The following is a 230686-nucleotide window of genomic DNA, read 5'->3' on the forward strand; positions in this document are numbered from 1 at the left end:
AGGACGAAGCGGTACGGCATCAACCGGCCTTTCCCACGACGGTGCGCGATACCACCGGCTGCGGCGACGTTTTTCACGGGGTCTATGCAGCGCTCTTGGCGAGGGGGACCGCGCTCGCGGAACGGATCCGACTCGCGGCCGCGGCGGCCGCCCTGCGGGCCGCGGGCGAGGTCGAGCACCCCGACGGCATTCCCGACGAGCGGGCCGTCACAGAATTCGCGGCCATGCGGTAAGCCGGTCGCCGATCCCGCACGGTCCGGGCCGCTTCGGCTTATCGACACGGCATATCGGCCTATTTATATTGGGAGCGAACGTCCTGCCTGGAAGTGTCACAACTTGGGAGAGCGACCATGCCTCAGCCTTGTTCCGTTCTTCAGGGGAATCGCGCCGCACGTCTCCGACGATTCGTGATCGCGGCAGCGGTCGCGGCACTTGGGACGGTGACCGATCGGCCGGACGGCGCCGCGCCGGCAGGCCTCTGTTCGGCTCAGGAGTTTCTCGGCCCGACCGAGATCGTTCCCTCTCCCGACGGCGGCACGCTGTACGTTCTGTGCCGCGACGCGGCCAAGATCGCCGTGGTGGACCGCGCCCAAGGCACGGTGGCCCGCTGGATTCCGGTACCGGCGGAGCCCTCGGGGCTGATCATCAGCCGCGACGGAAGCAAGCTCTACGTGACGGCCGGAATCACCGACGGCGTGGCGGTCATCCTCGATGCCGCCTCCGGCAACCGCACGGCCGAAATCGCGCTGGGGCATTTCCCCTGCGGCCCCAGCCTATCGCCGGATGAAACCAAGCTGTACGTCTGCCATCGTTTTCTCAACCGTGTGGCGGTCGTGGACCTCGCCTCGGGAAAGATCACCGGGACCGCGGCCGTCATCCGCGAGCCCATCGCCACGGCCGTCACGCCGGACGGCAAGACGGTCTTCGTCGCCAACTATCTGCCGCTGGATCGGGCCGATGAATTCGACGTCGCGGCGGAAATCTCGTGGTTCGACGCCGAGACGCTGGAGGGCGGCCGCATTCGCTTGAACAACGGCACCACGGACCTGCACGATCTGAAGATCACGCCGGACGGCAAACACTTGGCGGCGGTCCACATCCTGGCCCGCTATCAGATGCCGACCACCCAATTGGAACGCGGTTGGATGAACACCAACGCCCTGTCCATCGTGGACGTGGAGAATCGCGCCTTGGTCAATACGGTGCTGCTGGACGACATCGACCTGGGGGCGGCCCTGCCGTGGCGGGTGGTTTTGCCGGGCGACGGCCGCGTGTACGTCTCCCACGCCTCCAGCGATGAAGTCACCATGGTGGAATGGCAGCCGCTTTTGGACAAGCTGGCGGGGCTGCCCAAGGAACCGCCCGCCGGCGTCAGTTACGACGGCTCGCAGACCTCGTTGACCGCCGGCGACGTGCCCAACGACCTCTCCTTTCTGGTCGGCATCAAGCAGCGCTTTCCGATCTACGGCACCGGTCCCTACGACTACCTGGAGCGGCCCATCGACGACGTTCCCAAGGGACCGCGGGGATTGTGCGTGGTGGACGGCAAGATCTACACGGCGGTCTATTTCGGCAACATGCTGGCGGTGATCGATCCGGCGGCCTCGAAGTACCGCCGCATCGCGTATCTCCACCTGGGCCCCAAGCCCGAACTGACCTTGGAGCGCCGCGGGGAAATGTTCTTCTACGACGCCGCGCTGTGCTTCCAGCACTGGCAAAGCTGTGCCTCCTGTCATCCCGATGGGCGCGTGGACGGATTAAATTGGGACCTGTTGAACGACGGCATCGGCACGCCGAAGAACAACAAGAGCATGCTGTTCGCCCATCAAACGCCGCCGTCGATGTGGGAAGGCGTCCGTCCCGACGCCGAGGCGGCCGTGCGATCCGGCATCCGGCACATCCAGTTCGCGGTCCGGCCCGACGAGGACGCCGCGGCCATCGACGCCTATCTCAAGTCGCTCCGGCCGATCCCCAGTCCCTATTTGGTGAACGGGAAATTGAGCGAGGCGGCGGAGCGGGGACGCGAGCTGTTTTTCTCTTCCCGGCTGAATTGCGCTCACTGCCACCCCGAGCCGCTGTACACCGATCTCCGCAAGCACGACGTGAATTCTAAGGGCAAATACGACCGCGTCTCGGAGTTCGACACGCCGTCGCTGATCGAGGTCTGGCGGACCGCGCCCTACATGCACGACGGCCACTATCTGACGCTGGAAGAGGTCTTTCGCGAAGGTCGGCACGGCGACGTGGCGGGCGAAGTCGATAAGTTGACCGACCAGGAACTGCACGATCTGTGCGAATTCCTCCGCTCGCTGTAAGTCGGATGCGCACTCGGCCGAGCCGTCCGGCCCGCACAGACGCAGGGAGGGAATCCGCCATCGATGAGCGAGTTTGTGCAAGAGCGGCATCGCGCGGCATTTCCGCTGGAGCGCCCGCGGGAATTGATCCTCGCCTGCCCGCCCATGAAGAGCAACGTCAACCTGTCGCGCATCGTTCGGACGGCGGGTTGTTGCGGGCTGCGGCGGCTGATCTGCTGCGGCAACGCCCGGATCCTGCCCGAGATCGCCCGCGATACCGGCCCCGAGTTGGCGATCGAGTTCCATCGCACGCTCCCGCCGGTGCTCAAGCGGTTCAAGGCGGAAGGTTATCCGCTGATCGGATTGGAGCAGACGTCCGATTCGCGGTGCATCTACGAGTTCGCTTTTCCGCGGCGGTGCGTTCTGGTGATCGGCCACGAACGCCTCGGCATCGAAGAAGAGATTCTGCGATTGCTCGACGCGGTAGTGGAGATTCCCGTCTACGGGCTGCCGCACGCACACAACGTAGCCACGGCGACGGCCATGGCCCTGTATGAATATTGCCGGCAATACCCCGCGGGGTGAGGCTCGCCGGCGGCTCGGATGTGCGATCAAAAAAACACCGCCGACACACGCCGGCGGCTCATACTTTTAATTGAGAAACTGTGCTGAGAGGCCGCATCACCGGATTCGCCGGCGGGTCGGGCAGCGGATGCAGGTCGAAGACGCGATCCGCAATGCGTCGGTGTGACCAGCATCCGTGTGAACAGCGCCGTGCGCAACGCCTGAGCGAGAGCCGCGGGCGGCAGCCCGAGACGGACGATCGCATCGCATGCGCCGGTGTCCGCCCTCACCAGGGGCCGCGGACGTAGTTGTAGCCGAATTGGTCGGTGTCGGTGGGCCAAGACGGCGCACCGCGGAAGATGGGGCGTCCGCCTTGGGCCGGGCCGGGCCAATTGCGGCTGAACTGGTGGTCGATGGTATTGACCCGCGTATTGCCCACTCCCCAGCCCCAGTGCGTTTGGAACTCGGCGGTGGGCGGCACGACGACCGCAATCGGCGCTCCCCACGCGGCGTTGGCGTAACCCATGTGCCACGGGGCACCGGCGGCGCGGCGCTGTGCCCGGGCGCCGAAGAACGTGTTCTCTCCTGCCCAAGCCGCCGTCGCGCTCAGGCTCAAGACGACCATCGCCAACAACGTAATACCGGCTTTTGCTTTCATTCGGACGATCCTTTTGCTTTCAGCGGGATTCCTTGTGCCGTCTTCGCGGAGCGCCTTCGCTCCGCCGCTCCGCGCGGCTTTGCAACAGCGGTCGATCTTCCGCGTCCCATCACGACGGAACCGCGATCAGAAAAACGACCGATCGGGCGATCGCATCAATACCAACCCACGACGGTCCGCGTCCAACCGCCCTGCGGGTTCTGCCGCCAATACACCTTCATGTGCTTGTGCAAGAACTCGTGCGGGTAAAGCGGCTGGTACGTCACCCAGGTATGACCGACGTACGGCGGCGAGGGGACCGGCGCAACGTACAAGGGGGCCGAAAGATTGCCCGGCGCCATGGGCGCCCAATAGCTGGGGAACAAATCGCCTACGCGGTGATTGTCCGCGGCGGCGGCGCGAATGCCGCCGGGCGGGCAGTTCGGGCAAGGGGCTTGCGCCGCGGCGAGACCCGTCCAGCCCGCCGTGACCAGCAGAAGGGCCGACACGCCGACCGCAATCCGAACATGTGACAGCCGCATCGATCGAATCCTTTCTTGAAATCCCTGAGTCTCCTACGTTGTGCCGCAGCGCGAACCGGGCACCCCTCCACGCGACGTTCGCCTCCCCGGACAAGACCCCGGAACGAAAGCGGGCGGGACGGACCTCCCTGCCGCCTCGCCGCGAATCGAGGTGATGCGGGGCAATCGCTCGATCGGCGTGGAGCTTTCCATTTTGTTGATTCGGCTGGAATCGGCGGCGCGGGTGAATCTTTGTGAACGGGAAAACCCGCGTTTCATCGAGAAAAAAGGCCCATTTCCGCGGAAAGGCGGGCAGCGGCTCCGGACACTCACCCCAGCCCGCAAAGTTTATCGGCGGTCTTCGAGAGGTGGGCGTCGCGGCGCGACTTCGGGGGGCTCCCGCGCGGGTGACATTTCCCGTTTCGCTCAAGCAATTCGCCCTTGCTCCGGGGAGCGGCATTCGGTACGCTTCCGCCCTCTGGTGGTGGTCGCGAATCGCGGCCCCGATGGGATGATTCGCCCGCCCGCGACGGCGGCACGCGCCGGAGTCGGGGTGCGGGGCGCGGTTTCGGCCGGATGGTCCGTCTTGGTACGAACCCCCGGGGAGCATGGCGGTGGCCGGATATGATCTGAGATCGAGCCGAAATGCCCGCGGCGCGGCGGTCGGCCGAGCCGTTTGCGTCTGGGCCGTTTGCGCTGCGATCGCCGCGTGCCTGTCCGGTTGCGCCGGGATCAGTGCGTCCTCGCTCAACGCCCAGGGGGTGCGGCTCTACCAGCAGTCCCGTTATCAAGAGGCCCTGCAACAGTTCGGCCAAGCCCTAATTTACGATCCCAACGACGCCGATGCGTACTACAACATCGCGGCGGTCTATCACCGTATGGGCGAGATTTATCACCGCCCGGAAGAATTCCCCAAAGCCGAACAATACTACCGCTTGTGCCTGAGCAAGTCGCCGGACCATACGGCGGGCCATCGCGGGTTGGCCGTGCTTTTGGTCCGTGAGGGGAGATCGGGCGAGGCCTTCCAACTGCTGCAAGACTGGATGCTGCGGCGACCCGACCTCGCCGAGCCGCGCATCGAATTGGCGCGTTTGTACGAGGAATCGGGCGACCTGGCCTCGGCCCGGCGCTACCTTACCGAGGCCCTGGCGGTCGAACCGCGCAACGTCCGCGCCATGAACGCCCTGGGCCACCTCCGTGAACTCTCGGGCGAACGGGAGCTGGCGCTGATCAGCTATCAACAGTCGCTGCAATTCAATCCGCGCCAACCGGAGCTGGCGGCGCGGGCGGCGACCCTGGAATCGCAAGTCCGCCTGGCGCAAACCTCGCCGCCACGCGGAAGGCTCCCCGCCGCCGACGCCGATCGTTCCCTCCTCCGCTGATCGGGCTGCCGTCAAAAGCGGACCTCATGCCGCTCGGCGACGTGCGTCGAGCCGCAATGGGGCCGCCCCGGTTCGCCGCATTTGACTCGTGCCCCCTATGACCTAGAGTTTGGATGAGGGACTCTCTCTCAAACAGCCGGAGAGGGTTCCGCAATCGGCGTCGTGCGCGCAACGCGCGGCTAATCCCAACGACGCCCCAAGGCTGAGAAAAGGTTTTGATGCTGTTGGAACGGCGTCCCGGCGGACGCGCTCCGGCCGGGTCGCGGAAGCGTTGCACTTTCAACGATATTCGCTCCGATTGTTTTCCGACGTCGCGGGCGGACCGCCCGAGACGATGTTGCGAGGCGAGACGCGATCGCCGCTTGCCGTGATCGGCTGACGCCGCGGCGGACGGCGGGCGAGGGCGTCCTTCCTCGCCGAACAGGAATTCGCACCATGTCTTTGTCAGCGTTCCCCGCAGGCTTTCTGGTATCGGCACGCAAACTCACCCTTGAAGAAGACGCCGCCACGACGGTCGAGTACGCCGTCATGCTGGGCTTGATCCTGCTCACGGCCCTGGGTGCGATCGGGACCTTCGGCAGCGAAACGGGCGGCCTGTGGTCCGGGATCTTGGGCCGGCTGCAAGCGGTGGGCTTCCTGCCGTAGCACCCGCTCCCCTTTTCACGGCGAATTGCCAACGTTTTTTCACGGCGAATTGCGTGCATTCGTCCGGCGACGGGCCGGGGCGAGGATGCCGTCGTTAGGCGTTCTGCGGGCGACTCCCCCCGCTGGGAAGCATCCGCATCAATTCGTCGTGCCGCCTTCTTGACAGGCCCTGAGACCAGGCCTATCATACTTTACGAAAACAGGGCAAGCCTTTCTGATTGGCGAAGCTTTACGCCGTCTTGAATGTCGACCGAGGAAGCGATGGGGCATGGGTCCCGCAAGTCGCCCCGCCGCTTTCGGCTCGGTCAATTGCGTTCTTCCCACGAACGCAATCTGAATTGGGGGGGATCGGTTCCGTGGTGGGTGACGTTTTCGGCCCGGAAAACGTCGCCGGGTTTTCGTGGAATTCCTTAGAAGGAGGAGGATGTCATGACCCAGCGTAGCGTGTTACTTTGGGCGGCCGCGGCCTGGCTGCTGCTGCCGTTTGCCGGCGCTTCGGCGCAGGATGCCTGCGCCCCCGCATGCGTCCCGGCGTGTGCCCCAGCCTGCAAACCGGTCGTGCCTTGCGTCCAAAAGACGGTTTGGACACGGCAAGTCTGCACCGAAATGCGGACCGTGCGTTGCGTACAATACGTGCCGCAGGAAAAGGAGTACACGGTCCACGTGGTGAAGCTGGTCCCTGAGACGACCACGGTGGAAAAGGAATGCATCGAGTGGACCACGGAAACCCGCACCAGAGAAGTTCGCTACACGGTTTGCAAGCCGGTGTGGGAGACGGTCACGCGGGAATACACCGTGATGGTGCCGAAATGCGAGAAGGTGCAAGGCACCCGCAAAGTCTGCAAGATGGTCCCCGTCAAAGAGACGCGGAAGATCTGCGTCGATGAAGGCGGCTGGGAGGAACGTCCGTGCACGCCGGGATGCACGGTGCGCGGTCATCATCACCGCCGCGTGGTGACGGCTTGCTGCCCGCCCACGCCCGACGCCTGCGCCCCGCCGGCGGCCACCTGCAAGGTTTGGGTTTCCAAGCCGGTGATCAAGGAGGTGGAGGTCACCTGCCTGCGTCCGCAATGGGTAGAGGAGCCTTGCGAGTACACCCGCGTGACGTATGTTCCCGAAAAGCGGACCTGCCAGGTCAAGGTTTGCCGCTGGGAAAAGCAGGAGTGCGTCAAGCAGTGCCAGTATACGGTCTGCGTGCCGAAGAAGGTGGTACGGCCGGTTCAAGTCACTGTTTGCAAGCGGGTGGTCGAGCCGTGCGTGAAGAAGTGCACGGTGATGGTCCCCTGCGTGGTGGAAAAGCAGGTTCCGGTCACCGTCGTCAAGCGGGTTCCGGTGACGGTCACGGTACCCGTTCGCAAGCACCATCTGCCTCACCGAGCCGCCCGCGTTGACGTCTGCTGCGATTCGTGAGGTTCCGGCGGTCCGCCGCCGCGCGGCATCGTTCGGATCGTAGCGTAGCGGTCGGGTGTTCGGCGTACTCGCAATCATGGTCGGCCCGCCTTGAGGGATACCCTCAGGGCGGGCTTTTTTCACGCCGGCGTGCAATCACTCCCCCATATTCCAACGTGGATTCGGCGCTGCGGCGCCGGGATACGCCGGGGCAACTTCAGGCATGGCGACACGTGTTGTCAAAACCCCACCACCAGCTAACGCTGGTGGCTCAGGGGCCGGCTTACGCCGGCGGCTCATGGACGCGCGCACAACGCATAAGAGATGCGCACAACGAAGAGGAGGGACGCACAACGAAAACGCGCTGTACAATGCGTGAGCGCGAGCCTCGGTTTTCGGGCGGAGCTCCCGGCGTGAAATTCACCCGGAAGCCTCCAGCGGGAGCTTCAGCCGCGAGCCTCCAGCCTTAGCGTCAGTCAAGAGCCTCCAGCCTTAGCGTCAGTCAAGAGCCTCCAGCCTAAGCGTCAGTCCAGAGCCTCCAGCGTAAGCTGGAGGTGAGGGATACTCGAACAGTTGCAGGAACGCGCTCCGTCGGGGCCGTCGTTCGATCCGAACAGAGAAGGCCGCGGAAGGATCGCCCCGCCTTTTTCCGAGCCTTTCCGACGTAGCATTGACTTGGCCGGACGGGGATACCAAGATGGTGGCGTGGCCGCGGAGGGGGCCGATCCGGGAAATGCTCGTCCGATTCGAGCCACCGACAGCGCTGGGAAAGAGGGGGACGCACGATGTGCGAATCTTGCGAAGGGGGAATTCCCCGACGGATGTTTTTGGCTGCGAGCGGGGCGGCGGGAACGGCGGCGGCGTTCACCGGCTTTGTCTCTGCTCGGGAGATGCGCGAGGCTGCGGTGCTGCCGCCGCGGGAAAGGCAGCCCGCCCGAGTGGCGGCGGTCTTCCTCTATCCGCCCGCCGAAGTGGTGCTGGCCGGTCAAAACGAGGATTCCTGGAGCGTGCACCAGTGGTTCACTTGGCCGGGCAATCAATTCGAACCGGAACGGCAGGAGGAGCGTTTTTCGGCCAAAATCCGGGAAATCGCGGATCGGCTGGGCGTGGTCGTGGAATTCGCCCCCCAGGCCCTCTATCAGGAAGCGGCGGTCGCCCAATACATCGAGGCCGTCAAGGCATCCGCCCCCGACGCCGTCCTGGTCGTCAACTTTTGGAACACGTTTGCGCCGTGGTCGTACCGCATCGCGACGGAGGCGGCGTCGGCTGCCATCGTCTATCAGCCGGTCGGATCCAACCACCAGTTGCCGTCCGAGGCCCTTCGCGCGACGCCGGGATTGTTCTACATCCATTCGATCGAGAATTGGGCGGAAATCGAGAGGGGACTCCGATCCGTTCGAGCAAAGAAGATGCTGGCGCAAAGCCGCTTGCTGCGCGTGACCGGCCGCGTGACGGAGATGGTTCAAGCCGAGGAACCGGACCTTGGAACGGATATTGTGACCGTGCCCGCCCAGGTCTTCAACGACATTTTCGACGCCGTCCCCGCCGACGATGCGCTGGTCCGCGAGGCCGTGCAATGGAAGGCGACGGCCGCCGAGGTCCGCGACGTCAGCGACGAATACTGCATCGATGCCTTTCGCGCCCACCGCGCGGTGGGAGAAATCATGGCCCGCTACGGCGCGGACGCCATCACCATCGAGTGTCTTTTCCTTCAGCACCGCAAACCGTGCGTCAGTTTCGGCCTCAACAACGGCGATCTGATTCCCTGCGGCTGCGAGAATCAATTGGACGGCACGTTGACGCAGATGCTGGGGCGGTGGCTGTGGGACCGCGCGGGCTTCATGCACAATCCCGAGTTCGACACCAGCGAGAACCGCTACTTCGGCGCCCATTGTACGTGCGCCACGAAACTGCAAGGCCCGGAAGGGCCCAGCCGACCCTTCCTCGTCCGCCCGTTCTTCCACCAAATGCCCAAGACGGCGGCCCTGGACGTGCAGTGGCCGGAAAACGAACCCGTCATCCTGACGAAGTACTATAGCGGCCGGAAGAAGCTCTGCTGCTGGACGGGTCGTTCGCTGGGCTCCCCCACGTGTCCGCCCGTCGGCGGATGCGCTACCCGCGTACTCGTCGAGATCGACCGCGTGCAGAACGTGTGCGACATTTACCCGGGAGTTCATCCGATTCTGTTTTGCGGTACGCCCGGCGAGGCCCGCTCGCTCAAGGTGTTCGCCCAAATGTATCGAATGGAGCTGCTAGGAAACGTTTAACCGCAGGGACGGCGTCGCTGCGTTTCGCCTCCGGCGCGAAGCCCTCGGTGCGGGCCGTTTTCGTGCCCGCGGGGAATCGTTGCGCGAGATTCCAACGTCGATTCCGCGCTGCCGCGGCCGGGTTCCGCCGGCACATGAACTTCGCGTTTGGCGGGTCGTGTTGTCAAAGCCGCACCACCAGCTTACGCCGGCGGCTCAGCGACGTCCGCACAACCAACCCCACCACCGGCTTACGCCGGCGGCTCGTGGACGTGCGCACAACGAAGAGGAGCCATCATGAACCTGTTTCGCGGATTGGCGGCCTGCCTTGCGGCACTGGGAGTGACGATCGCGGCCCCGGCTGAAGATCGCGCCCCGCCGACCAACGTCCTTTTGATCGTCGTGGACGACCTCGGCTGGACCGACGTCGGCTGTTACGGCAGCAGTTTCTATGAAACGCCGCATGTGGACCGGCTGGCGGCGGAGGGGATGCGATTCAGCGACGGCTACGCGGCCTGTCCTGTGTGCTCGCCGAGCCGGGCGGCGATCATGACGGGCAAGTGGCCGCAACGGACGGGCATCACCGATTACATCGGCGCCCCGCAACCCCAAGCTTGGAATCGCAACACGCGCCTGTTGCCCGCCCCGTATCAAACACGACTGGCACTGGAGGAGCGGACCTTGGCCGAGCTTGTCCGGCAGGCCGGGTACGCCACGTTCTTCGCCGGAAAATGGCACCTCGGTCCGGAGGGTTATTGGCCGGAGGACCAGGGGTTCGACTTCAACCTGGGCGGCATCGACCGCGGCGGGCCTTACGGGGGTAACAAGTACTTTTCCCCCTATGGTAACCCGCGTTTGCCGGATGGGCCGCCCGGCGAGCACCTGCCGGCCCGACTCGCCCGCGAAACCGCCCAATTCATCGAGAACCATCGCGACCGCCCCTTCTTGGCCGTGCTGAGCTTCTACTCGGTTCATACGCCGCTGATGGCGCGCGAAGACCTCCGACAAAAGTACGAGGAAAAGCGCGCGCGGCTCGGCTTGGAGGCCCGGTGGGGGCGCGAGGGCGAACGCGACGTGCGGCTGGTTCAAGAGGACCCCGTTTACGCCGGCATGGTCGAGGCCATGGATCAGGCGGTCGGCACCGTCCTCGATAAACTGGATGAACTCCAATTGGCGGAACGAACCCTCGTGATCTTCACCAGCGATAACGGGGGGCTTTCCACCAGCGAGGGCCGGCCGACCTCCAACCTGCCCTTGCGCGGCGGCAAAGGATGGATGTACGAGGGCGGCATTCGCGTGCCGCTGATCGTGCGGCAGCCGGGCACGGTCCCCGCCGGGGCCGTCGACGCCACTCCGGTTTGCGGCATCGACCTGTTCCCCACCGTCGCGGAACTGTCCGGCGTCAAGCTCGCCGCGGATTCGGTCGTGGACGGGCAAAGCCTGGTAGGGTTGTGGACCGGCGGGACGCGGCCTGCCGAACGGCCGCTTTTCTGGCACTACCCGCACTATGGCAACCAAGGAGGAGCGCCTTCCGCCGCCGTCCGCCTGGGCAAATGGAAGCTGATCGAATGGCATGAGGATCACCGGCTGGAGCTGTACGATCTGGAGGCCGACATCGGAGAAACTCGAGATTTGGCGGCGACCCGGCCGGAAATCGCCGCGTCGCTCGCCGAGCATCTGCACGCCTGGCAGCAAGAGGTGGGCGCCCGATTCCCGACGGAAAACCCCGCCTTCGACCCTACCGCGCCGAGCGGCCGCGCCGCGCATCGCCGGTGAACACTTCTCGCGGCTTTCGGAGACGTTTTTAACCGTTCTTTAACATTCGCCCGAGCCCGACGGCGTATAATCTTTCCCGAGCGTCCCGAAGCGTTCGCGGGCCGAGCGACGTCCCTACGCCGTGAACCGATAGCGTGTCCCGTAATAGGAGAACCCGACCATGCAGCGTGTTGTTGCCCGATTTGTCGCCCTCATCGTGGTTTCGGCCGTGTTTCTCGGCTGGAGCCGCGATGGTTTCAGCCAAGAGGGAAGTCCCGCCGCCAAGCCGGCCAAGAACGTCATCCTGATGATCTCCGATGGGGCGGGATACAACTCCTGGTTGGCGACCGAGTTCTACCACGGCCGCCGCGGCAAGGAAATCTACCTGGCCGAATGTTGGTTCCACATCGCTTGCACGACCTTCCCCCTGAATACCAGCAGCAAGCCCAAGAAGTCCGGCGTTCAGGACGAGGCCGTGGTCTACGATCCGGCCAAGGCCTGGGACGAGGAGCAGGGCTACCGCTACTTGAAGGCCACGGCGACGGACTCGGCTGCCGCAGGGACGGCCCTGGCCACGGGCGAAAAAACATACAACAACGCCATCAACTGGACCGACGACGATCAACCCATGACGGGAAAGACCTTGCCGGAGATCGCTCACCGGCTGGGAAAATCGGCCGGCGTCGTCACCTCGGTGCAATGGTCGCACGCCACTCCCGCCACGCTCGGCGGGGCGCACAATGTCAGCCGCAACAATTACGTTGAGATTGCCCGCGAAATGCTGTCGGCCGACTACTTGCAAGTCATCATGGGGGCGGGGCACCCCTGCTACGATAACGACGGTCGCAAGCAAACCGACGATCCCTCGGACAAGGATTGCCAATATGTGGGCGGAGCGGAGGAGTGGCAAAAACTGACCTCCGGCAACCATCCCAGCGGCTGGACGTTGATTCAAACCGTGGAAGAGTTCGAGCAACTGGCGGAGGGCGAGACGCCGGCGAGGGTCGTCGGCACGGCCCAGGCGGCCACTACGCTTCAGCAGGGTCGCGGCGGTGCACTCGGGCTGGTCAAAGAGGCCGTCCTCAAATCCAAGCCCTTCGAGGTCCCCAAGAATCAAAACGTCCCCTCCTTGGAACTGATGGCTCGGGCGGCTCTGAACGTCCTCGACAACAACCCCCAAGGCTTCTTCCTGATGATCGAGGGCGGCGCGGTGGATTGGGCCAACCACGCCAACCAAGAGGCCCGCATGATCGAGGAACAGACCGACTTCCTGGCGGCCGTCCAAGCGGTCTGCGATTGGGTGGAAAAGCACAGCTCTTGGGACGAGACGCTCGTGATCTTGACCTCCGATCACGACTGCGGTCTGCCGTGGGGACCGGAATCCGACGTGCAGCCTTTCCAGCCCATCGTGGACGCCGGGGCGGGCCAAATGCCCGGCCTGCGTTATAACCACACCGGCCACAGCAACTCGCTCGTTCCGGTCTTTGCCAAAGGACCGGGGGCCGCACGCTTGAGCGAATTCGTCCGCGGCAAGGACGAACGAGCGGGCAAGACTTGGGGCTTCTCCGGCGAGTACATCGACAACACGGACGTATTCCGCCTGATCGAGTCGGTGCTGCAACCAGCGCAGCGTTAGTTCGCGCTCGCGTGTGGGAGACGGCGTTTGCCGCGTGCATGCTTGCTTGAGCCGACGGCGCAAGTCGGCGTTCAAAACACCGCCTGCATGCGCCGATTGCGGCGGGCGTTCCACCGCGGGCCGAAACGCGAGGCTTGGGCGGCGTTCGTTCGCCTCCGCGCGGTCGGCGACCTTCCGAGAACGTCCGGCGGGGAGTAGAATACCGGCTTACCTATTTCCTCGAAAAGGTCGGCCGGCGTTTCCGCACGCCACCGTCGCTTGCGGCGGTACGCTCCGGCCCGCCCCCATGCAGCCGCGACCGCCATGACTCCACGACGCATCTTGGTCACCAGCGCCCTGCCGTACGCCAACGGCCCGATCCACATCGGGCACCTGGTGGAGTACATTCAAACGGATATTTGGGTCCGTTTTCAGAATCTCCGCGGCCACCGCTGTCTGTACATGTGCGCCGACGACACGCACGGCACGGCGATCATGATTTCGGCCCAGCGCGTGGGCATTCCGCCCGAGCAGTTCATCGAGATCATGCACGCCGCGCATGTGCGGGATTTCACGGGCTTCGACATCCGTTTCGACAACTACGGCAGCACGCACAGCGAGCAGAATCGCCGCATGTGCGAGCTGTTCTGGAAGGCCATGCGAAGGGCCGACCTCGTAGCCGAGCGCGAAGTCACGCAACTCTACGATCCCGCGGCGGGGGTCTTTCTGGCGGACCGCTTCGTCAAGGGCACGTGCCCCAATCCGGCGTGCCGGGCCCCCGATCAGTACGGCGATAGTTGCGACCGTTGCGGCTACACCTACAGCCCCACCGACCTGATCGACCCCGTCAGCACCATCTCCGGGGCCAAGCCCGAACTGCGGTCGGCCGTGCACCTCTTTCTGCAAATCGAAAAACTTCACGACTTTCTGGAAGAGTGGACGCAAAGCGGCGATCACCTGCAACCGGAGATCGCGAATTACCTCAAGGGGCACTTCCTCAACGAACCGCTGCGGGACTGGGACGTATCTCGGCCCGCCCCCTACTTCGGCTTCGAAATCCCCGACAGTCCCGGCAACTATTGGTACGTCTGGTTCGATGCCCCCATCGGCTACGTCGGCTCCACACTGCAATGGTGCGAACGCACCGGCGAGAAGCTGGAGGACTGGTGGTGGAATCCGGAAACCGAAATCCATCACTTCATCGGGAAAGATATCACGTACTTCCACTGTCTTTTCTGGCCGGCCATGCTGAAGACCGCCGGTTTGAATCTGCCCAAGCAGGTCCACATCCACGGATTCCTGACGGTCAACGGCGAGAAGATGTCGAAGTCCAAGGGGACGCTGATCCGGGCCGAAACCTATTTGAAACACTTGGATCCGTCCTACCTGCGGTACTTCTACGCCTCCAAGCTGTCGTCGCGGGTCGAGGACATCGACCTGAACTTCGAGGAGTTCGCGGTCAAGATCAACTCGGACCTGGTGGGAAACGTGGTGAATCTGGCCAGCCGGACCGCCCGCTTTTTGGAGGGCGATACGCTTTCGGCGAGGTATCCGGAAGACGGCGGCCTGTTCGCCCGGGCCGCGGCCGAAGGCGAGGCGATCGCCGAGGCCTACGAGTCGTGCGATTACGGACGGGCGATTCGCATGATCTTGGCGGCGGGAGACCGAGCCAATCGCTTCGTCGAGCAGGCCGCTCCCTGGAATCTCAAGAAGGACCCCGCTCGGCGCGAAGACCTGCGCGACGCGTGCACCGTCGGCCTGAACCTGTTTCGCCAGATCGCCGTCTATTTGGCCCCCGTGCTCCCGCGCTTGGCCGAGCAGACCGGCCGATTGCTCAACGATCCGATCGTGTCGTGGCATCAGGCGCAGGTGCCGCTGACGGGCCGGCGAGTCGAGAAATACACCCATTTGATGACGCGTGTGCCGAAGGAAGGAATCGAAGCCATGACCGCGGAAAGCCGAGAAGGCGATGCACCCGCCCCTGCCGCGAACGGAGCGGCCGCCCCTCTCTCCCCCGCCACGCCCGGCGAGGATGACGGGCCCCTGCGGGCCGAGCCGTTGGTCGAGCAGACCATCTCCATCGATGACTTCGCGAAGGTCGATCTCCGCGTCGCCCGCGTCGTCTCGGCCGAAGAAGTCGCAGGCGCCGATAAGCTCCTCAAACTGACGCTCTCCTTGGGCGGAGACCATCAACGAACGGTGTTCGCGGGTATCAAGAAGGCCTACCGTCCCGAACAATTGATCGGCCGGCTCGTCATCTGTGTCGCCAACCTCGCCCCTCGCAAGATGCGATTCGGGGTGAGCGAGGGGATGATCCTGGCGGCGGGGACGGGCGACAGTCAGGTCTTTCTATTGGCACCCGACGATGGGGCCAAGCCGGGCCATCGCGTGCATTGAACGCCGCGATGCGTCACGCCCCACCGCGGAAACGGCGGCGGTATGCCGAGCGGCCAGGGCTTTTCCCCCACGGGCTGAAACCGGAGGTCGGCACATCGCCGGTCGGCTGCCGGTTCGCGCTTGCGCGGAGGGCGTCGCGCTTGCCTTAAAACCAATTCTCCGCGCCGTCGCCGTGAGCCGGCTGCGGCGGCACGGCGTCTCAGCTCGAAATCCACGGCGTTTCCGCTCGCGCCGGCCCGAGGCTCGCACCCTGAAAAGCATGCGATGCTCGAACGGCCTCGCTCCGTCGCGGCCGCGAATCTCCGGGCGGGCACGATTTCGCCCCGGTCAGCCTTGCGTCCGCTTTTGCAGGGCGGCCACCTGTGCCTGCCGGGCTTGCCACATGGCCTGCTCGGCCTCGGGAATCATACCCGCCTTTTGGCAAATCAGGCTGAGGGAGATGAAGCTGAAGGGGTCCTCCGGTTCCAGCTCACAGACCTTCTGGGCGTGGGAGACCGCCTTTTCGTGCTCGCCCAACTTGCTGTAGAAGACGCTCAACGCGGCATGCGCCAGCGGCCAATTCCCGTCCTGCTCCAAAAGCTCGTGGAGCTTGGCGATCGCCCCGTCCAGGTCTCCCTGTTGCTGCAACGCGATTGCCGCATCGTACATTTCGTCCAAATTCGCCATGATCGACTTTTCTCCCTGGGGCAAGGAACGGTGTCTTGGTTGGGAGCCCTCGGACTGCGTTGGAAAGGTACCGGCCGCGGATGCTCACCGCATGAAGGAACCCTTTATCGTATGCCGCCGCGAACCCAAGGGCTAGTGCCGCTTGCAGCGGTTCGCCGCACGCGCCGCGTCGGCGGTCGAGATGATCGGTATCGCACAAAGCGGCTTGAGCCGTCGGTGAGAGCGGGCGGTCGATTAACCGCCGAGGGCCTGCTCCAACACGCTCTCGTCGACGAAGATCGGCAGGGGGGGACTGCAACGCACGGCGACTGCGATGGCGTCCGAAGGCCTTGCGTCGACCGCCACCAACTCCCCGTTATGCCGCACCCGCAATTGCGCGAAGTAGGTATGCTCCCGAAGCTCCGTGATCACCACGTCCACCGGCTCCACCCGCAATTCGTGAAGGATATTGACGACCAAATCGTGGGTCATGGGTCGCGGCGTGGTTTCTCCCACCACGCTGCGCCGGATGCTGAAGGCCTCCACGCTGCCGATCACGATCGGAAAGGCCCGCGTGCCATCTTTCTCTTTCAAGATGATGTACTGTTCGTCGCTGGTTTCGCTGAGGATCAGCCGCGCCAGTTCCATTTGCACGGGCATTGCATCCACCTTGTTTGGGAATCGTCTCGGGGCAGAGCGGGACGAAGCCGTCGGGCAAGCCGCCGAGCCCTGCAATGACGCGACGGGGCAACGCCCCAACCCGCAAAGGGACGGTTCGCACGGATTCGGCGGTCCCCTTTTTGCTTATTGTAATCCCGGCCGGACGGAAGGAACCAGTGGCGATTCCGTCGGGGCGCGGCGCGGGCTTGGGCTGGAAAGCCCCCCATCGCCGCGATACCATGGGCGCCAATAGCCACCTCATAAGTCGGAGAAAAAACCCTCCGCGCTGTCGCAATCTTCCGACTCGCCGCGGCAATCGTGTCTTTCCAGTTTCGGGAGGTGCCTGCCATGCGTACGTTTCCGATCGAATGGGGTTGTGGTTTCGTTCGAGCAAGGGGCCGAGCGCTCACCTTGTCGGTTGCGATGTTGCCGATGCTGGCAGTCGTCATGCCCGGGCCGCGGCAGTGGGGAACGATCCTTGCCCAGGAGGCTGCGGCCGCAACCCAAGCCGATTTCCCCGACGCCGCCCGGATCAATCGCCGTCTGGGACGCGGGGTCAACGTGATCGGTTACGATCCGCTCTGGCGGGACCGCTCACGCGCGCGGTTCGAGGCCGGCTTTTTCCGCATGATTCGCGAGGCGGGTTTTACGCACGTCCGCATCAACCTGCACCCTTTCCGCGACAATCCACGCCAAGAATCCGGAAAGTCGGTCTTGCGGCCCGAGTACCTCGAGACCCTGGATTGGGCCGTCGCTCATGCCTTGGAGGCGGACCTCGCCGTGATCCTGGACTTCCACGAATTCCAGGCCATGGCCAAGGACCCGGAGGCGTTGAAGCCGGCCTTTCTGGCTTTTTGGGAGACGATCTCGCGGCGATACGCGGATCGTCCGCCGCAACTATTGTTCGAGTTGCTCAATGAACCGAACACCAAGATGACGGCCGAAATGTGGAATCAATTCGCGGCCGAGGCCTTGGCGATCGTTCGCAAGACGAACCCTCGCCGGACGGTCGTGATCGGACCGGCCCAGTGGAATAACATCTCGCATCTCGATCGGCTGGTGCTGCCGGAGGACGATCATTGCATCTTGGTGACCGTCCATTACTACAGTCCGTTCGATTTCACGCACCAAGGGGCGGCCTTTGCCGGCAAGGCCGACAAGGTGGGGATTCGTTGGGGCACGGAGGCCGACCGGCAGGCGATTCTGGCGGACTTCGATCGCGCGCAGGCCTGGGCCGAAGCCAACCGCCGGCCCCTCTATCTCGGCGAGTTCGGCGTGTACGACCGCGCCCCGCCGGAGGATCGCGTCCGCTGGCTGAGCTTCGTCACGCGGGAAGCCGAACGGCGAGGTTGGAGCTGGGGTTACTGGCAATTCGACGGCGATTTCATCCTCTTCAACATCGCCGAGAAAAAATGGGTGGAGCCGGTGCTCAAAGCGATCATGCCGGAGAACGAAAAGTAGCGGCTGAGGGGATTTCGGACAGCCTTTCGTAACAGGCCGCACGGCCGGCAAAGTCCCCGGGGCTTGCTGCACAAAGATTGCCGCATTATCCGCCTGTAACATTCAAGGCAGCGAAGATTTTCGCCTTTTCGCTGCCGAGACGGAAATGGCGGTCTGTCCGACTTGGCAAGACAAAGGGCCTGCGAAAAGAGGTCGGGCCGTCCATCGGCGACAAACCCGGGAGTCCGAATGCCTCACGGCAGTGAATCACCGGCTGTAGCTGAAACGCAAGTCGATTCTTATTCTTACTTTGCGTTTTTTTCGCGCTGCGGCGCGAACCGAAAATGTTTTGCGCTTGACTTTCTATTTGAGGTGTGTATTTATAGAAGTGGCGAGAGTGATCGAAACCTCGCCGGAACCTCCAGCCGAAACAGGAGACGGAAGCATGTTACGAAAGGGTATGCGGTCCAATCCTGGCTGAAGGGCGTCCGACGGCGGCGTCGGGCGCCCACGTTGAGGCGGTCGATTTTTCCATGATGTGCTCATGGTCGAACGACAGGAGGGCCTATCGAAAGCAGTCTCATCTCTTCAGCGTGCTGCCTTCGGCAAGACGTGATGTGACCGAGATAAGGCCTGCAAATAACTGCGGTACCGGCCGACGCGGATCGTGACCTGGCGTGTCGGACTCGCATCGTCGGGCGATGCCCCTCGGGCGGATCGAAAAGCCGGGTTGAAGGCGTACAATGCCGAAAGGAACGCGCCTCCGCGCAGCGTACCGTTCAAACGTGCTGCCCGCATGTGGCATGCCCCGGCCTGTTGCGTCTTGCGTCATGCATCTCGAACGAACGAAAAGAGCGAGAGGCTGAACGCCTCTCGCTCTCGTTTTTTTGGGCCGCGCCGGGCCTGTTCATGGCCCGCCGGTTCGATGCCTGTCACGCACTCAGACCTCCAACGTCCACGGGGCGCGGTATTGTTTGGTCACCAGGGCGTCGGCCTCGGGATCATCGAGCACGCGCTCGTTCTTTGCGTCCCAGCGGATCTTGCGACCGACGCGCCACGCGATGTTCATAAGGTGGCCGGGGGTCGTGGCCAAATGTCCCGCCTTCACGTCGGCCGGCGGCGTTCGGCGGCTCTTGATGCAGTCGATGAAGACCCGGGCGTGGGCTTGCAGGCTGGTCACGTGAACGTCCTGCTTAAAGGCGTTCGGCACGGTCACGTCGGGCCGAACCTCTTGCTCCTTCCCCTTTTCCGGCTCCCAGGAAATGGTGTACCCGCTGCGATCGATGGTCAGCGAGCCTTTGGTACCGTAAAAGCACTTGGCATGCGACCGCTGCTGGCGGCGCGCCGTCCCGCTGAACGTGTATTGAAGCAAGAAACCCTTCTGGGCCACGGGGGTGGCCGGATATTCGCAGACCGACACGAATGAGTCGGGCCACTCGGTATTGGTCTTTTCGAAGGCGTAGAAACCGCCCATCGCGGCGGCGCTGAGGGGAGCCTCCGCCTGGAGGAACCAATGCACGATCTGGTAGTGATGCACGGCCCAATCGACTTGCCAGCCGCCGCCGTAATCGAAGAACCAATAGAAGTACGCGAAACGGTTGACGTTGTAAGGGACTTTAGGGGCGGGACCCAGCCAGAAGTCCCAGTTCAACTCGGCGGGGGGGTCGGAATCGGGGGGCGTGCCGAAGCCGGGATACAGGCAGTCGAAGTCCCAAACCCGGACTTCGCTGATTTCACCCAATTGACCGGACTGAATGATTTCCGCGGCCTCTTGGTAGTGCGGCCAGCTACGCTGCTGGGTCCCGATCTGTACGACCCGGTTGTATTTTTCCGCTGCGCGGACCGCCGCTCGGCCTTCGCCGATGGACGTGCCCAGCGGTTTTTCCACGTAAACATCCTTGCCCGCCTGGCAGGCGTGGATGGTGGGCAGCACGTGCCAATGATCGTTGGTGGCTACGATCACGGCGTCGATGTCCTTGTTCTCTAACATCTTGCGGTAGTCGGAGTAGGCCGCGATCGCTTCGCCGCCGAACTGTTTTCGGGCCTCTTCCAAGCGACCCGCGTGGACGTCGCAGACGGCGATGACCCGAGCGTCGGGCAATCGCTTGTGAGCGGATGCGACGGCGCGACCTTCGCCGCCGCAACCGATCAAGCCGATGTTGACGGTCTCGTTGGCGCCCGCCGCCGGGGCCTCCGCCCGAATGATCGCTTGCGGACCGAACCAGGCCGCCGCAGTACCCGCAGCGGCTGTTCCCAAGAATCCACGTCGCGTCGTTTTACCCATAGCGCCTCTCCTGTCTAAAGATGTCAAACTGTCGTCCTAAGCGAAAAACCGGGATCTATTGTGCCCGTCTGTCTCTTTCGCCTGCTCACTCGTTGCGAGTCTTCCGTGGAAGTGGGCCGGGCCGGCCGCGGGCCAAATGTTGATAGAATTTGGTAAGATTGCGTCGGTCGGACGGATGCTCCAAATTATTCCCATCGCGGGCCGGTGCGTCAAACCTTTTGCGCCGGGAGCGCGGCGTTTGCATGTTGCGGATCGCGGAAGCAGTGACCCACGCCGCCGACCTAAGCCGGTGGTGACGGCATAACAAATTGGTTTTTCAGCCTTGCGTGTCGGCCGGCGCCGCAAATCGAGCTGCGGCCCCAGGCGCGTTCCATGGCAAACGTGCGGCACGATGGGGGGCCTGCGCTCCATCATGGCGGACATGGATGCCGACGCCTCGCCTTGGGCACCCTGCCCACCGCCCGCAGGGATCGTCCACCGGGCCCCGAATTCCGGCAGGAACCGCCGCCTTGTGACGAGGACGGTCGCGTCCTAAGATGAGCGGTAGCGGGGTTTTTCGCGCGGCAACGGGACGTTCCGGACCTCGGTCCGTGGAAGCCCCGGACCGCTTGGCCCGCCGGATGTCTTTTCCGCGAGGGCCGAAACCGAATCATTGAGGAAACGCTGTTTTCGAAAGGGTCTTGCCATGAATCGGGTTTGGTTATGTTGCGCTTTGGCGGGCCTGTCGGCCCTGTCATCGTTGGGGTTGGGGGAAGAGGCAAAAACGGCGGGGCATCCGGATTCCGCGGCCTGGGAGGACCTGTTCACCCCCGATCTCTCCAATGCCACGTTCCCCAAGGGAGTTTGGACGTTTCAGGACGGCGTCCTCACCGCTTCCGAAGATCAGTGCATTTGGACCAAAAAAGAGTACGCCGATTTCGTGATCGATTTGGAGTTCAAGACGGAGCACGAGACCAACAGCGGCGTCATCGTTTATTGCAGCGATCCCGGCAATTGGATCCCCAATTCCGTTGAGATTCAAATCGCCGACGATTTCGCGGAGAAATGGGCGAACGCCCCGGCGAGCTGGCACTGCGGGGCGATCTTCGGGCACCTAGCGCCGAAGAAGTCGGCGGTCAAGAAGCCCGGCGAATGGAACCGCATGACCGTCACCTGCCGCGGCCCGATCATCACGGTCGTGCTGAACGGCGAATTGGTCACCGAAATGGACATGCGGAAATGGACCTCGGCCAAGACCAATCCGGACGGCTCCGACATTCCCCCCTGGTTGAGCCGTCCCAAGGCGGAGTTGCCGCAGAAGGGCCTGATCGGATTGCAAGGCAAGCACGCCGATGCCCCGATCTTCTTCCGCAACATCAAAATCAAGGAATTGTCCGATTCCGACCAATAGGGGGGGCCGGTTCCGAGTTCGAGACCGTTCCCCACGTGGCTGTGCCTGATTCCGCTGGATTGGCAAAAGTTGATCGACCGAATTCTTGCAGTCTTCCCACCTTGGGCCGGCGTCCGTGGATCACGGTTGCGAGCTAGGCTCGCCCTGCGTCGCCTCCGTCGTTTCGCGAGCCAGGTGCCGGATACATTTCGGACTTAATCAGGCTTCGCCGCTGATTACGTTCCGGTGTGGATCTCGGACATGGCAAAACGTGGCCGCCCGATTCCCGCTCGGACGGGGTGATACGCTCCGGTTGTAAGAATCTCCGAATTTCGACCCGGCAGTTCGATCCGCAGATGCAAACGGGAGATTTGCTGCGTGACACCCGGTGAACATGAAAGCACCGCAAAGCCACGCATTAGAGGGCGAGCGTAGCGAAGGCCCCGGATGTCACTGTGACCGCGTTTAATTCTTGCCCAGGAAACCGGCTGCTGCTTTGCAACACCGAAGACCGTGGACAGGCCTCTTGCGGAGGCCGATCCGTGACCGCAGAATATGGCGCAGGGGCAACGAGAATGGCAACCTGCGTGGGCGGGATTACTTCCCACGAGGAGGTGTCCTTGAATCCGGTCACGCACACAATACGGCTGAGAAGCTCCGCGCATTTCGGTCGGAAGGCTCCGCCGGAGCCGTTGGGGACGGTGTTGCAGGTCATTCCGACTGCGGTCCGGCGGTCTGTGTTGATGGCAGTTCAGGGGAGGAGTACGGCCCGGCAAGCTCGCCCGGATTGGTTGCAGGCAGCGACTGACGTGCGTCTGGTGGATTACGCGGGCGAAGATGCGACGATCCTCCGGTTTTCGTCGCCCCGGCTCGGTGACGCGGCGCCCCAACTTTACGAGCAAAAGCAGTTATGGCCCACGCTGCCGGACCCGAAGGATACCGGTCTTGACCTCCTGGCCGACGTGCTAACGGACGTAGCTTTCGGTGATCCGGATAGCGACCGTTTCGACCGGACATTGCTACGCCAACTGGCTCGTTTTCGGCCGGCCCTCGAGAGTGCCTTCGAGGTGATCGAGGTGGTAGGAAGCCGCCATCGTAACAAGCGCGCCGCTTGTTTGGACATGACAGTTTTGGAAACCGCCGAGCATCTCCGGACCAGCACGCCGGCAAGCCGGCCTGCCCGCGTGGCAGGGGTTTTGGACATGGTGCGGGCCAGCACACGGACCTTCGTTATTCACTTGGATCAAGGTGAGCAGTTGCGCGGCGTTCTGGCGGTCGGCGATATTCGCCGGATCGCGCCCTTGCTCGGGGAACGGGTGCTGGTGTCGGGGCGCGTACAGTATAAGCCATCCGGACGTCCGTTGAGGATCGATGCAGAGTCGGTAAGCCGCGCGGTCGGCGATGTCTCGCTCTGGGGCCGGATTCCGCCCCCGACCGGTCGGTCCCTCGATACGTACCCGCTGCGGCAGCCGCAAGGTCCGAGGTCCGGCGTAGCGGCAGTTATCGGCCACTGGCCCGGAAACGAAAGCGATGAAGAGATCCGCGGCTGGTTAAGGGAAATCTCGTGACGATCGGGCCCGACACGCTGATTCTGCTAGATACCAATGTCGTGCTTCATCTAGCAGCCTGTTGAAAAAGTGTTTGCTAGCACAACTGGTAGCGGTTGCAATCGGCTTCCACCCACGACGGCTTGTGTAAGCGTTTTTGTTTTTCAACAGGCTGCTAGCGCGCAATGATACGACGGGCCAAGCCATCGAGTCCCGATACGCTCTCACGTCGCGAAGGGAGAGACCGCTCATTTCCAGCATCACGGAAGGAGAGCTTTTCGGCTTCGCGTACTACAGGCGATGGGGGCAGTCTAAGCTGCAAGCGCTACGCGAGATGTTGCGCAATTTCGTCTGCGTGGACGCCGGGCTATTTCCCGTAGTCGAATGGTACGCGCAGTTTTACGCTGAAGCGAGTCGCCGTGGCGCGCCCCGCGGGCAAAACGACCTTTGGATTGCAGCCACAGCGAAGGCGGCCGGCGCTGCGCTCCTGACCCGCGACAAGGACTTTGATTGGCTCAATCCCAACTTCCTAACGGTCATCAGGGTGGCCGAAGATGATGAATGAAGCGGGCCTTGTGCGGCTCCCTTCGTTTGGCGGCAAGCAGGGAGCGGATGTGGGCGAGTGGGCAAAATGGGCGACGGTGCGATCGACCCCAAAACGATCCGAGGAGATCGGCTTACGGACGCTCGCCCTGCGTCGCCTCCGTCGTTTCGCGCGCGTATTTCCCAGTTACTGCCCCCCCCCACTCGCGTGCACAAGCCATGCGTCGGCGGTCCTTCTGTGAACAATAAACGCACTTGCATACGTAATTAATTGTGAGTTGTTCCCTACCGTGGGGTAGTATAAAATACCGGAAGGGTAAGCCGAACCGCATTTTCGGCTAGACTTCCCTGGATGAGCGCCGTTCCGGTATCCAGGCGGCCTTTTTTTCGCAGTAAATGCCTCGGGAAGGTTTTCGATCCAAAGACCAAGCCTCCATATCGCGACGTTGACGCCGCGTCAGTACCATGCTCGACCATTCCACAACGTCCAGCCGTCGAGAAGACTCTTGCTGTGCAACGGAAAGCATGTGCGAATTCGACCGTGCCATGTCGGCCGTCGAGGCGGAATTCGCCGGGGTGGAGGAATGGGAAGAGCGGTACCAAATCCTGGTCGAGTTTGGCGACACCCTGGAGCCGTTCCCCGACGAATGGAAGAACGAGGAGCACCGCGTCCACGGGTGCCTGAGCACGGTTTGGATGGTCTTTTCGTGGAGCGATGATGATCCTCCGCGGCTGCACGTCGCGGCCGACAGCGACTCGCCGATGGTTAGGGGATTGCTCGCCATTGTATTGCGGATCTACAACGGCCGGACCCCGGAGGAAGTGCTTTCTTGCGACATTCGCTGCCTTTTCCAGCGATTGCAGTTGGAAAAGCACCTCAGTTACAACCGGCGGAACGGTCTGACGGCCATGATTCGCCGGATTCAAGACGCGGCCCGGCAAAAGGCGGGAGCTTTCCCGCAGACGCCGGCGGCGGCAGGGAATGCCGCGGGCACCGTCGGGGCATGATTTCCCGCCCCGGGAATGGGCGCCTTCCCACCGTTTCGATTCCACCTCTCCGACATCATGTTTCTCTGCGAGACGGGGCACAACGTGTCTCGTTCGGCATTACCTCGGAGTATTCGCAATCCATCCCCTTTGATTGGAGGAAGGGCTTGTGACCGATATTGCGGAAACCAAAGCGTGGTTGATGGGTTTGAGCGACGGCTTTCGGCAGGCCTGCATTCTGGGGGCCGCCGCGGAATTGGGGATTTTTGACGCCCTCTCGCCGCAAGGGGATACGGCCGCGGAGTTGGCCCGGCGCACGGAGACCGACTTGCGTGCCCTGACGATCCTGCTGGACGCATTGACCGCTATTCAGGTCCTCAAGAAGGAGGCCGATCGTTACCATGTGACGGATGCGATGCGGGCGTGCCTGTCCGATCATTCGCCGGTCACTGCGGCCCCCATGATCCGGCACCGCATGAACGTCATGCGAGCCTGGGTGCAATTGGCCTGGACGGTGAAGTCGGGCATACCGGCTCCCAAGCCTTCCGGCATTCGAGGCCCCGCCGCCGACTTGGCCGATTTCATCCTGGCCATGGAATCCGTATCGCGGGATATCGCGGACGCCTTGGTCGCCGATTTGCAGCCGCTGGAGTTTCGGACGCTGTTGGACGTGGGTGGGGGACCGGGCACCTGGACGTTCGCCTTCCTTCGCGCCCTGCCCCACGCCCGGGCAATCTACTTCGATCTCCCCCATGCCGTGGTCCAGGCCCAGCGATTGGCTCGGGAAAAGGGGCTCAGCGACCGCATTCAGTTCGTGACGGGCGACTTCTACGCGGATCCGTTGCCCGGCGGAGCGGACTTCGCTTGGGTCTCGGCGATCGCGCACCAGAATTCGCGGGAGCAGAACCGGGCATTGTTCCGTAAGGTGTTCGAGGCCTTGGCCCCCGGCGGGAGGATCGCCATTCGCGATGTGGTTCTGGAGCCTTGTCGCACTGCTCCCTTCGAAGGAGCGCTCTTCGCCGTCAACATGCTGGCGAACACCCCCAAAGGCAATACCTATACGCTGGCGGAATACCAAGAAGACCTGCAAGCGGCCGGTTTTCGGGAACCTTTCCTCCGGCTCCGTTCGGAGGCCATGAACTCGGTGATCATGGCCCATCGCCCGTGACGCCGGGTAGAACGCTGCGCGCCGGAGCGACCGGAGGACGCGGCGTGCCGGGCGGTCGCCAAGTGCTCCCAAGAAAAAGGCTCAGGCCGAGGGGATGGCGTGCATCTCCTCGGCCCGGCATTGAATACGACTATTTACCGACTTCAGGCATTTGCGGCCCAGGTTCGCGGCCCCGACGGCGGCGCTTCCCTGCCGGGCATGCCTGTGTCCGGTCGGAGGTTGTCAGCCTTGCGGCCGCGGTTGGCTGGGCATCGCCCGAACCCGCTTCTGGATATCCGTCTCCAACACGCCGAAGGTAGCTTCGTGCCGCTGGAGCGTCAATTGCAGCGCGTGCAACATCCGCTTGGCGGTATAGAAGTTCATCACAATCCGCTGGTTGATGACAATGGGTTGAGAGGGAACCCCGATCGGCTGCGGATTGAGTCCGAAGTCGATGATCAATTCCTCCGGCGTGCCCGTCACGCGGCAAAAGTTGGCGTACAAGGCATTGACCTTGCTGTCATCGATTTGCAGGGCGACGCGCTGCGCGGCGGGCTGCTGCGGTTGCCGCTGGACCTCGCCCGCCGGCTGTTCGCCGGACTCCTGCTTTCCCTCGGCGGCCGTCACGGGATCCTTTTCCTCGGGTAAATCGAATGGATTCGACACGGCTGACTCCCTTTCTGTGATAAAAACGTCCGACACAACTCCGACGGCGAGCCGGGCAAGCAGTGCCTCACAACATCCACCGTCGCCGAGACCGCTCTCGGCAGCCAAACCGAAACCCCGCGTCATCGAAGCGGACGCCGTCGCCCGCAAACACGCCCAACGGGTATCGGTACCAATCTCTGGGGAATGCCGTCCGCGATTCGCAGGACGAACTTCTTCTTCAATATAACACAGCGTTTCCAACGCCCAACGGCGGATCGACCGAAACTCCACCTGCGGGATGCATTTTGCGATGACACGTCTTGCGCAGGCTGCGCAATCGTTAAATTCCGTCTTGAGAGACATTGCCGTCTTGCCGCGATCGGCATGATCCGGCGAATGCGGCGGTTCTGCGGGACACCGCCCGCCGAATCGCTTGTTCGCGCCGGGCTCAACCCGCTCGCTCTACCACCGCATCGTGAGGCCCGCGTAGTTCATATAGGCCAAATAGCCGAACAAGATGGCCAAGAACCAATTGCCGGAGAGAATGCACAAGGCGGCCATGGCGCCGCCGATGACGAAGGACATGGCCGCGGCGCGGTAAGCGCCCAAGGCGGGATTGCGCAGGCCCAACAACTCCCGGGCGATTTGGCCGCCATCCAAAGGAAGGACGGGAATCAGGTTCAAGACGCCCCACGCAATGAGCACGAAAAACAGGTCATTGAGGAAATCGGTCATCCAGGGGCTGATCACGACTTCGCGGAGCAGGACCATCACGCCGAGGGGCGGTCCGACGTAGACGATGGTGTGGAAACGCAGGAGCATCAAGATCGCGGTCAGGGCGGCGGCGGCAGCGAAGCCCGCGGCCGGGCCGGCCGCCGTGATGAGGATTCTCGCCGCCGGAGAAAGCCTTCCGGCGTAAGGATTGCGCATCACGCCGAATTCGGTGTATCCGCCCAGGCCGTAGAGCGTGATGCTGGGATAGAAACCGAAGGACTGCATGGTGAGGGCGTGGCCCAATTCGTGCAGCAACACGCCCACAAACGCGGCCAGCAACCAACTTACGATGCCGAAGAGGTCGCGGTTTCCCGCCCCCAGGATCGCAATCGCGATCCAGAAGAAGGGGTGTACGCGGACGGGGATGTTGAAGATCACGAAGTGCAGGTCGTAAGGCGTTTGGGATTGTCCCCCGCCGAGCATGAGTCACCTCCATCCGGGGCGAAGGGGAGAGCGCAGGGCGGCTGCCGCCCCCTTGCCGACCGATCCAAAAGTCAATGCGTCGCGGCGTTGCCGGTGCGGGTCGGGCCGGCGGCCGACGGTTCCGTCGCGGTTCGGCCCCTGGCGCGGTCCACGGCTTGATAAACGGCTTGGGCGGCTCGGCGCGACGCCCCTTCCCAAGCCAAGGCGCGTTTGAGCGAGGCCAATCGTTCCACGACTTGCTCGCGTCGGGCCGGCTCCTGCAACCAGCCGATCAAGTGCCCCGCCATGTCCTCGCTCCGATCCCGATACGTCAAATATTCGGGAAAGACGGCCCGGTCGGCACGCGGCGAACGGGGATCGTACAGCCGCAGGTCGGAGTCGTCCAGGCCGCCGTCCGCCAGTAGGTTGACCAGGGTAATATACCTCACGCGCCGAAAGCGATTTTGCACCCAATACGCAAAGGGGTTGATGTAGTACACGATGACGCTGGGCTTCTCTTGATACAGCAATTCCAACGAGACGGAGCCGGAGACCGACACGCAGCAGGTCGCCGCGCGGATCAGTTCGGGGGTCCGGCCGACGTAGAACCGCCAGCCGGGCAAGGCTTCCACGCCGCGGTCGGTCCAATCTCCCGTTTCCACGGCGGGCGGATTCCGGCCGGTTGCCTTGACGGCGAAGCGGGCCGCGTGTCTCTCACGGAATGCGGCCACCGCGACACGGACGCCGGGCACCGCCGCGCGGACCCGCTCCACGCAGCGGTACAGCATCCCCGCGTTGGCCTCGATTTCCTGATCTCGCGAGCCGGGCAAGACCGTCAGCAACGGCCCGCTCTCCATCGCCCCGCGGACGAAGGCTTCATCGTAGGCATGGCGCGCCGCCTCGTCGAAACTGGGATGACCGACGTAGGTGGTGGGGCAGCCCCGGGCCTGAAACCAGGATGCCTCGAAGGGCAGGCAGGCGAAGGTGTGGTCGATCAACCGCCGCATCTTGGTCACCCGCCACCGTGCCCAAGACCAAATCTGAGGCGGGACGTAGTAGAAGACCGGTACGCCGTGCTTCTTGGCCGCATGGGCGATCCACCAATTGAAGCCGGGATAGTCGATCAGAATCACGGCGTCGGGGCGGTGATCGCGGAGGTAGGCCTCCGCTTGGAAGTACAGCCTACGATAGAAGAGCAACGCTCCGCCCGCCCGGCGGAACCACATCACGGCATGTTGCGTCAGGTCTTGGAACAGCGCGCAACCGGCCGCGCGGAGGCGGGGTCCGCCGAATCCCACCGCCCGCACCTTATCATCCCAAGCCCGCAATTCGCGGAGCAATTCCGCCGCGTGCTGGTCGCCGCTCGGTTCGCCGGCCGAGAAGAAGAGCAACATGGTATCGGTCTGAACCTCCTTCGCCGGGCCGACCGACGCCCGGCGCGCGACCGGTGTCGCCCGGTTTCTCCATCCTTGTACCGCCGCCGCTCGCTCCCCCCGGTCACACATCGATCGCGGAGGCGTTCAGCGAACCGTAGTCGCGGGCCGGCGCGTCCAAAGGGACGACCATATCTCGCGCGTGGTAGCTGGAGCGGACGAACGGGCCGCTCGCCACGCGGTGGAAGCCCATCCTCCGTGCCGCCCGACCGATCTCGTCGAACTCTTGCGGGTGGAGGAAGCGGACGACGGGAAGGCTCTCGGGCGCGGGCTGAAGGTATTGCCCCAGCGTCAGCATTTCCACGCCCGCCTCGAGCAGATCGGCGAACGTATCGAGGAGTTCGCCCCACGTTTCGCCCAGCCCCAGCATCAGGCCGCTCTTGGTGCGGACGGCCGGGTTGCGGCGCTTGATGCGGCGGAACATTTCCAGCGTCCAGCGGTAGTCGGCCTTTCGCCCGCGGACCGTGGGATACAACCGCGGCACGGTCTCAGTATTGTGATTGTAAACGTCGGGAGCGGCGTCCACGACGCGATCCACCGCTTCGCCGTTGCCCGCGAAGTCGGACGGCAAGACTTCGACCGTGGCGGCACACCGCTCGCGGACGGCGGCGATGGTCCGCACGAAGTGCTCGGCCCCGCCGTCCGGCAGATCGTCGCGGGTGACGCAGGTGATGACGACGTGCCGCAAACCCAGACGCCGCGCGGCCTCGGCCACCCGCTGCGGCTCCGCGGGATCGACCGGCCGCGTCTTGCCCTTGGCCACGCTGCAAAAGCCGCACCGCCGCGTGCACACATCGCCCAAGATCATGAACGTGGCCGTGCGGTGGGCATAGCACTCCATGCGGTTGGGACACTTGGCCTCTTCGCACACCGTGACCAGGGACAAATCCTCGATCACGTCGGCGGTGAACCGGCCGGCGTCCCCCTTGGGGATGTTACGTTTCAGCCAGCGCGGCAGCGAGGGACGTGGAGGGGAGCCGGTCGTCGGCGAAGTCGTTTCCATGGATGATCGCGCACTTATTCGAGATGAAACTACGCCCGACGCCGCGGAATCGCGAGGAGTCGCTGCCTTTCCTCGCGCAAGGCGATGCGGGTCGGCAAAACGCCGCATCGATCGGCCGCGGCGATCCGAGCGGACGGATCCTTCACCAGCACCTGCGGTCGAGCCGTTGTTACCATTTTAGGCCGAACTTGGCGCCGCCCGGCGACTGCCCCAGCCCGCCCTTGAGCGGCCCGACGGGCTTGAGCTTCTTGGCCGGCTTGGGCGGTTCCGCTTCGGCCGACGGTTCTTCGCCGGCTTCCGCCGGTTCGCCGGCCGCGGCCTCCTCCGCCTGCTTTTGCAGCAGGGCCTTGATGGACAGTCCGATGCGGCGGGTTTCCGGATCGAACGACAGCACCATCACGTCCACCGCGTCGCCTTCCTGAACGACGTCCTTGACGCGGTTCACGCGCTTCAGCGACAGCTCGGAAATGTGGACCAGCCCCTCCACTCCCGGTTCCAGTTCCACGAAGGCCCCGAAGTCCATCAGCCGCGTAACGGTGCCCTTCCAAATGCTGCCGGGAAGGTACTTTTTGCCGGCCTCGTCCCAAGGGTTGTACATCAGGTCGCGGTAGGCCAGGCTGATCTTGCGAGCATCACGATCCAGCTTGTCGATTCGGACCTTGATGCTCTGGCCTTCGCGGAAGAGTTCGCTGGGATGTTTGACGCGTCCCCAGGCCATCTGGCTGACGTGCAGCAATCCCTCCGCCCCACCGATATCCACGAAGGCGCCGAAATCCATCAATTTGCGAATCACGCCGTCGCGGACCTGTCCCGGCGCGAGGGAATCCCAGAGCGCCTTCTGAGCCTGCTCACGTTCCCGTTCCAGCACGGCGCGGCGGCTGAGCACCAAGTTCTTGCGCTGGGGATTGACCTCGATCACCAAGCAGGTGAACGTTTGCCCGACGTAATCCTCGGGACTCTCCACCCGAAAGAGGTCGATCTGGCTGATGGGGATGAAGCCCCGTAGGCGGTTGACCTGGACTTCCAATCCGCCGGAATTGGCCGCTGTGACCTTGGCCTCGACGAGCATGTCCTTGGCGATGTCGGCCCAGTCGGCCACGTCGGCCGCCGCCGCCGGCAGCGTCAGTTCGTACAGCCCTTCCTCCGGGACGTACCGCACCACGCGGACCTCCACCGGTTGCCCGACCTCCGGCGGCTCGCGAAACCACTTCATGGGCACAATGCCTTGCTCCCGCGAGCCAAGCTCCACGAAGACGTTCTCCCGGTGGACGGCCAAGATTTTTCCCAGATGGCGGGAATCGGCCTCCAACCTTCCGAGCTTGACCTTCTCCGTCGTCTCGTCGATCAACGAGTCGAGCGAGGCATCGCCCAACGCCTCGTCCAGCTCGCGTTGCAAGTCGGGCGGGAGCGCCTGGCGCTTGAAAGAAACGGCCGGGGTGCCCACCGGCTGAAAGTCGCCCACGGACTCCGCGACCTCGGCTTTGAGGCGTTCGATCTCGGCGTTCAGGCGGGCCTGCTCCTCGGCAGCCTCGTCGTCTTCTTCTTCCAAGTCGTCCGCTGGGAAATCCCCGACGGGCTGCGGCATCACGTCGGGAAGGGAATCGGTCGCCGGAGCCGTGCCGCCGGCCTGCGAGACCGGCTCCGCGGCGCCGTCGTCCGCCGTTCCGCTCTTTTTTGCCGTGGAACTCTCCGCCGCGACGGGAGGCCGTCGCTTGCCCGGTGTCAAGGACGCGCCCGGCCCGGCGCGGTACGCGGCGGGATCACGCTGCGAGCCGATCAAGATCTTCCGCTTGGCCGGGCGTCCGCTCGCATCCAAGGCCGCTTCTCCCGCGGAATCTTCTTGGTCGCCGCGCTGCTCGTCGGAAGGCGGAACCTGAACCCGCGGCTCGTTTTCCGGCTCCGACTGAGGGCGGACTTGACCGGCCGAATCCTCCGGCGACGGGTGAACTGGATCGCTCATCATTGCGTCAACTCTTCATCGAACACATTGCCAATGCCATCGACTCGCGGCGACCGGTCCGGGTCGTTTGCGGGAATGAAACACGAGCGCAGCTACGGCGTCGGCGTAGCCGGAAGGTAGCTCACCCCTTTATTGTACGGCGGTGCCGCATGCTACTCTAGGACGGTCCCGGCCGATGCGGCACGCGAGCCGGGGGCGTAGCCGGGGCGTAAGTGCGATCCTTGGGCGTCAACCCGATGTGGAAAGACCGCAAAAAAGGTCGCTCATGAGTTGACAATCTGCGAGAATTAGGCAGACTTACTTGGGGAACAGTCTCTAAATCTGAACCGCCGCCGGATCACCACGATCCCAGGCGGAGATCGTGGTCGAGCCGGGCTGGGCCGCGTGACGCATTCGCCCGACGCACTGGGGACGCCTACCATGAACCAAACGAAAAACGATGAGCAGATCTTTGCCCTGTTCCGGCAAGAGCTTTCGACGGCGATCGTCGGCGAAGTGCTGGATCAGTTCGGGCTGGGGGCGCAGTTTTTGCCCAACGCCATTCGGCCCTTGGAGCCGCGGATGACGATCGTCGGCCGGGCCATGCCCGTCCTATTCGCCGACTGCTTCGAGACTTTCTCCCCCAGCGGTCTCAACCCCGTCTTTGCCAAGCCCTTCGGCTTGATGCTGGAGGCGTTGGACGATCTCCGGCCGGGTGAGGTCTTCCTCGCCACGGGGGGGCGCAATCATTTGGCGATGTGGAGCGAATTGATGACGCTGCGGGCACAGCGGCTGCGCGCCGCCGGGGCTTTAGTGGACGGTTGCGTCCGCGATACGGCCGCCCTCCTCCGCATGAATTTCCCCATCTTCTGCCGCGGCTCGTTCGCGCAGGACCAACGTATCCGCGGCAAAGTCGTGGACTTCCGCGCCACCGTCGAAATCGGCACCGTCCGAGTCCGTCCCGGCGACTTGGTGTTCGGAGACCACGAGGGCGTCTGCCTCATTCCCCAAGGGGCCGAAGCGGATGTCGCCAATGCGGCGGTGGAACGAGCGCGAAAACGTTCCGAAGTCCGCCGGGAATTGGAGATGGGGACCTCAGCCGTCGAGATTTTTGCCAGACACAATATGATTTGACGGCCTTCCGATGACACAAGGGATAACCCATATTAGTGGAAATGCCTCCCTTTTCGGTGGGGCGACGACGAAATGGTTCGCCCGGGTATAATAACTATTCGGCTTCGGGTGATGCGGCGACGTCATGCCGAGGCACTCCGCGAGTTAGGAGATTCAAACCGGCTGAGCTGAGTATTTCGGGCGCAGGCTTGTCCCGAGTCGCTTCGTACTGGTCCGTTCCGGAGAGAGGTTCTGCCTTCCATGCCGCTTTACGAAATTGAGACCGAGTGCCACATCCTGATTACTTGGGCGGAGAGCGAAGAAGCCGCCCGGGAAGTGGTGCAGGCGAGTTATCCCCGCGAAAAGCTGCTCCGCTTGGCCAAGCGGCCGAGAAATACCTGGGTGATTTCCAAGGCCGCCTTGGGTCTGGGATTGGGCGAGAGGACGGACCCCTGCAACGTCGCCCGCGACTGTTTGGCCCGGGCCGCCGGAGACAAAATCCACGCCATTCGACTATATATGCAAGAGACGGGCGTGGACCTGGAACGGGCGAAAAAGGTCATCGAGTCCAATATGGTGATGGGCTGGTGAAAGCCCTCGCACCTCCTCGCTCCGTCCGCCCCGTTCGCCAACGTTGAAGTGCCGGCTCGGATTGACGCGTTTCCTGGCGGACGCTATTCTTCTCGCCCTTTCCCCACCTTTCCTTGTGTCGCGCTGCGTTCGGGGCGACGAGCCGCCTTCCGGCGAGCGTGGCGCTTGCCGGCGTTGCCCCGTGCAACCGGCAGCGTCATTTGACGTTCAGCGCTTTAGCGAGAAAGCTCTATGTTTTGGCCGCGCGTGTTACCCATCTTATTGCTGATCGGCTCCAATATCTTCATGACGTACGCCTGGTACGGCCATTTGAAGGACCTCAAGCACGCCCCCATCTTCCTGGCGATTCTGGCCAGTTGGGGAATCGCCTTTTTCGAGTACTGCTTGCAGGTGCCGGCGAACCGCATCGGCAGCGGCGTCTATTCGCTCTATCAGTTGAAGGTGATGCAGGAGATCATCACCATGGCCGTCTTCGCGGTCTTCGCCACCACGTACATGCGGCAGAATTTCAGTTGGGATTTTGTGGCGGCAGGCATTTCGCTGACCGCGGCGGCCTTTTTCATGTTCCGGGGACTGACGGCCGGCTGAGGTCGGGCGGCCCGGCAATGCCATATCGCATCGCGGACAAGAACCGCGGGCGCAAGCCCGCAGTGGATGCAGCGCCGAAATGTTCTTTGGCTCGCACGCGCGACCGGCACCTCCACATCAGGCTAACTTCCGAGGCTCACGTCCGACGCTGACGCTCGCGGTTTCCGTCCGCGGGGTTCGGCGAGCAGACGCCGGGTGCGAAAATCAAGCCGCCGGAAACGGCAGGCCGCGGCAGGTATTCACGGATTCGTAGAGCGCCAACAGGTTTTCGACGGGCACACCGGCCTGCACGTTGTGGACCGTATTGAAGACGAATCCCCCGCCCGGCGAAAACGTGCGAATCCGTTCGCGGACCTCCCAGCGGACGTCGTCGGGCGAGCCGAAGGGGAGCGTCTTTTGCGTGTCCACGCCTCCGCCCCAAAACGTCAGCTTATCCCCATACTTGCGTTTCAGAAGGGCGGCATCCATGCCCGCGGCGGAGCACTGGACGGGATTCAAGATGTCGAAGCCTGCCTCCACGAAGTCGTCCAAAAAGGCCGTTACCGAGCCGCAGGAATGGATGAACGTCTTCCAGGGCGTGTTTTCGTGAACCCAATCGTTCACCCGGCGGTGGAAGGGCTTGTACAAGCGACGATAACTGGCCGGACTGATGAACGGCCCCTGTTGCTGCCCGAAATCGGTGCCCGTGATGAACACCGCATCCACGCGGTCGCCCACCGCCTCGTAAACGCGCTCCAGGTTGCGGATGCCGATCTCGCACTGCCGCTCGAACACGGCGTAGACGTAATCGAATCGCGAGGCCGTGCTCATGTACCACTCGGCCACGTCGCGGATGCCCTTGGGGTGTTTGAGGAAGGGGGCGGGCACCAGCGCGATGTCTCCGAAGGCCGTCCCCCCGAAGTTGGCCAAGACGGCCCGATCGCCGTCCCGACGCAAACGCTCCGCCTCGCAGGCCAACCATTGCAATTCGTCATCCGCGATGGGCGTGAATTCCTCCAGGTTGTCGTCGGGGTTCAATTGGTCGTCATCGATCGGCTCTTGGCGGACGATCGTGTCGAAGTAGAAGCCGTTCTCCGGCATGCGGCCGCTGGGCGGAGCCGAGCGGTCGCCCTCGGGATACATCAAGATGTCGCCGTTCGGCTCGGGGTCGGTATTGAAGTCGCCGGGTACCAAGACCGGCGTGCCGTCCCACAATTGCCACGATCTCCAGTCCTTGTTTTCGTAGCCGAACATGTTCTTGCGGCGGCCCAACGGGACGACGTCGACGCCCAAGGCGCGGATCAGGCGGTCATCGATCTCGCCCAGCATTTGATAAGGCTCGACGACCTTGACGGGCGTGCCCGGCGCGTCCAAGCCCAGGGCCTGGCGCAGCAGATACACGCTGCTGACGTGCATCCCCGTGACCGGGCTGCCTCCCAGATCCAGGGGCACGTAATCCGGCTCTTCATGCCGCAGCGCGGCCTGCACCCGCTGACGCGAAGACATGGCCATCGATCATCCCCTCCGAGCATCCGCCTTCGAATGAAGGTTTCGGCAAAACGGTCCGACGGCAGCCGCGCGGCGGATACAAACCGCCGCTCCTATAGCGGCCTGATCAGACATTCCCCTCCCGCATTAGGACGATATTGTAGGCTACCGTTTGCTTCCTTCGCAACGCGGCGAGCACCCCAAGCCGCCGGTGTAAGCAGCCGGCTAAGCCGGCGGCGGATGCAATGCGGAAAACGTTCTCCGCGTTGCAGGCATCGGCCGCGCCGGCACCTCGGACTTACGTCCGGGGCTGCCGTACCACGCTGAGACCGAAGGTCACGCAAGCGTGCTTCGTTGCGTCAGGCGACCGCCCATCATTCGAAGAGCGTGGGCTGCTCGTCGCCGGGCGCGGTGACGGGCGGCAAACCCAGGTGTTCGTACGCCTTGGCCGTCATCCGTCGGCCGCGGGGCGTGCGGACGATCAATTCCGAGCGGAGGAGAAAAGGCTCGACCTCATCGACCAGGGTATCGGCGGGGATGTTCATGGTGTGCGCCAAGGCCTCGACGCCCACCGGCCCGCCGCCGAATACCCGCGCCATGGTCTCCAAATAGCGGCGGTCTTGCCGATCCAGGCCCAGGTGGTCTACCTTTTGCATGGCGAGGGCATCCTCGGCCACCTTGCGAGACACCTTGCCCGCCGCTTTGGCGGTGGCGAAATCGCGAATCCAGCGGAGGCGATTGTTGGCGATACGGGGCGTTCCGCGACTCCGCCCGGCGATCAATTCGGCGGCCTCGTCGGTGACCTCGATTTGCAGCTTGACCGCGTTGCGGCGGACGATCTCCGCCAGCTCCGGGACGGAATAGAACTCCAAATGTTCCCGCATGTGAAAGCGGTCTCGCAACGGGGCCGAAATCAACCCCGTCCGCGTCGTCGCGCCGATCAGGGTGAAGGGCTTGAGCCGCAGGTTCAGCGTCCGCGCGTTCACCCCTTCCCCCAACGTGATGTCGATGCGAAAGTCCTCCATCGCAGGATAAAGGAACTCCTCCACCGATTTGTGCATGCGATGGATTTCATCCACGAAGAGGACCGATCGCTCCTCGGCGTTGGTGAGATAGGGTATCAAATCCTTCGGGGCCTTGAGGGTGGCGCCGCTGGCGATTTGGACGGCCACCCCGAGGTGGCGGGGAATGCACATCGCGAAGGTGGTCTTGCCCAGACCGGGCGGGCCGTCAAAAAGGATATGCCCCAGCGGTTCCCGCCGTACCAACGCGGCGTCGATGGCGATCTTGAGCCGCGCGTACACCTCGCGCTGCCCGACCATCTCTTCCATCCGCTGCGGGCGGAGGTCGTGATCGTCGTCAGGAGCGGCGACGGGCGGTCGAAGGAGTGGTTCGCGTGCCATGATGACGGGATGAGGCGATGGTCCCGACCCATACCGGATGGATAATTTCGCCGCGCGCCGGCGCGGCCTCGGCCGACGGAACGAGGACCGGGCGGCCCCCGGCCGTCACGTCTTGCCCCATCCGCGGCGCTTTTCATTATCGGTAGTATATCCGAACGGCGAGATCGAGCGAAGGCGGAAAGCCGCGGGGCTGCGGAGGTCACCGGCGGATCACCGTCGGCTGAGCGACGACTGCGCCGGCTGACCGAGAGACTCACCGCGATCGGTCCCGCCGAGTCGATTCTAGGGTTGACTTCCCCCGTTCCGCCGTTATAAATAGTATTGGTCGCCTGAGAAACGAGTTCTCGCGGCCGGATTTCAACTCTGACTACATGATTTCCGATCGGCACGCCATCGCTCACCACGGCTCTGCTCATCTTTGGCCGCGCGTGCTGAATCGAAAATCGAGAATTGGGGCATAAGGCAAGGATGACAGCGATGGTCGTCGAGGTTCAAGGGGTGTCGCCGGATACGGCGCTGCGGTTGCGTCGGGCATTAGCCGAGAGTCCGGTGTACGAGCTTCGCGACATCTCGGCTGCCGTTGAAGATGGCAAAGTGGTCCTTTTGGGCACGGTTTCCAGTTTCTATCACAAACAACTGGCACAAGAGGCGGTGCGAGCCATCGCGGGCCCGGGGAATTACGAAATCGTGAACCGCATTGTGGTCCGCGGTCCCGGTTCGACCGCCGCAGTCTCGGTCGCGGCGGATTAGTCGCTCTCCAAGAGGGATGGAGGGCGTTTCGATTACGGGGAGGTGAAGGACGGGAGAAAGGGATTTCTCTCCAAAGCCGACGGGCGGCGGATGAAGGACCCGTAGGGCCGCCCAGGGAGGGAGCCATGGCTTTCTTGCCGTACGACCAGGATGTCGTGATCCAGTTGCGAGGCGTGCGGGAATTCCCCCTCGCCCCGGCCGTCGCCGAAGGTGATCGTCTGGCGGCCAAGATCGAACGGGCCGTCGAAGAGGCCACCGCGGGCGGAATCCAAGACCTCCAAGTCCTGGTCCAGGCCGACGGTGTGATCCTCACCGGCCGCTGTCCGACGTATCACCTGAAACAAAAGGCCCAGCACGCCGCCTTGAAATTCGTCTCCGGGAACTTGGAGAATGAAATCGAGGTCGCGTGGCGCCGCTGAGCCGAGACGGCGACTCGGGCGTGCCGTCAAAGCCGAGAGGCTGTTGTCTCTCGCCGGGGGTGAATGTACAAACCATCAACGCCGCGAGCACCGGTGATCGCGTACAGGTTCACCCGCACGGCATCTTGCGAAAACCCGCCGCTAAGCCGCTACGGTCCGCTCTTCCAAAACGGCCGCCACGCGAGACTTGAACTCGTCCATCTCCGATTCCAACTCGAAGCCCACGATCATCACGTCCACGCAGCCGGAACCCATCACGAATCGCAGGGCCTTCTCTCGCAGCTCGGGGTCTTTGCTGAAGGCTCCCTCGCCGACGACCTTCATGGCGATCACGCCTTTTCCCGCGTCGTGAATCCGTTTCAGAATGGGCTGCACGACCTCGGGGCGGTCGTCCATCTTGGTGCCCAGGTGATTGAACCGGGCGTGGACCACCTCCACCCAATCGGACTCGGCGGCGGCTTCGAGGGCGGCCACGGAATGGCACGATACCCCGTGCGCGCGAATCAAGCCCTTCTCTTTCAGTTCCTCCAACTGATCCATTTGCCGCCGCATGGCGGAGGTCCAATCGCGGGCGGTCATGCAGTGAATCTGCACCAGATCGATATAGTCCGTTCCCAGCTCCTTTAAGAAACGCCGCACGGCGTCGCCGGCATCCTGGCGTTCCGGTTCCGGCAATCCCCCGGGAAGGAACCAGACCTTGGAGATCAGGGCGTAGCTGTCACGGGGCTTATCGCGCAGGACCTTGCCCACGTAGCCGTGGCTGCCGTAGAGATCGGCGTTGTCGAACAGGCGGATGCCGGAATCGTAGGCATAACGAACAATCCGTTCGGCGTGATCCAGACCCCGCCGCGTGAGGTTCGACTGGCGATTGTACGATTTGACGCCGAAGCCGATCCCGATCCGCGGGACGGTGAGCGATTTGCCGAGCGGTACCCAAGCCGTGGGGTCGCGGGAAACGGGGGCCTCGGCCGCCGCGGTCGAGTGTGCCGCCATTCCGCCGCCCAACAGCACGCCCGCTGAGCCGGCGACCGCCTCATTCAGAAACTCGCGACGATCAACACGCATCGCATTCGGCTCCTTGTCGATGTCTCATTCTCTTGCCTGATCCCACCGCAACCGCAGGCTCGACGGCCGTCATAACCTCGGGAGAATCACCCGAGGCAAACGACGGGGCGACGCATGCGATGGCGAGGGTCCCGCCGGCCGGCGCCGACGGCTCATGCCGAATTGTATACAGGCCGTCCGCAGAGGCTACCCGTTGACGCCGCCGTCTGCGCATGCACCATGGAAAACGCTTCGGCGCCGCCCTTGCCACCGGCCTACGCCGACGGAGGAGGCGATGTCACAACGCGGTCCGGAAAACGCGATCGGCGTGCGCCCGCGGCAATGCGAGCGCGATCGAACTCGGGGGACGCCGCGAAACGTCACCGCGAGGCCTGCGTTACGGGCACGCCGCGGATGGTGTCGTCGTCCTTGTACAGCGTTTTCAACCGCTGCAACTCGGCCTTCAGTTCCGCCGTGATGGAGGCGTAGGCCGGATCGCCGTACACGTTTCGCACTTCGTGCGGATCCTGGGCCAGATCGTACAATTCCCACTCGTCGATTTCGTGGAAATAGATCAGCTTGTAGCGATCGGTCCGCACGCCGTAATGCTTGTGGACCATGTGCACGGCCGGATACTCGTAATAGCGATAGTACATGGACTTGCGCCAATCGGGAACATCCCGGCCTTCCAGCAGGGGCTTCAGGCTTCGACCCTGCATGTCGTCGGGAACGGCGGCGCCGGCGATTTCCAGGAACGTCTCGGGGAAATCGAGATTCATGACCAGGTTTTCGCAAACGCTGCCCGGCTTGACGTGCCCGGGCCAACGCACCAGCAGGGGCGTGCGGAACGACTCCTCGTACATGAAACGCTTGTCGAACCAGCCGTGCTCGCCCAGATAGAACCCTTGATCGGAGGTGTAGATGACGACGGTGTTCTCGGCCAATCCGGATTCGTCGAGGTAGTCGAGGACCCGGCCGACGTTGCGATCCACACCCGCCACGCAGCGGAGGTAGTCCTTCAGATAGCGCTGGTATTTCCAGCGGACCAGTTCGTCGCCCTGAAGATTCGCCTCCTCGAAGGCCTTGTTCTCGTCGGCGTAGGCGTTGTAGAAGCGTTCGGCCTGCTCCGGCGTGAATTTCTCGTTTTGCGGCACGAGTTTGAGATCGTGCGGGGTGAGGTGCTTGGCGACGGTCATTTCCTGCTCGCGCGCGGCGCGGCCGCGGGTCGCGTAATCGTCGAACAAAGTGGCCGGTTCCGGAATCGTCACGTCCTTGAAGAGGTCCAATTCCTGCGGCCCGGGGCACCAATTCCGATGCGGGGCCTTGTGGTGATACATCAAAAAGAACGGCCGACTCTTATCGCGACCGTTCTTCAAGAACTCGAGAGCCAAATCGGTGATGATGTCCGTGGTGTAACCCTCGTGCGCGACGCGCCCTTGCGGCGTCTTCATGGGCGGGTTGTAGTACGGCCCTTGCCCGAACAGAATCTCCCAGTGATCGAAGCCGGTGGGATCCGTCTCCAAGTGCCATTTGCCGATGACCGCCGTTTGATAGCCGGCCTGTTGCAACAGCTTGCTCACCGTCTGTTGGCTGCCGTCGAAGCGGTCGCCGTTCCGCGCGAATCCGTTGAGATGGGTGTATTTTCCGGTCAGAATCACGGCCCGGCTGGGACCGCAGATGGAGTTCGTCACGAAGCAATTGCGGAAAAGCATCCCCTCGCGCGCCAGGCGGTCGATATTGGGGGTCTGATTCAGGCCGTAGCCGTACGCGCTGACGGCTTGATAAGCGTGATCGTCCGACATGATGAAGAGGATGTTGGGACGAGACGGGGACGCAGACTCCGCCGGCGCGCTCGCCCCCGCGGCGACCGCCCAACCGGCCAGGGCCGACACGGCCCAAAGCATGACCTGCCAACGAGACATCGTAAAGCCTCCCTTGAAAACCTCATGGAAATCGCCGCCGTAACGATCCCGACGTTGCGGCGGATATCGGTCCCATACGGCGCCGTCGATTTCGGCCGCCTCAGCGGCGGGACGCCCGTGCCGTCACTCGCCCTTATGAATGCCGGGCGGGACCGGCGGCAAATCGGTCGTCAGCTTCGCCGGCGTGGTTCTGCCCGCCTCGTTCGGGTCGAAGTCTTGAAAGCCTAGGGAAAACGCCGGCGAGTCGGGTTGCAAACGCCAATCACCCTCGGCCGGGTTGCGGAACTTGGGATCGGCGATCACGGAATGCAGATCCTGCTGCCGTTGTTCGCGCCACTGTTCCAGCGTCAAGTCGCCCGGAAACACCACCGGCTTGCCCGCATGCCAGTACACATTGTAGTCCATGCGAAAGTTGTTGTCTTTCCAGTTGCTGCCCAACAGCGGGCTGTCGTTTTCCCAAAACACCACGTTGCGCTCGAAGAAGAACGAGATGTGCTCCTCGGTGCGGGTCCGCTGAATCTGGTGTTCGAGGGAATTGACGAGGATGTTATTGTGGATGCGGTTTTCCCGGCCGTAATGCTGATGAAAACTTCCCGTCTTGGTGTCATAGACCAGATTGTAGGCCATCTCGATGTTCGTGGAGCCTTCGTCGGTGTAAAGCCCCCAGCCGCCGTACGAGAAGGCGTGCACGTCGTGGATCTTATTATGGTTGACGGTGGTGCCGGGAGAGACGCCCAAGGTGTAGACGCCGCCCATGTCCGAAAGCACGCGCTGCCCGATGTTGTAGATATGGTTGTAATCGACGCGGTTGTGATGGGCCTTGCTTTCGGCGTAGCCCCAGGTCCAGCCCACCGACACGCCGGTGTAATAGAAGTCGTAGATGTCGTTATGCTCGACGACATTGAAGGGTGAATGCCCGATCCAGACGCCGACGGAGGCGGGATGCAGGCGTCCGCCGTGGGCGATGGTGCAATTGCGAACGGTGATGTGCGACGTGGCGGCGTCTTCGCCGGTGGGCGCGCGGCTAGCGTCGTTCCAACTCCCCGCTCCGGCGTGGCCGATTTTCACACCGCCGCCGCCCAAGTCCGCCAATTCGCAGTTCTCCACGCGGCAATCGCGGCACCCTTCGCCGAAGGCCGCCGCGTATCCCCCGGTGTGAATGACTGCGCAGCCGTGCAGCACGATGTTGCGCGCGGAGAAGAGCGTCACGGCGGCGTTCAGTCCGATATCCGCCTGGGGGAAGGCCTGGCCTTTGTCGGGGCAAACCCAATTGGTATGGGCCAAGGTCAGGCCGCGGAAGTGGATGTGCTGCGCCCATTGCCGGGTATCGCCGCGGCCCACCACCGCCAGCAGCGTTTCCAAGCGAGGAGCGATGACCTGGGCGGACTCCGGCGTCTCGCCCGGCTTCGGATGATAGATCAACTCGCCCGACTTGCGGTCCAGGTAAAATTCGCCGGGAGAAAGCGCCTCCTTGACGTTCACGGCGAACCAGCGATGGCCGGTCGGCATGGATGCCCAATACGTGTTGAAGCCCGTCCCCCAACGGAACAGCACCGTATGATCGGCCGGGTTGATGGATTCGATCCGCAAGCGCGAGGCCGACCACTGGTGGAATACGATGACTTCCACGTCGTCGAGGTTATGCCAGCGAGGGTTCAGCTCCTCCCCGGAAAAGCGGAAGCGATCGTGGCCGCGACCGGCTTCCTCGGTCGAGGGCGGGAGTTGCTCCGCCACCTGGTAGAAGCCCGTCTTGGGCAGCCGCGGCCGAAAGCGCCGCTGTCCGTTGACGAAGAGCTGGGCGAAGTTCCAAGAGCCGTTTTTCACGTCGTCCAACGCGACGTGCCAACGCCCCTGCTCGTCCACTTGCCAGCCGGTGATGACTCGACCGCCCGACAGGACGGGCCTTTCGTCGCCGTAGGCTTGATAGACGACGGGCGCGTTTTCGCTGCCCGCGTCCTCCGCGCCGAACACCAGCGTCTCGTCCAAGGGATGGAATCCGCCGCGGATGGCGACGGTGACGGCGGCGTCGGGCCGCTGCTTTTTCCATTCCCGTGCCGCTTGTTGTGCCCGCGCCACGGTGGCGAACGGACCGTCCGTGCGGTCGGCGTTGGGTGCCGCCAATTTGCCGGACCAGGCATCGTTGCCGTCGACGGCCACGAAGAAGTCCTCGGCCGAAACGTACGGTCGGGCCGCCCAGCCAAGGAGGCCCGCGATGAACAGTGCGAGAACGGGTCGCTTCAACATGGTTCACCTCGCAATCGGAAGGCCGACATCATGGGCGGGACGCGGCAGCGTAACGGAACCACCGGGGGCGTGATCGACTCTTCGAACACCCGGCGACCCATTGTAATGGCCGCCCGAGCCGAAAACCAGCGTTGCACATCTGCGGTGCGGCAAAGCCACCGCCGGCTTACTCCGGCGGCTTATGTGCGTTGCGCCGCAGTCACCACCAGCTTACGCTGGTGGCCCATTTGCGTTGCGCCGTAGTCACCACCAGCTTACGCCGGTGGCTCATGTGCATTGCGCGCGGTCACCACCAGCTTACGCCGGCGGCTCATGTGCATTGCGCCGTGGCTACCGCCGGGTTACGCCGGCGGCTGACGGCGGCCGGTGCCGGCGACTGCAAAGCGTGTTGTGGAGCGTCGCCGCGGTTTGCGTCCACGTGTCGGCAAGCACGGAAGACCTCATCGAAATCTCTCTTGATTCCCTTTCCAGAACCTCGCTATAGTCCCGCCTTCAAGGCGAAGTAGGCCGAGAGCGTAGCACGTTGCGACTTCATTCCGGAAACCCAAGAATCATGCCGCCGGTCGGAAAACGCCTCAATCCGACGCGATACGACCCCCTTTGGCAGGGATTGCCCGCCCATCTGCGCGTGCTGTACGTTTGCGATCGTCAGCGGACCGGCGGGTGGTTGGCCGACGCCTTCTCCGCCGACGCCGCCGTGGAAGTCGACTTGCACGAATCGGTGGGGGCCTTGGCAGGGCTGGCCCGCCTCCGGGACGAGCTGTTCGACGTCGTCTTGGTAACGCACGAGCCGGGCGAACTCGACGCCTTGGAATTGGTGGAAGGGTGCCGGGCGGCCGGCGCGGACGAACCGCTGATCGTCCTCGGTCATCAAAGCGAGCAAGAGATGGCCGTCCTCTGTTACGAGGCGGGGGCCGACGGCTACGTTTGCGTCAACACGGGGACCACGCGGGGCCTGGTCTGGCTGGCCGCCAAGGCCCTCCAGCGGTGCCAATTAATGCGGCAGAACCGCCGCCTCTTGCAGGCCGAGAAACAGCGACTCCGCCGCGAACAGGAGGAGGCCGAACGCCTCCTCCGCCAACAGCGATCGCTGATCGGCGATTTGGAACGGCTCCGCGCGGCCGACCAAGCGACCGAGCTGCCGGATTTAGAATCGGGCGAGACCCCGGCGGAGCGGCCGACCGATGCAATCGGCTGCGACATCATTCCCCCCCCGCCCGACCTGCCGCAAACGCTGATCAGCCACTATCGCGAACTGCTGCGGGCCTATGTGATCATGGGGACGGGCAATCTGGCGGCCGAGCTGCGGCCTCTGGCCGAGGTCCTGGCGACCGCCGCCGTCTCGCCGCGAGAGGTCATGCAGCTCCACGTTCACGTCGCCGCCGAATTAATCCACGGCCTGGGATCGCGGAGCAGCCGGCACGTCATCACGCGGGCGGACCTGCTGGTCGTGGAAATCATGATCCACATGGCCGACGCCTATCGGGCACGGTACCGAGAATCGTGTCGCCCGCCCGTCCAGCTTCTCTTGCCGGGCATGGAGGACTTCGTCGCGGCCTCAGCGGCCTCAACGGAATGAACGGCCCTCCCCGGGCGGACCGCGGGGAGGTCGGGCGGAGAACGCGGCGTCAGCGCTTGCCGAACGGCCACCAACCACCGTGCGTGCGGCCCCCCGGCCGAGGCTTCGCGGAACGCGCATCCAGGATGGGCGACGATTCGAAGGACGGATGCGAGGGGAGGTCCTCGGCCGCGATCACCCGATCCGGCAGATGGAGCGCGAATTCGTCGCCGCCTCTCCGACGCGGCGGACTTGCGAGGTCCTCTCCCCTCGCAGGCTCCGGCAACGGTTCCACTGCGGCGGTCCGCTTGATCGGCGTGAAAGGGGCGGGGGAATCGGCCCACGCATCCCCGCGCGGCGACGGCGGAGTGTCCTTAGTCGCTTGTTCCTCGGGCGGGGCGTCGGCGACCGCTTCCGGCTCCTGGGAAGGCTCCGGCTCCGCGAGAGGCGACGGGAAAGACTCCGGCGGGGGCAGATCGCCGAACAGTCCTTGGACCGGCGGCTCCACTTTGCCGGTGTCGGCGTGCGGCTCCGCGGCTTGCGGTTCGCATTCCGCAGGCACGGTAGACACGCGCGATTCGGGCGACTCGAACGGCTGCGGCTCGGTACCCAACTTGTCGCCGACCGCGCCGCCCGCCCGCGGCGGCGGAGAAAATCCCCGCGTATCCGAGTCGGCCACGACCAGATCCGATTGCGGGTCGCGGGACGGCTCGGCCCGGCCCGGGACGGCATCGCCCGGCAATCCGCTGACGAAATCCACTTGAAACGTCAGCGGGCCGATCGCCAACGTGTCGCCGGCGTGAAGCTCGCTCTCCTTGACCGGCAACGACCCAAGGTACGTCCCGTTCAGGGAGCCGAGGTCGCGGACCATGATCCGACCATCCCGCTTGAACAACTCGCAGTGGCGACGGCTGATCATCGGGTGGATGACGGTCAAGTCGGCTTCGCGGCTGCGGCCGATCACGGCGGGGATGGAGAGGTCCACCACGTCGCGGTTGGCCTTGCCGCGAATCACTTTGAGGCGAACGAGCATCGGCGGGCTTCTCACGGAAAGGAGGGCACGAGTCGGGTAATCGCTGCGACAGCGCCGACCCTTCCATTTTAGTCGCCAAGCACCGACCGAACAACGGCGGCTCGTTCCATCGCCTGCGCGCCCGCCGGCTCGCCCGGACACGCTACGCCGGGGGCGCCGACTCCGACTGTAAGAACGCCCGAATCCGCTCGCGGATGGCATCCCGTACGGCGCGGAAGACCGCGAGTTTTTCTTCTTCCGAGCCTTCGGCCTCGGCCGGGTCCGGAAACGGCCAGTGCGCGAGCTGCTTGGCCCCGGGAAATACCGGGCACGACTCCCGCGCGTTGTCGCAGACGGTGACCACCAGATCGAACGGGCGATCGCGGAATTCGTCCAGGTGTTTGCTGCGATTCCGAGACAGATCCAGCCCCAATTCGGCCAAGACTTGGATCGCCAAGGGGTGGACGTAACCCGCCGGGCGCGAACCTGCCGATACCGCTTGCCACGCGCCGCCCGCCAAATCATTCCACAAGGCCTCGGCCATTTGCGACCGGCACGAGTTGCCGGTACAGAGGATGAGTACGTTTTTGGCCATGATTTGTCGATTCGTCCTAATCGCTAGCGATTTCCGGCAGCTCCGTCACGGCGACTCCGATCGCCGCGGTCAGCCGGTCAAACGCTTCACGAGGTGATCCTCGTAGGCGCCGAGGTCCTTCCAGCGCACAGCGGCCCGGACGACGCGACCGGCCGGGTCGATCTTGGTAAAGCCGTCGTCGGTGACCGTGCAGGGGACGGCCTCCATTTCCGTGAGGTCCTCGGAGTAAGCCAGGTACACTGCCACCGTGTCGAAAAGGACGCTGCTGGCGGTGGGCGGCGGCAATTGCCGCTTTTCGCCGGCCTCGCGCCAGTGCTGGTAATTCTCCATCAAGGCACGGATCAGCGGATCGGGGCATTCGTGAACACGGCCGAACTTGTCGCCTTGCAACCTGACCAAGCCGCAGGTATCCAGCGGCGTGAGCGTGATCTCCCACGGTGCGCGAAAGACCGCTTGGAGGGCGGCGGGGGCCTGTCGGACGTTATACTCCGGCGAGATTTGCTCGCTTCCTCCGTAGCCTTTGTAGATGCTGCCGTGCATGCCGACGAACCGCGCGTTCTGCGCGATGTCCGGCGCCCGCTTCAAGGCCTCCGCGATGTTCGGAACCGGACCGATGCAGATCAGCGTGACGGGTTCGGCGCTTCCGCGGATCGTATCGATGATGGCCTGGACGCCATCCTCGTGGACCTTGCCGGGATAGCTCGCCAAGTCGTAGTCTTGAACCCAAGCGGTTTGCCGCGCCGGGCGGTCTTCGGGCCGCAGGCCGATACCCACCGGAATATCGGTCCGGCCCGCCGTTTGCAGCAGCTTGGCGATCAGTTTCGCTCGATAGATCGCGTTGTACTCGTCGCCCACCACGAGGCGCAGGTCCAGTTCCGGCGACTTGAGGAGCATGCACAAGGCCCAAGTGTCGTCGATGTCGTCCCCGATGTCGGTATCGAGGATGACGGGGAGCTTCTTGCCGGAAGCGATCGCCTGAAGGGCCTGGGCGGCGGTAAAGGTCGGCTTTTGCTCCTCCATCGACCATGCGCGACCGGCGCCGTAAAGAAGCCCGGCGGCCGTACCGAATACGAAATCGCGACGCATGAGATTCGAGTTCATGACGCAGATTCTCCTCGTGATGCAATTCTCTTCCAGGTTGCCGCAAGCGGTTTGTCTTGGGGAAAACCCGGACGGCCGACTTGCCGAGCCGCGCGGCGGAATGAAGGTGTCGAAAACCGGCGGTCACCGGGCGTAGAAAAAGTATGATTGATCCGGACGGCCGAAGCAAGCCGTGCGGGAGTCCCGCGCCGCCGGGTGGACGCCATGAGACGATCTCAACATAACCACATGCCACGACAAGCCGCCGGCACAAGCCCGTGGTGAAAGGCCGTCACGGTAAGATGAGCCGGCGGCGTCAGCCCACAGTGGAACCACAGCCGATACGTTTTCCATTCAGCACGTCGATCGGCGTTCTCCGCTTCGGGCCGATGCTCGAGGCTCGCCCCTGGGAAAGCGCGGTGCGCCGGCGGGCTGCTCTGCGTCACGGCCGAGATCAACCCCAAAAGGCCGAGATCAACCCAAAAAGCCGTTGGCGAAACGGCTCGGCCCGAGGTTTTCCGGAAGATTACAGGAGGATCTTGATCACGACGAAGCCGAGGATCAGCAGGGCGGCGAAGGCGAGGGCCGCCCAGTCGAAGTACTTTTCGATCAGCGACTTGACGCCCGGTCCAAGGAAATACAGGAATGCCGCCACGAGAAAGAATCGCCCGAATCGCCCCAAGATGGAGCCGGCGATCAGGACTCCCAGCCCGACGTGTTGGGAAAAGACGCCCGCCGCGATGGTGAAGACCTTGTACGGGATCGGCGTGAAGCCCGCACAGACGATGGTCCAAAAGGCGTTCTGTTCGTACAGTCGGCCGACGTAGTCGATGTTGGCTTGGGTCAAACCGGGGATGACGGACATCAGGAAGGCGCCGGCCGCGGCCCAAAAGGCAAGCCCGATGATATACCCCAAGATTCCGCCCAGGACGGAACCGACACCGCTGACCGCCGCATAGTAGAACGACCGCCGCGGCTTGGAGACGGAGAGGGCGATTTGCAGGACGTCGGGCGGGATGGGAAAGAAGGAGCTTTCGGCGAACGCGATCACAAACAGAGCGGGCGTGCCATAGGGCGTGTCCGCCCAATGCAGGACCCAATCGTACAACCGACGCAATAGGCCGCGGTGCGGCCGCGAAGGGGGATCGGGCGGCGCCTCGCGGGCCGCCTCAACCGTCGGGATCTCTTCGTAAGGTTCGATCGTGGTCATGCTACGGATAGCAGGCAAAAGCGATCGCCGCCGGTGCTCGCGAAAGGTCCCACGAGGGACCGCTCTGCGAAACGGACCGGCCGAATCGCCCCCTGGGATACGGCTTCGCGTTGGGGACGGATAGCTTAGTATAGCACGGCGGGGGCATTTTCCGCCTTCGGCTTCGGCTTCTCGGCGAACGGTGACCACCCCGGACGGGTGGTGAGGCAATTTTTCCCGATCGGTAAAATTGGTATAACTAGCTTCATTGAAGCGATTGGGGGCCTGCCGACGCCGCACCGCCGCGGCTGCTCCGCGGAACCGAGGGTCGGTCTTGCCCGGGGTCATGAGGTCCGTACCATCCAAGGAGGGTCCGCGATGGGATCGCGCGTGCCGATTAGTGAGGAAGTGGCCTACCAGGAGGAGCTGAAGCGGAAATTGGAGCTGAGCGTGGCGGAGATCGGGCTGCCCGTCCGCACCACGAATTGCCTCGAGGAGCGGGGCATTTTTACGGTGGCCCAATTGGTCGCCTCGCGCCCCGAAGACCTCTTGAAAATCGCCAATTTCGGCGAAAAGACGTTGGAAGAGGTTTACCTGGCGTTGGAGCGTCTGGGATTCTATCGGCGGAGTCGCTTGACGCGGTTGGGAGTTCGCGGCCGGCCCGCCCCCTTCGCGCCGGAGCTGCGAAAAGACGACGAGCCGATCATTTTGCAATTCCGCATGACGATGGAGCAGGAATAGACGCGGCCTTCGATCGAGCCTCGGCCGAGGCGATCCGTGTTCGCGCGTGGGGCGCGGCCGCGGCGGCGCGGTCGGCGGGGGAATCCGGCCGCGGCGGAGGGGCTCGCGAAGCGCGCTGCGCATCGTGGAAGGATTGCAACCCGTGACCCCATCGACGCAAGTGGTCTCCCATCACCGCGACCCGACCGAAACGGCATCCGGGCCGACGGCCGGGATGTGGGAGATCGCATTCTCAGCCGCCCTGTTCGTGTGCGGCCTGCTGGGGAGCGGGTTGGTGGTGGCCCTGTTGATCGTCCCCGAGTGGCGCGTCACCCAGCAATTCCTCCCCACCGTCTGCCGGGTCTTGGACGCCCGGTTGGGAACCACCGTCCGCGACGATCAAACGCTTTATCGGGCCGAGATCCTGATCGAATACTCGGTGGGCGGTCAAACGTACCGCGTTTGGACGTACGACATCCACACGGCGCGAGGCAACGGGTATGTCGCCGAGCGACCGCCTGTGGAGGCCGTCGTCCGCCAATACGGGCCGAGCGGCATTCGCCAGACGACGTGCTGGTACGATCCGCTGCATCCCGAAGTGGCCGTGCTCCAACGCGGCTATCGCTGGTGGGTGTGGCTGGTGTTTTCGATTCCGCTCTCGCTGCTGTTGATCGGGAGTTGGGGATTGAGTGTGGCTTTGTGGCGGCGGGGGAAGTCCGCCGAGCGCTTGGCGGTCCGCGGCGTGCCGCTGGAGGTGCTCCGATTGGAGCGGCGTCATCGCGATTCGGAGTATCCCTTCGTGCCGGAAATTCGGCCCGCCGCGATCGCGCCGGGCGTACGATTGAGCTACCGACTACCGGCGGGGACGGCCTCCGTTCGCGCCACGACGGCGTGGTTGGCGGCGGCCTTGTTCTGGAACGCCATGCTGGCGGGGCTGGTGGCGACCGCCGTTTCCCGCGGACCGCTGCATTGGAGCTTCCCCCTCTTCGTCGTCCCCTGCGGTGCGGTCGGCATCGCCTTGCCGGCGATTTACGTGCGGCAGAGCCGTCTGATTCGGGCGATGGGCCGGACCGCCGTGGAGGTCTCGGCCTTTCCGCTGGTTACCGGCGGCCGCTGCCAAGCCTATGTCATCCAAACCGGACGCCTGCGTTTGCACTGGTTCGAGGTGCTGTTGGTGTGCGAGGAGGAGGCGATTTTTCAGCACGGTACCAACCTCCGCCGGGAGTCGCGCCGGGTGTGGCAAAAGACCCTGCTGCGGCACGAAAAGTTGGAGATCATGCCGCACGTGCCGTTCGAATGCGAGGTCGAGTTCCAGATTCCCCCCGCCGCGATGCACTCCTTCAAGTCCCCCCACAATGAAGTGCGATGGCGGCTGGTGGCGCGCGTCAGTGCCGAGAATTACCCCGTCTTCGAACGGACCTTTCCCTTGGTTGTGTTGCCGGGCGAGCGCCGCCGCTGCCCTCCGCAGCCGGGCGTGCGATCCTCCGTCGCGGCCGCGCGCGTCGCCGACGATTTGGAATCGGATCCGGGGCGAGAGCATCCTGACGCGGGACCGAGCCTGACGCCGAGCGCGGCCCCGCCCGGCGACGCGGCTGCCGCGTCTACGGCTGAAAATGATGGAATCGGTCCCCCCCATCCCGAGCCGTCGCTGGAGGAAGGTAAGCTCTGATGGAACCGACGGTCCTGATCCGCCTCGACTCCCCCCGGACGACGTTTCAGCCCGGCGAAACGCTGTCCGGCGAATTCCGGCTCATGAACGTGACTCGGGAGCAGGTCCGCGCCGTCGAACTCTCCATCCTGTGGTATACCGACGGCAAGGGCGATCAGGATCTACACGTCCGCCACTTTGAGCGTTGGGCGCCGGAGACCGGCGACGTGATCGTTCCCGGCCGCGCGTTCCGTTTCGCCACGGTCTTGCCCAAAAGCCCCCTCAGCTACGACGGCCTGATTATCCGGATACGATGGTGTCTGCGGCTGCGCGTGTTTCTGAAGGACGGCGGCGAGGTTCAAGAGGAAATTCCCTTTCGATTGGGTCGCACGGCCCCGGCACGGGTAAAACTGGCATGACCGCTCCCGCTCCCAAGCATCCCAAGGTCGAGAACCCCTTCTCCGCGCGATTCGTGCGGCCGGGAGCGATTCCCTACATCTTTCCCGAGGGACGCTCCCCGGAGTCGGTCTTCGCCCTGTTTCAAGACCAGAATCGGCAAGGGGCGGTGGTCGGTCCGCACGGAGTGGGCAAATCGGCGCTGTTGGCCGCCCTCCGCCAATACCTCGCGGAGAAGAACGAGCCGTTTCTGCACATGGAGTTGCACAACGGGCAGCGATCCCTCAGTCCCGACGATCGGCAGAGGATGGAATCGCTTTGGGAAGGCACCGTCCTCATGGACGGTTACGAGCAGCTTCACTCGTGGTCGCGGTATCAAGTCCGCCGCCTTTGCAAGCGCCGCAAGCTGGGATTGCTGGTCACCGCCCATTCCGCCGTGGAGCTGCCCGTCATTTTCACACCCGAGCCGAGCTGCGATCTGGCCTGGCGGATCGTCGAATACCTCTTGCAAAAGGGGGAACCGCTGATCGCGCGGGAAGACGTGGAGGCCTGCTTTTCCCGGCACGGGGGCAACCTCCGCGAGATGCTGTTCGAACTGTACGACCTGTACGAGATTCGGCTCCATCCGCCGGTCAAACCGCGGGTCGAGGCGAGGCAGGGCGACGCGGGCACATGATCGCCGGGGCTGACGATCCCCGCGGAGCGCGGCGGTATGCTGCATGATCTCGGGAGGGCGGTCTTGCGTCGCGTCGGCCGCACGAACCGCTTAAGCACGGACGCAGCCGACACGGCACGCGGTCGACGCGGCACGCGGTCCTCCACGGCGTGGGTTTGCATCCGACGATTCGCCCCGAGTCATCCTTTGGGAGGCGGGCACTGCGGCGCGGGGTTTTTTTGACCCCCGGCCCGATCGCGTCGCCTTTACGGGAAGGTTGCCGCGCCACATCACCTGGGGAGGGAAGTCGCCCCGAGGGAGACTTCCACGATCGGGCGAGCGGCGGTGGGGCTGGCGTCGTGTGCGGCTTGGAACCAACCGCCGGGAGCAACGCCGATGGCCAAGGTCAGCACCAGGCAGACGAACACGGCGACCAGGGCGGGGCGGGAAACGACGGCGGTTTGCGGACGTTCGCCCGCGTCCTCGTCGGTAAAGAACAGCGCCCCCACCACGCGAAGATAATAGGCGGCCCCGATCGCGGCGTTGATTGCGCCGACCACGGCCAGCCAGAGAAGCCGGAAGCGAACCGGGGTCTCGCTGGGCGCGGCACCCACCTCCAAGGCGCTGAAGAAGACCGCCAACTTTCCCCAAAAGCCGGCCAGCGGCGGAATGCCCGCCAAGCTGAACATGAAGGCCGCCAACGACCAGGCGACGAACCGCGGCGTGCGGGCGGCGGACCGCCCCAGGCCCCGCAAGTCGTCCAAGCGTTCGACGGGCCGGTCGCCGTGCCGCAACGAGCTGAGAGCCGCGAAGGCGCCCGCCGTGGCGATCACGTAGGCGATCAGGTAGAAGAGCATCGCGCCCGCTCCGTCCCACGGGTGATCGCTGGGGCGTCGGTACGTCATGGCCGCGGTCAGACCGATCAGCATGAAGCCGGCATGGGCGATGGAGGAATAGGCCAGCAAGCGCCGCAGATGGGTTTGCCAAAGGGCGATCACATTGCCCACCGTCATGGTGAGGACGGCCACGGCGAGGACGGCCTGCCAAACAGGCCCCCCCCATCCGACCATGGTGGCCAAAAGGAGCTTGATCACGGCCGCCATGCCCGCTGCTTTGGGAAGCACCGACAGCAGCGAGGCATTGGCGTGGGATGTTCCCTGATAGACGTCGGGGGCGTAGAAATGGAAGGGGACGGCGGCGATCTTGAAGGCCAAGCCGGTGAAGACCAGCACGATGGCGAAGGCTCCCAAGGCGGAGTCGCCCGGCATTCCCGCCGCGCTCGCCCAAGCGTACACCAGGCGATCGAGCCGCAGCGAGCCGCCCAGGCCGTACACGTAGCTCAAGCCGTACAGCAATACGGCCGAGGAGAGGATGCTGAGATAGAAGTACTTGCCTGCCGACTCTTGCGGCAACGCGCCGTCGCGATCGAGGTAGAGCAGGATGTAGGAGGCGACCGAGATCAGCTCCAAACCGAGGAAGAGGGTGATCAAATCCCCGGCTCCGCCCACCAGCATCACGCCCAACACGGCGGACAGCAGACAGGCCGCGGACTCGGCCTCATGTCCTTCGGCGGCATCGGCCCGCATGGATGCCAGTAACACCATTCCCAAACCCGGTGCCAGCAGGCGAAAAAGGCCGTTGAAGGCGGCATACCACGGCTCGGAGGCGGCAACCCCGTGCCACCATCCGGTTTGAACCGCGGCCACCGCCCCGGCGAAGATCAGGGCGAACCAGGCCGTCAGCCGCGCAGCGCGTCGAACCGGGGGAAATGCCCCCAGAAAAAAACAGGCCGCGGCGGCCATGCCGAGGATCAACTCCGGAATCATGTCTTGCAATGCCGTTCCCATGGGATATGCACCGTTTAGCGAAAGGAGGCGTGCCGGGCGATTACGGCCCGGTACTGTCATCCGTGGTTTCGAGGACGGCTCGGGATGCCGCGGCGGGCGGCGCCGGGCGAGGGAACGCGTACCCGACCTCGTGAAGCGGCGTCCCCGAAGCCGCTCCCCGGCTCGCGACGGAGGGCGGCGCATCCGGCCGTTCCGTCTCAGTCGCGGGCGGCGCGGCCGCCGCCATGGCCCGGCCCGAGAGCGCCTGGAGCGTGGGCGTCATCCGGGCCAGAAAGTACGAAGGCTGCACGCCGATCCAGACGATGAATACCGCCAAGGGTGCCAGGGCGAAGACCTCGCGGGCCGTGAGGTCGCGGACCCAGCCTTGTCCGGTGTAAGGATCGTCTCCCCCGTGGGACCCGTGATGGTTCGGTCGCTCAGGCTCCTTCAGCTCGCCGAAGAAGACCCGGCCCACCAGTTGCAGCATGTACCAGGCCGCCAAGACCACGCCGAAGACGGCGGCCGCGGCCAAAGTCAGTTCGCCGGGGCGGAACAGCCACGCCCGCTGGAACATCCCCGCCAAGATCAGGAACTCGCCCGCGAACCCGTTCAAGCCCGGCAGACCGATGCTGGAAAACGTCAGCAGAAACATAAAGAAGGCCAGCAGAGGCAAGCGCCGCGCCAAGCCTCCGAACGAATCGATCCGCCGCGTATGATAGCGCTCGTACAACATGCCGACCACGGCGAACAGCCCCCCCGTCGCCAACCCGTGGTTGACCATCTGAAGCAACCCCCCGTGCAGGCCGAGCGGATTGAGGGCGAACAAGCCGAGCACGCAATACCCCAGATGGGCGACGCTGGAATAGGCGATCAATCGCTTGATGTCGCTCTGGGCTAGGGCGGTCAAGGCCCCGTAGATGATCCCCACCGCCGCGAGAAACAAGATCCAAGGGGCGCAGGCTGCCGCGGCATCCGGCAGCAGGGGCAGACTGAACCGCAGGAAACCGTAACCGCCGATCTTCAGCAGAATCCCGGCCAAAAGCACGCTTCCCGCCGTGGGGGCCTCCACGTGCGCCAAGGGGAGCCATGTGTGCAGCGGGAACAGCGGCACCTTGACCGCGAAGCCCGCGAACAAGGCCAGGAATATCCACATCTGCACGGCCTGGGGCAATTGGCCGGCGGCCCGCAAGGCACCGAGCTGCTCCGTCAGACGCGGGATGGAGAAGGTCAACACGCCGTCCGGTTGCAAATGCGCATTGTAGACGGCCAGGGCCAGCAGTCCCAGGAAGGTCAGCACGCTGCCGGCCAGTGTAAAGAGGAAGAACTTCACGGCCGCGTAGCGCCGTTCCTCATGTCCCCAAATGCCGATCAGGAAGAACAGCGGGATCAGCGTGGCCTCGAAGAAGACGTAGAAGAGCAGGACGTCGCGTGCGGCGAAAACGCCCAACATGCCCGTCAGCAGGATCAACAGCAGGCGATAGAACGCGGTTGCGCCGCGGTCCACGGCGTGCCAACTGACCAAGACCGCGGTGAACGTCAACAAGGCGCTGAGCGGGAAGAGCCAGACGCTCAAGCCGTCCAAGCCCAATCCGAACCGCAGGTCCACGCCGGGAAAGCGGCCCGCCGTCCAAGAGGTCTCCCAAACGGCGAAATCTCGGACGCCGGGGGGGAACGAAAAGGCCAGGTAGCCGCTGAGGAGGAGCGTCAGCGTGACGACCAGCAAGGCGGCGCGGCGTGCGTTCTCGCGGCGCTCGCCGACCAGGAGCGTGCCCAGCAAAGGCAGCAAGACGGTAATCAGCAAAAGCGTGCTCATGTTATCGGCAGTCCTTCCCTCCCCGATGCGGCGCCGCCCGCGTCCTTTCCCACCGATGTGCGTCCTTCCACGAAAACCCTCTCAAATCAGGATCAAAGCGGCCAGCAGGGCCAGCATGCCCAGCATCATGGCCGACGCATACCACGGGATCAGGCCGGTTTGCACGTCGCGCAACAAGGCCCCGACGGCCTTGGGAACCAGACCGACCAGGTCCGCCAAACAGTCGATGATGTAGCGATCGACCCAAGCCGCCGCGGTCGCCAGGCCGCGGAGCGGCCGCACGAGCAGCAGGCCGTACAATTCGTCGATGAAGACCTTGCGGTAGGAGAGGGCGTAGAGTCCGACCGCGCGGGCCGCACTGGCCGCCGCACGGAGCGGTCCCGGCGGACCCAGGTACAGGATCGCGGCAGCGGCGATCCCCGCCAAGGCCGCCAGAGTGCTCAGCACGGCCACCAGCGTATGGGCGTCGTGTCCGGCTTCTTTCCCGGCGTGCGCGGCGTGTTCGGCGACCGGGGCCAGCCCCGGCGTCTTGCTCAGGAATTGCTCGAACCAGCCGGTCGGGCCGAAAATTCCGCCCACCGCCAGCGAGGCGACCGCCAGGATCACCAGCGGAGCGAGCATGATGGGCGGGGATTCATGGGCATGGCGGCCGGCCTCGACGGGCACCAGCTCCTCGCCGTGAAACGTGCGGAAGAACGCGCGGAACGTATAAAAGGCGGTCAACAACGCGCCCGCCAATCCCGCATAGAACAGCAGCCGGTACACGCCGCCGACTTCGGACTTGTACAGCGTCGCCAGGATTTCGTCCTTGCTGAAGAAGCCCGACAGCGGAAACACGCCGGCCAGCGCCAAGCAGCCGATGAGGAACGTGACGTAGGTCCAGGGTAGGCGGCGGCGGAGGCCTCCGATCCGCTCCAGGTCGATCACGCCGCCCATGGCGTGCATCACGCTGCCCGCCCCCAAAAACAACAAAGCCTTGAAAAAGGCGTGGGTGAAGAGGTGGAACATGCCGGCCGCCGCTCCGACCACGCCGCCCACGGATAGGCCGAGAAACATATAGCCCAACTGGCTGATCGTGGAATAAGCCAAGATGCGTTTCAAATCGTTTTGGGTCAGGGCGATGTAGGCGGCCAACAAGGCGGTGAAGCCGGCCGTGCAGCCGACGACCGTCAGCGCGATGGGCGCGGCCTCGAACAGGGGCATGCTCCGCGCCACCATGTAAACGCCCGCGGTGACCATGGTGGCCGCGTGAATCAGGGCGCTGACCGGCGTGGGGCCTTCCATCGCATCCGGCAACCAGACGTGCAAGGGGAATTGCGCGCTTTTGCCGCACGCGCCCGCGAACAGCAACAAGGCGATCGCCGCGGCGACGCCGCCGTGCACATATCCCTCGCCGCCGGCCGACGTCCGCACGCCGCCCAAGATGCCCGACGAAATCAGCTCGCCGGTCTGGGCGTTCCAGGTGTCGTGAAAATCGAGAGTCCCGTACAGCGACCATATCAGAAAGATGCCGAGGGCGAAGCCGAAGTCGCCGACGCGATTGACCAGAAAGGCCTTCTTGCCGGCCGCGGCGGCCTCGGGCTTTTGATACCAGAAGCCGATCAGCAAGTAGCTGCACAGGCCGACCGCCTCCCAAAAGACGTACAACAGCGCGAAATTGCTGACGGAGACCAGCATCGTCATGGAAAAGATGAAAAGGCTGATGTACGTGAAGAATCGTGCATAGCCGGGGTCGTCGTGCATGTAGCCGATGGAATAGACCGCCACCAAGAGGGAGATGCAGGTGACGGTCACGAGCATCACGGCCGTCAAGGGATCGATGCGGAGCGTAACGGCGATGTGGAAGCGGGCCAGATCGAAGGCCCCCGCCAGGGGCGCGGCCGCCGCGCCTTCCAGCGCCGGCTGCCGGATGTCGGCCCAACTCCAGAGACGGACCGTCGCGGCGAAAGGTTCCTGCGACGTCGCCGACGCGCGATAGACCAGCAGCAAAAGCACGAGCGAGGCCGCGAAGGCGGCCGCCGCGGCCGTGACCGTGGGCACGTGGCTGCTCGATTTCAGCACGCGACGACCGAGCAAGGCCGTCACGAACGCCGAAACCAGCGGCATCATCGGAATGAAGACGATCAGGTATTCCATGGAGCGATCATCCCTTGGCTCAAATCCGGGGACGATAATCGGTCAACTCGGCGGGAATCTCCGGCCGCCGCCCCACGGTGGGCAGCCGCGGCCAGGCGGGCGGTTGCGCCACGGTCTCCAAATCGCCGGGCGGGACGGCCTGCGGCGGCACGGTATCCTCACGGAGCCGGGCGAGGAGCGCCACGTCCAGGCTGCGTCCGCTCCGAAACACGGTCAGGACCAAGGCCAGGGCCACGGCCGCCTCCGCCGCCGCCACCGCAATGATGAACAGCACGAAAAGCTGTCCCTCCGCGCCGCCGTGATACCGTCCCCAGCCGACCAAGGTCAACCCCACGCCTTGCAACATGATTTCCACCGCCAGAAACATCAAGATCAGGTTGCGACGGCAGAGAAAGCCGATCATGCCGAGGGCGAAGAGTCCCCCGCCGGTGAGCAGGTAGTGATGGAGCAACGCCGCATTTCCCATCGATGTCGCCTTTCTTATCTTCTCCGCCGCGGCGGCCGCGATGGCTCGCCCTCACACTCGACCGTTGCCGCGCCGCCGCCACATGCCGCGGCAGCCGGCGGATCGGCCTCCGTCCTTCCCTTGCCCGAGCGGCTCAAGGAGGATTGCCGCCCAAATCTTGCAGCGGTTGCAACGGCCGGCCGATGATCACCGTGGCTCCCACCAAGGCCGCCAGCAAAAGCAGCGCGACGATTTGCACCGCCGCGAAGTATTCCAGATAGAGTTGCCGCCCCAGGTCGGCCGCTCGCACGACCTCCGCGTGACTCGGCGCCGCGCCGCCCCAGGCCGACGGCTCCGCGCCGGCCGACGGGCTTTCCTCGGCGGCTCCGGCGACCGAAGCCGGCGGAGCGACCAAGGCCGGTTCTCCCCGGCCCACGGTGCGGGCGAGGCAGGCCGACAACATGCCCACCAGGGCCAGGCCGATGACGGGCGAGACGAGCGGGCTCCAAGTCGTGAGGTACCGCGGTTCGCGGCCGTCCGGACGATCGAGCATCAGCAGAAACAGGAACGTCACCAGAATCGCGCCCACATACACCACCACCGTCGCCACGGCGAGGAATTGCGCCCCGGAATACAAGATCAGTCCTGCCGTTCCTAAGACTGTCATGCCGAACCACAGGGCGCAGTACAGCGGCCTGCGCGTGGTTACGGCGGCCACCGCCGAGATCAACGTGAAAAGCGAAAAGACCGAGGCCGAGACGCCGTCCAGCCAGGTGCCGATGGGCCTCAGATGTGCCGCGAACAATCCGACGGCCGCCGCGATCGGCAACCAACCGATACTCTTTCGCGGCAAGGTACCGCCCGGCAAAAGCCACCAGAGCCCCAGCGCTCCCAGTAAGACGGCCGCTGTTTGCAGCATACTCGTTCGTTCCTTTCCAAAGTCCTCCCTCGCCGGTCCGGCCGCGGGCCGAAGCTCGGCCGGGCGGCGCCGCCGATCACGCGCCCGCCGCGGCGGATGAACCCCCGCCGGAGTCGGTCGCGCCGTCGTCCCCTTCACTCGACCCGCCCCGCGCCGCCTTCTCCAGCACCCAAAGCGGCGGCTCGGCGTCCTTGGTCTGATCGTAGATGCTCAACAGCTTCTCTTTGTCGAAGATCATCTCCTCGCGGCTATGCCCTGACAAGTCGTAGAGCGTGGTCAACTCGATCGCATTGACGGGACAGGCCTCCTCGCACATCCCGCAGAAGATGCACCGCAGCTCGTCGATGTTGAAGCGGACCGGATATTTCTCCCGGTCGGGCCAGGGACTGGGGGCTGCCTCGATGTCGATGCAGTGAGCCGGGCAGGCTGTGGCGCACAAAAAGCAGGCCACGCACTTCACGCGCCCCTGCTCGTCGCGATTCAGCCGATGCACGCCGCGATAACGGAGCGGTTCGGGGAAGTTGTGGCGCTCTTCCGGGAACTGCACCGTAACCTTCCGCCCCACCAAATGCCGGACGGTGGTCGTCAAACCGTCGATGAAGAGCGGCAGGTAGGTCTTTTCCAAAAAAGTCATTTCCGGCTCTTCCACCCACCGGATGCTGGGATCGTCTTGTTTCATGCCGTTATTCCACCTCGGTATCGATCACGTAGGGGGCGACGTGCCCGGCCGGATCAGGCACCGCGCGGGCCTTGCGGGACGAGCGCGGCATCCGCCTCCACCACCGTCCGCCGCGGGGGCGGCGTCAGGCGGCGCGGCCGATTGTCGTAATGCGGCGCCGCCACCAGGGCCGTCACGAACCAGGTCGCGACCAAAAGTCCCGCGTTGGCCGCCGCCAGCGGCCAGGCCGTACTCCAACCGCCCGACCAAGGATCCTCTTGAACGAACTCCAACCAAAAGGCCAAGAACACCAATTGCGCAAGTCCCCAGGGTACCATCACCTGCCAGGCCAGGGCCATGAGTTGATCGAAGCGGAACCGCGGCCAACTCCAGCGGATGAGCATGAAAAAGAACACGACCGCCAGGACCTTGGCCAAGAGAACGGCGACGCGAAGGACGGCGATGGGCCAGGGAGCCGCCTCTTCCGCGCCCGTCAAACCCCAAAAATGCCAGCCGCCCAAAAAGAGGATGACGATCAGGAAGGAGGCCGTAACCATGTGCAGAAACTCGGACACCAAATACATCATCAGCCGCATGCCCGAGTATTCCGTGTGGTATCCGCCCACCAGCTCTTGCTCGGTCTCGGGGAGGTCGAAGGGCAAGCGTCCGGCCTCGGCCGTGGCGGCGACGAAGAAGACGATGAAAGCCAGGGGATGCAGGAAGACGTTCCACACGCCGCTGTGGGCCTGCTGCGCGACGACATCCTCGACCCGCAACGAACCCACCGCCAAGACCAGCGTCAGAACCGCCAGGCTGAAGGGGATTTCGTAGGCGATCAATTGGGCGGCCCCGCGGAGCGCGCCGAACAGGCTGTATTTATTGTTGGCGGCCCAACCGCCCAAAATAATGCCGTACACGGCCACGCCGTTGACGGCGAAGATGAACAGCAGCCCGGCATCGAAGCCCGGCAACAATCCCAGCGGAATCGGCGGCCGGTCGCTCGCCCATTGCAGCGAGCCGAAGGGGAAGACGGCGTAGATCAGGATCGCCGCCGTCAAGGTCGCGATGGGGGCGAGGGTGTACAGAATCTTGTCCACGTGGCCGGGGACGAACTCCTCCTTGAAGATGAACTTCAATCCGTCGGCGATGGGCTGGCCCAGTCCCCACAGCCGGATGTTGGTGAGCGGAATGCCCGCCCGATTGGGACCCAAGCGATCCTGCACCCAGGCGGCCACCCAGCGCTCGACCAAGACGAGGTACGCGGCCGCCGTCATCAAGGCGCCGATGATGATGAAGACCTTGACCAGGACCGTGACGAAGAACACGATCATACTGCGGTGATCTCCTTCAAGCGGTGCCCTGCCGCGGCGCGACCTCGGCCAATCGATCGACGCGCAGGTCGATCCCGACGTCGGGAATCTCGCCCGAGGCGGCGCTGAAATAGGTAATCTCGGCCGCGATGTCGCTGAGCACACGTCGCGGATCGTAGAGCCCGGTTCGTCCCAACAATTCCCAGAACAACGGCCCGCAGGGGCGATTGCCCAACGGCGGCCGCACCGCCCGGCGCGCGGTCTGCAACCGGTGTCGGGCGTTGACGTAGGAACCCTCCGTCTCGGCGAAGGCCGCGGCCGCCAGTACGTAGTCCGCCGCGTCGCTCAACGGAGAGGGGAATAGGTCCTGCACGACCAGCAGTCGGGCGCGCCGCATGCAGGCGGCGGCGGGCTCGTCGATCCACGGCCGGACGTATCCCCCCGCGACCCAAATCCCGTCGAATTCCCCCTTGCCCGCCGCTTCCAGCCACTGCGCATAACTCGGCCCGTTCGGCCGGAAGTGGGAGGCGATCTCCTCCACGCCCAAACGATTGGGGCATTTTTCGGCCGAGATCACGAAGCCTCCCGCAAAACGTTGGTCGTCGCCTTCACGGGGGATCGGTCCGACCACAATCTCCGCCGCGGCGTCCAGCCCGCGAATCCACTGACAGGCCAAGTAGGCCTCCTCCACGGTCAGGAACGGCGACAGAACCAGGGCGAGTTTTCTCGCCGCCCGCAACTGCTCGGGAATATCCCGCAGAAAGACGTTCCAGTCGAGCGGCACTTGGGAGTCGCCTTTCCGCCGCACGACCCCGCGCAGCCGCTTGGGGTCGTGAACCCGAGGATAAGCGTAGCGTCCCGCGTTGCAAATCCACCATTGGTTCACCGCCGGGTTTTCCCGCGGCTTGATGCGGTACACGCGGTCTTGATTCTGTTCCACCCAAATGGAGCAACCGGTGGCGCAAAGGGTGCAGACTCCCGCGCTGCGGCGGAGGTACCAAACCCGCTGCTTGTACAGAAAGTCCTTGTCCGCCAGGGCGCCGACGGGGCACAAATCGACGACGTTGCCGGAAAGCGGGTTATTCAGCGGCTGTTCGGGTAGAACGTCGATCTCTTCTCTCGCCCCGCGATGGATCACCAGCAGCTCGCTGGTGCCGGAAATCTCGCGCGTGAACCGCACGCAGCGGCTGCACATCACGCAACGATCGACGAACAGCGTCACATCCCCCAGATCGCGTTTGCGGCTGGTGAACGGGCGAATCTCGGCCCGTCGTTCCCCCTGTCCGTACTGGAAGTGATAATCTTGCAAATAGCACTCGCCGGCCTTGTCGCAGATGGAGCAGTCGATGGGATGCCGCAACAGGAGGTCTTCCTCGACCATGGCCCTCGCCCGGGCGACCTTCTCGCTGTTCGTCACCAAGACCGTGCCGTCCTTGACGGGGGTATTGCAGGCCGGCATGAGCTTGGGCAGCATGATGACCCGGCCGGACTCGGCGTCCCTCGTGCCGGTCTCCACCAGGCACATCCGGCAACTGCCCACGACGGACAGGCCCGGGTGCCAGCAGTAGTGGGGAATCTCGATGCCGGCCCGAGCGGCGGCTTGAATGCCGTTCAGGCGTTCGCCGGGATTCAATTCGATCTCATTACCGTCGATGTAGGCTTTGGGCATGTCTTTGCCGATCTCGATCCGTACCGTCGGGCGCTAGGCGAGGGGCAGCGTTTTCCGCCAAGGCGCGGAGCCGGCCGCCTCCGCGGGCAAGTTGCGGCCGTCGCTCGCCCCGCTTTGCGATTGCGTATTCTCCAGCCGCGGCATCACGGGACCGTACCCGGCCGGCACGGGATGCGTCGCCAGGTAACCGCGGGGATTGGTGCGGCGGATGTATTCCTCGAATTCCGGGCGAAACTTGCGGATGGCGTTCTTGATGGGCCAAGCCGCGCCGTCCGCCAGTCCGCAGATCGTCGTGCCCGGGATGATCCCCATGCCGTCCGCGATTTCCAACAACAGGTCCAGGTCCTTGAGTCGTCCTCCGCCGGCCTTGATCCGCTCCATGATGCGGAGCGACCACGACGTACCCTCGCGGCAGGGCGTGCACTGCCCGCAGCTCTCATGGGCGAAGAACCGGCAACTGTTATACAAGAAGTCGATGAGGGAGCAGGTGTCGTCCATCACGATCAGTCCGGCCGTGCCCAGTCCCAAGCAACCGGCCTTGACCGGGCCGGTGAAATCCATGGGGACGTCCAGCTCGTCGGCGGTGAGCAGTCCGGTGCTGAGGCCGCCGGGTACGACGGCCTTGACCTTGCGTCCGTTCCGGACGCCGCCCGCCCAATCGTCGATGATGACGCGGCACGGGACGCCCAAGGGGCCTTCATAGCAACCGGGCCGCTGCACGTGCCCGCTGACGCAGTATAGTTTGGGGCCGAAACTTCCGGGATCCTGGGACTGGTTCGGGTCGGGGGGCGTGCCCAGCGAGCGGAACCACTCCGGCCCGCGCTCCAGAATGTGCCGTACGCAGGCCAGCGTCTCCACGTTGTTGACGACGGTGGGCTTGCGAAACAGGCCCTCGACGGCGGGAAACGGGGGCTTGATTCGCGGCCATGCCCGCTTCCCCTCCAGGCTCTCGATCAGGCCCGTCTCCTCGCCGCAAATGTAGGCCGCCGCTCCGCGATGGATGTAAATGTCCAGGCAGAAGTCCGAGCCGAGGATATTCTTCCCCAGATACCCGGCCTCGTAGCACTCATCCACGGCCTGCTGCAAACGGCGCAACGAGAGCGGGTATTCGTAGCGGAGGTAGATGTACGCGGTGGAAGCGCGGGTGGCGTAGCAACTGAGAATCGTCCCTTCCAGCACCTGGTGGGGATCATGCTCCATGAGCACGCGATTGCAGAAGGTGCCCGGCTCGCTCTCGTCGGCGTTGACGCACATGTAAACGGGACCCGGGTGGTTAGCGGGCAGGAAGGACCACTTCAAGCCGGTGGGAAACCCTGCTCCTCCCCGCCCTCGAAGACCGGATGCCCGAACCGCCTCCACCACCTGCGCCGGGGTGCATTCGCGGAGCACGCGGCGGAGCGTCGCATAGCCGCCCCGGGCCTCGTACACAGCCCGAGTGTGACTATTTTCCACGCCCACGCCGGCCAGCAATACCGGCTCATAATCGTCCACGGAACCGCTCCCTTTCGTCGTACTTCCCGGCCGGTTCGCTCTCATTCTCGACCGGGCGCCAAACTCGTTTCTCGCTACGTCACGGGCGACGCCGTGCTCTCTAGTGCGAAAAGAACCGCCGTTTCCCGGCCGAACCATGCCGGTTTCGACCCGATCCCGCCCTCCTTGTAAACCGTGAAAGCCGCGCCTTGAAAATGTTCGCCCTCTTCGGAATCGCCGACGTCATCGGCAAAAAAATTGGTCGCTGTTAAGAATTGGTCGCTGTTATATGTCAGGATCGGTTCGTCTATCGCGCCGGTCATTCCGTAGAGGGTATCGAGCGTTGCACTCACCCCCAACAGACTATGGTCCGTATCGAAGCCGTTTTGTCGTTACTGTGCAGTTACGCTGCCGTTTTGTAGTTACTTTGCAGTTACCCTAATCGCATGAGTCGTGGAGAATCGCCTTTTCCGGCCGCGAGTCGGTCTCGCTGAGATTGATCCGTTTGCTGTGGAACGGCATCTCTTGCTACCGAATCTCGCGGTCTTTTAAGGAGTCGATCAGGCGATCCAGTTTTTCGCGATTCATGTTTCCGTACAGTTCCTCGTTGACCAAGACGGCCGGGGCGAAATCGCACGCCCCGAGGCACTCCGCGTGTTCCAGCGTGAACAAGCCGTCGGGCGTGGTTTGGCCGGGATGGACGCCCAACCTCTCTTCCAAGTATCCCAGCAAGTCCTCCCCGCCGCAGATGGCACAACTGAGGGATCGGCACGCCCAGATGCGAAACCGTCCCAGCCGGCCGTCCTGCTTGAAGAAACCGTAGAAGGAGAGCGTGTCCTGGATTTCGGGGGCGGGCACCTCCAAGATGCGCGACAATTGACGAACGGCAGCGGGCGGCACGCATCCCAATCGCTCCTGGATGATGTGCAGAGCGGGCAAGACCACGGCCCGCCGCGTGGGATACCGCGGAAAGAGCCGCCGCACGGCCTCTTCCATCTCGGACGTGATGGGTTGTTCGCAGTTGCTCTCTTCCATGGACGTACCGATACTCATATCCTCTCGCATCCTCTCGCAGCGCTCGCCGGCGCCCGGCGCTCATCGTCGCCCGCCGCCGACCTTTCGCGGAATCCGGTCGCGGGGACTCGACCGCGCGGCCCGCTTCACCGATCCAATTCCGCGGCGATGATGTTCAGGCTTCCCAAAACCGCCACCACGTCGCTCAAATTATGCCCGCGAATCAGGTGCGGGAACAACGCCAAGTGGAGGAAGGAGGGCGGACGGCACCGCGCTCGATACGCGAAGTGCGAACCGTCGCCCACGATATAAAAACCCAGCTCGCCGTTCGGCGATTCCGTGGCGCAATACACCTCTTCGCAGGGGACCTCGAAACCCCGATTCGTCATGATCAATTCGAAATGCGTAATCAGGCCCTCGATCGTGGAGTGCACCTGCCACTTGTCGGGCAAGGCGGCGCGGCCGGCGGGAGCCACATTGACCGGCCCGGACGGCAGGTTCTCCACCGCCTGCTCGATAATTTTCAGGCTTTCGCGCATCTCCGCCATGCGGACCAAATACCGCGCGTAGCAGTCGCCCGCCGTCATGCAGCAGACCCGAAAGTCGAAGTCCGGATACGCCAGATACGGCTCGTCCTTGCGGAGGTCTCGGGTTACGCCGCTGGCCCGGGCGATCGGTCCCGTGACGCCGCGGTTGATCGCCTCCTCCTTGGTCAAAACCCCCACCCCCTTGGTCCGGTCGATGAAAATGCGGTTGCGGTTGAGCAGCCGCTCCATGTCGTCCAAGGCCCGGGGCATCCGCCGCAGAAACTCGCGGATCAACTCCAGGGCCTTGGGCGTGGCATCGTACATCAGCCCGCCCACGCGAGTATAGCTGTTGGTGAATCGCGCCCCGCACAGGGCCTCGAAAATGTCGTAGATCAATTCGCGGGGATTGAAGGCGTACAAAAAATACGTGAACGCTCCGGTGTCCAATCCCACGGCGCCGTTGCAGACCAAATGATCGGCGATCCTGGCGAGTTCGGCAATGATCACGCGGAGATAGCGGCACCGCGGCGGCACCTCGATCCCCATCAACTTCTCCACCGCCATGTGCCAGGCCACGTTGTTGGCCATGGGCGAAATGTAATTCATCCGGTCGGTGACGGTGACGTATTGGTTATAGTCGAGATACTCGCCCAGTTTTTCGAAGCCGGAATGCAAATAGCCGATATCCGGCATGGCATCCACCACCCGCTCGCCGTCCAGCTTGAGGATCAAGCGGAGCGTGGTGTGCGTGGCCGGGTGCTGAGGACCGAAGTTCATGGTCCACAGATATTCCCGCGGCTCATCATGCGCCAGATTACCGGCGGTCGTACTTTGATAGAGCGGCATGGCCTACCGTCGCTTGAGAATTCAACTACCGTCTTTCGTTATCGATGCTCGCCGTCGCCTCGTGCAGGCGGCGCGGCGGAGCGTTCCTCCGTGCTCCCGATGTCCGCGGAGCAGGACCCTCGTCATCGGATCAGGTCCCCGTGCGCGGTGTGAGGCCTTAACCCATGTCGCGGGTCACGATCGGCAGATTGTGGCGTTCTCCCAGCCCTTGCAGCGGATAGTCCTTGCGCAAAGGATGGGCTTCGAAGGTCTCCGGGAGCAGGATCCTCCGCAGGTCGGGGTGCCCGGCGAACCGGATGCCGAACATATCCCAGACCTCGCGCTCCAGCCAGTCGGCGCCCGCCCAAAGGTCGGTCGCGGTCGGAACGACGGGGTCGGGATCGTTGACGAAGGTTCGCACCGTAATCCGCTCGTTGGTCTCGGGATTCGCCAATAAATAGACCAAGCCGAAGCGATCCTTGGCGCCCGAGTAATAGAGATAGTCCACGCACGTAATATCCACCAGCAGCGTGAGGCCGATCTCGTCCTTCAAAAACTCCAGGAGATCGTGCACCGCGGACGCAGGGATGCGGACCCGGTGCTGACCGCGGAATTCGCTGATCTCGGCGTCGGGAAATCGCTCTCGGATGCGTTGCAACGTGGCTTCTTCGGTCATGGGGGACTTCGTCGGGCTTACGTTTCGGTGGTATCAACGCCCAATCGCCGCGGCTCTTCCGCTGCGGGCGGGGCGGGAAAGGTCGGCCGTGCGGCCTCCGCCGGCTCTCCCAGCGGCAACAGACCGGCCGACACCGGCAGGACGGGGCGGTTGGGGTCCGCCAAGAGCAGCCGCGGAGGTCGGCTCCGCCGCGGGTCGTGCAGCTCCTTGCCCCAGGCCGTGCCGGCCTTTTGGATCTTTTCTTGCAGGTCGATGATGGACTGGATCAACTGTTCGGGCCGCGGCGGGCATCCCGGCACGTACATGTCCACGGGAATGAAGCGGTCGATCCCCTGCACCACGGCATAGGTGTCGAAGACGCCGCCGGTGGAGGCGCAGGCACCCATGGAAATACACCATTTCGGCTCGTGCATTTGCAGCCAAATCCGCTGGAGCACCGGCATCATCTTCATGACCACGCGGCCCGCCACGATCATCAGGTCGCACTGCCGCGGACTGAAGCGGAAGACCTCCGCTCCGAACCGGGCCAGGTCGTGCCGGCTGGCGCCGGTCGCCATCAGTTCGATGCCGCAGCAAGCCGTGGCGAAGGGCATGGGCCAAAGGCTGTACTTGCGGCACCAATTGACCAAGGCGTCGAGCTTGGTGATGACGACGTTATCGGGGAGATCGACCGGGGTCATTGCGGTTGTCCCATCGCTGTCCTGGCTGCTTTTCCATCTTCGGGGGAAAGCTCCCCGGCATCTCCGCGAGCGGAATCCGGGATGAGGTCGTCCCCCCGACTCAATGGCGAAATACGCCTTTTCTCCAATCGTATACGAAGCCCAGCGTCAAAATCGCCAGAAACAGCACGCCCCCCCAAAAAATCAGCGATCGCCCCGTGCCGGACAGTGCGTCCGCAGCGGTTGCCGCGCTTGGCGCGGAAGCCGCCGCCTTGATTTGTGAGGCGTAGGACGCGGCCGAATCCATGGCGCCCGATCGCGACGCCGCGGTGGGCGAAGCGCCGCTCGCCGACGGCTCGTCAACCGCCGACCGGGCCGCTGCGTTCGGTGTTTGGCGGAGGGAGACGGCCCACGGGTACAGGAACAGAAGCTCCACGTCGAACACCAGGAACGCCACCGCCAAGAGGTGATAGCGGATGTTCAATCGCCGCCGGGCGTCGTGGAACGGGTCCACGCCGCTTTCGTAGGGCATGGCCTTGACGGGGTTCGGCCGGCGCGGCCCCGCCAAGGTACCCACCACGATCAGCGTTATTCCCACCGCCGCCAGCACGAGGATGAACAGGGTGATGGGCACGATCGAGATGTCGAAGGCCATGATGTTCTCGATTTCCTACCGAGTTCGGTATCACTCAGGTTTCCGGAAGCCGCATCTCGATACGGGACGCCGTTTCGGTTCTGCCGTCCGCCCTGCCCGTGCCCCTTCCGTTCCGTTAAGCGACCGTTCTTAGAACGGATTGGCTTTTGGAAGCCCATTCAGGCGCGCACGGACCTCAATAACCCCGTCGGATGTCCCGGCACCACCCGTTACCAAATCTTGCTAGGACCGGCCCACCGGCAGATTCCGCTCGTGCGGCACGCTCGCGTAGAGCAATATCATCTGACAAATCAGAACATTTTTCGAATTCTAAAGGCGAGGGCGCGGCACCGTCAACCACGTCCTCGCCGCCGGCGGCTTGCGCGATGCTCTACGAGCGGCCGGCGTAACCCGCCGGTGTACGCGTCGAAGTGAGGCGCCTCAAAGTGAGGCGTCGGCGCAAGGCGGCGGGTTCGATGTGCGGATTGCCACAAAGGTGAGCAGCCCCCGACTCATTCGCCGGCGGCGGCGTCATCGGCGGGTTTAGCCGTTTCGTCGGGCGGGCGGCTGAAGCGATCGGCGGCAGGGCCGGGCGACTTGCGCCCCACGGCATCCAGCGTGCCCGGCACCACCACCGGACCCGGCACGTTGGCCTCGATGACCTCCCTCAGCTCTTGCGCGTCGATGACCTCTTTTTCCATCAGGCGTTCGGCCAAGGCGACCAAAGCCTGCCGCCGAGTCTGCATGATGTCGCGGACTTTTTCCAGCAAATCGGACAGAATTCGCCGGATTTCGGCGTCCACCTCCTTGGCCGTCGCCTCGCTATACCAGCGATTGGCCCGATTCCAGTCCAGGCCGCCCAGGTAACCGGCGGGGGCATCTTCGCGGAGGGCGATCCGCCCCAGCCGGCTCATGCCGTAATCCACGACCATGCTCCGCGCCAAATCGGTCGCGCGTTGGAGATCGTTCTGGGCGCCCGTCGAAAGGTCCTGGAAGATCAATTCCTCGGCCACGGAGCCGGCCAGCGCCACTTGGATGCGGCTCTCCAGCTCGCTCTGGGTGAGGATGTAGCGATCTCCCTCCGGCCGCTGGAGGACGTAGCCCAGGGCGGCGATGCCGCGGGGAATGATGGAGACTTTATGAACGGGATCGGTGTTGGGCAGCGAGTAGGCCACCAAGGCGTGCCCGCTCTCGTGATAGGCCACCCGCCGCTTTTCCTCCTCGTTCATCAGCCGGCGGCGTTTTTCCAGCCCCGCGGTCACCCGCTCCACCGCCTCCGTGAACTCTTCCATGGTCACCGAGTCGCGATTCTTGCGGGCGGCCAGGAGCGCCGCCTCGTTGACCAGATTGGCCAAATCGGCCCCGACGAAACCCGGCGTGATGGCCGCGATATCCGAGATATCCACGTCGGGAGCCAGTTTGACGTTCTTGGAATGCACCTTCAAAATCGCCTCGCGGCCGCGCAAATCGGGGCGATCGACCAGGACGTGGCGATCGAATCGGCCGGGCCGCAGCAGGGCGGGGTCGAGGGTCTCGGGCCGGTTCGTGGCCGCCAAAACGATCACGCCGCTGTTGGGGCTGAAGCCGTCCATCTCCACCAACAAGGCGTTGAGTGTTTGTTCCCGTTCGTCGTGGCTGCCCACGATGCTGGTCCCCCGCGTCTTGCCCAGGGCGTCCAGCTCGTCGATGAACACGATGCAGGGCGCGCGGGCCTGCGCCTGCTGGAACATGTCGCGGACTCGGGCGGCGCCCACGCCTACGAACATCTCGACGAAATCCGACCCGGAAAGGCTGAAAAAGGGCACGCCGGCTTCGCCCGCGATCGCCTTGGCCAACAGCGTCTTGCCGGTGCCGGGCGGGCCTACCAACAACATTCCCTTGGGGATGCGGCCGCCTAAGGCTCGGAATTTCTGCGGGTTCTTCAGGAACTCCACCACCTCGCGGAGCTCCTCGACCGCCTCGTCCACCCCCGCCACATCGTCGAAGGTGACGCCGATGTCTTCCTGCGCGTACATCTTATGGCGGCTTCGCCCGAAGGCCATGGCCGAACCGGGCCCGCCCATCCGCCGCAGCAAGAACAGCATTACCAGCACGAACACCAGCAGCAAGACGAAGTGCGGGCCGTACTGCTCCCAAAACGTCGGCGGTTCGCCCCCGCGAACATCGCGGAAGCCCTTGCTCAACAGGAGCTGGATCAAGGCGTTGTCGTCCGTGCCCATGCCCAAACGCGAGGTGCGAAACTTGCGATCCTCGGGCTTGGTCTTCTTGTCGGCCGGCTCGATTACTTCATAACTGATCGTGCCGGTGACCTGGTACGGCTCCACGACCAAGTCCCGCGGATTCGAGTAGCGGACCTGGAGCGTTTCGTTGCCGGACTTTTTGGAGACGATGATATGGGCCTGGGGATTCGTCTCGAACGGCCCTTGCTCGACCAGCCGAACGAATTCGCTGTAAGGGATGTCCTCGGCCGGCGGAATGCGGAGCATTCCCGCGAGGAGCAGGCTGATCAGCAGGCCGACTAAGAGATACCACAGGACGGCGGGGCCGCGGATCGGCCGCGGAGGCTCCTTCCCTTTTCGTTGTTCGTCGCCTCCTTTCGGCGGCGGGGAGGGGGCGTCATCGTTGGATGAGAAATCGAGCCGCATGCGTGCTTTCCAATCGGATATTGCTTGAAATCCCTACTATAAAGACCGGCATGACCGAGTGATTTCCCGGCAGGCATGGAACGCAACCGCCTCGCCCGCAAGCCGCGGATCGGTACTTGGGCGACGGCACGCGACGACGCAGGAGACGCCGGCTCTCGCCTGCCATGCCGCTATTGTATTATGGCGTATTTTGGACTTGGGACAAATGATCCGAGGCGTCCCCTGGGTTAATGGAAGGGGTGCTGCCCACTGGCGACGCCGGGTACGACGTAGCCCGAGCCGGGGCCGTCAGCCCGAGGCGGAAGTGCCGCGCAAAACGCTGTGTCGCTTCGGCGACGTTGTCGCAGTGCGTCATCACCGGCGTGCGCCGGGGGCTCCCGTGGACCTTCGATCACCGGGTTCTCGCCGTCGCGTTTCATCGCGATTTCTCGGCCGGCCTACGCCGGCGGGTCGGCTCCGCGGCACAGGTCGTTCCACCGCTGTCGGCCCTGTTGGATCGCCTGTTCGACGTCTTGTTGCCGCGGGGGTGAGCGCAAGGTTCCGGCCGGATAGACGGCCTGGGAGTAGGCGGGATAGGCCTCCGTGCGGAGGTGGGCCGGCATCAGGTGGCCGCGACGTCGTCGGCGTTCCGCCCGTAATGCCGCCAAGTCGATCGGTCCGACCACGATCCGTTCCCCCCCGCCGGGTTCGGCCTGAGCCAGAATCCGCCCGTCGTAGTCCACGATCATGCTTCCGCTCGGCCAACTGAAGGGAGCGTAGCGGCGCAAGGCCGCCCCCTGATTGCAGGCCGCCACGTAGGCCACGTTCTCGATCGCCCGCGCTCGGTTGATGATCGTCCACCAATCCAGCGGCGAAGCGGTCCCCCAAGGGTCCATGTAGGCCGAGACGCGAACCAGCACTTCCGCGCCGGCCAACGCCAACTGCCGCAGGACCTCGGGAAAGAGCCAGTCGTAGCAGATCGCCGCCCCCAGCCGCCCGATCTCCGTTTCCACGGTCGGGAACAGGGGCGCGTCGTATTGCGGCAGATCGTGCGGGCTGGTGTGCAATTCCCAGGGAATCCAGGGGTGTACCTTGCGGTACTTGAGCAGGATGCCGTCGGGGCCGATCAAACACGAGGTATTGAACACGTGGCCGGGATAACGGTCATCCCGTTCCAAAAAACTCCCCGCTTGGATGAACACACCCAGCTCCCGCGCCGTCTTGTGGAACCGATCCGTGAAGTCGTTGGGTACCGGCACGGCCAGCTTGTCGTGCAGTTCCTCCACGCTGTCGTAGAGCGGCGCCGCAAGCGAGAACTCGGGAAAAACGATCAACCGCACATCGTGGAACGGCTCGTACGCCTTGGCGGCGAAATGGGCCATTTCCAGCATCCTTCCCACGTTGCGGTGAATCCCGGCCCGATCCGCGGGGTTCGGCAGGTCCGTCTGACACATGGCGGCATAGTAGCGGGTGCAAACGTCGCTCATGATGGGGCTTTCCGAATTCCTTAGTACAGAGAACCGTGAAGTGATACGAAGGACCGTGAAAAGGGAACGCCGACCGCCCGAATGGGGGCGGCAAGCCCGATTCCTCACGGCGCGGCCGGTCGGCCCGACAGGATTTCCATTTTGCCCCGCCACTCCGCGGGGAGCTTGCGCTCGGGGTTGGCGATGGCGTCATCTTGCCGCAAGGCCATCTCGGCCTCGCGCTCCGCCTCGGCGGATTTGCCTTGCCGCTGCAAGACGTCGGCCAGTCTGGCGCGATAGAGCACTTGGCCGGGCTGGAGTTCCATCGCTCGGCGAACCGCCGCCTCGGCCTTGCGAAGGGCCTCGGGATCGTCGCTCCCCTCCGCCGCCTGCAAGTAGGCCAGCGCGATGCTGAAGGCCGCCGAGTCGGAATTCGGCGACAGTTCGCGGAGCCGCGCCGCGGTGCGGTCCAGATCGTGCCGCAGACTCGCGCGATCGAAGGCTTGACGCACCAAGCCCGGGGGTGAGGCTTCGCCGCGATCCGCCAAGGCCGCGCTGAGCACGGCCAGCCGACGCAAGAGCGGCTCCACGGCCAAGGGATCGGCCCGGCTTGCCGCGTCCAAGGCGGTCAACGCGGGGAGGGGATCGAAGTCGGACCGGGGTACCTGCTCCATCAACGCCCGGCAGCGGAGAACCGGCGCGTAGGCCGTGGAGTAGCAGAGGATTGTTAATAAGGCTAGGCCGGCGGCCGTCCCGTAGGCAACCGAACCGGGGACGTCGTGAAAATCCGGCGCGATTCGCGCGGAAGACGAAGCGGAGGACGATCGCGGCGCGTCCTCCAACCAGGACAGCCCGGCGGCTGCCAACAGCCAAAACGATTGCGAGACCGCGGCGAAGCTCCAGCCGCCGGAGGCCGACCAATGGATCAAGAGCACCGCCGCCGCCAAGCCGCAAAGCCCGGCTTCACCGGCAGGCGTCGCCCCGTCGGCCCGGGCCGGGGCACGACGCCAAGTTCCCAACGCCCAAAACGTGATCAGCGCCGCGGGGAGACCCACCATCAGTGAGGAAAACGTCTGAGGGGCGCTACTGAGCAGGCTCAGGGCGAATCCCAGCGGCCAGGCAACGATCAAGGCCGCCGTCAGCCGTCGGCCTTCGCCGGACTCCGCCACGAGCGGCGCGGCGGGCTTGGGAATACCCAATTCATCGGACGGCGTGGTGTCATCGGACGGCGTGGTGCGGGAAACCTTCCCGCAGCGCCGAATCCGGAAAAAGAAGATTGCCAACAGCACGAGCAGGGCCGCCAGGGCGAAAATGCCCGCCGAGGCCCAAACTTCGAGTAAGAAATTGTGTGGGTCGCTGATGTCCTCCACGGCGTCGGGGAGTTTGAATCGGGCGTAAACGAAGCGGAAGTTTCCCGGCCCGCACCCTAGCCACGGTTGCGATCGAATCATACCCCACGTAGCCTGCCAGTATTGCCCGCGAAAAAGCAGGGACTTGCCCGCCTCGTACAGGACCAGCGGATCGAGACCGCCCAAGGCCAACGCCGTCCCGGCCAGCAGCGCGAGGGCGGCCGCGGCGGCAAGGAAGACCAAGTAAATTCGGCGGCCCAAGACCTCGCGGTGGGACCACGCCAGGCCGATCACCCCCAGCAAGGCGGCCAGATATCCCGCCCGACTCTTGGTGAGAATCAGGCAAAGCCCCAATGCGGAAGTCGCCGCCAAGAGCACCAAAGCGCGGAGGATGGCGGCGCCTTCGCCTGGCGGTTCTGCCGCCGGCGCTTCGTTCCGGCCGGAGGCGCGAAAACGTCGCAGCGCTCGCTTCGCGGCGTGCCAAGCCCCGACCGCGGTGTAGCCGGCGGCCGCCGCGAGCACGATCCCCCAGGGCAGCAAAAATCCCGCCAGCGAGTTCGTCAGGGCGAATGTGGCGAGCGGCTCCACGCTGAAAAAGCGGTTTTCGAATAACCGCAAGGCCTCGGGTTGATTCACGTATTCCCCCAGCCCGGCCAATTCCAAGTACCGGGCGGGATCGCTGCGGTAGGCCGCGCGGACGGCGGGCATTTCCACGCCGTATTGATATAGACCGTAGGCCGACAAACCGACCGCCGTCGCAACCATCACGGAAAGCACCGCGCGGACTCGCCGGGTCGGCCACTCGAACTGCCGCAGGAACAGGAACACCAAGGCGAATCCCACGGCCTCCCATAGCATGTTGACGGCGGGGCGCGCCGTGCCCTGGAAAACGGCGACCAAGGCCGAGGCGGCGTAAGCGGCCGTCAAAATCACCACGGCGGCGTCGGGTAGTCCGAAGCGATAGCGGATCCGCGTCCGGCCGACCTGAAACAGGCACCACATCACGGCCAAGGCCAGCCATAGCATGACGACCGGCAGGCCGTCACCGCGGTCGGCTCCTTCGCTGGGGAAGAGGGGCCGGGCGGCCAAGAGGGCCGTCGCCGCGGCTAAGAACCACGGTTGCGACGGCTCCGCCGGGCCTTTCTCAACCGCCCGTGACGATGGCGCAGCGGCGCCCGGCGCGCCGCCGGCGACGGGCGAGACTCGCGAGCGTCGTTCTGTTCGAGGTCGCGGCATGGTTGCTTGCCATCCGACGATCAAGAGCCTTGCGAACGTTATTCCTTGCCCGGCGACTCCGCACGCGGAACGTCGGGCACGATTTCCGGCGCGGCGTCGTTGCAGCCCGTTGCGGGCGACTCTACCCGGCCGTTGCATCCCCGCCGCAATTGCCTTCGGCCGGTCGCCTCCAAAATGGCGATCAAGCAGAGCATGCAAAAGACCAAAAGCAGGATCACCCCGGCTCCGAAGGCGTTCACCTGATGCAGCAGGAGCGCCCCCAAGCCGCATGCCGCGGTCGCCAAATAGATCGTCAGCACGGCCTGAGGCGGCGTCATGCCCAACTCCACCAGCCGGTGGGAAAAGTGGTTCTTGTCGCCCACGAAGGGACTCCGCCCGGCTCGCAGGCGAATCAGCACCACCGTCGTGAAATCGTAGAGGGGAACGGCCAGGGCGCAGAGCGGAGCCAAGATTGCGTGACGCGGCTCGTTCGAACCGGCGAACGTGGCGGTCATCGACATGACGGCCAGCAAATAGCCGATCCAGTAGCTGCCGCAATCGCCCATGAACAATCGGGCGGGCGGGCGGTTGTGCCACAGAAACCCCGCGATCGCCCCCGTCAGGACGAGGAAAAACCCGGCCACGAAGAGCTGCGGTTCGCCGCCCACGGTCTTCGGGGTGGAGAGCATGACCACGGCCAAGATGAGGGAGGCGATGGCGGCAATGCCCGCCGACAAGCCGTCCATGTTATCCAGCATATTGAAGGCGTTGATCATCACCACGATCCAAAAGATGCTGACCGCCGCCGCCAACCAAGGAAGGTCGAGAAACATCGTGACGCGAAACCCGCAGGCCACGGTCAGCACCGCCGCCGCGAACTCCACCGCCAAGCGGAAACGCCAATCGAGCTTCCAAACGTCGTCGGCCAACCCCAGCAACATCAAGACGGTGCCGATTCCCAGGATCGTCCACAACCGGCCTGCCTGGTGCCAAATCCCCGGCAGGTGCGTGATCGCGTCCGAGGGGAGCAGGGCAGGCAGTACCTCTCGGATAGTCTGGCCGAAGATCGTCCCGGCCGGACCTACGCCCAAGACGGCTCCCGTGAACAACGTCCCGATCAGGAACGGCAGGACGATCCCCGCCCAAATCGCCAGCCCGCCCGAGGTCGGCATCGGTCGCGCGTGGATCTTGCGGTATCCAGGCCGATCGAGGAGCCCCAGCCGGGGTGCCCAACGGCGGAGCGCGAGACCGCCGGCCCAACTGATCGCCGCCGCCACCGCCATGCCGCCTAGAATCAGCCGAATCATGAGCCGTTCTCGGTCTTCTTCAATCCGCGGAGGTATTCGCGACAGCGGTCGAAAAAGGGGTGGTAACGAGCCTCACGATAGTCGGGAAACGTCCACGTGTGCGGCTCCCAACCCCCCCGTCGATAGAACAAGGTGACCTCGGCGAATATCCCCTTCGACAAATACACGCGGTGTACGAAATCCTTCGTCGAGGCCAGGACCAACTTGCCGGGCGTGACGTAGCCGGGGTCGATGTTGACCGGCCGCGGTTCCGCCGCACCGGCCGCCGCGGCGTACTCCTCCTCCCACGCGTTGCTACGGAGCTTGATGTCCGGCAGATCGCCCGGATCGATCGGTTTCGCCGCGAAAAAGACCTTCTTGAGGCCCGTCCCCATCGACGCAGCGTAGTACTCCGTCTGGTCGAAAGGATAGATCGGGCTTTCCAGCGCGATGGGACCGAACTCCGCTTGCAGGCGCCGGCGCACCCAGTCGAGCGCGGCATCGTACCGGCTGAAAGCGGCCACGACGAGCAAGGCGGGATCGGGTTGTTTCACGCTGCCCATGACCGGCCGGCATCTCCGTTCACGAGTTAAAAGCATCCCCGTTCGGCGGGAGGATCGCGCCGCAGGTGGGACGCATGCCGCCGAAATGTCCGTTTCCGAGGCGGTTCCGCGACCCATGTTTGCATTGTAGCACGCCGCCCGGCCGTCGCGACGGAGCGTGGACCTTCCTATGCCCGGCGTTCCAGGCATCGGTTTTTGCACCACGGTCCGATGCCCGACGCTCTCGCTCCCTCGCCCCGCCGATCCCGGCTTCCTCGCGATGCCGCATCGCCGTGAACGACTCGCTTTTTTCGCTGAATCCTTGACAAGCTATCCCATGACCTTCCAAAATCGGGCTGACCTGGGAACCGGACGCACCGGCCGGGGAACCGAACGCTTTTGCCCGCGGGAGATGAAGCCATGAGGTATTTGCCGTTATTGCTGCTTGCGGTCGCGACGACCGGCCTCGCGCGAGGCGAAGAAGGCATCGAACTGGTCGAGGTAAAGAAGATCTGGGATCAGGCCCCGCATAATGCCTTCACCGATCTGATCCGCTTCCAGGATCGGTGGTTCTGCGTATTCCGCGAAGGGCAAGGGCACGTTTCGCCGGATGGGGCGTTGCGGGTCATCACCTCATCGGACGGCGAGCACTGGGAGTCGGCCGCGCTGATCACCTCGCCCCACTCGGACCTTCGCGACGCCAAGATCAGCGTGACGCCGGACGGGCAATTGATGCTGGCCGGCGCCGAGACGCTCCACGCCCCCACCACGCATCGCATTCAATCGCTCGTCTGGTTCTCCGCGGACGGGCGAAACTGGAGCGCACGGCACGAGGTCGCCGACCCGGACTTCTGGCTGTGGCGCATCACGTGGCACAAGGGCAAGGCCTACGGATTCGGCTACGGTTGCGGGAAAGACAACCGGGGCATCCGACTGTACGCAAGCTCCGACGGCAAATCGTTCCAAACGCTCGTTTCCGAGGTCCCGGTCGAGGGGACCTATCCCAACGAAACGTCGCTGGTGTTTCTGCCCGACGATACGGCCTACTGCCTGTTGCGGCAGGACGGCGAGCCGAGGGACGGCTACCTGGGCGTTTCCCGGCCGCCCTACACCGAGTGGACCTGGAAGCGACTCAACGCCCAAATCGGCGGTCCCCACATGATCGTGCTGCCCGACGGGCGGTTGGTCGCCGCCGTGCGACTGTACGGCGATCGGGCGCGGACGTCGTTGTGCCGGATCGATCCCGAAGCGGGCACGCTCACGGAATGGCTTACTTTGCCCTCCGGCGGGGACACGAGCTATGCCGGCTTGGTACTGCACGAGGGCCTGCTGTGGGTCAGCTACTATTCGTCGCACGAGGGCAAGACGAGCATCTATCTGGCCAAGGTGCGGATCAGCCCCTCCCGACCGTGACCTTGTTCCCATCGCCCTCTGGCGCCGGCGGCTCGCACTCCCGCATTGCCCGAGCGCATCCGGAGCCGGCGCGGAGCCGGCGGTGACGCGAGCCTCGTGCGTCAGCCCAAAGGGGAAGGCTCCGGCCGACGCGCTTTCTTACGAATCGGGGGGATGGGCCGCGCGGCGGATCCCCTTCCGAAATCGCGCGAAAAAAGAACTTGACCGGCCCGGCGGGAGGTGTATACTGTATTAGGCTACTAATACAGGAGACGGACGGATGTTCCTTCAGATCCATCCCGACGACGCCGTGCCCATCTACGAGCAGATTGCGCGGCAGATTCAGTTCGCCGTGGCCGCAGGTGGGCTGATGCCGGGCGACACGGTCCCGTCCGTTCGCGAACTGGCTCGGCAGTTGGCGGTCAATCCCAACACGGTGGCTCGGGCTTATCGCGAGTTGCAGACCCTGGGCATTCTGGACGCCCAGCGGGGGCTGGGCCTGACCGTCGCCGCCGAGGCCGTGGAAAAGTGCCGCGATCAACGCAGCCGCTGGATTCGCGAGCGATTGGCCCAGGTCGTCGGCGAGGCCCTCCGCGCCAAGGTCTCCGCCCGCCAACTGCAAAGCATCTTGCAGGACGTCATCCAAACCCTTTCCCGTCAGGAGGCCCAATCATGAACGCCGTGATTCGTACCGAGGAGCTTGCGAAGCGGTTCGGCCGAGTGACGGCCTTGGACGGCGTCTCGCTGGAGATTCCGCCGGGCGTGGTCTGGGCCTTGTTAGGACGCAACGGGGCGGGCAAGTCCACGCTCATCCGCATTCTAATGGGGCTGCTCGAACCCGACCGCGGTCGGGCGCAGGTGCTCGGGCACGATTGCCGTACCGAATACCTCGCCGTCCGCCGCAAAGTCGGTTACGTTCCCGAGCTGCCCGTCCTGTACGACTGGATGACCGTCGCGGAAATCGGGCGATTTTGCGCGGCCTTTCATCCGGCGGGCTACTTCTCCGAATATCTCCGCGCCGCCGCTCAGTTCGGTCTGCGGCCCGATCAAAAGCTGCGGCACCTGTCCAAGGGGATGCGAGCGGGGGTGGTTCTGTCGCTGGCCCTGGGGCATGATCCCGAGCTGCTGATTCTGGACGAACCCACCTCCGGCCTGGATGTGATGTTTCGACGGCAGTTCCTGGAGAGCATGGTCGATCGCGCGGCAGCCGGCAAAACCGTGTTTCTGGCCAGTCATCAGGTGCACGAGGTGGAACGCGTGGCCGACATCGTGGCCTTTCTCAAGGAAGGCCGGATCATCCTCGTCGAGCCCTTGGATCGCCTCAAACGCGAAACGCGGCACTGGATTCTTACGTTCGCCGATGACCGGGCCGCCGGGAGCGCCCTGGACAGGTTCGCCGCAGAGGACGGCGTGTTGCGAGCGGATCGCGATGGGCGGCAAATCGAACTGCTGGTGCGATCGCGGGAGGATGCGCCGGAACGACGGTTCGCGGCCGCCTTGAACCTGGAGCAGGTGGAATCGCACGCCTGCTCCTTGGAAGAAATCTTCACGGCGTACATGGGGCCGGAGAGGGATTGCGAAGCCCCGTCGTTGAAGGAGGCCCGGAAATGAGCACGACCCTACACCGACCGATGACGGGCCGGGACGGCGGATTTCGGCAAGAGGCCTTGGCCCATGCGTGGCGGTACCTGCGGCAGGCGCGGCCCCTGATTCTTTCCTTGGCTGCCGGACCGATCCTCGTATTGATGCTCTTCCTGTTCGTCGCGACGGCAGCGGAACCGGAATCGCTGTCGAGTTTTCGCGGCTCGGCATTCGCCTTCTTGGCGGTCGTGGCGGGGGGACTGTTCGCACTGGCATTCGGCGCCGTTTCGTTCGCCGGGGAGTGCGAGCTGGGCACGGACGCCTTGCTGCGGAGATTGCCGATCCGACCGGGGCCGTTGGTTGCCGGCGTTTTCGCCGCGGGTGCGTTGGGGGCCGTTGCCGCCGGCGGGATCGCGCTGGTCCTCCTCGCCGGCCTGGATATCCTTTGGGGCCGTGCCTCGCTTTTCACGTCGCCCTTGCCCTACGAGGATTTGATGGGCGCGGTGTATTGGTTGGGTCTCGGCGCCGCCTTCTTGGCCTGGGGGATCTTCTTCTCGCTGAAGATGCGCCGGGTGATTTGGGCGGCGGTTCTGGCGGCGGCCGTCGCCTACCTCTCCGACACGTCCCTCACGGCGTGGCTCACGCCCAATTACCGTTTCACTTGGGAACGGGCGGCCGAGCTTTCCCACTATCGGCTGGCCCTGGTCGCCTTGGTCCTGTTCGTCGATGCGGGCTTGATCCGCGGATGGTTGCGTCCCGAGCCGGTTGCCCCAAGGTCGGGAGCATTGTCCGTGCTGCGGCACGCGGTCGAGGCCTTCGCCAAGGTGTGCCCATCGCTTGCCGCGGCCGCGCGGCGGGGCTTCCTCCCAGGTTTCCAGCCCGACTTGCACCGGCCGGCCGATGAACAACTGCTGTGGTTGCAGGCGCGGCAGGCCGGGGCGTTGGTACCGGTGATGCGGGCGGCAGCGTCGGCGGTGTTCCTCGCGGTAGTCGCCGGATTTGCGACGGTCGCCTCCGTCACCCTTCCCCCGCACGCAGCGCGATCCTTTTGGGAATTCGTCATACCCCTGGGGGTTTGCGTCATCTTGGGCATGATTGCGGTGACGGGCGTCTTCGTCTTCGGTCCGGATCGGTGGCACGGCACGCGGCGGTTCTTGGCGGTCCGTCCCATCTCGCCCGGCCGCATCTGGCTCGCGCGCCAGCGCTGGGGCATCCGCTGGTGCTTGGTCTGGAGTATCCTGCTGGCGGCTTGGATTTGCCTGTCAGCCGTCACTTCGGATACGAACCTCAACCAAGACGGCACGCTCGCCGCGATGCTATTCTATTCCCTGCTCGGCGGCGCGGTGTTGTACGCGGCCGGTCAGTTGGCCGGCATGTTCGCCCCCGAAATCCTCCACGCCCTGATCCTGGCGGCGGGGTTGACGCTGCCCGTCGCGATGCCCGCGGTGCTCTTTCCCGTGGGACCGGACGAGATCATCCCCGGTGTGAGTTTCGCGATTACCTGGGCGATTCTGCTTGCGGCGCTCTTTTGGCAATCCCGCCGGTCCCTCCGCGGTTGGCTGGAAGAGCGAGCCGCCGGCACGTTTCGGGATCGGCTTACCTCGCCCCTCCTGTGGGGCTTAGTCATAACGTTCCTCATCCTGCCGTGGACCCGCGTGATCTTTCTTCCGCGGACGGACGTGGAGTCGCTCCGGAGCATGGAAGCCGCGGCGGGGAGGAGCCTGGAGCAATGGATCCCGCCGCAGCCCGCGAGCCTTCAAGGTTTTGCGGCGACGCGGGAACTGGCGCACCGCGTCAAATTTTCCGGACCGCTATCCAACCTGGCCGTTCGGCGCCGAACGCCGTCTTACGAATCGGGGGAAGATCCGGTCCGGCGGTTTTTGGAATCCGAGTCGGCGGCGGATATCTTCCGGCTCTCGGCGGAGCTTTCCCAGCAGGCCTATGCCGATCCGCTCGTGGACGCGCTGCGGCGCGGCTCGCCTTGGGAGCGGCTCGAGGTTGATTCTCAGGCGGGCACATTCGGATTAGAAATGCAGATGATCACGATTCCGGCCTTGGAGAACCTAGCCCCGGCGGCGGTCCGGGCGGGAAAGATCCAAGAGTCGCGGAGCCTGCTGATCGCCGCGCCGGCCCTGCGATTCCGTGCGGAACGGACCTACCCCGCCGCGTTTGGAAATTTCTTCGTCTCCGGCCGAGACCTGGCCCAATGGAGCCGCTGGGCCGACGCCGCGTGGGAATGGAGCCGCGCGGAGGGGCAAACGCCGCAATCCCTCCGCGAGATGTTGCAGGATATCCAGGACGTCGTCGCGAGGGAGCGCGTGCCGCTCGAAGTCCGCACGCTGCTGCTCGGAGCGTATTGGCGGGGTCCGTTCCTGCGCGACGCGCCGATCGGGATGGGACGCGAAGGGCCGAGGTTCGCCTGGTGGTCCGGCGACCTGTGGTTCCTCCCCATCGCCGTGTCTTGGGTTCCCGGCGAATGGCAGCTCCATCAAGCCCGGCTCGATCGCATCCTCGCCGAATATCTTCCCCCCGCGGTGGAATATGACGAGCGCGGCGTCTTCCCCTGGCAGTTTCGGAGGCGGTTGGAGTCATCGAAACCGGTCTTGCGGGGGTGGGGTGTCGGATGGAACGCCGCCGTGTCTATTCGGCGATCGCTGGACGACGCCTTTTTCAGCCGAGCATGGGGCGACCTCCATATTCAGGCGACTTGTCTTCGCCTGGCCCTTCGCATGTACAAATTGGAACACGGTCGATATCCCGATCGGCTGGAGGAACTGGTGCCGCGGTACTTGCCGCGAATTCCGCGCGTGCCCGGCACCGGCCAGGACTTTCTGCTGTCGTACCCGCCGGCGGATTCGCAAGAGAGAGAGGGGCCGGCAAACCCGGTTTTGGATGCCGGGGGGCATGTCTGGGGTGCCGGCCGTCACCTCTTCCTGCTGGAGCCGGACCCGTCGGAAAACGAAGATGGGCAAGAACGTGTCGAGTGAGATCGCCGCAGGGCCCGAATTCCTTGCGTTGCCGCAACGCCGCGAACGAAGCGACGTTAGCGCTCGAAGTGCCAAGCCGGGTCGCGATAGCGGGGGAGGACGGCCTGCAATTCGGCCAGAGGCGGATCACGGAGAGGTTCCCAGGCGTTCCAGGCCGATTGCAGCGCCCGGCAAATCGCCGCCCGATCCAGCGGCAGATTGCAAAGGAAGTCGGCGTGGTGGCGCTGCCCGCGATAGTCCGGCCGGCGGGGCGGCATCGCCAGCAATTCGCCGACCAGCGCAATGTCGAAGTCGTAAAGCACGGTGCCGTGATAAAGAATCCAGTCCCTGCGGCAACGAAGGCTGTTGCCGGAGAACTTGCGCGGGGCGAAGTCTCGGGCCGGTTCCCTCCCGGGAGCGGCCGTTGCGGAATTCTCAGCGAAGGTGGGGTCTCGGGCCAAGTCGCTGATACCCGCCCGAACCACGCCCGGCACGTGGACCGCCAGGGCGGCCGCGATGGGATCCAGGACCGCGGCATGCATGCGATCCGGCTGCCGGGGCAAATCTGCGGAGAGGGGCAGGACCAAGGTGTACATCCAGCAGCCGGGGCCGATCACGACGGCCGCCCCGCCGCTGCATCGCCGCATCACGGGAACGTTGCGACGCCGGCAGCAATCGAGGCGGACCTCCTCGGCGACCCGGGAGGCACGCCCCACCACCACCGCCGGTAGGGACCATTCCCAAACGCGGAGCACCGCTCCCGCGCCGCGACCTTTCTCGGCCGCCTCCAGCAAGGCCTCATCCAAGGCCAGGTTCTCCTCCACGGTAGGCAAAGTCGCGTCCAGGAATTGCATACTCGATGGTGCTCCGATGGGTGGCCGATCCCCTTTCAGACCGCCTCCCCGATTCCGCATCGCGTCCCGGAGGTCAGTTCCGCTTGGCCGGTGAGCCGGGCGGCAACCACGCGCCAAGCGCATCCCCGCCGGGCCGTCGCGGTGCGAGCCGCGGGCGGGCGCAATCACACTTGCGCCAGGATTCGCTATTTAATCCGGATTTTTTGACTTGACAGTGCGGCGGCAACAATCAACAATACTCCAGCAATGATGCCACGGCGTCTGTTCCGCGGGCCGATTCATTTTCGGCGAAGGGGAAGGCGCGGGGCGTTTGACCTCCGAAGATACCATAGGAGGACCTTTTCCATGGTACGCGACGATCGGGCCGTCGGCGTCTCTTCTTCAGTGGGGCAAGCGGCGGGCACGGAATCCGTCTCCGGGCCGCATTTCGTCTCCGGTTCCGCGGCCGAGACCGGCGAGCCGCTCCGACCTTCTCCGCATCGTACCGGTGACGAAGAGGCCGGCGGGGGAAAACAGCCGAACCTCGTTACCCCTTCGATTTCGTGGCTCTTGTTCTCCCGAATCGTGTTCCCGGGCATTTTTCTCGTCTCGGCCGCGGCGGTGTTGCTGACGGTGCGCGAGATCGTCACGCCGCACTTGGACATGCCGAAAATCTTGAGCGACCTCGAGCTGGGCGGCATGGCCCGGGCCGACGCCTTGACGCAAGTCCACGGAGCGATTCTCGATCCCCGCTACCGTGACTTGAAGACCGATCCCGAGCTGGCGGAGTCGCTGATCCGCATCTTGGAGACGGAACTGCGTCAACCGATTGTGGGCGGTCCGGAGTTCGCCGTGGTCTATCGGGCCCAACTTTGCCGCCTGGTGCGGGAGTTGGACACGCCGCGGACGGTACCCGTTCTCCTCATCGCCGCGGAGTGCCGCGTCGCGGATTCGCCGCAGATGGACTCGCCCATCCGGAGTGCCGCCTTGGAAGGCGTGGTGATGGCCTTGGAGCGCCACGGCGCGAATTGCGTTCGCTCGGTGCCGGACGGCGTCGCAGCCCTTTGCCGCGCGGCGAAGGATCCCGTTCCGCCGGTCCGGGCGGCCGCCGCTGCCGCCCTGGGATATATCGGCGGAGACGGCGTCTGCGGCCTGCTGCGGGAAATGCTGCACGACGATACCGAGGTGGTGCGTTACAACGCAGCCATCGCGTTGGCGTATGCGGGCCACGATTCGGGGCTGGATACGCTCCACGAGTTCCTCCGCAGCGAGAACGTTCGTAACCTGGCCGCCACCGGCTCCACCGACTCCGTGATCGGCGCCCGCACGTGCAAGCTGCTGCATCGCTCGCTCAACGCCCTGGATCGACTCTCGGATCGCTCGACCGACCGACGCTTGAGCATCCTGCACCCGGCCATGGAAGATCTTTGCCTGAGTCGGGCACCGGAGGAGGTGCGCACGCTGGCCATGCGGGTGGATTTGAAGATTCAGCGTCTCCACCGCTGACGCCTCCGCGGCGAAGCGACGCAGCTACGAAGGCTTTTGCTCGGAGGAAGCCGCTCGCGAATCCGACCGCGACGACGTCCGCGCGCTCGGCTGCGGCGTGGGGTTCAGGTGCGATTGGATCCACCGTTCCAGTTCGTCCCAGTCCACGGGCGGCAAACTGGAGAGGTCGGGCCGCAAGCGCTCCGCGTCCCGCAGGTAGACGTGGATGATCTGGTCGGCGGGTTTGTCGGTGTTCCAATGGATCAGAATCCGGACGCAGCGTCCGATGGCGCCGGGGACGGCCATTTCGTGGCCGCACAAAAGGGCGGCCTGCATCCACCCCAATTGCCGCGCCGCCAGGGCCGGGAATTCCGCCGTCAGATCCGGCGTGGTGGTAAAGATGACGCTGGCGACGTCGCGTTCCTCGATCCCGTTTTGGCGGATCATCATGGCCAGCAAGAGGCGCGTACCCTCCAGGATGGCCTCCGGCGTATTCGCGTCCACGGTGATCGCACCTCGAACTCCCCGGCACTGCTGCATCGGCACGACCTTCTGTTAGCTGGAGCTTGGCAAGCGCATTCGCTTCCGCCGGCAAGACCGAGCCGGCGCGGCGCGGAGCATCCGCCCGCAAAGCGACCCCCGGCGCAAAGTTCCCGTCACTCAATCCTGGCCGGGAATCCACAGCTTGGATTTCGATTCGCCTGGTGGGGCGGCGGGCGCGGTCTCGCCGTCGGGCGTCCATAGCCCCGGCGACGCCGGCGGTGCCGCCCGACCCGCTTCCCGGTCCCTCGACTGCGACGCAAGGGCTTGGAATAGGGATTGCAGCCACTCGCGGATGATCGGTTCGTCCCCGTGTTGCCCGGCCAAGTGTTCCAGCTCGGCTTGGGCCTCTCCGTCTTCCAGGCCGCTTGACCGGAGAAGCTCAAGATGGAACAAGCCGTGGGGGACTTTGTGCTCCTCGGCGAAGGCGACGGCCTCATCTCGCAATCGCCTGCCCGCCTCGGCGGTCTCCGCCTGCTGCAACAACAGGCGATAGGCTTCGAACACGATCTCCACCGGCAGCCGCTCCCGGCGAGCCACCGCCTCCTCGGCAAAGCGTCGCGCCGCTTCGCTCGCGCCGAGGAGAATCGCGTCGTAGCAATACGCCGCGACGTCTTCGTCGCTCAAGGCGGCACGATCCACGCGAGCCGCCACCGGTAAAGGTACGCGCAAATTGCCCTCCATCAAGGCCGAACTTCGCGGGACGCCGTCTTGCAGATTCCACTCGGTCTTCAATTCATCCAAAGCCTCGTCGAGTTCCTGGGAGTCGAACTCCCGCATCCACTCGATCACGGCCTTGAGGGCGCGGCGTTTGTCCGGCTCGGACGCCGCCTGGCGCGGCGTCCGGTCCTCGAGGGCCTTGTTCGGTCGATCCGCCCAGACTTGCAGCAGGCGGCGGAACGTCTCCACGAGCTTCTCCCGGGGAGCGGTCTGCAAGACGTACGAAAACGTCAAGACCAATTGCGATCTCCGTCCGTGAACGACGCGCGAAGGCTCGGGCAACTCTCGTTCGCCCAACCATTGCCGCGCCAAATCCTCGACCAAACTCGCATCACTGCTCGAGACATTGCTGAAATGGAGTCGAGCGTCGCGGTCCGTCTGCCGACCGAAGTATGCAAGAATGGCGACGATTTCGTGCTTCAAATCCGTCGGCAGAGGCCACTCCGTCGATTCCAACTCGCGGCGGAAAACGATGGCGACCAGCTCCGGCGGGGGACCGCCGTCGGGACCGGCGGCCGCGGCGTCGCGATCCAAGACCTTGATCCGGCGATCGGACAGGATCGCATCTTTGATTCCCGCCGGATCCGGAAGCGAGTACGTCAAATCGAGATTGTCCTCGGCGTCGCCCCAGGGATCCTTCTTGAGCTGATAGGAGAGAATCTTGGCGGTGACGGCCATGTCTTCGTCGGTCGTCAAATCGCTGTAGCGGAGAAGGCTTTCCCCGGCCGTCACGTAATCCGCTTGCCACAAGCTGCACATCCCAAGAAGGTACCAAGGCAAGGCCGCTTCCGGCTTGGCTTGGATCCAGTCTCGCAAGACGCGGCGGGCCTCCGTCAGTCGGCCCCCATTCACTGCCGCCGCCGCCGCACGGTATTCCGGCGCGGCATCTTCCGGCACGTTGATGGGGAGGAACGCCGGCGGCTCGCGCAGTAGCAAGGGTTGCTCCACATTTCCCGTCAATTGTCGCTTGAGCACGAGGATTTCCCGGCCCAGGGAGGGAAGGTGCATCTCCACCCAAGTAATCCAGTACATGGCCGACGGCACCTCGCCAAGCTCGGTCAGCCGTCGCATCAGCAGGAGCATGGCCTCGATTTGCCGGGGGGCCAGGGGCGCCTTGGCGCTCACGGAGGCGTGAAGGCTTTGCTCGAGGACCGGCAGGGCCGTCCTTGGGTCATCTTGGAGGGCCAGGGTAATGACCCGTTCGGCCAGGGCCACGGGGTTGTCCGGAAAACGGGAGAAGAATTCCTCGGCCGCCGTCAGGGCGCCCGTCAAATTGCCGCTCGCTCGCTCCAGCACCGTCTTGTACGTCCACAGGCAGGCGCGATCGGGCTGCTTCGCCAACAATTGATCCACCAATTGCAGAGCCGCCCGAAATTGCTCCCCCTCGATCAGCCGGCTGATTTTCTCCAAGTCCTGCCAGTTATTCGGGCAACAGAACTTGATTTTCTTCCCTGTTCCGGCGGGACAATAGTTGTAAACGTCGAGCGACATCAGGAAATCTCTTAATGTATGGGAACGCTCAAAAAAGCGCGACCGGATCCCGATGACCCGATCCGGCAAAAACACGGTCGCCGCGATGTCCCCCCAGGGCGATTCCCCACGAAGAATCGCGAACATCTTGCTGCCGCAAAACCCCCTCGCCGCGTCACGACCCTTGATTCTATCAAATTGCGGTCGCCCACGGGAGGTTCGGCGGAGCGCCGCCCGCCGTAAACCGGCGATGTCGCAGCTTCGGGCCGGTCAATCCAAAGGGTTGAAACGGCCGAATCGCCGGTCTATCATGGCGATGCATCGACGAAGCTCGGCGGGCTGCCGCCGTCCGCACGGAGAGCGTGTGCCTGCCATACTTGCCTTCCCTAAGAGGTGTTTTTATGTCTCCGCGAGTCTCGTTTAAGCGGCTTTCGCGCCGTGCGTTCGTGCAGGAAAGCATCCTGGGCATGATGGCGGCGAGCGCCTGGAGCGGTCGGGTTTTCGCCGAAGCGTCGGCCGGTCCGAGCGGTCCGACGTCGCCCAACGAAAAGCTCAGCGTGGCCGTGTTGGGCGTGCGTGGTCGCGGCCAGGATCATGCCCAAGCCTACGCCTCCCGAAGCGATTGCACGGTGGCGTACTTCTGCGACCCGGATCGCGAGATCGGACAGAGCTACGCGGACCGCTTCGCCGCGCGATTCGGTTATCGCCCCAAATTCGTGACCGATATGCGGGAAATTTTCGCGGATGCCTCGGTGGACGCGGTCTCCATCGCCACGCCGAACCATTGGCACGCCTTGGCGGCGGTCTGGGCGATTCAGGCCGGTAAACACGTGTACGTCGAAAAACCGGTCAGCCACAACGTCAGCGAAGGTCGGCGCATCGTTCAAGCCGCCCGAAAATACGGCAAGCTCTGCCAAGGAGGCACGCAACGCCGCTCGGACGGCGTGTTCCGCGATGCTCGGGCATTGGTCGAAAAAATCGGCCCGGTCCGCGTCGTCCGCTGCGTCATGTACCGTCAGCGGAACCCAATCGGTCCGCCGGGCGACTACCCCGTGCCGCCCAGCGTGGATTACAACCTTTGGGCCGGACCGGCGCCCATGGCCAAGGTCACGCGGCGATCCTTCCACTACGATTGGCACTGGTTCTGGGACTTCGGAAACGGCGAGATCGGCAATAATTGCGTCCATGCCGTGGACACCGCCCGCATCATCGTCGCCATGCCGGACCTCGGCAAGAGCGTGCTTTGCTACGGAGGCCGGCCGGGCTTCCACGACGCCGGCGAAACGCCCAATACGCAGGTCTCGATTCACGATCTGGGCGAGCTGACGCTGGTCCAGGAGGTGCGCAACTTCAAGACGCCGCCGCCCTTCCTCGGCGGGACCGTGTTGGTGGTCGGCGAGGACGGCTACGTCGCCACCTCCATGGGGAATCGCGTCACACGCTTCGACAAAGACGGCAAAGAGGTCGAGACCATCACCGGGACGTCGGTGGATCACTTCGGCAATTTCGTCGAGGCGGTCAAGGCCGGCAAACCCGAGATGCTGCACGCCGACATTGAGGAGGTCCACATCTCCTCCGCCTTCACGCACCTGGCGAACGTGTCTTACCGATTGGGGCGCCCGGCGGATCATGCCTCGCTCCATGCCGCTTTGGAAAAGATCGCTTGCCACGAGGACGCGCAGGCCACGCTGGAGGCCATCGAGTCGCACTTGCGAGAAAACGGCGTCGATACGGCGGCGGAACCTCTGACGCTGGGGCGCTCGCTGACCTTCGATCCGGCGGCCGAACGCTTCGTGGACGACGCCGATGCCGACGCCCTGCTGACCCGCCGGTACCGTGAGCCGTTCGTCATGCCGTCGGCCGACGAGCTTTGACCCGCCGAATCCGCTTGCTTCGCCGGACGCGGACGCAATGTATGGAGTCCCGCGCTCCAACTCGGCCGAAATCGACGCGAATTCCTTCCGTTTTCGTGGCGATTTGGCACGGCTTATGCATCGAATAATTACCGGTCGGCGGAAGACGTCGGCTGAGAATCTCTGACAACCCGAGGTTGCGTTTGCCATCGTCGGGCACGGAACAGAGAAGAGGTTTCCTTTTTGAGGCCGGTACTTGGAAGAGGTCCCTAGCTTTAGGGCTGTGTCGGGCTCCCCAACACGCGAAGCTCTCCTCTGAACACGAGGACCCACCCGACGGCCCAACACGACCGGCCTCCAATTGAGCAGGCGAGCTGACTCTTGTTGCCCGAGCAAGACAGCTCGCCTGTATCATTTCAATACAGCAAAATAATACACCTGATCTGCAAAAGAGCACTCTTTCGGGGTAATCGATCTCTGCAATTGGCTCTATTCCCGATAATGCTTCCCCCGCGGCCGTGTGTTTCTTGGAATCAGCACTCGCGTTTTTGCCGCATTTCTCCCTAGAATATCCAAAAGGCGGGGCGACCGTACGGCCGCAGTTCGCGGCGGGGCTTAACGCTGCGGAATTCGCACGCAACCCGTCATCCGGAGGGCGCCTGCATGGACGGCTGGGACATTGCAATTTGGACGGGCGGGGCCGCAGCAGCCGTTTTGATTCTGGTCCGGATGATGCGGGCCGCACGGGAGCGGTACGTCCTGTATTACGAAGAGCAGGCCCGCCAGGCCGCCGCGAAAAACGCGCCGAACACCGCGGAATCGGATGGCGACGGGGCCGCCTGAGTATTACCGTTCTCGAAGACACGATTCGCCGGAGACGCAGTCATCATCGACCCCTAGGCCCGTCGCGGAATTCGGTTTCCGCCGGCGGGCGAGATTCCATTCGTTAAAGTCGTCGTATCGCCAATGACCAAACGCTTTTTCCTGGAAACCGTCGGCTGCCAGATGAACGTGCTCGACAGCGAGCTGGCGGCCGCGGCCTTGTTGCAGGCCGGCTACCGCCGCACGTTCGAGCGGCGGCATGCCGACATCATCCTCTTCAACACGTGCAGCGTCCGCCAACATGCCGAGGACAAGATCTATAGCGCGCTGGGGCGTCTCAAACACCTCAAGGAGCAGCGGCCGGACAAGCTGATCGGCGTCTTAGGCTGCATGGCGCAGAAGGATCAAGAGGCGATTTTGCGGCGGGCTCCCCATGTGGACTTGATCGTGGGGCCGGGACAAATCGGCAGCCTGGTGTCGCTGATCGAAGAGCGTCAAAAGAACCAGGAGCCGCGGATCGCGGTGGCTCTGCCGAGGCGGGGACATCGGCGTGAGACGGTCGCGCAGTCTTTCACCCTCTACGACCCGGATCGGGTGAGCGAGGCGCGCTCGCAGCGTCATCGGGCGATGGTCCGCGTCATGTTGGGGTGCGACAAGTTCTGCACGTATTGTATCGTGCCCAGCGTCCGCGGTCCGGAGCAGAGCCGGCCGGCCGCCGATATCACGGCCGAGGTCCGGCTGCTGGCCGAGCAAGGCTGCCGCGAGATCACGCTGCTGGGGCAGACGGTCAACAGTTATCGAAGCGAGGAGAACGGGCGGCACTTCCGCCTGTCCGATCTGCTGGAGCGGGTGGCGGAGGTGGACGGCATTCGCCGCATCCGGTTTGTGACCAACTATCCCCGCGACATGACGCCCGATCTGTTGCAGGCGGTCCGCGATCTGCCCAAGGTCTGCCCGTACCTGCACGTGCCGGCCCAGTCCGGATCGAACGCGGTGCTCAAGCGGATGAAGCGGGGCTACACGGCGGAACAGTATCGCGAGATGCTGGCCGCCGTCCGCGAGGCGCTGCCCGGCGCGGCAGTGACGAGCGATTTCATCGTGGGCTTCTGCGGGGAGACGGAAGGGGATTTCGAGGCCACGTTGCGGCTGACGGAAGAGGCGCGATTCAAGAACAGCTTCATCTTCAAGTACAGTCCGCGGCCCGGCACCAAGGCCTATGAGCTTTTCCCGGACGACGTCCCGGAGGAGGTCAAACGGCGGCGCAACCACGAGCTTCTGGGGTTGCAAAACCGCATCAGCGAGGAAGATAACCGTCGTTTCGTGGGCGAGACGGTGGAGGTGTTGATCGACGGCCCGAGCAAGGCCGCGGGCGGAAACGCCTCCGCCGACAGGGACGCCCGTGCAGCCGCTCGTTCCGGAGCGAACGGCGAAAAGTTACAATTGACGGGTCGGACGCCTTGCGACCGCATCGTGGTTTTCGACGGCGAGGCGAGCTGGATCGGACGGTTCGCCCGAGTTCAAGTCGATCGCGTCAGCGCGGTGACCCTTTTCGGCACGGCGGTCTCCGTCGAGTCTTGAGCGCGCGGGGACGTGTCCGCCGAGTCGTCCCGGGCCGAGAGTGAGGGGAGGGCCGGGCCATGGATTCCCGCACGGTGGTGCTCGCGGCAAGCGTCGTGGCGGTCCCGGCCGCCGCGGCGGTAGCCATATTTCTTTGGAGGGCCGTCGATCGTATGTCCGCGGACCGGGAAGAGATCGAACCGGCGAAGGCGCCCGCCGGGGCGGAGCCGGCGACTGCCCGCGATTCCCGCGACGCCAACGACGGTTTTCTCGCCGCGCGGCGGAGCATGGTGGAGGAGCAATTGGCGGCCCGCGATATCCGCGATCCCCGTGTCTTGGAGGCCATGCTCCGCGTCCCTCGCCATCGATTCGTGCCCGAAAACGTCCGGAACGAAGCCTACGCCGACCACCCCTTGCCGATCGGTCATGGGCAAACGATCTCGCAACCGTACATCGTGGCTTTGATGACGCAGGCGGCGGCCCCGCACGCCGAGGCCCGCGCGCTGGACGTAGGCACGGGATCGGGCTATCAGGCCGCCGTGTTGGCCGAGTTGTGCCGCGAGGTCTATTCCATCGAGATCCTGGAACCGCTGGCCGTGGAGGCCGAGGAAAGGCTCAGGCAGCTCGGCTATCGGAACGTTACGGTCCGCGTGGGGGACGGTTACCAGGGTTGGCCGGAGAAGGCGCCCTTCGATCTCATCCTCGTGGCCGCCGCGCCCGACCACGTGCCGCCGCCGCTGATCGAGCAATTGGCCCCCGGGGGGCGCTTGGTGATTCCCGTGGGCGATGCCAGGCAAGAGCTGCTGCTGATCGTCAAAGGCGAGGACGGCGTCGTTCGTCGGGACTCCATCGCACCCGTGATGTTCGTGCCGATGACCGGCGAGTCGCTTCGGAAGAAGTGACGATCGGGCCGGGCGCCGGAAGGGAGGACCGCGCTCCATCGTGGCCGAGTGCCTGGACGGGGGGAAGGTCCGGCTTCGCGATGCCCGAAGCTCAAAACTTGGGATAGCTGCCCGCCAGACCGATGTAGGTACGGCAATAGGGGCAAATGCGGGTCTCGGCCAAGACCTCGCGGTTGCACTTCTCGCAGATTTTCTTGGGTGGTCGCGGCGCGGCCTCCGGGCCGGACACGCGGTGCATCACTTCGGCGGCATCCGCTTCGGACTTGCCGGAAGCCGGGCCGAGCAGTTCCAGGATTTCGTCCTCGGAAAGATTGTCACGGGGCTTTTCCGGTACCTTCATCCGGACGCCGCATACGGGGCATAAACCCCATTTGCCGGCAAATTCATCCTTGACCCGCAACTTGTGACCGTTCGGGCAAACCACGTCGATCGGCGGCATGTTCGTCCTCCTCGACTCGCGGCTTACGCATATCAACGAGCCGACTTGCTTGGCCTCTTCTCAGACGTCCATGCTCCGCGGCATCATCAACCGAAATGGAATTCCAGTATCCCTCGCTCGTTCTGCCCGACGTTCGTGTGTCCCTCGCCATCCCTCTAGCAGCGACGGCGGTCCTGCCGTCCTCACCGCGGCTTGGTCGCGGCGTTTCCCCAATGCTTCATTGCGCCGAACCGATTCGGCGCTTGCGGGATCGTGACGGGCCGTGGGGGGGCAATGCCTTTAGGAGGGACTTGCGCTGAAGCCTGGTCGCCTTCATCTGGATAAACACCGCAACGGCGTCCAAGGTTCGGTAGCCGGCGAAATCCGCGATTGCGTCGGACCACCCCCCGGCGCTCGGCGCCACCCACATCCGCCATAATTCATGGTAACCACCCGGGCGGGTCGATGCCACAGCATTTTTCGCCGCCGGTCAACCACCCTTTAGAGTGGATGGATTTTCCATGTTGGATGGAGGCTCCGCCGTAACGCAGGCGGCTTCCGGCTTGCTGCCGCAGTTGGGAGTTGGGGCAAGTCGGGTAAAATGCTCGCGGCTGAAAGAAGGTTAGTTCAGCCAACCGAACAGCCAGAAGACGTAGGCGACGGGTGCCGCCATCAAGGCCGAATCGATCAGATCCAACGCACCGCCCAGGCCCGGCACGAGGCGGCTGGAGTCTTTTTGACGGGCATCGCGTTTGATCAGCGATTCCGCCAAGTCGCCGATCATTCCCGCCACGGCCAGGATCACTCCGTAGGCAAGCATGGGAAACCAATGCGGAATGCCGGACCTCAAACCCAATTGCGGCAGCAACCAGTGGAAACTGATGAAGGCACCGACGATACCGAAGAGAATGGCGCCGACGGCCCCTTCCAAGGTCTTTCCCGGACTGAGGCGAGGCGCCAACCGGTGCGTTCCGAACAGCCTTCCCACCGCGTACGCGCCGGTATCGCCCAACTTGACGACCATCAGCAGGGAAACCAGGGCGTCCAATCCGAAGGCCACTCTCAACTGCACGAGAAAGCCGGCCAGCACGCCGATGTAGCAGACGGCGAAGACCGCCCCGGCGATGTTGACGGTAGCCCCGCCGGGCGCGCGATAGCGCTGCATTTCGACGAGGAAGGCCAGGAAGACGGTGACCGCCACCGCCACCAGCGTGGCCAAGCTGCTGACGGCGGCCAAGTCCCATGCGCGGGCCAAGCGATCGGGGTGCGTCGTTTCCCAGTGAATCCAAAACAGCCCCATGCCCCAAGCCGTTCCGACGGTCAAGAGGTTTCCCATGTGCACGACGCCGGCGGCCGGAAAGACGCGATTTTCGCGGCACAGGAAAATAATTTCGTTTCCGCCCAGCAACACGAAACCGACCAGCACGGGAAAAAGAAAGATGCCCGGCATACCGACGGCCCGATAGTCGAGCCAACAGAGGACCAAAAGAACGCCGGCTAAGAGCGAGCCGAAAACCAGGCGTTGGAGCAGAGTGGCCATGTGCGGCGGCTTCTCCCGGGAATGCCACATGAGGAAACACCCCATATTCGCCTACGGCCGCCGATTCGGCAAGATGGGCACGCCCGCAGCCTGCGCCGCCGCCGGCTCACGCGAACGGCTCGTGCTCGAGCGTTGGGCCGTGCGCGCTGTGAACCCGCCGACAAGCCGCCGGCGGACTTGGGCAGGGCAACGCAACCGCCCGGCCCAAACGAACCGTGGTCGCCCCGCGATGGGCGGCGCTACAATGAGTCTTGGGCGCATCCGTCATCGGCGTTCTCCGGAGGATCGTACGAAGTGAAAGTCACCACGGGTTTGGCGGGATTGGATCGGGTTTTTCACGGGGTCATGCCGGGCGATAACATCGTTTGGCAGGTCGAGTCCGTCGAGGATTACAAGGCCCTGGTCATCCCTTACGCCGAAACGGCGCGGAAGGACGGCCGGCGGTTGATCTACTTCCGCTTCGCCGCCCATGAGCAGTTGTTGTCCAACGACTTCGGCGCGGAAATCCACCACGTCGATCCCAACCTCGGCTTCGAGAGCTTCGTGCGAAAAGTGCACGCCGTGATCGAGGAGGCCGGCGAATACGCGTTCTACGTTTTCGACTGCCTCTCCGACCTGGCGAACGTCTGGTCGGCCGATCAGATGCTGGGCAACTTCTTCGTGCTCACGTGTCCGCGGCTCTACGTCCTGCAAACCGTCACCTACTTCGCCATCTACCGGAATTATCACGCCTCGTTCGCGTTGACGCCGATCACCGAGACCACGCAGTTCCTGCTGGATGTTTTTCGCCATCAAGACCGGCTCTACATCCGGCCGATCAAGGTCCAGCACCGCTCCTCGCAGGCGATGAATGCGATTTACGCCTGGGAGGATGGCGATCAATTCCGACCCATCACCGGCAGCGCCATCATCTCGGAGATCCTTTCCGCCAGCCGTTGGCCCGGCTTGCGACTGGACGCACGCCAGGGCTTCTGGAAACGCATCTTCGACGAGGCGCAATCCGTGTACGAGGATGTGCGGCGCGGGCTCTGTCCGTCGCAGCGCGAGAAGGAAGTCTTCCAACGCCTGGCCCGCATGGTCCTCTCCCGCGACGAAGGAATGTTGAGGCTGGTGGAACAGTACCTCTCGCTGGAAGACATCTTGATGATTCGGGACCGCATGGTGGGCATCGGCCTGATCGGCGGCAAGGCGTTGGGAATGCTGCTGGCGCGAGCGATCCTGAAACGCCATGCCCCGGACCTGTACGAGCGGCTGGAGACGCCCGATTCCTTCTTCATCGGGGCCGATGTATTTTACACCTTCTTGATTCGCAACGGCGTCTGGTGGCTGCGGCAGCAACAGCGCCAACCGGAGACGTTCCTCCAGGGGATCCACGAGGCGCAAGAGCGGATTCTGCGAGGGCAATTCCCTTCCTACACGCTCGACCAGTTGCAGGCCATGCTCGACTACTTCGGCGAATCGCCGTACATCGTTCGCTCCAGTTCCCTGCTGGAAGACGCCTACGGCAACGCCTTCGCGGGGAAGTACGACAGCATCTTCTGCGCCAACCAAGGTCCGCGCGAAGAACGCTTCCAGGCCCTGCTCCACGCCATTCGACAGATCTACGCCAGCGTGTTGAGCGAGAAGGCCCTCCGCTATCGCGCCCAGCGCAACATGCTGGATCGTGACGAGCAGATGGCCCTGTTGGTCATGCGCGTCTCGGGCGATCGTTACGGGGACAAGTACTTTCCGCTGGTCGGCGGCGTGGGCTTCTCCTTCAATCCGTACGTGTGGCATCGCGACATCGATCCGCGGGCGGGCGTGGTGCGGCTGGTGTTCGGGCTGGGGACGCGGGCGGTGGATCGCGTGGACGACGACTACACCCGGCTGGTCGCCCTCAATGCCCCGTTTCGCCGACCCGAGAACAATTTCGACGAGGTCTGCGAATACTCCCAGCACCGGGCCGACTACTTGGACCTGGCGGCCAATCGCCTGACCTCCGGCCGCATCAACGAGCTGATCGAACAGACGCCCGGCATCCCGCTGGATCTGGTCGCCTCCCGCGGGGCGGACCAATCGGGAGACTCCTGTTGCAGCCTGGCCGTCACCTTCGAAGGGCTGCTAAAAAAGACGCCCTTCGTCGCCGAAATGCGGCGGATTCTGCACACGTTGGAAGAGGCCTACGGCACACCGGTGGACATCGAGTTCTGCCTGAACGTGCTGCACGGCATGGACCCGTATCGCATCAATCTGTTGCAATGTCGCCCGCTTCAGGTCCAGGGTACCGAGAACGTGAACCCGGCGTCCGTCGTCGTCCAAACAAAGGATCGGATCATCGAGGCGCACGGGGCCATCGTCGGTCCCAGCCGCCTGATCCGGGTGGACCGCTTCGTGTACGTCGTACCCCGTCTGTACGCGGAACTGCCGCTCCGCCGTCGTTCGGAATTGGCCCGGGTCCTGGGACGCATCAACGCCGCGTCGCCTCGGGAAGAGACGGCCGTGATGTTGTTGGGACCGGGCCGCTGGGGAACCTCCAGCCCGGACCTCGGCATCCCCGTCCCCTTCGCCGAAATCAATCAGGTGTCCGTGCTCTGCGAGATCGTGACCATGCGCGAAAACCTGATCCCCGACGTTTCGCTGGGTACGCATTTCCTCAACGAACTGGTGGAAATGAACATCCTGTATCTGGCGATCTTCCCCCAGAAGAATCGCGACTTCTTGAACGAAGAGTTCTTCTTGAATCATCGCAACCGCCTGCCGGACCTGGTTCCCAACCCGGGCAGGTGGGCCGATTTGGTGCGGGTGGTGGACGCGGCCGACGTGGTCCCGCCGGAATGCTGCATCGCCTTGCTGGCCGACGCCACGCGCCAAGAGGCGACCGTCTTCCTCGCCGATCGCAGTCTGGTCGCTCCCTCCGCCGCTGCGATGAACGATGCGGAAGGGCTGGAATACTACCTGTGACGCACCGTGCGGCCGGCGCAAGCGTCGCACGGCACGCCGTTCCCGGCCCGCGAGTAGGAGCCGCCGGCGTGTACCGTCGGTGAAAGCGCACGCGGCACGTTCGCCACTTGCGGACGGCGGTACCGCGGAATTATCCTGATAGTCCGGTCGATACATGGGCAATGGTGCGTCTCTCACGAGACGCTCTCGGCAATGGAACAAGGAGCACGATGATGATGCGGCGACGCGAATTCTTTCGCTGGACGGGTACGGCGGCCTTGATGGGGACGGGAATCACGGCAGGGGCGGCGGGGGTCTTCGCCGCGCCGGGCGAGATCTCGCAGCCCAAGGCCGGCGCCAAGCTCCAACTCTCCAGCCAGTTGGGCGTCATCCCCGGCAAGAGCTTGGAGGAAAAGCTGGCCAAGATGAAGGCCTGGGGGTTCGACGCGGTGGAATTGCCGGGTGACGTGGTGGGCAAGGTCGAGCAATTTCGCAAGGCCGCCGCCGATGCCGGACTGAAAATCAGCGCCGTCTGTTGGGGCTCGGCCGGCGGGGCCCTCGTCTCCGACAACGCGGATCGCCGGAAAGAGGGCATCCAAAGGTTGAAAGAGACCCTCTCGGCGGCCGGTGAGCTGCAATCCACCGGCGTGATCTACGTTCCCGCCTTCAACGGGCAAACACCGCTCACCAACCAAGAGATTCGCAAGATCCTGCTGGACATCATGCCCGAGATCGGCGAACATGCCGTCAACGCCAAGTCGCGGGTCTTGTTCGAGCCGCTCAACCGGGGCGAGGCGTACTTCCTCCGGCAGGTCGCGGATGCGGCCGCCATTTGCCGCGACGTCAACAGTCCCGGCATCTGCCTGATGGGCGACTTCTACCACATGTACATCGAGGAGCCGAGCGATTTCGCGGCCTTCGTGGCGGGCGGACCCTGGCTCCATCACGTTCACCTGGCCTCGCGGCGGCGCGTCCTCCCCGGCCAGGACGAGCGCTCGTTCATCGACGGCTTCCGCGGATTGAAGTGGGTGGGTTATCAGGATTATTGCAGCTTCGAGTGCGGCTGCGACGGCGATCGCGAGGTCGAGATCCCGAAGTCCGTGGCCTTCCTCCGCGAGCAGTGGGAAAAGGCCGATCTGCCCGGATGATCCGCGGCGGTGGGCGGCCGGCGCCCGGGTCGGCGGCGGAGCCCAGTTCCGTGCGCGATCCTCGGCGAGCCGATGCCGCCGTGCGTTCATGAGATGTTTGCGGTCCGTTGGATTCGAGGAGATGCTGCCATGTTTATGCGCCCAAGGTTGTTGGTTGCGTGTTTGGCGCCGGCGGTTCTCGCCTTCGCGGGAGCTTGCGCGGCACAAGAGATCATCGACGTTAAGGAGGCCGCCAAGGACCCGGACTTCGCGATCCAGGGCGAGTACGTCGGCGAGGGCGTCGCCGAGGATGGCGCCCGGGGGAAGGTCGGCGCCCAGGTGGTGGCCCTCGGCGACGGCAAGTTCGATGTCTACGTGCTCATCGGCGGCCTGCCCGGTGATGGCTGGACGCCCGACCGGGACCGCATTCGCTTGTCGGCCGTGCGAGACGGCGAGACGGTCAAGATCGAAGGCGAGGGCGCGGTGGGCGAGATCAAGGGCGGTGTAATGACCCTGAGCAAGGGCGACGCCAAGGCCGAGCTGAAACGCATCGAGCGGAAAAGCCCGACCTTGGGCAAGAAGCCGCCCGAGGGCGCGGTGATCCTTTTCGACGGCAAGAGCGGCGAGGCCTTCGAAGGCGCCCGGCTGACGGAGGACGGCGCCCTGCTCTCGGAAGTGACCACGAAGCAGAAGTTCAACGACTATCACCTGCATTTGGAGTTCCGGTTGTCGTGGATGCCGAAAGCCCGCGGTCAGGCCCGCTCCAATAGCGGCGTTTATCTCCACGATTGCTACGAGGTGCAGGTTCTGGATTCGTTCGGCTTGACGGGCGAGGACAACGAGTGCGGCGGGATCTACAAGGTGAAGAAGCCCGACGTCAACATGTGCCTGCCGCCCCTGACCTGGCAGACGTACGACATCGACTTCACGGCCCCGAAGTACGAGGATGGGAAGAAGGTGGCCAATGCCCGGCTGACGGTGCGGCATAACGGCGTGGTCATTCACGAGGACTTGGAGTTACCGGGCGCCACGCCGGGTCGCCAGGGGGAAGGACCGGGCCCTCGCCCCTTCCATCTCCAAGGCCACGGGAACAAGGTCGTCTACGGCAACATCTGGTTGGTCCCCAAGCCGTAGCAACACCCCCTCGTAAGCGGCCGGCGTTCGTTCCGGTCGCGATCGTCCCAACCATCGTCCCAGGGCGAAGGCGCCGGCCGTCTTCGCCCGTTTTTTCGGTTCCTTGCGAACCGCCGGGCCGAGGGTATGGGCGGCCGGGTCTCGCTTTCAGGCACGGCGGGGCTTGGCTTCCGAAGTCCGAGCCGGGGCATTGTTTCGGATCGGGCGGTGGGTTAGAATCCTGACCGACCGGGCGGGGTCGCAGACGGGGCGCGCGGTTCGGCGGGAAACATGCGATCGGCATCCGTGATCACGCGCGGTCTGATGGCAGCGCCTCTTCGCGGCGCACTTGGGTCGCTCGAGCGTATCAGGCAAATATCGTAGTCCAGGGAGTCGCGCCATGTTCGTCTTGGAGAGTTACGCGGCGGCCGTCGTCTTCTGCATCATCACCATGTTGTGTTGGGGATCGTGGGCCAACACGCAAAAACTGGCCGGCCGCTCCTGGCGATTCGAATTGTTCTACTGGGACTACGTGATCGGCGTCTTGCTGACGGCCTTAATTTTGGCCTTCACGATGGGCAGCATGGGCGACAAAGGCCGGCCGTTCCTGGAAGACCTCGCCCAGGCCCAGTGGCCGGCTCAGGGCTGGGCGCTCCTCGGCGGCGTCGTTTTCAATGCGGCCAACATCCTGCTGGTGGCGGCCATCGCCCTCGCCGGCATGGCGGTCGCCTTTCCGGTGGGAATCGGTTTGGCCCTCATCGTCGGCATGATCGTCAATTACATCAACCAGCCCACGGGGAACCCGATCCTGCTGTTCTCCGGGATGACGCTCGTGGCGGTAGCCATCGTGTTGGACGCGCTGGCCTACCGGCGGTTGCCCTCGCAAAAGGAATCCGGCGGCGGCATCAAGGGGTTGGTGCTGTCGATTTTGTGCGGCCTGCTGATGGGCACCTTCTACCTCTGCGTCGCCCGATCCATGGCCGAGGACCCGGTCGCCCTCGAGGCCGGCAAGCTGTCGCCCTACACGGCGATGGTCTTCTTTTCGTTGGGCGTCCTGATCAGCAACTTCGTGTTCAATACCTTGCTGATGCGGTTTCCCGTGGCCGGCCGACCCGTGGCGTTCGCCGACTACTTCCGCGGTTCGCCGCGAGATCATCTGTGGGGCATCGTCGGAGGCATGATTTGGGGGGTAGGCATGACGATGAGCATCATCGCGGCCGGCAAGGCGGGTTTCGCCATCTCCTACGGATTGGGCCAGGGCGCCACGCTGGTGGCGGCCCTGTGGGGCGTGTTCGTGTGGCGTGAGTTCCGCGAGGCCCCGCCCGGTACCAATCGCTTGCTGGCCGCCATGTTCGCGGCCTTCCTGATCGGCCTGACGACGATCATCCTGTCGCGGTGATCACGCCCGCCGTCCCGTTTTCGACCGAAGTGAGCCGACCTTCTTCCCTTGCCGGTGAGGCTGTAGCATGAAGACTCCGCACGTGGTCGTGGTAGGCAGCTCCAACACGGACATGGTGGTCAAGACCGCCCATTTGCCCAAGCCGGGCGAGACGGTGGTCGGCGGTACGTTCGTGATGGCGGCGGGCGGCAAGGGCGCCAATCAGGCGGTGGCGGCCGCCCGACTGGGCGGCAGGACGACCTTCATCGCCAAGGTGGGCGACGACCTCTTCGGAAAGCAAGCCGTCGAGGGGTACCAAAAAGAGGGCATCGACACGCGCTGGGTCTTTCGCGACCCGGAGCGTCCCACCGGCGTCGCGCTGATCCTGGTGGAGGAGAGCGGTGAAAACCTGATCTCGGTGGCATCCGGGGCCAATGAAGCCCTTGCGCCGGAGGATATCGACGCGGCGGCCGAGGTCCTGCGTTCGGCCGACATCGTGGTTATGCAACTGGAAATCCCGCTGCCGACGGTGTGCCGTGCGGCGGAGATCGCGGCGGCGGCCGGCGTGCCGGTGATCCTCGATCCCGCGCCGGCTCCCGCCCGACCCCTTCCCGAAGACCTGCTGCGGCACGTCACGTATCTCAAACCGAACGAGAGCGAGGCGGAGCGTTTGACGGGCGTGGCCGTGGCGGACGCGGATTCGGCCCAAGTCGCGGCGGATCGCCTGCTTGCGTCCGGCCCGCGGGCCGTCGTCATCACGCTGGGCGCTCGCGGGGCGCTGGTCGTGGAAAGGCCCGGCGAAGGGGTGATGGTCCCGCCGCATACCGTCTCGGCCGTGGACACCACGGCGGCGGGAGACGCCTTCAGCGGGGCGCTGGCCGTGGCGCTGGCCCGGGGCGAGTCGCTGCCGGATGCCGCCCGCTTCGCCGCCGTGGCGGGAGCCTTGGCGGCATCGCGGATGGGAGCCCAACCCAGTCTGCCCACCGAGGCCGAGGTTCGCGCCGCGCGGCTTACCTGACGCCGATCCGGGGCGCAACCCGCTGAAGAAAGGGCCGCAAAAGGCGCCGCGATCGAACACGCATTCCCGGCAAATGCACCGCGGGCTTATGGCGGCGGGTTAGGAGCGGGTTGACCCTGCTGATCCGATTTCGCGCCTCCGGAGCGACGCGGTCCGTTTGATCTCCGTTTTGAGATCGTGGTATCCGCCGCAGCGTCTTCGGCGACGCATCGCGGCACGCGTTTTGCAGCGGGCGAATCGGCGGTTTTGGCCCTGGTTTCCCTGCCGCCGCAAGCTAAAATTCAAGGGAGCGAGAGGCCGCCCGACACCGCGGCTGAAATCGCTCGAAGAGGCAACGTTGTGTGGAGTTTTCGCCGGCCTTTCGCCGATACATTCGACGGAACATTCGGGCCGATTGCAGGAACCATTGGGTCAAGCCGCTTGAGTATATTCCGACGGAGGTGCCAACCCTTACGCGTGAACCAGGGTCGTTTCAACGGCTTGTGCAGGTGCACGCCGGACCCTCGTTCGTCTCGCAGCGACGCATCCAGTCGCAATATCGCGGCGGCTTGATCCGATAAACCGCCGATTCTTCCGGTTCGCCCGGGAGGTCGGCGGTTTTCTTTTTCCCCTGGCTGCCGGAGCCGGCGGGCAATCGGCCTACGGAACCCTCGCCCGGTCCAGGCCCCGCATCCACTCCAGCACCACCCACCCCACCTTGGCCAGGCTCAGGGCCGAGCACTTCTCCGGCACGTCCTGCTGCGTATGCCAATAGGGATAGTCGAAGTCGATCAACACGATCGCCGGGATCCCGCCGATGTTGTGTAGCGGGATGTGATCGTCGCGAATCTCGTATTTTTTTCGGGGTATGAATTCTCGGATGCGAAGTCGCGCGGCGGTCGCCCAAATGTCGTCCACAATCCAGCGCGTGTCGCGCCACCAAGCGCTGTTGCGCTCTTGATAAATCTGGAGGTCGGCATCTCCGACCATATCCAGCAGCACCGCCGCGCGGTAACGCCAGGGCCGCTCCTTTGCGGATCGGGCGTATTCCCGCGCGAAATACTCCGAGCCTTGAAAGTACGGCTGCCACTCCTCGAAGAGGTATTCCTCGCCGTCGAACAGCACCAGGTCCACGCCGAAACGCCGGGGGAATTCCGCGCTGTATCGAGCCATGGTCATGAGGATCGCCGTACCGCTGGCGCCGTCGTTGGCGCCGACGAATCGCCCGCGCGGATTGACGGGATCCCGCAGCGGCAGGGGGAGCGTATCGTAATGGGCGCACAAGAGGATGCGGTCGCCCCGTTCGGGGAAGAACCGCGCGATGACGTTGGCCATCGGCACGGCTGCGCCGGAGCGGGGGTCGCGGCCCGAGAATTGCTGAAGCTCCACCTCCGCCCCCAGTTCCGCGAAATGCCGCAGCAATAGCTCTTGCTGGGCCTTCATGCCGGGCGATCCGCTCGGCCGCGGACCGATCTCGCACAGGCGTTTGAGATTTTCGTAAGCGTCGGCCCCGTCGAAGGGAATCTGTTCCAAGCGATAGGACGAAACCGGCGTCTCCGCTTGGCCGTTGCGGGGTTGCAGCGAAATCAGAGCCGCCGCCGGCACGAGCGCCGTGACCGCGATCCCGCCGCACCACCATATTGCGTTCCGCAGGCTTAAGCCGCGACAAGGCCGGCCGACACGCTCGGTCTCGGTGGGGCGGCCCGATGCCTCGGCCGGGCGAGAGCGGGGAGCACGCTCGGCGGAAGTTTTCTTGCGAGAGGAATGAACCATTTCACGGCTCACTGGGTACGATGGTCCCCCGGCGCGGCTTCGATCCCGGCGAAGGCCTCGCCGGTTAGAAACCATGCGGCAAGGGGGCGTGCAGTATTGCTTTTCCCCCCTCCGGCGACGGCGGGGAGGGGTGAAGCCATCCTAGCGACGGTGCCTTCATCATATCGTGCGCCCCGGCGCCGGGCCAACCGCGGATCGCGGACGCCCCCGCTTCCAACGCCGGCTTATGCCGGCCGCTCGTGCGCTATGCCGTACTTTTGGTGAGCCCGTACTTTCGTGAGCCGCCGGCGTGAGCCCGAGCTGCATTTCGCGAGTCCGAAGGGAGCCGCTAGCGTGAGCCGGCGGTGTTGCAAACTTTGGGCATGCGCGGACAAACGTCGGGCGTCCGCCCGAGGTGGAATCCTTGGCTCGCCGGGTAACGATGGGGTCTAGCCCCCAGGAATCGGTACGGTTTGACGGCCGTTCGCAAAAACCGATTTTAAAAATTGCTATTTGCGGTTTCGGGGCGATTCGGTATAACGTCCTTTGGATACGTGAGAGTGTGTCTCGCGGCAAGGAAGTCTCGATTCCCTCTATTGCGCAGCGGTTCGACCGAGGAAAGGGCAAGTCTCGGCCTGTGTCGTCGGCGTCGTTCGGCGGCACGCGGCGGCACGCGGCGGCGGAAGGAATCCGCCGCGGCAAGTCGGTCGGCAGCCTGGGTCAACCGCAGGCGGCCCGAGCGGGGCTTGGGCGGCGTCTTGCCCCAAGTTCCGCCATCAGCGTCACGTGCGTCGTCCCGCGCAATGCGCCGTCACGGGGAGGCGGTGATCAACCGTCGGCTCGCGCCCTGCCGGGTGCCGGGCAACCGACGTTCGGCAGTCCGCGTTGGAACCCGGTCCGAGTTTGGGAAAGGATTCGCGTCAAGGAGGGAGCCATGTTGGTACTCAGTCGTCGCCCCAATGAGAAGCTGGTGTTGCCCACGGTCAATGTGGCGGTCCAGGTGGTCAAGATTCTTGGCAACGCCGTCCGCTTGGGGATCGAAGCCCCGGACGACGTGCCGGTGTATCGGGAGGAATTGCTGAAGGGGCAAGAGGTGGGGCCTGCGGTAGGACGCCGTCCCGCCGTGAATCCGGCTGGGAATACGGCCGATTCCGTGGAACGGTCGTCGTTGGCCCAAGAGCAGTTGGAGCGGATTCTGGACTGCCTCGGCTTTGCGTTCGATTTCGCGCAGGCCGCGCTGGATCGCGGTGAAATCCAAGAGGCGCGGCGCGTGCTGGACAAGGCCTTTCGGCACGTAGAACGAATCCGGTCCCAGTGCTTGGGCCCCAAGTCGGCGTCCGGCTCGCGCTCTCCCCGTCTGTTGCTGGTGGAGAAGGACCCCGAGCGGCGCAAGAACATGGCCGAGACCCTGCGTGCCGCCGGCTACGAAGTGGAGGCCGTCGAAGACGGTTGCCGCGCCGTGGATGTGCTGAGCCGTCACGGTCGCCCTGACATCGTGCTGCTCGATTTCGCCCCCGCGCGGTCGCCCTGCGAGGATGCGGCGGCCACGGTCCGGGCGATTCGGAGCAACCCGGCCTGGAGCCATCTCAAGGTCATCGGCTTGGGACGAAAAGGCGAGGCCGAGGTTCACGTCAGCGTCGACACCCGCGGTGTCGATCGCTGGATCGAAACGCCCCATTCGCCGGAATCGCTGATCTCGGGCGTGGAATCCGAGGCGGGCTCCGTCCGCTTCTAAGCGATCGACTCTTGACGCCGCGAATGCGCCGGGCAAGACTGTGCTGATCGGAATGGTGCGGTTCGGGGGGAGACCCCACCGTCCGCCCGGCGACCGCCGTCTTGCCCTCTTGGATCGTGCGGGCGCGGCGATTCGAGCTTGGGAACGGGAATAAGATTGGGACCAAGTCAGGGATAAGCACTACCATGACCGAGTCGTTGCCGTCTCGGAATTTGGAGTCCGCCGATGGGCGGGAATGGTTGCGGCCGGAGTTCCCCTTGGACGCGCCGCCGCCGCAGCGAGTCATCCCGACGTCGGGACCGGCCGTGGCCGTCTATGATTCGGCGGAAGAGATGGGCTGGGCCTCGGCGGTGAACCTGGCCGCTGAGCAATGTCGCCTGGCCGAGGAAAAGGAGGAGCTGAGTTTCATCATCATGGCGGCTCCGTCCGCTTTTCCGTTCTATCGGGCATACGTGCGGTTGGCCGAGTCCTCGCCGCGCCTCCGCCGTGCGATCTGGAAAACGCATTTCTTCCAATTCGACGATTACCCGTTGCCGGCCCATCATCCGGCCTCGTTTCGATTTCTCCTGTTGCAGCACTTCTTCATGCCCTTGGCGACGTTCACCGATCCGGCCAAGGTCCATCTGTTCGAGGCCGATGCCGCGGATCCCGACGCCGCCGCCCGCCGCTACGAAAAGACGATCTTGGAAAGGGGGCTTGATCTGCAATTGATGGGTATCGGCGAGAACGGGCACTGGGGGTTCCACGAGCCGGGCATTCCGCTGGAAGGGGCGCCACGCTTCATGCGCGTAGCGCTGACCGGCGAAAACGTCGATCAGCAGATGCGAGATCACCCGCACCTCTTCCGCCGGCCGGAAGACGTGCCCATGTGCGCCTACACCGCCTCCGTACCCCTATTCCTCACCACGCGGCACTTGATCGAGGGGAACGTCCCGCAGCCGGGCAAGGCCCTGGCGTTGCTGGCGGCGTTCGGTTCCGAGGCGATCCACGAGTCGGTGCCCGCCGGCGCCTTGAAACGCCATCCGCGGGCGGTGGTTCGCACCACGCAGGCGGCGGCCTGGGCGCTGGCCGACTATCGCGAGAAGGGCGTCGTTACTCGCGACGCCGTCAATCGCTTGGCGGATAGCCTTCGCGGACCGCGGACGCCGGATACGCAGTCCCTCGTGGTTCGAATCCGCGAAACACTCGCCGCAGTCGGGATTGCGATGGAGGATCTCGCCGCCTGAATTGGGCGGGAGGCGGCGGTCTCCGCCGGTCGGCACCGGCGACTCAGGGAAATCATCCAGAACGCCCACGCCATGCGCCGCGGGCGAGCCGCGTGACCAAGCCGCCCTACAACCAGCCCAGCAAGCGGAAAATGTGCCGGCCGAAGATGATGCCGCCGACCACCGCCGCGCCCAGCGACGCCATCAGCACCGCCGCGCTGGCCACGTTCAAGGCGGTCTCGATGTGCGGATGGTAGTCTTCGGTCACGGCGGGGGCCATCCATTCCAGGGCGCTGTTGACCAACTCCGCCGTGAAGACCACGGCGATGGAGAGGATCAGAAGGCACCATTCCGTCTCGGTCACGCGAAACAAGGCGGCCGCCGCCATCACGGCGAATGCCATGGCGAAGTGGACGGCAAAGCTGTTTTGCCCGACGATGCCGTACCAGAGGCCGCGGAAAGCGTCGCCGAACTTTCGGCCCCAAGTCCTTTTCGGTTTGATCGGTGGGCGCGGCACGCCGAGATGCTCCTCTTTCGATCCGGGGGCAAGGCGAATCCTCGGCCGACGGTTTGACTGGGAACCCCTTGTTCCCCGACATTTGCGACGAGCAAGCTTGTCGTGAATCGTCGGGCGTCTTTCGGCGGGGACGGTCGCGGCGGTCATCCGCGATCGCGGCGACAGACCATGCGGGCGATCCCCGCCGCCCCGATAAAACCCGCGTCACCGCCCAACGCCGCAAAACGGATACTAACCTTCTCGACCAGAGCCGGGAAGGCCCGCTCTCGAATTTCCTCGCGGATGCGTTGCAAAAAGCGACGGCCGATCGGCGAGGCCTGGCCGCCGAAGGTCATCGCCCCTCCCAACAGTACGACGGAGGGATCGAACGTGTGCAGGAGGGTGACGATACCCAGTCCCAGGTAGCGCGCGGTTTCGAGGATGATATCCAGGGCCTCGGCGTCGCCCTCGTGGGCGAGCGCGGCAATCAATCGGGGATTGAGCGTCTCCCCCGCCGCCATCCGCTCGGCAATCGCCCGGCATTTCCCCGCGTCCAAAAGTTCTCTCGTCCGGTTGACCACGGCGGTGGCGCTGGCGAAGGCCTCCAAATGGCCGGTCTTGCCGCACGAACAGATGGGGGCGGCGGGGGAAGGATCGATCAGGATGTGCCCGCACTCCGTACCGTGGCCGTGTTCGCCCTCGATAATGACGTCGTGGACAATCGCCCCGCAACCGATACCGGTGCCCAGCGTCAAGAGGACGACGCTGCGGAAGCCTCGACCCGATCCGATCCACATTTCGCCGTAGGCCGCGGCCGAGGCGTCGTTCGACATGACCACCGGCATGCCCAAGTGCTCCGCCAGGCGATCACGGATCGGAAAGCCGTGCCAGCCGGGGAAATTGGTGGGGTTCACCATCACTCCGGCCTGATAGTCCAAGATGCCGGGGCAGCCCAAGCCGATCCGTGCTATCTCCGTCGGTTGCAGCCCGATTTGGGCGATCATGGCGTTGACCCCGGCCGCGATCTGTTCGACGCAGTTTTGCGGACCGGCGGCCACGGCGGTCGGGATGTCCTCGGCGCGGCACACCGGTCGCCCGAGGTCATCCACCACTCCCAACTTGGTACTCGTCCCCCCCAGGTCCACGCCCACATAGAACGGGGCTACGGCCCGGGCCAAAGGAATGGGGTTTACATCCGGTGCCATGTCCTGGATCTCCGGGAGATTAGCGGCAATGCTCGCCGATTTGCCGGTTTGTCCCTTTCGACACGCAAGCGCCGCCCTGCCGATGATCCCTGATTTGGCGGTGAGGGTCATCCTTGGCGAGGGGATCGGCGGCGATTCCCTTCCATGGTGATTCATCACCGTAGGTTTGACAACCGTTTTCCCTCCCGTCTAAACTGTGAAAAACCGGAGCTGGTACTTGTTGGGGCCGGCGGTCTTGGTCCTCGTAACACGCAGTAGGAGGTTTCCCGTGCGACTTATTACTTATCAATCCGAAAGCGGGCCGCGTGTGGCCGGCTTGCGCGAGGGACACTGGATCGACCTGAATGCCAACGATCCCGGTCTACCGGACGACCTACGTGCCCTACTAGCCATGGGGCCGGACGGCCTGAAGCGGGCGGCGGAGGTGATCGTTTCCGGGAGGCCGATCGAAAATCCGAACCCGACGCGCCTTGCCCCGGTACTGTCGCCCGAGAAAATCATCTGCGTGGGCTTGAACTACGCCGATCACGCCCGAGAAAGCGGTGCCCAGCCTCCCCCCGTTCCGGTTATTTTCAACAAGTTTCCCACCGCGCTGATCGGTCCGGAGCAGCCGATTGTTGTCCCACCGGTCTCCCAAGAGGTCGATTTCGAGGCGGAGCTGGTCTTGGTCATCGGGCGGCAGGGGCGGAATATCACACAGGACGACGCCCTGGATTATGTGGCGGGCTACACTTGCGGCAATGACATTTCGGCCCGAGACTGGCAGCTCCGCAAACCGGGGGGGCAATGGCTCCTCGGAAAGACGTTCGACACCTTCGCCCCGACGGGCCCCGAATTCGTCACGGCCGACGAATTGCCCGATCCCAATCGCCTGCGCATCTGCTCACGACTCAACGGCGAGGTCATGCAAGATTCCAGCACCGCACAGTTTATCTTTTCCGTGCAATACCTAGTGAGCTACATTTCTCAAGTTTGCACGCTCAAGCCGGGGGATCTGATTTTCACGGGCACCCCTCCCGGAGTCGGGTTCTCGCGCCAGCCTCCGGTGTTTCTCAAGCCCGGAGACGTGATCGAGATCGAGGTCGAGGGTATCGGCGTGCTGCGGAATCCGGTGGCGAGCTGACGGGGAGAGCCGTTTCCCGAGCCGCCGTCCCGAGTCGGCTACTGCGGCGAGACGACCTCGTTTCCCGCCCGAGTCGCCATCGCCCGCCAAACGCCGATCGCTACAGTATTCGAGACATTCCGCACGGACCCGTCCATCAGCAGCGTATTGACCACGCCGGTGTGATAGCTCCGCGCGGTGACGGCGGCATAGGTGGGGACCGTGGCGGATTTGCCCTCCTGCTGGTTGTTCCAGTCCACGTCGTAGGCAACACCGCCGAGCGTGCAGAGAACGCGGGTATTCGGCGGGAACATGGCGGTGATTCCGGTTTGATGGGCTCGCCCGTCCACCCATTCCGTGTGCCCGCTGTTCGTCTTGAAATCCCCTCCCAGCGTACAAATGGCGGCGGGGTCGGTGAGGTCCTGCGGCGGCGGCGTCAAACCGGCGTTGCGATAGTACGGCGTATAAGCCTTCACCTCCGCCGCGGCCAGGGTTTGGCTTAGACCGTCCACGAATTCCGCGGGCGTCGTTGATCGATAAGGGCGAAACGCCCCGTCGCCGGATCGCTGCGTGACGGGGTCATAAACGAACCAGACGCCCAGGTTGACTCCATAGTTGATCGGGAAATGGACCGGCTGACCGTTCTGAAGGCGAGGCTCGGCTTGGATCTCGCTCGGACATACATAGACCGGCACCCGATGACCGCTGAGACGCACACCGTCCGGAAGAAGCACGGAATCATAGCTTTGCCGGAAGTCAATGTTGTCATAAAGATTTCCCTGTTCCAAATAGGGCAGTAACAGTGCCTGCGCCGACCAATCCGTGCCTAGGTGTCCCCCGTAGCTGGGCGGAAAGGCCCTGTTGACGTTCTCGAAGTTGTGTAACGCCAAGCCGATCTGCTTGAGATTGTTGACGCAGGCGGATCGCCGGGCGGCCTCTCGGGCGGCTTGGATCGCGGGCAACAAGAGCGCGATCAAGATGCCGATAACGGCGATCACAACCAAGAGCTCGACCAAGGTGAAGGCCGTACGTTTCGCCCGCGGAGCAGAAGACGATGCCATCCGGTTCATGGAAACCTCCTCTTGAAAAACCAGTTATTCTGGAGTCGCCATAGCAATGAGACTGAGTCTCAGTCCACTTTTATTCCAGCATTATAGTACGGCATTAGTTCAAGTAAAGCGTTACATATTTGCTGATATTTTGCGATCGGCGGGCCGCCGCCAACGCTTCCGCTCGCGCGTTCAGGCGTATTGCAGCCCGGTGTGGAGCTGCCGGTGCAGAAGGCGGCCCCATACAGTGCCGATGCGTTCCGATGGGACGCCGACCGTGGCTAGGGAGAAGGGCGATTGTTGAGCGGCGTGCCGGTCGCTTCGGCCGGGGATTCCATCAAGACCTCGACGTGCGCCGTCACACCTTCCGGTGCGACGAGTGCTTCGACCTCCAGGCCGCGGAGCCAATTCAAGGGCGGCGTGAGGAATCCGGGCGGAGGTGCGGCGGCCAAGAAACGCCGCTCCGACTCCGGGGCGAACGCCGTCGAGGTCCACCGCGGCGTCCCCCCCTCGTCGGTTTGCAGCACGTACTCGCCCTGGAGCGGGCACTGGAGTTTGACGTCCAGCAACAGTTCCGCGGCGGTCTTGCAGTCCTCCACGGGGATGTGCAGTTGCTGCCGGAAGTCGCGCAGCAACCGCAGGTTTCCCAGCGACGTCTGCTTGGTTCGCCAATACACGTAGCTGTTGAGCAGCGGCGTGATTTGGGCGGCGGATAGGTCCCCCAGGCTCACGCGGATTTGGGCCTCGCGGTCCGTCTCCTCCCAGCGCAATTGCGGGGTGACCGCCGCCAACACCTCGTACTGGAACGAGTATACCGACATCCCTCCCATTTCCCGCCGCCACAGCCCCAACAGACCGCGGCTGAACCCGTAGGCGTCGGGCCGGGAACTGAAGGTGCGATTGAGCTTGGCCAGCGTTCCCGGCTCGCCCGTCTGGCCGATGTAGCCGATCATGACGTCGCGAAGCCGGCCGGTCGGGACGATGCGTCCGTCGCGGACCTCGATGGGAGGAACGATGTCGGCCAGTCCCCCGAAGAGCCGCCCGCGGTTGAGGATCACCTCGAACTGCCCGATGTTGCCCGGTATGGCGGCGTGCCGCATTCGGTCGGCCGGCCCGAGCGACTGCATCAGGCGATCGTAGTTTTCTTTCGCCAGGGGAGTGACCCGGGCGTCGATGACGATACGATCCCGGGTCTTGCCCAGGCTTTCCCGCCGGACGGCCGCCGTAATGGGGTCCAGCCGCCGCCATTGCGAGGCGTAATGATCCAGAAACCGCCGGTACATGTCGGTCTCGTAGCGGCTGACCGCCGTGACGGGCAGATCGGCGATGGGGACGAAGGCGCCCCGACGCCCCCGCAGCGAATCGACCACGCCGCCGTTTTCCAGCACGGCCCGGCTGCCGTCGCTCCGCGGGCCGAAGGAAGGCGGAAGGAATCCCGTCCGAATCAAGTCGGCGGGTTCGCGGCCATCCACGCCTTCTCCTGCGGCGGCCAGCAGGGCCAACTCCAAGAGGTCCATATCGGCCAGCGCCTGCACGCGGCGCTGCGTCTCGATGCGGTATTCCGGCCCCGTCAGCTTGCGGAGAAAACCGCGCGAAACGTACACGAAGGCGGTGTCTTGGCGCGAGACGGGAAACAGGCTCCGGGCGTGACGGAACTCGGGGTCGTCGGCCAGGGAGCGAACGCCTTGCCCGGCCTCCAAGAACCGTTCGGCCAGCGCACGGGAACTGGTGATGAGGTGGAAATCGCCGTCGGCTGCGTAGTACGAGCGGACCGTGCCGTCGCTCGAATGCAGGTAGGAGACCTGCCTCCCGGCCACGGTCACCGTCTCTTCCGTCACGTCGCCTTGTTTCAGCCGCTCCCTTCGCTGTTGCAAGATGTCGGTGGCGAAGAGCGTGCTGTTGCGGGCCTGGAACAGCAGGCCGAAGGACGCCCCCTCGTGAAAATACAGGTCGAAGCCCACGATGGCCACGTCGGCCACGACGGTCTCGCCCAAGAGCCGCGCCAAGGCCGATTGCCGAATCACAAGCTGCTGCTCCATGCGGCGACGAATCTCGTAGTTCAGCGAGCGGAGCGCGACCAGGTTTTGGAAATCGCCGCCCCATTTTTGCAGGGTGTCTTGCAGCCACAGAAAATTGTTGAAGCCGCCGAAGCGGCAATAGAAGGATTCGGCCGGGACGTGGCGCGCCAGGGGTTCGATTTCGATCGATCCGTCGGGCGGAGCGATGGTCGGGGCCTCATCCGGCCAAGCCGCCGGAAGCGGTTCCGAGGCCGGCCCCGCGAAGGCGTCGGGCGAGGTGAAGCGGCTTTGCATCATCGCCGTGCGGAGCGGCTCCGTGCTCAGCGCCAGCCCCAGTTCCGTCCGGAACCACTCCTCCCAGGACTTGCCGCTCAATCGCGGCGAGGGCAGGCCGAAGCGTTGGGCCAGCATCAGCCTCAAATAGTTGGCGGCCAAAGGAGGGTAATCCGACTTCGGTTCCAGCAGACCGCCCTCCGCGGTGTATTGCTTCCACCAGGCCCGCAGCAGGCGGTTATAGCCGCGCGGGTCGGGTTGCGGCGCGACCGCCAGGCGAAGCCGCTGCCGACCGGCGACGGTGATCTCCAGCGGTTCATCGCCGGTGAACAAGAAGTAGATCGTAACACGGGGCACGGCGTTGACTAAGTCGGCGAAGAACCCGCCCACCGGCGAAGGCGTCTCGGTAGCCGGATAATACACGCGACCGGAGGCTTCCTCCACCAGGATGCCGTCCGCGCCGAGCGGTTCCGGCATCATCCCGGGGACGGCCGGCACCGTCAGGCGTCCCACACCGAACGGCCGACCGGGAAAGGCCTCCGCCGTGATCTGCTGGGCCGCACACGTCCCGGCGATCAAGACGAAACCGAAAAACACCGTGACGGCCGTCGCCGTCGGAGACACTCGCTCCACCTGCGTCTTCATGGCACGCTCCTTCCGTACCCTGCATTGTAGCGTGCCGCAAGACGATGGTTGGAGCGAGAGCGGGATGCCGTCCTTTCCAGGGCGTCTCGAGGGCGACATCTTGGACGACCAGGGGGTAAACGTCGCGCGAGCGAGTGCCTCGCTCCGCCCCGTGGCAAGCCGGTTCAGCGTCCCACCGGCTTGACCGACGTGGTCTTTCGCGGCTGGAGCTTGGGGCACGGCGGCTGCGGGACGTCTTGGCCCAAGCGGCGGAGCGAGCAGGCGATGGCGGCTTGGAAGTCGCCTTCGGCTCGGGCGTAGCCCGCCTGAAGCACGGCCAGCGCGTTCTCGCCGCCGATCCGCTCGAGGCACATCCGCGTGTCTTCGCCCAGCTCGGGATGCATCAGCAGCGCGGTACCGATGGCCTGGTCGATCTCCCAATCCTGCGTGATTTCGGAGAGCATCCAGAGGACGTCCCGGGCAAGTTGGGTGGGAAGCCCCGAGATCAATTCTCCCAGAGCGGTGACGGCGGCGCTGCGGACCATTTCGCGGCCGGGAGCGCCGGCGTAACGGACGATTTGCCACATGGCGCGATTGGCGGCGCGGGCGACCTCGAGTTCGCCCTCGGCGGCAAGCCGGGCCAGAGCGGGCAGGGCGGTCGGGCCCACCGCTCCCGCGGCCGACCATGCATCGCGCCGGACAAACGGATCGGACGATTGCAGGGCCTTCAACAGGGTTTCAACGGTCAGTTCTTCCACGGCAAGGTTCCTATCGCGGTTGGAGCTTCAGGGTCTCATGCGTCCTCGATCGAGATCAGAGCCGGATCAGAGATGGTAGGGGTGACGTTGGGGCCGAGACATCAAGCGACGGGCCTCCTCGTCGCCCACGATCTCCTGCTTGGCCTGGTCCCAGTGCAATTTTCGACCCAGCATGTAGGCCAAATTGCCGAGGACGCAGAGATTGGCGACGCCGACGCCGGCCTCCACGTTCATGATCGTTTTCTTGCCGGTGAAGATGCCCTCGAACCAATCCTCGAAGTGGCCGGGACTTTGATACACATCCCGGGCGCCGGGCGGGGGGACCCATTCGCGGGCCTTCTTTTCGATCCACGTCCCGCCGTCTCCGCCCCAATGGTGAAAGGTCCCGCGATCGCCACGATACACGGCGCCGTAGCCCGGCCGGGTGATCTTGCCGCCGGGTTCCTCGCCCGTCCGCTCTTCGGGCGGGACCGGCTCGCCCGGCTGATTCCACGTCAGCACCCAATCGGGATCCTTGAAGGTGTAGGTGACCTGCATTTCCACGCAGGAGTCCCAGAGGCCTTCCTCGGGAGGCGTGCCCGTGGCCTCGACGGTGACGGGACCCGTGCCGTCGGCCCCCATCCACCACATCGCGCAGCTCATCACGTGTGCCCCGCGGTCGCGGATCTGCCCTCCCCCGGATTCCAACAGCCAGCGAAACACCCCGTGGAGATACTTGGCGTTGTACGGTCGCCAACGTAGCGGACCCAGCCAGAGGTCCCAGTCCAGTTCGGGCGGCGGGTCGGCGTCGGGGGTATGGCTCTTGTCCACCGGGCTGGGATAGTGCCAGCAATCGACGCGGCTGATCCGCCCGATGTTCCCGTTCACCAGATAGCGATGCGCCAGGTAGGCCTCCTGTTGCGAGCGGCCTTGCGAGCCGATTTGGCCGGCGATCTTATTCTTGCGGGCGGCCTCGACCATGGCCTTGCCTTCCTCGATGGTGCAGCAGGCCGGCTTTTCGCAGTAGATGTGCTTGCCGCACTCGGCTGCGTGGACGAACTGCACGGCGTGCCAGTGGTCGGGCGTGCCGATGACCACGGCGTCCACGTCCTTGCGCTCCAAAATGTAGCGGTAATCGCGATAGACGTCGGCCTGCGGTCCGACCAGCTTGGAGGCCGCCTCCAGCCGCCGATCGTCCACATCGCAGACCGCCACGTGCTCGCACAGCCCCTTTCGGCGCAGGCCGTCCATTTCGCGGTACAACGACGCACCGCGTCCGCCCACGCCGATGTGCGCCACACGGACCCGTTCATTAGCCCCGGGTTTGCCTTGGGATGCCAGAGCGCGGGGCGAAATCAACCGGGGCGCAGCGATGGCGGCCCCCGCCGCCGTACCCGCCGCTTGGAGGAACGTGCGGCGGGCGACAAGATCGCGTTCTTTTCGATTCACGGATGGGTCTCCCAATTCCTGGAGGGGCTTGATCGGACGGCGCACTCGCCCTCGCAAGGACGTTGCCGCGATCGGTGGTACGATGGACCGACTTCTTGTGCCCCATGAAGTTAACGCGCCCGGCGGAGCGCCGCAAGCGGCCAACGAGGGCAAACATCCATCGCGGCCGCTGCATGCGCCTCCGACGTGATCGCATGATTCTCGGGCATGATCACACGAGCCTCGGGCGTAAGCCCGAGGTGAAGGCGGCGGCAAGACATCTCCGAATCGCCGCACATCGTGTAAAATGGAATATCGAAGTCGAATACCTCATACCACGAACGCTTGCCTTTCCGACCGATCTCCTTGCGGTCGGTCGAACGCCGAAACATGTCGCTTTCCCTGACCGATTCCCCCGCCTTCTCTTGGACGTTTCTGGAATCGTACCTCCGCCGGTACGACGCTCATGCCGCGCGCCACTTGGAGCTTTTGGGCGAGGTCCGCGATCGGCTGGAGTCGTCGGCTGCCGGCGGTGCCGCTGCGGGGCCTTTTTCCTTGGGCGAAAAGGGCGGCGGGGCGGCCGTGCGCCTGCCATCGCGGGAGGGAGACGCGGCCGATCGGTTGGAACGGCTCCGCTATCAACTCCTGAATGAACGCGCGGCGGCGTTGGGTGAGGAGGACTTGCGGGCGGCGGATGAGCTGGATCGCATCTACGCTGCGCTGGTGGGCCGCCGGACGCCGGACGGACGCCGTGCCCGGCGCCTGCTGTGGAACCCCGACTTCGCCCGAGACGCCGTCGAGCGCTTGGAGCGGTGTTTGGATCCGGCGCTGCCGTTGGAGGAGTTGACGGAATCGGCACGGCGGTGCACGGACGAGCATTTCGCCCCGGCATCGGGCGACATGGCAAACAAGCCGGCACGGCATCGCGTCCTGCTCTATGCTCCGTTGTATCTCTCCAGCCATTGCGTCAATCGTTGCGTGTATTGCCACTTCAAGTTCGATAACCCCATGCCGCGGATCCACTTGTCGCCTCGGCAAGCCGTGGAGGAGGCCGAGTACCTCGCCGCCCAGGGAATGCGGCATATTCTGCTGGTGGCGGGCGACTACCCTCGGTTGACCGCCGTCGATTACTACGTATCCGTGGTGGAGGCGTTGCGGCGGCGATTCGCCGGGCAATGGGCGGTGGAGATCGCCGCCCAATCGACCGCGGGTTATGCCCGATTGGCGGCGGCGGGCGTGCTGGGCGTCACCCTCTATCAAGAGACGTACGATTTCCATCGTTACGTCGTGCTCCATCCCCGCGGGCCGAAGACTCACTTCGACTGGCGGTTGGAGGCCTTGGAGCGCGCGGCGGAGGGCGGCATCCGCAGGCTGGGGCTGGGCATCTTGCTGGGGCTGGCGCCGGCCGCCGAGGACGCCCGCGCGCTAGTCCGTCACGCCCTGTACTTGCGGCGGCGGTTTCCCCGCTGTACGTTGGCCGTCAGTCTGCCCCGGCTGCATCGTCCGCCGGAGGGTTTCCCCGTTCCCCATCCCGTGGATGACGAGACGTTCATTCGATTGTATTGCGGGCTGCGCCATGCGCTGCCCGATGTCGAGTTGGTCCTTTCCACGCGGGAAACGGCGGCTTTGCGCGAGTTTCTGGCCGGCGTGTGCGTCACGCAGCTATCGGCGGGAAGCAGTACGGCGCCGGGGGGCTACGGCGATCGCGCGGCGGGGCGGACGGCGGTCGGCGGTGAGCAGTTCCCCGTCAGCGACGAGCGGTCCATCGAGCAGGTGGCCCAAGCCCTGCGGCGGCAGGACCTCGCCGTGGTTTGGGAAGTCGCGTGAGGGGTGGTGGAACGGCGGGACTACCGGGAACCGGATTCCAGGCGAGCGGAGACGGCGGGAGGACGGCATTGCAGCCCGAGCTTTCCAGCGATGCCATCCGGCAGGCCGTGCGACGCGGCGGCTCGGCCGTCGTCCTCGCCCAACTCGCCTCGCAGTTCCTCTCGCTGATCTTTCTCGGCGTGCTCTTGCGGCAATTGGGGCTGATCCCGTACGGCTGGATGGGCATGGCGGCACCGCTCTTGGTGCTGGTCCGCATCCTCATTCACTCCGGTCTGGATGTCGCCGCGATCCAACAGGGGCGTTTGGACGACCGCCAAATTTCCGCACTATTCTGGGTCAACCAGATCTTGGGCGTGCTGGGCGCCTTGACGGTGGCGGCCGCCGCCCCGCTGATGGTGCGGCTGTACGGCGAACCGGAGTTATTCGGGCTGACGATCGCGCTGGCCGGCACGATGCCCGCAACCACCCTGGGAGCGCAACACCAAGCCTTGTTGCAACGACACTTGCGGTTGGGGACGTTATCAGTCATCCGCCTGATCGCTCAAGCGGTCTCCGGCATCGCGGCAACGGCGGCCGCCTTGGCGGGCTGGGGCGTTTGGGCCTTGGTCGTGCAACAGTACGCCGAGCTGCTCCTGACATCGATCCTGGCGTGGTGGGTCATGCCCTGGCGGCCCCATTGGGTCTTGCGCAATACCGGCAGCCGCGGCTTGCTTTTCTTCGGAGGCCATTATGCCCTCAGTAATCTGCTCTTTTTCGTCCTTGCCAACTTGGACAAGGTTTTGATCGGGGCGTGGCTGGGACCGGCGGCCTTGGCCGTCTATAGCCAGGCCTTCAATCTGGCGCAGAAGCCGGTGGGTTTGGTGGCGGCCCCGTTGATTACGGTGATGCTGCCCACGCTCTCTCGCAGCCGTTTTCGGCCGGAGGAGTACCGCCGTTGGTTCGCGGCATTTCTCCGCTTTCTGGCCTGGCTGATGTTGCCCTGCGGCGTCGGTTTGGCCGTCGTCGCTCCGGAGACGATGCTGGTGCTGGGCGGCGAACAATGGGCGTCGGCCGGGCCGATCCTCCGCGTCTTCGCCTTCATGATTCCCTTCCAAGCCTGCTTCAACGTATTGGGCGGCGTCTTCTCGTCGGTGGGTCGGGCGGACCGCATGGCGATGGGCAGCTTCGCAACGGCCGCCGTCTCCGCCGTCGTCTTCGCCGCCGCCATCGCCTTGGTTCAAGGGCATCCCCAGGCCGCATTTCTCTTCGCCGCGGTCTATGTCGTGATGTTCTGCCTTGTGTTGTTTCCTCCGTACCTGGGCTGGGCCTTGCGGACGGCCGGCCTGGAATGGACCTCGGTGCTGCTGCCCGTCGCCGATGTCCTGCCGTCCACGCTGGGAATGGCCGGGGCCGTGCTGGCCGTCCATGCGGCAGGGACCCGGCTATGGCCCGCCTCGCCCTGGATCTTGCTGCCGGTCGAGGTGCTGATCGGCCTAGCGGTCTACCTGTTCCTCAGCCGCCGTCAGCTCCGCTACTATCTCCGCGAGGGATTCCGCGGCTTTCTTCGTGAGGGCGAGGGGGCGCGTTAGCGCCGACCGCGGCCGGTGTCTTCCGGCTCGATCTCGCCCCGCCGTGCTCTCGGTCGAAAAATCTGATTGTGGATTCGGCAATGCCAATATATAATGCGGCGCGGGTGACGGGGGCGGCTTCGGCCCGATTCTCCCGCCGTGACCGGCCGAGGAGGACGTCGCCGTAGGTTTCAGAACGGTTCCCTTGCCTTCCCCAGATCGAAGGAGTTTGCGTATGGCTGAAAGAGCGGATCGCAGGCGGTTCTTGGGTACGGCGGCTGCCGGGGCTATGGCGTCCGGTGCCGTGATGGGACTGGAGGAGCGCATCCTGCTGGCCGCCGTGCAAGACGGAAAGGCCGATCGGCCGCAAACGCCGGCCGATCCCGCGTCGATGCCGTACGGGCAGGTGGGCGACGTCCGCGTCAGTCGGCTCATGATCGGCGGCAACCTCATCGGCGGTTGGGCGCACAGCCGCGACCTGATGTACGTCTCCCGGCTCTTCAAGGCCTACAACACCGACGAAAAGGTCTTCGAGACCCTGGCCTTGGCCGAGCAGCACGGCATCAACACCATCCAAAACGACCCCGCCTGCATGGACTTGGTGTATCGCTATAACAAGGAGCGGGGCGGCAAGATGCAGTCGCTGGTCTGCATCCACCCCGAACCGGACGAAGGCAAGGTCCGCAACGAGATCGCGCACCTCATCGACCGCGGCGCCACCCTGCTGTACACCCACGGCGAGATGACCGACCGACTGACCATGGCCGGCCGCGTCGATGTCTTGGCCAAGTGCATGGAGCTGATTAAAGAGGCGGGCGTACCGGCCGGCATCGGCAGCCACTCCCTCGAAACCCCCAAGGCTTGCGAGAAGGAGAACGTCGGCGCGCAGTTCTACGTCAAGACCTTCCACACCGATCAATATTGGTCGGCCTCGCCGGAAGACAAACGGCAGGAGTGGTGCTGGTATCTGCCCCGCACGGGCGAACCCGGCTCGTACTTCGACAACATGTGGTGCATCAATCCCACGGAAACCTCCGAGTTTTTCAAGAGCGTCAACAAGCCGTGGTTCGCCTTCAAGGTCTTGGCGGCCGGGGCCTTGCACCCCCGCGTGGCCTTCCCGTACGTGCTCCGCAACGGCGCCGACTTCGTGATCGTGGGCATGTTCGACTTCCAGATCGCCGAGAACGTCGCCATGTTCAAGGAGACGTTCGCCAAGATCGGAAATCGAGAACGCGCCTGGCAGGCGTGAGATTGTGCCCGGTTTAAGGCCCGCAACGTCCATCCGGCGCCGGACCGCGCCGGCGGGGGCGGTATTGCGAAGCTCGCACGGGCTTGGATGCAGGCGCGACCGCGAGCGGGAAACGTCAAACCGAGGCGAACGAATCGAGGCCGTACGGCGTTCGCATCCGAATTGTTCCCGCGCGTGACGGCTCGCGTGCGATGATTGCGACCGCGCCGCGGCGAGGAACTCCGTCCCGGTAAGCGATTGCAAGTGCGGAGGCCGCCGCGCGACGGCGATTGCGTAGATCCCTCGTGATTCTCACAGGTTTTTTCGGGAGGCTCGAACATGCAACGACGGGATGCTCTCAAGCTCGTTTCCGGTTCGTTTTTGGCCTTGGCGGCGGGACGCATGCCCCGGCTCCACGCCGAAGAAGAGCGCAAGAAAAAGGTGCTCTTCTTCACGCGCAACGTCGGTTACTATCACGAGATCGTTCGGCGCAAGGAAGGCGAGGAACTGAGCTTCGGCGAGCGGCGCTTGGTGGAGATCGGAGAAGAGATGGGCGTCGAGGTGGTCTGCACCAAGGACGGTCGCGTCTTCGACCAAGACCTTTCTCAATACGACGCCTTCGCCTTCTATTGCAACAACGACCTGACGCAGCCGAACGAGGCCGGCGAACCGCCCATGACGCCCGAGGGCAAGGCACGGCTGCTGGCCGCCGTCGAGGACGGTAAGGGGTTTCTCGGTTTCCACTCCACGTGTGCCTGCTGGCGAACGCCGGGTGAAGCCTACGTCAACGTTCCTCCCGAAAAGCTCGATCCCTTCCTGCGGATGCTGGGCGGTGAATTCATCGTTCACGGACCGCAACAGGAGGCCTCGCTGACGATCACTTCGCACCGCCTGCCTCCCATCGCCTCGTTGGGGCTGGCCGAGGGCATCGCCTTCTTCGACGAATGGTACTGCATGAAGAACTTCAACCACGACATGCACGTCATCCTCGTGCAAGAGACGCAGTTCCTTCGGGGCGATTGCTACCGCCGGCCGCCCTTCCCCTCCACTTGGGCGCGGCGGCAAGGCAAGGGCAACGTCTTCTTCACCTCCTTGGGCCACACCGAAGATGTGTGGACCAGCCCGTTCTTCGCGGCCTTCGTCACCGCCGGCATCAACTGGGCGGTCAAGAACGCCGATCCCGACTTGCCCGCCAACTTCGAAAAGGTCACCCCACGGGCCGACATCCTGCTGGACAAATTGGCCCCATCGGCCGAGAAAGAGCGAGCCGCTTAGAACGGTGCGAGGCTCCGACCCGCCGCTTGCGCCTCCGGCTGACGCCGGACGCCGGCGCTCGTAATACCCGAGCGTTCGCACCGCCGCCGATTCCCGCCGACGGCTGGCCCCGCGGCCGTCACTCCCCGTGCGGCTAAGATGACGTACCGGCCGTGCCGTCGCGCGCCGCGCCGGGAAGCCTTCGCAGCTCCGGTTGCGAGGTCGCGGTCTCGATGGCCTCGATCGCGGCCTTGACGGCGTTCACTCTGCGATCGTTGAGTTCGCCTCGCGGGAACTCGCCCTTCTCGCACTGTTCATGGAACTGATCGATCAGCGCTCGCAAATCGGGGATGATGGGTCGGGCGGCGGTCCCGTAGCAAACCAACTCCTTCATGATCTCCCCGGTTCGGTTCTCGCTTCCGTGGCCGCTCTGGGTCCGTGCGAAGACGACTCCGGCCTCCAGTCCCTCTCGGAAGAAATACTTCGTCAAGGCCCTGAATCCGCCCATTCGGATCTCATTGGCGAACATCGTGTCGGCCGGACTCATGGTCTTGACGGCGGCCAGGAGGTCGGGGCCCAAAGCCTTGACGTCTTCCAAGGTCAAGCGGTTCTCGAAGAAGTCGCGGAGCGTCGCCCGCGCCATGCCGTCGGCATTGTTGGCAACGACTCGAACGGCCGGATAGACCAGATCGCGGTCCAGATCGGAAAGCGACCGCGCCAGGGGGCCGCGGAACAGCGCGGCCGCCAATTGGCCGTGCGTCAACTGGATGGGGTCCTCCCAGGGGATCGGTTCCGGAGGTTCGGCGGTCCGCACCACCGCTTGGAGCATTTGTTGGACGACGGGCCGTGCCTCTCCGCCCATGTTCTTCAAAGCGCTCGCCGCCTTGAATCGCAACCAACGATCTTCGTGGGAAAGCAGGCGAATGAATACGGGAAGCGCCTCGGAACGTTTCATGCGGCCGAGCGCCTCGCACGCGCCCTGCGCGACGCGGACATCGGGACCTTCCGCCAAGGCCATGAGCCGGGAGACGAGGGACTCGGCCTCCGGGCGGGCGGCCAACTCCTCCGCGGCCCACCCGCGGACGATCGGCGACCAGTCCCCCAGCGCCGCCGCCAACTGCTCGACGTTCATGGTCTTGCGGGCGAGGTCGAAGTCTCCCGACGCAATCGCCTCGGCGACGTCGCGGTCGGCAAGCCGATGCGCCGGATCGGCGGCCTTGCCGGTGATGTAGAGCTGCCGGAGCGGCAGCGCATAGGTCAGCACGTAGCAGGCGGTCGGATTGAGGCCGTAGTAGCTGCTCCTGCCGTAGTAGGTGTCGTCGTCCGTTTTGCCGGGTCCGAACTGTTCGCCGCCGTCGTAGGTGAACGAGCCGTCGCAGCGACGCACCAGGTCGAAGTGCCAGGAGGCTTCCCGAAAAAAGGCCGCGGCGGCGGCCGGCCCGCCGACATTCGCCCCCAAGGCTCCCCAAAGGTAGCTGAAGCCCTGGCCCGTGTGCCCGTATTCCCGATTCTTGTACGAGGCGGTGACCATCTTGGCGAAATACCGAGTTTGGTCCGGGCAATTCCCCTGGAGGGCGAAATACACGGCCGCCATCGCATTCTTGCCGTTGTTTTCGTGAAAGGGCCACGGCTCATGTTCACCGTAGGGGATCGCCCCTTTGTCAACGAAGTAGCTGAAGAAGCGGGAACCGCGTTCGATGGCCGCATCCACGGCCGGATCGGTCACGCCGCATTTCTTCCCCAAAACGATGGCCAGATTGGCCGGCAGTCCCACGGCGTTTACCGGACCGTAGGGAGGGACCGACCGAGGTCGGCCGTCGGGACCCGGCGGGACCAACCGGTGCCCGAACGTGCCATAGAGGCTTTGGCCCCGCGCCAGGGCCAGGGTATAGGCCTCGATCGCGGGCAGGACCTCCCGATCGCCCGTCAAGAGATGGTATTCGCATAGGAACACCGTGCGGTAGGCGAAGTCCCAGGTCTCGAGGCTCCTTCCCGCCGGCAACCGAAACGGCGACGGCGCCATTTTTCGGGCCAGTTCTCGTACGCGGGGCAAGTACTCGGGTTTGCCGGTCGCCATCAGCGCCAGGCCGTTGATCGCCCCCCAAATGTCCGTCTGAAGCAGTTCTTTTTCCAGGACCTTGCAAGCATCCTCGAGAATCAGCCTTGATTTCAGACAATCGTAGGGGGCCGTGGGGGCATATCGACCCATCACACGCAGTCGGAGCTGCACTTCCGCCACGTTGCCGGCGCGCCATCGCGTCACGGTCAGGATGCCGCGATTCTCGGCCTTCTCCGCCTCCTGGATTGCCAGGGCGATGCTCTTGCGAGCGTCGTCGGTAAACGGTTTGCCGCCGACGCCGAGAATGACGTCGTTGACTTCGATCACGCCGTCGGCGGGAGATCCTCGGCCCACGTGCGTGACCAGAATCTGTCGCGCCGCCGCCGTCGTGCGTCCCTGCGCGCCGTCCAAGTTGTCGGCTGCTTTCGTGTAGATCCACCCCCGCAGCCCCGTGGGGCCGAGATTGTAGGTCAACTCGCGGCCGATCGTTTCGATGACGCGTTTCTGCGTCAAATCCGGCGGCGTCGGCGCCTCGCGCGCAAGCACGCATTCGACCGTCGCCGCTCCGCACGCCAGGACGATCGTCCCGACAAAACAGGCCGTGAACAACGCTTTCATGAGGGCCATCCGTCCTTCCGTCAAGCTCGTGGGGAATACTTGGGGGGCCGGCCGCTTCGGCCTGGGACGCTTCGCGCTACCGACCGCGACGTCGCTCCCGCCGCCTGCCGCCTATTTGAAATTGCCTTCGCCCGTGATGATGGCGTGCTTGCCGTGGCAGTCGGTACAGGGAGAATCGACCGATACGTAGCGCCCGTTCTCGCGCCGTCGGCTGAGATGTTCTTTGCGGTAGGCTTCGACCTTGTCGGGGTGTTGGTGTTGCAGGTGGCACTGTCGACAGAACGGTTCGATTTCAGCCCTTCCCCAAATCACATCCGGTCGTGTGATGTTGAACTCGTCGCTGCGGTGACTCAAGGAGTCGCCGTGGCAGGCCATGCAGGTAATTCCGGCTTCCAGATGGACCCGGGCGATCAACTCCTCCTCGAAGTCGATGTGGCAGACCATGCACGAGGAATTGTCGCTCTCCTGCCCGGAATCGAAGAGCAAAGGCCGGTCACGATTGTACCTGGGATTCCGGACGAGGATCATTTCTCCGCCGCCGGATTCCTCGGCCGACTCGGCGGGGTCGGCCTCCGCTGCGGGAGCGGCGTCTTCCGCCGTTGGCATCGTTGACGGAGGCGACGGCTTGTCGGGTTTCTCGGCTTCCGGAGCCGGGGCGACCGGCGCATTTTGCCCGACGCTGCCCGACGCGGCGTCGGACGACTCCTTCGATTCCGCCGCGCCCGATGTCAACGCGCGGACGGACCACCCCAGCACGGCCAACGTCAGTGCGACCAGGGCCGAAACGAGGAAAAACTTAGGTTCCCGCATGGCGACGATACTCCCCAAGATTGCGAGCATGATACGGAAATCTTCCGCGCACCGGATGCGCCGCATCGCGGAAGGATTTTCGATCGGAGCGCCGATCGGCGCGGCGGCGGCCCATCGCTGCGGCAAGGACGCCGGAAAGCGGGGCTTTCCGCGACGGGAATCCATCTCAGTCGAGCATGGGCCTCAGACCCATTGCCATTGACGGAGCCATTGGTAATCCTTGGGCAGGTTGTCCCACATCTCGCCGGCGATTTGTTCCAGCTCGGTCTGCTCGTGCTCGGCGAGATCCTGTTCCTTCCGCTCGAGGACCGACGCGGCGGCATTCTTGACCTGATCCAAGGTAATGAGGCCGGGAATAGCGGCGGTCAATTGCGGGCAACTGAGGACATAGCGCAACACGAGCCTCGCCCGGCGGTCGTCCTCTTCCTTCGTCGCGGAATCGGGTTGGCCGCGAGACTTGAACACCGCGCCGCCGGCGAAAGGCTTGATCCCGATGAAGCCCACGTCGTATTTCTGGAAGGCGTCGAACATACTTCCCTGGGGGGCGCGCTTGCTGCCCGCCGTATAAGGCGTGACGATCACCTCCAATTGCGGATACCGGGCGACGGCTTCGGCGATCCAGTTACGATCGTGGCTGGAAACGCCGGTGAAGCGTGCTCGCCCCGTCTTCTTCGCCCAATCGAGGGCTTCCATGGCGATTTCGATTTCCTCGGGCGTGTTGCGGCGGCTGGTCTGTTCGTGCATCGTGATCCGCCAGAGATCGACGTATTCCAGGCCGCCGGCCTTCAGCCCCATGTCGAGGCTTTCCTTCATCTTGTCCAGGGACCCGCCCCAGTCGGGAAAGCGGCTCTCGTGCCCGCCGAAGGAATAACCGAAATAGATATCCTCGCGGCGTCCCCGGATCGCCTCGCCGTAGGCGATGACCTCGTGATCCCAGCAGGCGTCGATATAGTTGATCCCGTGGTCGAGTGCGGCGAAAAGGACCTCCCGACGGTTCTTCTTGAACTCCTCCGTCCCGAAGTCGTAGGGAATCCGTTTCCAATGCCCGCCCATGCTGACGGCCGAAATCCAAAGGTTCGTCCGTCCCAGCCGACGATACTCCATGTTCGGGTTGTAGCTACGGGTCTTGGTGGGATCGCCCGTGTCGGGTGCGGCCGTCGCCACACCGGACGAACCCGCCGCAACCGCAGCGGCTGCGGCTGCCGTTCCGTGTACGAATTCTCGCCGGTTGAGATTGGCATCGATCATGACATCGCCTCCTCGCACGCTTCGACAGAAATGGGACGTCTCCGGCCTGGAGCCGGGGCGACGAAACGGGCCGCAAAGCGCCTACGGGGTCGGGAACGACGAGCGCGACCTTGCCCTGCGCCGGGTCACGCTCAATTAGAACTACCAAGCCGATGGTTCGCAAGCGGATTTTCGGCTGTCGGCAGCGACCAGTAGGAACGACCCCTTTCGGAAGCCGCGAGTATCGTTCCATCGTGCTGCCGCAGTTGTTCTAGGCCCTTGCTCTCCGCGTTGCTCAACGTATCGAGGTCGGTCGCGACCATGCGGTCCAGTCGTGAAACGGGCCGGACCCGGCGATTTCCCCTCGCAATGCCCGGCGTTCGAGTTGGGCAACAATTGCGGCGCACGCACTCCGGCATGACGCGGACGTGAGGGACGGCGACTTCGAGGCGGTGGCGGAATCGGCGCACGCGACGAGACATGCCGTTCGCATCAAAACCGCACAGGGGCGTGAAATCGTACCCGGGCGGGGCACAAAACGCGCTTAGACCATTCCGGCAGGCAACGGGCGGCTAGAGAAGGCGAAACCGAAAAGCCTTACAGATCGCGAAGTCATGCAGCGCGTTGCTTTCCCCCAATCCCCGCTGCATCACAAATCAATGGAGGATAGGGGATTCGAACCCCTGACCTCTTGAATGCCATTCAAGCGCTCTCCCAACTGAGCTAATCCCCCGTTCGGCATCATGTTCTTGCAGTCGGCCGGTGGGCACCGAACAGCATTCGCCCCCAAGGGGACACACTACTATCTCGGTCGCCGCGGCTATCCGCAAAACAGATGACGACTACGCTTCACTTTATCAGTCCCCGGGCGAGTCGTCAACTCCGGCGACCGGGACTTCCGCCGGCCGCTATTACGCGGAAGCATCCCGATGCGGGCGGAGCGGTGCCGGGAAAACGTCGTCGCGACTGGAGGCTGCCGACTCGCGCCGTGGAAGGCCGTGCCGGTCAACCCCAGGGCTTACCGTCCTTTCGGGTACCGCACAGGAAGACCCGCATGCCCATCGCATCGGCCAAGGCGGCCTTGGCCAAGGCCGCGGCATCCGCCGCGCGGGCGTCGTCCGCGTAGGCGACCTGAATATGGTTGGCCTTGTGCTTGGCCATGAAGCCGTCGCGATCCACGCCGTAGGTGACGGCATGCATGATGGGCCATTGGGGCGTGGTTTCGTTCCAGCGGCGTTGGGTCTCCTCGGCGGGCAGTTCGACCACCCCGCCGCGACCGATGTCCATGCAAAGCCGGCCGTCATCCACGTAGATGCGGGACCAGACGATCTCTCCCGGTTTGGAGACGCCCTTGAGCGTCCCCCCGCCCAAGCGGAAATACATGGCCGGCTGGCGTTCGCTGGATGCGCCGGCCCAGCCGCCGATGAAATGGGCGGGCGGCGCCGATCCGCTGATGAGGAACACCCAAACGTAGTCGGGCACCGTGCCCGAGCGATCCACATCGCCCCAGCGGACGTCGTGCAGGGTGTTTTCGACCGGTTGTCCCAGGGCCTTGTGGACGCGATACGTCATCAGGCCGTCCAAGCCCGCACACTCATCCACCTCGTTGAAATGCGGCAACGGCTCGCCTTGGTACAGAATCCGCTCGCCGCGTCGATCCTTGACGGGCGGGCGATCCGCGTTGTTCAGCATTCCCTCGACCAGGTCGCTGGCGGGCAAGAGGTCTTTCAAGCCCTGCTGGTATTGAATCCCCACGGCGTGGCAGCCGAAGTCGTCCGCGATGCGCAGGGCCGCGATGTACATCTTGCACTGCGTCAGGATCTGATCCTCGGTAAGGTCCGTCTCGGGGTTGGGTCCGGTGACGAATTTCATGCCGCGATCGAGCAGCCAGCGATAGACCTCGCGGGCCTCGTCGTCCCCGACCTGCGTGGTCTCGTAATAGAGAGCGGATTGGCTGAGGCGTTCCTTGTAAACGCCCAAGGGCATCAAAAGCTCGTCCGGGAGGATGGCGTTGTACATGCCCATGCACCCCTCGTCGAAGACGCCCAGGATGGCTTTCTTGACGCGGAATTCCTCGGCCAGGGCCTCTCCCAGTCGCCGCAGGGCGCCGGGGATCTTGACCTTTTTCAGCGGAACGGCGTGGCGAAGAGAGTGCCGTACGCGGCCGTCCTCCAGCCAGCCGGCCAATCGTTTGCGGAATTGCGGCAGGGAGAAGTCCTCGCTCCACAGCGTGCTGTAGGGCTTCCCGGCCTTGGTCAGGCAGGCGTTGAGGTTGAGCATGCCCACCAGTCCCGGCCATTGACCCGACCAATTGGCAACGGTGAGGATCGGGCCTTGGTGCGAGAGCAACCCGGCCAGCACATGGTGAGAGTATTGCCAGACGGCTTCCGCCACCATCAGTTTGGCTTGGGGGTCGATTCCCGCGAAGACCTCCATGCCCTCGCGTTGGGAGCTGATGAAGCCGTGTTTTTCGTCGGGCTTGTAGGGGTGGGCGCGGACCAGTTCGTAACCCGCCTCGCGCACCGCCTCGCCCAAGGCCTCTTCCATGGCGTGTTGAGCAGGCCAACAGACCTGGTTCGCGGAGAGTCTCAAGTCGCCGCTGGCCACCAGGAAGACCTGCTTTTTCTTGGCCTTGACGGGTTTGGGAATGGTCGGCATCCGAATGTCCATGGAATCGACTCCTGCTCTTGCCGTGAGACGCCCGCGCGCGGCTCCCCGCCGCGACTCTCGCGGCAACCGTGAAGCCTTTAGGGTTACCGTGGTTGTGGAGACCGACCTGCCCGCCGCGATCCGGACCGGGTCGGCCGGGTTTCCATCGCCGCGCCGCCATCATCTTACCGCCGCCGCGGAAGGGGCGACAACGCCCCCCGACCTCCGCGGGCCGGCGCGACGGCGCGTCCGACGCCTGCTCGAGGGAACTCCATCAGTTCGATGTGGAAAGCAGCCGGCCGTCGGCGTCGCGGCACTCGATGACGAGGTGTTCCGGCGAAACGTGTTCCGCTCCCACCACGCGAATCGAGACCTGATGCTGATTTTCCAAGTCGGACAAGGCGCGGCGTTTCTTGTTGTTCAGATGCTCGGCGACCTCATCCGCCACGGTGACGTTGATCGTCGCGGCGCGGGGTACCAGGCAGGCCAGAATCAACTGCCGCATGACGTCGATGGCCATGGTGTCCACGGTCTTGACCAGTCCGGCGCCGCGGCACAACGGGCAATCTCGGAAAAGAGTGCGCTTGAGGCTGGGGCGAATCCGCTGCCGCGTCATCTCGATCAGGCCGAAGGGGCTGGTGCGGACGATTTTGGTGCGGGCCCGATCGCGCTGCACCGCCTCGCGCAGCGCCCGCTCCACGGCCCGGCGGTGCTTCTCCTTCCGCATGTCGATGAAGTCGTTGACGATCACGCCGCCCAAATCGCGGAGGCGAATCTGCCGCGCGATCTCCTTGGCCGCGATGAGATTGATCTGGTAGGCCGTCTCCTCCGCCGAGTCCTCGGCGCGGAAGTTGCCGCTGTTTACGTCGATGGCCACCAGGGCCTCCGTCTGGTCGATGACGATGGATCCGCCCGGCTTGAGCGGCACCTGCCGCTGGTGGATCATCGTGATCTCGCTTTCCAAGCCGAACTTGTGGAACAGCGGCTCCTTGCCGTCGTACAGTTGCAGGCGATTGACGTAACGCGGCATCACCATCTCGAGGAATTCCTTGGCCTTTTCGTAGGTCTTAGGCTCGTCGATCACGATGGTGCCGACCTCGGCGCTGAAGATATCGCGGATGGTCCGGGTGATGATGTCGCTCTCTTCGTAGATATCCACGGGCGCCCCGAGCTTGCGGATGCGGCGGACGAGCACCTTCCACAACCGCATCAGGTAGGCCAGGTCGCGCGACAGGTCCTTTCGCGTGCGGTCGGCGCCCGCCGTGCGGACGATGAACCCCAGCCCCTTGGGCACGTTCAGTTCCCGCATGATGTCGCGCAACCGCCGCCGGACCGATTCGTCCTCGATCTTGCGGGAGATGCCGACGCGTCCCAAGGCGGGCATGAGGACGAGGTAGCGGCCGGGAATGCTGATGTAGGTGGAAAGCGTCGGCCCCTTGCTGCCGATCCCCTCCTTGATGACTTGGACGATGACCTCGTCGCCGCGTTTGAAGATGCTTTGGATGGGCGGTTTGAAACGGGGGCGATTCCCCGGGCGGAAGGGCCGCGCGCGGTGATTGCGGGGGCGTTCCTCGCCCGGCTCGCTCACGCCGTTCAAGACCCCCGACGCCGGAGCCGGCATCTCGCCCAGCTCATCGGGGTCGTAGCCCGCCTGGCGGAAGTACTGCGGCTCCACATCGCTGACGTGCAGGAACCCGTTCCGTCCTACGCCGAAATCGACGAAGGCGGCCTGAATGCTGGGCTCCAAATTGACGATCACGCCCTTGTAGATGTTGCCGACATATTGTTCCTGGTCGGCCCTTTCGATGTACAACTCTTGCAGGACGCCGTCCTCGACGATGGCGATGCGGCACTCTTCAGGCTGGGCCGCGTTGATCAGCATCTCCTGTTTCATCTTTCTCGCCTTCCAAATCGGCTCCGGAGGCGAGTGCGTCGCGGGCGGATCGGGCGATCCCGGCTCGAAGTCTCCGCGGGGTGGACCTCATGAGGCAAGCTCCACGTCGGCACGGACCAGGGGGATGCCTTGCGATTCCAAGTCCTCCAGCCCCAGCACCGCGAGCACTTCCCGCGGGTGGAGCGAGCCTTGGGGATCGACCCGGAGGCTCATCCGCAAGACGCCGCCCTCGAGCGCCAGTTCCTCGACCCATTCCCGCAGCTCGAAGGTCTTGCCTCTCGCCGGGCGATGGATGGGGAACGAGGGGGAGGAGGCGACTTCGCGGAGGCGGGCTTGCAGAGCGGCTCGGCGCTCCGCCGGCACTTCCAAGCAATAGACGACCCTCTTTACCCGCGCGGGTGGGGCCGACGGCGGGAGCGGCTCGATCGAGCGGATCACCAGACCGGGGACCGCGTGCGACGCCAGACGCGCCGCCAACTCCTCCCCCGTCATCGCTTCCGCAAGCTCGACTTCGAGCACTTCGTGGACTCCCTCGATTCCCAGTGCCAGGGCCGACGGAAAGTTGAACCGCGGCTTGGGGTGGAACCCTTGACTGTACGCCGGTCGCACGCCCGCGCGTCGAAACAGCCGTTCCACGATCCGCGCCAAGTCGTGATGCCCGACGAACCGCAAATCCCCTTGTTTCGAAAAGCGAATACGCACTCGATGACGAACCCGGGGTTCGTCGCCCCCGCCGCTGCCGTGGGCGGCGGGGCCTCTTGGGATGAATGTATCGTGGTCGTGACTCGGATCGCACTCGGTCGGATCCTGCCGGAGGGAAGTGCCGGCTTGCCGCGAGGCGTGCGATGCGCCCTGCCGCTGCGGAAAATCGCCCGCCGCGGACGAAACCGCCGCCGAGCCTGCCTTTCCGCCCGCCAAGTCGCCCAGCCGGGCCTTTCCCTCAGCAAGGGCCTTCATTTCCGAGTGCTCACCGATGGATCAGACTCCTTGCATCTAAACAACGTCACCAAATCTCATATCCGTCGTGTTTTCCGAAACACCGGGTCGCCGTTCAACGGCCGACCGATGTCTTGTTCCCTATGGTGTCCCTTCAGGCTCGGATTTCGCGGTACCTCCGACCTTGGCGGAGGTCCATCCTAGCCCGAAAACGCCCCGCCACGCAATCCCTATACCACGGTCGGGAGGTAGCGTCTCTTGTCGCGTCTTGGGAAGAGGCCGGATTTTACAGGAGGGTATCTCGCCGTGGCCGCCCCGGCCGAAAAGCGGTCAGGACAATTTCCGAAAACTCGCCGCAAGCCACGCATTATAACGGATTTTCTTCAATCGAAACAGAAACACCCATCCAAGGGACCCCCATGTTTGGGGCAGATTCCCGGACCCGCGGGACGTTCCGGCAAATCCGTTCCCCCTTCCTTCGGTGGAAAATCATTTTCCGGAGCGTCGTCGGTGTCGGCATCCGCCGTTACCGCCGCAATCGCCTCGCCGGAAACCACGCCGTGGACCGCCGCGGTCGCCGCCGGTTCCGGGGTTGTCTCGGTGGACACCGGCTTGAAGCCCGACGAATGCCCCAGCAGCGGGACGCGGTGGTCGCCGATCCACGGGAAGAACGCCCCTTCGCCCAACTCGGCCGCCCAACGTCCCAGGCCGGGCGCGATCCGCCTTGGCGGAACCAACCACAGTTCGGGCCGCGCGTTCGAACGCCGGGCCTGATCTCTCGCCCCGTGCAGCACCCAGGCCGGGACCTCCGGGCCGACCGGCAGCAGCGTGACCTGAAGGATCCCCCACCGTGTCAAATCCCGCCACACTTCGGGCAAGACTTGGTCGAAGCGCCGCGCAAAGGCCAAGACCGGCTCCACTCCCCACGAGCGAAGGATCAAGGCGTCGAGAATCCGCTCCACCGCGAAGACATGGCTCGGCCGCGATCGCGCCAACCTCTCCATCCCGAAGGCGATCGGCCCACGATCCCAGCGATCCCGAAAAAGGTAGCATCGCGATTCGGGATCGGTCGCCCGCGCCCAAAACGTCACGATCTCGCCGGATATTTCGCGGATCGGACCGACCAGGCAGCCTTCCAACCGCGGGGAAATCCGCCGTGCCTTCCAATCCGCGGCGGAGATTCCCGCGGCGAGGGCGTGCCGCATGGCCGACGCGGTCGAATCGAGCACGCCGACGGGCAGGTCGCGGACCGCCGACCAATTCATGCCCGCGGACTCCAAGAAGGCCCTGGCTCGAACCGCCGCTTCGCCTTCCTGACGCAAGAGGCACTGGTGGCAGTACCCGGCCACGACTTCATCCGGAGACGGAGCTTCGCGGATACCGCCGTCCCCGGCATTTCGCTTCTCCACCGGACGGATGGGCCGGCAGGTGGCGTCGGTCACGCTTTCGGGCAAGGGGTCGGCCGACGATCGGTTTTCGCCTGATGCCCGGCGAGGCCCTCGCTTGTCGAGAAGCGCCATCTCCGCGGCCTCCGCTAGTGTAGTGTCTCACTCAGATGGGGCCTTATCCAGTGCGGCGCGGGCGCGACGGACTTTGGCGAGGATCGCCTCGGCCTTGGCCGTCCACGTGAAGCCCTTGGGATTGGCATTGTGATCGGCAATGTATTCATAGATCGCCCGTTCCAACTGCCGAACGCTCTTGAAGACGCCGCGGCGAATGCGGCGATCCGTGATGTCGCGAAACCAGCGTTCGACCAGATTCAGCCAGGAACTACTCGTCGGCGTGAAGTGGATGTGAAAGCGTTGGTGCCGTGCCAGCCACCGCTGCACCTTCGGATGCTTGTGCGTGGCGTAGTTGTCCACGATCAAATGCAAGTCGAGTTCGGGCGGCGTCTCCGCATCGATCTTCTTGAGAAACTTCAACCATTCCTGATGGCGATGTCGCGGCATGCACTCGGCGATGACCTTGCCTTCAGCCACCTCGATGGCCGCAAACAGCGTCGTCGTCCCGTGGCGTTTGTAGTCGTGCGTCAGCGTACCCAACCGGCCGGGATACAGCGGCAAACTTTTCTGCGTGCGATCGAGCGCCTGAATCTGGCTCTTCTCGTCGCAGGAGAGCACCAAGGCGTGTTCGGGCGGGTTGAGGTACAGGCCTACGAGGTCCACGACCTTTTCGACAAACCGCGGATCGTTGGAGACCTTGAAGGTCTTCACCAAGTGCGGCTTCAAGCCGTGGTCACGCCAAATGCGATGCACAGTCGCCTTGCTCACCCCCACGGCCTTCGCCATCGAGCGGGTCGACCAGTGCGTGGCGTTGGCGGGCTTCTCCTGCGTTGTCTTGCGGAGGATCTCCGCCTCCTTGGCGGCGCGGACCTTCGGTCTGCGACCGCCGCGCGGCTTGTCCTTGTCGAGGCCCGCCAGACCCGCCTCCAGGAAGCGGGTCCGCCACGTTCCCACCGTGCGACGCGTGCAGCCGAGTTCGGCGGCAATCTCGTCGTTACGCTTGCCCGCCGCCGCGGCCAGGACGATCTTGGCACGCAACACCACGCGTGCCGGCGTGCTCCGACCCCGCGACCATTTCGTCAGCGTCGTTCGTTCCGCGTCACTCAACTCGATGGCTTTCGCAACTCGCATGGCGTCATCCTCCTCGGTCTAAGAGTGAGACGCCTGCGGCCATAGATAAGTTCCCTCAATTACAAGACACTACACTAGGAACGAAGAGAAGCCAACGCAGTTTTGCCTATTATTAGAGAGCCTTTCCCCGGGCAAGGCAAGATCAGCGATAATCCCAGGCTTGGGGGCCCGTGCGAGCCTCGGGCATCAACCGGAGGTGAACGGCGGAATCCCTGACGCCGCGTCGCGATTTCGGTTAAGCTGAAGAAATCCGCGCGGCGGATATGCCGGAATCAGCGAGGTCGTGGCCTTCCATCATGCACTCTTTCGGTGAACGAGTCTTTCGGGTCCTTCCGCGCCAGGAGGGGATGACGCTGGCGGCCGCCCTCCGCGAATGGCTGCCGTCGCTCTCGTGGTCGCAGGCGAAGAAGCTGATCACGGGCCGCTATGTGCAGGTGAGCGGCAACACGTGCCCGGACCCGGCCCGGCGGCTGAAGCTGCAAGACGTCGTCAAGCTGGCGGCTCGGCCCGCCGCGCCCCCGCCCGGCCCACGCGATGTCGCCGTCATTCACCTGGACGAGCACCTCGTGGTTGTGGACAAACCTTCGGGAATGACCACGAATCGGCATCGGGAAGAGTTGGACGCGTCGCGGCGACGCCGGCAATTGCAGCCCACGCTGGACGAGCTTTTGCCGCACATCCTTGCCAAGATCGAGGGCAAGCGGAGGAAGGGACCTCCCCTGCCCGTCCGCGCCGTGCATCGCCTGGATCGCGATACCAGCGGTTTGATCGTATTCGCGCGCACGGCCGAAGCGGAACACGGGCTGATGGAACAGTTCCGCAGGCACACCACGACGCGAAAATACCTGGCCTTCATTCCCGGCTACTTGGCGGCGCAGACGTTTAGCAGCCGTTTTGTGCGGGATCGCGGCGACGGGCGGCGCGGCAGTACGCCCCGGGAAGGCGAGGGCAAGCCGGCCGTCACCCATATTCGGCCGATCGAGCGGATCGGCGACTACACCCTCTTGGAATGCCGGCTGGAGACCGGGCGGACGCACCAGATTCGCATCCACTTGGCCGAGGCGGGGCACCCCGTCTGCGGCGAAACCATCTACAATCGCCCGCTCTACGGCAAACCGATCGAAGACCGCAGCGGCGCCCCACGCCTGGCCTTGGCGGCCGTCGAGTTGGGTTTCATCCACCCCGTGACGGGCGAGGCGATGCACTTCGAGGTCCCGTTGCCCAAGGACCTCAACGATTTCCTCTACGAACTGCGGCGCCGCCGCTTCACGCGCGCAAAGTGAAAACCGAAACCGCCGGCGCAAGCCGGCGGCGAAGAACTACGACGCCCGTGAGCCACCGGCGTTAGCCGGCGGTGAATCTCCTGGAGCCACCAGCGTAAGCTGGTGGTGATGTCAGCAGATGGCGAATGCCGGGCAGCGCCGTAGACACCTCCAGCTTACGCTGGAGGCTCCAAATTGGAATTATGGACGAAAAATTAGCGCGCCCCGTGAGCCACCAGCGTGAGCTGGTGGTGAAACCCCTGGAGCCGCCGGCGTGAGCCGGCGGTGGAATCGCCGCGGGGGAATTCCCGATCGGGGTCGGCGTTCCACCTCGGGCTTCCGCCCGAGGCTCCCAGGGTTACGCCCCAGTCTTGCTCACGTCACGTGGCGACGGTCTGGCGGACCTTGAACCGGCCGACGAGGTCGCGGAGGGCCGTCGACTGCGCCCCCAGCTCCTCGCTGCTGGACGCCAGCTCCTCGCTCCCCGCCGCCGCCTGTTCCACCACCTGGCTGATGTTCTGGATCGCCTTCGAGACCTCCTCCGCCGTGCTCGCCTGCTGCACGGTGGCCGAGGCGATCTCCGAAATTTTCCCCGCCGTCGTCTGGATGCCTTGCACGATCTTCTGGAAGGCGTCGCCCGTCTGCTGGCTCAATTCGGCCCCTTCCTCCACGCGGGCCGTCGATTCACGGATCAGCTTGGTGATCTCGCCCGCCGCCTGGTTGGAGCGCTCGGCCAGCTTGCGGACCTCGTCGGCGACGACGGCGAAGCCCATCCCGTGCTCGCCCGCCCGCGCCGCCTCGATCGCCGCGTTCAACGCCAACAGGTTGGTCTGGCCGGCGATCTCCGAAATCACCTGAATAATCTCCGCGATCTGCTGCGAACTGCCGCGGATGAGATGCATGGCTTCGATCGACTTGTTGACCGCCTGGCCGCCTTCGCCGGCCAATTGGGCGGCCTCCCGGGCCAAACCGTTGGCCTCCTCGGCCGCCGCCTTGACCTGCTCCACCACCCGGGCCAACTCCTGCATCGAGGCCGACACCTGCTCCACGCTGGCGCTCTGTTCCTGGGCGCCCGAGGCCAGGCTCTGCGAGGCCTCCGACACCACCCGCGATCCCTCCGTGAACTGCTCGGCGCTGGCGCGGACCTCCGCGATAATGGCCTCCAATTTGTCGCAGAATACGTTGAAGTATTGCGCCAGCTCGCCGATCTCATCCTTCGAGGCTACCTCCAATCGTTTGGTCAGGTCGCCTTCACCCTCGGACACGTCCTTCAGCAGGGCCACCGTCTTTTGCACCGGCCGGATGATGCTCTGGGCGAGGAAGAGGCCAAGAATCAACGACAGCACCACGCCCACCACCGCGGCGCCGACGCCAATACTCTTGGCGAAGCCCGCCATGGCGATATTCTCTTGCCCCATCTTTGCCGCCTCACTCGTCCACATATCGGCGATCTTGGTCAGTCGTTCCTGTTCGGCATCCATCTTAACGCGGCAGACGTCCATGGCCTGACGCTGCATCTGGTCTTTCAGGGACTGGACCTGGTTGATCTGCTTATGGTTGATCTCCTCCAGTTTTTGGAATTGGGCGAGACAAGCCTCGGCCATGCCCGCCACCTGGGCATCGACCTTTTTCGCGAATTCCGCATCCGACCGATCGAGTTCGTTGAAGGCCTTTTCATAGGCGTCCGCCATCGCGTTGACCTGCTTGACCAACTCGTCCAGGGCCTCGGTGGTCAGGCCCACACGCGGCAGCAATTCTCGCAACTTGGCGGCGTCTGCTTGGAATGCTGCGCGAGCCTCGGCCATTTGCCGCCGGGCGGCCTCGAAGCCCTCGGCATCACCGCCGCGAATCATGGCATTCTTGGCCCTTGTCATGTAATCGTGGTACTCAGAGCCCAATTTCGTCGTCATGTAACGGCAGACGTACAAATTGGTGGCCAAGTTCTCTCGCTTGCCGGAGGCGTCCGGGGCGGTCTTGCCCAACAAGTCGTCGAACTGGCGGGAGAGATCGAAGAAGGCATCGTTGGCCTGCTTGGTAGCGTCGTACTCGGCCGCGAATTCCTGCCAAATCTTGACCTCTTCGTCGAGTTGTTCAAGCGGCTCGTATTCCTTGCGGGCGGCGGCGAATTCCTCGCCTACCTGATCCAACTGCGTGTATTGCCGCTGCCGGCTCTCCAGGTCCAGATCGAAGTTGAGCAGCGTGCGTTGGATTCGCATGATTTGCTCGAACGCCAGCTCCATGGCCTGGGTGGTCTTTACACTGGGAATTGCCGTGTTGGCCAAATCTTCCACGCCGCGGCCCGTGGTGCTCAGGCCGTAATAGCCGATGCCGCCCACCGCGGCCGTGATCAGGGCCACCAGCCCGAACCCGCCCAACAACTTCGCCTTGATACTCAAATGCGACAACTTCATGCGGACACCTCCAGACAGCGATCACGTGTTATGAACCGCGAGGAGGCCGTCCCTGGCCCCGGTTCCCAATCCAACCCGGACGCATCCTGAGTCCATGACTGAAAAAACTTAGGTCGCGAAACGGGACCGTGGCGCGGCGCGGTGAAGAAAAAATGGCGGGAAATCGGGGCCGCCCGGGCGCATCCGGCGCGGTTGTAACGAGAATGCACCGGAATCCCCCAGGTCAGTGCATCGCCTGGAGCCGCCGGCGCAACCCGGCGGTGGTGTCAGCAGTTGGGGAATGCCGGGCAGCGCCGTAGACACCTCCAGCTTACGCTGGAGGCTCCAAATTAGAATTATTGGCGAAAAATTAGCGTGTCCCCGAGCCACCGGCGTAAGCCGGTGGTGGAAGCGCCGCGCGCCCCCCCGAGCCACCAGCGTTAGCTGGTGGTGAAAAACTGCGCCGCGCCCCTGAGCCGCCGGCGCAAGCTGCTGATGCAACCTTGGCGCGGCGATGTTATATTGACGGCGGGGTTTTCCGCTTTTTTCATCGTCTTTGCGGGAGGACCGGGACATGAGCGCATCGCCGTCATCCAAGCAAACCGAATCGCGCGAACCGCCGTTCGCGACCGAATCACCGGCCTGGGATCGCGTCAATCGCCGCCGCTTCTTGGGCGGGACCGCGCTCCTGACGGGCGTGGCGGCGGGGACGCTATTGCGGGCGGAGTCCGTCGCCGAGCGGCCGATCCCCCTGCAACCGGTCGGCAAGGCGCATGGCATCCATCCCGGCCGCGTGGTCTGGGTCCACGATCCCGGCGCGGTTCGCTGGAACGGCCCCCAGGACGGCCCGTGGTGGACCGGCGACCACGTCTCGCAAAAACGTGTCGACGCCATGCTGAAGGAGGCGATTTGCCACACGGCCGGCGAGGGCGAACTGCCGGCGGCTTGGCAGCGCATCTTCGCCCATCTCAACCGCAAACGGGGCAAGGGCGAGCAGGGCTACCGACCCGGTGAAAAGATTCTGATCAAGCCCAATTGGGTCGGCATGATCTACCGCGAAAACATCGTCGATCCCGACACCTACCGCTTCATGCGGCGGGAAAACTACATGAACACCTCGCCCCACATGCTGTTGGCGCTGTTGGGACAATTGATCGACGGAGTGGGCGTTCGGCCGGGCGACATCACCATCTGCGATACCCTGGCCTATTTGGTGCACGAATACTACGACATCCTGCACGGGGCGTATCCGGACGTCCGTTACGAAGACTACGCCGGGAAATTCGGCCGCATCCAAGTCCGCACGTCGGAGGTGCCGCTCTATTGGAGCAACCGCCCGGCGGGCGCCGCGCAGGACTATCTGCCGACCTGTTTCGCCGAGGCCGACTATCTGATCAACTTCGCCAATTTCAAGGCCCACAGCGGGGCCGGGGTCACCCTGTGCGCCAAGAACCACTACGGCTCGCTGGTCCGCTGGCCGGTCCAAGAGGGCTACTACGACATTCACCCGAACTGCTTCTCTACCGCTTCGGCGATCTATCGCCCGCTGGTGGATTTGATCGGGCACGCCCATCTGGGCGGCAAGACGGCGTTGTACCTGATCGACGGCTTGTTCAGCGGCGTTCATCCCAAGGACCCCGAACCGCAGCGGATGCACATCCCGCCCATGGAGGACGGGTGGTCGTGCAGCCTCTTCGCCTCGCAAGATCCGGTGGCGATCGACTCCGTGGCCTTCGACTTCCTTTGGGCCGAGGGGACGCCCTTCCCGCGAAAAGGCGGCGTGGACGACTATTTGCACGAAGCGGCCCTGGCCGAGTCCCCGCCTTCCGGCACGTTCTACGACCCCAATCACGCCGAACCGACGGAGCGTTTGGCGAGCTTGGGCGTCCACGAGCATTGGAACGACGTTCGCGAGAAGAAGTACTCTCGCAACCTGGGGACGGGCGAGGGCATCGAGCTGTTTCCCGTAACGATGTGAATGACCGCGGCGGCATGAGTCTGGGACGCCGGCCCGAGGTGGAAGTGCCTCCGGGGTCGCCGTCGCCGCCGTGGATCGCGGCGTGGGAGTTTCATGACCGAGCAGGCAGGGATGAACGCTCCGGCTCCGTTCGACGCCGACTCGCCCGCGGCCGGGCCGGAGCAACTCCGCCGCCTGTTCGCCCGGCGAGGCGTGTTCGCGGGTTTTCTCCGGGAGATGTGGTCGGGCATGGAGCGCCGGCCGGACCTCGTGACCCGGCTGGCGGACGGGATCGGGCTCGTTCCGCAATCGGCCGAGGCCGTGCACGTCCGCCGTTGGGCCGAGCGATGGGGCATCACCTTGGCCGAGGACCGTCGCCCGGCGTTCCTCGCGGTCTGTGAAGCGGCCTTCGCCTTGTGGGTCCAATGGACCACGTGGTGCCTGGCGGCCTGCCGATGGGAGAGCCGCGGAGGGCGATTGCCCGACGGCGCGTGGCAGCGCTTGGTCGATCCCGCGGCGCCGGCTGCATGGGAGTCGGGCGCCGCAGGCGACCCCTGCGCGGAGGCCGTGGGAACGGACGCGCCGCTTTTCGCCGTCCTCGACCCCGAGGGATGGTTTTTGGGAATCCGCGAGGTCTGGGACGCGAGCGTCTCCGCGTCCGCCGCGTTTTGCCTGGAGCGACTGCGCGGTGTTTGCGCGCGGCACGTCCGCAGCGCGACCGGCCCGATCTTCTGCGACTGGTGGCGGCCGGCCTACGAGGCCTGTTTTCCCAAACCCCTGCGGCTGGCCCGGGGCGAGTTCTACACGCCGCCGTGGTTGGCGGAGCATGTGCTGCGGGAGGCGGGCTACCGCGACCGGCCCGGCGCGACGCTGTTGGATCCGTGCTGCGGGTCGGGCGCATTCCTGCTGGCGGCGCTGCGGGTGACGGCCGCAGATGCTTGCGAAGATCGGCCGGGGGCAGTCCTCCGCACGCTGCGAGATCGTTCCCTCCGCGGTATCGACTGCCGGCCGCTTGCGGTTCTGATGGCCCGGGCGAACTATGTGTCGGCCCTGATCGAAGCCCAAATGGCGGAAGCGAACGGCCGACCGGCGCGTGCTCGCCCGTGGATCGAGCAATCTTGGCGTCCGCCCATCCATCGGGCCGACCTGTGGGACCTGGCGGCGCCGGGGGGCGGCGGGGGATCCGCCGTCCGACGGTTACCCGCCGGTTTCGTCCCGCCCGGCGGCTTCGATTTCGTGGTCGGCAATCCACCCTGGCTGATGTGGGACCGTCTGGATGATGCGGAGCGGCGGCGTTTGCTGCCGATCCTGAACGCATTGGGCGAGCTGGATCTGACCGCCCGCGAGTTCCGGCACGGGGGCGCCAAACGCGACTTGGCGGGATTGGTGGTGCGGTTCTGCGCGGAACGGCTGACCGCCGAAAACGGCTCCGTGGCGATGGTGATACCGCTCAGCCTGTGGGGAAATCCGGCCGCGGGGCGGGGCTTTCGCCGCTGGCTCTCCGCCCAGCCCGATCGGCTGCGGGCGAGCGCCGTCGATGACCTGTCCGCGGCGGCCGTCTTCCCCGGGACGAACCGGCGGACCGCCGTGTTGTACATCGCGAAGGGAAACGCGGGAAACGGTGCCGAGCCTGTGCTGCGGTATCGCCGTTGGCTGCCGGCCGGCGGCGGCAAGGGCGGGGCTTCCGGCACGTGCCGCACGCGACGACCGGCTTCGCCCGGCGGCTTTCGCGTCGAGTCGGCGGCGGCGGCCTTGTCGGAAATCGCCGAGCGGCCTCCGGCCCGCGCCGTTCTGCCCCGGGAAATCGCGGAGCTCGCCCGGCGATGGACCCCGGCGTGCGACTACACCGCCTACTTGGGCGCCAATACCGGGGGAGCCAACGGCGTCTATTGGCTCCGCTTATTGGAGCGAGACGGGCCGACGGTGTGGGCCGAAAACCTGCCGGAACGCGGCCGCTTGCAGGTCCCGCGTTGCCGCATCCGTTTGGAGGCGGAATTGCTCTTCCCCTTGCTCCGCTGGCAAGACGTTCGCGAATACGCGGCGTCTCCCAGTCTCCACCTCTTGATGGTGCAGGACCCGTTGCGGCGGACGGGCCTGCCCGAGGAAACCTTGGCCCGCGCATATCCCCTCATCCACGACTACCTGCGGCGGTTCGAAACGTTGCTGCGCGGCCGGGCGGCGTATCGCAAGCTGCAAAGCCGCGGCCCGTGGTATTCGTTGTACAACGTCGGTCGCTACACCCTCGCCGCGCACAAAGTGGTGTGGCGGCGGATGGACCGGCGGGTGCGGGCGGCGGCCGTCGGGCCGATCGACGATCCGTTCCTGGGTCCGCGACCGGTCATTCCGCAAGAGAGCTGCGCGTTCATTCCGGCCGATGCGCCGGAAGAGGCGCGGTATCTGGCCGTGCTTTTGAACGGCCCGGCCGGGCGGCTGCTGAGCGCCATGCAACTGTGCCGCGGCGGCAAGGGTTTCGGCTCGCCCGGCATGATCCGAACCTGGCCCTTGCCGCGCTATTGCCCGGAAAATCCGCGGCACCGCGAGGCGGCCGACGCCTACCCCGCGGACGGTACGCCGTCGCGAGCGGCCGACTACGCCGCCGGGGCCGTGCTGGGATGGACGCGCGACGAAGTCGATCGGATCGCGGACGCCCTGGACCGCTGGGAAAGTTGATCGGCCGAGCCGAAACGCCGGCCGGCGTGCGCCGGTCCTCGGGACGCCGCTCCCTTCCGGGCGTAAGATAAATGAGGTTGCGGCGAGCACGGCCGGCGTCGCCCTGCAAAAGAAACGGCCGCCGCGCGAGTCGCCGGGATCGTCGCGGCGCGAAGGAGCAACATGTTCGTCTATCAGCAAGGACTCCGTTTGACGGTCGCCGATCTGGCGATCGACACGCGGCGGCGGCACGCCCGGGCGTTCGTCTCGCACGCCCACTCCGATCACATCGCGCGGCACGAATACGTACTGTGCACCGCCCCCACGGCGGCCTTGATGGAACATCGGTTGGGAAAACGCACGGTCCGCATCATGGAGCCGGGCGAACCGATCTCTTGGGCGGGCGTGACCCTGACGGCCCTCCCCGCCGGGCATTGCCTGGGCGCCGCCATGCTCCGTGTCGAGGCGGACGGGCGATCGCTCCTCTACACCGGCGATTTCAAGCTCAGCCCCTCCGCCACCGTGGCCGCCGCGGAGCCGACGCGGGCCGATATCCTCATCATGGAAAGCACCTTCGGCACGCCGGAATACCGCATGCCGCCGCAAGAAGAGGTTTTGGCGCGCCTCGACGATCTGCTACGGAGAACCCTGGAGAGCGAGGCCGTTCCCGTCGTCGAGGCCTATTCGCTGGGAAAAGGGCAAGAGATCACCCGCCGCCTGCACGAGCTGGGTTACCGCGTGGTGCAGCATCCGCACGTCTGGGCCGTCAGTCGCATCTACGAATCCTTCGGCGTGAAGCTGGGGCGGTATCGGCCATGGGACGGCGCGATCGAGCCGGGCGAGGTGGCGGTGGTGCCCCCTCGCAGTCGACTGGAGATTCCCCGACGCCGCCAAGTTCGCGTGGCCGTCACGGGCTGGGCCGTCGATCCCGCCGCCAAGTACCGCCTCGGCGTCGATCACGCCCTGCCCCTCTCCGATCACGCCGACTACGACGAACTGCTGGAGATGGTGGAACGGGTGGCGCCGCGGGTGGTGTATTGCACGCACGGCTCCGAGGAGTTCGTCAATCGCCTTCAAGAGCTGGGCTGGGACGCCCGACCGTTGGGCCGATCCACGCAGCGGCGGCTGTTCTGATCGCCCGGTGAGACGCGGGGACGCGGGGAAACGCGGACGCCCGCAGGACGCTCCCCGGCGGAAACGCAGCGCAGCGGGCCGGCTCAAGCGACGCTCGCCGTGTCGGGCAGGCCGAGCATTTGCCGCATCGGCCGGGCCAAGCGGCGAAACGCGCCTCCCGATACGGCCAACGTGTCCCAGCGGGGCGAGATCAGCCGGGCGGATTCGCGATACGCACTCAGTTCCACCGCCAAGAATCCGTACTCGCGATCGCGGAACGTGAAAAGCTCCTCCGGGGCGACCGGCAGGCGCCGACCGACCCGCTCAAAGGCGAACACGAACAGCCCGCGAAACCCCTCGCCGAACAGCCGCTCCCATTCCGCCAGGCTCTCCAGATCGTCGCGCGTGGACCAGTTCTTCCAATACTGATGGTGCTCGTCGCCGGAGGGAAAACGGCGGCCCTTGATGTCCACCAGCCAAGCGAAACCGCGGGGCGAGGCCACGATGAAGTCGAGGCTTTTCAGGGAGCGCCCGTCGGCCATCACGGCGCGGCGGGCCTCGTCCACGGCGACGTAGGGGACGCCCTCCGCCCGCAAGTAGGCTTCGAAGGCCGCTTCGTAGTGATTTCCCCGATCGGCCATGTCGGAATCTCCCCCTTCGGCCGCGATACGGAGGCCCGATCTCCCATCGCCGCCGACGCTCGTAAGCATAGCAGCCGCCTCGCCGGCGATCAATCGAGCATCCGCCGCAGGGCCGCGATCAATTCCGCGGCATCGTCTTGCAGGGGGACCTCGACCTGGTTGCCGGACTTCAGGTCCTTGATCCGGCAGCGGCCGGCTTGGAACTCGTCTTCACCCAGGACCAGGGCGACGCGATGCCCGCGGCGATCGGCGTATTTGAGCTGCTGGGCCAGCTTCTTCGGTTCGGGGTAGAACTCGACGCCCCAACCCGCCGCCCGAATCAGGGCCGCCAATCGCAGGTAATCGTTCCGCCGCGTGCTTTCGAAGAAGGGGAGGAAGACCGGGGCGGGCGTTTGCACGCCCTCGATCATGCCCAGCTCCTCCATCGCGGCGAGCAAGCGGTCCAATCCCAGCGAGGCCCCCACGCCGGGCAACTCTTGCCGCGTGAACAGGGCCGCCAGGTTGTCGTACCGCCCTCCCGAGCAAACGCTGCCGATGCCCGGCAGGGCCTCCAAAAACGTCTCGTAGATCGTGCCCGTGTAGTAATCCAGCCCGCGGGCGATGGAAACGTCCACGCGGAAACATTGGGGCCGGGCCGCCGCGCCCACCGCCGATAACAGGTCCCGCAATTCGGCGACTCCTTCCTCGCCCAAGGGGCTGCCGCGGACCAACTCCTCCAGGCCGCAAAGCACCTCTTCGTTCTCACCGCGGAGGGAAGTCAATTCCAAGACCCGACGGGCCTGCGACTCGGTCAGTCCGGCCGCGGTTTGCATTTCCCGGCAGACAGCCTCGAGACCGATCTTGGCCGATTTGTCCAGCGCCCGCAGGATCGGCACCGCCCGATCCCGCAGCCCCAGCACGTCCAACAGGCCGTTGAGGACCTTGCGATTGTTGATATGGACGCGAAAGTCCTCGAAGCCGATCGCTCGCAACAAGTCGTGGATGACCAACGCGGTTTCGATGTCGGCCTGCACGCTGCGGGTGCCGACGGTATCGAAATCGCACTGCATGAATTCGCGGTAGCGTCCCCGCTGCGTGTTCTCCCCCCGCCACACCGTCGCCAAGTGATAGCGTTTGAACGGCGTCCCCAGTTCGTTGAAATGCTGGGCGATGAATCGGGCGAGGGGCACCGTCAGGTCGAAGCGGAGGGCCACGTGCCGGCCGCCGTGGTCCTGGAACTGGTAAAGCTGCTTATCCGATTCCTCGCCGCCCTTGCCGGAGAGGATCTCCAGGTATTCCAGGGCGGGCGTGTCGATGGGCGCGTATCCGTAGGAGCGGTAGACGCGGCGGGCCGTCTCCAGGATCCGCTCGCGCGGAATCATGATGTGCGGCGGATAGTCGCGAAAGCCTTTGAGCGTGCGGGGCGTAATGATCGACGTCATGGCGGTCGAGTTAGGCGAAGAATCAGGGCAAATCAGGCGGTGGGCGCGGCACGCTTGGAACGTCGTCGTCGGCCGTTCGATCGCGCGGCCCCGTTTCCCTCTCCCGCCGCCGGCGACGGGAGGACGGTCAACACCGGCAGGACCGAGTCGGGAGACGCTTCCCGCGGACGCGGGCCGAGCAACGCCTCGGCGTATTCCTCCACCTGCTGCGGGACCTCGAACAAGCGGTCGTACACCGAATCCTCCTCGAACTCGCACTGGTCCGTCGAGTAATCGCGACAGATCTTGGGCCGTGTGGGATAGATGCCGCACAGCCCGTCCGGCCGCAGCTCCCGGCAGGTCGTGTAGACCATCAGGTACCAGGTATCCGCGTCGACGAAAACCGCCGTCTGCTCGTGCAGCAAAAACCAGCGGACGGTGTCGAACTCGTCCCACGTGGTCGGCGTGTCGATATGCAGCGCAATATAGTGGCAGCACTTGGCGGGGCAGTGCAGACAGAGATTGGTCCCCGCGGGAAAATCGGCCCGGCGACGGCTCCGCCCCCGCGCGCCGTTCCGCCTCAGCCAGTAATTGGGGGGAGGATGCGTCATCGCGTGCTTCCCTTTGCGGTCCCGCGAAAAGTGCCGGGGAAACGGCCCCCGCGATCGGAGGCGTGCTTGCGACCGCCGTCGCGGCAGTCTCCGCCCCGGCTCCGACCCGGGCCTCTCCCTTCCGTGAGCTTACCGCGTTCTCGTTCCCGCGATAAGGGCGGGCACCGTTTCTCCGGCCTCGGCTCGTGCCGGCGGCCGGTACGCGCGGTAGCCTTCGCGTCGTCGAGAAGCAGCTCGCGCTCGCTCTGACGCCGGAGGCTCTCCGTCGCGCTCGCCCTTTCCTAACCAGCGCCGCATGGAAAACGCACGGGGTTGGACCTATGTTGTCCAAGCCCCGATTTACATTGCAAGTTCGGCCGGCGGCAACCCTGGGCCGAGGAAGCAGGGACCCTTTCGGCCGCAGATGGGTTATCAACGCACCCCGTGCGGCGTACTTTATGGAGGAACGAACCCGATCCTCAATGGGCCTCAAGGCGCGCACGCGATGACAACCGACGGCTTTCCTGACTATCTGGCTCACAGCGCCAACGCCGGCGGCCGAGGCGTTTCCGAACCGCTCCGCGAACATCTGCTGCGCGTGGCGGAGCTGGCGCGACGCTTCGCGGAGCCGTTTTCGTGCGAATCCCAGGCTCACACCGCGGGATTGCTGCATGATGTCGGCAAGTACGGCGATCCGTTTCAACGGTACGTTCGCGGTCAGGCGCGACGCGGCGGCAACCATGCCGTGCCGGGAGCGGTGCTCGCGGCCCACATGTATGGCAAGGCCGGCCTCTTCCCCGCCGTGGCGATCGAGGGCCATCACGGCGGCGTCACCTACTTGCCCTGCACGGCGAGGGATTACGCCAAGCACCGGCTCGACGACTTCGACAAAACGCCGGCCAAGTTCACGATCACGGATTTCACCGAGTTGAAGAGGCGGATGGATCGGGACGGCCTGAGCCTGCCCGAGGCCGTGAGCGGACTCGCACCCAGCGGCAAGCTGATCGCCGACATGCTGGACGCGCGGATGCTGTACTCGGCCCTGGTGGATGCCGACCATACGGCGACGCAGGGCCATTTCGACGGCGACGCCGAAACGCCCTATCGTCCCCCGGCGGAATGCCCGCCCTTGGACCTCGCGCAGGCGATTCAGGCCTTCGAGGCCCATTTGGAATCCGTCCGCGGCCGACCCGGCAACGCCGATTCGCCCATGCGAGCCTTGCGCGAGACGCTGCTCGAAGACTGCCTTGCGGCCGCCGCAGCGCCGACCGGTCTCTTCACGCTCTCCGCCCCGACCGGTTCGGGAAAGACCCTCGCCATGCTGGCCTTCGCTTTGCACCACGCGCGGCACCACGGACTGCGGCGGATCGTCGTCGTGCTCCCGTATCTCAACATCATCGATCAGACGGCCAAGGAGTATCGCGAAATCTTCAGTGAACGGCGGGGCTTCGATCCCGGCGTCGTCCAAGAACATCACAGCCTGGCGGAATACGGTCGCGACGGCGCGGAACACCGGCCCGACCTCCCCGGCGATCCCGAGCACGACGACGCCGAGGAGCGCGAAAGCGCGTCGCGGGCCTTGGCCTCGAACTGGGACGCCCCGATCATCGTGACGACCACGGTGCAATTCTTCGAATCGCTGTTTTCGGCCCGGCCCTCCCGCTGCCGCAAATTGCATCGCTTGGCCAAAAGCGTGATTCTGTTCGACGAGGTCCAGACGCTGCCGCCCAAACTGGCCGTCGCCACGCTGGCGGCGCTGTCGCGGCTGGCACAAGCGGACGGCCCGTACGGTTCCAGCGTGCTTTTCGCCACGGCCACGCAGCCGGCGTTCCAAACGCTGGAGCGCCGCATCGCGCGGTACGCCCCCGGCGGTTGGCGCCCTCGGGAAATCGTGCGGCGACCGGAGCGGCTCTTTTCCGCGGCGGCCGGCCGCGTCCGGACCGTGTGGCGGCACGAGAGGCCCCTCGCGCTGCAAGACTTGGCCGCCGAGTTGCAAGGGCACGACCGGGTGTTATGCGTCGTCAACCTGCGGCGTCACGCGGCCGAGTTGGCCAAGCTGCTGCGCGACAGCGGCGACCGACACGTCCTCCATCTCTCCACGAACATGTGTCCCGAGCATCGCCGTCGCGTCTTGAGCACGGTCAACGAGCGCCTTGCAAAACGACGGCCGATCCGTCTCGTCGCCACCCAGTGCGTGGAGGCCGGCGTGGATCTGGACTTTCCCGCGGTCTATCGGGCGATCGCCCCGCTGGAGTCCCTGGTGCAAGCGGCGGGACGCTGCAATCGCCACGGCGCCGAAAGCCCCGGCAAAGTCGTCATTTTTCGCGTCGCCGACGAGCGAAGCGAATATCCTCCCGACTATAGGTATCCGGTCGGAATAACCCAAACTCTATTAAAACAGCTAAATATCACCCAAGACGCCCAAGACAGTGGCATACTTTACGATCCCAGCACAATGAGCACATATTTCGCATCGCTCTACAAAACCATCGGACGAGACGAATCAGAGAATTATCCGTCCGACGAGCAAGCCTTGTGGCAAGCGATCGACGCCGGCCGATTCGACGAAGTGGATCGTCTCTATCGATTGATCCCCGATGTTACGATCAACGTGGTTACGACGTATAACCCGGAGGAGACGGAAAAATTGGCGGCGGAGCTGGACCGCGCGACCGACCGCAAGGGGGATTGGATCCGCGATTGGATCCGCCGCGCGTCGCCGTATGCGGTCTCGATGTTCCGGCCGCCGCAAGGCTCCGGCCTGGCGAACCACTTGCAACCGATCGCCTTTTTCCCTCGAGCATCGGCGGCATCGGAGGAGAGTACTTGGTACATGGCCTTGCCGGGATTGCCGTACGACGACTTGCTGGGACTGGTTGCGTCCGAGGAATCGAACGATTGGCTCATCTGAATCGTGGGAATCTTACCTAGGAGGTTCCACTCATGGCGGCACGACGTCATACCTTGGAGGTCTGGGGCGATTTCGCGTGCTTCACCCGCCCCGAAATGAAGGTCGAGCGTTACTCCTACCCCTGTCCCACGCCCAGCGCGGCTCGGGGGATCTTCGAGGCCGTCTACTTCAAGCCCCAGTTCCGCTGGCAGGTGGATCGCATCGAGATCCTTTCCGAGATCGCGTACATCGGGCTGCGGCGGAACGAGACCAAGGAGAAGATCAGCGAGGCCGACGTGAAAAAGTGGATGCGCGGCACGGCCGAGCCGAAGCCGATCCTGGCCGACGGCGACCCCGAGCTTACCGGCTCCGCCGGCAAGGGCCGCACGCAACGGCAGACGATGGCCCTGCGGAACCCCCGGTTTCGCATTACCGCCCACATCGTGCCCCGGCCCGGATACGAAGATCAGCAGGCCGCCTACGATGCCCAATTCGCCCGCCGTGCCTCCCAGGGAAAGTGCTTCTATCAACCGGCCTTCGGATGCCGCGAATTCGCCGCCTTCTTCAAGTTGCTGGAGGAAGGCGAGCTGCGGACGCCGGCCCGCGACCATAACGAAGACCTGGGCTGGATGCTCTACGACGTCTTCGATTTGGACCGCGTGAACGACTGCTCGGCCCCGCCCTTCATCACGCTCTTCCGCGCCAGAATCGAGCACGGCGTCTTGGAGGTCCCGCCGTACGACAGCCCCGAAGTCCGCAAACCCGTGATCGCCTGAGCAGGAGCCTACGACCATGTTGCACCATCTGGCGGAGTATGCCCGCCGCGAGAACCTGAGCGTCATCCCCGGGCTGAAACCCAAGACCGTCCGTTGGCTCCTCGTTTTCGACGAGCACGGGCAATTCCTATCCGTCGTGGACTTGACGGGCGGCGACAAGAGGTCCAAGGGCCGCGAGTTCCCCGCCTGCCCCGAGGTCGCACAGGCCTGGTTGCAAGGCGGCGGTCGGGCCAACTTCCTCGTCGAGGCCCTCTCCACCTCGGCCCTGTTCACCAAGGAAGATCCCCCCGACGCGAAGTCCGTCCGCAAGAACCAGTTCTTCGTCGATCTCCTCAAGCAAGCGGCCGCGACCGTCCCCGAGCTGGGTACCGTTGCTCAAGCCTTGCAGTCCTCGAACGTTCTCGATCAAATCCACGATGCCCTCAGGAACGCCAAGGCCAAACCCACCGATTCGGCCACCGTCGCCCTGGCCGCCTCGAACGGCGGGCAGCGCATCTTCGTCGGCGAAGACTCCTGGCACGGCTGGTGGCAAGACTTCCTGCAATCCATCAAGGAGGATCGGAGCGAATCCCAATCCGCTAAACGCAGCTCCGGCAGGCAATCCAAACCCAAGATGTTGGATCTGCTGACCGCCACGCCCGTGGTACCGCTACTCACGCACAACAAGATCGAAAAGCTCAGCGATGTGGGCGGGCTGGCCACCGGCGACTCGCTCATCGGGTTCGACAAGGACGCCTACACCTCCTTCGGGCTGGACCAGGCCGAAAACGCCGCCATGTGCGAGGACAGCGCCAAGACCTACATCACGGCGCTGAATCACATCATCGCGCACCGCTGCCGCCGCTTGAGCACCGTCAAGGTCGGCTTTTGGTACAGCGGCCGCGTCCCCGAAGAGCTGGATCCGCAAAACGACTTCGGTTTGAGCGCTTTCGGACCGGCCGCCGAGGACGAGGAGGAAAGCTCGGGGGACGCTGCGGAACGGCATCAAGCCGAGTCGTGTGCCCGGCGAGCCTTGGATGCCATCCGTAGCGGCAGACGGCCCGACCTGAAGGATTATCGCTACTATGCCATCACGCTCTCGGCGAACAGCGGGCGGGTGGTGATCCGCGACTTCACGGAGGGGAGATTCGAGGAATTCGCCCAAAACGTCGATCGCTGGCTGACGGATCTCGCCGTCGTCGATCGCGAAGGCCGCATCCAGGAGCAATTTCGTTTCACGCAACTCTTGGCCGCGCCGGTCCGCGAACTCAAGGAAGCTTCGGCGCCTTTGACGACGACGCTCTGGCGGAGCGCCGTCCGCGGCCTACCCATCCCCCACACCGTGATGGCCCAGACCCTCCATCGCGTTCGCCTCGACTTCATCCAAGGCGAATCCCCGCGTGTCGCCCGACTGGCGTTACTCAAGGCCTTTGTCAATCGTAATGAAAGGTTGCCCAAGATGAATCCCGAACTGAATCCCATGGAAAATCACCCCGCGTACGTCAGCGGCCGAATCATGGCCCTCCTGGCCGGCATCCAAAATACGGCCAATCCCAACGTTGGGGCGGGTGTCGTTCAGCGGTATTACGCCGCGGCCAGCGCCACCCCCGCCTTGGTCCTGGGACGCCTGGTTCGCACCGCCCAAATCGCCCACCTGCCCAAGATCGAGCAGGAAGGCCTCCGTTACTGGTTCGAAAACCAACTCGCGGAACTTTGGTCGCGACTGCAAACCGCTCCGCCCCGTGCCCTCACGCTGGAGGAGCAGACGCTGTTCGCGATGGGCTATTACCACCAACTGGCCGCCCGCGCCAAACCCGTCAAGAACGGCGAGCCGGCCTCGACAACCGCGGAGTGACCGATCGGCAGATCCCCGTTCCCAAACCACGCTCCGCTTCCCCTCACCGCGAGGGCGCGGAGGCAAATCACGAACCCCGTTTCACGATCTCGGAGTCTTAAATCATGTCGCACACCATCCAAAACCGCTACGAGTTCCTGTACCTCTTCGATTGCGAGAACGGCAATCCCAACGGCGATCCCGATGCCGGCAACGCCCCCCGCATCGACCCGGAGGACATGCACGGCCTGGTCTCCGACGTCGCCGTCAAACGCCGCATCCGCAACTACGTGCAGCTCGCCAAGGGCAACGCCATGCCCAATGCCATCTTCGTCGAGCATGCCTGCAACTTGAACAAGCACATCACCCGCGCCCACCAAGAGGCCAACGGTGAACTCCCCAGCGGCAAGAGCGGCAACAAAGACGCCGTCAACGAGGCCCGCAAGTGGATGTGCCGCAACTTTTACGACGTCCGCACCTTCGGCGCCGTGATGTCCACCGGTCCCAATGCGGGCCAAGTCCGCGGACCGGTTCAGGTCACCTTCGCCCGATCCGTCGATCCCGTCTTGCCGCTCGACGTTTCCATCACGCGCATGGCGGTCGCCGAGGACGTCAAGAGTGCCCAAAGCTGGCAGGATTACGAAAAGTGGGAGGCCGAGCAACAGGAGGACAAGCTCCGCACCATGGGCCGCAAGTCGCTCATCGCCTACGGCCTGTACGTCGGCAAGGGCTTCATTTCCGCCCACCTGGCCGAACAAACCGGCTTCACCGCGGACGACCTCAAACTCTTCTTCGACGCCTTGCTCAACATGTACGACCACGATCGCTCCGCCAGCAAAGGGCGGATGTCGGTCCGCCGGCCGGTGTTCGTCCTCAAGCACGTGGGCACGGATTCCAATCCCGAGCAACGAGCCGCCCAAGCCAAACTGGGCTGCGCGCCCGCCTACCTCCTGTTCGAGCAAATCGTTGAGGTCTCCCGCAAGGACGGCGTGCAGGTCCCCCGCTCCTTCGACGATTACCGGGTCACCGTTCACGAGGATAAGATCCCCGCGGGCACGGAGCTGCTCCGCCTCCCCGAGGACATGGACAAGCTCACCTAATCGCACGGCCCGCGCCGCCGGGGTCAACCGGTGTTGCCTCCAAAGTAGGCCGTCTCAGCTCCGCCGCAGTAAGCCGGCGGCGCCGCGTTCCCGAACATAGCCGGTGCCGCCGGCTTCGGTCGGCGGCGCCGCTTTGCCGCCCGCAAACCCGGACCTGCCGGTACAATCCGGCGTCGATCCCGTCATGTATCCCGAAGACGAACTCATCCCGATCTCCGCCTTGTCGCAGTACACGTACTGCCCCCGACGCGCCGGCCTGATCTTCGTCGAACGCCAGTGGGCCGACAACGTCTTCACCGTACAAGGCCGACACGTCCACGAGCGCGCCCACCGCCCCGCCGATACCCGCTCGGACGGCCGGCGCGTCGTCCGCGGTCTCTACCTCAGCTCCGCCCGGCTGGGACTCTTCGGCATCGCCGACGTCGTCGAGTTCCCCGACCAGGATCCCATCACCGACGTTACCATCGTCGAGTACAAACGCGGCAAGCTCACGCCCCGACGCAAGCTCGAATACGAGGTCCAACTCTGTGCCCAGGCCCTGTGCTTGGAGGAAACGCTCAACCTCGACCTCCGCCGGGGATGCCTGTTCTTCGCCCTCTCCCATCGCCGCGTTGAGGTCGAGTTCACCCCCGAGCTCCGCCAAGCCGTGGAGTCCGCCGCGCAGCGCATGCACGAAATGATGCGGACCGCCGCGGTACCCCCGCCTCAACTCGGACCCAAGTGCCGGGGTTGCTCTCTCCGCGACCTCTGCCTGCCCGAAATCAGCGTCGGTCGCAATGCCGCCGCCTATCTCCGCCGGCTCACGAACGACGACCCAGCCCCGCCGTCGCAGCCCCATCGGAATGGAGACTCCTGATGAAACACCACCTCAACACCTTATTTATCTGCACGCAGGGCGCCTACCTCAAAAAGGACGGCGAAGCCGTGGCCGTTCGCATCGAACGCAAAACGCAACTCCGCTGCCCCTTCATCAATCTCGGCGGCCTCGTCTGCTTCGGGCGCGTTTCCGTCTCGCCCCCCCTCCTCGGCGCCCTGGCTCGCAACGGCATTTCCGTGGCCTTTCTTTCCGAGTACGGCCGACTCCTCGCCGTCACCCGCGGCTTCACACCCGGAAACGTCCTCCTCCGCCGCCAACAATACCGTTGGGCCGACAGCCCCGAGCGTTCCGCCGAAGTCGCCCGCGCCTGCGTCCTCGGCAAACTGGCCAATTGCCGCACCGTCCTCCGCCGCGCCGCCCGCGAACACCGCGACCCCGCCGCCGCCCAGGCCCTCGACGCCGCCGCCGACCGCCTCCAAGAATCCCTGGAGATGCTCCGCCGGCCGCTGCCCCTCGATACCGTCCGCGGCATCGAAGGCGCTGCCGGAGCCGACTACTTCGCCGTCTTCGGCCGCCTCATCCAATCCACCGATGGCCGCTTCGCCTTCACGACCCGATCCCGACGCCCGCCCCGCGATCCCGTCAACGCGCTCCTCTCCTTCGCCTACTCCCTCTTGCTCAACGACGTCCGATCCGCCTGCGAAGCCGCCGGGCTGGATTCCTCGGTCGGATTTCTCCATCGCGACCGACCCGGGCGACCAGGCTTGGCCCTCGACCTGATGGAGGAACTCCGGCCCCTCATCGCCGATCGCGTCGTCCTCAACCTCATCAACCGCCGGCAAATTCGCCCGCAAGACTTCCAATGGCAACCGTCCGGTGCCGTCCTCCTCTCCGACAAGGCCCGCCGCACCCTCCTCCAAGTCTTTCAGGAACGCAAAAGCGAGGTCGTCACCCACCCCTTCCTGGGCGAAAAGATGACGCTCGGGCTGGTCCCGCACATCCAGGCTCGCCTCCTGGCCCGCTTCATCCGCGGCGATACCGAGGCCTATCCGCCCTGCGTATTACGCTGAATCCCTTCACGGAGCCTAACCATGATGGTCCTCGTTACCTACGATGTCTCCACCAAGGACAAAGCTGGCGCCCGCCGACTCACGCGCGTCGCCAAGAAGTGCCTCGACTTCGGCCAACGTGTGCAAAACTCCGTCTTCGAGTGCTCCGTGACCCCCGAGCAGTGGACGAACCTCCGCCGCGACCTCATGGAGCTCATCGACCCCGACCAGGATAGCCTTCGCTTCTATTTCCTCGGCGCGAATTGGAAACACCGGGTGGAACACATCGGAGCCAAACCGTCGATCGATCCGGACGGGTTGCTCCTGATCTGACGGACGGAATCGGCCGGCCCTTGCACTGGGGGACGCCCCCGCAGGTACGCCGCGCAGTCCATTCGCGAACCCCGACCGGTGATGGAAATCCAGCCGTTTCGCGTGTGCCGGAAATGGCGCATAATATGATAGTTGTGGGATACGCCCCGCCGTGTCTCGTCGGTGCGACCGGTATTTTCGGCAAGGTTCGCGAAACCCCTCGCGAAAATACCGAAAATACAAGCAGATACGACGAGGCAGTCGCCCTCTACGCGAGGGCGCGGATTGAAACAATGTAAGCTCTTTGTACTGTTACAGGAGGATCGTCGCCCTCTACGCGAGGGCGCGGATTGAAACAACGGGGCGACTATGAGGGAGATTACGGCTCCGAGTCGCCCTCTACGCGAGGGCGCGGATTGAAACGTGTCGTGCAGTTCGGCGGCTCGGGTTGCTACGGTGTCGCCCTCTACGCGAGGGCGCGGATTGAAACTGGATCGTCGCCAGTAGTTCGGCGTAGGTGCGCTGTCGCCCTCTACGCGAGGGCGCGGATTGAAACCTACACTTACACCAAGGTTTTTTACTTCTGCGCCAATAGTCGCCCTCTACGCGAGGGCGCGGATTGAAACCTAGGACGCGAAAGCGGGCGGCCTCGGCCTTCCAGTCGCCCTCTACGCGAGGGCGCGGATTGAAACGCAAGCCCCTTGTCCGTCCTGGTCGAGGATTTTCGGTCGCCCTCTACGCGAGGGCGCGGATTGAAACGCCATGCCCAAAGCATCCGGAACCGCAATCGCCGAGTGTCGCCCTCTACGCGAGGGCGCGGATTGAAACCGGCGGCGGCGGATTGGGCGCCGAGGTTGCGGAGTCGCCCTCTACGCGAGGGCGCGGATTGAAACGCCTACCACGACCGCCGCAAGACGTGGGGACTCAGTCGCCCTCTACGCGAGGGCGCGGATTGAAACACCGAATGGAAACACCGCCCCAACCGGCCCGACAGTCGCCCTCTACGCGAGGGCGCGGATTGAAACTCGACACCCAAGGAGTACGACTCCACTCCCCCGCGTCGCCCTCTACGCGAGGGCGCGGATTGAAACACCCTAACGATTGAACGCCGCGACATCGAAGCCGTCGCCCTCTACGCGAGGGCGCGGATTGAAACTTACGGGGTCAACGTGCTCATGTCCGTCCCAAAAGTCGCCCTCTACGCGAGGGCGCGGATTGAAACGAGGGGGATTGGATTCCATACCGCCCGCAGACCGTCGCCCTCTACGCGAGGGCGCGGATTGAAACAGGATGCGTTCCACAGCCTCCGTGTCTCGGATGGTCGTCGCCCTCTACGCGAGGGCGCGGATTGAAACTTGGCAGAGCGGTTCGAGTTCGTCCGGCACTCCGGAGTCGCCCTCTACGCGAGGGCGCGGATTGAAACGGTCGTGAGGAGCAGGAAGGCTTCGCCATCGGTGTCGCCCTCTACGCGAGGGCGCGGATTGAAACTTTAGGGATGGCGTGCTGGCAGGGGTTGGTGGTGTCGCCCTCTACGCGAGGGCGCGGATTGAAACATGGCGTTGACACCTACCGCCGCGATGCCGCGCCGGTCGCCCTCTACGCGAGGGCGCGGATTGAAACTCCGTCCAGGCTCGGGGAGGGGTTCGTTACTCGGGTCGCCCTCTACGCGAGGGCGCGGATTGAAACGGCGGTTTGGGCGGCGACGGCCAAGAGGGCGCGCGTCGCCCTCTACGCGAGGGCGCGGATTGAAACTTTGCACAAGGTAGATAGGCCCGGAGTATTCGCGGTCGCCCTCTACGCGAGGGCGCGGATTGAAACCTAGGACGCGAAAGCGGGCGGCCTCGGCCTTCCATTGTCGCCCTCTACGCGAGGGCGCGGATTGAAACAACGTTGGCAGGGCTTCCACGTGTAGGGCTGGGACGGTCGCCCTCTACGCGAGGGCGCGGATTGAAACCAAAGGAGCGCAGAACCATGCTGGAACGCCTTCTCCGTCGCCCTCTACGCGAGGGCGCGGATTGAAACTGTGCGAACCTCCGGTCCTCCGGGTTCGGCCAGAAGTCGCCCTCTACGCGAGGGCGCGGATTGAAACTTCCACCCCGACGACGCCGCGGACCATGAAGAGGTCGCCCTCTACGCGAGGGCGCGGATTGAAACTCTGGTGCCGGACGAAGCGCGGGCCAAGGCCCCGGTCGCCCTCTACGCGAGGGCGCGGATTGAAACTGACCCCATGCAATATTTTGGTTTCCACGTCCGCAGTCGCCCTCTACGCGAGGGCGCGGATTGAAACTTATCTAGTTTTACACCATCTCTAAGTCCTAATGTCGCCCTCTACGCGAGGGCGCGGATTGAAACGATAAAACAAATAAGATAATAAGATAGGCGGGACAGTCGCCCTCTACGCGAGGGCGCGGATTGAAACGATACCTTGCTCGGCGCCAGCAAAATTTGGATTACGGTCGCCCTCTACGCGAGGGCGCGGATTGAAACGACAGCGTGTGGGAGAAGATTCTACAGGCCTACCCGTCGCCCTCTACGCGAGGGCGCGGATTGAAACCAGGCTTTCCTTCGGTCGTTCAAGCCTCGCGAGGCGTCGCCCTCTACGCGAGGGCGCGGATTGAAACCTGGACGAGTGTGCTGTGCGGCCGTCATCCGGCCACGTCGCCCTCTACGCGAGGGCGCGGATTGAAACCTTTGTGGAACCGATCCCTGAGGACGACGACGCCTGTCGCCCTCTACGCGAGGGCGCGGATTGAAACCCTGGGATTACATTTGAGGGGCCAACCATCCCCCGTCGCCCTCTACGCGAGGGCGCGGATTGAAACCCTCGACCCGGAATAGCCGCGCGATCTCGGCCGCGGTCGCCCTCTACGCGAGGGCGCGGATTGAAACCGACTCCGCGGGCGGGATTTGATGATGGGGAACCGGTCGCCCTCTACGCGAGGGCGCGGATTGAAACATTGCGTTGGCGAGGGTGCCGCTGGCGTCAAGGCGTCGCCCTCTACGCGAGGGCGCGGATTGAAACGCCTCCCCCTTCGCTCCCTCACGCGGCCCCGCCGCGTCGCCCTCTACGCGAGGGCGCGGATTGAAACGGGTGGCCGAGCGCCGTGCGAGCATGGCGACATTGGTCGCCCTCTACGCGAGGGCGCGGATTGAAACGAAGGGGACGGCTTTGTAATAGTAGGTGCCTGCGTGTCGCCCTCTACGCGAGGGCGCGGATTGAAACTTGGGGGTTGTCGGTAATTCCGGTTTAGGTCCCGTCGCCCTCTACGCGAGGGCGCGGATTGAAACAGAGAGCCGCGCAATAGCATAGCCCCGGCCATTGATGTCGCCCTCTACGCGAGGGCGCGGATTGAAACCTTGTCATCCCCGCCCACGAGGATGTCATGGCGGCGTCGCCCTCTACGCGAGGGCGCGGATTGAAACTCGCAAAGCCAGGTCGTGCGATGCTATAGCTCTGGTCGCCCTCTACGCGAGGGCGCGGATTGAAACTTGCGACTAGGTCGGCGACTGCGCGGGTCGCCCAGTCGCCCTCTACGCGAGGGCGCGGATTGAAACCGCCCAAGCAGAAACTTGTGGCTCATCGACGAAAAGTCGCCCTCTACGCGAGGGCGCGGATTGAAACCCCGGTCCTGGCCGACCAGACGGATCGCCCCGACGTCGCCCTCTACGCGAGGGCGCGGATTGAAACTTCGTCTCCGCCTCCGGCCGCAAATCCCGCCAAGAGTCGCCCTCTACGCGAGGGCGCGGATTGAAACTCCTTCGATTTGTGGGAGCCGGTCCGCCGTCCGAGTCGCCCTCTACGCGAGGGCGCGGATTGAAACTGGGAGCGCTATGACGAAAACTTTAGGCGGCACTATGTCGCCCTCTACGCGAGGGCGCGGATTGAAACATATTCCATGTCGTATATACAAGCGCGAGACGCGTCGCCCTCTACGCGAGGGCGCGGATTGAAACGCTTTGCGGCGCGGCCCGTCGGAAAACCAGCAGACCGTCGCCCTCTACGCGAGGGCGCGGATTGAAACCGATTGAGCGTCTGCTTCATGCCGGTGGGCGTGCCGTGTCGCCCTCTACGCGAGGGCGCGGATTGAAACAAAAAAAGGCGACTTGCGGGCATGTCCGTACACGTCGCCCTCTACGCGAGGGCGCGGATTGAAACTCCGCTGACCGCCACCTTGCCGGCACGACCGCGGTCGCCCTCTACGCGAGGGCGCGGATTGAAACCTGGAGACGCCGCAAAATCATTTCGTCGGCTAATCGTCGCCCTCTACGCGAGGGCGCGGATTGAAACCATCAATCGCCGAAAGGAACCCGCTGACCACGTCGTCGCCCTCTACGCGAGGGCGCGGATTGAAACCATCAATCGCCGAAAGGAACCCGCTGACCACGTCGTCGCCCTCTACGCGAGGGCGCGGATTGAAACGCACCTCCACCAGCAGCCACACGATCTTCGCTCCTGTCGCCCTCTACGCGAGGGCGCGGATTGAAACCTCGGCCGGGGCCGCCGGGGCGTTGACCAGCTCGTCGCCCTCTACGCGAGGGCGCGGATTGAAACCTGGTCGTTCCGGCTCGCTGTCCCGGCCGGGTGCCGGTCGCCCTCTACGCGAGGGCGCGGATTGAAACCGCGATCGGGCACGGCCGGTTCCGGCTTCCGGCCTGTCGCCCTCTACGCGAGGGCGCGGATTGAAACCGCTACGGCTCTCGCGGCCGGTGGCCAGGGCCGGTCGCCCTCTACGCGAGGGCGCGGATTGAAACCATCCTACTGGAAATTGTAGCATCGAGATATTGGTGTCGCCCTCTACGCGAGGGCGCGGATTGAAACAACTCTTCGCGCAAGATTAACATCTCGCGAGGAGGTCGCCCTCTACGCGAGGGCGCGGATTGAAACCTCCGATCTCCTCGCTCACCGTTACCAGTTCGTCGTCGCCCTCTACGCGAGGGCGCGGATTGAAACGAAGACGTGGTTCTTCAGCACTTGCCGGCCATTGCCGTCGCCCTCTACGCGAGGGCGCGGATTGAAACAGGTGGGCGGTGGGTATTGGAGAGTCAGCGTGACGGTCGCCCTCTACGCGAGGGCGCGGATTGAAACGATGGACTGCTGCGAGCATGAGGCACAAGATTGGTCGCCCTCTACGCGAGGGCGCGGATTGAAACAAAAAGGGTACCCGGGGAGTCCCACCGCTCGATCGTCGCCCTCTACGCGAGGGCGCGGATTGAAACCGGGCTTGAGCCCGTGGACCAGTGAGCGGCGCCCTTGTCGCCCTCTACGCGAGGGCGCGGATTGAAACAAAAAATACCAAAGAGAACGTCGGCCGTATCGAAGTCGCCCTCTACGCGAGGGCGCGGATTGAAACTGATATAATAGACGATGATGATGGCGAGCGATTGGTCGCCCTCTACGCGAGGGCGCGGATTGAAACTCACGGCCTCGGATCGTGCAACAACACCTTTCAGTCGCCCTCTACGCGAGGGCGCGGATTGAAACTGCGCTCCCGGAGTCGAACCGGGACTAGGGCCAGCCGTCGCCCTCTACGCGAGGGCGCGGATTGAAACTGGGTCGGCACCGCCGGTTCCCCCATCCGATACAAGTCGCCCTCTACGCGAGGGCGCGGATTGAAACTTCGAGCAGCTCGGCGGTGATTCGTTGTGCGTCGTCGCCCTCTACGCGAGGGCGCGGATTGAAACTCCGTCAGCTCCAATTCCAGCTTCTCGGGCACGGCCGTCGCCCTCTACGCGAGGGCGCGGATTGAAACGAATCATGGAGCCAGAAAACTACGCGAGGCACCTTGTCGCCCTCTACGCGAGGGCGCGGATTGAAACCAGTCGTCGCGTGGGAGACAGTCGGACTGGTCCCGTCGCCCTCTACGCGAGGGCGCGGATTGAAACCTGGAAATGGTCCGCCGGGAAGCGCCCGGCAGATCGGTCGCCCTCTACGCGAGGGCGCGGATTGAAACTTTTGGGGAAAAACGCCACAATTGTGATAATCGAGTCGCCCTCTACGCGAGGGCGCGGATTGAAACATCAGACGCTCGGGTTTGGCGGCAAGCAGGGCCGCGGTGTCGCCCTCTACGCGAGGGCGCGGATTGAAACCTTTGCCTGCCCGGCCTCCGCTATCTCCATCGCTTTGTCGCCCTCTACGCGAGGGCGCGGATTGAAACCATCGATACCGTTCACCGCGCGGATTACCTCTATCGTCGCCCTCTACGCGAGGGCGCGGATTGAAACGCCGTCGTCGCCTGAGGCGACCCCCTCCCAGCGGTCGCCCTCTACGCGAGGGCGCGGATTGAAACCAGATAAGCCATGACCCTTTTACATATTTTATGTCGCCCTCTACGCGAGGGCGCGGATTGAAACTCCAAAGTTAGCTACAATAAAAGAAATAGCAAAGGTCGCCCTCTACGCGAGGGCGCGGATTGAAACTAATGTTGGTAGAGACAGAATACCAAGCGGCGGGTCGCCCTCTACGCGAGGGCGCGGATTGAAACTGATCGATCGGCCGCGCCAACTCGCGGGATCGGCGGTCGCCCTCTACGCGAGGGCGCGGATTGAAACTCAATTGGGCCTGGCCGTTCCCACTAGTGGCACGTCGCCCTCTACGCGAGGGCGCGGATTGAAACACGGTGACTGCTACCGGCACAGCACCGAATTACGTCGCCCTCTACGCGAGGGCGCGGATTGAAACGAATCGGCAAGGGAGCAGCATCGCTTGGCGATTCTGTCGCCCTCTACGCGAGGGCGCGGATTGAAACGATGAAGACGACTTCTGGTTCGGGCTCCAACTCAGTCGCCCTCTACGCGAGGGCGCGGATTGAAACAAACGGATTGTTGCCCAACAGTGATGGTCGTCCCGTCGCCCTCTACGCGAGGGCGCGGATTGAAACTTAAATAGAGGAATGACAGAAAGCATGATTAGAGGTCGCCCTCTACGCGAGGGCGCGGATTGAAACAGGGAGCTGAAGCGGCGGCGATTGGAGGAAGGATGGCGTCGCCCTCTACGCGAGGGCGCGGATTGAAACCGCCGAGTTTGTCCGGGTAAACCAGGGGGTCCCCCGTCGCCCTCTACGCGAGGGCGCGGATTGAAACTTCCCGTGGAGGTGAACCGTGCTGCGGTGATTATGTCGCCCTCTACGCGAGGGCGCGGATTGAAACGCAAAAGTGCGAGAGGCGAAAGAGGCAACACAATGTCGCCCTCTACGCGAGGGCGCGGATTGAAACATGGACGGCCCCTGCGTTTATACCGCAGAGGGGAGTCGCCCTCTACGCGAGGGCGCGGATTGAAACCAGCTTCTCAAACTTTCCTTTCGCCTCGTCCCAGTCGCCCTCTACGCGAGGGCGCGGATTGAAACTCCCCAGCATCACTGCTATGTCGAACCGTTCGGCGGTCGCCCTCTACGCGAGGGCGCGGATTGAAACTCCGGCGGAGGAGTCGGGGCCTCGTACACGCCGTGGTCGCCCTCTACGCGAGGGCGCGGATTGAAACTGTTGCGGTTTCGTCACCGCAAACAAGTCGGGAATGTCGCCCTCTACGCGAGGGCGCGGATTGAAACACCCCTTTTGGCGGGCTGTGCCGGGCCTCGCACGGGTCGCCCTCTACGCGAGGGCGCGGATTGAAACGTACGATACGCGGCATTCTCTCGGCCAAGAAATCGTCGCCCTCTACGCGAGGGCGCGGATTGAAACTCTAGAAAAGTACATGCCGGAGTACATAGCGGAAGGGTCGCCCTCTACGCGAGGGCGCGGATTGAAACAAGTTGTGAAAGATCAACGGGGCACAACTGTTGCGTCGCCCTCTACGCGAGGGCGCGGATTGAAACAGGCTTCCCAACATTGCAACTACTCGCCAACCTTGCGTCGCCCTCTACGCGAGGGCGCGGATTGAAACGGCAGAACCGCAAGGCGACGTGGTGCAGCCTGAGTCGCCCTCTACGCGAGGGCGCGGATTGAAACGTCGACTTCGCCAAGTGGCTCTGGGAATGCTTCGGTCGCCCTCTACGCGAGGGCGCGGATTGAAACGAGGATTACCTTCGCCGTGAGTACGACACTGACGTGTCGCCCTCTACGCGAGGGCGCGGATTGAAACACAATCGGGCAACCCCGTGGAAACCGTGGTGGGTGGTCGCCCTCTACGCGAGGGCGCGGATTGAAACTATTTATACCTAAACAAAATTGTTATGATCAACTTTGTCGCCCTCTACGCGAGGGCGCGGATTGAAACGACAGCGTGTGGGAGAAGATTCTACAGGCCTACCCGTCGCCCTCTACGCGAGGGCGCGGATTGAAACGCGAACGGCTACCCTGAGTACCCTGCCCTACTCGGTGTCGCCCTCTACGCGAGGGCGCGGATTGAAACCTACGCTACTGGCCTGGGGCAACGCCGATAGATTTGTCGCCCTCTACGCGAGGGCGCGGATTGAAACATTGCCCACCCACATTGCCGTGCCCCGAAAGGGATGTCGCCCTCTACGCGAGGGCGCGGATTGAAACGCCTGCCGTGCCGGGCCGCGCCTGGCCCTGCCTGTCGCCCTCTACGCGAGGGCGCGGATTGAAACTCGGCCATTTGCAGGGCAGTCGGCGTCCTGACGGTCGCCCTCTACGCGAGGGCGCGGATTGAAACTCGTCAATTCTTCCGTGAAGCGGAACCCGCCCTCCGTCGCCCTCTACGCGAGGGCGCGGATTGAAACATTGGCCTCGAATTGCGCCCGCGTTCGGGCCGGGAGTCGCCCTCTACGCGAGGGCGCGGATTGAAACCCTCGCGGTGAATTGGAGCGGCGTTTAGCCGCGGTGTCGCCCTCTACGCGAGGGCGCGGATTGAAACCATCGTGTCGCTGTCCGGCGACAACATGTGGGCCGTCGCCCTCTACGCGAGGGCGCGGATTGAAACCCTCTTCTTGCGCCGCACATAGAGACGATAGTTGTCGTCGCCCTCTACGCGAGGGCGCGGATTGAAACCGCGTACGTGACGAACGATTACACAGCAAATAATGTCGCCCTCTACGCGAGGGCGCGGATTGAAACCGACTCCGGGATCAGCCGTCGCCATCGCCATTTCAGTCGCCCTCTACGCGAGGGCGCGGATTGAAACTCTTCCGGAATCGTGCCATCCAGCTTGCCGACCAGTCGCCCTCTACGCGAGGGCGCGGATTGAAACCTCGGCCGTGAGAATGCGCACGCGGCCCTGAGCTTCCCAGTCGCCCTCTACGCGAGGGCGCGGATTGAAACAGGCCCAGCGGCCATTGGCGATGTGAGTCAGCGGTCGCCCTCTACGCGAGGGCGCGGATTGAAACTCCGCCGTAATGAGCGCGATGCCTTGATCGGCCGTGTCGCCCTCTACGCGAGGGCGCGGATTGAAACACTCTCTTCGATGAGCCGTCGGACGCGGAATTGGTCGCCCTCTACGCGAGGGCGCGGATTGAAACAATTCGATCCCGGTGCGGAGATCGCCTTTCGCGTGTCGCCCTCTACGCGAGGGCGCGGATTGAAACACATCGAACGCCCACTCCTCCGTGATGTTGCCGGCGGTCGCCCTCTACGCGAGGGCGCGGATTGAAACCTTCGCGGCAATCAGCGGAATCGCCGTCAGCAGGAGTCGCCCTCTACGCGAGGGCGCGGATTGAAACGAATCTACTCCGCCGACGATTTAAATGCTCTCACGTCGCCCTCTACGCGAGGGCGCGGATTGAAACGATCATCGCCGGCCGGAGACGAGACCCGCTTGACCGTCGCCCTCTACGCGAGGGCGCGGATTGAAACGCGATCACGAATGACGGTTTGGTGCTCGACGAAGACGGTCGCCCTCTACGCGAGGGCGCGGATTGAAACAAGCGAAAACATCCGGCATTGCCGGCCCGATCTGTCGCCCTCTACGCGAGGGCGCGGATTGAAACAAGCGGCGCAAATAGTTGCACGCACCTGAGTTGCGTCGCCCTCTACGCGAGGGCGCGGATTGAAACTCGAGTGCTGATCAACACGACGGAGCGGCCGTACAGTCGCCCTCTACGCGAGGGCGCGGATTGAAACGATGACGCGCGAGCAAGCCGAAGCCGCCTTGCAGGAGTCGCCCTCTACGCGAGGGCGCGGATTGAAACCGGCAATGCGGGCGTGCGTGCCATGATTCAAGCAGTCGCCCTCTACGCGAGGGCGCGGATTGAAACAAGAGAGCATCATGGAGCGCTTCGGGGTTGACGCGTCGCCCTCTACGCGAGGGCGCGGATTGAAACTCACAATTTAGAGAAAGGGTTTTGCCATGGCGAAGTCGCCCTCTACGCGAGGGCGCGGATTGAAACTCGCTTGCTCCGGCGTTTCGGTGATCGCATTCCAGTCGCCCTCTACGCGAGGGCGCGGATTGAAACTCGACTGCCGCGGATTTCACGGTGCTCCAGGCCGAGTCGCCCTCTACGCGAGGGCGCGGATTGAAACTTCGGCGAGCAAGCGGAACGCTCGCGAGTCAGGTCGCCCTCTACGCGAGGGCGCGGATTGAAACTGGAGTGGGCTTACGCACTCTCGAAGACAGAAGGTCGCCCTCTACGCGAGGGCGCGGATTGAAACACCCGGCAAGTCTGAAGTCCTAAAGCAGATGGCCCGGAAGTCGCCCTCTACGCGAGGGCGCGGATTGAAACAAGTTAGAAGAGAGTAAAGAAGCTGTCATGACACGTCGCCCTCTACGCGAGGGCGCGGATTGAAACGCCAACTGCACGACGGAGAAAGGGAAATCGCGGACGTCGCCCTCTACGCGAGGGCGCGGATTGAAACTCATCCCTTGCCCAAAACCGGCCAAGCGCTATAATGTCGCCCTCTACGCGAGGGCGCGGATTGAAACCGGCGCGGGGGGGTTTTTTTTTGCGCCGCTCGGGGGTCGCCCTCTACGCGAGGGCGCGGATTGAAACTAAGGTCGAGTTTACAAGCCGCCTTCCACCGCACGTCGCCCTCTACGCGAGGGCGCGGATTGAAACGCGCGGATAGACTTGCCACCATTCCCTGAAAGCAAGTCGCCCTCTACGCGAGGGCGCGGATTGAAACGGCTGCTCAAGCGGACGCCACGGACGATCCAGCGCTAGTCGCCCTCTACGCGAGGGCGCGGATTGAAACTCGCAATCAAGACCTCCAGAATGCGGCGGAGGATGTCGCCCTCTACGCGAGGGCGCGGATTGAAACGGCGCGGCGGGCCGGGCAATAGCTAACAGCGCCCTGTCGCCCTCTACGCGAGGGCGCGGATTGAAACGCCAAGCCGTGCCATGCCATGCCCCGCCACGCCTCGTCGCCCTCTACGCGAGGGCGCGGATTGAAACTCAAACATGATATTGGAAGCATACGAAAATAAGTGTCGCCCTCTACGCGAGGGCGCGGATTGAAACGCCTTCCGGGACCTACCCTTAGCCCAGACAGACCGTCGCCCTCTACGCGAGGGCGCGGATTGAAACTGGAGTGGGCTTACGCACTCTCGAAGACAGAAGGTCGCCCTCTACGCGAGGGCGCGGATTGAAACACCCGGCAAGTCTGAAGTCCTAAAGCAGATGGCCCGGAAGTCGCCCTCTACGCGAGGGCGCGGATTGAAACACCCTGCATCTGCTGACCCGCCAGCTTTAAGCAGGCCGGTCGCCCTCTACGCGAGGGCGCGGATTGAAACGCGAGTTTCCCCGCCTCCGCCAGCCCGTTCAGGTATGTCGCCCTCTACGCGAGGGCGCGGATTGAAACGCAAGCACTCATGAAGGACATCATTTGCGAATTGGGTCGCCCTCTACGCGAGGGCGCGGATTGAAACGAATGCGCCCTAGCCCGGATGCCCGAAAAGCTGCAGTCGCCCTCTACGCGAGGGCGCGGATTGAAACCGCCATCACTAGAGGGCTTTTTACCCGCGGGCGAGTCGCCCTCTACGCGAGGGCGCGGATTGAAACCCTTGAATAGCTCTAGGGTGTCGCCCTCGCGGAGGTCGCCCTCTACGCGAGGGCGCGGATTGAAACTCACTTCTCCTTGCCGATCACGGCCCGCTGGGAGGTCGCCCTCTACGCGAGGGCGCGGAGTGAAACATCAGATCGTCGCATTGGCCGCGATTGGTTGCACCGTCGCCCTCTACGCGAGGGCGCGGATTGAAACTACTCTGCAATACCAGTCAACGGCTCGTTTGGTGTCGCCCTCTACGCGAGGGCGCGGATTGAAACACCAATCGCATCCAACAACTCAGACGAAAAACCCAGTCGCCCTCTACGCGAGGGCGCGGATTGAAACCCTATATTGGTCGTATAGGGGCGTTGTGTCGTCGTCGCCCTCTACGCGAGGGCGCGGAGTGAAACCTTGCGGGGCGAAAATCCCCAGCTTCACCTTGCGGTGTCGCCCTCTACGCGAGGGCGCGGATTGAAACCATCCATCCGGCTCGATCCACTCCCAGCGGAGCGCGTCGCCCTCTACGCGAGGGCGCGGATTGAAACTCCCGGTCACGTCGAGTCCGCGCGCAACATGATCTGTCGCCCTCTACGCGAGGGCGCGGATTGAAACTCCGACTGCCGAAACGAAGTCGGCGTCTTCGAGGTCGCCCTCTACGCGAGGGCGCGGATTGAAACAAGGTTGGATCGGATATTGTCACGCTCAACGGCGAAGTCGCCCTCTACGCGAGGGCGCGGATTGAAACGCAAATAGGCGATATTCTTTCCTGTCGCACGGCGGTCGCCCTCTACGCGAGGGCGCGGATTGAAACCCCAAACATACCCGGACCACATCCAGTTGCAATGTCGCCCTCTACGCGAGGGCGCGGATTGAAACCTCGGCCCGGGAATCGGCCCGGGCCGAGTCGTCCAGTCGCCCTCTACGCGAGGGCGCGGATTGAAACCTTCCCCACCCAAGAAGGACTCGATGCCCTCGGTGTCGCCCTCTACGCGAGGGCGCGGATTGAAACGCCCCAAACCGATCGCCCTCTACGCGAGGGCGCGGATTGAAACCGCGCAGGCTCTCGAACAGGCTCATATCGTCTCAGTCGCCCTCTACGCGAGGGCGCGGATTGAAACCAGTTTGTCCACGGAGAAAATATCGTTCATGTCCGGTCGCCCTCTACGCGAGGGCGCGGATTGAAACCAAATCGCCGCCATGCGGGAGATAACCAACTCAAGTCGCCCTCTACGCGAGGGCGCGGATTGAAACGGCAATCGGCTCGGCAATCGGCAATCGGCAATCGGTCGCCCTCTACGCGAGGGCGCGGATTGAAACCTCCCATAGCTCGCGCTCCAATGACTCCCAGTCTGTCGCCCTCTACGCGAGGGCGCGGAATGAAACTCCATCGTTGGCTTCGCGGAAGTTGGCCTGCCGCGTCGCCCTCTACGCGAGGGCGCGGAGTGAAACAATGTGTGTAATGTGATAGCATTGTTAAAAAGGGGGATGCCTCTACACGAGCGCCCGGATTGAAACAGAAACAACGTATGGCCAAACCTGTTGCCCCCTTGTCGCCCTCTACACGAGGGTCCGGATTGAAACAATAGTGCGGCCGAAACGGTTTCCGCCCGAAGATTGCCTTACACCGGGGCGCGGATGAAACGGCACGCGAGATCTGCCTCGGCGGCGTCACAGACGTGACAGGCCGAGGGTACGCCCGCAGAGGAGCGAAGGGGCGGGAAGAAGGTGCCTCGGAAAACGCCGAGACTTGCGTGGCGAACAGCCGGCCCCGGCCGGATCGCCCGTGTTCAGGGAGCACAACGGGCGTCCCGCAAGAGACAAGGCGAGACCGCTTGGCCGGTGGCAGATCATTCCGTGGTAATGGCTTGCGCGACCAAAAGCGCCCGCCTTCGCGCTCGGGACGTTCGAAGCGCCGGATACCGGGGTTCGCGGCGAGGTGGAAAACGCACCGTGGGCCGACCGGTCCTCGGAATGCGACGGTTGAGATGACGAGACTCGCCGCCCACGAACCCGTTCGTTAATGACAAAACGGGCTCCGTCCCGCAGAGCCGGCCGAACACGAAATCGAAGTGCTCCGAGCGACAACTAATACCTTGGATTCCGCCGAGCCGTGGGCGTCAGCCGCCCGTGGACCGGCGTCCGTCTCCGATGCAGGCCGTCAAACATCGCGCCCGCCATAGCATCGCCGCTGGCAAAGCCGATCGGGTCCTCACTCAGCCGGCGGCCGACGGCCGGATTGCTCTCCGAAGTCACCTTGCCGAAGGCGTCATAGGCTAAATGGTTGACCACGGTCGTGGTCACCGTCTGCGGGTCGTACTTGGCAATGTCCCGCACGGTGTTCAGGTGATCCGTCAGCGTCCATTGAACCAGGTCCGCCGTGCCGCCATTAACTTCTTCTTTGGTAAAGATCTATTCCATCGCTTTTTTGGTTCTCAACCAGGGTGTGCTTGAGTTACTTGTCTCCATCGCTTGGCGGACGCCGTTTGGCGATTTCGGCCGAGGGGGATACTGCTGATGAGAATCGGCGAAGCAAGAATGCGTGCCGTCGCGTCAATACCAATGGAAAGCTAGCGGTGCCGCCGGGACGGAAACGACCTTGCGATCACTCGTTCCGCATATACCCTTTCTCTTTCCCTACATACCACATGACACCGCTGCTCGTCTTGTTGCCTTCCTTCAGCAACACGCGGCACGCGCGCTTGTCGCCAGACAGGAATAATCGACGCCACTCCTCCTGGTCTTTCAGCGGGAGGTCCATGCGTACCCTGCTACCATCGCCCAGCAACACGACCGTGACCGGGTTGCGCGTGGATGCTCCGACATGATTTGGAACGCGATCACACGCGATTATGGTCGTCGAATCATCCCCGAAATCGCTAGCAGTCAAGGCGGGATTGAGCACATAGGACGGCCCCGACGAATCGTTATCGGCGGGACATCTCAACATTGACGGACCAAGGCCAACCTCCTTTTGTACCTTGGGGTCATTCAGCGGATCAATCGATGCCTTTCCATCTTTCCCGCGAGGCACATCGCCATGTAGTGACACGTATTTCAGAAGCGCATCGTAAAGCGTGCGGAGATTGCTGTCGCACTGTGCTTCTCTGGCTGTTGACCGCACATCACCACCAAGGCTACCAACTTGGCACCCCGTAATGCCGACCGCGCATAACCATAACGTGGAAAGAAAACAGAACTGTGCCACCACCGCCAGCAAGAATTCTTTTCGATACAACGGCAGGCTGTTTGTTCTAACCTCATTCGTGGCGCACGCGAGTGGGGAGGGTTCAACATCCGTGGATGCGTATGAGAAGCAGAACTGCGATGTTTCCATGGGGGCTCCTCTTCTTTTTCAGTACAGATTAAAGGGGCCAATGTAAGGACCAGGGCCGACGGGGTAAGAAGGCGTGTTCGGTCGCGCCGTGGTAAGCGGCGGGCAGGTGGTACGTTTCCAGCGAAAGGCGTCGGGCCCATAGCGCCAGAAATCTGTTCCTCCAGCCCAATAGTCGATGGTGCACACTTGCCCCGTGGCCTTGCATTTCATTTCACCCCAAGCATGGTCCGTGCCTGGCACGCTCATATCCGTTCCCGGAATAGTGGGACCGATGTGGGTGACCGTAGTATATTCGAAGTACGCCCCCTGCCGTAGGTTGGGACCAGCCTGCTCCTCACACCGGGTGCATACGCGACCATTGAAAGAAAGGTGAATCGGGTTCCGCGGTCATAGATGTTGTGATACGCCTTCCTGAGACCGGCGATGATCGCATCAGCATCCTTCTCACACTGCGCCTTCTTGCAGGGGTCGCTCTGCAAGGAGCAGTATCCGCGCAATTGCTGCCGACGTTTGGCGGCGTTCGCTTCAAACCCTCTATCGCGGGCTTCACGTTCCTTCTTCTGCCGTTCAGCGACCCGCTTTGCATAGCCCTCGCACCACATGGGGCCACCCGGCGCATCCAATCCTGATGGATCAATGTACCGGGTTGGGTTGTTGCCAACGTAGCGGTAGAAACTGACGTCCGCCTGAATCGGGTCCTCGCTTAGCCGGCGGCCGACACGCGGGTCGTACCGGCGGTGGAGGTTGTTTTGCAGGCCGGTGTCGGCGTCCCAGGGCCGGGCGGTGAAGAGGAAGAGCGAATCGAGACCACCGCCGGCTCACGCCGGCGGCTCCCCATCGGCGTGACGCGGCCGAAAGCGTCGTAGACGACGTGGTTCACCACGGTGGTGGTCCTCTCGCCCCCCTTCAAGCACCCTTCCCTTCTCTTACCGTTATGCCCCTATATTCCCGGTATGGCCATTCCCGGTATGGCCGTGTTAGTTGCCATGATTCACGCCATGAGCTGGCTGAGGCTGGCGATATCCCGCACCGTGTTCAGGTGATCCGTCAACGTCCAGGCTACCAAATCCGCCGTCCCGCCGTCAACGGCCTCCTCGGCCAAAATCTGGTCCACCGCGGGACCCCACAGGTAGCGCTCTCGGAGGTGGCCGATCTGGAGGTTCTGGGAGTTGTTGCGCCAGAAGTCCAACACGATCTGGTTGCCGTCGTAGGCGAAGATCCGCCGCTGGTCGGTATGGCCGTCGCCGTCGGCGTCCAGCCGCCTGCGGACCCAGCGGTTCTGGTCGTCGTAGGCGTACTCGATCACCCGGTCCACCGCCGCCGCGTAGCCGGGCCGGTGCTCGACCTTCACCAGGCGATTGCGGTGGTCCCATGTGTATGGGGTGATATCCCCGTCGCCGCTGTCGAGCTGCGCATGTTCCCCGGGCATCCAGAATACTGCGCAATAACTGCGCGTGATGCGACCGGAACTCGCTGCTTACGAAGTTGTATCCCCGGTTCCCGTGTCGCTGTTGCGGGGTCCCCCTAGGGCCGTAAGCAATCGGTCCGCCGCCTGGCGCACCGTTCCACTTGGGCCGTATAGCTCCCTCAGCAACTCCTCTATCCTTTTCACTTTCTCAGGATCGGCAAATTCGGGCCCCGGATGCCACTTTTGCTCAATCGCCTCTTCCCTGGCCGCGGCCTCCGCGAAAACAGCCAAATCCTCCACAAGGCTCCCAAGCACGACCGCTATGGCCCACACCAACCCCGACACTGCGCCCACAGCATCCCACGGGTCCGGCGGAAGCATGGGTATTCGCGACCCAAGGAATCGGCAGACGTGGAGCCGCGTCTGGAAATCTAATTTTGCGCAAGCAGTGACCAAGAGTCGCAAAGCATCCAGATAAACGTCCGGCGGGGGGTCTTTTCCGCCCAGTATGTAGCAGTGCAGATACAGCGACATGGCGTAAACCAGCTTGTATGGGTCTACGACCGTGCCCTTCTCCTCGTCAATTAGATAGTAAAAGACCATGTGCCAAAGGAGTTGTTCGAGCTCCCGGCGTTCCTTTTCATCTCGGGGAAAAACACCCGAGGAAAGCGGTTCTACCAAACTGGCAGGCGGAATCCGGTCCAAATCAATTTCAGGCTGCCCATCGCCGTGCAACTGCTCCACCAAATCCTTTGGCACCCGTTCGGCCAGAAAGGCCAGGTAGTCGGCGTCCACCCGTTGCGGATCGACATTAAACCACGGTCGGTTGGGTTGCGGAGTTAAGCTACTCATAGACTGTCTCCCATCTCGACGCGCTCACGGCCCAGGCAAATGCAGGTCAGCTCAGCCTGAAACAAGCAGTACTGACCCGGCCCCTGCGGATGATTGTATCAATAACGTCTTATTACCAAAACAGTCCGGGTATCCCAAACGGGCCCGAGGGATTAAAGGGATCCCTACCTAGCAGTACCCAATAAGCCGTCGGTGGGGGCGGTTCCCCGCAGCCGCACTTGCGGTAGTGGGCCCAGCAGTTCTTCAGAGCGTTTTCTTTCTCCCAAACCGCCTGGCGATGACCCTTTTCCTGTTCTTCCGAACCTATTTTGATGCTGTCTGGCATCACGAAGTCACAGCGCAGGTCGAGCCACCGTTTTCGCCCTTGGACCTCCCAGTAGATCGCACTGCACTTGCGAGCGACATTGGCGGAGTCGAATTCCTGCCGAAGGTTCCCACCCAAATCTAGGAGAGGCTTATAGAATGCGTCGTAAATTGTGCGACGGCTCTACTGCGGTTATAGACGTCCCAGCATCTCCGGGCGTACGCCTCCCATTCTGGCGTTCCGCTGCTTCGTCCGCGGCAAGGTCTCCCATTCCACCGGCCCGGCTGACTAGGTCCGCGCGTTCGTTCAGGTGGTGCGTCACGCGCCGCCAGAGCGTGGTGATGGCCTCGGCCGCGTCGCCCATAGAAGCCTCGACGACGCTGCGACCGACAAGTTGCGCCCGGGTCACTTCCGGGTCGTAGGGCACGCGCGCGAGCGGTTCGACGCCTATCGAGCGGGCTGCGTCTTCCAGCCGATCGGCCAACGCCGGATTCAAGTCGGCCTTGTTCACCGCGACCACTCCGGGTACGCCGAGCCGCTGGGAGAGCTTCGCGATCCGCTCGAAATCGTGCAGACCCGAGAGGGTGGGCTCGACGACGATCAAAGCCAAACTCGCCCCGGCAAGCGAAGCGATGACCGGGCAGCCGATGCCGGGCGAGCCGTCGCAGATCACCAGCTCCAGGCCCTTGGACAAAGCAACCATTGCGGCGGTCCGCCTTAGTTGCGTCACCAGCTTTCCGGAGTTCTCCGCCGCCGTGGCGAGCCTGGCATGGACCATCGGCCCGCAGCGGGTCTCGGAAACGAACCACTGCGCACCGATCGCGGGCAGAAACTCGACGGCCCCTTCGGCGCAGAACTCAACGCACACGCCGCAGCCCTCGCAGGCCAGGGGATCGACGCGAAACGTCCGCGGCACGCGGCCGTTGCCCGGTCCGTCGCAGCGGATTGCGTCGAAGCGACAATGTTCCCGGCATTTTCCGCAGGCGGTGCAGCGGCCGGACTGGATACGTGCCTTACGGCCGCCGACAAAGTCCTCACGCCGCACCACACGAGGCAGGAGCACGAGGTGCAAGTCGGCTGCGTCGACATCGCAATCGACCAGCACCGCGGGCCGGGCGAGCGCCGCAAACGACGCCGCGATCGACGTCTTGCCCGTCCCCCCCTTGCCGCTAATGATGACCAGTTCTTTCATGCGTCGCGTCCGCCGCGGTTCGTCGCCCACAGTAACGCCTCATCAAGCCGGTCGAGCAACTCGGCGAAACGCTCGGCGTAGCCCGGCACGGTCCGGGCGATCATCTCGCCGCGCGAATAGGCTTCGGCCACGGCCCGGTCGTCGGGAATCTCGGTCAGCACCGGTATGCGGCGGTTCGCGCAGTATGCTCGTACCTTCCCATTGCCGGTGCCCGCTCGATTGACCACCACGCCCATCGGCATCTTCAGCGTCCGAACCATCTCGACCGCCAGCTTCAAGTCGTGCAGGCCGAACGGCGTCGGCTCGGTCACCAGCAGGACGTAGTCGGATCCTCGCAGGGTCTCGACTACCGGGCAGGAGGTGCCCGGCGGCGCATCGAGAATGGTCAAGCCGACCTCCGGCATGACGGCCTTGACCGCGCGGATGGCGGGCGGACTCATCGCCTCGCCCACGTCGAGGACGCCCTCGACAAATCGGATGTCGCCGCTGCGCCCCATGCGGAGCCGGCCGATCGGACGCGGCTCCTCGCGGATCGCATTAGCCGGGCAAACCAGCGCACAGCCGCCGCAGGCATGACACAGGTCGGCAAAAACGACTGTCCGGCTCGGCAGGGCGGCAATCGCCCCGTAGCGACATATTCGGGCGCAGGCTCCGCAATGCGTACACCGCGCCGGATCGACCACCGGAACGGGTTTCTCGATCGGCCGGTCGTCGTCCACCTGCGGGCGGAGGAAGAGGCGGCCGTTCGGCTCCTCGACGTCGCAGTCGAGGTAGGCCACGGCGCGTCCTCGGCGCGCCGCGACCCATGCAAGATTGGTCGCAACGGTCGTCTTGCCCGTCCCACCTTTGCCGCTTGCAACGGCGACGCGTGTGCCGTCATTGCGACTCGTCACCGGCGGCTTCCTTCTCAAGCTCGTCGATCCGCCGCTGGATCTGTTCGAGCGACGCGGCGACCGACGCGGCTTGCTGCCTGAGCTGATCGAGTTCCGTCGGATTGTTTTCGGAGGTGGGGGGCACGTTCGTCGGCGTTGCCGCCGCGTCGCTGCCGGCCGTTGCCGCGCGCTGCCGGCCGGTGAGCCCGGTGGCGAAGAACATGTTCCTCCATCCGCGCCCGCCGCCGCGCCGTCCTCGGCCGAATCCGGCACGGACGAACCCCGGCGCCGGCGAGCCGCTGCAGTAACCGGCGCCTCGGCCGGTCCTCGGCCCGGCGCCCATCGGTCCCGTTCGATCTCCACCCGGCATTTCTTCACTCCTTGTCAAACGCACAACACGATACGGCCGCCGCGTCACCGCAGTTGCCGTCCCTTGTCCTCCGCCCACATCGGCGGAAGCGTTAATTCGCTCTTGGGCACCTTCTTGAAACACATGAACCACTCGAGGCAGGTGACGCCCTCCTCCTTGCTCCGAACGCGTTCCTCCGCCGTGCCGCACGAGCCGGCGGGCGGAACGATGACGTCGTCGCCCGGCTGCCAATCGGCCGGCGTGGCCACGCCCAGCTTGTCGCTCGTCTGCATCGCGACGACCAGCCGCAGTACCTCCGGTATGCTCCGACCGTTGCTCAACGGGTAGTAGAGCACCGCGCGGACTTTCGCTTCGGGGTCGATCACGAACACCGCCCGGACGGCGTGCGTATCGTCTGCGGCCGGCTGGACCATGCCGTACTTTCGGGCGACATCCATCTTCAGATCGGCGATGACCGGGAAGGTCACCTCGACGCCCTCCATGCCCTTGTATTTGATCTTCTCCTTGATCGTCCGCAGCCACGCGATGTGGCTGTAGTTGCTGTCGATCGACAGGCCGATCAGCTTGCAGCCGACCGCCTCGAACTGCGGCATCAGGGCGGCGAACGTCATGAACTCGGTGGTGCATACGGGGGTGAAGTCGGCCGGATGGCTGAAGAGCACCACCCACTTGCCTCGGTAGTCCTCGGGAAAACGGATCTTGCCCTGCGTCGTGACGGCCTCGAAAGCCGGCGCCGTCTCACCGATCAACGGAATGCCCGCACCCTGTTTCTCATCCATGGTCGGTCCCTTCGTTATGTGTTTTCCGGTGTTCGCATGTTGTAACCGAGCAGCAAGAGGAAGAACGGTTATGCCCCATGCCCTCGACATCGGCTTGAGCGGCCTGTTGCAGTTGCCCGGCACGAAGCGACCGGATTGCGTCGGCGACCGTGCCGGACGCCCCCTCGTAGATCGCGATGCCGGCGGCTTGCAGCGTGGCGAACGCCTTGGGGCCGACGTGGCCGGTGACGACGGCTTCGGCGCCGAGCCGAGCGACGCACTGCGCGGCCTGAATGCCCGCCCCGTGGATCGCGTTGAGATTCTGCGCGTTGTCGTGCGTCGCGTGGTCGCCCGTCTCCGTATCAACCAGAACGAAGTACTTCGCGCGTCCGAAATGCGGATCGACCGGGCTTTCCATTCCCGCTCCTAGAGCCGTCACGATCACCTTCATGCGTGTCTCCTGTGTCTTCCGGCGGTTCGCCCGCCGCGGCAACGGCCTTGTCGGCCTCGCTGCATCCGGCCGCAACAGCCGGGCATGGCAAAGCGATCGGCGCAAAGCCCGCCGCCGAGAAACGCCGCGAGCACCTCGTCGACCTCTCCGCATACGCGAGAAACCACCTCGATCCCCTTCGCTTCGAGCAACAGCAAAAGCGGCTGCGAGATCGCCCCGCAGACGAGCGTGGTCACGCCCAAGTCGGCCAGCCGCTCGGCGCGGCGCCCGGGCTCCTCGTCGGCCAAGGTCTCCTCTCGCCGGGACTGCTCCAGGGCATTGTCGGCGTCGACCAGGAGCAGTTGTCCGGCAACGTCAAACACCGGCGAAACCCGGCCCTGCCAAATTGGGATCGCGACTCGCATGAGGGCTTTTGCAGAGCGAACTCCGTGCCAAGCCGGCAAGAAAGCCCCTTTCTCAGCGCAACACGTTTTGTAACAGGATGTTGCGATAACGGCACAGACCGAGAGCCTAGCGCGCAGTGTCGCATTTTGCAATTGCGATGGAGAAGGCCGTCGCGATTTGCGTTTGTGGGTCGGGCCCGTCCGGGGCCCCGGCCCACGACACCGCCGGCTAGGTTTTTTTTCGGCTCCGCCCGTCCGCTTCGGGCAGTTGGATTCCCAGGGCCTTCGCCTTGCGGAAGAGCGTGCTGGGATGGATGCCCAGTTGAGCTGCCGCGGCCTTGCGGTTGCCCCGGCAGCGCCGCAGGGCGTCGGTGATTGCCAGCCGTTCGAGCGTCTGAAGCGTCATGCCGGCGATGCCCGGGACCGACGGAGCCGCCGCGCTGCCGCGCAGATGCGCCGGCAAATGCTCAAGCTCGATCCATCCGCCGCGGCAGAGCACGAATGCATGCTCGATGATATTCTCCAGCTCGCGGACGTTGCCGGGATAGTCGTACTCCATCAGCCGCGCCAGCACCTCGTCCGATATGCCGACGACGTCCTTGCCCTGAACTCGGTTGAAGCGGTCGATGAAATGGTCGATCAACGGCGGGATGTCCTCGCGGCGTTCCCGTAACGGCGGAATCTCCAGCCGGACGACGTGGATGCGATAGAAAAGATCCTCGCGGAAGATGCCCTTGCGGACCAGCTTGCGCAGGTTTTTGTTCGTCGCGGCGATGACGCGCACGTCGGCCCGAACGGGTTCCACCCCGCCGAGCGGCTCGAAAGTCTTCTCCTGCAAGACGCGCAGCAATCGCGCCTGCATGGCCGGCGAGATGTCGCCGATCTCGTCCAGGAAGAGCGTGCCTCCCTCGGCCAGCGCGAACCGCCCCGGCTTATCCTTTCGCGCGTCGGTAAACGCGCCGGCCTTGTAGCCGAAAAGCTCGGATTCGAGCAGCGTGTCGGGCAGGGCGGCGCAATTGACGGCAACGAAGTTCCCCTTGCGGCGCGGCGAGAGCCGGTGGATCGCCCGGGCGAGCAGCTCCTTGCCCGTCCCGCTGGCTCCCTCGATCAGCACGGTGCTTTCGCTTTCGGCGATTTGCGGAAGTAACTCGAAAAGCTGCCGCATCGCGCGGCTGCGGCCGATCATGCCGGCCGGTCCGTGCTCCGCCTCCAGTTCCTTGCGCAGGTCTTCGACCAAGCTCAGATCGCGAAACGTCTCGACGCCGCCGATGACGTTTCCCCGGGCGTCGCGGACCACCGCCGTGGAAATGCTGATGGGAACGCGGTTTCCGCCGGCATCGAGGATGTAAACGGCCTTGTTGACGATCGGCCTGCCCGTGGCCAGCGTCCTTCGCAAGGCACAGGCGCCCTCGCAAATGCTCGCCCGAAAGACCTCGCAGCAGGGCCGCCCGATGGCTTCCTCGCGCCCGACGCCGGTGATTCGCTCGGCGGCGCGGTTGAACGAGGTGATCCGCCACCGTTCATCGACGGTGAAGACTCCGTCGCTGATCGAGTCGAGGATGATCTCGTGCGGTGCGGGTGGAGATGTCGCGGACATGGTTCGTCCTTCAGATCGACGCGGAGGTCAAATTCATGCTACCAATTCGGGTCGAAACCCGCCATGAACCCACGGTGCAGGCTGCGGTTCGACGATCGCCCGCCTCGCTTTCGCGGTAGCGGAAGAACTTGCTTTCGAGGCAGCGGACGAACTTGATGGTCGGGAAGCAGGAGGCGATCGACGCCGCGGCGGATGCGGCATGGCCCGAAAGGAGAAACGCAGGCCCGGTCAGGGTACCCAGCCGTGAGAACCGACGCGCGAACAGCCCGGCCTGAGCAACCGGATGCACCGCTGCGGCATCGTTCTACAATAAGATGAACTTGTTCGCAGCCGGGTTAAAAAAGACTTGCCGTCCGCCGGCCCAGTTTAACCGCAATCGCGAATCGTCGGAGGTCAGAATGAAGATCGCTCCCCATCGGCAAGGGAACATCGTTGCGACGGTCCTCACAGCGGGGATTCTCGCCGGACTAGCCGCGATCGGTATCGCCGAGACGGCTCCGCCTGCGGACGCTCCGTGGCCCGTTGCCATCACCGCACAGCAGCGTCCCGGGACCTATTTCTGGTGTCCGGGCAGCGCCTTGACCCGAGAGGATATTGATTGGAACCTGCAACAGCTTCACGATGCGGGCTTCGGGTTCGTGCACGTCATCCCCATTTACGGTGCCCGCGGGGCGGAGTCTCTCGACATTCCCTATCTCTCGCCGCAGTGGATGGAGATGCTCGATTATCTTGTGCGGCAAGCCGAATCGTTGGGGATGTTTGCGGACATGACCACCGGGACGGGGTGGTGCTTCGGTGGGCCGGACCTCCCGGACTGGGCCGTCGACGCCAAGGCCCGTTACGATGCCGCCTCCGGGACGGTCACGCCGGCGCCGGCCATGCGGGTGAAACGGGCGGCCCCCGGCGGCGAAGGTCCCATGCTCAATCCCTTTTCACCCCGCGCCATGGACCTCTATTTGGAGCGTTTTTCGGCCGCGTTCGACGGCTCGCCTGCGGCCCGACCTCGCGCCCAGTATCACGACTCGTTCGAGTATCAATCCGATTGGTCCGCAGACCTCTTTGAGGAGTTTCGTTCGCGCCGCGGTTACGATCTGAAAGAGCACCTGGCGCTGTTCTTCGATGACTCTCGTTCCGCCGACGAGCAGCGGGCACGCCTAAAGTGCGATTACCGCCGGACGCTGGGCGAGCTGCACCTCGAGTTCATCCGGCGCTGGGTCGCCTGGGCACATCAGCGCGGCATGGTAACACGGAATCAGGCCCACGGCGCCCCGGGGAATCTGCTCGACCTGTACGCCGCGTGCGATATTCCCGAGACGGAGATGTTCGGTGCGCCGGAGCTGCCCATTCCTGGTCTCCGCCGCGATCCGGCGATGGTCCGTCCCGCCGATGACGATCCCCGCATCTGCCTCTTGGCGTCGTCGGCGGCCCATGTGGCCCATCCGCCGGGGCGGCAATTGGTCAGCGCCGAGACGTGCACCTGGCTCCGTGAGCATTGGCACACCAGCTTGGCCCAGATCAAACTGCAACTGGATTTGTTCTTTTTGACCGGCGTGAATCAACTGCTGTTTCACGGCACGTGTTATTCGCCCAAGGACGCCCCCTGGCCCGGCTGGTTCTTCTACGCCTCGATCAAGATGGACTGGCGGAACGCCTTTTGGCGCGATGTCCCGGTTCTGACGCAATACGTGGCGCGATGCCAATCGGTCCTCCAAGCCGGACAACACGGCAACGACGTCCTTCTTTACTGGCCCGTCTTCGACCTCTGGATGGACCCCCGGGGGATGATGATCCCCCTGACGGTTCACCGCCGCGCATGGATGGCGGAGCAACGGGTGGGCGAGGCGGCCGACCGGCTGCTCCAACGGGGATTTGCGTTCGATTTCGTCTCCGACCGCATGATTACGGAGCTGAGGGCGCGGAAGGGAATGATCGAGACCCCGGGCGGCATTTATCGAGCGCTCGTCGTTCCCGCCTGCCGATACATGCCGGAAGAAACCCTGCGGCATCTGGCGGATTTGGCCGAGGCCGGAGCGGTCATCGTCTTCGAGCAACACTTGCCTGCCGATGTACCGGGACTGGCCGACCTCGCCGCACGCCGCGCCGAACTGGCAGAGCAGCGCGGACGGTTGGAACGGGCAGGGACCGTCGTCGCAGACGTCGAAAAGGCCCTGATCGCGGCCGGGGCCGTTCGGGAACCGATGGCCGATGCCGGCCTGCGATTCGTACGGCGCAAGATCGGGCGGGATACTTGGTACTTTGCGGCCAACCACACATCCCAATCGGTCGATGGCTGGATCGCGCTCGGTGTTCCCGGTCAGGGGGCCGCGCAACTCGATCCCATGACCGGCCGTTCGGGACGTCCGGCGTGCCGCCGGCATGACGGGACGATGCAGGTCTATCTCCAGTTGGAGCCGGGATGCTCGACATTTGTCCGCGTGGAAAGTGAAACGCCCCCCGGCCCGACGTGGCGCTACTTCCGCTCCTCAGGCGAACCGGTCGCCCTTACCGGCACGTGGTCGGTGCAGTTCATGGAAGGTGGGCCGACGCTCCCGGCATCCTACCGGACGGATCAGCTCGCCTCGTGGACGGAGGCCCCCGACACGGCGGCCCAGGCCTTTGCGGGCACGGCGCGGTATGCGCTGGACTTCACCGCCCCGGCGGAGATCGCCGAGGCATGGCTGCTCGACCTGGGAGATGTCCGCGAGAGCGCGCACGTTCGGCTGAACGGTCGGGATTTGGGGACGCTCATCGCCCTGCCGTTCCGCATTCCCTTGGGCGACACCCTGAAGCCGGGCCGCAACCGCTTGGAGGTGGAGGTCACCAACCTGTCGGCCAACCGGATCCGAGATATGGACCTGCGGAAAGTCGATTGGAAGATCATGAAAGACGTCAACATCGTGAACGTCCATTATCAAGCGCTCGATGCCTCGCAATGGCCCATCGAGCCGTCGGGCCTGCTCGGTCCGGTCCGGCTGATCCCCCTGAAAGGCTTCGACCCCGCGGAGTCCGGGAACCCGTGACGAAGCCGAGCCCCCACGTATCTCAGCCGGAATCGCACGGGGCATTTCTCTTATGAGACATGTCTGGCGATGTCGTACAGAGGCCTCGCGTGTTGGAGAGCCTTTCCCGTCGCTGAGAAACTGAAGCCGAATGCCCACACGCACCGCCCGATGCTCCGTGCCCTGAGCCAATTCGCCCGCCCGGCCGCGATGTTCGACCCGGCTGTGAATCAGTGAACTTTGGATGGTGTCGTGGGCAAGCCAACACCGGCCGCTATCATTCGCCATCAGCAGGTTCAGCCGCGCGGCGCATTCGTGGCGAGCGGCTTTTTGGCCCAATCCGGCGCTGGGCGCGGGTCAGGATGCAGTTCATTCAGGTCTATGATTTCGCGGTCGCTCCCTTGGTCGCGCCGATACAACTTTCCGTGTTGGGCGAATATCAAGCAACCAGCATGGTCTCGACCCGACCAATCAGCACCGTCCACTTCCCCACTTGAACGCTGGTATTCTGCCCTGCCGTAGATTACCTCGATTCCCTGTACAGGATGATCGGGGTGTGTCTCCACAGGCATGTTGGCGCGAAGAATCAGCCTCCGATTGTCTACGAACCGGCCCCCGCCGCCATAAGTTGTCCCCCAGGGCCAAAGCGTAAGAGCATGAAGCCAGGGCGCCCGGCTAACTGCAGTCCATGAATCGGTATAACCGGGCCGGTACGCCCCACCGTGGCAAAAGCAGAGCGCGAGTTCGCCGTCCGGTGAAAGATCGCACCGTTCTTCGTAGATTCTGCCGTGAAACCAAGCCCCTGGCTCAAAGGTATCATCGTCCATGCGCCATCGTATCAGGTGATACCACTTGCTTGGACCACGCCGCAGAATCAACGCCGTCGGCGCATCACGAGCCAGGATCACGAATAATCGGCAGGGCGGTCTCGGCGTAGGGGCAGGCTGCGATTCCATAGGTTGTCTTCACGCGATTTCCATTCCTCCACCAGGCCAGTTGGGATACGAGCTACCTCCGCAGTTCCACCAATGGTACTTATACTCGCACATGTCGCGGTGGTAAGCTGCCCATTTACGCTGGTATTGATGCCCCTCATCCCCGCCACGGAAGCACTTCGTATCCAAATTGTACCGAGCATTGAAACAGTCGTTCCACGCTCCCCTTCTTCTGTCCAGCTCGGCGCAACTCACGAACAGAGTGTTGCCAGTGCATACCGGCGGCGACGGAGACTTGCACTTGTCAACAACTTCCTGGCGCAGCCGGTGGTACTCAGCTTCCGAGCAGTCTCCCGGCGGGCACATCTCTTCTCCCGGTGGTTTGGGCGTTCCGGGCTGGAATGGTCCTGGTTGCGGTGGGGTATCTGGAAGCGGCGGGTAGTCAGGACGCGGAGAAGGAGGAGAAGGAAAAGGAAAAGGAAAAGGCGGCGATAGTGGCGGCTTCGGCCCCAAAATCGGGTTGGTTGGTGGGAGCGGACGGATTGGTGGGACCGGACGAATCGGCACAGGGATGGGACGAACGGGCATAGGGATCGGTGTTGGACGCAAACACGTTGTGCATGGTCCTATCCACAATCCGAGCGGATCAACGAAATTGACCGGTCCGTTGCCCACATACCGGTATAGATTCTCATCACCCGCATTGAAGCCGATTGGGTCCTCGCTCAGCCAGCGGCCGACGGCGGGGTCGTACCAGCGGTGGAAGTTGTTTTGCAGGCCCGTGTCGGCATCGAACGGCCGGGCGGTGAAGAGGAAGAGACTATCCACCGCCGGCTTACGCCGGCGGCTCCCCGTCCGCGTGACACGGCCGAAGGCGTCATAGACCGGTTGGTTGACCACGGTGGTGGTCCTCTCGCCCCGCTTCCAGCACCCTTGCCTTATATTCCCGCGATGCCCGTATATTCCCGGTATGGCCGTGTTAGTTGCGATCATTCACGCCATTGCTCCGTTGAGCCTAGCAATATCCTGCCATGTTCAGGTGGTCCGTCGGCGGCCATTGAACCAGGTCGGCCGTACCGCCGTCAACTTTTTCTTGGAGTCCGGTAAGCCGGCTCAATCTCTTCGTCAGACGCCTTTTCCCTTCCGGACGTTGAGGAATCTTCACACGGGAGGGCAAAGTCTCTAAAATCGGCGAAAATTATCGGCTGAATCGGTTGTTGTGGTAAAATGAAATAGGAAATGACGAAAAGAGTGCGGGAGGGTTGTAAACGCGCCTCGGGAAGCCAGGGACGCAGCGTAGCCCGCGGCGGGGGCGGCAAACCGTGCTGCTCGGTTTTTCGCGGGGAGCCGGTCCGTTCCGTCGGGAACTTCTCGGGTCGTTTCTCGTCTTGTCTACAGCTTCCTGTCTTCGTTCACGCCGCCATTGAGGCGATGAGAAGATGAGCACACAGTCGGCCAGTCCGGAGGTGCGGCGGGGTTTGGCGGCCCTCGTGGGGGCGGCTCCGTTCCGGCTGCGGCTGACGACGCTGATTATCTTCTTGATCGGGGCGGCCGGTTCCTTCGCTCTGTGGCGGGCCAATCTCCAGCGCGATAGCGGGCGGATCGCCGGCCAGTGCCACAATCAGTGCCGGGCTCGCATCCAACTGTTGGATTCGGCCATCAATCGCGACGTAGGGCTGCTCAATTTCTTGGCCGCACTCTACGCCGGTTCGGATTCCGTGGAAAACTGGGAGTTTTCCGCCGCTTGCGACCTCTTATTGTCGCGGTATTCCGACGTGTCTTTCGTGGCTTGGGTTCCCATTTTACGCCCCGACGACCTGCTGAGGTTCTATCAGCAGGCCGATCAAAACGGCGTCAACGGGCTGGACCTTTGGGAGCTGGACGATTCCGGCAAGCGGGTCCGTGCGCATACCCGGCCGCTGCACATGCCGATCTTGTACATCGAACCGCGTGAAAACTTCGCCGCGGGGCAGGGTTTCGATTTGGCGTCGCGCGATGAACTTTTCGAGGCCGTCCTGCACGCGGTGACGGAAGGGGGCATCGCCTCGCGGCTGGTTTCCGATCTTTCGATGGTGCGCACGCCCGATCCGGAGCGGTCCCCGGACGAACGCGACAGCGGTGCCGCGACGGACGCCGGGCCGCGATTCCTCATGATCGGATGGCCGATTTTCCCCTTCCAATATGTGCCCCAAGAGCCGCTGGAACGCATCAACCAAGTGTCGGGCGTTCTGATCGTGGTGGTGGACCTCCGGGAACTGCTGGCCCCCATCAAGAGTTGGTGCGAAGAACAGAGAATCCATCTATCCATCGTCGATGCGCCCCAGCAGGGCGAGGGCGAACACGAGCTGGTCTCCATCGGCGATTGGTCCGGACTGCGCCTGTGGGATGCGGCCTTGTTGCGATGGGACTGGAATTGGGATATCCAACTGCCGGGACGGCAATGGCGGGTGACGATGCGTCCCAGCGCGGCCTACATCGAACAGCGACGCGGCTTCGGGGCGTGGTGGCTCTTGGGCGTGGGGCTTTTCGGCTCGGTCCTGCTTTCGCTCTACGTGCACTCCCTGGGCGGCCGAGCCTTGGCCACCCAGCGCCTGATCGAGGAACGGACGCGGGAGCTGCGCGAAGCCAACCGCATGTTGCAAGAGGAGATTCAACGCCGCGAGAACATCGAGAAGGGCTTGCGCGATTCGCAGGCCTTGTATTACTCTCTGGTGGAGAATCTGCCCGTCCACGTGCTGCGCAAAAATCGAGAAGGCCGTTTCACTTTCGCCAACTCTTCGTTTTGCCACCTCTTGGGGCGGCCGTTGGCGGAGATTCTGGGCAAGACCGACTTCGACTTCTACCCGCCCGACTTGGCGTCGAAATATCGCCAGGATGATCGTCGCGTGATGGAGAGCGGGCAGCTCTTCGAGGACATCGAGCAATACGAGCGCGACGGCGCCCTGCGGTACGTGCAGGTCATGAAGTCCCCCGTCCGCGACGCGGCGGGGGACGTGGTCGGCGTGCAGGCGGTATTTTGGGATGTGACCGACCAAATCATCGCTCGGCGAACGCTGGAACAGGCCAAGCAGGCCGCCGAGGAGGCCAGCCGATCCAAGAGCTTTTTCGTGGCCAATATGAGCCATGAAATCCGCACGCCCATGAACGCCATTCTGGGCATGGCCCAGCTTTTGGCGCAGACTCCGATGACCGGCGAGCAGCGGGGCTATCTTCAGATCATTCGCGAGGCGGGAGAGACCCTGCTGGCCCTCATCAACAGCATCCTCGATTTCTCCAAGATCGAGGCCGGCCGGCTGGAACTGGAATCGGTGGAGTTCTCCTTACGAGAAGAGCTGGGCAATACCATGAAGGGATTGGCGCTGCGGGCCCACAGCAAGCGGTTGGAACTGGCCTACCGCGTGGACCCCGGCGTGCCCGACGCCTTGCTCGGCGATCCGGTCCGCCTGCGGCAGGTCATCGTCAACTTGGTGGATAACGCCGTCAAATTCACCGAGCGCGGCGAGGTCGTGGTCGATGTGACGGCATTGCGTTGTTTCGACGGCGAGGCCGAATTGCAATTCACGGTGCGAGACACGGGCATCGGGATCGCGCCGGAAAAAAGGGAAAGCATTTTCGCCGCCTTCGAACAGGCCGACAAGAGTACCACGCGGCGATTCGGCGGCACGGGGCTGGGGTTGGCCATCTGCAAGCGGCTGGTGGAATTGATGGGCGGGCGGATTTGGGTGGAGAGCACGCCGGGCGAAGGCAGCACGTTCTGTTTCACGGCGCGCTTCGCCACGGTCGCGGAGCCCCGAACCCAGGCGGCGCCGACCGACCTCCGCTCCTACGGCGGACAGCGGATTTTGGTGGTGGACGACAACCGCACCAACCGCCGCATCATCCAGGAGATGTTGGCCCAATGGGGATTGGCGGGCGAAGCCGCCGAATCGGGCGAAACGGCGTTGGAAATGGTGGTCGCGTCGTTGCGGGAGGAAAACCCCTACGATCTCATCCTCACCGACCTGCTGATGCCCGGCATGGACGGCTTGGAGTTGGTGCGCCGCGTCCGCGAGCTGTTGCCGCCGGAAAAGACGGCCGTCATCGTGCTTAGTTCGGCCGACAGTCCCGGAGAGCGAGGGACGCTCCGCGAGTTGGGCGTGGCCTTGACCCTGACGAAGCCGATCAAGCAATCCGAGCTTTTCAACGCCGTGGCCGAGATCTTGGGCGTTCCGTGGCATCCGCCGGATACGGGGATGCCGGCGGCCGAACTGCCCTCGCTGCCCCGTCTGCGTATTCTCCTCGCCGAGGACAGCCCGTTCAATCAAAAGGTGGCCGTCACGCTGTTGGAAAAGGCGGGACATGAGGTCGTCGTGGCGAACGACGGGCGGCAGGCCCTGGAGTGGCTCGACCGCCGGGATTTCGATTTGGTCTTGATGGACATCCAGATGCCGGAGATGGACGGCTACCAGGCCACGCAAGAGATTCGCCGGCGCGAACGCGAGACGGGATCGCCGCATATGCCCGTCATCGCGATGACGGCCCACGCCATGCAAGGCGATCGCGAGGCGGCGTTGGCTTCCGGCATGGACGGCTACCTGGCCAAGCCGATCGACGTAAACAACTTCTTCCAGGTGATTGTGCAAGTCTTGCGGCAAGTCCGCGGCGACGATTTTTTGCGGAATGCGAACGTCAGGACCGGCGACCGTCCGGCGGGGCAATCGGGAGAGCCGGTGGCCGCGAGCCCGGCCGAGGACGCCCCGGCGGAGCCGACTCTCGCGGAAGCCGAGACCGCCGAACCCGGGCCGGGCGCCCCGCCAAAGCCGCTGCCGAAAGCTCCCCGGGTGCCGAAGGAATCGAATGAAACGGGAAAGCGGATTGCAGGGGTCGCGATCCATTGGAAGACGGCGCTGGCGACCACCGGTGGGGATGCCGGTCTTCTGGCCGATCTCGTGGAGACCTTCCTTCAAGAGGCGCCTTCGCTGTTGAAGGCCGTTCGCGAAGGAGTGGATCACGGCGACTGGCCGGGCGCCCGCCGGGCGGCGCATACGCTGGGCGGCTCCCTCCGCTATTTTGGGGTGGAAAGGGCCTCGCAAACGGCGTACGCTTTGGAGAGGCACTTGCTCAGCGACACGCCCCTCGAAACGCTTCTGGCCGAGTGGGAACAGTTGTCCGAAATGGTAGCCCAGGCGAGCGAGCGGTTGCGGGCGGCGATTCCCCGGCTTCGTGCCGGTATGAATCCGGAAGACGAAGCGGTATGAACCGCGACGCGCGTGAGGGGTATCGAGCCTTCGGCCCTGCTGCCAAAAACGGAGTTGCCACATGACCAAGATCCTGGTGGTGGATGATTCGGCCGTCGATCGGCAGCTCATCTCCGGGCTGTTGGCGAGGTTGCCCGACGTGGAAATCCACACCGCACAGGATGGTATGGAGGCGGCCGAAATCCTCGAGGAACAGGATTTCGAGCTGGTCATTACGGACATGATCATGCCGCGGATGAACGGCCTGACCTTGGTGGAGCGGATTCGGCAACGGCATCCGCGGGTGCCCGTCATCTTAATCACTTCCCAGGGTAGCGAGGAGATAGCGTTGGAAGCCCTCCGCCGCGGCGCTGCCAGTTACGTTCCCAAGCGATTGGCCGGGAAAAGGCTGGCTTCCACCGTGGAACAAGTGAGGGAGGTCTCGCAACGCCGCATGGTGCGAACCGAATTGATGCGATGTCTTCGACAGTGGACGTTTCTTTTTGCGATCGACAACGATTGCCGCTACTTTCGGGCGGTGATCGACTACGTGCAGGAGGCACTGGAAGACGTGGGATGGGACGATCCGGGGGAACGCACGCGGGTCACCATCGCCCTGCAAGAGGCCCTTTCCAACGCTATGTTTCACGGCAATCTGGAACTGTCCTCGTCGCTGCGGGAGAACGATGAGCGGCAATTCTTCGCCCTTGCGGAGGAACGTCGGGTGCAGCCGCCGTATGCCGAGCGAAAGGTCTGGCTGGAGGGGCGACTCAAGAGCGATGAAGTCTTTTTCCGCGTTCGGGACGAAGGGCCGGGATTCGATACGAAACCCTTCGCCAATCTGATGTGCCGCGCGGAAAATGTGGAGAATTGCTTCGGGCGCGGCGTGCTGTTGATGCGGGCTTTCATGGACGAGGTCGTTTACAACGAGACCGGCAACGAGGTCCGCTTGACCAAACGGCGATCCGGCCTAAGCGGCGACGAGCCGACCGCCGCGCGGATATCTCGGGCCTGCGATTCCTGATGGACCCGTTCTTTTCAGGCGTTGCGAGGGGAGGAAACGTATCCGGATTCCAGGCGCCCTGCGGGAGAGCGGCGGTTTCTGCCGGTCGGCGGGGCAGCGCTCGGGGCAAGTCGCTGCGGCCTCTCGCGTCCTTCGGGCGAAAACCGCGAAGTCACTCCAGCCCTTGGGTTCCGGAGATGGGAATCGCGGCGCCGCTCGTGCCCATCAGCCGTCGCTTGGGTAGGAACCTCGGCTCCACGGTGAAGTTAAAGCCCACGCTATCGCGGCCCGCGTCCACGTTCAAGCCCGCGCTGACCAGGAAGGACTCTCCGATTCGCGTCAGCGAGAAGTTCTGTCCAATGTTGTTCGATTCGCCCAAATCGATCGAAACACCGAGCGTGGACATCCACTTGGGGGATAGACGGTAGGAGAACGACGTAAACAGGACGGTGCTGTCGATCGGCCCTTGCAGGACGCGCAAACCGACGTACAAATCCCCGCGCGGCGGCCGATTCAGATACGCGCCCACCGTAAACAGCTTTTGTCCCGAATCGAAGAAATCGAAGACCCCGCCGGAGGCCAGCGTCAAGCGGTCGCCGACGAACCACCGGGCGTCGTAGTCCCAAAGTCCCACGAAGCGGCCGAAATTGTCGCGCGAGGAGTCGGGAAAGAGGGAGAAATGGGTGTCGAAGGTGATCCAGTCGATGATGCGACGGGCGCCCGGTTGCCCGCGCTTGGTCTGCCACCGCTGTTCCACGCCCAGCCGGATCAGCGTCAGGTCGTCGGCGATCTCTAGGCTGGGAGCGGTGACCCAGGAAGCCATGCCGCTGCGGAGGGCGTAGGTGCGTTCGTCAAAGGGAAGGGGAACGGGCGGTCCCCCGAACCCGGTTCCCGGTCCGAACGTGAGCACCGACAATCGCCGTCGAAAGGCCTCCACGGCGTCGTCGTCCAAAGGATCGTAGAGCGGTAGCCGGTCCATGTCGTCGCTGGAGTTCGCCCAAAAGGCTTCGGCCTTGAACGTGACCTTGTGGGCGATGCCGTGGACATTGAAGAGGTCGCTCTCGATGTAGGGGTTGTAACTCCACACCGGCAGCGAAGCCCTCGTCCCGACTTGGACGTAAGCCCGCTGGTAGTCGTCTCCGTACACATCCTCCCCCCAATGTCCTAATTCGCCCAAGGCATAGGGGACGATCTTGACGGGGCCTACCTGGAAAGGCCAGTCGATCTCTTGCCGGGTGATGAAGCGTTCGCTGTTGGTGCCCAGCGGCACGCCCGAGATCGGATTCACCTCCCACGGCAGATAGGCGAAGGCGGCGGCGTCGGCGGGGTCCTTGGGAGTCGAGGCGGTCCTCAAGCGCGCGAACCCCAGGCTGGTGTGGGCGTGCCAGGTGAGGCTGTCATAGAGGAACGAGGTGCCGAGGCGGTAGTGGTCGAATCGCGGCAGCCATTCCGTCTGCGTGAAGAACTTATTCATCCGGACGCCCGCCGAAAGGCTCCAAGACGCATTCCCGTAGATTCGCTTCAGCTCCAGCGCGGTGTTTTGGTCTTTCAGCTCGTCCCACTCGCGCTCGTAGAATTGTTCCAGAAAATTGCGATCGCTGATGAGTCCTACTTCACCGGTGATTTGATACTCCTCGTCGAGGAACTGCCGGTGCTGCCAGAGGAAGCGGTAGCGGTAATCCTTTTCGGGGACCAAGGCGCGGCGTCCGAGGCCGAGGTTGTCCAGCCCGTCGTCGAAGACGCCCCAATAGTCGATCAACCCGGTGGCATAGCCGGGCAAACCTAAAAAGCCGTCGCGGGCGTACGTGAAACCGCTGCCGTGGCCCAGTCCGCGGTCGCTCAGGTAGTCCAGGCTGAGGCTCCACTCGGTACCGTCGGGCCGATTGCGGATGCCGAAGAGTTGATAGGCGTCCCAAGTGGTGAGCACTTGCGTACCGAAGACGTTGTCGTTGCGGAGGCGGATGCGATTGAGGTAATAGGTGGGCTTGGTCAGATCACCGGCCAGCACGGGCCAGTAGAAGATGGGGACGTTTCGCAAATAGACGAAATTATCTCGCCCCGTGGCCCACCGACGATGGATGACGGCTTGCTGCCCGGTTTCGGGATCGATCGCCGGTTCGCCCGTCACGGGGTCGAAGACCGGTTCCGTGAAGTCCTCCAGGAACGCGGATTGGGCCTGCAAGCGATAGCCCGGCACTCCCAGGCGGCTGGACGTGACGAAGAGATTCTGCGCGAAAAAGCGATTCTCGTCGAGTTGTTGCAGGATGTCGGCGCGAAGCCGCAGCAAGCCGTCGTAATCGGGGACGGGCGTCAGCAGCTCGGTGTTGATCACGATTCCCGCCCGGCGGTTGACGTCATAGTACATCCGATCCGCGTAGATGCGGCGGTCCGCCTGTCGAAAGACGATGTTCCCCTCCATGTAGACTTCCAAGGGCCGATCCGAGGAGACGGCCTCGCTGTCTGCCAAGTTGAGCTGTTCATCTCCGGTCACCCAAATCACCAGGCGATCGGCGGAAATGTCGATCGTGCCGAACGGCCCGGCTTCTTCCACGATCAAATTGACGCCGGCGTCGATCAGTCCGATCCAGCGCCCGCCGTTGGGATCGGGAAACCATTGGGCCTGGATGGGAACGCTGCTCCGCGGAAAGACGCGGATTCGCCGCGTCTCGGCCGGCGGCGACGGGTCACCGGACGGACCTGCCGGCAAATCTTCCGGCAGATACTGTGCGTACCGCACGGCCGATTCCGCCTCGGCATTCCGCCGAGCCGCGGCACGCAGAAAGACGGGAGGCGATTCCGCGGGTTCTCCCGCGATTTCCAGGGCCTCCACGGCCACGTCGGCTGCCGTGTAAAGTCGCCCGAAATAGACCCGATCGTGGAGCCTCGCCCCGGGGCCGACTGCTTGAATCACCCCCTCGGAACCGTTTTCCAAATAGACGATGACCTTGGTCGGGCCGCTCCCAGGTCTCCCCATTCCCGCTGAAAATGCCGGGACGGGAGACGGTCGCCCGTCGGCGACTCGGCCCGCGGAAAAAAATCCGCCCGCGGGGAGATCGCCGGCGCCGTCGGGAAAATCATCTGCGGCGGTCGCCTGCCGAACCTCGTCGGACGAACGGTCGATCCACAGGACGGCCTCGTTTCCGCTCAGCGACAGACCGCCTTGCGCGATGCGGCAATCTCCGCGGAGAATCCAGACTTCGTAACTACCCAGCCGCCAGTGATTGGCCGCCTGCGCCGTGGCTTTGATCGGGGCTGAGATGTCGGGCTGCGGCAGGCGGACCAGGGCCTGCCCGACCGTCCTTTCCGCGGCCATCCTTTCCGGCGTAAGGGGCAGTCCGGGAGGAGTCGCCATGACGCGCCCCGCCCAACAGAGCGTCACGGCGATGACGCATAAGGCGAACGCCGCTAACCGAAGCGTCGGCCGGCCGGAAAAGCGCGAAACGGCGGCGCTACCGTCCCCGTCGCCCCATCGGCGATCGGGCGCAGCGATTCTTCGTCGGTATCCGTAGCGTGCGTAACCGCTCAGGGATATGGCGTCCTTGCCGGTCCGGGGGCCGACTCCGTCGTGGAGTCAGCCTGGGTTTGGAAGTTCATGGCGGCCGAAGTTCGGGCAGGTCGCCCGAGCTACCGAGGCCCCCCCATCCCGCGGCACCTTGGCATGGGAATGAGGGGGCCGCGGATTATAGGAGAGCCTGCCTCATCCGATCAAGGCGGCTTCCCGCCGTTTTCCCCGCGGCCGCATTCCCGATCAGCCCCCTCGCATCCGCCGCCCTTCGATCTCGGACCGCGGTCCTCGTAGCGAGGATTTCCAATCGGCAGGATTCGGAAAGCTTGCAGGATGACGGCGTGCGCTTCGAGGTGCTGGGCAGCGAGGATTTTCAATCGTCAGGATTCGGAAAGAGGGTCTCCTCGGCGCGGGTGAGAAAATGCGCGCGAATCCACTTCGCTCACCTTTGCGTTATTCCATTTGCCGCATATTCTCCAGATTGCGTATTGTAAGATAGAGAAGGAGAGATCCGGCAGCGTGGCGCCGAGGACCAGCATCGCCGCCATTGCGAGCGACCGCCGTGCCGGCTTGATCGACGACGTGGGGCGGTTTCGTTCCGCGAACTTGCCAGCCCGCGGGGTTTCCTATCGGGAATGAGGTTGCAATGTCGAGAATCGCGATCCTATCGCTTGTGTTGTGGGGTTGGACGGTTGCCGGGCAAACCGTTTTCGCACAGTTCAAGACGGAGGAGGGCAAGGGCTGCCGGTTGGGCGATCCCGTGGTCATGCGGTGGCAGGCCGGCATGGTGATCACGGCGTCAGGGGGGGCCTGTCGCGGAATCAAGGGAACGGCCCCCATCCCGCGAAATTGGCCCGAACAGCAGGTTGAGATCGTGGAGGAGGATATTTCCCCCGGCGTCTCCGTCCGGTACCAAACCGTGGATGGGCTGGTCGATATGATGGTGGTGCAGATACCGAATTTGCCGGGCGGGAAAGAAGCCAAGGCCGTCGTTACGGTGGAGGTCCGACGATTCGTGCAACTGCCTCCCCCCGATACGTCGATCTTCCGCATTCCCGAGAGTCGGCAGATTCCCTCCGACGTTCGACCGTTCCTCGGTACCAGCCCCAAAATCGAATCCCGCGACCCGAAGATCACGGCCCAAGCCAAGGAGATTTTTCCAGCCGAGGGGAAGGACTGGGACCGCGTGAAGGCGATCTACGACTGGGTTCGGGAGCACGTGACCTATAAGCAAAACACGCCGCTCCGCGGGGCCTTGGCCGCCTTGAAGGACGGGACGGGCGACTGCGAGGACATGACGTCGCTCTTCGTCGCCCTGTGCCGGGCCTTGGGGATCCCATCACGGACCGTGTGGGTCCAGGGGCATTGCTATCCGGAGTTCTTTCTCGTCGATGACGAGGGCAAGGGCTACTGGTTCCCCTGCCAGGTCGCCGGGACGGAGGCCTTCGGGGAAATGCCCGACGTGCGGATCATCCTGCAAAAAGGCGACAATTTCCGCTCGCCCATCAATTCTCGCGAACGGGTCCGCTATCTGGCGGAGACGTTGACCGGAGGCAGCGCCGGGGCCGACCCGAGCGTCCGCTTCATCCGCCAACGCGTCGCCGAGTGAGATTCGCACGGTTTCTCCCTCGCCCGGCCCGCAAACAAAGGAGCCGTCGGCTGACGCCGACGGCTCAGTTCCCATTCGAGCGCAAGCCGGCCGACGGTGATCAACTTTCGACGGGTTCGGCTTCCACAACCCGCTGGAAGGTGAAATCTCCCAGCTCGTAATCCACGCGGACCGTCATGCCCTCCCAATCGCTCACTTTGAGGAGTTCGACCGCCAAGGGGTTTTCGATCCGCTGTTGAATCACGCGTTTGAGCGGGCGTGCACCGTAGGTCGGATCGTAACCCAACTCGGCCACGGCCTCGACCGCGCGATCGGAGACCTCCAACCGGACGCCCTTCTCGGCCAGCCGCTTTCGGAGCCGCTCGATTTGGATATCGGCGATCTTGCGGATTTGCTCGCGCCGCAAGGGGTGGAAGATGATGATCTCGTCCACGCGATTCAAGAACTCCGGCAGGAAGTGATGCCGCAAGGCCTCTTGCACCGCGTCACGGATTTCCTCCTCGCGCCCCCCGCTCCGCGTGATCTCCTGGACGGCCTGGCTGCCGATGTTGGAGGTCATCACGATGATGGTATTCGTGAAGTCCACCGTGTGGCCTTGGTTGTCCGTCAACCGGCCGTCGTCCAGCACTTGCAACAAGATGTTGAACACGTCGCGGTGGGCCTTTTCGATTTCGTCCAGCAGGACCACGGCGTAGGGCCTGCGGCGGACGGCCTCCGTCAGGACGCCGCCTTCCTCGTAGCCCACGTAGCCCGGCGGCGCTCCGATCAGGCGGCTCACCGTGTGCCGCTCCATGAACTCGCTCATGTCGAGGCGGACGACGGCGTTTTCGTCGTCGAACAACACCTCGGCCAGGGCCTTGCACAGCTCGGTCTTGCCCACGCCGGTGGGACCCAGGAAGATGAAGGACCCGATGGGCCGCTTGGGATCTTGCAAGCCGGAGCGGCTGCGTCGGACGGCGTCGGCCACCGCCCGCACCGCCTCGTCCTGTCCCACGACGCGAAGGTGCAACCGCTCCTCCAGGACGATCAGCTTGGCCCGCTCGGTCTCCATCATTCGGGCGACCGGTACCCCGGTCCAAGCGCTGACGACCTCGGCGATCTCCTCTTGGCCGACCTCCAGCCGTAGCAAACGGCGTTCGTCGGAGACGGGATAGGCCGACTCTTGTTCCTCCAAGGCCTTCTGCAACTGCCGCCGCCGGATGTCCAGTTCATAGAGCCGTTGGTAGTCGGCCTCGGGCACCATGCTTCCCGACGATTGCTTGTCCTTGATTCCGGCCTGGAGCTGATTGAATTCGTGCTCCACCTGCTGCAATTCCTGCCGCAGCTTTTGGATTTCCTCGAGGGCGGCTTTTTCGCTTTCCCATTGCCGCCTCAAATCCTGCAACTCCTTGCGGAGCTTGGTGATCTCCTCTTGGATTTCCCGCCGCCGCTCCTTGGCGTGCTCTTCGTTCTCCTCCGCGAGTTGCCGCTCGGCCAATTCCAGTTGCACGACCCGGCGTTGCAGTTGATCGATTTCGACGGGCACGCTTTGAAGCTCCATGGCCAAGCGGCTCATGGCCTCGTCCACCAGGTCGATGGCCTTGTCCGGCAGGAAGCGGTCGGTGATGTAGCGATGGGACAGATGGGCCGCCGCCACCAAGGCCGAGTCCTTGATTTTCACGCCGTGATGGGCTTCGTAGCGGGGTTTCAATCCGCGGAGAATGGCGATCGTATCCTCGACGGAAGGCTCGCCCACGTACACCGGTTGGAAACGGCGTTCCAGCGCGGCGTCCTTCTCGATGTACTTGCGGTATTCGTCCAGGGTGGTGGCCCCGATGCAGCGCAGCTCTCCCCGGGCGAGCGCCGGTTTGAGCAGATTGGCGGCGTCCGAGCCGCCTTCGGCGCGACCGGCCCCGACCACGGTGTGCAGTTCGTCGATGAAGAGGATGATGTTGCCGCCGGCCGCCTCCACCTCCTTCAAGACCGCCTTGAGCCGCTCCTCGAATTCGCCGCGATACTTGGTTCCCGCGACCAATGCCCCCATGTCCAGCGCGATGACCCGCTTGTTTTTCAGGTTTTCGGGTACGTCGCCGTCCACGATGCGGAGGGCCAGGCCTTCCACGATGGCCGTTTTGCCCACGCCGGGATCGCCGATCAGAACCGGGTTGTTCTTCGTCCGCCGTGAGAGGACTTGCATCACGCGGCGGATCTCTTGATCGCGGCCGATGACCGGATCGAGCTTGCCTCGCCGCGCGCGTTCCACCAAGTCGATCCCGTAGCGTTCCAAGGCTTGGTACTTGGACTCCGCGTTGGGGTCGTCCGCGCGGCTGTTACCGCGAACGGCCCGCATGGCCTCGTGGATCTCTTTTTCAGTTACCGCGTTGAGCGCAAGAATGTCCTTGGCCTTGGAAGGGGCCTGCGTCAGCCCCAGCAATAGGTGCTCGGTGGAGACGAACTCGTCCTTCATCGCGTCGGCCGCCCGTTGAGCCTGCTCCAGCACCTTCATCAACGCTGCCGACGGCTGCCGCTGGGCGTCGCCCGAGATCCGCGGCAAGCGCTGCAATTCGGCCTGGAGCATCCGCTCCAGGTGGCCGAATTGGACGCCGATCCGCTGGAGCATGGGCCGGGCGATGCCGTCCTTTTCGCTCAACAATGCCTCCAGCAGATGCAGGGGATCGATTTCGGGGTTTTGCCGATCAGCGGCCCGGGATTGCGCCTCGGCGACCGCCTCCTGGGCTTTGATGGTCAATTTGTCGAAACGGAATGCCATGGGGATATCCTCCTGTTCGGATTCATCTTCTTTGTGATTTCGTCTTGTCGTGATGCCTTCCGGATCGGCCGACCGCCGCCGCGTTGGGTGGGAGCGGATTGCGCTCGGGCGGAGCGGAGAGCGACCGGTCCGTAAAAAAGGCCGCCGGATCGCGTGTGCGATCTTCTAGCGGCCTGGAAGCGATCCGGGGAGCAAGCACGCGGCGGTGCCGGGCCGGCGCGACGGCTCACTTCACCTCGAACTCGGCGTCGATGGTGTCGTCGTCCTTGCCTTTGCCGGAGGCGGCGCCGGCGGAGGCGTCGGCGGTTCCCGCGGCGGTAGCCCCGGCCCCGGCGGTCGCACGCTCGTACAGCGTCTTGCTGAAGGCGTGTACGGCGGCTTCCATTTCCGCGATCGCCGACTTGATCCGGTCCGCGCTGTCGGACTTGGCGGCCTCCCGCGTCTTCTCGATCGCCCGCTGGATCGCCTGCCGATCCGATTCACCGAGCTTCGCCTCATTCTCCTTGAGCAGTTTTTCCGTCTGCCAGCAGAGGTTGTCGGCCTTGTTGCGCAACTCGGCCAGCTCGCGTTTGCGGCGGTCCTCCTCGGCGTGCGACTCGGCCTCGCGGCGCATCCGTTCGATCTCGTCTTTGGATAGGCCGGCGGACTGCTCGATGCGGACCTTTTGCTCCTTGCCGGTCCCCAAGTCCTTGGCCGAGACGTGCAGGATGCCGTTGGCGTCGATGTCGAAGGTGACCTCGATCTGGGGGACGCCGCGCGGCGCGGGCGGGATGCCTTCGAGGTTGAACATACCCAACAGGCGGTTGTCCGCCGCCATCTCGCGCTCGCCCTGATAGACCTTGATGGTCACCGCGGTCTGGTTGTCGTCGGCCGTGCTGAAGACTTGCTTCCGTTCGCACGGGATCGTGGTATTGCGTTCCACGATGCGGGTCATGATGCCGCCGAGGGTCTCGATGCCCAGCGACAGCGGCGTCACGTCCAGCAAGAGCACGTCCTTGACTTCGCCGGCGAGCACGGCGCCTTGAATGGCGGCTCCCACCGCCACCACCTCGTCCGGGTTGACGCCTTTGTGCGGCTCCTTGCCGAACATCTGCCGGACCAGCTCCTGCACCTTGGGAATCCGCGTGGAACCGCCCACCAGAACCACCTCGTCGATGTCTTTCGGCGAGAGCCGGGCGTCTTGCAAGGCCAATTCGACGGGCTTGCGGCAGCGTTCCACCAGGTGATCGACCAACCGCTCGAACTGCGATCGGGTGAGGGTCATCTGCAAGTGCTTGGGGCCGCTCGCGTCGGCCGTGATGAAGGGCAGGTTCAATTCCGTCTGCTGGACCGAGCTAAGCTCCTTCTTGGCCTTCTCGCAAGCCTCTTGCAGTCGCTGCAAGGCCATGGGGTCCTTGCGGAGGTCGATGCCGTAGTCCTTCTTGAATTCGTCGGCGACATAGTCCACCAGCGCCCGGTCGAAGTCGTCGCCTCCCAAGTGCGTGTCGCCGTTGGTGCTGATGACGCGGAATACGCCGTCCGCCACCTCGAGCACCGAGACGTCGAAGGTCCCGCCGCCGAGGTCGAAGACCACGATTTTCTCCGAAGTCTTCTTGTCCAAACCGTAGGCCAACGAAGCCGCCGTCGGCTCGTTGATGATCCGCACGACCTCCAAACCGGCGATTTGACCGGCGTCCTTGGTGGCCTGCCGCTGGGCGTCGTTAAAATACGCCGGAACGGTGATCACCGCCTTGTTCACGCGATGTCCCAGGTAGGCCTCGGCCGCCTCCTTGAGTTTTTGCAAAACCTTGGCCGAAATCTCGGGCGGCGTGTACTCGCGATCGCCGATCTTGACCTTCACGTAGTCGCTCGATCCGCCCACGATCTGATAGGGAACGATCGTTTCTTCCGATTGGACTTCCTCGCGGCGGCGGCCCATGAATCGCTTGATCGAGTACACCGTCCGCTTGGGATTGGTAATGGCTTGACGTTTTGCCGGCTCTCCGACCAAGACCTCGCCCTTTTCGGTGAAGGCCACCACGCTCGGGGTCAGGCGATTTCCCTCTTGATTCGGAATCACCTTGACTTCCTTCCCCTCCATGACGGCCACCACCGAGTTGGTCGTACCCAGGTCGATGCCGATGATTTTTTCTTCAGCCATTGAAACGACTCCTTTTATTCGTGAATGTTGTTATTCGCTCAAAAACCGCTTGACAGAGAGATGTCTCCCGCCCGTTTTGCCCTGGTTTCCGTTCCAAAGCGACGCGGGATGCCTCATTATCCCGCTCCCGTGGATGCCAATTCCATGCTGCAAAATGCGCGCCGCGCTCGCTCAGAACGCAGTATCGTTGCTTTAAGTTTTTGAATGACATGATGTTGTGTCAATTCGTAGGGCTGCCGGGCGAGTTCGCGGAGCTGGCAAAAAGAGATGGGCTGCCAAAATGGCACCTAGGCTTGGGCCATGCGTTGGGACGACGGTGCTCCGCGGCAACCAAAGAGCGGACGCCGCGCAACGCGTCCCTTCGCACGGCGAAACGGATTGTGTTTCTCCGAGAGGGGTTGTGCGGCCCCCATTCCTCGATGCCATCAATCAACGTTCGTAGGGTTTGTTTCGTGTAGGCCGATCGATGCGAATGTGCCGGTCACACCGGTTGCGACGCCTTCGTTCGAACGACCGATCGAGTTCCCCTCGCCCGCTCGGGCAGTGTCGACCGGAATTATAATCTATCTTTTTTTGACCATACCCAACGCATCTACTGATGGAAGACAACAACAGGGAAAGGATGGCGATGACGGAAGACAAGGCTTCGGAAACACATGAGTTTTCGGCGGCGGGCGAGGGCCGTACTTCGGCTCCCGATATCCCGCTGGTCGAGCGTGCGCGCCCCATGGAGCCGCCGCCGCCGGATGCCGCGATCAAGGTTCTTGTGGTCGATGACGACGCGACGGTTCGCCGCCTTTTGACCCATCTTCTCCGCGGCGGACAGTACGAAACGTTAGAGGCGGCCGACGGAGCCGAGGCCCTGCAGACCGTTCTCCGGGAACGTCCCGACATCGTTCTGACGGATTGGGAAATGCCGCACATGGACGGACCGACGTTGTGCGGGCGGATTCGGGCGGCCGATCTGCCTTATTACGTCCACGTGCTCTTGCTCACCGCCCGCAATACCCCCGAGAACGTCGTCCAGGGATTGCAAAGCGGTGCGGACGACTATCTCACCAAACCGGTGCAAAAGGCGGAACTCTTGGCCCGCCTCAACACCGCCCGGCGGATCGTGGCCGCCAACCGCCAAACCGCCCGGCTGGCACGTACCGACGCCCTCACCGGACTCTTGACGCAAAGGAGCTTCTTCGAGCACCTTTACCATCACTTCTCCCTGGCGAAACGGCACGGGCGGGCGTTGGCCTGCGCCGTGGTGGATTTGGATTACTTTAAGCGGATCAACGACGTCCACGGGCACCTGGCAGGGGACCTCGTACTCCGCACCGTGGCCGGCCTCCTGCGTCGGACGGCGCGCGAGTCGGACATCGTCTCGCGGCACGGCGGGGAAGAGTTCTGCGCTCTCCTGCCGGATACGGACGAAAGCGGCGCCGAGCGGTGGGCGGAACGACTGCGCGGGATGCTGGCCCGAGAAATCATTCATTTGGAGTCGGGCGAAGACCTTTCCGTGACGTGCAGTGTGGGCGTGGCCGGCCTGCGGGAAGATACGTTGACTCCCGAACAGTTGGTGGATCGTGCCGATCAGGCCCTGCTGTGCGCAAAACGAAGCGGCCGCAATCGAGTCGTGCGTTATCTCGCGGTGATCGGCGGCGACAAGAATGCGCCGCAAGGAAAGGCCCCGGAGGACATCTTCGCGGGAGTTACGGCGCGGGATGTCATGACGCCCATCGTCAGCCCCCTGCATGCGGAAACCCCGACGCGAAATGCCGCCGATTTCTTCCTCCGCTCCCGGATCACTTCGGCCCCGGTTGTGGATGACGACGGCAAGTTGGTCGGCGTGCTGTCGGAAAAGGACTTGATGGCCGCGATCGCCACCTTGGATGGATGGCAGAGACCGGTTTCACAGCTAATGCAACGGCAGGTCATCGCGTATGAAGAAAATACGCCCCTGCCGGCGATTTATGAATTCCTATGCCGGGTGGCTTTGCGGCGGGTCATCATCGTTCGGGCGGGAACGCCCGTCGGAGCCGTCAGTCGCGGTAGTCTGCTCCGCTGGTTCCACTGCCGGCTTGTCGCTTTGGGCATGTTGCCCGACAAGCGGGGCGGCGATGGGGTAGCGACCGGTGACCGGACGCGAGAGACGCTGATCCGTACGGCCCGATGCATCTTGGAAGAGGCCGAGGAATTCATTCGCGGTCTCGCATGCGACGAGGGAGACTTGCAAGCTCGAGTCATCGCCACGGCCACCCAATTGCAGGGCCTTACCACGGAATTGCTCGCGCAATCGGGAGGCAGCGCTTGCGCCAACGGTGTTTTCTTCTCGCTGGGGGCGAATCCGGAATAACGGTGCGACGGCGGGCCTCTCCGTCCGCCGGGCCGGGCGCCGACGTGGCGGCCGGGCGACGCTTTCAGCGGAGAAAGGCCGGGGCAGGTCGATCAACCGCCGTGCGCCAGGGCCTTGGCTACGTCCGTGCGGTAGGCGATCAAGGCCGGCATATAGCCCACGATGGAGGCCAACACGATCAGACCGGGGATGAGCACCAGCTCGATCGGTTGGGCGCTGAGGGCGCTGATACGGATGCCGGTCTGCTCGAAGATGGTGCCTGAGAAGGCCCCGATCAGCCCGTGGCCGAGAAGGACGCCCACCGCCCCGCCGCCCAGCGAGAGCAAAATCGACTCCAACAGGACGACGAGCATCACGGTGCTGCGCTTGGCGCCCAACGCCCGCATGATGGCGATTTCCAACTGCCGTTCGGCCATGGAATTGTAGATGCTTACCATGAGGCCGATGCCCGCCGTTACGACGATCATGACGGCGAAAATGAGGAGCACGGTTTGGATGTTGCCGAGCAATCCTTCGAACAGCTTGGCGACCTCCTCGCTCGGGACCACCGCTTGCAGGCCGGGCGAATCTTGGACGACCAAGCGGGGTAGTTCCATGGCGCGCGCGGAGTTGGTCCAATCGCGTTTGACCAGCACGGCCGTCAACGCCCGTTCGTCATCCACGTCGTGGCCCTCCTCGGCGTGGCCCTTCTCGGGGTCGGCCTCTTCGTCGGCCTGACCCGTCTCCCGCTCCATCGCTTGATCGTGATGATGTTGTTGCCAGAAACCGCGGATGTTGATGAAGAGGACGCGATCGACGGGCGTCCCGGTGGGCTTGAGGACGCCGGTGATTTCGTACTCCTCGGCGTGTTCGTGCGTGCCCTGACCCGACGTCGTGTGCGCGACCTTGAATTTGTCGCCCGTCCCCAAACCGGTCCGCCGGGCGACGGTGGCTCCGATCACCGCTTGCCAGGGTTGGTCGGCGGCGAAGCTCGTCCCCGACTCGAATTCGTAGGGCCGGTCGCCGAAGTAGCGGAAGGTTTCGAATAGCTCGGGCACGGTGCCCACGGCGGGAAAACCGGCGTAGAATCCGCCCATGCACACGGGAATCGCCGCCTCGACCTCTCCCGCAAAACGTCCGCTGTGCAAGTCCTCGTACACTTGGTAGGGAATGGTGCCGCGAGGGGTTTGCAAGTAATAGACGGTACTGAGGACCAATTCCAGCGGCCCGCCCCGTGCCGGCCCCACGATCAGGTCGTAGCCCTGCGAACTGCGCTTGAAGGAATGGTCCAGGATTTGATAGATCACCAAGACGGCCACGACCAAGGCCACGCCTAACGCCATGGAAAACGCCGTCAAGCTCGAAGAGACGGCCCGATGCTGAATGCTCCGCCAAGCGATTTTCCACAAGTTCATGGCAGCGTCTTTTGGGTTGAGTTGAAAGGAAACGAGAGGCCCGGGAATGATGCCGCTTAAACCTTGCGGCTGAGAATCAGATTGATTTCCGCAAGGTGAACCAAGCGCGGGAATTGGGCCGCAACCTCAGGACTGTGCGTCACCAGGATCAGGGCCACGTTTTCCTCACGGCAACCCTCTCGAAGCAAGTCGAGGATGACCTGCTGATTCCCCGTGTCGATATTGGCCGTCGGTTCGTCGGCCAGAATCAGCTTGGGGCGATTGGCGAGAGCCCGGGCGACGGATACCCGCTGCTGCTCTCCCACGGACATTTGCCGCGGGCGGTGGTGCATGCGGTGTCCCAGCCCTACCCGTTCCAAAAGCTGCCTGGCACGGTGCACATCCGGCTTCCCGCGACCGAACGTCATCCCGAGCAGGACGTTTTCTAGCGCGGTGAAGGCCGGCAGCAGATTGAAAGTTTGGAAAACGTAGCCGATATTTTCCGCTCGAAAGCGATCGCTTTCCGCCTCCGATAGGAGGGTGATATCCCACCCGTCGATGCGTACCTGCCCTTCGTCCGGCCGACTGATTCCGGCAATCACGTGGAGGAGCGTCGTCTTGCCGCAGCCGCTCTCCCCGACAATGACTACCTGCTCTCCCGCCCGAACGGTGAATTCGGGAATATCCAAGATGGGGAGAACTTCGCCGTCGGGGGTTTGGAATGATTTCCGCACGTCCCGCAGGACCAGCAACGCTTCTTCGGTAAATACCATAGGGATGATCTCCTTGGCCGCTTGCTCCTACGGTTCAAGGTTCGGCGCGGTTCGCAAGTACCGCGGCCGCCCGGGAACGGCCGCTTGCTCGCGCGGCCAAGGCATCGATCAATGCCGGGAGAGGGTGCCGACCGTCCTATGCGGAGACGCGAAGCTCCTCGAATTGCAAGCTGAATAGCCGGCGGTAGGCCTCGCAGCGGGGCAGGAGTTCGCCGTGGGTGCCGTCGGCCACGACTCCGCCGTCTTGCAGCAGTATGACCCGATCCGCGGTTTGAACGGCCGCCAACCGGTGGGTGATGATGATCGTGGTCCGGCCTTGGACGAATTTTTCCAGCGCCCGTTGGATCAATTGTTCGCTTTCCACGTCGATCTGGCTGGTCGCTTCATCCAGGATCAAGATGGCGGGATCTCGGAGGATCGCCCGGGCCAGCGCGATCCGTTGCCGCTGCCCGCCGGAAAGCAAGCTCCCCATCGGACCCACCACCGTTTGATACCCGTGAGGGAGTTCTTCGGTGATGAAACGGTGGGCGTTGGCGGCCACGGCCGCCGCGACGGCCTGTTCTTCGCTCGCGCCGGGGGAGCCGTAGCGGATATTATTCACCACCGTGTCGTTGAAGAGCAGCGGTTCCTGCGTCACCACGCCGATCTGCCGCCGTAGGGAACGTAGCCGGATGTTCGGCAGCGGCACCCCGTCCAGGCGAATCTCGCCCTGGGTGGGGTCCGCGAAGCGCGGGATCAGCGAAGCCAACGTGCTCTTGCCGCAGCCGCTCGGCCCCAAAATCACCAAAGTTTGCCCGAACGGTATTTCCAGGTTGATGTCGCGGAGAACGGGCCGGTCGGCGGTGTAGGCGAAGCTCACGTGGTCGAAGACGATATGCCGGTGATGCCGCGGGACGGCCACGGCGTGAACGGCGTCTTTTACCTGCGGTTTACGGTCGATCACCGCGTGGATTCTGTCGGCCGCCGCGGCCGCACTTTGCAGTCCGGAAAACACGTCCGACAATTTGCGGATGGGATCGGCGGCACCGGCCAAGAAGGCGTAAAACAGCACCAGGCTGGGCATCGAGATGGGCTGGGAAGCCATGGGGATCCCGAACAGCGAGGTCTGCTCGCGGAGGACCAGGTACGCGCCGGCCATCATCGCCAGGGAAATGATCCCGATCCCCAGCACCTCGGTTAACGGATTGGTTAAAGCGTCGTACCAGGCGATTTTCAGACCGCGGCGGAGGTAGCGGCGGCTGATTTCGCGGAATCGTCGCCGTTCGTGCGGCTCCATGGTGAACGCCTTGACGGCGCGGATCGACCGAAAGGCCTCTTCCAGCGTGCCGTAGAGGACGGACATCTCTTCCATGGCCCGGCGGTTCGCCCGTTTGATGCTCCGCCCCAATTGTCGCACCGCCCAAGCGGCCGGGGGTACCACCAAGAGCGAAACCAGCAGCAGGGGCCAACTGATAACGGCTGCACCGATCAGGCACGCCGCCATCTTCAGCGGTTCGCGAATCAGTTTGCCCGACAGGATGACCACGCCGCCGTGCACGCACTGGATATCGTGCGTGAACCGGCTCATGAGGTCGGCCACCCCCTCGTTGCTGAAGGTGTTGACATCCAGCTCCAAAGCGTTGCGGAAGAAACGGGTCCGCAGGTCGTGGACCACGCTATGGGCCAGGTAGCCCACCAGCACGATGTTGAGCACCAAGGCCGCGCTCTTAAGGACCGTACCCACGAGCAGCGCGGCGATCACCAGCAGCAGGGTTTGGAACGGGTCGTCGGGCGTCCACCGCCGGATCCAGGGTCGCATGCCCAGGTAGCGGGACAGCAGCAGCTTTTCGCTGTTCAGCTTCTGTTCCAGCGTCTGAGCGCGGAGTTTCGCGCCCGCATCACCCTCGGGGCCTTCCCGCCGTAAGGAGTCAAGCTCTTGTTCCAGCCGGGCGATATCCTGCCGGGCTTCGTCGATCTTCATGTCCACCCAATAGTGGAGGGATTCGCCGCGAAACGAGACCTCGACGATCGGGTAAACGGCCGAGATGTTGCCTCCCCAAAGGACGCCCACCAGCACCGCCGTCACGGTGACGCCGCACAAGACCCAAGGGTGACGAAAAACCAGAGCGAATACGCGGCCGAAGTTACCCATCCCTGGTGCGATCCTGTCGGGCAAGACACGACGATTGACCGGGACTTCGTGTTCCCGGGAAAGAACGAATCGCTCGATGTCCGCAGCGGTCCCTGGAGGGCGCGCGAAAACCGGCAGCCATAACTTGTACCAAATTACGGCTCTTTGACAAAGACGAATCCGGCTTTTCCGGGGTGCCGGTTTTTCGCTCTTGGGCAAGCGGGGAGAAATAAGGGGGGCCGACGGCCGACACTCCGCGCTGACGGGACCGCCCGGCTACGCTATAATCCCAAAAGGTGGTGGGAGTTCGTTCACGGACGCCGCCGACTTGGAGGGTATGCGAATTGGTGAGCAGCCACACTGGAGATGTGGTGCCCCGTAAGGGGTTGCGGGTTCGAGTCCCGTGCCCTCCGCTGCGTGAGGATGTCCCGGACGCCAAGGTCCGTTCGCCTATTCCCCACGTTCTCTTGCGCCTCGTTCTCTTTCACCTCGCGCTTTTTCTTTTCTCCGGGGCGTCGCCCTGCGATCGGCTCAGAAGTTGAGCGTGAACTGGGTATAGAAGAAGTCGGCGTCGCCGCGATAGACCAGGCCGGGCGTCTCCTTGTAATAATCTCCCGCGAAGAAATGCGAGTATCCGAACAACAGATCCGCCCGCGGGGAGAGCGTCCACGTCGCGGTGAGGTCAAGCTCTTGCCCCAAGTAAGAGTCGGCCGGTGGATTGGCGCCGTTGAACGGCGTCATCGCGACGGTATAGGGAACGTCCTTGGTGCTTTCCAGGAAGAAGACGTAATACCAGGCGGCCAGCTTCAGGCGATCGCAGGGAGCAAGCGTGAGTTGCACATTGGGCGACTCGATGTTGCGCCGGCCGAATAGGTCCATGTATCCCAAGTATTTGTGGGCGAGCGGAAAGAGGTGGTGATAGCCGTTGCCTTGGGTACGGGAACCGGACGCCCAGTCGTAGTAGGCCCAGAGGGCGGGGGACCATGGCAATTCGGGAAACTTTCGCCCCAGTCCGAGCGTCCAGCTTCCCGCCTGATGATCGCGCCCTTGATATTTCCCCAATTGCAGGTCCAGTTCCGCTTCGTAACCCCACGGACCCGCTTCGCCCGCCAGCCGCGTGCCCAGGGTGTCGAACTCGAAATCTTCGCGCTCGTTTTCCAAGCGAAGATAATAGACGTCCCACGTCTGTCGACGCCCTAGTTTCCGCGTGGCGTACGCTCCCCAGAACTCTTGGTCGTAGTCGGGCGAATCGAACTTTTTGGCGTTGACGGTGACCGGGCGGACCCAGAACGCATCCACGTTCCAGGTTTCACCCTGCCACAGAATCTTGTAGCCCTCGAAGGTCCGCCGGGTGTTGGCCCAATCGAGCGGCGAGACCGTGCGTTGGGCTCCGTAGATCAGCTCTTGCCGCCCCAACCGTGCCCCCAGCTTCCCCGCCGCGCCTTCCCAAATCTGAACTTCGCCGAACAGATTGAGCACGTCGGCGCGGTTTTCCTCGATGGCGCGGGGCGGGTAATCCTCGTAATTGCTGACGGCGTCGATTCCCTCGAAGTAAAAGCGGAAGCGCTCCACGATCTCGACGTTCGTGTAAAGCCGCGTGCGGTACAGGAGGAAATCGTCGTCGCGACCGGTCAGCCCCAGCCCGCGCATATTCCGCTCGCCGTGATATCGCAAGCGGAATTGGCCTCCGACATCGTAAGTGATGGACGGACCGAAGTGTAATCGCTTGAAGGCGTCGCCGAGATAGACCGACTCCGTCTCAGGGCTGAGCAGATAGCTGAAATTGTTGTCGTAGAAGACCGCCTTGTGGCTGGTTGCGGCGGGGTCTTGCCCCAGTGCTTGCCGACAATCCCCAAGACCGACGCACAAGGCCGCAAGGCTTACCGTCAACAAGCATCCGTGCACGAAGGATCGGGCCGAGGTCGCTCCGTCACCCATGGATCGGATCCTTCCTGGAAATCCGCTTGGGAAAAATGTGAATAGGACCGTCTTACGGGAACTGTTTGTGTCATCGGAATTGCTACTCAGTCAATTTAGATGGTGTTTATTGGCGAACCACAGTCGAGCTTGAGCCGTGCGCGTGCTATCGATTGTGTAAAGTTTGCGGGCCGTTCTTGCACGGCTTGCACTGCCGAACGGCCAAGACCTGGAGCGAGCAAGCCGGCGGAAGACGGCAACGGAGGCCGAGGCTGCACGAACGTCGCCGCGCGAAAAGGTGCTTCGGGGAGGCCGCAGCTATTACCCCTCCACCATGCGATCGAACACCCGGCGGTTTTCGCGGAGGTAATCCTCGACCGTTTTGAGCAGGGCGGGCGGGCCGTCCGTGCCCATCAAATGGCTGAGCTTGGTCAGTTCGGTAGGATCGTTGGGGAGGTGATTCCGTGCCGTCACGCTGACCAATCGCAGACGGCCTTCCAAGGTGCGGAGAAAGGTGTAGCTTTCCAGCAAGTACTGATAGTCGCCCTCTTCCAAGAGTCCCGCGCCGTAGAGACGCCGCAACGCCTCCCAGGTCGAGGCGGTGCGAATTTGCGGGCAATCGCCGCCGTGCCGCAATTGCAGCATTTGCACGACGAACTCGATGTCCACGACGCCGCCCGGCCCTCGCTTGATGTCGAATTCCTTGGACGCCGTTTCTTCCAGACGCCGCCGCATCTCGGCGATCTTATGGCGGAATTCGTCCTTCCAGGGTTGCCCGAAGGCGGCTTCGTGGATCACGTTCAGCGCCCGCTGCCGCATGGCGGGCGACGCGAAGACGACGCGGGCCTTGCAGAGGGCCTGGCGTTCCCAGAGGTCGGCCTCGCCCTCGCGGAAGTAGCGGGCGAATTCATCGAGGGGAAACACCAGCGTGCCGCTCTTGCCGGTCGGTCGCAGCCGCGCGTCGATCTGGTACAGACGGCCGTGCGGGCCTAGGTGCGACACGTCACGCGTGATCCGCTGCGCCCATTGGCTGAAGAAATGCTGATTCGTCGTGCCCTCGCGCGGGCGACCGTAACGACCGCTGAAGAGCGGGACGGTCTCCCCGTCGCCCTCGTAGAGGAAAACGACGTCCAGGTCGGATTGGTAGCTCATTTCGTGGCCGCCGAATTTTCCCATGCCCACGATAATCATCTCCGCGGCGAGGTCCGCCGAAGCGGCGCCGGCGAGGGCGGGCTGGCCGTATTTCAGCACCAGACTCTCATATTCCTTGGCGGCGATTTCCGTCAGGCATGTCTCGGCGACTTGCGTGATGACCCGCGTGATGGCCTCGTAGTTGTCCTTGCCGAGGAGGTCGCGGACGCCGATCTGGAGAAGCTGGTCGCTCTGGAAGGCGTGGAGGATCGGTTCGATGTCCTCGGCCGACTCGCAAAGCTCTTGCAGCATCCGTTCCAAGAATTCGGGGGTGGGAAGCCGGTCCAGCACCAGGCTGTCCATGAGGCTGTCGATCATGCCGGGATGGCTGATGAGCAGCCCCGCCAAGAAGGGACTGTACGCGCACAGTCGGACGAAGAGTTTCAAAGTCGGCGGATTGAATCGGAATAGCTCCCACAGCACGCCCTTGCCGCCCAGCGAATCGGCGACCTTGTCCAGCGTGACCAGCGTGGCGTCGGGGTCGGGCGAAGCGCTCACGGCGGAGAGAAGGGCCGGAGCGATGGAAGCCAAGAAATGCCGGCAGCGCCGCGTGGAAAGGAACGGGATGCGCTCCTCGGCCAACGACATGAAGTTGCGATAGGCCTGGAGCGGTTCGCGAAATCGATAGCGGGAGAAGACGTTGCGGATGAGTTGCTCGGGCGGATCGGGATCGAGCACCAAATCCACCTCGGCCGTGGTTTCCTCGTCGTCCTGAAAGGCCTCCTGGAGCAGGTGATTGAGGATGCGGCGATTGCGCTCCGTGAAACGGCGATAATCGGCCTCGAAGGCGCGATCCGCGGGTCTGGTCTTGAGGTCGGGGTAGCCCATCCGCATGGCCAATTTCCGCAGCTCCTCCCGTTCGGTCGGCAGGGAATGCGTCTGCAAGTCGAACATGATTTGCAAGCGATGCTCGAGCTTGCGGAGAAAGTGGTAGCTTTGCTGGAGATGGAAGCTCTCTTCGTGGCTGAGCAGGCCGGCCTCCTCCAAGCGCGCGACGGCCTCCAAGGTGTTGCCGGTCCGCACCGCCGGCATGTCGCAGCCGTGCAGCAATTGCAGGAATTGGATGGCGAACTCGATGTCGCGGATGCCGCCCCAGCCGTTCTTGACGTCTTCCGCCTCGATGCCGTCGCGGCGGGCACGGCTCTCGATGCGACGGCGGAGGGATTTGATGCCGGAAATGTCGGCGCGACCGAGAAAGCGGCCGTACACCCAAGTCTCCAGGCGTTTCAGGAACTCGAAACCCAGCTCCAAGTCTCCCGCCACGGGCCGGGCCTTGATGTAGGCCTGCCGTTCCCAAGTCCTCCCGCGAATATCGTAGTAGTGCAAGGCGGCGGGGACGCTGATGGCGGCCGGACCCTTGTCACCTTCCGGGCTGAGGCGGCGGTCGACTCGATACACGGCACCCAACTCGGTGCGATGGGTCAACAGGCGTACGATCTCCTGGACGACGCGCTGGAAGAACTCGGCATTCTCCACGCATCGCGGCCCGGTAGTCGCGCCCTCGTCTTCGTAAATGAAAATCAGATCGATGTCGCTGGAGTAGTTCAATTCGGTTCCGCCGAGCTTTCCCATACCGAGAATGAAAAAGCCCGCCGTACCGCCGCCCGGCGTTTGCGGCCGACCGAAACGCTCCACGCATTTCGTCCAGGCCGTCCGCAGGGCCGCCTCCAGCACCGCGTCCGCCACAAACGAGATTTGCTGGGCGACGGTCAGCACGCTTTGGTTGCAAATGAAGTCCCCGTAGGCGATTCGCAGCATCTGCCGCTGCTTGAACCGCCGTAGGGCGTTCAGAATTTCGTGATCGTGCCGCAAGGCACTCACTTCGTAGGTCAATTCATCGACCAGCTCCTCGCGCGGCAGCGGTTCGCCCCGGGAAACGTGCAAGTAGTCGAAGCATTCCGGCTCGCGGATCAAGATGTCGCTAAGGTACTGGCTGGACGAAAAGAACTGGAGCAACGGAGGCAAGGCCCCCGGCTCTCGCTCGAAAAACGCGGCCAGCGACAACGGACTGCGGACCGCCGCGAAGAACCGCTCCAGGTTGTTGAGGGCCATGTCGGGATCAGCCAGCAAGGGCAAAGCGGCCTTCAATTGCCGACAGAGCGTTTCGGCAAGATCCCGGGAGATGCTTTGGGAGAGTATTTGCGATAGATTGGCGACACCGCGCCGAACATCTCGCATCCCGACGGCGCGGAGCCAGTCCGCGGCGGCCTCGGACATCGGGAGGGTACTGCCAAACGCGGGCTGTTCCATGGCCGGGACCGCCACGATCCGGGAGAGCTAGTGGGAAATGGATGGAAACCTTCGTCGAAACTACGAATCGCGACATGAGCCGCGATCGCTCGGACCCGCGTGGCAAGGCGAATCGCCCCGGGCCGACCGTTGCGGGCCGAGCGAGCGCCTGCCCGACACCGGCGATGCCGGATGCGGTCGTGCAGTCGCATCATTCGGGAGCCGCCTGCCCATTAACGCCATTTTGAAGTCCGCGTGGAGCCGGAGCAACCGCCGATTCCTGGGCGAGGACGGGCCCGCGGTACAGCCGGGTGGATCGAGCCTTGCCGACGTGCCGCCGCGAACGTACGTTCCGTTTTTACGCGGAACGCCCTAGGCGACCATGGTCGTCAATGTTTCAAACTTCGGGAGCGGAAAGAACGGGAACCGGGAAGAGCGGTTACGGAGGGAAACGACTTGGCGGGCCAATTTCACCTGGACGGGAAAATGGACGCACAAATTCTCGGAGCCGCGGTTCGGGCATCCTTTACGATTGCGCGTCTTCCGTGGCCGGCTGATGGTTTTCCTCGCTTTCGCGGCTTTTGGCGCGGATAGCGTCGAAAACCTCTCTCCGATGGACCGGCACTTCCTTCGGTGCCGTAATCCCGAGGCGGACCTTGTCACCTCGGATGTCAACGACCACAATAGTGATCTGGTCGTTGATCACGATACTCTCGTTCTTCTTTCGAGCCAGAACTAGCATCCTTCCATCCTTTGCAGAAGCTGGCTGCGCGAACTACGGCGCGATCACGGCGCAGGGTGTGAGCGCGCGAGACAACTTTTCACTATCCGACCATACTTGCCTAAAATCAACCTGTCAAGCAATATCCACGCGGCGCCGACCGTAGTCGCATACCTCTTTAGAGGTAAAGTGCTCCTACTCCAGCTAATCTTTCGTCAACTTCAACCCAATATTTGCCGATCGAATCGACCCGGCTTGCAGCGACATCAGTGCAAGCACGGTGCCGCAGAGCTGTCGCTCAACCCGGAAGCTTGAGGTGTCTTCGCGCAGGCACCACCTCAATATGAACTATACACATTTTCAGTCGTGTGTCAAGAAAGCGACATATCGGTGATGTCCCATTCCGGGGTCACCCCTGCGACGAAACTGCTAAGACCGCTTTGCGGGCATTGGGGGACGTCTCGTCGGAAGCGACCGAGCCGACGCAGCACCTTCCTTTGGGAATACAGCGCCTTCTTTTATAGGAGTTCTAAAGCGGCTGCTCCGCTCGATCGTGGCCAAGAGCGATCTGACGGAAACGGTTTCGGACGGCGGCCGGTCGCGTTGTCCGATGCTCGCACGAACTTATAATGAAACGACGGTTTGGTCGTCTCAATCTTCCGTGGGACCCGCGGCCGAGGCGCTGAATCCGTTAGGATGCCCCCAGAGTTCGGCGTGCGCATCGCACGGCACAGTTGAGCGGCGTCCGCCTTCCGTTTCGAGGTTGTAATCCGGGGAATTCTTTATGTCTGGTATCGCAAACGCGACATACGGCTTTATCGGCTGGTGGCGGAATGTCTTCCAGGCCGTGAGCACGACGGTGGAGGCCCTTTGGGTTACGTTGCGGACCTGGGTCACGACGTACAGCCGCCGGCGGGGAACTTTCACGCACTCTTACGAATACCCGGAAAGACCGGCGGTCATCGCGCCGCGATACCGCGGCTTTCACCGCTTCGACCTGACGTCGTGCATCGGCTGCGACCGCTGCGCCCGCGATTGCCCGGTGGACTGCATCTACATTACCAAGGAACGGGTGCCGGGCCGAAAAGGCTTTCGGGTAACTTCGTTCGTCATCGACTACACGAAGTGCATGTTCTGCGCGTATTGCACCGAGAATTGCCCGGTCGACTGCATTTTCATGGGTTCCACCTACGATCTGAGTTGCTATTCCCGAGACGGTTGTGTGGTCGATTTCGCCCGACTGCCCCTGGAAGTGGCATGGGGGAAGAATACGCTGAACCCCACGGCAGTCGCTCTTTCCAAGGCCGTCACGCAGCCGGTGGACGAAGGTCCGGGCGCATGAGCGGACGGGATCGCGCCAATGCAGCGGCAGTCGGCGGCTGCGTCGCAATTGCTTCTCAGTATCAAGCCCCAGCCAAATCTTTAATCGAACCCTTCCATGAATCGTGAAAATTCCGTCACCGATGAAGGCGCGTGGTTTTCCTTGCGGGAAGCCAACTCGGTATTGGTCGGGGTCCGGCCTATCGTGGAGCGTATGGTCGCCTTGGCCGAAGACGTTCAGCTTCGGAAGGAGCGCCTGGCGGAGTTGAATCGCGGTGCGCGAGAGCGGCACCCTCTCTACCGAGAAGAAGTGACCGCCATGGAACGTTCCCTGGAAGAGGACATCCTACGATTGCAGGGGTACGTGCGGGAAATCGTGGGGTTGGGCGCCGAGATCAAGAACATCCGGGAAGGCATCTTGGATTTTCCGGCCCGTCTCGATGGGCGGCCGATTTGGCTCTGCTGGCGCCTGGGGGAACCGGAAATCCGGTTTTGGCACGAATGGGATGCCGGATTCGCCGGGCGGCGGCCCATCTCCGAGCTGCCGGAGCTTTCGTAAGCTCGCGCGACGCCCTTTCACCGGGCGAGTCTGCGACGCAAGTCTGCGGCACAACGTTTCCTAGAACCCGCCGGTGCGCAGGTTTCGCGGACTTGCATCCGCAGGGGGATGCCCTACAATGGGATTTTTCAGTAGCAAAGCTGGCGAATTTTGCAACCGCTCCGGGAGTGATTGGCCCGCATGTCTCCGGTTTTGGTGGTTGGATACCTCTTGCTATTCTTCGGCGCGGCCGTGGCCGTCGTGCTGGGAGGTCTTTTGATCGGTCGGTTGCTCCGCCCGAATAATCCCACCCCCGTCAAAGGCGACATCTATGAGTGCGGCGAGCCTTCGCTCGGCACGGCGGACGTGCAGTTCGACCTGCGTTTCTACGTGGTCGCTTTGGTGTTCCTGATTTTCGACGTGGAAGTGGCGTTCTTCTTTCCCTGGGCGACCGTGTTCGGAAAGGCCGCTCAACTCAGCGATCGTCGTTTGCCGGTGGATGCCCAGGTGATGCGGTTCGAAGAACTGGGCTTGGGGCCGGTGCTGGAATCCTCGGTGCGGGATCGGCCGGGCGGCGCGGTGGTGGACGGCGTGCCGGGCGAGGCGGCCGGCTTTAGGGCGAACGGCGGTGCGAATCCGGTGCGCGTGCGGGGTACGGCGTTCGAGTCCCCGGGTCCGATCCACGAAGCCCACCGGCCCTCTTGGGTGGAAGATGTTCCCGTCTTCGGACGACGACTGGCGCGGCTGGCCATGTGGGATATCGCCGTTTTTTTCGGGATCCTCATGGTGGGCTTCGCGTATGTTTGGCATCGGGGAGATTTGAACTGGATTCGCACGCCGCCGAGAGGCGAGGGAGGAGACTAGCCGAAAGGCCGTCGTTCACGCATCGCCGGGGGGGCCCGGCCGTGCGGGATTCCGATGCGATGGGAGGTGTCGTGGAAACCGCTTGGGTTGCTGAACGTTTGAAGGCCCGGTTCGGCCAGGCCGTCGAGGGCGTGCAATCGCCCGGCGGAGACGAGGCCGTCGTGGTGTCCGCCTCCGCGCTGCCGGACGTTTGCCGCTTCCTCCGCGACGAACCGGACTTGCGCTTTGAGATGCTGAACTGCATCACGGCGGTGGATTATTTGCAAACGGATGCGAAGAAGGCGGCCAAAACGTCCTGGCAACCGCACTTGGAGTTGTTGTATCACCTGTCCAGCTTGACGCATCATGCGCGGTTGGTGCTGAAAGTGTTGTTGCCGCGCTGGCGGGACGACGTCCCCGGCCGGTTGCCGCGGGTTCCCAGCGTGACCGGAGTCTGGAAGGCGGCCGACTGGCACGAGCGTGAGGTCTATGACTTGTCGGGCGTCGAGTTTACCGGCCATCCCGACTTGCGACGCATCCTGTGCCCGGAGGACTGGGAGGGGCACCCGTTGCGGAAGGATTACCAGATGCCGAAGGAGTATCACGGCATTCGAGTTCGATAGCCACCGGCGGCCGGCCGTTGGCAGCCGCAAGGCCGACGATCGGCCGGCCCCTACATACAAACCATTCGGGAAACCATGTCCGAAGATCGGGAATCCCTCGCCGCCGCGGGCGAATTGCGGACCGAAGAACTGCTGATCAATATGGGGCCGCAGCACCCCAGCACGCACGGCGTGTTGCGGGTGGTGTTGCGCACCGACGGCGAGTTGGTTCTGGACGCCGTGCCGCATATCGGGTACCTGCATCGCTGCGCCGAGAAGATCGGCGAAAACGTCACCGCCCGGCAGTGGATTCCCTACACCGACCGGATGGACTACCTGGCGGGCATGAACATGAATCTCGGCTGGTCGCTGACGGTCGAGAAACTGCTGGGATTGCAGGTGACGGAAAAGGCCCGCCACCTTCGCGTTCTGATCGCGGAATTAGGGCGTATCGCCTCGCACTTGGTCGCGGCGGGCACGTACGGCCTGGACCTGGGCAGCTTCACGCCTTTTATGTATTGCTTCCGCGAACGCGAGAAGATTCTAAATCTCTTCGAGGCGGTCTGCGGGGCGCGGCTGACGTACAGCTACATCACGATCGGCGGCATGATGGCCGACCTGCCCCCCGGCTGGTTGGAGGAATGCGAGTCCTTTCTCGATCAGTTCAACCCCGTCATCGACGACTTGCACGACCTTCTTTCTACGAACGCGATCTTCATCAAGCGGACGGCCGGCGTCGGCGTGCTCTCCCGCGAGGACGCCTTGGATTACGGCTGCACGGGCCCGGTACTGCGAGGAAGCGGCGTGGATTGGGACCTTCGTCGCGACGGCGATCCCTTTTACACGCGGATGTACGAGGGTTATGATTTCGAAACGGCCGTCTGCCGAGAGGGGCGTTATCCGCAGAATCCGCCGTGTCCGGACGTCCCGCCGGAGGCCGTGCTCGGCGACTGCTGGCATCGCTTTTTCGTCCGCATGGTGGAGGTCGCCCAATCCATACGCTTGGTGCGGCAGGCGATCGACCGCTATCGCAAAGCGGAGGGCGACATCGGCCGGCCCATCAAATTGAACGACAAACTCCCGCCGGGCGAGGTCTACTTGGAGACCGAATGCCCCAAGGGACAGATGGGCTTTCTCGTGGTCAGCCAGGGCGAGGCCGTGCCGTGGCGGGCACGGGCGAGGAGTAGTAGTTTCTGCAATTTGTCGGCGCTGCGGCACCTCAGCCGGAATTGCCTGATCGCGGACGTGCCCGCCATCGTAGGCTCGCTGGACATCGTGCTGGGAGAAGTGGATCGCTGATTGCGGCCGCCGGGCGCGGCGGGGAACAAGTCAAGAATGGCAAGTCAAGAATGGAACGCGGCGGCGGGCGGCGGCAGGCCGAATCGCCCCCCATCAGGAAGTCTCGAGAAATCAACGCGGCGAATACGAGAGCCGGATTGACATGGCCGAGTGGCTGATCCAACAACTGGGCGGAAGCACGACCTCGTCTTGGGCGTGGATGATCTACGCCGGCGTGGCGCTCTTCCAGGTCGGCGTCATTTTGGCGATCGTGATGACGATCGTTCCCTTCGCCACCTGGGCCGAGAGGAAGATCGCCGGGCGCATCCAAGATCGTCTCGGTCCCACGCGGGTGGGCGGACGGTTCGGCTGGCTTCAACCGCTGGCCGACGGCCTCAAACTGTTGAGCAAGGAGGATTTGATCCCCCGAGAGGCCGACGGCTTCTTGTTCCGCCTGGCTCCCTATGCCGCTTTCGCCCCGGCCTTCGCCGTTTTCTTGGCGTTGCCGTTTGCCGACGGCTGGGTCGCCCAACACCTGAACATTGCCGTGTTCTTCATCCTGGCGGTGGCCGGATTGGAGGTCTTCGGCATCATCCTGGGCGGCTACGCCTCCGGGTCCAAGTGGTCGCTGCTGGGCGCCATGCGGGAGGGGGCGCAAGTCGTCAGCTACGAGGTACCGCTGACCTTTTCCGCCGTGATTCCCGTGCTCATCGCGGGGACCATGGATTTGACGGCCATCGGCAACATGCAGCAGGGTTGGTTCTGGAACTGGTTCCTGTTCCACGACCCTTTCACCTTTGCCGCCTTTTGGATTTTCATGACCTGCGCCACGGCGGGTACGAACCGCGCCCCGTTCGACCTGGCCGAAGCCGAGAGCGAGTTGGTGGCGGGGTTTCACACCGAATACTCGGGCTTTCGCTGGAGCGCCTTTTACATGGGCGAGTATGCCTCCATGACGGCCTTCAGCGGATTGGCCGCCATCCTGTTTTTGGGCGGTTGGAACGGTCCCATCCCGATTGTTTCGGCGGTGGGTTTGACCGCCGCCAACGGACCGGCGGCGGGTTTTCTCGGAAATCTCCTCGGGGCCGTGAACTTCCTCGCCAAGTGTCTGGCGGGCGTGGTGTTCATGATGTGGCTCCGCTGGACGCTGCCCCGCCTGCGCATCGACCAGGTGATTGCCATGTGTTGGAAGTATTGCTTCCCGTTGGTGTGCGGGGCCTTCGTGGGGGCCGTGCTGTGGACGTACTTTTTCCCCGGCGGTTTGATTCTCGGGCGGCCCCTGGGAACCGTGCCCGAGGTCGTATCTCCCGGCGTGCCCCGCGTCGTTGCGACGGATGTCGCGGAACGGACCGGGACGTCGGCTTCACAGGACCCGGGCGGAGGCTGCCGGTTTTGCCGAGTGGGGATCGCCGCCCGCGATCCCGAGCAAGCTGGGTCGAGATCAGCTTCGGAGGGCCGCTCCGGCGGGTGAAAACGTCATGGATTGGAACTGGGTCTTTTTCATCATCCTCGCCGCGATCACGATTACGGCCGCCGTGTCGGCCGTAATCACGACGCATATCGTGCGCATGGCCTTTTACTTGGTCGTCTGCCTGGGGGCCGTGGCGGGCCTGTTTTTCTTGGCGGGCGCGTATTTCGTGGGCGCCATGCAATTGATGGTCTACGTCGGCGGCACGGTCGTGCTGATCGCCTTCGGCGTGATGCTGACCGCCCGAACTCCCTTCGTACGGATGCAAACCACTCCCGATCAATGGTTGCTGGCCTTGGCGACGGCGGCGACGCTGTCGGTGGTGCTGGTGCAGGCGAACCTGCGGTTTCCCCGACCGATCGACGCGCAACCGCCGGCTGCGGAAGCGGCGGTTTCACCCGGCCGGCTGGGGGCGGCGCTCTTGGGGCTGCGGATCGACGCGGCCTCTTCCGCGGAAGCGGGCGACGCTACGGCGACCTTCGGCTTGGCGTACTTGCTGCCCTTCGAGCTGGTTTCCGTCCACTTGCTGACGGTGCTGATCGGGGCGGCCTACTTGGCCCGGCTCCGGCGTCCGGCGGGCACGCAATCCGAGGGGCGTCGCGAACCGGATTGGCAACAATCGGATCGTCCGGATGCGGCCCTTACCGCCCTCGCCGCCGGGCAAGAGGGCGGATCGTGACGTCCTTCGCCGCAGCGCGCGGTCGGCATTCCGAGCCGGTTTCGGAACGCCGGAAAACGCACCTCGAGGAACTTGGCCCACAACGATAAGTCAACGAAGATACCGGGTATCCATGATCGATCCGCCGCTAGCTCAGATTCCGCTCGCCGCCTATTTGTTGGTGGGAACCGTCCTGTTTGTGACGGGTATCGCCTGCATGATCGCCAAGCGGAACTTGATCGGCATTTTGATCGGGATCGAGCTGATTCTGAACGCAGGAACGATCAACCTGGTGGCGATGTCCGGCCCGTTCGTGGCCGGGAGCACCCTGCCCGCCTTGGACGGCCAAATCTTCGCCCTGTTCGTAATTCTTCTGGCCGCCGCCGAGGCGGCCGCGGCCCTGGCCATCGCTTTGACATTCTACGGCGGTTACGCGACGATCGACGTCGATCACGGTGATCGGTTGAACGGATGATGGAACCTCACACGGCAATTCCGAGCTTGCTGGCGGCGGCCTGTTTGGCGCCGCTGGCCTCGTTCGTGGTGATCTTGCTTGCCGGGCCGCGATTGGGACCCGGAGGCCGCTGGGCCGGCTACGTCGCCACGGCGGCCATCGCGCTTTCGTTCGTGCTCTCCGCGGCGGCCGCGTACCAGTGGTTCACCGCCCATCCGCTCTCGCCATCCGTCGCGAGCCACGAGGCGGCGGATGTTCACGCTTCCGGCGATCACACCGGCGTCGCGCCGTCCCCTCTGAGCGGGACGTGGTACACGCTCGCCCGCTTCGGCGAGCTGCAACTCAGCGTCGGGTACTATATCGACTCGCTAACGATCGCGATGTTCCTCATGGTCGGCTTCATCGCGACCTGCATCCACGTCTACTCCTTCGGCTACATGCATGAGGAGTTGCACGAATTCCACGACGGCGAAGTCCGCGGAGACGACGGCGAGCCTCTGGTGCGACCCGGGCGTTTCCACCGGTTCTTCCAGTTCCTATCGCTGTTTTGTTTCAGCATGTTGGGACTGGCGGCGTCGGGCAACCTCTTCATGGTCTTCGCATTTTGGGAATTGGTGGGCGTCTGCTCGTACTTCCTCATCGGCTTCTACGTCGAACGCCGCTCGGCCTCCACCGCCGCCAACAAGGCGTTTATCGTCAATCGGGTGGGCGATTTCGGCATGGTGTTCGGGTTGATGATCTTGCTGGGTACGCTGGGCACGCTCGATTTCGGCGACGTGCCGGGACCCCGCGGTGAACTGCGACCCGGGATGTTCTCCCTGGTTCGCGCCGAGGCCGAGCATCACGCCCTGATCGTGCCCGAGGGAATGCGGCGATTCGCGGGCGGGGCCGTGCCTTCCGGCGAAAGCGCGGATGGATCGGCGGACCGGGCCGGGACGGCACACGGGGCGGCCGCCGACGATTCCCGGCAAGGAGCCGCTCCGCGCCGCGGCGCACCGTCGGGCTACTTGTGGTTGATTCTGGCAGGCCTCGGGGTTTTCTGCGGGTGCGTGGGCAAGAGCGCTCAGTTCCCCTTGCACGTCTGGTTGCCCGATGCCATGGAAGGCCCTACGCCGGTCAGCGCCTTGATTCACGCCGCCACCATGGTGGCCGCCGGCGTGTATTTGGTGGGACGCTGTTATCCCCTCTTCACGCCCGAGGTTCTCTACGTCGTGGCCGTGGTCGGTACCATCACGCTGTTGATTGCGGCCAGTATCGCCTTGACGGCGACGGATATCAAACGCGTATTAGCCTATTCGACGGTCAGCCAGTTGGGTTACATGATGCTGGCCTTGGGAGTCGGCGGTTGGGTCGCCGGGCTGTTCCACCTGCTGACCCACGCCTTTTTTAAGGCCCTGTTGTTCTTGTGCTCGGGTTCGGTCATTCATGCCTGCGGGACCAACGAAATGCCGCGGATGGGCGGTCTGTGGCGGAAAATGCCCTGGACCGCCGGCACCATGCTCATCGGCTGTCTGGCGATCTCCGGAGTGGGAATCCCGCTGTGGTTCGGTTTCAGCGGCTTCCACTCCAAGGACGCCGTCATTGCCCAGGTCTTGCTGTTCCAGCGTGCCAATCCGATCTACGGTTGGGTGCTTTACGCGGCGGTGATCGGAGCGGCGATGACGGCCTTCTACATGTTCCGGCTGTGGTTCATGACGTTCGCCGGGACGCCGCGGGATGAGCACGTGTTCGCCCACGCCCATGAATCGCCGCCGTCCATGGTCGTCCCGCTGGCGGTGTTGGCGATCATGGCGGTCGTGGCGGGATGGCAGGTGCCGGGGACGGAGTTCAGCATCCCGAACATCTTGGAGCAGGGGCGACCGGCCGGGACGGGCGAAGCGGGGTTTGCCGGAGCGGCCTGGACGGCGTTGACCGTGCCGCCGGAGCACGAGTCGCACCAAGCCGTTATCCATGCCGCGGCCTCTTGGGCGGCCTTCGCCGCGGCGGTGCTCGGTATCGGCTTGGCCGTCGTCTTCTACGGCACGCGGAACGTCGATCCGGCTCGGGTCGCGGCGGCCGTTCGGCCGGTGTACGTTTTCCTTAAAAACAAATGGTATTTCGACGAGCTTTATGCCCGGCTTTGGGTTCGTCCCACGCTCTTTCTGGCCGGTTGTGCGGCCTGGGTGGATCGGCAAGTGATCGACCGGTTGGCCGACGGTTCCGCCGCCGCCGTCCGCGAGTTTGCCGTATGGGACGACGTGTTCGACCGCCTGTTCGTGGACCGAGCGGTGAACGGTGTGGCGGAGTTAACCTATCGCCTGGGCCTGAGCCTGAGACGGATTCAAACCGGTAGAATCCGGCTGTATATCGTGTGGTTGGCCGCGGGGACGGCCGCCTTGTTCGTCCTCGCTTCGTTGTATTGGCAATTCTTGACGACATAATCCAATCGGCCGCGACCCGGTCGCAAGCGAGCAGCCGATCGCACGCTTGCGGCTGCGGCGGGATCGCCCGCCCGCATCGACCGGCGAAGCCGAAAACGGAATACGCGAATGGGACATGCGCGCCCCCGTGCGGCGCGTCGAGGACAACTTCGGATACGATCGCAGACCATGGCTGCCGCAATTGTCTTGAGCTTGATTATCTTCCTGCCCACGCTGGTGGCGTTGATCCTGCTTTTCATCCCGGCTCGGGCGACGGAAGCCATTCGCCGGTTGACGCTGGGGGCGACGCTGGTCGTGTTTCTGCTAAGCCTGCGGCTGATCTTGCCGGGCTTCGGAGACTCCGACAACCCGGTGGAACGGGCGGTATCGCAGGCGCGATTCACGGCGGGCGAGCCGGGTTTCCAAAACCTGGTGCAAATCCCCTGGATCCCCTCGTTCGACATCTATTACTTCCTCGGATTGGACGGCCTGAGCCTGCCGCTGGTCCTCCTGACGGCGTTTCTCAGCGTCTTGGCGGCCGCCGCAAGCTGGTCCATCACCAAGCACGTCAAGGCTTACAGCATCCTGTTTCTGCTTTTAGAGACGGGCATGCTGGGAGTGTTCACCGCCCTGGACTTTTTCCTCTTCTACGTGTTCTGGGAGGTGGTCCTGCTGCCGATGTACTTCCTGATCGGCATTTGGGGCGGACCGCGCCGGGAGTACGCCGCCATCAAGTTTTTCCTGTTCACGCTGGTCGGCTCCGTGCTGATGCTGATCGCGCTCTTGGTGATGTACTACAACAGCGACGTCCGCCGGCTCTCGGAGCAGCAGCGGCGCGACGCCTTGCTGCACGAATCGGTCATCACCAAGTCTTTGGCGCCGAGTGAAAAACCCCTGCACACGTTCAGTCTTCCGGCCTTGGCGGAGCTGGGCCGATTACCGGATTCGCCTTTCCTCCGGCCGGCACTCTTCGGCAAGTCTCTGGCCTGGTGGTGCTTCTTGCTGCTCTTGATCGGCTTCCTGATCAAGGTGCCCTCCGTGCCGGTCCACACCTGGTTGCCGGACGCCCACGTCGAGGCGCCCACGCCGATCTCGATGATTCTGGCGGGGATTCTGCTCAAGATGGGCGGGTACGGCATCCTGCGGATCTGCTATCCGATCTTTCCGTCGGCGGCCTTCGAATTGGCTTGGCTGGTTTGCCTGCTGGGACTGGTGAGCATGGTTTACGGCGCCTTGGCCGCCCTGGCGCAGAAGGATTTCAAGCGGCTGGTGGCGTACAGCTCGGTCAGTCACATGGGCTACGTGGTGCTCGGTATCGGAGCCTGGAGCCTGGTTCCCGGCATTTGGGACGGCCAGTACTGGAAGATGGGAATGAACGGGGCGATGTTCCAGATGATCGCCCACGGGTTGTCCTCGGCCGGCATGTTCTTTTTGGTGGGCGTGCTGTACGACCGCGTGCACCACCGGGAAATCGACCGCTTCGGCGGCATTTACGGCCGAATGCCCGCCTATTCGGCCTTGGCCTTCGGGCTGTTCTTCGCCGCCCTGGGGCTTCCCGGGCTGTGCGGGTTCATCGGCGAAGTCTTGGTGGTTCTCGCTTCCTTCCGCTACAGCGTGGTCATGGCGATCATCGCGGCGTCGGTGATGATTCTGACGGCGGGTTACATCCTGTGGACGATCCAGCGGGTCTATCTGGGGCCGGAATACCGTGGGCCGCACCCCGAGGGGCTGACGCCCCTCACCGCCCGGGAATTCATGATCGGTGCGGCGCTGTTGATACCGGCCGTCGTCTTGGGCGTCTATCCTCAATCGCTGTTCCAGTACATGGCTCCCAGCGTGGATCGCACCGTGGACGAAATCTCGGCCTGGATGCGACGCGCGGAAGCCGCAGAGTCGCAGGGGACCCCGACGGCGGATTTGCCCGCCTCCACGCGAGAAGGCTGGCTGCAAGCCTTGAACTCCGACGGCAAGGCGGAAGGGGGATGATTCCAATCCGTCGCCCGGGCCGCAGCCGAGCGGGTGGGCGTTCCCTGTGCGGCATGAAGCGTATTCCCTGGAACCGTTTTCGGGACGTGAATCGATCGTGAATCTGCTTTATTTGCTCGAGCGACTCGAAGGCGACGTCTCTCTCTCCCTACGGCTATTCGCGCCGGAGGGGTTGGTCTGCGTCACCATGCTGTTGCTGCTGTTGTCGCGGATGTTCCTGCCGTCGCGCCGGAGGTTGCCGTACTCGCTGGCATTTCTCGGGGTGCTGGCGGCCTTGGCGGCAGCCGTCCTGCAATGGTCCTCGTTGGCGCTCCTTCCGCACTGGCCCCCTACCGCCGTAAGCGGCTTCACCGGTCTGTTGCGGTTCGATCTTTTAGGGCTGTTTTTCCGCATCCTGTTTCTGGGGTTCAGCGCGGTGTTCGTCGTTTTTCTGGCCATGACGCGGCTGCCCGAGGATGAGGACGCCGGGGAATTCCTGGTGCTTTATCTGGCATCCATTTTGGGCCTGTGCGTCATGGCTTCGGCCGATCACTTGTTGATGGTGCTGTTGGGCATGGAGATGGCCGGCGTTCCCGGGTACATTCTGGCCGGTTTTATCAAATCGCGTCGGGCGTCGGGCGAAGCGGCCGTCAAATTCGCCCTGTTCGGAGCGGCGGCGGCGGGTACCATGCTGTACGGCATGACGCTGCTGGCCGGCACCCTCGGTTCGTTCCATTTACCCGCCATGGGGGCACGATTGGCCGCGTTGACCGATCCTTCCGCCTTTGCCGCCCATGCCCCCGTCCTCGTGCTTGGACTGTTGATGCTGCTGGTGGGCTTGGCCTTCAAGCTCTCGGCGTTTCCTTTCCATTTTTGGGTGCCGGACGTTTTCGAGGGGGCGGCCGCCGAAGTCGGGGCCTACCTCTCCACCGTGTCTAAGGCGGGCGCGCTGATCCTGTTGATCCGCGTGACGGCGGGCTTGCTGGGGGCGGATCCGACCGTCAACCGTCTCCCGGAGCCGGCCCAGTTCGCCGCGGCGAAGCGGGGCATCACTGCCGAGTCCGCCCGGCTCGCCGTGACGCTGCCGAACGCCGTCCCCACTGCGGCGACCCTCGCGGCTCCCGGCGCGGACCGCGACGCTGCGCCGGCCCGACCGGTTTCGCTGTCATCGCCGGCCGCCGTGCCGGGTCGCTATTCTCCTACGGAGGTGGTGGGCCGATTCTTGGCCGCCGTGCTCGCCGTCTTGGCCGCCGTCAGTTGCACGTTCGGTAATCTGGCTGCGTACGGGCAGAGGAATTTTAAGCGGCTGTTGGGGTACTCCACGATAGCGCACGCGGGCTACATGCTGATGCCCGTCGCCGCCGCGGCCATGCTGTGGCCTTCCCAGCCCGAGCTTGCCCGCTGGGCCTTGGCCGCGACCGCCTTTTACGTGGCCGTCTATTTGATTATGAATTTGGGCGCGTTCGCGGCGACGGCCTTCCTGCGAGATACCTTCCGCAGCGAGACGATCGACGACTTTGCGGGCTGGGTCCGCGTCTCGCCGGGATTGACGGCGGCCGTGACCGTGATCATGTTCAGTCTGATCGGTTTGCCGCCCTTGGCGGGTTTTGCGGCCAAGTTCGCGGCGTTCGCCTCACTGACCTATGCCGGGTTGTGGGCCTTGCTGGTGGTCGGCGCCGTCAACACGGCGATCAGCTTGTTCTATTACTTGCGCGTCGTCAAAGTCATGGTGTTGGACTCGCCTGGCGAGGCCGTTGCCGGGGAGCAGCCGGGCGTCGGCATCCCCGCCGCGATGTTCGTATCCTCGTTGGCCCTGGCGCTGATCGTGCTGGGCGTACTCTGGCAGCCCTTGTTCGGTTGGGCCAAGGCCGCGGCCGGTCTGCCGTGAGGCGCCGCACGACGCTTCTTCGGCGGCGAGGCGTCCCGCGCACGGCCGAATCAACGGGCGTACGCAGCCGCGGTTGCACGCTTACAGAATGGGAAAAAACGACTCGTGATGGAAACACAACTGGAACCCTTTTCCCAGGCTTCCTTCGGCAACGAAACGGCGGGAGCTTCCGATTCCTTCCGGAGCCGAAATGATGACGACAGGGCGGCCTCGGACGGCGGACTTTTGAATCGGATGCTGACGTTGACCGCCCGCTCGTTGCCCTCCTATTTGTATCGGGCCCGGCCTTGGGTGCCGGGTCGATTCGTCGATCTTTGGGACGCCATGCAGGAGATCGCGGGAGAGCACCGGGAATTCGCCGCGAAGGTGGCCGAGCATATCGTGCGTCGCGGCGGAATGCCCGATCCCGGCAATTACCCCGCCGTGTACACCGCGTGGCACGATCTGGCGCTCGACTTTCTGGCGGATAAGACGATCCGCGAGTTGCGAGACGGGGCGGCGGAGTTGGAGGCGGCCGCGGGCGGTTCCGGCCTCGACCCCGCCGTTGCCAAGTCGGCGGAATCGCTGCGACGGCTTTTCCTCGACGAAGCCGAGCGGTTGCAAACGTTGTTGGATGACTTACGACAAGTATCGCCCGCCTCGCCCGAGGATGCGGGATGACCGCCCGCCGCGCTCGCGGATCGCTCAAGGCTGGATTTGCAGGATAGGGCGGGAATCGGACGGCGAGAGAAGGATTCCCGAGCCGGTCGCCGCGGATGGAAAGGCCCCCCGCCATGCCAACGGATCGCAATGTCCCGCCCGGATTGTGGTTCGACACGCACGCCCATCTCTACCTGTTGGACGAGCAGTCGCCGCGGGAGGAGATGCTCCACCGCGCGGAAGAGGCCGTACACGCGGCGAACGAAGTCGGTGTTTGCGGGATTCTTTGTCCCGGCATCGACACGCCGAGCAACGAGGCCGCGATGGAATTGGCGCGGCGATGTCCCGGCGTGGTCTGGGCGGCGGTCGGCGTCCATCCCAATACGGCGGCGGAATGCGGCGAGGAAGATTGGGAGCGGGTCGCGGCCTGGGTCCGCGATCCCCGGGTCAAGGCGATCGGCGAAACGGGCCTCGACCGCTACCGTGATTACACCCCGTGGCATGTGCAATGCGACTGGTTTCGCCGTCACTTGGAGCTGGCTGTGCGGAGCGGACTGCCGGCGGTCATCCACTGCCGCGACGCCGAGGAGGAAATCACGCCCCTGCTAGGCGAGTTCGCGGCGCGGGGACTTCGCGGCGTGATGCACGCCTGTGCGGCCGCCTGGGACCATGTTGAACGGTGGCTGGAGTGGGGTTTCTACATCAGCTTTGCCGGCTCGGCGACCTACCGCAATCGCAAATTCGACGTGATTCGGGAGACGGCGCGGCGAGTACCGCTCGACCGGATTCTCGTGGAGACCGACGCCCCCTATCTGACGCCGGAACCGCTGCGGGGACGCGTCCCGCAATGCCGCGTGGAATACGTGGTCCACACGGGAACGTTTCTGGCGGGTTTGCGGGGCATGGCCGTCGAGGAGTTCGCCGCCCAAACGCGCCGCAACGCGGCCTCGCTCTTCGGCATAGCGCCTTGAGAACCGCGATCGGCAAAGCCTTGGAGTCGCGCGGTCGACCGAGTAGACTACGGTCGCGGCGGTTCCAGAAGTTGAACTCGGCCGTGCCGACGGAGGACAAGCCAAGCGGCGTTCACGATTTCAAGTGATGGGACTCGGCAGGAGAGGCAACGACATGCGACGCGGCTACGCAGGGTTGGGCTGGGCTGTGATTTTCGGTTTTTGCGCGGGCTGGGCATCGGCCGAAGACGCCCCACCGCCGGCGGCAGCCGCGCAACAGGCGATCGGCGAACCGGTGCCGAGCCGTTTGCCGCCCGGCAAACAGTGGAAATTGGTGTGGAGTGACGAATTCGACGGCACGGAGCTGGACCGCGACAAATGGGGATTCCGTCTCCACATGATGCACCGGCGTCACGAAACTTGGGTCGAAGACGCCTGGTATCTGGACGGCAAGGGACGTTTGGTGCTGACGGTCTACGAAAAGGACAGCGACTATTTCACGTCGCAGTTGCAGACCGGCGCCAACTTCATGGACCGGCCGCCGGACAGCACCTTCACGCAGAAGTTCGTCTGGCCGATCGCCGAACTGGAGCCGCCGCGCTTCGTCCACAAGTACGGCTACTACGAAATTCGCTGCAAACTGCCGACGCAGCCCGGCTGGTGGGTCGCCTTCTGGTTGCAATCGCCCTGCATCGGGGCGACGCTCGACCCGGGCGATTCGGGCGTGGAGATCGACATCATGGAGAATTTCTCCCGCGACGGCGTCATCTCCCATGCCGTGCACACCGGCGGTTACGGCAAGAACCGAAAGAGCAAAGGTTCCGGATCGGTTAAGCTCGAGGAATCGCCGGACGGATTTCACACCTTCGGCCTGCTTTGGACGCCGCGGGAGTACGTTTTCTATGCGGACGGCAAGGAGACCTGGCGGATCGACGAACCGATCTCGCACCGCGAACAATTCATTCTCGTCTCGGCGGAGTGCATGGGGTATCGGCGCGAGGGCCGCCCCAGCCCGGAACTCAAAGCCGCCGAACTTCCCGATGAATTCGTCGTGGACTACGTCCGCGTCTTCGATGAGGTTCCGTGACGGGAATGCGGATAAGGGGGCAAGCCTCGGGCGGTCCTCCCGCCCCCATCGCGACGTGACGCTTGACGGCGTCGCCACCGCGAACCATGATGACGGGATTGCATCGGCGACGTTGCCGTGAAACAATCGCCCCGCCTGAGGCAGCGTCGAAGTTTCCTTTCGGCGCCGCAAGGTCTCCGATTCGGCTTCGTTGTACTTGTGTTTCCGTTGTTTCAATCCCCAGGAGGTAGGTATGCGCACGTTGCTTGGGATCGTCTGTTGCAGCGCGGCCGCGTGGTGGGCCGCTTCGGCTCCCTTGTCGGCCGAGGAATGGGTCAGCGGCAAGGTTTGGGAAGAGCCGCCGGTCGTCACTCCCGGCCAGGACGGAGGGCCGCCTTCGGACGCCGTCGTACTTTTCGACGGCAAGGATTTGTCGCAATGGGAGAACGGCGAAAACTGGATCGTGGAAAACGGTTATGCCATTTCGCACGGCACCGGAATTACCAGCAAGCAGAAGTTCGGCGACTGCCAAGTGCATCTGGAATTCGCCACGCCGGAGAAGGTGGAAGGGTCGGGGCAAGGACGCGGCAACAGCGGACTGTACATGATGAACCGCTACGAAATCCAGATTCTCGATTCCCACGAAAACCCCACCTATTTCGACGGTCAATGCGGGGCGATCTATAAGCAGCATCCGCCGCTCGTCAATGCCTCGCGGGGGCCCGGCCAGTGGCAGGCCTACGACATCATCTTCACGGCTCCGCGTTTCGATGAGTCGGGAAATCTGGTGAAGCCCGCCTACGTCACCGTCATTCACAACGGCGTGGTCGTGCAGAATCATTTCGAAATTGAAGGGGCCACGGCGTGGGAAAAGGCGCCCGCTTACACCCCGCACGGCGAAAAGGAACCGATCCACCTGCAATTCCACGGCAACCCCGTCCGTTTCCGCAACATTTGGGTCCGTGAGTTGCGCGAGCTGGGCTGCCAACAGGGCGAGGCCAAGGCGTCGCACTGAACCCCGCCGCCGTTCTCGGTCGTTCCAACACATTTCCCTATCTCCTTGCGCCCAGGGCGTCGAGGGGATAGGGTTTTTGTTGCGCGGCGGCCGACGCAGGCGTTTGTGGAGCGTCCCGGCACGCGGCGACCGCGAGCGGAGACTCAGCCGGCATCGTTCTCGGGATGCGGTTCCACGTGGATCGTCACGCGGTGCAAGGCGGGGAATGCGTTGCGTAGTCGCCGTTCCAATCCGCGCGAGATCTCGTGCGCCTCGTGGATGGGCAATGCGCCGTCCAAGTGGACGTGAAAAGACAGCGCCAGACCCAGTCCCGTCCGCTGAAAGCGAAAGTCGTGCGCGTGTCCGACCGCCCCCAAGGAGGCCAAGAACTCGGTGATTACCTTCTCGACGCCGGCCTCGTCGCCGGGGAGGGATTCCGCCGGTTGGCTGGCGGACCACGGCTCCAAATGCGTGATGACCTCGTCGATATCGGCAAACTGGCTCTTCATCTCCTCCTCGAAACGCGAAGCCCGTTCATGGGCCTGTCTGAGGTTGAGCGCGGGGTCCAGTTCGACGTGCAATTCGACGGTCTGACGGCCGTTTTCCTCATGGATGGCGTGGACGTCGTGGGCCTCCAGGCCGTGACGCTTAGCCAGCACGCGAATCGTGGTGGCGCGATCCTCTTCAGCCCGGGCGGTGGGTTCGGGATGCACGATCACGTCGGCGTTGGGGACGGCTTGGCGCACGGCCGAAACAACATTGCTCACCAATTGGTGGGCGGCCTCCATGTTCAGATCGCGCGGGATGACGGCCGTCAAGTCGGCGAAGACGCCGGCCCCGCTTTGCCGCACGCGGACGTCCTTGACGTCCAAGACGCCTTCCACGCGGCCCGCCGCCGCAATCCGCTCCACCAATTCTTCGGAGGTTTGATCGGAGAGGACGGCCACCGAGCGCATCCCCAGACGCATGCTGACGTAGATAACCAGGACGCTTACCGAAAGGGCGGCGAGGGCA

Annotated in this window: 164 protein-coding genes, 2 tRNA genes, 2 pseudogenes and 1 CRISPR repeat array (2 of these 169 cut by a window edge); of the genes and pseudogenes, 80 read left to right on the plus strand and 88 right to left on the minus strand. The window is 64.0% G+C overall.

All coding sequences use genetic code 11. From position 1 onward, the window contains the following. From ACZ5B4_RS14920 to ACZ5B4_RS14930, 3 genes are all read left to right on the plus strand, one after another. On the plus strand, positions 1-233 hold the final stretch of the coding sequence (locus tag ACZ5B4_RS14920) for a PfkB family carbohydrate kinase (RefSeq protein ID WP_464912027.1). The gene continues 748 nt to the left of window position 1, outside the view; only the last 233 of its 981 coding nucleotides appear in the window; the start codon falls outside the window, past its left edge; the stop codon is at positions 231-233. 117 nt (positions 234-350) lie between these two features. Beyond that, positions 351-2315, plus strand: coding sequence for a hypothetical protein (locus ACZ5B4_RS14925; RefSeq protein WP_464912028.1), 1965 nt, complete (start codon positions 351-353; stop codon positions 2313-2315). A 63-nt stretch (positions 2316-2378) separates the two neighbouring features. Next, positions 2379-2879, plus strand: a complete 501-nt coding sequence (locus ACZ5B4_RS14930) for a TrmH family RNA methyltransferase (protein WP_464912029.1) — start codon at positions 2379-2381, stop codon at positions 2877-2879. 265 nt (positions 2880-3144) lie between these two features. Here the strand turns inward: ACZ5B4_RS14930 and ACZ5B4_RS14935 are convergent, their stop codons facing one another. Then, the gene (locus ACZ5B4_RS14935) at positions 3145-3516 is read right to left on the minus strand and encodes a hypothetical protein (RefSeq protein ID WP_464912030.1); all 372 of its coding nucleotides are present in this window, start codon (positions 3514-3516) and stop codon (positions 3145-3147) included. A 155-nt stretch (positions 3517-3671) separates the two neighbouring features. After that, a complete protein-coding gene (locus tag ACZ5B4_RS14940; RefSeq protein ID WP_464912031.1) occupies positions 3672-4037 on the minus strand; it encodes a hypothetical protein in 366 nt (121 codons plus the stop codon). A 593-nt stretch (positions 4038-4630) separates the two neighbouring features. On the opposite strand from ACZ5B4_RS14940, the gene ACZ5B4_RS14945 reads away from it, so the two are divergent. The 7 genes from ACZ5B4_RS14945 to metG all read left to right on the plus strand — a co-directional run bounded on the left by ACZ5B4_RS14945 (position 4631) and on the right by metG (position 15445). After that, positions 4631-5398, plus strand: coding sequence for a tetratricopeptide repeat protein (locus ACZ5B4_RS14945; RefSeq protein ID WP_464912032.1), 768 nt, complete (start codon positions 4631-4633; stop codon positions 5396-5398). A gap of 435 nt (positions 5399-5833) precedes the next feature. Continuing rightward, a complete protein-coding gene (locus ACZ5B4_RS14950) occupies positions 5834-6043 on the plus strand; it encodes a Flp family type IVb pilin (RefSeq protein ID WP_464912033.1) in 210 nt (69 codons plus the stop codon). 429 nt (positions 6044-6472) lie between these two features. Next, positions 6473-7453 (plus strand): hypothetical protein, encoded by a 981-nt coding sequence (locus ACZ5B4_RS14955; RefSeq protein WP_464912034.1) that lies wholly within the window; start codon positions 6473-6475, stop codon positions 7451-7453. Between the two features lie 764 nt (positions 7454-8217). Next, complete coding sequence (locus tag ACZ5B4_RS14960; RefSeq protein WP_464912035.1) at positions 8218-9699, plus strand: hypothetical protein; 1482 nt, start codon at positions 8218-8220, stop codon at positions 9697-9699. A gap of 276 nt (positions 9700-9975) precedes the next feature. Further along, a complete protein-coding gene (locus tag ACZ5B4_RS14965) occupies positions 9976-11454 on the plus strand; it encodes a sulfatase (RefSeq protein WP_464912036.1) in 1479 nt (492 codons plus the stop codon). A gap of 160 nt (positions 11455-11614) precedes the next feature. Next, positions 11615-13069 carry an alkaline phosphatase gene (locus ACZ5B4_RS14970; protein ID WP_464912037.1) on the plus strand — a complete coding sequence of 485 codons (1455 nt, stop codon included), beginning with the start codon at positions 11615-11617 and terminating at the stop codon, positions 13067-13069. Between the two features lie 303 nt (positions 13070-13372). Next, entirely contained in the window at positions 13373-15445 is a 2073-nt protein-coding gene (gene metG / locus ACZ5B4_RS14975) for a methionine--tRNA ligase (RefSeq protein WP_464912038.1), read from the plus strand. A gap of 327 nt (positions 15446-15772) precedes the next feature. Here the strand turns inward: metG and ACZ5B4_RS14980 are convergent, their stop codons facing one another. After that, positions 15773-16111, minus strand: coding sequence for a tetratricopeptide repeat protein (locus ACZ5B4_RS14980; RefSeq protein WP_464912039.1), 339 nt, complete (start codon positions 16109-16111; stop codon positions 15773-15775). A 234-nt stretch (positions 16112-16345) separates the two neighbouring features. Further along, positions 16346-16750: a bifunctional nuclease family protein gene (locus ACZ5B4_RS14985; RefSeq protein ID WP_464912040.1), complete on the minus strand. Its 405-nt coding sequence runs from the start codon at positions 16748-16750 to the stop codon at positions 16346-16348. Positions 16751-17098: 348 nt separating this feature from the next. Here ACZ5B4_RS14985 and ACZ5B4_RS14990 point away from each other — a divergent pair, with 348 nt between their 5' ends. Further along, on the plus strand, positions 17099-18211 hold the full coding sequence (locus ACZ5B4_RS14990) for a glycoside hydrolase family 5 protein (RefSeq protein ID WP_464912041.1): 1113 nt from the start codon (positions 17099-17101) through the stop codon (positions 18209-18211). A gap of 919 nt (positions 18212-19130) precedes the next feature. On the opposite strand, the gene ACZ5B4_RS14995 is transcribed toward ACZ5B4_RS14990, so the two are convergent. Further along, positions 19131-20474 (minus strand): Gfo/Idh/MocA family protein, encoded by a 1344-nt coding sequence (locus ACZ5B4_RS14995; protein WP_464912042.1) that lies wholly within the window; start codon positions 20472-20474, stop codon positions 19131-19133. 685 nt (positions 20475-21159) lie between these two features. On the opposite strand from ACZ5B4_RS14995, the gene ACZ5B4_RS15000 reads away from it, so the two are divergent. The 5 genes from ACZ5B4_RS15000 to ACZ5B4_RS15020 all read left to right on the plus strand — a co-directional run bounded on the left by ACZ5B4_RS15000 (position 21160) and on the right by ACZ5B4_RS15020 (position 26088). After that, positions 21160-21864, plus strand: coding sequence for a 3-keto-disaccharide hydrolase (locus ACZ5B4_RS15000; RefSeq protein ID WP_464912043.1), 705 nt, complete (start codon positions 21160-21162; stop codon positions 21862-21864). Between the two features lie 599 nt (positions 21865-22463). Then, positions 22464-23411 carry a hypothetical protein gene (locus ACZ5B4_RS15005; RefSeq protein WP_464912044.1) on the plus strand — a complete coding sequence of 316 codons (948 nt, stop codon included), beginning with the start codon at positions 22464-22466 and terminating at the stop codon, positions 23409-23411. Between the two features lie 136 nt (positions 23412-23547). Next, positions 23548-23955, plus strand: coding sequence for a PIN domain-containing protein (locus ACZ5B4_RS15010; RefSeq protein WP_464912045.1), 408 nt, complete (start codon positions 23548-23550; stop codon positions 23953-23955). A 503-nt stretch (positions 23956-24458) separates the two neighbouring features. Beyond that, entirely contained in the window at positions 24459-24941 is a 483-nt protein-coding gene (locus tag ACZ5B4_RS15015) for a SufE family protein (RefSeq protein ID WP_464912046.1), read from the plus strand. 148 nt (positions 24942-25089) lie between these two features. Continuing rightward, a complete protein-coding gene (locus tag ACZ5B4_RS15020; protein ID WP_464912047.1) occupies positions 25090-26088 on the plus strand; it encodes a methyltransferase in 999 nt (332 codons plus the stop codon). 222 nt (positions 26089-26310) lie between these two features. Here the strand turns inward: ACZ5B4_RS15020 and ACZ5B4_RS15025 are convergent, their stop codons facing one another. From ACZ5B4_RS15025 to ACZ5B4_RS15045, 5 genes are all read right to left on the minus strand, one after another. After that, on the minus strand, positions 26311-26733 hold the full coding sequence (locus tag ACZ5B4_RS15025; protein WP_464912048.1) for a DUF3467 domain-containing protein: 423 nt from the start codon (positions 26731-26733) through the stop codon (positions 26311-26313). A gap of 444 nt (positions 26734-27177) precedes the next feature. Continuing rightward, positions 27178-27912 (minus strand): site-2 protease family protein, encoded by a 735-nt coding sequence (locus ACZ5B4_RS15030; RefSeq protein ID WP_464912049.1) that lies wholly within the window; start codon positions 27910-27912, stop codon positions 27178-27180. A 71-nt stretch (positions 27913-27983) separates the two neighbouring features. Then, complete coding sequence (locus ACZ5B4_RS15035; protein ID WP_464912050.1) at positions 27984-29285, minus strand: lipid-A-disaccharide synthase; 1302 nt, start codon at positions 29283-29285, stop codon at positions 27984-27986. A 103-nt stretch (positions 29286-29388) separates the two neighbouring features. Then, a complete protein-coding gene (lipA, locus tag ACZ5B4_RS15040) occupies positions 29389-30327 on the minus strand; it encodes a lipoyl synthase (protein ID WP_464912051.1) in 939 nt (312 codons plus the stop codon). Positions 30328-30496: 169 nt separating this feature from the next. Beyond that, positions 30497-32290, minus strand: coding sequence for a 30S ribosomal protein S1 (locus tag ACZ5B4_RS15045; RefSeq protein ID WP_464912052.1), 1794 nt, complete (start codon positions 32288-32290; stop codon positions 30497-30499). Between the two features lie 417 nt (positions 32291-32707). Between ACZ5B4_RS15045 and ACZ5B4_RS15050 the strand changes: the two genes are divergently transcribed. From ACZ5B4_RS15050 to ACZ5B4_RS15060, 3 genes are all read left to right on the plus strand, one after another. Then, a complete protein-coding gene (locus tag ACZ5B4_RS15050) occupies positions 32708-33400 on the plus strand; it encodes an RraA family protein (RefSeq protein ID WP_464912053.1) in 693 nt (230 codons plus the stop codon). Positions 33401-33640: 240 nt separating this feature from the next. Then, complete coding sequence (locus tag ACZ5B4_RS15055) at positions 33641-33970, plus strand: DUF6793 family protein (protein WP_464912054.1); 330 nt, start codon at positions 33641-33643, stop codon at positions 33968-33970. A 231-nt stretch (positions 33971-34201) separates the two neighbouring features. Next, positions 34202-34558: a DMT family protein gene (locus ACZ5B4_RS15060; RefSeq protein WP_464912055.1), complete on the plus strand. Its 357-nt coding sequence runs from the start codon at positions 34202-34204 to the stop codon at positions 34556-34558. Between the two features lie 204 nt (positions 34559-34762). Here the strand turns inward: ACZ5B4_RS15060 and ACZ5B4_RS15065 are convergent, their stop codons facing one another. Further along, positions 34763-36043, minus strand: a complete 1281-nt coding sequence (locus tag ACZ5B4_RS15065; RefSeq protein ID WP_464912056.1) for a uroporphyrinogen decarboxylase family protein — start codon at positions 36041-36043, stop codon at positions 34763-34765. Positions 36044-36399: 356 nt separating this feature from the next. Further along, entirely contained in the window at positions 36400-37428 is a 1029-nt protein-coding gene (gene ruvB, locus ACZ5B4_RS15070) for a Holliday junction branch migration DNA helicase RuvB (protein ID WP_464912057.1), read from the minus strand. A gap of 477 nt (positions 37429-37905) precedes the next feature. Between ruvB and ACZ5B4_RS15075 the strand changes: the two genes are divergently transcribed. Then, on the plus strand, positions 37906-38178 hold the full coding sequence (locus tag ACZ5B4_RS15075; RefSeq protein ID WP_464912058.1) for a BON domain-containing protein: 273 nt from the start codon (positions 37906-37908) through the stop codon (positions 38176-38178). Positions 38179-38303: 125 nt separating this feature from the next. Continuing rightward, positions 38304-38597 carry a BON domain-containing protein gene (locus tag ACZ5B4_RS15080; RefSeq protein WP_464912059.1) on the plus strand — a complete coding sequence of 98 codons (294 nt, stop codon included), beginning with the start codon at positions 38304-38306 and terminating at the stop codon, positions 38595-38597. A gap of 141 nt (positions 38598-38738) precedes the next feature. On the opposite strand, the gene ACZ5B4_RS15085 is transcribed toward ACZ5B4_RS15080, so the two are convergent. From ACZ5B4_RS15085 to ACZ5B4_RS15095, 3 genes are all read right to left on the minus strand, one after another. Then, positions 38739-39662 (minus strand): aldo/keto reductase, encoded by a 924-nt coding sequence (locus tag ACZ5B4_RS15085; RefSeq protein WP_464912060.1) that lies wholly within the window; start codon positions 39660-39662, stop codon positions 38739-38741. Between the two features lie 359 nt (positions 39663-40021). Then, entirely contained in the window at positions 40022-41563 is a 1542-nt protein-coding gene (locus tag ACZ5B4_RS15090) for a sulfatase family protein (protein ID WP_464912061.1), read from the minus strand. Positions 41564-41686: 123 nt separating this feature from the next. After that, complete coding sequence (locus tag ACZ5B4_RS15095) at positions 41687-43807, minus strand: right-handed parallel beta-helix repeat-containing protein (protein WP_464912062.1); 2121 nt, start codon at positions 43805-43807, stop codon at positions 41687-41689. Between the two features lie 553 nt (positions 43808-44360). Between ACZ5B4_RS15095 and ACZ5B4_RS15100 the strand changes: the two genes are divergently transcribed. After that, positions 44361-45386: a DNA-binding transcriptional response regulator gene (locus ACZ5B4_RS15100; RefSeq protein WP_464912063.1), complete on the plus strand. Its 1026-nt coding sequence runs from the start codon at positions 44361-44363 to the stop codon at positions 45384-45386. Between the two features lie 49 nt (positions 45387-45435). Here the strand turns inward: ACZ5B4_RS15100 and ACZ5B4_RS15105 are convergent, their stop codons facing one another. The 4 genes from ACZ5B4_RS15105 to ACZ5B4_RS15120 form a co-directional block, all read right to left on the minus strand. Further along, entirely contained in the window at positions 45436-46398 is a 963-nt protein-coding gene (locus tag ACZ5B4_RS15105) for an FHA domain-containing protein (RefSeq protein WP_464912064.1), read from the minus strand. A gap of 142 nt (positions 46399-46540) precedes the next feature. After that, complete coding sequence (locus ACZ5B4_RS15110; protein WP_464912065.1) at positions 46541-46972, minus strand: arsenate reductase ArsC; 432 nt, start codon at positions 46970-46972, stop codon at positions 46541-46543. A 69-nt stretch (positions 46973-47041) separates the two neighbouring features. Further along, the gene (locus tag ACZ5B4_RS15115) at positions 47042-48073 is read right to left on the minus strand and encodes a nucleoside hydrolase (protein ID WP_464912066.1); all 1032 of its coding nucleotides are present in this window, start codon (positions 48071-48073) and stop codon (positions 47042-47044) included. A 505-nt stretch (positions 48074-48578) separates the two neighbouring features. Continuing rightward, positions 48579-49262 carry a YqaA family protein gene (locus tag ACZ5B4_RS15120; protein ID WP_464912067.1) on the minus strand — a complete coding sequence of 228 codons (684 nt, stop codon included), beginning with the start codon at positions 49260-49262 and terminating at the stop codon, positions 48579-48581. Between the two features lie 357 nt (positions 49263-49619). On the opposite strand from ACZ5B4_RS15120, the gene ACZ5B4_RS15125 reads away from it, so the two are divergent. The 4 genes from ACZ5B4_RS15125 (at position 49620) to ACZ5B4_RS15140 (ending at position 52681) form a co-directional block, all read left to right on the plus strand. Further along, complete coding sequence (locus ACZ5B4_RS15125) at positions 49620-49982, plus strand: DNA-directed RNA polymerase subunit alpha C-terminal domain-containing protein (RefSeq protein ID WP_464912068.1); 363 nt, start codon at positions 49620-49622, stop codon at positions 49980-49982. Positions 49983-50124: 142 nt separating this feature from the next. After that, complete coding sequence (locus ACZ5B4_RS15130; protein WP_464912069.1) at positions 50125-51630, plus strand: DUF3592 domain-containing protein; 1506 nt, start codon at positions 50125-50127, stop codon at positions 51628-51630. Next, the gene (locus ACZ5B4_RS15135; protein WP_464912070.1) at positions 51630-52028 is read left to right on the plus strand and encodes a hypothetical protein; all 399 of its coding nucleotides are present in this window, start codon (positions 51630-51632) and stop codon (positions 52026-52028) included. The genes ACZ5B4_RS15130 and ACZ5B4_RS15135 overlap by 1 nt, the downstream gene beginning before the upstream one ends. After that, positions 52025-52681 carry a hypothetical protein gene (locus ACZ5B4_RS15140; RefSeq protein ID WP_464912071.1) on the plus strand — a complete coding sequence of 219 codons (657 nt, stop codon included), beginning with the start codon at positions 52025-52027 and terminating at the stop codon, positions 52679-52681. Before ACZ5B4_RS15135 ends, ACZ5B4_RS15140 begins: the two co-directional genes overlap by 4 nt. A gap of 269 nt (positions 52682-52950) precedes the next feature. Here ACZ5B4_RS15140 and ACZ5B4_RS15145 read toward each other — a convergent pair whose 3' ends face one another. The 19 genes from ACZ5B4_RS15145 to ACZ5B4_RS15235 form a co-directional block, all read right to left on the minus strand. Then, positions 52951-54507, minus strand: coding sequence for an NADH-quinone oxidoreductase subunit N (locus ACZ5B4_RS15145; RefSeq protein WP_464912072.1), 1557 nt, complete (start codon positions 54505-54507; stop codon positions 52951-52953). Positions 54508-54547: 40 nt separating this feature from the next. After that, positions 54548-56299, minus strand: coding sequence for a complex I subunit 4 family protein (locus ACZ5B4_RS15150; RefSeq protein WP_464912073.1), 1752 nt, complete (start codon positions 56297-56299; stop codon positions 54548-54550). Positions 56300-56380: 81 nt separating this feature from the next. Next, positions 56381-58435 (minus strand): NADH-quinone oxidoreductase subunit L, encoded by a 2055-nt coding sequence (gene nuoL / locus ACZ5B4_RS15155; RefSeq protein ID WP_464912074.1) that lies wholly within the window; start codon positions 58433-58435, stop codon positions 56381-56383. 19 nt (positions 58436-58454) lie between these two features. After that, entirely contained in the window at positions 58455-58901 is a 447-nt protein-coding gene (gene nuoK, locus ACZ5B4_RS15160) for an NADH-quinone oxidoreductase subunit NuoK (protein ID WP_464912075.1), read from the minus strand. A 133-nt stretch (positions 58902-59034) separates the two neighbouring features. Then, complete coding sequence (locus ACZ5B4_RS15165) at positions 59035-59799, minus strand: NADH-quinone oxidoreductase subunit J family protein (RefSeq protein WP_464912076.1); 765 nt, start codon at positions 59797-59799, stop codon at positions 59035-59037. Positions 59800-59875: 76 nt separating this feature from the next. After that, positions 59876-60478, minus strand: coding sequence for an NADH-quinone oxidoreductase subunit NuoI (gene nuoI / locus ACZ5B4_RS15170; RefSeq protein ID WP_464912077.1), 603 nt, complete (start codon positions 60476-60478; stop codon positions 59876-59878). 53 nt (positions 60479-60531) lie between these two features. Continuing rightward, on the minus strand, positions 60532-61788 hold the full coding sequence (locus ACZ5B4_RS15175; RefSeq protein ID WP_464912078.1) for a complex I subunit 1/NuoH family protein: 1257 nt from the start codon (positions 61786-61788) through the stop codon (positions 60532-60534). A gap of 16 nt (positions 61789-61804) precedes the next feature. Beyond that, a complete protein-coding gene (locus tag ACZ5B4_RS15180) occupies positions 61805-63436 on the minus strand; it encodes an NADH-quinone oxidoreductase subunit G (RefSeq protein ID WP_464912079.1) in 1632 nt (543 codons plus the stop codon). Positions 63437-63469: 33 nt separating this feature from the next. Next, positions 63470-64927: an NADH-quinone oxidoreductase subunit NuoF gene (nuoF, locus tag ACZ5B4_RS15185; protein WP_464912080.1), complete on the minus strand. Its 1458-nt coding sequence runs from the start codon at positions 64925-64927 to the stop codon at positions 63470-63472. A 507-nt stretch (positions 64928-65434) separates the two neighbouring features. Beyond that, positions 65435-65959 carry an NADH-quinone oxidoreductase subunit NuoE family protein gene (locus tag ACZ5B4_RS15190; protein ID WP_464912081.1) on the minus strand — a complete coding sequence of 175 codons (525 nt, stop codon included), beginning with the start codon at positions 65957-65959 and terminating at the stop codon, positions 65435-65437. Between the two features lie 107 nt (positions 65960-66066). Beyond that, entirely contained in the window at positions 66067-67293 is a 1227-nt protein-coding gene (gene nuoD / locus ACZ5B4_RS15195) for an NADH dehydrogenase (quinone) subunit D (protein WP_464912082.1), read from the minus strand. A gap of 157 nt (positions 67294-67450) precedes the next feature. Next, positions 67451-67948, minus strand: a complete 498-nt coding sequence (locus ACZ5B4_RS15200; RefSeq protein WP_464912083.1) for an NADH-quinone oxidoreductase subunit C — start codon at positions 67946-67948, stop codon at positions 67451-67453. A gap of 17 nt (positions 67949-67965) precedes the next feature. Continuing rightward, positions 67966-68628, minus strand: a complete 663-nt coding sequence (locus tag ACZ5B4_RS15205) for an NADH-quinone oxidoreductase subunit B (RefSeq protein WP_464912084.1) — start codon at positions 68626-68628, stop codon at positions 67966-67968. 100 nt (positions 68629-68728) lie between these two features. After that, on the minus strand, positions 68729-69262 hold the full coding sequence (locus ACZ5B4_RS15210) for an NADH-quinone oxidoreductase subunit A (RefSeq protein WP_464912085.1): 534 nt from the start codon (positions 69260-69262) through the stop codon (positions 68729-68731). A gap of 491 nt (positions 69263-69753) precedes the next feature. Beyond that, a complete protein-coding gene (gene ftsH / locus ACZ5B4_RS15215) occupies positions 69754-71886 on the minus strand; it encodes an ATP-dependent zinc metalloprotease FtsH (RefSeq protein ID WP_464912086.1) in 2133 nt (710 codons plus the stop codon). Between the two features lie 437 nt (positions 71887-72323). Next, the gene (locus tag ACZ5B4_RS15220) at positions 72324-73352 is read right to left on the minus strand and encodes a nitrilase-related carbon-nitrogen hydrolase (protein WP_464912087.1); all 1029 of its coding nucleotides are present in this window, start codon (positions 73350-73352) and stop codon (positions 72324-72326) included. 104 nt (positions 73353-73456) lie between these two features. Continuing rightward, the gene (locus ACZ5B4_RS15225) at positions 73457-75916 is read right to left on the minus strand and encodes an O-antigen ligase family protein (protein WP_464912088.1); all 2460 of its coding nucleotides are present in this window, start codon (positions 75914-75916) and stop codon (positions 73457-73459) included. Positions 75917-75954: 38 nt separating this feature from the next. Next, positions 75955-77202: a glycosyltransferase family 4 protein gene (locus ACZ5B4_RS15230; protein WP_464912089.1), complete on the minus strand. Its 1248-nt coding sequence runs from the start codon at positions 77200-77202 to the stop codon at positions 75955-75957. Continuing rightward, the gene (locus tag ACZ5B4_RS15235) at positions 77199-77744 is read right to left on the minus strand and encodes a DUF4416 family protein (RefSeq protein ID WP_464912090.1); all 546 of its coding nucleotides are present in this window, start codon (positions 77742-77744) and stop codon (positions 77199-77201) included. Before ACZ5B4_RS15235 ends, ACZ5B4_RS15230 begins: the two co-directional genes overlap by 4 nt. 399 nt (positions 77745-78143) lie before the next feature. Here ACZ5B4_RS15235 and ACZ5B4_RS15240 point away from each other — a divergent pair, with 399 nt between their 5' ends. The 4 genes from ACZ5B4_RS15240 (at position 78144) to ACZ5B4_RS15255 (ending at position 83683) form a co-directional block, all read left to right on the plus strand. Beyond that, on the plus strand, positions 78144-79136 hold the full coding sequence (locus ACZ5B4_RS15240; RefSeq protein WP_464912091.1) for a sialidase family protein: 993 nt from the start codon (positions 78144-78146) through the stop codon (positions 79134-79136). Positions 79137-79395: 259 nt separating this feature from the next. Continuing rightward, a complete protein-coding gene (locus ACZ5B4_RS15245) occupies positions 79396-79791 on the plus strand; it encodes a GntR family transcriptional regulator (RefSeq protein WP_464912092.1) in 396 nt (131 codons plus the stop codon). Continuing rightward, positions 79788-80726: an ABC transporter ATP-binding protein gene (locus ACZ5B4_RS15250; RefSeq protein WP_464912093.1), complete on the plus strand. Its 939-nt coding sequence runs from the start codon at positions 79788-79790 to the stop codon at positions 80724-80726. The genes ACZ5B4_RS15245 and ACZ5B4_RS15250 overlap by 4 nt, the downstream gene beginning before the upstream one ends. Further along, positions 80723-83683: a hypothetical protein gene (locus tag ACZ5B4_RS15255; RefSeq protein WP_464912094.1), complete on the plus strand. Its 2961-nt coding sequence runs from the start codon at positions 80723-80725 to the stop codon at positions 83681-83683. Before ACZ5B4_RS15250 ends, ACZ5B4_RS15255 begins: the two co-directional genes overlap by 4 nt. Positions 83684-83739: 56 nt before the next feature. Here the strand turns inward: ACZ5B4_RS15255 and ACZ5B4_RS15260 are convergent, their stop codons facing one another. Next, entirely contained in the window at positions 83740-84516 is a 777-nt protein-coding gene (locus ACZ5B4_RS15260) for a lipoate--protein ligase family protein (protein WP_464912095.1), read from the minus strand. A gap of 345 nt (positions 84517-84861) precedes the next feature. On the opposite strand from ACZ5B4_RS15260, the gene ACZ5B4_RS15265 reads away from it, so the two are divergent. Then, positions 84862-86001, plus strand: coding sequence for a HEAT repeat domain-containing protein (locus tag ACZ5B4_RS15265; RefSeq protein WP_464912096.1), 1140 nt, complete (start codon positions 84862-84864; stop codon positions 85999-86001). Between the two features lie 24 nt (positions 86002-86025). Here ACZ5B4_RS15265 and aroH read toward each other — a convergent pair whose 3' ends face one another. Both aroH and ACZ5B4_RS15275 read right to left on the minus strand, forming a co-directional pair. Further along, entirely contained in the window at positions 86026-86520 is a 495-nt protein-coding gene (gene aroH, locus ACZ5B4_RS15270) for a chorismate mutase (protein WP_464912097.1), read from the minus strand. Between the two features lie 120 nt (positions 86521-86640). Continuing rightward, positions 86641-88731: a tetratricopeptide repeat protein gene (locus ACZ5B4_RS15275; protein WP_464912098.1), complete on the minus strand. Its 2091-nt coding sequence runs from the start codon at positions 88729-88731 to the stop codon at positions 86641-86643. A 380-nt stretch (positions 88732-89111) separates the two neighbouring features. On the opposite strand from ACZ5B4_RS15275, the gene ACZ5B4_RS15280 reads away from it, so the two are divergent. The 4 genes from ACZ5B4_RS15280 to ACZ5B4_RS15295 all read left to right on the plus strand — a co-directional run bounded on the left by ACZ5B4_RS15280 (position 89112) and on the right by ACZ5B4_RS15295 (position 93844). After that, entirely contained in the window at positions 89112-90584 is a 1473-nt protein-coding gene (locus tag ACZ5B4_RS15280) for a Gfo/Idh/MocA family protein (RefSeq protein ID WP_464912099.1), read from the plus strand. 642 nt (positions 90585-91226) lie between these two features. After that, positions 91227-91406, plus strand: a complete 180-nt coding sequence (locus ACZ5B4_RS15285) for a hypothetical protein (RefSeq protein ID WP_464912100.1) — start codon at positions 91227-91229, stop codon at positions 91404-91406. A gap of 123 nt (positions 91407-91529) precedes the next feature. After that, the gene (gene miaB, locus ACZ5B4_RS15290; RefSeq protein ID WP_464912101.1) at positions 91530-92963 is read left to right on the plus strand and encodes a tRNA (N6-isopentenyl adenosine(37)-C2)-methylthiotransferase MiaB; all 1434 of its coding nucleotides are present in this window, start codon (positions 91530-91532) and stop codon (positions 92961-92963) included. Between the two features lie 59 nt (positions 92964-93022). Further along, positions 93023-93844 (plus strand): protein-L-isoaspartate(D-aspartate) O-methyltransferase, encoded by an 822-nt coding sequence (locus ACZ5B4_RS15295; RefSeq protein WP_464912102.1) that lies wholly within the window; start codon positions 93023-93025, stop codon positions 93842-93844. A 91-nt stretch (positions 93845-93935) separates the two neighbouring features. On the opposite strand, the gene ACZ5B4_RS15300 is transcribed toward ACZ5B4_RS15295, so the two are convergent. Next, complete coding sequence (locus ACZ5B4_RS15300) at positions 93936-94283, minus strand: hypothetical protein (protein ID WP_464912103.1); 348 nt, start codon at positions 94281-94283, stop codon at positions 93936-93938. A 601-nt stretch (positions 94284-94884) separates the two neighbouring features. Then, a complete protein-coding gene (locus ACZ5B4_RS15305; RefSeq protein WP_464912104.1) occupies positions 94885-95802 on the minus strand; it encodes a phosphatidate cytidylyltransferase in 918 nt (305 codons plus the stop codon). A gap of 294 nt (positions 95803-96096) precedes the next feature. Here ACZ5B4_RS15305 and ACZ5B4_RS15310 point away from each other — a divergent pair, with 294 nt between their 5' ends. From ACZ5B4_RS15310 to rbsK, 5 genes are all read left to right on the plus strand, one after another. Continuing rightward, a complete protein-coding gene (locus ACZ5B4_RS15310; protein ID WP_464912105.1) occupies positions 96097-98742 on the plus strand; it encodes a PEP/pyruvate-binding domain-containing protein in 2646 nt (881 codons plus the stop codon). A gap of 212 nt (positions 98743-98954) precedes the next feature. Then, positions 98955-99869, plus strand: a complete 915-nt coding sequence (locus tag ACZ5B4_RS15315; protein WP_464912106.1) for a sugar phosphate isomerase/epimerase family protein — start codon at positions 98955-98957, stop codon at positions 99867-99869. A 129-nt stretch (positions 99870-99998) separates the two neighbouring features. After that, positions 99999-100982 (plus strand): 3-keto-disaccharide hydrolase, encoded by a 984-nt coding sequence (locus ACZ5B4_RS15320; RefSeq protein ID WP_464912107.1) that lies wholly within the window; start codon positions 99999-100001, stop codon positions 100980-100982. 379 nt (positions 100983-101361) lie between these two features. Next, complete coding sequence (locus ACZ5B4_RS15325; protein WP_464912108.1) at positions 101362-102360, plus strand: GRP family sugar transporter; 999 nt, start codon at positions 101362-101364, stop codon at positions 102358-102360. A 67-nt stretch (positions 102361-102427) separates the two neighbouring features. Then, positions 102428-103357: a ribokinase gene (gene rbsK, locus ACZ5B4_RS15330; protein WP_464912109.1), complete on the plus strand. Its 930-nt coding sequence runs from the start codon at positions 102428-102430 to the stop codon at positions 103355-103357. 639 nt (positions 103358-103996) lie between these two features. Here rbsK and ACZ5B4_RS15335 read toward each other — a convergent pair. After that, positions 103997-105109, minus strand: a complete 1113-nt coding sequence (locus ACZ5B4_RS15335) for a M28 family peptidase (protein ID WP_464912110.1) — start codon at positions 105107-105109, stop codon at positions 103997-103999. A gap of 616 nt (positions 105110-105725) precedes the next feature. Between ACZ5B4_RS15335 and ACZ5B4_RS15340 the strand changes: the two genes are divergently transcribed. Continuing rightward, on the plus strand, positions 105726-106823 hold the full coding sequence (locus ACZ5B4_RS15340) for a carbon storage regulator (RefSeq protein ID WP_464912111.1): 1098 nt from the start codon (positions 105726-105728) through the stop codon (positions 106821-106823). A 185-nt stretch (positions 106824-107008) separates the two neighbouring features. Then, on the plus strand, positions 107009-108049 hold the full coding sequence (locus ACZ5B4_RS15345) for a 6-phosphogluconolactonase (protein ID WP_464912112.1): 1041 nt from the start codon (positions 107009-107011) through the stop codon (positions 108047-108049). A gap of 106 nt (positions 108050-108155) precedes the next feature. Here ACZ5B4_RS15345 and ACZ5B4_RS15350 read toward each other — a convergent pair whose 3' ends face one another. Together ACZ5B4_RS15350 and ACZ5B4_RS15355 are read right to left on the minus strand one after the other, a co-directional pair. Then, positions 108156-108545 (minus strand): diacylglycerol kinase family protein, encoded by a 390-nt coding sequence (locus ACZ5B4_RS15350; protein WP_464912113.1) that lies wholly within the window; start codon positions 108543-108545, stop codon positions 108156-108158. A 143-nt stretch (positions 108546-108688) separates the two neighbouring features. Continuing rightward, on the minus strand, positions 108689-109729 hold the full coding sequence (locus ACZ5B4_RS15355; RefSeq protein WP_464912114.1) for an ROK family protein: 1041 nt from the start codon (positions 109727-109729) through the stop codon (positions 108689-108691). Between the two features lie 268 nt (positions 109730-109997). Between ACZ5B4_RS15355 and ACZ5B4_RS15360 the strand changes: the two genes are divergently transcribed. After that, the gene (locus tag ACZ5B4_RS15360) at positions 109998-110852 is read left to right on the plus strand and encodes a fumarylacetoacetate hydrolase family protein (RefSeq protein WP_464912115.1); all 855 of its coding nucleotides are present in this window, start codon (positions 109998-110000) and stop codon (positions 110850-110852) included. A gap of 38 nt (positions 110853-110890) precedes the next feature. Here the strand turns inward: ACZ5B4_RS15360 and ACZ5B4_RS15365 are convergent, their stop codons facing one another. From ACZ5B4_RS15365 to ACZ5B4_RS15385, 5 genes are all read right to left on the minus strand, one after another. Continuing rightward, positions 110891-111901 carry a DUF1559 family PulG-like putative transporter gene (locus tag ACZ5B4_RS15365; RefSeq protein ID WP_464912116.1) on the minus strand — a complete coding sequence of 337 codons (1011 nt, stop codon included), beginning with the start codon at positions 111899-111901 and terminating at the stop codon, positions 110891-110893. A 260-nt stretch (positions 111902-112161) separates the two neighbouring features. Beyond that, complete coding sequence (locus ACZ5B4_RS15370; RefSeq protein ID WP_464912117.1) at positions 112162-114816, minus strand: hypothetical protein; 2655 nt, start codon at positions 114814-114816, stop codon at positions 112162-112164. Between the two features lie 164 nt (positions 114817-114980). Further along, a complete protein-coding gene (locus ACZ5B4_RS15375) occupies positions 114981-115553 on the minus strand; it encodes a HEAT repeat domain-containing protein (protein WP_464912118.1) in 573 nt (190 codons plus the stop codon). 66 nt (positions 115554-115619) lie between these two features. After that, positions 115620-116981 (minus strand): Gfo/Idh/MocA family oxidoreductase, encoded by a 1362-nt coding sequence (locus ACZ5B4_RS15380; RefSeq protein ID WP_464912119.1) that lies wholly within the window; start codon positions 116979-116981, stop codon positions 115620-115622. A gap of 110 nt (positions 116982-117091) precedes the next feature. Continuing rightward, entirely contained in the window at positions 117092-117352 is a 261-nt protein-coding gene (locus ACZ5B4_RS15385) for a hypothetical protein (RefSeq protein ID WP_464912120.1), read from the minus strand. On the opposite strand from ACZ5B4_RS15385, the gene ACZ5B4_RS15390 reads away from it, so the two are divergent. The 4 genes from ACZ5B4_RS15390 (at position 117351) to ACZ5B4_RS15405 (ending at position 122837) form a co-directional block, all read left to right on the plus strand. Beyond that, positions 117351-118787, plus strand: a complete 1437-nt coding sequence (locus ACZ5B4_RS15390; RefSeq protein WP_464912121.1) for a radical SAM protein — start codon at positions 117351-117353, stop codon at positions 118785-118787. The genes ACZ5B4_RS15385 and ACZ5B4_RS15390 overlap by 2 nt on opposite strands. Continuing rightward, entirely contained in the window at positions 118784-120355 is a 1572-nt protein-coding gene (locus ACZ5B4_RS15395) for a lipopolysaccharide biosynthesis protein (protein ID WP_464912122.1), read from the plus strand. The genes ACZ5B4_RS15390 and ACZ5B4_RS15395 overlap by 4 nt, the downstream gene beginning before the upstream one ends. A gap of 214 nt (positions 120356-120569) precedes the next feature. Then, on the plus strand, positions 120570-121583 hold the full coding sequence (locus tag ACZ5B4_RS15400) for a hypothetical protein (RefSeq protein ID WP_464912123.1): 1014 nt from the start codon (positions 120570-120572) through the stop codon (positions 121581-121583). 318 nt (positions 121584-121901) lie between these two features. Next, the gene (locus ACZ5B4_RS15405) at positions 121902-122837 is read left to right on the plus strand and encodes a ThuA domain-containing protein (protein WP_464912124.1); all 936 of its coding nucleotides are present in this window, start codon (positions 121902-121904) and stop codon (positions 122835-122837) included. A gap of 133 nt (positions 122838-122970) precedes the next feature. On the opposite strand, the gene ACZ5B4_RS15410 is transcribed toward ACZ5B4_RS15405, so the two are convergent. The 9 genes from ACZ5B4_RS15410 to ACZ5B4_RS15450 all read right to left on the minus strand — a co-directional run bounded on the left by ACZ5B4_RS15410 (position 122971) and on the right by ACZ5B4_RS15450 (position 135642). Next, positions 122971-125493 carry a DUF6288 domain-containing protein gene (locus tag ACZ5B4_RS15410; protein ID WP_464912125.1) on the minus strand — a complete coding sequence of 841 codons (2523 nt, stop codon included), beginning with the start codon at positions 125491-125493 and terminating at the stop codon, positions 122971-122973. A gap of 111 nt (positions 125494-125604) precedes the next feature. Then, a complete protein-coding gene (locus ACZ5B4_RS15415) occupies positions 125605-126333 on the minus strand; it encodes a hypothetical protein (protein WP_464912126.1) in 729 nt (242 codons plus the stop codon). 153 nt (positions 126334-126486) lie between these two features. Continuing rightward, positions 126487-127551: an aldo/keto reductase gene (locus ACZ5B4_RS15420; protein WP_464912127.1), complete on the minus strand. Its 1065-nt coding sequence runs from the start codon at positions 127549-127551 to the stop codon at positions 126487-126489. A gap of 639 nt (positions 127552-128190) precedes the next feature. Then, positions 128191-128263: transfer RNA gene (locus tag ACZ5B4_RS15425), tRNA-Ala, on the minus strand. A gap of 272 nt (positions 128264-128535) precedes the next feature. Continuing rightward, positions 128536-130200 carry a fucose isomerase gene (locus ACZ5B4_RS15430; protein WP_464912128.1) on the minus strand — a complete coding sequence of 555 codons (1665 nt, stop codon included), beginning with the start codon at positions 130198-130200 and terminating at the stop codon, positions 128536-128538. Positions 130201-130453: 253 nt separating this feature from the next. After that, entirely contained in the window at positions 130454-132073 is a 1620-nt protein-coding gene (locus ACZ5B4_RS15435) for an Rne/Rng family ribonuclease (RefSeq protein WP_464912129.1), read from the minus strand. Between the two features lie 87 nt (positions 132074-132160). Next, positions 132161-133030, minus strand: coding sequence for a TIGR03936 family radical SAM-associated protein (locus ACZ5B4_RS15440; protein ID WP_464912130.1), 870 nt, complete (start codon positions 133028-133030; stop codon positions 132161-132163). 362 nt (positions 133031-133392) lie between these two features. Next, positions 133393-134529 (minus strand): hypothetical protein, encoded by a 1137-nt coding sequence (locus ACZ5B4_RS15445; RefSeq protein ID WP_464912131.1) that lies wholly within the window; start codon positions 134527-134529, stop codon positions 133393-133395. Between the two features lie 27 nt (positions 134530-134556). Continuing rightward, positions 134557-135642 (minus strand): IS630 family transposase, encoded by a 1086-nt coding sequence (locus ACZ5B4_RS15450; protein ID WP_464911496.1) that lies wholly within the window; start codon positions 135640-135642, stop codon positions 134557-134559. A 347-nt stretch (positions 135643-135989) separates the two neighbouring features. On the opposite strand from ACZ5B4_RS15450, the gene ACZ5B4_RS15455 reads away from it, so the two are divergent. Continuing rightward, positions 135990-136925: an RluA family pseudouridine synthase gene (locus tag ACZ5B4_RS15455; RefSeq protein WP_464912132.1), complete on the plus strand. Its 936-nt coding sequence runs from the start codon at positions 135990-135992 to the stop codon at positions 136923-136925. 359 nt (positions 136926-137284) lie between these two features. Here the strand turns inward: ACZ5B4_RS15455 and ACZ5B4_RS15460 are convergent, their stop codons facing one another. Beyond that, on the minus strand, positions 137285-139315 hold the full coding sequence (locus ACZ5B4_RS15460) for a HAMP domain-containing methyl-accepting chemotaxis protein (protein WP_464912133.1): 2031 nt from the start codon (positions 139313-139315) through the stop codon (positions 137285-137287). 553 nt (positions 139316-139868) lie between these two features. On the opposite strand from ACZ5B4_RS15460, the gene ACZ5B4_RS15465 reads away from it, so the two are divergent. The 3 genes from ACZ5B4_RS15465 to ACZ5B4_RS15475 all read left to right on the plus strand — a co-directional run bounded on the left by ACZ5B4_RS15465 (position 139869) and on the right by ACZ5B4_RS15475 (position 145034). Further along, the gene (locus ACZ5B4_RS15465) at positions 139869-141272 is read left to right on the plus strand and encodes a DUF362 domain-containing protein (RefSeq protein WP_464912134.1); all 1404 of its coding nucleotides are present in this window, start codon (positions 139869-139871) and stop codon (positions 141270-141272) included. A 93-nt stretch (positions 141273-141365) separates the two neighbouring features. Next, on the plus strand, positions 141366-143921 hold the full coding sequence (locus ACZ5B4_RS15470; protein WP_464912135.1) for an N-6 DNA methylase: 2556 nt from the start codon (positions 141366-141368) through the stop codon (positions 143919-143921). A 162-nt stretch (positions 143922-144083) separates the two neighbouring features. After that, positions 144084-145034, plus strand: a complete 951-nt coding sequence (locus ACZ5B4_RS15475; RefSeq protein WP_464912136.1) for an MBL fold metallo-hydrolase — start codon at positions 144084-144086, stop codon at positions 145032-145034. 83 nt (positions 145035-145117) lie between these two features. On the opposite strand, the gene ACZ5B4_RS15480 is transcribed toward ACZ5B4_RS15475, so the two are convergent. The 3 genes from ACZ5B4_RS15480 to ACZ5B4_RS15490 all read right to left on the minus strand — a co-directional run bounded on the left by ACZ5B4_RS15480 (position 145118) and on the right by ACZ5B4_RS15490 (position 147665). Beyond that, positions 145118-145654 (minus strand): HYExAFE family protein, encoded by a 537-nt coding sequence (locus ACZ5B4_RS15480; protein WP_464912137.1) that lies wholly within the window; start codon positions 145652-145654, stop codon positions 145118-145120. An 89-nt stretch (positions 145655-145743) separates the two neighbouring features. Further along, positions 145744-147066, minus strand: coding sequence for a histidine--tRNA ligase (gene hisS, locus ACZ5B4_RS15485; RefSeq protein WP_464914034.1), 1323 nt, complete (start codon positions 147064-147066; stop codon positions 145744-145746). A gap of 41 nt (positions 147067-147107) precedes the next feature. Continuing rightward, positions 147108-147665: a YkgJ family cysteine cluster protein gene (locus ACZ5B4_RS15490; RefSeq protein ID WP_464912138.1), complete on the minus strand. Its 558-nt coding sequence runs from the start codon at positions 147663-147665 to the stop codon at positions 147108-147110. A gap of 484 nt (positions 147666-148149) precedes the next feature. On the opposite strand from ACZ5B4_RS15490, the gene cas3 reads away from it, so the two are divergent. The 7 genes from cas3 to cas2 all read left to right on the plus strand — a co-directional run bounded on the left by cas3 (position 148150) and on the right by cas2 (position 156422). Further along, positions 148150-150555, plus strand: a complete 2406-nt coding sequence (gene cas3 / locus ACZ5B4_RS15495; protein ID WP_464912139.1) for a CRISPR-associated helicase Cas3' — start codon at positions 148150-148152, stop codon at positions 150553-150555. A gap of 32 nt (positions 150556-150587) precedes the next feature. Then, positions 150588-151310, plus strand: a complete 723-nt coding sequence (gene cas5c, locus ACZ5B4_RS15500) for a type I-C CRISPR-associated protein Cas5c (protein WP_464912140.1) — start codon at positions 150588-150590, stop codon at positions 151308-151310. Positions 151311-151326: 16 nt separating this feature from the next. Next, the gene (cas8c, locus tag ACZ5B4_RS15505; protein WP_464912141.1) at positions 151327-153144 is read left to right on the plus strand and encodes a type I-C CRISPR-associated protein Cas8c/Csd1; all 1818 of its coding nucleotides are present in this window, start codon (positions 151327-151329) and stop codon (positions 153142-153144) included. Between the two features lie 104 nt (positions 153145-153248). After that, positions 153249-154223, plus strand: coding sequence for a type I-C CRISPR-associated protein Cas7/Csd2 (cas7c, locus tag ACZ5B4_RS15510; RefSeq protein WP_464912142.1), 975 nt, complete (start codon positions 153249-153251; stop codon positions 154221-154223). A 103-nt stretch (positions 154224-154326) separates the two neighbouring features. Then, the gene (gene cas4, locus ACZ5B4_RS15515) at positions 154327-155079 is read left to right on the plus strand and encodes a CRISPR-associated protein Cas4 (protein ID WP_464912143.1); all 753 of its coding nucleotides are present in this window, start codon (positions 154327-154329) and stop codon (positions 155077-155079) included. Then, on the plus strand, positions 155079-156110 hold the full coding sequence (gene cas1c, locus ACZ5B4_RS15520; RefSeq protein ID WP_464912144.1) for a type I-C CRISPR-associated endonuclease Cas1c: 1032 nt from the start codon (positions 155079-155081) through the stop codon (positions 156108-156110). Before cas4 ends, cas1c begins: the two co-directional genes overlap by 1 nt. Positions 156111-156131: 21 nt before the next feature. Then, entirely contained in the window at positions 156132-156422 is a 291-nt protein-coding gene (gene cas2 / locus ACZ5B4_RS15525; protein ID WP_464912145.1) for a CRISPR-associated endonuclease Cas2, read from the plus strand. A gap of 239 nt (positions 156423-156661) precedes the next feature. Further along, positions 156662-169724: direct repeats of the CRISPR family, unit length 32 nt; unit sequence GTCGCCCTCTACGCGAGGGCGCGGATTGAAAC. Between the two features lie 636 nt (positions 169725-170360). Here the strand turns inward: cas2 and ACZ5B4_RS15530 are convergent. From ACZ5B4_RS15530 to ACZ5B4_RS15585, 12 genes and pseudogenes are all read right to left on the minus strand, one after another. Further along, positions 170361-170609 (minus strand): hypothetical protein, encoded by a 249-nt coding sequence (locus ACZ5B4_RS15530; protein WP_464912146.1) that lies wholly within the window; start codon positions 170607-170609, stop codon positions 170361-170363. Between the two features lie 268 nt (positions 170610-170877). Continuing rightward, positions 170878-171609, minus strand: a complete 732-nt coding sequence (locus ACZ5B4_RS15535; RefSeq protein ID WP_464912147.1) for a hypothetical protein — start codon at positions 171607-171609, stop codon at positions 170878-170880. A 242-nt stretch (positions 171610-171851) separates the two neighbouring features. Further along, a pseudogene (locus ACZ5B4_RS15540) lies at positions 171852-172394 on the minus strand (RHS repeat-associated core domain-containing protein); the annotation flags it as partial. A gap of 206 nt (positions 172395-172600) precedes the next feature. Further along, complete coding sequence (locus ACZ5B4_RS15545) at positions 172601-173038, minus strand: hypothetical protein (protein WP_464912148.1); 438 nt, start codon at positions 173036-173038, stop codon at positions 172601-172603. A gap of 48 nt (positions 173039-173086) precedes the next feature. Next, positions 173087-173869, minus strand: coding sequence for a hypothetical protein (locus tag ACZ5B4_RS15550; RefSeq protein WP_464912149.1), 783 nt, complete (start codon positions 173867-173869; stop codon positions 173087-173089). A 455-nt stretch (positions 173870-174324) separates the two neighbouring features. After that, entirely contained in the window at positions 174325-175365 is a 1041-nt protein-coding gene (locus ACZ5B4_RS15555) for an ATP-binding protein (protein ID WP_464912150.1), read from the minus strand. After that, positions 175362-176258, minus strand: a complete 897-nt coding sequence (locus tag ACZ5B4_RS15560) for an ATP-binding protein (RefSeq protein WP_464912151.1) — start codon at positions 176256-176258, stop codon at positions 175362-175364. The genes ACZ5B4_RS15555 and ACZ5B4_RS15560 overlap by 4 nt, the downstream gene beginning before the upstream one ends. Then, a complete protein-coding gene (locus ACZ5B4_RS15565; RefSeq protein ID WP_464912152.1) occupies positions 176242-176607 on the minus strand; it encodes a DUF5320 domain-containing protein in 366 nt (121 codons plus the stop codon). The genes ACZ5B4_RS15560 and ACZ5B4_RS15565 overlap by 17 nt, the downstream gene beginning before the upstream one ends. 44 nt (positions 176608-176651) lie before the next feature. Next, positions 176652-177386, minus strand: coding sequence for a peroxiredoxin (locus ACZ5B4_RS15570; RefSeq protein WP_464912153.1), 735 nt, complete (start codon positions 177384-177386; stop codon positions 176652-176654). After that, positions 177379-177816 carry a NifB/NifX family molybdenum-iron cluster-binding protein gene (locus tag ACZ5B4_RS15575; RefSeq protein WP_464912154.1) on the minus strand — a complete coding sequence of 146 codons (438 nt, stop codon included), beginning with the start codon at positions 177814-177816 and terminating at the stop codon, positions 177379-177381. Before ACZ5B4_RS15575 ends, ACZ5B4_RS15570 begins: the two co-directional genes overlap by 8 nt. After that, complete coding sequence (locus ACZ5B4_RS15580) at positions 177813-178220, minus strand: NifB/NifX family molybdenum-iron cluster-binding protein (protein ID WP_464912155.1); 408 nt, start codon at positions 178218-178220, stop codon at positions 177813-177815. The genes ACZ5B4_RS15575 and ACZ5B4_RS15580 overlap by 4 nt, the downstream gene beginning before the upstream one ends. 208 nt (positions 178221-178428) lie before the next feature. After that, complete coding sequence (locus tag ACZ5B4_RS15585) at positions 178429-179796, minus strand: sigma-54 interaction domain-containing protein (protein WP_464912156.1); 1368 nt, start codon at positions 179794-179796, stop codon at positions 178429-178431. Positions 179797-180194: 398 nt separating this feature from the next. Here ACZ5B4_RS15585 and ACZ5B4_RS15590 point away from each other — a divergent pair, with 398 nt between their 5' ends. Further along, positions 180195-182816, plus strand: a complete 2622-nt coding sequence (locus ACZ5B4_RS15590; protein ID WP_464912157.1) for a glycosyl hydrolase — start codon at positions 180195-180197, stop codon at positions 182814-182816. A gap of 944 nt (positions 182817-183760) precedes the next feature. On the opposite strand, the gene ACZ5B4_RS15595 is transcribed toward ACZ5B4_RS15590, so the two are convergent. Continuing rightward, positions 183761-184096, minus strand: a complete 336-nt coding sequence (locus tag ACZ5B4_RS15595; RefSeq protein WP_464914035.1) for a hypothetical protein — start codon at positions 184094-184096, stop codon at positions 183761-183763. Positions 184097-184131: 35 nt separating this feature from the next. On the opposite strand from ACZ5B4_RS15595, the gene ACZ5B4_RS15600 reads away from it, so the two are divergent. Further along, positions 184132-184320 carry a hypothetical protein gene (locus ACZ5B4_RS15600; protein ID WP_464914046.1) on the plus strand — a complete coding sequence of 63 codons (189 nt, stop codon included), beginning with the start codon at positions 184132-184134 and terminating at the stop codon, positions 184318-184320. Between the two features lie 55 nt (positions 184321-184375). Here ACZ5B4_RS15600 and ACZ5B4_RS15605 read toward each other — a convergent pair. Next, a pseudogene (locus tag ACZ5B4_RS15605) lies at positions 184376-184723 on the minus strand (RHS repeat-associated core domain-containing protein); the annotation flags it as partial. Between the two features lie 446 nt (positions 184724-185169). On the opposite strand from ACZ5B4_RS15605, the gene ACZ5B4_RS15610 reads away from it, so the two are divergent. Further along, a complete protein-coding gene (locus ACZ5B4_RS15610) occupies positions 185170-188967 on the plus strand; it encodes a response regulator (RefSeq protein ID WP_464912158.1) in 3798 nt (1265 codons plus the stop codon). 61 nt (positions 188968-189028) lie between these two features. After that, a complete protein-coding gene (locus ACZ5B4_RS15615) occupies positions 189029-189970 on the plus strand; it encodes a response regulator (protein WP_464912159.1) in 942 nt (313 codons plus the stop codon). A gap of 151 nt (positions 189971-190121) precedes the next feature. Here ACZ5B4_RS15615 and ACZ5B4_RS15620 read toward each other — a convergent pair whose 3' ends face one another. Beyond that, a complete protein-coding gene (locus ACZ5B4_RS15620; RefSeq protein WP_464912160.1) occupies positions 190122-193301 on the minus strand; it encodes an LPS-assembly protein LptD in 3180 nt (1059 codons plus the stop codon). 799 nt (positions 193302-194100) lie between these two features. Here ACZ5B4_RS15620 and ACZ5B4_RS15625 point away from each other — a divergent pair. Next, complete coding sequence (locus tag ACZ5B4_RS15625) at positions 194101-195063, plus strand: transglutaminase-like domain-containing protein (protein ID WP_464912161.1); 963 nt, start codon at positions 194101-194103, stop codon at positions 195061-195063. 100 nt (positions 195064-195163) lie between these two features. Here the strand turns inward: ACZ5B4_RS15625 and clpB are convergent, their stop codons facing one another. After that, positions 195164-197812 (minus strand): ATP-dependent chaperone ClpB, encoded by a 2649-nt coding sequence (gene clpB / locus ACZ5B4_RS15630; protein ID WP_464912162.1) that lies wholly within the window; start codon positions 197810-197812, stop codon positions 195164-195166. 226 nt (positions 197813-198038) lie between these two features. Beyond that, the gene (dnaK, locus tag ACZ5B4_RS15635; RefSeq protein WP_464912163.1) at positions 198039-199952 is read right to left on the minus strand and encodes a molecular chaperone DnaK; all 1914 of its coding nucleotides are present in this window, start codon (positions 199950-199952) and stop codon (positions 198039-198041) included. Between the two features lie 628 nt (positions 199953-200580). On the opposite strand from dnaK, the gene ACZ5B4_RS15640 reads away from it, so the two are divergent. Beyond that, positions 200581-202296 carry a diguanylate cyclase gene (locus tag ACZ5B4_RS15640; RefSeq protein ID WP_464912164.1) on the plus strand — a complete coding sequence of 572 codons (1716 nt, stop codon included), beginning with the start codon at positions 200581-200583 and terminating at the stop codon, positions 202294-202296. A 92-nt stretch (positions 202297-202388) separates the two neighbouring features. On the opposite strand, the gene ACZ5B4_RS15645 is transcribed toward ACZ5B4_RS15640, so the two are convergent. The 3 genes from ACZ5B4_RS15645 to ACZ5B4_RS15655 all read right to left on the minus strand — a co-directional run bounded on the left by ACZ5B4_RS15645 (position 202389) and on the right by ACZ5B4_RS15655 (position 206573). Further along, complete coding sequence (locus ACZ5B4_RS15645) at positions 202389-203690, minus strand: ABC transporter permease (protein WP_464912165.1); 1302 nt, start codon at positions 203688-203690, stop codon at positions 202389-202391. Between the two features lie 56 nt (positions 203691-203746). Then, the gene (locus tag ACZ5B4_RS15650; protein ID WP_464912166.1) at positions 203747-204442 is read right to left on the minus strand and encodes an ABC transporter ATP-binding protein; all 696 of its coding nucleotides are present in this window, start codon (positions 204440-204442) and stop codon (positions 203747-203749) included. A 136-nt stretch (positions 204443-204578) separates the two neighbouring features. Further along, positions 204579-206573 carry an ABC transporter ATP-binding protein gene (locus ACZ5B4_RS15655; RefSeq protein WP_464912167.1) on the minus strand — a complete coding sequence of 665 codons (1995 nt, stop codon included), beginning with the start codon at positions 206571-206573 and terminating at the stop codon, positions 204579-204581. 309 nt (positions 206574-206882) lie between these two features. Here ACZ5B4_RS15655 and ACZ5B4_RS15660 point away from each other — a divergent pair. Continuing rightward, positions 206883-206965, plus strand: a tRNA-Ser gene (locus ACZ5B4_RS15660). Positions 206966-207083: 118 nt separating this feature from the next. Here the strand turns inward: ACZ5B4_RS15660 and ACZ5B4_RS15665 are convergent. The 3 genes from ACZ5B4_RS15665 to csrA all read right to left on the minus strand — a co-directional run bounded on the left by ACZ5B4_RS15665 (position 207084) and on the right by csrA (position 212631). After that, positions 207084-208490 carry an alginate export family protein gene (locus ACZ5B4_RS15665; RefSeq protein WP_464912168.1) on the minus strand — a complete coding sequence of 469 codons (1407 nt, stop codon included), beginning with the start codon at positions 208488-208490 and terminating at the stop codon, positions 207084-207086. 300 nt (positions 208491-208790) lie between these two features. Then, on the minus strand, positions 208791-211910 hold the full coding sequence (gene glnE / locus ACZ5B4_RS15670; RefSeq protein ID WP_464912169.1) for a bifunctional [glutamate--ammonia ligase]-adenylyl-L-tyrosine phosphorylase/[glutamate--ammonia-ligase] adenylyltransferase: 3120 nt from the start codon (positions 211908-211910) through the stop codon (positions 208791-208793). A gap of 505 nt (positions 211911-212415) precedes the next feature. Next, positions 212416-212631, minus strand: a complete 216-nt coding sequence (gene csrA, locus ACZ5B4_RS15675; RefSeq protein WP_464912170.1) for a carbon storage regulator CsrA — start codon at positions 212629-212631, stop codon at positions 212416-212418. A 763-nt stretch (positions 212632-213394) separates the two neighbouring features. On the opposite strand from csrA, the gene ACZ5B4_RS15680 reads away from it, so the two are divergent. From ACZ5B4_RS15680 to ACZ5B4_RS15750, 15 genes are all read left to right on the plus strand, one after another. Then, on the plus strand, positions 213395-213952 hold the full coding sequence (locus tag ACZ5B4_RS15680) for a 4Fe-4S binding protein (protein WP_464912171.1): 558 nt from the start codon (positions 213395-213397) through the stop codon (positions 213950-213952). 96 nt (positions 213953-214048) lie between these two features. Beyond that, entirely contained in the window at positions 214049-214489 is a 441-nt protein-coding gene (locus tag ACZ5B4_RS15685; RefSeq protein ID WP_464912172.1) for a DUF2203 family protein, read from the plus strand. Positions 214490-214669: 180 nt separating this feature from the next. Next, positions 214670-215332 (plus strand): NADH-quinone oxidoreductase subunit A, encoded by a 663-nt coding sequence (locus tag ACZ5B4_RS15690; RefSeq protein WP_464912173.1) that lies wholly within the window; start codon positions 214670-214672, stop codon positions 215330-215332. A gap of 41 nt (positions 215333-215373) precedes the next feature. Next, entirely contained in the window at positions 215374-215934 is a 561-nt protein-coding gene (locus ACZ5B4_RS15695; protein WP_464912174.1) for an NADH-quinone oxidoreductase subunit C, read from the plus strand. Positions 215935-216009: 75 nt separating this feature from the next. Beyond that, on the plus strand, positions 216010-217212 hold the full coding sequence (locus ACZ5B4_RS15700; RefSeq protein ID WP_464912175.1) for an NADH-quinone oxidoreductase subunit D: 1203 nt from the start codon (positions 216010-216012) through the stop codon (positions 217210-217212). Between the two features lie 142 nt (positions 217213-217354). Then, positions 217355-218662, plus strand: coding sequence for an NADH-quinone oxidoreductase subunit NuoH (gene nuoH, locus ACZ5B4_RS15705; RefSeq protein WP_464912176.1), 1308 nt, complete (start codon positions 217355-217357; stop codon positions 218660-218662). Positions 218663-218669: 7 nt separating this feature from the next. Continuing rightward, positions 218670-219338 (plus strand): NADH-quinone oxidoreductase subunit J family protein, encoded by a 669-nt coding sequence (locus tag ACZ5B4_RS15710; RefSeq protein WP_464912177.1) that lies wholly within the window; start codon positions 218670-218672, stop codon positions 219336-219338. A gap of 112 nt (positions 219339-219450) precedes the next feature. Next, the gene (gene nuoK, locus ACZ5B4_RS15715) at positions 219451-219792 is read left to right on the plus strand and encodes an NADH-quinone oxidoreductase subunit NuoK (RefSeq protein ID WP_464912178.1); all 342 of its coding nucleotides are present in this window, start codon (positions 219451-219453) and stop codon (positions 219790-219792) included. After that, positions 219789-222191 carry an NADH-quinone oxidoreductase subunit L gene (locus ACZ5B4_RS15720; protein ID WP_464912179.1) on the plus strand — a complete coding sequence of 801 codons (2403 nt, stop codon included), beginning with the start codon at positions 219789-219791 and terminating at the stop codon, positions 222189-222191. Before nuoK (ACZ5B4_RS15715) ends, ACZ5B4_RS15720 begins: the two co-directional genes overlap by 4 nt. Positions 222192-222359: 168 nt before the next feature. Next, positions 222360-224156 carry a complex I subunit 4 family protein gene (locus tag ACZ5B4_RS15725; RefSeq protein ID WP_464912180.1) on the plus strand — a complete coding sequence of 599 codons (1797 nt, stop codon included), beginning with the start codon at positions 222360-222362 and terminating at the stop codon, positions 224154-224156. Between the two features lie 97 nt (positions 224157-224253). After that, the gene (locus tag ACZ5B4_RS15730) at positions 224254-226023 is read left to right on the plus strand and encodes an NADH-quinone oxidoreductase subunit N (RefSeq protein ID WP_464912181.1); all 1770 of its coding nucleotides are present in this window, start codon (positions 224254-224256) and stop codon (positions 226021-226023) included. A gap of 105 nt (positions 226024-226128) precedes the next feature. After that, positions 226129-226683, plus strand: a complete 555-nt coding sequence (locus ACZ5B4_RS15735) for a hypothetical protein (RefSeq protein WP_464912182.1) — start codon at positions 226129-226131, stop codon at positions 226681-226683. A gap of 113 nt (positions 226684-226796) precedes the next feature. Beyond that, complete coding sequence (locus ACZ5B4_RS15740) at positions 226797-227633, plus strand: TatD family hydrolase (RefSeq protein ID WP_464912183.1); 837 nt, start codon at positions 226797-226799, stop codon at positions 227631-227633. A 154-nt stretch (positions 227634-227787) separates the two neighbouring features. Further along, entirely contained in the window at positions 227788-228699 is a 912-nt protein-coding gene (locus tag ACZ5B4_RS15745) for a glycoside hydrolase family 16 protein (protein WP_464912184.1), read from the plus strand. Between the two features lie 232 nt (positions 228700-228931). Next, positions 228932-229693, plus strand: a complete 762-nt coding sequence (locus ACZ5B4_RS15750; protein ID WP_464912185.1) for a 3-keto-disaccharide hydrolase — start codon at positions 228932-228934, stop codon at positions 229691-229693. A gap of 143 nt (positions 229694-229836) precedes the next feature. On the opposite strand, the gene ACZ5B4_RS15755 is transcribed toward ACZ5B4_RS15750, so the two are convergent. Beyond that, positions 229837-230686, minus strand: the 3' portion of a protein-coding gene (locus ACZ5B4_RS15755; RefSeq protein ID WP_464912186.1) for a cation diffusion facilitator family transporter. 557 nt of this gene lie beyond the right edge of the window; only the last 850 of its 1407 coding nucleotides appear in the window; the start codon falls outside the window, past its right edge; its stop codon occupies positions 229837-229839.

This window comes from Thermogutta hypogea, from assembly GCF_055386265.1.

Excerpts from the sequence above, each read along its gene's own strand:
- ACZ5B4_RS14965 (WP_464912036.1), top strand. The coding sequence starts at position 9,976 with ATGAACCTGTTTCGCGGATTGGCGGCCTGCCTTGCGGCACTGGGAGTG.
- ACZ5B4_RS15725 (WP_464912180.1), top strand. The coding sequence starts at position 222,360 with ATGGCTGCCGCAATTGTCTTGAGCTTGATTATCTTCCTGCCCACGCTG.
- ACZ5B4_RS15615 (WP_464912159.1), top strand. The coding sequence starts at position 189,029 with ATGACCAAGATCCTGGTGGTGGATGATTCGGCCGTCGATCGGCAGCTC.
- ACZ5B4_RS14990 (WP_464912041.1), top strand. The coding sequence starts at position 17,099 with ATGCGTACGTTTCCGATCGAATGGGGTTGTGGTTTCGTTCGAGCAAGG.
- ACZ5B4_RS14960 (WP_464912035.1), top strand. The coding sequence starts at position 8,218 with ATGTGCGAATCTTGCGAAGGGGGAATTCCCCGACGGATGTTTTTGGCT.
- ACZ5B4_RS15640 (WP_464912164.1), top strand. The coding sequence starts at position 200,581 with ATGACGGAAGACAAGGCTTCGGAAACACATGAGTTTTCGGCGGCGGGC.
- ACZ5B4_RS15190 (WP_464912081.1), bottom strand. The coding sequence starts at position 65,959 with ATGAGTATCGGTACGTCCATGGAAGAGAGCAACTGCGAACAACCCATC.
- ACZ5B4_RS15600 (WP_464914046.1), top strand. The coding sequence starts at position 184,132 with ATGGTCCTGGTTGCGGTGGGGTATCTGGAAGCGGCGGGTAGTCAGGAC.
- ACZ5B4_RS15680 (WP_464912171.1), top strand. The coding sequence starts at position 213,395 with ATGTCTGGTATCGCAAACGCGACATACGGCTTTATCGGCTGGTGGCGG.
- metG (WP_464912038.1), top strand. The coding sequence starts at position 13,373 with ATGACTCCACGACGCATCTTGGTCACCAGCGCCCTGCCGTACGCCAAC.
- ACZ5B4_RS15320 (WP_464912107.1), top strand. The coding sequence starts at position 99,999 with ATGTTTATGCGCCCAAGGTTGTTGGTTGCGTGTTTGGCGCCGGCGGTT.
- nuoD (WP_464912082.1), bottom strand. The coding sequence starts at position 67,293 with ATGCCGCTCTATCAAAGTACGACCGCCGGTAATCTGGCGCATGATGAG.
- ACZ5B4_RS15415 (WP_464912126.1), bottom strand. The coding sequence starts at position 126,333 with ATGCTCGCAATCTTGGGGAGTATCGTCGCCATGCGGGAACCTAAGTTT.
- ACZ5B4_RS15365 (WP_464912116.1), bottom strand. The coding sequence starts at position 111,901 with ATGAACCGGATGGCATCGTCTTCTGCTCCGCGGGCGAAACGTACGGCC.
- ACZ5B4_RS15260 (WP_464912095.1), bottom strand. The coding sequence starts at position 84,516 with ATGCAATTCCTGGACGCGACTTTGCCTACCGTGGAGGAGAACCTGGCC.
- nuoK (WP_464912075.1), bottom strand. The coding sequence starts at position 58,901 with ATGGGAAATGCGGCGTTGCTCCATCACTACCTGCTCACCGGCGGGGGA.
- ACZ5B4_RS15685 (WP_464912172.1), top strand. The coding sequence starts at position 214,049 with ATGAATCGTGAAAATTCCGTCACCGATGAAGGCGCGTGGTTTTCCTTG.
- ACZ5B4_RS15120 (WP_464912067.1), bottom strand. The coding sequence starts at position 49,262 with ATGACCACGATCGAACCTTACGAAGAGATCCCGACGGTTGAGGCGGCC.
- ACZ5B4_RS15235 (WP_464912090.1), bottom strand. The coding sequence starts at position 77,744 with ATGGGCAGCGTGAAACAACCCGATCCCGCCTTGCTCGTCGTGGCCGCT.
- csrA (WP_464912170.1), bottom strand. The coding sequence starts at position 212,631 with ATGCTAGTTCTGGCTCGAAAGAAGAACGAGAGTATCGTGATCAACGAC.
- ruvB (WP_464912057.1), bottom strand. The coding sequence starts at position 37,428 with ATGGCACGCGAACCACTCCTTCGACCGCCCGTCGCCGCTCCTGACGAC.
- ACZ5B4_RS15645 (WP_464912165.1), bottom strand. The coding sequence starts at position 203,690 with ATGAACTTGTGGAAAATCGCTTGGCGGAGCATTCAGCATCGGGCCGTC.
- ACZ5B4_RS15550 (WP_464912149.1), bottom strand. The coding sequence starts at position 173,869 with ATGAGTAGCTTAACTCCGCAACCCAACCGACCGTGGTTTAATGTCGAT.
- ACZ5B4_RS15050 (WP_464912053.1), top strand. The coding sequence starts at position 32,708 with ATGAACCAAACGAAAAACGATGAGCAGATCTTTGCCCTGTTCCGGCAA.
- ACZ5B4_RS15445 (WP_464912131.1), bottom strand. The coding sequence starts at position 134,529 with ATGGCGCTTCTCGACAAGCGAGGGCCTCGCCGGGCATCAGGCGAAAAC.
- ACZ5B4_RS15250 (WP_464912093.1), top strand. The coding sequence starts at position 79,788 with ATGAACGCCGTGATTCGTACCGAGGAGCTTGCGAAGCGGTTCGGCCGA.
- ACZ5B4_RS15100 (WP_464912063.1), top strand. The coding sequence starts at position 44,361 with ATGCCGCCGGTCGGAAAACGCCTCAATCCGACGCGATACGACCCCCTT.
- cas2 (WP_464912145.1), top strand. The coding sequence starts at position 156,132 with ATGATGGTCCTCGTTACCTACGATGTCTCCACCAAGGACAAAGCTGGC.
- ACZ5B4_RS15305 (WP_464912104.1), bottom strand. The coding sequence starts at position 95,802 with ATGGCCACTCTGCTCCAACGCCTGGTTTTCGGCTCGCTCTTAGCCGGC.
- ACZ5B4_RS15450 (WP_464911496.1), bottom strand. The coding sequence starts at position 135,642 with ATGCGAGTTGCGAAAGCCATCGAGTTGAGTGACGCGGAACGAACGACG.
- ACZ5B4_RS14930 (WP_464912029.1), top strand. The coding sequence starts at position 2,379 with ATGAGCGAGTTTGTGCAAGAGCGGCATCGCGCGGCATTTCCGCTGGAG.
- aroH (WP_464912097.1), bottom strand. The coding sequence starts at position 86,520 with ATGCAGCAGTGCCGGGGAGTTCGAGGTGCGATCACCGTGGACGCGAAT.
- ACZ5B4_RS15590 (WP_464912157.1), top strand. The coding sequence starts at position 180,195 with ATGAAGATCGCTCCCCATCGGCAAGGGAACATCGTTGCGACGGTCCTC.
- ACZ5B4_RS15545 (WP_464912148.1), bottom strand. The coding sequence starts at position 173,038 with ATGCCCGGGGAACATGCGCAGCTCGACAGCGGCGACGGGGATATCACC.
- ACZ5B4_RS15710 (WP_464912177.1), top strand. The coding sequence starts at position 218,670 with ATGGATTGGAACTGGGTCTTTTTCATCATCCTCGCCGCGATCACGATT.
- cas7c (WP_464912142.1), top strand. The coding sequence starts at position 153,249 with ATGTCGCACACCATCCAAAACCGCTACGAGTTCCTGTACCTCTTCGAT.
- ACZ5B4_RS15385 (WP_464912120.1), bottom strand. The coding sequence starts at position 117,352 with ATGTTTCGGCGTTCGACCGACCGCAAGGAGATCGGTCGGAAAGGCAAG.
- ACZ5B4_RS15115 (WP_464912066.1), bottom strand. The coding sequence starts at position 48,073 with ATGAACTCGAATCTCATGCGTCGCGATTTCGTATTCGGTACGGCCGCC.
- cas5c (WP_464912140.1), top strand. The coding sequence starts at position 150,588 with ATGGCGGCACGACGTCATACCTTGGAGGTCTGGGGCGATTTCGCGTGC.
- ACZ5B4_RS15570 (WP_464912153.1), bottom strand. The coding sequence starts at position 177,386 with ATGGATGAGAAACAGGGTGCGGGCATTCCGTTGATCGGTGAGACGGCG.
- ACZ5B4_RS15390 (WP_464912121.1), top strand. The coding sequence starts at position 117,351 with ATGTCGCTTTCCCTGACCGATTCCCCCGCCTTCTCTTGGACGTTTCTG.
- ACZ5B4_RS15750 (WP_464912185.1), top strand. The coding sequence starts at position 228,932 with ATGCGCACGTTGCTTGGGATCGTCTGTTGCAGCGCGGCCGCGTGGTGG.
- cas3 (WP_464912139.1), top strand. The coding sequence starts at position 148,150 with ATGACAACCGACGGCTTTCCTGACTATCTGGCTCACAGCGCCAACGCC.
- ACZ5B4_RS15585 (WP_464912156.1), bottom strand. The coding sequence starts at position 179,796 with ATGTCCGCGACATCTCCACCCGCACCGCACGAGATCATCCTCGACTCG.
- ACZ5B4_RS15400 (WP_464912123.1), top strand. The coding sequence starts at position 120,570 with ATGGCTGAAAGAGCGGATCGCAGGCGGTTCTTGGGTACGGCGGCTGCC.
- ACZ5B4_RS15555 (WP_464912150.1), bottom strand. The coding sequence starts at position 175,365 with ATGAAAGAACTGGTCATCATTAGCGGCAAGGGGGGGACGGGCAAGACG.
- ACZ5B4_RS14980 (WP_464912039.1), bottom strand. The coding sequence starts at position 16,111 with ATGGCGAATTTGGACGAAATGTACGATGCGGCAATCGCGTTGCAGCAA.
- ACZ5B4_RS15475 (WP_464912136.1), top strand. The coding sequence starts at position 144,084 with ATGTTCGTCTATCAGCAAGGACTCCGTTTGACGGTCGCCGATCTGGCG.
- ACZ5B4_RS15035 (WP_464912050.1), bottom strand. The coding sequence starts at position 29,285 with ATGTTGCTCTTCTTCTCGGCCGGCGAACCGAGCGGCGACCAGCACGCG.
- ACZ5B4_RS15610 (WP_464912158.1), top strand. The coding sequence starts at position 185,170 with ATGAGCACACAGTCGGCCAGTCCGGAGGTGCGGCGGGGTTTGGCGGCC.
- miaB (WP_464912101.1), top strand. The coding sequence starts at position 91,530 with ATGACCAAACGCTTTTTCCTGGAAACCGTCGGCTGCCAGATGAACGTG.
- ACZ5B4_RS15410 (WP_464912125.1), bottom strand. The coding sequence starts at position 125,493 with ATGAAAGCGTTGTTCACGGCCTGTTTTGTCGGGACGATCGTCCTGGCG.
- ACZ5B4_RS14940 (WP_464912031.1), bottom strand. The coding sequence starts at position 4,037 with ATGCGGCTGTCACATGTTCGGATTGCGGTCGGCGTGTCGGCCCTTCTG.
- ACZ5B4_RS15580 (WP_464912155.1), bottom strand. The coding sequence starts at position 178,220 with ATGCGAGTCGCGATCCCAATTTGGCAGGGCCGGGTTTCGCCGGTGTTT.
- ACZ5B4_RS14935 (WP_464912030.1), bottom strand. The coding sequence starts at position 3,516 with ATGAAAGCAAAAGCCGGTATTACGTTGTTGGCGATGGTCGTCTTGAGC.
- ACZ5B4_RS15065 (WP_464912056.1), bottom strand. The coding sequence starts at position 36,043 with ATGTCTTCGCGTCAGCGGGTGCAGGCCGCGCTGCGGCATGAAGAGCCG.
- ACZ5B4_RS15240 (WP_464912091.1), top strand. The coding sequence starts at position 78,144 with ATGAGGTATTTGCCGTTATTGCTGCTTGCGGTCGCGACGACCGGCCTC.
- ACZ5B4_RS15740 (WP_464912183.1), top strand. The coding sequence starts at position 226,797 with ATGCCAACGGATCGCAATGTCCCGCCCGGATTGTGGTTCGACACGCAC.
- ACZ5B4_RS15405 (WP_464912124.1), top strand. The coding sequence starts at position 121,902 with ATGCAACGACGGGATGCTCTCAAGCTCGTTTCCGGTTCGTTTTTGGCC.
- ACZ5B4_RS15230 (WP_464912089.1), bottom strand. The coding sequence starts at position 77,202 with ATGATTCGGCTGATTCTAGGCGGCATGGCGGTGGCGGCGGCGATCAGT.
- ACZ5B4_RS15265 (WP_464912096.1), top strand. The coding sequence starts at position 84,862 with ATGGTACGCGACGATCGGGCCGTCGGCGTCTCTTCTTCAGTGGGGCAA.
- ACZ5B4_RS15345 (WP_464912112.1), top strand. The coding sequence starts at position 107,009 with ATGACCGAGTCGTTGCCGTCTCGGAATTTGGAGTCCGCCGATGGGCGG.
- ACZ5B4_RS15720 (WP_464912179.1), top strand. The coding sequence starts at position 219,789 with ATGATGGAACCTCACACGGCAATTCCGAGCTTGCTGGCGGCGGCCTGT.
- ACZ5B4_RS15135 (WP_464912070.1), top strand. The coding sequence starts at position 51,630 with ATGGAACCGACGGTCCTGATCCGCCTCGACTCCCCCCGGACGACGTTT.
- ACZ5B4_RS15690 (WP_464912173.1), top strand. The coding sequence starts at position 214,670 with ATGTCTCCGGTTTTGGTGGTTGGATACCTCTTGCTATTCTTCGGCGCG.
- ACZ5B4_RS15665 (WP_464912168.1), bottom strand. The coding sequence starts at position 208,490 with ATGGGTGACGGAGCGACCTCGGCCCGATCCTTCGTGCACGGATGCTTG.
- ACZ5B4_RS15455 (WP_464912132.1), top strand. The coding sequence starts at position 135,990 with ATGACGCTGGCGGCCGCCCTCCGCGAATGGCTGCCGTCGCTCTCGTGG.
- ACZ5B4_RS15060 (WP_464912055.1), top strand. The coding sequence starts at position 34,202 with ATGTTTTGGCCGCGCGTGTTACCCATCTTATTGCTGATCGGCTCCAAT.
- nuoI (WP_464912077.1), bottom strand. The coding sequence starts at position 60,478 with ATGAAACAAGACGATCCCAGCATCCGGTGGGTGGAAGAGCCGGAAATG.
- ACZ5B4_RS15095 (WP_464912062.1), bottom strand. The coding sequence starts at position 43,807 with ATGTTGAAGCGACCCGTTCTCGCACTGTTCATCGCGGGCCTCCTTGGC.
- ACZ5B4_RS15245 (WP_464912092.1), top strand. The coding sequence starts at position 79,396 with ATGTTCCTTCAGATCCATCCCGACGACGCCGTGCCCATCTACGAGCAG.
- ACZ5B4_RS15175 (WP_464912078.1), bottom strand. The coding sequence starts at position 61,788 with ATGATCGTGTTCTTCGTCACGGTCCTGGTCAAGGTCTTCATCATCATC.
- ACZ5B4_RS15075 (WP_464912058.1), top strand. The coding sequence starts at position 37,906 with ATGGTCGTCGAGGTTCAAGGGGTGTCGCCGGATACGGCGCTGCGGTTG.
- ACZ5B4_RS15420 (WP_464912127.1), bottom strand. The coding sequence starts at position 127,551 with ATGATCGATGCCAATCTCAACCGGCGAGAATTCGTACACGGAACGGCA.
- ACZ5B4_RS15255 (WP_464912094.1), top strand. The coding sequence starts at position 80,723 with ATGAGCACGACCCTACACCGACCGATGACGGGCCGGGACGGCGGATTT.
- lipA (WP_464912051.1), bottom strand. The coding sequence starts at position 30,327 with ATGGAAACGACTTCGCCGACGACCGGCTCCCCTCCACGTCCCTCGCTG.
- ACZ5B4_RS15015 (WP_464912046.1), top strand. The coding sequence starts at position 24,459 with ATGTGCGAATTCGACCGTGCCATGTCGGCCGTCGAGGCGGAATTCGCC.
- ACZ5B4_RS15110 (WP_464912065.1), bottom strand. The coding sequence starts at position 46,972 with ATGGCCAAAAACGTACTCATCCTCTGTACCGGCAACTCGTGCCGGTCG.
- dnaK (WP_464912163.1), bottom strand. The coding sequence starts at position 199,952 with ATGGCTGAAGAAAAAATCATCGGCATCGACCTGGGTACGACCAACTCG.
- ACZ5B4_RS15435 (WP_464912129.1), bottom strand. The coding sequence starts at position 132,073 with ATGAAACAGGAGATGCTGATCAACGCGGCCCAGCCTGAAGAGTGCCGC.
- ACZ5B4_RS15535 (WP_464912147.1), bottom strand. The coding sequence starts at position 171,609 with ATGGAAACATCGCAGTTCTGCTTCTCATACGCATCCACGGATGTTGAA.
- ACZ5B4_RS14995 (WP_464912042.1), bottom strand. The coding sequence starts at position 20,474 with ATGGGTAAAACGACGCGACGTGGATTCTTGGGAACAGCCGCTGCGGGT.
- ACZ5B4_RS15140 (WP_464912071.1), top strand. The coding sequence starts at position 52,025 with ATGACCGCTCCCGCTCCCAAGCATCCCAAGGTCGAGAACCCCTTCTCC.
- ACZ5B4_RS15090 (WP_464912061.1), bottom strand. The coding sequence starts at position 41,563 with ATGTCTCGTTGGCAGGTCATGCTTTGGGCCGTGTCGGCCCTGGCCGGT.
- glnE (WP_464912169.1), bottom strand. The coding sequence starts at position 211,910 with ATGGAACAGCCCGCGTTTGGCAGTACCCTCCCGATGTCCGAGGCCGCC.
- ACZ5B4_RS15655 (WP_464912167.1), bottom strand. The coding sequence starts at position 206,573 with ATGGGTAACTTCGGCCGCGTATTCGCTCTGGTTTTTCGTCACCCTTGG.
- ACZ5B4_RS15055 (WP_464912054.1), top strand. The coding sequence starts at position 33,641 with ATGCCGCTTTACGAAATTGAGACCGAGTGCCACATCCTGATTACTTGG.
- ACZ5B4_RS15575 (WP_464912154.1), bottom strand. The coding sequence starts at position 177,816 with ATGAAGGTGATCGTGACGGCTCTAGGAGCGGGAATGGAAAGCCCGGTC.
- ACZ5B4_RS15565 (WP_464912152.1), bottom strand. The coding sequence starts at position 176,607 with ATGCCGGGTGGAGATCGAACGGGACCGATGGGCGCCGGGCCGAGGACC.
- ACZ5B4_RS14985 (WP_464912040.1), bottom strand. The coding sequence starts at position 16,750 with ATGCCCGTGCAAATGGAACTGGCGCGGCTGATCCTCAGCGAAACCAGC.
- ACZ5B4_RS15045 (WP_464912052.1), bottom strand. The coding sequence starts at position 32,290 with ATGATGAGCGATCCAGTTCACCCGTCGCCGGAGGATTCGGCCGGTCAA.
- ACZ5B4_RS15275 (WP_464912098.1), bottom strand. The coding sequence starts at position 88,731 with ATGTCGCTCGACGTTTACAACTATTGTCCCGCCGGAACAGGGAAGAAA.
- ACZ5B4_RS15460 (WP_464912133.1), bottom strand. The coding sequence starts at position 139,315 with ATGAAGTTGTCGCATTTGAGTATCAAGGCGAAGTTGTTGGGCGGGTTC.
- ACZ5B4_RS15180 (WP_464912079.1), bottom strand. The coding sequence starts at position 63,436 with ATGCCCAAAGCCTACATCGACGGTAATGAGATCGAATTGAATCCCGGC.
- cas8c (WP_464912141.1), top strand. The coding sequence starts at position 151,327 with ATGTTGCACCATCTGGCGGAGTATGCCCGCCGCGAGAACCTGAGCGTC.
- ACZ5B4_RS15150 (WP_464912073.1), bottom strand. The coding sequence starts at position 56,299 with ATGAGCACGCTTTTGCTGATTACCGTCTTGCTGCCTTTGCTGGGCACG.
- ACZ5B4_RS15300 (WP_464912103.1), bottom strand. The coding sequence starts at position 94,283 with ATGCCGCCGATCGACGTGGTTTGCCCGAACGGTCACAAGTTGCGGGTC.
- ACZ5B4_RS15000 (WP_464912043.1), top strand. The coding sequence starts at position 21,160 with ATGAATCGGGTTTGGTTATGTTGCGCTTTGGCGGGCCTGTCGGCCCTG.
- rbsK (WP_464912109.1), top strand. The coding sequence starts at position 102,428 with ATGAAGACTCCGCACGTGGTCGTGGTAGGCAGCTCCAACACGGACATG.
- ACZ5B4_RS15335 (WP_464912110.1), bottom strand. The coding sequence starts at position 105,109 with ATGGTTCATTCCTCTCGCAAGAAAACTTCCGCCGAGCGTGCTCCCCGC.
- ACZ5B4_RS15625 (WP_464912161.1), top strand. The coding sequence starts at position 194,101 with ATGTCGAGAATCGCGATCCTATCGCTTGTGTTGTGGGGTTGGACGGTT.
- cas1c (WP_464912144.1), top strand. The coding sequence starts at position 155,079 with ATGAAACACCACCTCAACACCTTATTTATCTGCACGCAGGGCGCCTAC.
- ACZ5B4_RS15085 (WP_464912060.1), bottom strand. The coding sequence starts at position 39,662 with ATGCGTGTTGATCGTCGCGAGTTTCTGAATGAGGCGGTCGCCGGCTCA.
- ACZ5B4_RS15480 (WP_464912137.1), bottom strand. The coding sequence starts at position 145,654 with ATGGCCGATCGGGGAAATCACTACGAAGCGGCCTTCGAAGCCTACTTG.
- ACZ5B4_RS15490 (WP_464912138.1), bottom strand. The coding sequence starts at position 147,665 with ATGACGCATCCTCCCCCCAATTACTGGCTGAGGCGGAACGGCGCGCGG.
- ACZ5B4_RS15220 (WP_464912087.1), bottom strand. The coding sequence starts at position 73,352 with ATGAGCGACGTTTGCACCCGCTACTATGCCGCCATGTGTCAGACGGAC.
- ACZ5B4_RS15125 (WP_464912068.1), top strand. The coding sequence starts at position 49,620 with ATGGGATCGCGCGTGCCGATTAGTGAGGAAGTGGCCTACCAGGAGGAG.
- ACZ5B4_RS15225 (WP_464912088.1), bottom strand. The coding sequence starts at position 75,916 with ATGCCGCGACCTCGAACAGAACGACGCTCGCGAGTCTCGCCCGTCGCC.
- nuoL (WP_464912074.1), bottom strand. The coding sequence starts at position 58,435 with ATGGAATACCTGATCGTCTTCATTCCGATGATGCCGCTGGTTTCGGCG.
- ACZ5B4_RS15295 (WP_464912102.1), top strand. The coding sequence starts at position 93,023 with ATGGATTCCCGCACGGTGGTGCTCGCGGCAAGCGTCGTGGCGGTCCCG.
- ACZ5B4_RS15315 (WP_464912106.1), top strand. The coding sequence starts at position 98,955 with ATGATGCGGCGACGCGAATTCTTTCGCTGGACGGGTACGGCGGCCTTG.
- ACZ5B4_RS15080 (WP_464912059.1), top strand. The coding sequence starts at position 38,304 with ATGGCTTTCTTGCCGTACGACCAGGATGTCGTGATCCAGTTGCGAGGC.
- ACZ5B4_RS15105 (WP_464912064.1), bottom strand. The coding sequence starts at position 46,398 with ATGCTCGTTCGCCTCAAAGTGATTCGCGGCAAGGCCAACCGCGACGTG.
- ACZ5B4_RS15430 (WP_464912128.1), bottom strand. The coding sequence starts at position 130,200 with ATGGACATTCGGATGCCGACCATTCCCAAACCCGTCAAGGCCAAGAAA.
- ACZ5B4_RS15745 (WP_464912184.1), top strand. The coding sequence starts at position 227,788 with ATGCGACGCGGCTACGCAGGGTTGGGCTGGGCTGTGATTTTCGGTTTT.
- ACZ5B4_RS15325 (WP_464912108.1), top strand. The coding sequence starts at position 101,362 with ATGTTCGTCTTGGAGAGTTACGCGGCGGCCGTCGTCTTCTGCATCATC.
- ACZ5B4_RS14925 (WP_464912028.1), top strand. The coding sequence starts at position 351 with ATGCCTCAGCCTTGTTCCGTTCTTCAGGGGAATCGCGCCGCACGTCTC.
- ACZ5B4_RS14955 (WP_464912034.1), top strand. The coding sequence starts at position 6,473 with ATGACCCAGCGTAGCGTGTTACTTTGGGCGGCCGCGGCCTGGCTGCTG.
- ACZ5B4_RS15165 (WP_464912076.1), bottom strand. The coding sequence starts at position 59,799 with ATGCTGCAAACAGCGGCCGTCTTACTGGGAGCGCTGGGGCTCTGGTGG.
- ACZ5B4_RS14970 (WP_464912037.1), top strand. The coding sequence starts at position 11,615 with ATGCAGCGTGTTGTTGCCCGATTTGTCGCCCTCATCGTGGTTTCGGCC.
- ACZ5B4_RS15355 (WP_464912114.1), bottom strand. The coding sequence starts at position 109,729 with ATGGCACCGGATGTAAACCCCATTCCTTTGGCCCGGGCCGTAGCCCCG.
- ACZ5B4_RS15595 (WP_464914035.1), bottom strand. The coding sequence starts at position 184,096 with ATGTGCCCGCCGGGAGACTGCTCGGAAGCTGAGTACCACCGGCTGCGC.
- nuoH (WP_464912176.1), top strand. The coding sequence starts at position 217,355 with ATGGCCGAGTGGCTGATCCAACAACTGGGCGGAAGCACGACCTCGTCT.
- ACZ5B4_RS15145 (WP_464912072.1), bottom strand. The coding sequence starts at position 54,507 with ATGGGAACGGCATTGCAAGACATGATTCCGGAGTTGATCCTCGGCATG.
- ACZ5B4_RS15200 (WP_464912083.1), bottom strand. The coding sequence starts at position 67,948 with ATGACCGAAGAAGCCACGTTGCAACGCATCCGAGAGCGATTTCCCGAC.
- ACZ5B4_RS15465 (WP_464912134.1), top strand. The coding sequence starts at position 139,869 with ATGAGCGCATCGCCGTCATCCAAGCAAACCGAATCGCGCGAACCGCCG.
- ACZ5B4_RS15470 (WP_464912135.1), top strand. The coding sequence starts at position 141,366 with ATGACCGAGCAGGCAGGGATGAACGCTCCGGCTCCGTTCGACGCCGAC.
- ftsH (WP_464912086.1), bottom strand. The coding sequence starts at position 71,886 with ATGCGGCTCGATTTCTCATCCAACGATGACGCCCCCTCCCCGCCGCCG.
- ACZ5B4_RS15370 (WP_464912117.1), bottom strand. The coding sequence starts at position 114,816 with ATGAAGACGCAGGTGGAGCGAGTGTCTCCGACGGCGACGGCCGTCACG.
- ACZ5B4_RS15280 (WP_464912099.1), top strand. The coding sequence starts at position 89,112 with ATGTCTCCGCGAGTCTCGTTTAAGCGGCTTTCGCGCCGTGCGTTCGTG.
- clpB (WP_464912162.1), bottom strand. The coding sequence starts at position 197,812 with ATGGCATTCCGTTTCGACAAATTGACCATCAAAGCCCAGGAGGCGGTC.
- ACZ5B4_RS14950 (WP_464912033.1), top strand. The coding sequence starts at position 5,834 with ATGTCTTTGTCAGCGTTCCCCGCAGGCTTTCTGGTATCGGCACGCAAA.
- ACZ5B4_RS15700 (WP_464912175.1), top strand. The coding sequence starts at position 216,010 with ATGTCCGAAGATCGGGAATCCCTCGCCGCCGCGGGCGAATTGCGGACC.
- ACZ5B4_RS15620 (WP_464912160.1), bottom strand. The coding sequence starts at position 193,301 with ATGGCGACTCCTCCCGGACTGCCCCTTACGCCGGAAAGGATGGCCGCG.
- ACZ5B4_RS15440 (WP_464912130.1), bottom strand. The coding sequence starts at position 133,030 with ATGAAGGCCCTTGCTGAGGGAAAGGCCCGGCTGGGCGACTTGGCGGGC.
- ACZ5B4_RS15030 (WP_464912049.1), bottom strand. The coding sequence starts at position 27,912 with ATGCTCGGCGGGGGACAATCCCAAACGCCTTACGACCTGCACTTCGTG.
- nuoK (WP_464912178.1), top strand. The coding sequence starts at position 219,451 with ATGATCGATCCGCCGCTAGCTCAGATTCCGCTCGCCGCCTATTTGTTG.
- ACZ5B4_RS15205 (WP_464912084.1), bottom strand. The coding sequence starts at position 68,628 with ATGACCCCGGTCGATCTCCCCGATAACGTCGTCATCACCAAGCTCGAC.
- ACZ5B4_RS15210 (WP_464912085.1), bottom strand. The coding sequence starts at position 69,262 with ATGGCCTTCGACATCTCGATCGTGCCCATCACCCTGTTCATCCTCGTG.
- ACZ5B4_RS15650 (WP_464912166.1), bottom strand. The coding sequence starts at position 204,442 with ATGGTATTTACCGAAGAAGCGTTGCTGGTCCTGCGGGACGTGCGGAAA.
- ACZ5B4_RS15285 (WP_464912100.1), top strand. The coding sequence starts at position 91,227 with ATGGACGGCTGGGACATTGCAATTTGGACGGGCGGGGCCGCAGCAGCC.